213 protein-coding genes, 2 tRNA genes, 4 pseudogenes and 1 riboswitch (2 of these 220 running past the window's edge) are annotated in these 227,104 nt (G+C 61.7%); of the genes and pseudogenes, 102 read left to right on the forward strand and 117 right to left on the reverse strand.

The features are described from left to right. Both ilvN and ilvC read left to right on the forward strand, forming a co-directional pair. Positions 1–270 carry the final stretch of an acetolactate synthase small subunit gene (gene ilvN / locus RVAN_RS11505; RefSeq protein WP_013419889.1) on the forward strand. Its footprint begins 279 nt before the window's first position, so the window shows 270 of its 549 coding nt (coding positions 280–549); its start codon lies beyond the left edge, outside the window; its stop codon occupies positions 268–270. Positions 271–447: 177 nt separating this feature from the next. Further along, on the forward strand, positions 448–1,485 hold the full coding sequence (ilvC, locus tag RVAN_RS11510) for a ketol-acid reductoisomerase (protein ID WP_280642138.1): 1,038 nt from the start codon (positions 448–450) through the stop codon (positions 1,483–1,485). A 157-nt stretch (positions 1,486–1,642) separates the two neighbouring features. Here the strand turns inward: ilvC and RVAN_RS11515 are convergent, their stop codons facing one another. From RVAN_RS11515 to RVAN_RS11550, 7 genes are all read right to left on the reverse strand, one after another. Then, positions 1,643–2,218, reverse strand: coding sequence for a GNAT family N-acetyltransferase (locus RVAN_RS11515; RefSeq protein ID WP_013419891.1), 576 nt, complete (start codon positions 2,216–2,218; stop codon positions 1,643–1,645). Between the two features lie 144 nt (positions 2,219–2,362). After that, entirely contained in the window at positions 2,363–2,821 is a 459-nt protein-coding gene (dut, locus tag RVAN_RS11520; RefSeq protein WP_013419892.1) for a dUTP diphosphatase, read from the reverse strand. Then, on the reverse strand, positions 2,818–4,140 hold the full coding sequence (locus RVAN_RS11525; protein ID WP_013419893.1) for a bifunctional phosphopantothenoylcysteine decarboxylase/phosphopantothenate synthase: 1,323 nt from the start codon (positions 4,138–4,140) through the stop codon (positions 2,818–2,820). The genes dut and RVAN_RS11525 overlap by 4 nt, the downstream gene beginning before the upstream one ends. Positions 4,141–4,232: 92 nt before the next feature. Then, a complete protein-coding gene (locus tag RVAN_RS11530) occupies positions 4,233–4,805 on the reverse strand; it encodes a GNAT family N-acetyltransferase (RefSeq protein WP_013419894.1) in 573 nt (190 codons plus the stop codon). A 337-nt stretch (positions 4,806–5,142) separates the two neighbouring features. Beyond that, positions 5,143–6,066, reverse strand: coding sequence for a S49 family peptidase (locus RVAN_RS11540; protein ID WP_013419895.1), 924 nt, complete (start codon positions 6,064–6,066; stop codon positions 5,143–5,145). Between the two features lie 160 nt (positions 6,067–6,226). Next, complete coding sequence (locus RVAN_RS11545) at positions 6,227–6,943, reverse strand: tRNA1(Val) (adenine(37)-N6)-methyltransferase (RefSeq protein WP_169309543.1); 717 nt, start codon at positions 6,941–6,943, stop codon at positions 6,227–6,229. 66 nt (positions 6,944–7,009) lie between these two features. Next, positions 7,010–7,291 carry a DUF2007 domain-containing protein gene (locus RVAN_RS11550; RefSeq protein WP_342410974.1) on the reverse strand — a complete coding sequence of 94 codons (282 nt, stop codon included), beginning with the start codon at positions 7,289–7,291 and terminating at the stop codon, positions 7,010–7,012. Positions 7,292–7,401: 110 nt separating this feature from the next. Between RVAN_RS11550 and RVAN_RS11555 the strand changes: the two genes are divergently transcribed. From RVAN_RS11555 to RVAN_RS11580, 6 genes are all read left to right on the forward strand, one after another. Then, positions 7,402–8,418 carry a polyprenyl synthetase family protein gene (locus tag RVAN_RS11555; protein WP_013419898.1) on the forward strand — a complete coding sequence of 339 codons (1,017 nt, stop codon included), beginning with the start codon at positions 7,402–7,404 and terminating at the stop codon, positions 8,416–8,418. Positions 8,419–8,656: 238 nt separating this feature from the next. Further along, a complete protein-coding gene (gene purE, locus RVAN_RS11560; protein WP_013419899.1) occupies positions 8,657–9,154 on the forward strand; it encodes a 5-(carboxyamino)imidazole ribonucleotide mutase in 498 nt (165 codons plus the stop codon). Then, positions 9,141–10,241, forward strand: coding sequence for a 5-(carboxyamino)imidazole ribonucleotide synthase (locus RVAN_RS11565; protein ID WP_013419900.1), 1,101 nt, complete (start codon positions 9,141–9,143; stop codon positions 10,239–10,241). The genes purE and RVAN_RS11565 overlap by 14 nt, the downstream gene beginning before the upstream one ends. Before the next feature lie 120 nt (positions 10,242–10,361). Further along, complete coding sequence (gene rpsU, locus RVAN_RS11570) at positions 10,362–10,592, forward strand: 30S ribosomal protein S21 (RefSeq protein WP_013419901.1); 231 nt, start codon at positions 10,362–10,364, stop codon at positions 10,590–10,592. Between the two features lie 205 nt (positions 10,593–10,797). After that, the gene (locus RVAN_RS11575; RefSeq protein WP_049779376.1) at positions 10,798–11,559 is read left to right on the forward strand and encodes a tetratricopeptide repeat protein; all 762 of its coding nucleotides are present in this window, start codon (positions 10,798–10,800) and stop codon (positions 11,557–11,559) included. Between the two features lie 579 nt (positions 11,560–12,138). Further along, positions 12,139–12,942: a transglutaminase-like domain-containing protein gene (locus tag RVAN_RS11580; protein WP_013419903.1), complete on the forward strand. Its 804-nt coding sequence runs from the start codon at positions 12,139–12,141 to the stop codon at positions 12,940–12,942. An 83-nt stretch (positions 12,943–13,025) separates the two neighbouring features. On the opposite strand, the gene RVAN_RS11585 is transcribed toward RVAN_RS11580, so the two are convergent. Together RVAN_RS11585 and RVAN_RS11590 are read right to left on the reverse strand one after the other, a co-directional pair. Then, positions 13,026–13,319 (reverse strand): general stress protein, encoded by a 294-nt coding sequence (locus tag RVAN_RS11585; RefSeq protein WP_013419904.1) that lies wholly within the window; start codon positions 13,317–13,319, stop codon positions 13,026–13,028. Positions 13,320–13,564: 245 nt separating this feature from the next. Further along, positions 13,565–14,644 carry a type III PLP-dependent enzyme gene (locus RVAN_RS11590; protein ID WP_245257979.1) on the reverse strand — a complete coding sequence of 360 codons (1,080 nt, stop codon included), beginning with the start codon at positions 14,642–14,644 and terminating at the stop codon, positions 13,565–13,567. Positions 14,645–15,419: 775 nt separating this feature from the next. Between RVAN_RS11590 and RVAN_RS11595 the strand changes: the two genes are divergently transcribed. The 3 genes from RVAN_RS11595 to RVAN_RS11605 all read left to right on the forward strand — a co-directional run bounded on the left by RVAN_RS11595 (position 15,420) and on the right by RVAN_RS11605 (position 17,027). After that, positions 15,420–15,812 carry a response regulator gene (locus RVAN_RS11595; protein ID WP_155942437.1) on the forward strand — a complete coding sequence of 131 codons (393 nt, stop codon included), beginning with the start codon at positions 15,420–15,422 and terminating at the stop codon, positions 15,810–15,812. A gap of 197 nt (positions 15,813–16,009) precedes the next feature. Next, on the forward strand, positions 16,010–16,465 hold the full coding sequence (locus tag RVAN_RS19050) for a DUF3429 domain-containing protein (RefSeq protein ID WP_013419907.1): 456 nt from the start codon (positions 16,010–16,012) through the stop codon (positions 16,463–16,465). Positions 16,466–16,682: 217 nt separating this feature from the next. After that, the gene (locus RVAN_RS11605; protein ID WP_013419908.1) at positions 16,683–17,027 is read left to right on the forward strand and encodes a BA14K family protein; all 345 of its coding nucleotides are present in this window, start codon (positions 16,683–16,685) and stop codon (positions 17,025–17,027) included. Between the two features lie 115 nt (positions 17,028–17,142). Here RVAN_RS11605 and RVAN_RS19055 read toward each other — a convergent pair whose 3' ends face one another. Continuing rightward, a complete protein-coding gene (locus RVAN_RS19055) occupies positions 17,143–18,138 on the reverse strand; it encodes a DUF1835 domain-containing protein (protein WP_013419909.1) in 996 nt (331 codons plus the stop codon). A 9-nt stretch (positions 18,139–18,147) separates the two neighbouring features. After that, entirely contained in the window at positions 18,148–18,609 is a 462-nt protein-coding gene (gene queF, locus RVAN_RS11615) for a preQ(1) synthase (RefSeq protein WP_013419910.1), read from the reverse strand. A gap of 258 nt (positions 18,610–18,867) precedes the next feature. Here queF and RVAN_RS11620 point away from each other — a divergent pair, with 258 nt between their 5' ends. Then, a complete protein-coding gene (locus RVAN_RS11620; protein ID WP_013419911.1) occupies positions 18,868–19,935 on the forward strand; it encodes a hypothetical protein in 1,068 nt (355 codons plus the stop codon). Positions 19,936–19,959: 24 nt separating this feature from the next. Here RVAN_RS11620 and RVAN_RS11625 read toward each other — a convergent pair whose 3' ends face one another. After that, a complete protein-coding gene (locus tag RVAN_RS11625) occupies positions 19,960–21,498 on the reverse strand; it encodes a peptide ligase PGM1-related protein (RefSeq protein ID WP_049779623.1) in 1,539 nt (512 codons plus the stop codon). Positions 21,499–21,626: 128 nt separating this feature from the next. Between RVAN_RS11625 and amaB the strand changes: the two genes are divergently transcribed. Beyond that, positions 21,627–23,180 carry an L-piperidine-6-carboxylate dehydrogenase gene (gene amaB, locus RVAN_RS11630; RefSeq protein WP_013419913.1) on the forward strand — a complete coding sequence of 518 codons (1,554 nt, stop codon included), beginning with the start codon at positions 21,627–21,629 and terminating at the stop codon, positions 23,178–23,180. 54 nt (positions 23,181–23,234) lie between these two features. Here the strand turns inward: amaB and RVAN_RS11635 are convergent, their stop codons facing one another. Continuing rightward, a complete protein-coding gene (locus RVAN_RS11635) occupies positions 23,235–23,585 on the reverse strand; it encodes a hypothetical protein (protein WP_013419914.1) in 351 nt (116 codons plus the stop codon). A gap of 92 nt (positions 23,586–23,677) precedes the next feature. Beyond that, the gene (locus RVAN_RS11640; RefSeq protein ID WP_013419915.1) at positions 23,678–24,385 is read right to left on the reverse strand and encodes an arylesterase; all 708 of its coding nucleotides are present in this window, start codon (positions 24,383–24,385) and stop codon (positions 23,678–23,680) included. Here RVAN_RS11640 and RVAN_RS11645 point away from each other — a divergent pair, their 5' ends adjacent. The 3 genes from RVAN_RS11645 to RVAN_RS11655 all read left to right on the forward strand — a co-directional run bounded on the left by RVAN_RS11645 (position 24,386) and on the right by RVAN_RS11655 (position 28,587). Continuing rightward, positions 24,386–25,129 (forward strand): ABC transporter ATP-binding protein, encoded by a 744-nt coding sequence (locus tag RVAN_RS11645; RefSeq protein ID WP_013419916.1) that lies wholly within the window; start codon positions 24,386–24,388, stop codon positions 25,127–25,129. Then, on the forward strand, positions 25,126–27,687 hold the full coding sequence (locus tag RVAN_RS11650) for an ABC transporter permease (protein ID WP_013419917.1): 2,562 nt from the start codon (positions 25,126–25,128) through the stop codon (positions 27,685–27,687). The genes RVAN_RS11645 and RVAN_RS11650 overlap by 4 nt, the downstream gene beginning before the upstream one ends. Before the next feature lie 126 nt (positions 27,688–27,813). Continuing rightward, positions 27,814–28,587, forward strand: coding sequence for a Bax inhibitor-1/YccA family protein (locus tag RVAN_RS11655; RefSeq protein ID WP_013419918.1), 774 nt, complete (start codon positions 27,814–27,816; stop codon positions 28,585–28,587). A gap of 64 nt (positions 28,588–28,651) precedes the next feature. On the opposite strand, the gene RVAN_RS11660 is transcribed toward RVAN_RS11655, so the two are convergent. Further along, a complete protein-coding gene (locus RVAN_RS11660) occupies positions 28,652–29,029 on the reverse strand; it encodes a DUF2794 domain-containing protein (RefSeq protein WP_013419919.1) in 378 nt (125 codons plus the stop codon). 605 nt (positions 29,030–29,634) lie between these two features. On the opposite strand from RVAN_RS11660, the gene dnaK reads away from it, so the two are divergent. Continuing rightward, positions 29,635–31,575 carry a molecular chaperone DnaK gene (dnaK, locus tag RVAN_RS11665; RefSeq protein WP_013419920.1) on the forward strand — a complete coding sequence of 647 codons (1,941 nt, stop codon included), beginning with the start codon at positions 29,635–29,637 and terminating at the stop codon, positions 31,573–31,575. 140 nt (positions 31,576–31,715) lie between these two features. Then, positions 31,716–32,852 carry a molecular chaperone DnaJ gene (dnaJ, locus tag RVAN_RS11670; protein ID WP_013419921.1) on the forward strand — a complete coding sequence of 379 codons (1,137 nt, stop codon included), beginning with the start codon at positions 31,716–31,718 and terminating at the stop codon, positions 32,850–32,852. Between the two features lie 615 nt (positions 32,853–33,467). Here dnaJ and RVAN_RS11675 read toward each other — a convergent pair. Continuing rightward, positions 33,468–34,142: a response regulator transcription factor gene (locus RVAN_RS11675; protein ID WP_013419922.1), complete on the reverse strand. Its 675-nt coding sequence runs from the start codon at positions 34,140–34,142 to the stop codon at positions 33,468–33,470. Between the two features lie 406 nt (positions 34,143–34,548). Next, the gene (locus tag RVAN_RS11680; protein ID WP_013419923.1) at positions 34,549–35,040 is read right to left on the reverse strand and encodes a hypothetical protein; all 492 of its coding nucleotides are present in this window, start codon (positions 35,038–35,040) and stop codon (positions 34,549–34,551) included. 214 nt (positions 35,041–35,254) lie between these two features. On the opposite strand from RVAN_RS11680, the gene RVAN_RS11685 reads away from it, so the two are divergent. The 4 genes from RVAN_RS11685 (at position 35,255) to RVAN_RS11700 (ending at position 39,012) form a co-directional block, all read left to right on the forward strand. Continuing rightward, a complete protein-coding gene (locus RVAN_RS11685; RefSeq protein ID WP_013419924.1) occupies positions 35,255–36,412 on the forward strand; it encodes an MlaE family ABC transporter permease in 1,158 nt (385 codons plus the stop codon). Position 36,413: 1 nt separating this feature from the next. Continuing rightward, a complete protein-coding gene (locus RVAN_RS11690) occupies positions 36,414–37,211 on the forward strand; it encodes an ABC transporter ATP-binding protein (protein ID WP_013419925.1) in 798 nt (265 codons plus the stop codon). Position 37,212: 1 nt separating this feature from the next. Further along, positions 37,213–38,148, forward strand: a complete 936-nt coding sequence (locus tag RVAN_RS11695) for an MlaD family protein (RefSeq protein WP_013419926.1) — start codon at positions 37,213–37,215, stop codon at positions 38,146–38,148. A 276-nt stretch (positions 38,149–38,424) separates the two neighbouring features. Further along, positions 38,425–39,012 (forward strand): ABC-type transport auxiliary lipoprotein family protein, encoded by a 588-nt coding sequence (locus RVAN_RS11700; protein ID WP_169309545.1) that lies wholly within the window; start codon positions 38,425–38,427, stop codon positions 39,010–39,012. A gap of 109 nt (positions 39,013–39,121) precedes the next feature. Here the strand turns inward: RVAN_RS11700 and RVAN_RS11705 are convergent, their stop codons facing one another. Continuing rightward, positions 39,122–39,742, reverse strand: a complete 621-nt coding sequence (locus RVAN_RS11705) for a glutathione S-transferase family protein (protein ID WP_013419928.1) — start codon at positions 39,740–39,742, stop codon at positions 39,122–39,124. A 299-nt stretch (positions 39,743–40,041) separates the two neighbouring features. Here RVAN_RS11705 and pufB (RVAN_RS11710) point away from each other — a divergent pair, with 299 nt between their 5' ends. From pufB (RVAN_RS11710) to RVAN_RS11730, 5 genes are all read left to right on the forward strand, one after another. Next, positions 40,042–40,194, forward strand: coding sequence for a light-harvesting antenna LH1, beta subunit (gene pufB / locus RVAN_RS11710; protein WP_013419929.1), 153 nt, complete (start codon positions 40,042–40,044; stop codon positions 40,192–40,194). A 27-nt stretch (positions 40,195–40,221) separates the two neighbouring features. After that, positions 40,222–40,407: a light-harvesting protein gene (locus RVAN_RS11715; RefSeq protein ID WP_013419930.1), complete on the forward strand. Its 186-nt coding sequence runs from the start codon at positions 40,222–40,224 to the stop codon at positions 40,405–40,407. A gap of 726 nt (positions 40,408–41,133) precedes the next feature. After that, a complete protein-coding gene (gene pufB, locus RVAN_RS11720; RefSeq protein WP_127077862.1) occupies positions 41,134–41,289 on the forward strand; it encodes a light-harvesting antenna LH1, beta subunit in 156 nt (51 codons plus the stop codon). Between the two features lie 34 nt (positions 41,290–41,323). Beyond that, the gene (locus RVAN_RS11725) at positions 41,324–41,521 is read left to right on the forward strand and encodes a light-harvesting protein (RefSeq protein WP_013419932.1); all 198 of its coding nucleotides are present in this window, start codon (positions 41,324–41,326) and stop codon (positions 41,519–41,521) included. Between the two features lie 425 nt (positions 41,522–41,946). Continuing rightward, positions 41,947–43,395, forward strand: coding sequence for a PucC family protein (locus RVAN_RS11730; protein WP_013419933.1), 1,449 nt, complete (start codon positions 41,947–41,949; stop codon positions 43,393–43,395). 161 nt (positions 43,396–43,556) lie between these two features. On the opposite strand, the gene gor is transcribed toward RVAN_RS11730, so the two are convergent. From gor to RVAN_RS11750, 4 genes are all read right to left on the reverse strand, one after another. Next, positions 43,557–44,927: a glutathione-disulfide reductase gene (gor, locus tag RVAN_RS11735; protein WP_041789070.1), complete on the reverse strand. Its 1,371-nt coding sequence runs from the start codon at positions 44,925–44,927 to the stop codon at positions 43,557–43,559. 87 nt (positions 44,928–45,014) lie between these two features. Further along, the gene (locus RVAN_RS11740; RefSeq protein ID WP_013419935.1) at positions 45,015–46,226 is read right to left on the reverse strand and encodes a hypothetical protein; all 1,212 of its coding nucleotides are present in this window, start codon (positions 46,224–46,226) and stop codon (positions 45,015–45,017) included. A gap of 301 nt (positions 46,227–46,527) precedes the next feature. Beyond that, the gene (rpiA, locus tag RVAN_RS11745; protein WP_013419936.1) at positions 46,528–47,253 is read right to left on the reverse strand and encodes a ribose-5-phosphate isomerase RpiA; all 726 of its coding nucleotides are present in this window, start codon (positions 47,251–47,253) and stop codon (positions 46,528–46,530) included. Beyond that, entirely contained in the window at positions 47,250–48,698 is a 1,449-nt protein-coding gene (locus RVAN_RS11750; protein WP_013419937.1) for an NAD-dependent succinate-semialdehyde dehydrogenase, read from the reverse strand. The genes rpiA and RVAN_RS11750 overlap by 4 nt, the downstream gene beginning before the upstream one ends. Positions 48,699–48,909: 211 nt before the next feature. Here RVAN_RS11750 and RVAN_RS11755 point away from each other — a divergent pair, with 211 nt between their 5' ends. Continuing rightward, on the forward strand, positions 48,910–49,131 hold the full coding sequence (locus RVAN_RS11755) for a hypothetical protein (RefSeq protein WP_013419938.1): 222 nt from the start codon (positions 48,910–48,912) through the stop codon (positions 49,129–49,131). Positions 49,132–49,276: 145 nt separating this feature from the next. On the opposite strand, the gene RVAN_RS11760 is transcribed toward RVAN_RS11755, so the two are convergent. From RVAN_RS11760 to gloB, 6 genes are all read right to left on the reverse strand, one after another. Continuing rightward, positions 49,277–50,305 (reverse strand): helix-turn-helix transcriptional regulator, encoded by a 1,029-nt coding sequence (locus RVAN_RS11760; RefSeq protein ID WP_013419939.1) that lies wholly within the window; start codon positions 50,303–50,305, stop codon positions 49,277–49,279. Positions 50,306–50,612: 307 nt separating this feature from the next. Further along, positions 50,613–51,413, reverse strand: coding sequence for an MBL fold metallo-hydrolase (locus RVAN_RS11765; protein ID WP_013419940.1), 801 nt, complete (start codon positions 51,411–51,413; stop codon positions 50,613–50,615). After that, complete coding sequence (locus RVAN_RS11770) at positions 51,410–52,219, reverse strand: TatD family hydrolase (protein WP_013419941.1); 810 nt, start codon at positions 52,217–52,219, stop codon at positions 51,410–51,412. Before RVAN_RS11770 ends, RVAN_RS11765 begins: the two co-directional genes overlap by 4 nt. Before the next feature lie 253 nt (positions 52,220–52,472). After that, complete coding sequence (metG, locus tag RVAN_RS11775; protein ID WP_013419942.1) at positions 52,473–54,044, reverse strand: methionine--tRNA ligase; 1,572 nt, start codon at positions 54,042–54,044, stop codon at positions 52,473–52,475. Positions 54,045–54,091: 47 nt separating this feature from the next. Then, on the reverse strand, positions 54,092–55,153 hold the full coding sequence (locus RVAN_RS11780; RefSeq protein WP_013419943.1) for a DNA polymerase III subunit delta': 1,062 nt from the start codon (positions 55,151–55,153) through the stop codon (positions 54,092–54,094). A 56-nt stretch (positions 55,154–55,209) separates the two neighbouring features. Further along, the gene (gene gloB, locus RVAN_RS11785; RefSeq protein WP_013419944.1) at positions 55,210–56,013 is read right to left on the reverse strand and encodes a hydroxyacylglutathione hydrolase; all 804 of its coding nucleotides are present in this window, start codon (positions 56,011–56,013) and stop codon (positions 55,210–55,212) included. A gap of 88 nt (positions 56,014–56,101) precedes the next feature. Between gloB and RVAN_RS11790 the strand changes: the two genes are divergently transcribed. Then, positions 56,102–56,893 (forward strand): class I SAM-dependent methyltransferase, encoded by a 792-nt coding sequence (locus RVAN_RS11790; protein WP_013419945.1) that lies wholly within the window; start codon positions 56,102–56,104, stop codon positions 56,891–56,893. Positions 56,894–57,078: 185 nt separating this feature from the next. Continuing rightward, positions 57,079–58,479 (forward strand): hypothetical protein, encoded by a 1,401-nt coding sequence (locus RVAN_RS11795; protein WP_013419946.1) that lies wholly within the window; start codon positions 57,079–57,081, stop codon positions 58,477–58,479. 50 nt (positions 58,480–58,529) lie between these two features. Here the strand turns inward: RVAN_RS11795 and RVAN_RS20850 are convergent, their stop codons facing one another. Beyond that, positions 58,530–58,931 (reverse strand): cysteine rich repeat-containing protein, encoded by a 402-nt coding sequence (locus tag RVAN_RS20850; RefSeq protein WP_245257980.1) that lies wholly within the window; start codon positions 58,929–58,931, stop codon positions 58,530–58,532. Between RVAN_RS20850 and RVAN_RS11805 the strand changes: the two genes are divergently transcribed. The 3 genes from RVAN_RS11805 to RVAN_RS11815 all read left to right on the forward strand — a co-directional run bounded on the left by RVAN_RS11805 (position 58,911) and on the right by RVAN_RS11815 (position 61,819). Next, positions 58,911–60,425 (forward strand): S10 family peptidase, encoded by a 1,515-nt coding sequence (locus tag RVAN_RS11805; RefSeq protein ID WP_155942438.1) that lies wholly within the window; start codon positions 58,911–58,913, stop codon positions 60,423–60,425. The two genes, RVAN_RS20850 and RVAN_RS11805, sit on opposite strands and share 21 nt — an antisense overlap. Before the next feature lie 129 nt (positions 60,426–60,554). Then, positions 60,555–60,875: a hypothetical protein gene (locus tag RVAN_RS11810; protein ID WP_013419949.1), complete on the forward strand. Its 321-nt coding sequence runs from the start codon at positions 60,555–60,557 to the stop codon at positions 60,873–60,875. A gap of 101 nt (positions 60,876–60,976) precedes the next feature. Beyond that, the gene (locus tag RVAN_RS11815) at positions 60,977–61,819 is read left to right on the forward strand and encodes a class I SAM-dependent methyltransferase (RefSeq protein WP_013419950.1); all 843 of its coding nucleotides are present in this window, start codon (positions 60,977–60,979) and stop codon (positions 61,817–61,819) included. Positions 61,820–61,856: 37 nt separating this feature from the next. Here RVAN_RS11815 and RVAN_RS11820 read toward each other — a convergent pair whose 3' ends face one another. From RVAN_RS11820 to RVAN_RS11845, 6 genes are all read right to left on the reverse strand, one after another. Then, positions 61,857–62,273, reverse strand: coding sequence for a Rap1a/Tai family immunity protein (locus RVAN_RS11820; protein ID WP_013419951.1), 417 nt, complete (start codon positions 62,271–62,273; stop codon positions 61,857–61,859). A 119-nt stretch (positions 62,274–62,392) separates the two neighbouring features. Further along, positions 62,393–63,868 (reverse strand): serine/threonine protein kinase, encoded by a 1,476-nt coding sequence (locus RVAN_RS11825; RefSeq protein WP_013419952.1) that lies wholly within the window; start codon positions 63,866–63,868, stop codon positions 62,393–62,395. Positions 63,869–63,874: 6 nt separating this feature from the next. Then, positions 63,875–64,615: a metallophosphoesterase family protein gene (locus tag RVAN_RS11830; RefSeq protein ID WP_013419953.1), complete on the reverse strand. Its 741-nt coding sequence runs from the start codon at positions 64,613–64,615 to the stop codon at positions 63,875–63,877. A 199-nt stretch (positions 64,616–64,814) separates the two neighbouring features. Then, complete coding sequence (locus tag RVAN_RS11835) at positions 64,815–65,444, reverse strand: DUF1254 domain-containing protein (RefSeq protein WP_013419954.1); 630 nt, start codon at positions 65,442–65,444, stop codon at positions 64,815–64,817. A gap of 16 nt (positions 65,445–65,460) precedes the next feature. Continuing rightward, positions 65,461–66,039, reverse strand: a complete 579-nt coding sequence (locus RVAN_RS11840) for a DUF1214 domain-containing protein (protein WP_013419955.1) — start codon at positions 66,037–66,039, stop codon at positions 65,461–65,463. 59 nt (positions 66,040–66,098) lie between these two features. Next, positions 66,099–68,270: a transglycosylase domain-containing protein gene (locus tag RVAN_RS11845; protein ID WP_013419956.1), complete on the reverse strand. Its 2,172-nt coding sequence runs from the start codon at positions 68,268–68,270 to the stop codon at positions 66,099–66,101. 42 nt (positions 68,271–68,312) lie between these two features. Between RVAN_RS11845 and RVAN_RS11850 the strand changes: the two genes are divergently transcribed. The 6 genes from RVAN_RS11850 (at position 68,313) to RVAN_RS11875 (ending at position 72,461) form a co-directional block, all read left to right on the forward strand. After that, complete coding sequence (locus RVAN_RS11850) at positions 68,313–68,837, forward strand: YcgN family cysteine cluster protein (protein ID WP_013419957.1); 525 nt, start codon at positions 68,313–68,315, stop codon at positions 68,835–68,837. Between the two features lie 187 nt (positions 68,838–69,024). After that, positions 69,025–69,489, forward strand: coding sequence for a hypothetical protein (locus RVAN_RS11855; protein WP_013419958.1), 465 nt, complete (start codon positions 69,025–69,027; stop codon positions 69,487–69,489). Positions 69,490–69,570: 81 nt separating this feature from the next. After that, complete coding sequence (locus tag RVAN_RS11860; protein ID WP_013419959.1) at positions 69,571–69,837, forward strand: hypothetical protein; 267 nt, start codon at positions 69,571–69,573, stop codon at positions 69,835–69,837. A gap of 18 nt (positions 69,838–69,855) precedes the next feature. After that, positions 69,856–70,548 carry a response regulator transcription factor gene (locus RVAN_RS11865; protein WP_013419960.1) on the forward strand — a complete coding sequence of 231 codons (693 nt, stop codon included), beginning with the start codon at positions 69,856–69,858 and terminating at the stop codon, positions 70,546–70,548. Further along, the gene (locus tag RVAN_RS11870; protein WP_013419961.1) at positions 70,545–71,921 is read left to right on the forward strand and encodes an ATP-binding protein; all 1,377 of its coding nucleotides are present in this window, start codon (positions 70,545–70,547) and stop codon (positions 71,919–71,921) included. Before RVAN_RS11865 ends, RVAN_RS11870 begins: the two co-directional genes overlap by 4 nt. Positions 71,922–72,011: 90 nt before the next feature. Further along, positions 72,012–72,461 carry an RT0821/Lpp0805 family surface protein gene (locus RVAN_RS11875; protein ID WP_013419962.1) on the forward strand — a complete coding sequence of 150 codons (450 nt, stop codon included), beginning with the start codon at positions 72,012–72,014 and terminating at the stop codon, positions 72,459–72,461. Positions 72,462–72,573: 112 nt separating this feature from the next. Here the strand turns inward: RVAN_RS11875 and RVAN_RS11880 are convergent, their stop codons facing one another. Beyond that, positions 72,574–73,974 carry a TAXI family TRAP transporter solute-binding subunit gene (locus tag RVAN_RS11880; protein WP_013419963.1) on the reverse strand — a complete coding sequence of 467 codons (1,401 nt, stop codon included), beginning with the start codon at positions 73,972–73,974 and terminating at the stop codon, positions 72,574–72,576. 159 nt (positions 73,975–74,133) lie between these two features. Here RVAN_RS11880 and RVAN_RS11885 point away from each other — a divergent pair, with 159 nt between their 5' ends. The 3 genes from RVAN_RS11885 (at position 74,134) to RVAN_RS11900 (ending at position 77,959) form a co-directional block, all read left to right on the forward strand. Continuing rightward, the gene (locus RVAN_RS11885; RefSeq protein ID WP_013419964.1) at positions 74,134–75,783 is read left to right on the forward strand and encodes an acyl-CoA dehydrogenase family protein; all 1,650 of its coding nucleotides are present in this window, start codon (positions 74,134–74,136) and stop codon (positions 75,781–75,783) included. A 363-nt stretch (positions 75,784–76,146) separates the two neighbouring features. Then, positions 76,147–77,115, forward strand: coding sequence for a cysteine synthase A (gene cysK / locus RVAN_RS11890; RefSeq protein ID WP_013419965.1), 969 nt, complete (start codon positions 76,147–76,149; stop codon positions 77,113–77,115). Positions 77,116–77,521: 406 nt separating this feature from the next. Continuing rightward, on the forward strand, positions 77,522–77,959 hold the full coding sequence (locus RVAN_RS11900; RefSeq protein WP_013419967.1) for a DUF1489 family protein: 438 nt from the start codon (positions 77,522–77,524) through the stop codon (positions 77,957–77,959). 98 nt (positions 77,960–78,057) lie between these two features. Here the strand turns inward: RVAN_RS11900 and RVAN_RS11905 are convergent, their stop codons facing one another. Further along, positions 78,058–78,264 carry a YdcH family protein gene (locus RVAN_RS11905; RefSeq protein WP_037238236.1) on the reverse strand — a complete coding sequence of 69 codons (207 nt, stop codon included), beginning with the start codon at positions 78,262–78,264 and terminating at the stop codon, positions 78,058–78,060. Between the two features lie 192 nt (positions 78,265–78,456). Between RVAN_RS11905 and RVAN_RS20855 the strand changes: the two genes are divergently transcribed. From RVAN_RS20855 to hisG, 4 genes are all read left to right on the forward strand, one after another. After that, a complete protein-coding gene (locus RVAN_RS20855; protein ID WP_245257981.1) occupies positions 78,457–78,768 on the forward strand; it encodes a YdcH family protein in 312 nt (103 codons plus the stop codon). A 191-nt stretch (positions 78,769–78,959) separates the two neighbouring features. Further along, the gene (gene hisS / locus RVAN_RS11915; protein ID WP_013419970.1) at positions 78,960–80,381 is read left to right on the forward strand and encodes a histidine--tRNA ligase; all 1,422 of its coding nucleotides are present in this window, start codon (positions 78,960–78,962) and stop codon (positions 80,379–80,381) included. Continuing rightward, positions 80,378–81,502: an ATP phosphoribosyltransferase regulatory subunit gene (locus RVAN_RS11920; RefSeq protein WP_013419971.1), complete on the forward strand. Its 1,125-nt coding sequence runs from the start codon at positions 80,378–80,380 to the stop codon at positions 81,500–81,502. The genes hisS and RVAN_RS11920 overlap by 4 nt, the downstream gene beginning before the upstream one ends. A gap of 3 nt (positions 81,503–81,505) precedes the next feature. Further along, a complete protein-coding gene (gene hisG / locus RVAN_RS11925) occupies positions 81,506–82,222 on the forward strand; it encodes an ATP phosphoribosyltransferase (RefSeq protein ID WP_013419972.1) in 717 nt (238 codons plus the stop codon). Between the two features lie 169 nt (positions 82,223–82,391). On the opposite strand, the gene RVAN_RS11930 is transcribed toward hisG, so the two are convergent. The 3 genes from RVAN_RS11930 to RVAN_RS11940 all read right to left on the reverse strand — a co-directional run bounded on the left by RVAN_RS11930 (position 82,392) and on the right by RVAN_RS11940 (position 85,321). Continuing rightward, entirely contained in the window at positions 82,392–82,649 is a 258-nt protein-coding gene (locus RVAN_RS11930; protein ID WP_013419973.1) for a hypothetical protein, read from the reverse strand. A 257-nt stretch (positions 82,650–82,906) separates the two neighbouring features. Continuing rightward, positions 82,907–84,631, reverse strand: a complete 1,725-nt coding sequence (locus RVAN_RS11935) for a PHA/PHB synthase family protein (protein WP_013419974.1) — start codon at positions 84,629–84,631, stop codon at positions 82,907–82,909. 192 nt (positions 84,632–84,823) lie between these two features. After that, positions 84,824–85,321 carry a hypothetical protein gene (locus tag RVAN_RS11940; RefSeq protein WP_013419975.1) on the reverse strand — a complete coding sequence of 166 codons (498 nt, stop codon included), beginning with the start codon at positions 85,319–85,321 and terminating at the stop codon, positions 84,824–84,826. Positions 85,322–85,634: 313 nt separating this feature from the next. Here RVAN_RS11940 and RVAN_RS11945 point away from each other — a divergent pair, with 313 nt between their 5' ends. Then, on the forward strand, positions 85,635–85,892 hold the full coding sequence (locus tag RVAN_RS11945; RefSeq protein WP_013419976.1) for a GlsB/YeaQ/YmgE family stress response membrane protein: 258 nt from the start codon (positions 85,635–85,637) through the stop codon (positions 85,890–85,892). Between the two features lies 1 nt (position 85,893). After that, complete coding sequence (locus RVAN_RS11950; protein ID WP_013419977.1) at positions 85,894–86,919, forward strand: patatin-like phospholipase family protein; 1,026 nt, start codon at positions 85,894–85,896, stop codon at positions 86,917–86,919. Positions 86,920–86,990: 71 nt separating this feature from the next. Here RVAN_RS11950 and RVAN_RS11955 read toward each other — a convergent pair whose 3' ends face one another. From RVAN_RS11955 to RVAN_RS11970, 4 genes are all read right to left on the reverse strand, one after another. Then, complete coding sequence (locus RVAN_RS11955; RefSeq protein WP_013419978.1) at positions 86,991–87,836, reverse strand: AAA family ATPase; 846 nt, start codon at positions 87,834–87,836, stop codon at positions 86,991–86,993. A gap of 73 nt (positions 87,837–87,909) precedes the next feature. Continuing rightward, the gene (locus tag RVAN_RS11960) at positions 87,910–88,881 is read right to left on the reverse strand and encodes an Hsp33 family molecular chaperone (protein ID WP_013419979.1); all 972 of its coding nucleotides are present in this window, start codon (positions 88,879–88,881) and stop codon (positions 87,910–87,912) included. After that, on the reverse strand, positions 88,881–89,819 hold the full coding sequence (gene argF, locus RVAN_RS11965) for an ornithine carbamoyltransferase (protein WP_245257982.1): 939 nt from the start codon (positions 89,817–89,819) through the stop codon (positions 88,881–88,883). Before argF ends, RVAN_RS11960 begins: the two co-directional genes overlap by 1 nt. 4 nt (positions 89,820–89,823) lie before the next feature. Continuing rightward, positions 89,824–91,005 carry an aspartate aminotransferase family protein gene (locus RVAN_RS11970; RefSeq protein ID WP_013419981.1) on the reverse strand — a complete coding sequence of 394 codons (1,182 nt, stop codon included), beginning with the start codon at positions 91,003–91,005 and terminating at the stop codon, positions 89,824–89,826. 460 nt (positions 91,006–91,465) lie between these two features. Here RVAN_RS11970 and RVAN_RS11975 point away from each other — a divergent pair, with 460 nt between their 5' ends. Next, on the forward strand, positions 91,466–91,969 hold the full coding sequence (locus RVAN_RS11975; protein ID WP_013419982.1) for a GcrA family cell cycle regulator: 504 nt from the start codon (positions 91,466–91,468) through the stop codon (positions 91,967–91,969). 269 nt (positions 91,970–92,238) lie between these two features. Here RVAN_RS11975 and phoB read toward each other — a convergent pair whose 3' ends face one another. From phoB to RVAN_RS12015, 8 genes are all read right to left on the reverse strand, one after another. Further along, a complete protein-coding gene (gene phoB / locus RVAN_RS11980) occupies positions 92,239–92,949 on the reverse strand; it encodes a phosphate regulon transcriptional regulator PhoB (RefSeq protein WP_013419983.1) in 711 nt (236 codons plus the stop codon). A 123-nt stretch (positions 92,950–93,072) separates the two neighbouring features. After that, on the reverse strand, positions 93,073–93,798 hold the full coding sequence (gene phoU / locus RVAN_RS11985) for a phosphate signaling complex protein PhoU (protein WP_013419984.1): 726 nt from the start codon (positions 93,796–93,798) through the stop codon (positions 93,073–93,075). A 98-nt stretch (positions 93,799–93,896) separates the two neighbouring features. Further along, positions 93,897–94,730 (reverse strand): phosphate ABC transporter ATP-binding protein PstB, encoded by an 834-nt coding sequence (gene pstB, locus RVAN_RS11990; RefSeq protein ID WP_013419985.1) that lies wholly within the window; start codon positions 94,728–94,730, stop codon positions 93,897–93,899. Beyond that, positions 94,724–96,025 carry a phosphate ABC transporter permease PstA gene (gene pstA / locus RVAN_RS11995; RefSeq protein ID WP_041789076.1) on the reverse strand — a complete coding sequence of 434 codons (1,302 nt, stop codon included), beginning with the start codon at positions 96,023–96,025 and terminating at the stop codon, positions 94,724–94,726. Before pstA ends, pstB begins: the two co-directional genes overlap by 7 nt. A 23-nt stretch (positions 96,026–96,048) precedes the next feature. Continuing rightward, positions 96,049–97,509, reverse strand: coding sequence for a phosphate ABC transporter permease subunit PstC (gene pstC, locus RVAN_RS12000; RefSeq protein WP_013419987.1), 1,461 nt, complete (start codon positions 97,507–97,509; stop codon positions 96,049–96,051). Positions 97,510–97,813: 304 nt separating this feature from the next. Then, positions 97,814–98,899, reverse strand: a complete 1,086-nt coding sequence (locus RVAN_RS12005; RefSeq protein ID WP_013419988.1) for a substrate-binding domain-containing protein — start codon at positions 98,897–98,899, stop codon at positions 97,814–97,816. A gap of 136 nt (positions 98,900–99,035) precedes the next feature. Next, entirely contained in the window at positions 99,036–100,463 is a 1,428-nt protein-coding gene (locus tag RVAN_RS12010; protein WP_013419989.1) for an ATP-binding protein, read from the reverse strand. 109 nt (positions 100,464–100,572) lie between these two features. Then, positions 100,573–100,950: a gamma-butyrobetaine hydroxylase-like domain-containing protein gene (locus RVAN_RS12015; protein ID WP_013419990.1), complete on the reverse strand. Its 378-nt coding sequence runs from the start codon at positions 100,948–100,950 to the stop codon at positions 100,573–100,575. Between the two features lie 161 nt (positions 100,951–101,111). Between RVAN_RS12015 and RVAN_RS12020 the strand changes: the two genes are divergently transcribed. Together RVAN_RS12020 and RVAN_RS12025 are read left to right on the forward strand one after the other, a co-directional pair. Beyond that, positions 101,112–101,333, forward strand: a complete 222-nt coding sequence (locus RVAN_RS12020) for a hypothetical protein (RefSeq protein ID WP_037234677.1) — start codon at positions 101,112–101,114, stop codon at positions 101,331–101,333. A 106-nt stretch (positions 101,334–101,439) separates the two neighbouring features. Beyond that, positions 101,440–101,763 (forward strand): hypothetical protein, encoded by a 324-nt coding sequence (locus tag RVAN_RS12025; RefSeq protein WP_041787543.1) that lies wholly within the window; start codon positions 101,440–101,442, stop codon positions 101,761–101,763. A 72-nt stretch (positions 101,764–101,835) separates the two neighbouring features. Here the strand turns inward: RVAN_RS12025 and RVAN_RS12030 are convergent, their stop codons facing one another. Both RVAN_RS12030 and RVAN_RS12035 read right to left on the reverse strand, forming a co-directional pair. Next, positions 101,836–102,492 carry a CDP-alcohol phosphatidyltransferase family protein gene (locus tag RVAN_RS12030; RefSeq protein WP_013419993.1) on the reverse strand — a complete coding sequence of 219 codons (657 nt, stop codon included), beginning with the start codon at positions 102,490–102,492 and terminating at the stop codon, positions 101,836–101,838. Between the two features lie 192 nt (positions 102,493–102,684). After that, positions 102,685–103,395, reverse strand: a complete 711-nt coding sequence (locus tag RVAN_RS12035) for a phosphatidylserine decarboxylase (RefSeq protein WP_013419994.1) — start codon at positions 103,393–103,395, stop codon at positions 102,685–102,687. 186 nt (positions 103,396–103,581) lie between these two features. Here RVAN_RS12035 and RVAN_RS12040 point away from each other — a divergent pair, with 186 nt between their 5' ends. After that, positions 103,582–104,070 carry a hypothetical protein gene (locus RVAN_RS12040; RefSeq protein ID WP_013419995.1) on the forward strand — a complete coding sequence of 163 codons (489 nt, stop codon included), beginning with the start codon at positions 103,582–103,584 and terminating at the stop codon, positions 104,068–104,070. A gap of 83 nt (positions 104,071–104,153) precedes the next feature. On the opposite strand, the gene RVAN_RS12045 is transcribed toward RVAN_RS12040, so the two are convergent. The 5 genes from RVAN_RS12045 to RVAN_RS12065 all read right to left on the reverse strand — a co-directional run bounded on the left by RVAN_RS12045 (position 104,154) and on the right by RVAN_RS12065 (position 110,184). After that, positions 104,154–104,909, reverse strand: a complete 756-nt coding sequence (locus tag RVAN_RS12045) for a heme ABC transporter ATP-binding protein (RefSeq protein ID WP_013419996.1) — start codon at positions 104,907–104,909, stop codon at positions 104,154–104,156. 84 nt (positions 104,910–104,993) lie between these two features. Next, the gene (locus RVAN_RS12050; protein ID WP_013419997.1) at positions 104,994–106,403 is read right to left on the reverse strand and encodes a Do family serine endopeptidase; all 1,410 of its coding nucleotides are present in this window, start codon (positions 106,401–106,403) and stop codon (positions 104,994–104,996) included. A 173-nt stretch (positions 106,404–106,576) separates the two neighbouring features. Then, positions 106,577–107,965 (reverse strand): sensor histidine kinase, encoded by a 1,389-nt coding sequence (locus tag RVAN_RS12055; RefSeq protein WP_049779393.1) that lies wholly within the window; start codon positions 107,963–107,965, stop codon positions 106,577–106,579. Positions 107,966–108,136: 171 nt separating this feature from the next. Then, a complete protein-coding gene (locus RVAN_RS12060; protein WP_013419999.1) occupies positions 108,137–109,561 on the reverse strand; it encodes a dihydrolipoyl dehydrogenase family protein in 1,425 nt (474 codons plus the stop codon). 140 nt (positions 109,562–109,701) lie between these two features. After that, the gene (locus tag RVAN_RS12065) at positions 109,702–110,184 is read right to left on the reverse strand and encodes a hypothetical protein (protein WP_013420000.1); all 483 of its coding nucleotides are present in this window, start codon (positions 110,182–110,184) and stop codon (positions 109,702–109,704) included. 247 nt (positions 110,185–110,431) lie between these two features. Here RVAN_RS12065 and RVAN_RS12070 point away from each other — a divergent pair, with 247 nt between their 5' ends. After that, positions 110,432–112,474: an elongation factor G gene (locus tag RVAN_RS12070; RefSeq protein ID WP_013420001.1), complete on the forward strand. Its 2,043-nt coding sequence runs from the start codon at positions 110,432–110,434 to the stop codon at positions 112,472–112,474. Positions 112,475–112,802: 328 nt separating this feature from the next. On the opposite strand, the gene RVAN_RS12075 is transcribed toward RVAN_RS12070, so the two are convergent. Continuing rightward, a tRNA-Phe gene (locus RVAN_RS12075) sits at positions 112,803–112,878 on the reverse strand. Between the two features lie 165 nt (positions 112,879–113,043). On the opposite strand from RVAN_RS12075, the gene RVAN_RS12080 reads away from it, so the two are divergent. Further along, complete coding sequence (locus tag RVAN_RS12080; protein ID WP_013420002.1) at positions 113,044–113,511, forward strand: hypothetical protein; 468 nt, start codon at positions 113,044–113,046, stop codon at positions 113,509–113,511. Positions 113,512–113,530: 19 nt separating this feature from the next. Next, positions 113,531–114,319, forward strand: coding sequence for an imidazole glycerol phosphate synthase subunit HisF (gene hisF / locus RVAN_RS12085; RefSeq protein WP_013420003.1), 789 nt, complete (start codon positions 113,531–113,533; stop codon positions 114,317–114,319). Between the two features lie 25 nt (positions 114,320–114,344). On the opposite strand, the gene RVAN_RS12090 is transcribed toward hisF, so the two are convergent. The 4 genes from RVAN_RS12090 to RVAN_RS12105 all read right to left on the reverse strand — a co-directional run bounded on the left by RVAN_RS12090 (position 114,345) and on the right by RVAN_RS12105 (position 117,821). Further along, complete coding sequence (locus RVAN_RS12090; RefSeq protein WP_041789085.1) at positions 114,345–115,733, reverse strand: 4Fe-4S binding protein; 1,389 nt, start codon at positions 115,731–115,733, stop codon at positions 114,345–114,347. Between the two features lie 242 nt (positions 115,734–115,975). Next, positions 115,976–116,311 (reverse strand): cupredoxin domain-containing protein, encoded by a 336-nt coding sequence (locus RVAN_RS12095; RefSeq protein ID WP_013420005.1) that lies wholly within the window; start codon positions 116,309–116,311, stop codon positions 115,976–115,978. Positions 116,312–116,420: 109 nt separating this feature from the next. Further along, a complete protein-coding gene (locus RVAN_RS12100; protein WP_013420006.1) occupies positions 116,421–116,963 on the reverse strand; it encodes an iron transporter in 543 nt (180 codons plus the stop codon). A gap of 306 nt (positions 116,964–117,269) precedes the next feature. After that, positions 117,270–117,821: an iron transporter gene (locus RVAN_RS12105; protein ID WP_013420007.1), complete on the reverse strand. Its 552-nt coding sequence runs from the start codon at positions 117,819–117,821 to the stop codon at positions 117,270–117,272. Between the two features lie 447 nt (positions 117,822–118,268). Between RVAN_RS12105 and RVAN_RS12110 the strand changes: the two genes are divergently transcribed. Continuing rightward, entirely contained in the window at positions 118,269–119,627 is a 1,359-nt protein-coding gene (locus RVAN_RS12110) for a carbohydrate porin (protein WP_013420008.1), read from the forward strand. A gap of 132 nt (positions 119,628–119,759) precedes the next feature. On the opposite strand, the gene RVAN_RS12115 is transcribed toward RVAN_RS12110, so the two are convergent. Both RVAN_RS12115 and RVAN_RS12120 read right to left on the reverse strand, forming a co-directional pair. Then, the gene (locus tag RVAN_RS12115; RefSeq protein WP_013420009.1) at positions 119,760–120,362 is read right to left on the reverse strand and encodes a superoxide dismutase; all 603 of its coding nucleotides are present in this window, start codon (positions 120,360–120,362) and stop codon (positions 119,760–119,762) included. 350 nt (positions 120,363–120,712) lie between these two features. Further along, positions 120,713–121,195, reverse strand: coding sequence for a hypothetical protein (locus RVAN_RS12120; protein WP_155942439.1), 483 nt, complete (start codon positions 121,193–121,195; stop codon positions 120,713–120,715). Between the two features lie 271 nt (positions 121,196–121,466). On the opposite strand from RVAN_RS12120, the gene RVAN_RS12125 reads away from it, so the two are divergent. Further along, positions 121,467–121,865: a hypothetical protein gene (locus RVAN_RS12125; protein ID WP_013420011.1), complete on the forward strand. Its 399-nt coding sequence runs from the start codon at positions 121,467–121,469 to the stop codon at positions 121,863–121,865. 233 nt (positions 121,866–122,098) lie between these two features. Continuing rightward, entirely contained in the window at positions 122,099–123,124 is a 1,026-nt protein-coding gene (locus tag RVAN_RS12130; RefSeq protein WP_013420012.1) for a hypothetical protein, read from the forward strand. A 435-nt stretch (positions 123,125–123,559) separates the two neighbouring features. Here the strand turns inward: RVAN_RS12130 and lysA are convergent, their stop codons facing one another. From lysA to argH, 3 genes are all read right to left on the reverse strand, one after another. Continuing rightward, positions 123,560–124,828, reverse strand: a complete 1,269-nt coding sequence (gene lysA / locus RVAN_RS12135; RefSeq protein ID WP_013420013.1) for a diaminopimelate decarboxylase — start codon at positions 124,826–124,828, stop codon at positions 123,560–123,562. Positions 124,829–124,837: 9 nt separating this feature from the next. Continuing rightward, on the reverse strand, positions 124,838–125,011 hold the full coding sequence (locus tag RVAN_RS21180; RefSeq protein WP_013420014.1) for a lipoprotein: 174 nt from the start codon (positions 125,009–125,011) through the stop codon (positions 124,838–124,840). 128 nt (positions 125,012–125,139) lie between these two features. After that, positions 125,140–126,537 (reverse strand): argininosuccinate lyase, encoded by a 1,398-nt coding sequence (argH, locus tag RVAN_RS12145; protein ID WP_013420015.1) that lies wholly within the window; start codon positions 126,535–126,537, stop codon positions 125,140–125,142. Positions 126,538–126,885: 348 nt separating this feature from the next. Here argH and RVAN_RS12150 point away from each other — a divergent pair, with 348 nt between their 5' ends. Together RVAN_RS12150 and RVAN_RS12155 are read left to right on the forward strand one after the other, a co-directional pair. Next, the gene (locus RVAN_RS12150; protein WP_013420016.1) at positions 126,886–127,209 is read left to right on the forward strand and encodes a hypothetical protein; all 324 of its coding nucleotides are present in this window, start codon (positions 126,886–126,888) and stop codon (positions 127,207–127,209) included. A 151-nt stretch (positions 127,210–127,360) separates the two neighbouring features. After that, on the forward strand, positions 127,361–128,005 hold the full coding sequence (locus RVAN_RS12155; RefSeq protein WP_013420017.1) for a TlpA disulfide reductase family protein: 645 nt from the start codon (positions 127,361–127,363) through the stop codon (positions 128,003–128,005). An 8-nt stretch (positions 128,006–128,013) separates the two neighbouring features. Here the strand turns inward: RVAN_RS12155 and RVAN_RS12160 are convergent, their stop codons facing one another. Further along, positions 128,014–130,923, reverse strand: a complete 2,910-nt coding sequence (locus tag RVAN_RS12160; RefSeq protein ID WP_041787547.1) for an FAD-binding and (Fe-S)-binding domain-containing protein — start codon at positions 130,921–130,923, stop codon at positions 128,014–128,016. 413 nt (positions 130,924–131,336) lie between these two features. Between RVAN_RS12160 and RVAN_RS19060 the strand changes: the two genes are divergently transcribed. From RVAN_RS19060 to tmk, 3 genes are all read left to right on the forward strand, one after another. Then, complete coding sequence (locus RVAN_RS19060) at positions 131,337–132,281, forward strand: septal ring lytic transglycosylase RlpA family protein (RefSeq protein ID WP_245257984.1); 945 nt, start codon at positions 131,337–131,339, stop codon at positions 132,279–132,281. 89 nt (positions 132,282–132,370) lie between these two features. After that, positions 132,371–133,603, forward strand: a complete 1,233-nt coding sequence (locus RVAN_RS12170) for a D-alanyl-D-alanine carboxypeptidase family protein (protein ID WP_013420021.1) — start codon at positions 132,371–132,373, stop codon at positions 133,601–133,603. A gap of 1 nt (position 133,604) precedes the next feature. Beyond that, positions 133,605–134,354: a dTMP kinase gene (gene tmk / locus RVAN_RS12175; protein ID WP_013420022.1), complete on the forward strand. Its 750-nt coding sequence runs from the start codon at positions 133,605–133,607 to the stop codon at positions 134,352–134,354. Between the two features lie 31 nt (positions 134,355–134,385). On the opposite strand, the gene RVAN_RS12180 is transcribed toward tmk, so the two are convergent. From RVAN_RS12180 to ggt, 6 genes are all read right to left on the reverse strand, one after another. Further along, positions 134,386–135,969 (reverse strand): cisplatin damage response ATP-dependent DNA ligase, encoded by a 1,584-nt coding sequence (locus RVAN_RS12180; RefSeq protein WP_013420023.1) that lies wholly within the window; start codon positions 135,967–135,969, stop codon positions 134,386–134,388. Positions 135,970–136,154: 185 nt separating this feature from the next. Beyond that, a complete protein-coding gene (locus tag RVAN_RS12185) occupies positions 136,155–136,526 on the reverse strand; it encodes a DUF1491 family protein (RefSeq protein ID WP_013420024.1) in 372 nt (123 codons plus the stop codon). Positions 136,527–136,657: 131 nt separating this feature from the next. Then, positions 136,658–140,200 (reverse strand): error-prone DNA polymerase, encoded by a 3,543-nt coding sequence (locus RVAN_RS12190; protein WP_013420025.1) that lies wholly within the window; start codon positions 140,198–140,200, stop codon positions 136,658–136,660. Next, on the reverse strand, positions 140,197–142,095 hold the full coding sequence (locus RVAN_RS20615) for a Y-family DNA polymerase (protein WP_174261950.1): 1,899 nt from the start codon (positions 142,093–142,095) through the stop codon (positions 140,197–140,199). The genes RVAN_RS12190 and RVAN_RS20615 overlap by 4 nt, the downstream gene beginning before the upstream one ends. Beyond that, positions 142,004–142,924 (reverse strand): ImuA family protein, encoded by a 921-nt coding sequence (locus RVAN_RS20510; RefSeq protein ID WP_169309546.1) that lies wholly within the window; start codon positions 142,922–142,924, stop codon positions 142,004–142,006. Before RVAN_RS20510 ends, RVAN_RS20615 begins: the two co-directional genes overlap by 92 nt. 137 nt (positions 142,925–143,061) lie before the next feature. Next, positions 143,062–144,843: a gamma-glutamyltransferase gene (gene ggt, locus RVAN_RS12205; RefSeq protein ID WP_013420028.1), complete on the reverse strand. Its 1,782-nt coding sequence runs from the start codon at positions 144,841–144,843 to the stop codon at positions 143,062–143,064. A gap of 219 nt (positions 144,844–145,062) precedes the next feature. On the opposite strand from ggt, the gene RVAN_RS12210 reads away from it, so the two are divergent. From RVAN_RS12210 to RVAN_RS12220, 3 genes are all read left to right on the forward strand, one after another. Beyond that, positions 145,063–146,502 carry an NAD-dependent succinate-semialdehyde dehydrogenase gene (locus RVAN_RS12210; protein ID WP_013420029.1) on the forward strand — a complete coding sequence of 480 codons (1,440 nt, stop codon included), beginning with the start codon at positions 145,063–145,065 and terminating at the stop codon, positions 146,500–146,502. Between the two features lie 165 nt (positions 146,503–146,667). Continuing rightward, a complete protein-coding gene (locus RVAN_RS12215) occupies positions 146,668–149,223 on the forward strand; it encodes a mechanosensitive ion channel family protein (protein ID WP_013420030.1) in 2,556 nt (851 codons plus the stop codon). Further along, a complete protein-coding gene (locus RVAN_RS12220; RefSeq protein WP_013420031.1) occupies positions 149,220–149,663 on the forward strand; it encodes a phosphate-starvation-inducible protein PsiE in 444 nt (147 codons plus the stop codon). The genes RVAN_RS12215 and RVAN_RS12220 overlap by 4 nt, the downstream gene beginning before the upstream one ends. 139 nt (positions 149,664–149,802) lie before the next feature. Here RVAN_RS12220 and thiC read toward each other — a convergent pair whose 3' ends face one another. Further along, the gene (gene thiC / locus RVAN_RS12225) at positions 149,803–151,659 is read right to left on the reverse strand and encodes a phosphomethylpyrimidine synthase ThiC (protein ID WP_013420032.1); all 1,857 of its coding nucleotides are present in this window, start codon (positions 151,657–151,659) and stop codon (positions 149,803–149,805) included. A 71-nt stretch (positions 151,660–151,730) separates the two neighbouring features. After that, positions 151,731–151,844, reverse strand: a riboswitch (TPP riboswitch). A 276-nt stretch (positions 151,845–152,120) separates the two neighbouring features. On the opposite strand from thiC, the gene RVAN_RS12230 reads away from it, so the two are divergent. Further along, a complete protein-coding gene (locus tag RVAN_RS12230) occupies positions 152,121–152,561 on the forward strand; it encodes a membrane lipoprotein lipid attachment site-containing protein (protein WP_013420033.1) in 441 nt (146 codons plus the stop codon). A gap of 166 nt (positions 152,562–152,727) precedes the next feature. Here RVAN_RS12230 and RVAN_RS21185 read toward each other — a convergent pair whose 3' ends face one another. The 4 genes from RVAN_RS21185 to RVAN_RS12245 all read right to left on the reverse strand — a co-directional run bounded on the left by RVAN_RS21185 (position 152,728) and on the right by RVAN_RS12245 (position 155,418). Then, on the reverse strand, positions 152,728–152,991 hold the full coding sequence (locus RVAN_RS21185) for a hypothetical protein (protein WP_425337395.1): 264 nt from the start codon (positions 152,989–152,991) through the stop codon (positions 152,728–152,730). After that, positions 152,934–153,977 carry an IS481 family transposase gene (locus RVAN_RS12235; protein WP_013420035.1) on the reverse strand — a complete coding sequence of 348 codons (1,044 nt, stop codon included), beginning with the start codon at positions 153,975–153,977 and terminating at the stop codon, positions 152,934–152,936. Before RVAN_RS12235 ends, RVAN_RS21185 begins: the two co-directional genes overlap by 58 nt. After that, on the reverse strand, positions 153,899–154,600 hold the full coding sequence (locus RVAN_RS19690; RefSeq protein ID WP_081449463.1) for a DUF2806 domain-containing protein: 702 nt from the start codon (positions 154,598–154,600) through the stop codon (positions 153,899–153,901). Before RVAN_RS19690 ends, RVAN_RS12235 begins: the two co-directional genes overlap by 79 nt. 125 nt (positions 154,601–154,725) lie before the next feature. Further along, complete coding sequence (locus RVAN_RS12245; protein ID WP_013420036.1) at positions 154,726–155,418, reverse strand: metal-dependent hydrolase; 693 nt, start codon at positions 155,416–155,418, stop codon at positions 154,726–154,728. Positions 155,419–155,521: 103 nt separating this feature from the next. On the opposite strand from RVAN_RS12245, the gene ruvX reads away from it, so the two are divergent. From ruvX to dprA, 4 genes are all read left to right on the forward strand, one after another. After that, positions 155,522–155,992, forward strand: a complete 471-nt coding sequence (gene ruvX, locus RVAN_RS12250) for a Holliday junction resolvase RuvX (RefSeq protein WP_013420037.1) — start codon at positions 155,522–155,524, stop codon at positions 155,990–155,992. Continuing rightward, positions 155,989–156,915 carry an AEC family transporter gene (locus RVAN_RS12255; RefSeq protein ID WP_013420038.1) on the forward strand — a complete coding sequence of 309 codons (927 nt, stop codon included), beginning with the start codon at positions 155,989–155,991 and terminating at the stop codon, positions 156,913–156,915. The genes ruvX and RVAN_RS12255 overlap by 4 nt, the downstream gene beginning before the upstream one ends. Before the next feature lie 35 nt (positions 156,916–156,950). Then, positions 156,951–157,610, forward strand: coding sequence for a glycerol-3-phosphate 1-O-acyltransferase PlsY (plsY, locus tag RVAN_RS12260; protein ID WP_013420039.1), 660 nt, complete (start codon positions 156,951–156,953; stop codon positions 157,608–157,610). 103 nt (positions 157,611–157,713) lie between these two features. After that, positions 157,714–159,177: a DNA-processing protein DprA gene (gene dprA / locus RVAN_RS12265; protein WP_013420040.1), complete on the forward strand. Its 1,464-nt coding sequence runs from the start codon at positions 157,714–157,716 to the stop codon at positions 159,175–159,177. 93 nt (positions 159,178–159,270) lie between these two features. Here dprA and RVAN_RS12270 read toward each other — a convergent pair whose 3' ends face one another. Further along, entirely contained in the window at positions 159,271–159,594 is a 324-nt protein-coding gene (locus RVAN_RS12270) for a hypothetical protein (RefSeq protein WP_155942440.1), read from the reverse strand. Between the two features lie 62 nt (positions 159,595–159,656). Between RVAN_RS12270 and RVAN_RS12275 the strand changes: the two genes are divergently transcribed. The 5 genes from RVAN_RS12275 (at position 159,657) to RVAN_RS19695 (ending at position 162,153) form a co-directional block, all read left to right on the forward strand. Then, positions 159,657–160,466: an HAD-IA family hydrolase gene (locus RVAN_RS12275; RefSeq protein WP_013420042.1), complete on the forward strand. Its 810-nt coding sequence runs from the start codon at positions 159,657–159,659 to the stop codon at positions 160,464–160,466. A gap of 102 nt (positions 160,467–160,568) precedes the next feature. Beyond that, positions 160,569–161,153: a hypothetical protein gene (locus RVAN_RS12280; protein ID WP_155942441.1), complete on the forward strand. Its 585-nt coding sequence runs from the start codon at positions 160,569–160,571 to the stop codon at positions 161,151–161,153. Next, positions 161,143–161,583 (forward strand): hypothetical protein, encoded by a 441-nt coding sequence (locus RVAN_RS12285; protein ID WP_041787554.1) that lies wholly within the window; start codon positions 161,143–161,145, stop codon positions 161,581–161,583. The genes RVAN_RS12280 and RVAN_RS12285 overlap by 11 nt, the downstream gene beginning before the upstream one ends. Before the next feature lie 123 nt (positions 161,584–161,706). Then, positions 161,707–161,783: transfer RNA gene (locus tag RVAN_RS12290), tRNA-Arg, on the forward strand. 220 nt (positions 161,784–162,003) lie between these two features. Further along, complete coding sequence (locus RVAN_RS19695) at positions 162,004–162,153, forward strand: recombinase family protein (RefSeq protein ID WP_425337396.1); 150 nt, start codon at positions 162,004–162,006, stop codon at positions 162,151–162,153. 4 nt (positions 162,154–162,157) lie between these two features. On the opposite strand, the gene RVAN_RS12295 is transcribed toward RVAN_RS19695, so the two are convergent. Further along, positions 162,158–162,427: a hypothetical protein gene (locus RVAN_RS12295; RefSeq protein WP_155942443.1), complete on the reverse strand. Its 270-nt coding sequence runs from the start codon at positions 162,425–162,427 to the stop codon at positions 162,158–162,160. A 217-nt stretch (positions 162,428–162,644) separates the two neighbouring features. Here RVAN_RS12295 and RVAN_RS12300 point away from each other — a divergent pair, with 217 nt between their 5' ends. The 3 genes and pseudogenes from RVAN_RS12300 (at position 162,645) to RVAN_RS12305 (ending at position 164,645) form a co-directional block, all read left to right on the forward strand. Next, positions 162,645–162,872 (forward strand): DUF4160 domain-containing protein, encoded by a 228-nt coding sequence (locus tag RVAN_RS12300; RefSeq protein WP_013420043.1) that lies wholly within the window; start codon positions 162,645–162,647, stop codon positions 162,870–162,872. 132 nt (positions 162,873–163,004) lie between these two features. Next, positions 163,005–163,283 (forward strand): annotated as a pseudogene (locus RVAN_RS20860) (DUF2442 domain-containing protein); the annotation flags it as partial. Positions 163,284–164,207: 924 nt separating this feature from the next. Beyond that, entirely contained in the window at positions 164,208–164,645 is a 438-nt protein-coding gene (locus RVAN_RS12305) for a hypothetical protein (protein WP_013420045.1), read from the forward strand. Between the two features lie 103 nt (positions 164,646–164,748). Here the strand turns inward: RVAN_RS12305 and RVAN_RS12310 are convergent, their stop codons facing one another. Then, positions 164,749–165,138, reverse strand: coding sequence for a hypothetical protein (locus tag RVAN_RS12310; RefSeq protein WP_155942444.1), 390 nt, complete (start codon positions 165,136–165,138; stop codon positions 164,749–164,751). A 34-nt stretch (positions 165,139–165,172) separates the two neighbouring features. Here RVAN_RS12310 and istA point away from each other — a divergent pair. After that, positions 165,173–166,431: pseudogene (gene istA, locus RVAN_RS12315) on the forward strand (IS21 family transposase). A gap of 2 nt (positions 166,432–166,433) precedes the next feature. Continuing rightward, positions 166,434–167,231, forward strand: a complete 798-nt coding sequence (istB, locus tag RVAN_RS12320; RefSeq protein WP_013420046.1) for an IS21-like element helper ATPase IstB — start codon at positions 166,434–166,436, stop codon at positions 167,229–167,231. Here the strand turns inward: istB and RVAN_RS12325 are convergent. The 7 genes from RVAN_RS12325 to RVAN_RS12355 all read right to left on the reverse strand — a co-directional run bounded on the left by RVAN_RS12325 (position 167,155) and on the right by RVAN_RS12355 (position 172,176). After that, entirely contained in the window at positions 167,155–167,697 is a 543-nt protein-coding gene (locus tag RVAN_RS12325) for a hypothetical protein (RefSeq protein ID WP_049779399.1), read from the reverse strand. The genes istB and RVAN_RS12325 overlap by 77 nt on opposite strands. A 1-nt stretch (position 167,698) precedes the next feature. Further along, entirely contained in the window at positions 167,699–168,088 is a 390-nt protein-coding gene (locus RVAN_RS12330; protein WP_013420047.1) for a LexA family protein, read from the reverse strand. A gap of 111 nt (positions 168,089–168,199) precedes the next feature. Next, entirely contained in the window at positions 168,200–168,406 is a 207-nt protein-coding gene (locus RVAN_RS12335; RefSeq protein ID WP_013420048.1) for a hypothetical protein, read from the reverse strand. A gap of 832 nt (positions 168,407–169,238) precedes the next feature. After that, positions 169,239–170,822 (reverse strand): IS66 family transposase, encoded by a 1,584-nt coding sequence (tnpC, locus tag RVAN_RS12340; RefSeq protein WP_013418084.1) that lies wholly within the window; start codon positions 170,820–170,822, stop codon positions 169,239–169,241. A 96-nt stretch (positions 170,823–170,918) separates the two neighbouring features. Further along, on the reverse strand, positions 170,919–171,266 hold the full coding sequence (gene tnpB, locus RVAN_RS12345) for an IS66 family insertion sequence element accessory protein TnpB (RefSeq protein WP_013420049.1): 348 nt from the start codon (positions 171,264–171,266) through the stop codon (positions 170,919–170,921). Beyond that, positions 171,263–171,670 (reverse strand): IS66-like element accessory protein TnpA, encoded by a 408-nt coding sequence (tnpA, locus tag RVAN_RS21030; protein WP_041787200.1) that lies wholly within the window; start codon positions 171,668–171,670, stop codon positions 171,263–171,265. Before tnpA (RVAN_RS21030) ends, tnpB (RVAN_RS12345) begins: the two co-directional genes overlap by 4 nt. A 287-nt stretch (positions 171,671–171,957) precedes the next feature. Continuing rightward, complete coding sequence (locus tag RVAN_RS12355) at positions 171,958–172,176, reverse strand: helix-turn-helix domain-containing protein (RefSeq protein ID WP_013420050.1); 219 nt, start codon at positions 172,174–172,176, stop codon at positions 171,958–171,960. Positions 172,177–172,280: 104 nt separating this feature from the next. Here RVAN_RS12355 and RVAN_RS12360 point away from each other — a divergent pair, with 104 nt between their 5' ends. Further along, complete coding sequence (locus tag RVAN_RS12360) at positions 172,281–172,466, forward strand: hypothetical protein (RefSeq protein WP_013420051.1); 186 nt, start codon at positions 172,281–172,283, stop codon at positions 172,464–172,466. Between the two features lie 283 nt (positions 172,467–172,749). Then, positions 172,750–173,339: pseudogene (locus RVAN_RS20515) on the forward strand (IS5 family transposase); the annotation flags it as partial. Between the two features lie 96 nt (positions 173,340–173,435). On the opposite strand, the gene RVAN_RS12375 reads toward RVAN_RS20515, so the two are convergent. Next, a complete protein-coding gene (locus RVAN_RS12375) occupies positions 173,436–175,568 on the reverse strand; it encodes a glycosyltransferase family 4 protein (protein ID WP_013420052.1) in 2,133 nt (710 codons plus the stop codon). A 733-nt stretch (positions 175,569–176,301) separates the two neighbouring features. On the opposite strand from RVAN_RS12375, the pseudogene RVAN_RS19720 reads away from it, so the two are divergent. From RVAN_RS19720 to RVAN_RS19075, 3 genes and pseudogenes are all read left to right on the forward strand, one after another. Continuing rightward, positions 176,302–176,954, forward strand: a pseudogene (locus tag RVAN_RS19720) (IS5 family transposase). Between the two features lie 169 nt (positions 176,955–177,123). Beyond that, positions 177,124–178,392, forward strand: coding sequence for a glycoside hydrolase family 55 protein (locus tag RVAN_RS12390; RefSeq protein ID WP_245258072.1), 1,269 nt, complete (start codon positions 177,124–177,126; stop codon positions 178,390–178,392). Between the two features lie 350 nt (positions 178,393–178,742). Next, positions 178,743–180,308, forward strand: a complete 1,566-nt coding sequence (locus tag RVAN_RS19075; protein WP_013420055.1) for a class I SAM-dependent methyltransferase — start codon at positions 178,743–178,745, stop codon at positions 180,306–180,308. A gap of 240 nt (positions 180,309–180,548) precedes the next feature. On the opposite strand, the gene RVAN_RS12400 is transcribed toward RVAN_RS19075, so the two are convergent. The 5 genes from RVAN_RS12400 to RVAN_RS12420 form a co-directional block, all read right to left on the reverse strand. Next, positions 180,549–181,517 carry a GDP-mannose 4,6-dehydratase gene (locus RVAN_RS12400; RefSeq protein WP_013420056.1) on the reverse strand — a complete coding sequence of 323 codons (969 nt, stop codon included), beginning with the start codon at positions 181,515–181,517 and terminating at the stop codon, positions 180,549–180,551. Positions 181,518–181,533: 16 nt separating this feature from the next. Further along, positions 181,534–182,511, reverse strand: a complete 978-nt coding sequence (gene gmd / locus RVAN_RS12405; RefSeq protein ID WP_013420057.1) for a GDP-mannose 4,6-dehydratase — start codon at positions 182,509–182,511, stop codon at positions 181,534–181,536. 334 nt (positions 182,512–182,845) lie between these two features. Beyond that, positions 182,846–184,261 (reverse strand): mannose-1-phosphate guanylyltransferase/mannose-6-phosphate isomerase, encoded by a 1,416-nt coding sequence (locus tag RVAN_RS12410; protein ID WP_013420058.1) that lies wholly within the window; start codon positions 184,259–184,261, stop codon positions 182,846–182,848. A 2-nt stretch (positions 184,262–184,263) separates the two neighbouring features. Next, positions 184,264–185,571 (reverse strand): capsule biosynthesis protein, encoded by a 1,308-nt coding sequence (locus RVAN_RS12415; RefSeq protein ID WP_013420059.1) that lies wholly within the window; start codon positions 185,569–185,571, stop codon positions 184,264–184,266. Positions 185,572–185,679: 108 nt separating this feature from the next. Then, positions 185,680–186,834 carry a polysaccharide biosynthesis/export family protein gene (locus RVAN_RS12420; RefSeq protein WP_013420060.1) on the reverse strand — a complete coding sequence of 385 codons (1,155 nt, stop codon included), beginning with the start codon at positions 186,832–186,834 and terminating at the stop codon, positions 185,680–185,682. 291 nt (positions 186,835–187,125) lie between these two features. Here RVAN_RS12420 and RVAN_RS12425 point away from each other — a divergent pair, with 291 nt between their 5' ends. From RVAN_RS12425 to tnpB (RVAN_RS12485), 13 genes are all read left to right on the forward strand, one after another. After that, positions 187,126–188,502, forward strand: a complete 1,377-nt coding sequence (locus tag RVAN_RS12425) for a glycosyltransferase family 4 protein (RefSeq protein WP_013420061.1) — start codon at positions 187,126–187,128, stop codon at positions 188,500–188,502. Then, complete coding sequence (locus RVAN_RS12430; RefSeq protein WP_013420062.1) at positions 188,499–189,512, forward strand: hypothetical protein; 1,014 nt, start codon at positions 188,499–188,501, stop codon at positions 189,510–189,512. Before RVAN_RS12425 ends, RVAN_RS12430 begins: the two co-directional genes overlap by 4 nt. Continuing rightward, positions 189,512–190,816, forward strand: a complete 1,305-nt coding sequence (locus tag RVAN_RS12435) for a radical SAM/SPASM domain-containing protein (RefSeq protein ID WP_013420063.1) — start codon at positions 189,512–189,514, stop codon at positions 190,814–190,816. The genes RVAN_RS12430 and RVAN_RS12435 overlap by 1 nt, the downstream gene beginning before the upstream one ends. Before the next feature lie 45 nt (positions 190,817–190,861). Beyond that, positions 190,862–191,263: a hypothetical protein gene (locus RVAN_RS12440; RefSeq protein WP_013420064.1), complete on the forward strand. Its 402-nt coding sequence runs from the start codon at positions 190,862–190,864 to the stop codon at positions 191,261–191,263. A gap of 269 nt (positions 191,264–191,532) precedes the next feature. Next, on the forward strand, positions 191,533–192,657 hold the full coding sequence (locus RVAN_RS12445; RefSeq protein ID WP_013420065.1) for a WcbD protein: 1,125 nt from the start codon (positions 191,533–191,535) through the stop codon (positions 192,655–192,657). Further along, positions 192,650–193,447 carry an ABC transporter permease gene (locus RVAN_RS12450; RefSeq protein WP_013420066.1) on the forward strand — a complete coding sequence of 266 codons (798 nt, stop codon included), beginning with the start codon at positions 192,650–192,652 and terminating at the stop codon, positions 193,445–193,447. The genes RVAN_RS12445 and RVAN_RS12450 overlap by 8 nt, the downstream gene beginning before the upstream one ends. Positions 193,448–193,680: 233 nt before the next feature. Then, positions 193,681–194,766, forward strand: coding sequence for a hypothetical protein (locus RVAN_RS12455; RefSeq protein WP_041787573.1), 1,086 nt, complete (start codon positions 193,681–193,683; stop codon positions 194,764–194,766). Beyond that, positions 194,763–195,446, forward strand: a complete 684-nt coding sequence (locus tag RVAN_RS12460; protein ID WP_013420068.1) for an ABC transporter ATP-binding protein — start codon at positions 194,763–194,765, stop codon at positions 195,444–195,446. Before RVAN_RS12455 ends, RVAN_RS12460 begins: the two co-directional genes overlap by 4 nt. A gap of 6 nt (positions 195,447–195,452) precedes the next feature. Beyond that, entirely contained in the window at positions 195,453–196,790 is a 1,338-nt protein-coding gene (locus tag RVAN_RS12465) for a glycosyltransferase family 4 protein (RefSeq protein ID WP_013420069.1), read from the forward strand. 311 nt (positions 196,791–197,101) lie between these two features. Next, the gene (gene tnpA / locus RVAN_RS12470; RefSeq protein WP_013419092.1) at positions 197,102–197,545 is read left to right on the forward strand and encodes an IS66-like element accessory protein TnpA; all 444 of its coding nucleotides are present in this window, start codon (positions 197,102–197,104) and stop codon (positions 197,543–197,545) included. Continuing rightward, positions 197,542–197,895, forward strand: a complete 354-nt coding sequence (tnpB, locus tag RVAN_RS12475) for an IS66 family insertion sequence element accessory protein TnpB (RefSeq protein WP_013419091.1) — start codon at positions 197,542–197,544, stop codon at positions 197,893–197,895. The genes tnpA (RVAN_RS12470) and tnpB (RVAN_RS12475) overlap by 4 nt, the downstream gene beginning before the upstream one ends. Before the next feature lie 59 nt (positions 197,896–197,954). Continuing rightward, a complete protein-coding gene (tnpC, locus tag RVAN_RS12480) occupies positions 197,955–199,559 on the forward strand; it encodes an IS66 family transposase (RefSeq protein WP_013420070.1) in 1,605 nt (534 codons plus the stop codon). Between the two features lie 350 nt (positions 199,560–199,909). Beyond that, a complete protein-coding gene (gene tnpB, locus RVAN_RS12485; RefSeq protein WP_013420071.1) occupies positions 199,910–200,086 on the forward strand; it encodes an IS66 family insertion sequence element accessory protein TnpB in 177 nt (58 codons plus the stop codon). 319 nt (positions 200,087–200,405) lie between these two features. Here the strand turns inward: tnpB (RVAN_RS12485) and RVAN_RS12490 are convergent, their stop codons facing one another. From RVAN_RS12490 to RVAN_RS12540, 11 genes are all read right to left on the reverse strand, one after another. Next, a complete protein-coding gene (locus RVAN_RS12490) occupies positions 200,406–201,941 on the reverse strand; it encodes a phosphomannomutase (protein ID WP_013420072.1) in 1,536 nt (511 codons plus the stop codon). A gap of 386 nt (positions 201,942–202,327) precedes the next feature. Beyond that, entirely contained in the window at positions 202,328–202,726 is a 399-nt protein-coding gene (gene vapC / locus RVAN_RS12495) for a type II toxin-antitoxin system tRNA(fMet)-specific endonuclease VapC (protein WP_013420073.1), read from the reverse strand. Continuing rightward, the gene (vapB, locus tag RVAN_RS12500; RefSeq protein ID WP_013420074.1) at positions 202,726–202,959 is read right to left on the reverse strand and encodes a type II toxin-antitoxin system VapB family antitoxin; all 234 of its coding nucleotides are present in this window, start codon (positions 202,957–202,959) and stop codon (positions 202,726–202,728) included. The genes vapC and vapB overlap by 1 nt, the downstream gene beginning before the upstream one ends. Before the next feature lie 77 nt (positions 202,960–203,036). Further along, positions 203,037–204,893 carry a TraI/MobA(P) family conjugative relaxase gene (gene traI / locus RVAN_RS12505; protein ID WP_013420075.1) on the reverse strand — a complete coding sequence of 619 codons (1,857 nt, stop codon included), beginning with the start codon at positions 204,891–204,893 and terminating at the stop codon, positions 203,037–203,039. Continuing rightward, on the reverse strand, positions 204,890–205,168 hold the full coding sequence (locus tag RVAN_RS12510) for a plasmid mobilization protein (RefSeq protein WP_013420076.1): 279 nt from the start codon (positions 205,166–205,168) through the stop codon (positions 204,890–204,892). Before RVAN_RS12510 ends, traI begins: the two co-directional genes overlap by 4 nt. Positions 205,169–205,422: 254 nt before the next feature. Beyond that, positions 205,423–207,207, reverse strand: a complete 1,785-nt coding sequence (locus RVAN_RS12515; protein WP_013420077.1) for a DUF927 domain-containing protein — start codon at positions 207,205–207,207, stop codon at positions 205,423–205,425. Between the two features lie 55 nt (positions 207,208–207,262). Further along, complete coding sequence (locus tag RVAN_RS12520) at positions 207,263–207,511, reverse strand: hypothetical protein (RefSeq protein WP_013420078.1); 249 nt, start codon at positions 207,509–207,511, stop codon at positions 207,263–207,265. 81 nt (positions 207,512–207,592) lie between these two features. Then, positions 207,593–208,315, reverse strand: a complete 723-nt coding sequence (locus tag RVAN_RS20265) for a hypothetical protein (protein ID WP_013420079.1) — start codon at positions 208,313–208,315, stop codon at positions 207,593–207,595. Further along, positions 208,275–209,558, reverse strand: a complete 1,284-nt coding sequence (locus RVAN_RS12530; RefSeq protein WP_013420080.1) for a tyrosine-type recombinase/integrase — start codon at positions 209,556–209,558, stop codon at positions 208,275–208,277. The genes RVAN_RS20265 and RVAN_RS12530 overlap by 41 nt, the downstream gene beginning before the upstream one ends. Positions 209,559–209,982: 424 nt before the next feature. Then, positions 209,983–211,266, reverse strand: a complete 1,284-nt coding sequence (mepA, locus tag RVAN_RS12535) for a penicillin-insensitive murein endopeptidase (RefSeq protein WP_013420081.1) — start codon at positions 211,264–211,266, stop codon at positions 209,983–209,985. A gap of 204 nt (positions 211,267–211,470) precedes the next feature. Continuing rightward, on the reverse strand, positions 211,471–212,862 hold the full coding sequence (locus RVAN_RS12540; RefSeq protein ID WP_013420082.1) for an aspartate aminotransferase family protein: 1,392 nt from the start codon (positions 212,860–212,862) through the stop codon (positions 211,471–211,473). A gap of 168 nt (positions 212,863–213,030) precedes the next feature. Here RVAN_RS12540 and RVAN_RS12545 point away from each other — a divergent pair, with 168 nt between their 5' ends. Further along, entirely contained in the window at positions 213,031–213,558 is a 528-nt protein-coding gene (locus RVAN_RS12545; RefSeq protein WP_013420083.1) for a DUF2147 domain-containing protein, read from the forward strand. Here the strand turns inward: RVAN_RS12545 and RVAN_RS12550 are convergent. After that, positions 213,528–216,194 (reverse strand): MMPL family transporter, encoded by a 2,667-nt coding sequence (locus RVAN_RS12550; protein WP_013420084.1) that lies wholly within the window; start codon positions 216,192–216,194, stop codon positions 213,528–213,530. The genes RVAN_RS12545 and RVAN_RS12550 overlap by 31 nt on opposite strands. Positions 216,195–216,359: 165 nt before the next feature. Next, a complete protein-coding gene (locus RVAN_RS20270) occupies positions 216,360–216,623 on the reverse strand; it encodes a hypothetical protein (protein ID WP_013420085.1) in 264 nt (87 codons plus the stop codon). Positions 216,624–216,776: 153 nt separating this feature from the next. Here RVAN_RS20270 and RVAN_RS12555 point away from each other — a divergent pair, with 153 nt between their 5' ends. Further along, a complete protein-coding gene (locus RVAN_RS12555) occupies positions 216,777–218,069 on the forward strand; it encodes a GNAT family N-acetyltransferase (protein ID WP_013420086.1) in 1,293 nt (430 codons plus the stop codon). A gap of 61 nt (positions 218,070–218,130) precedes the next feature. Here RVAN_RS12555 and RVAN_RS12560 read toward each other — a convergent pair whose 3' ends face one another. The 3 genes from RVAN_RS12560 to RVAN_RS12570 all read right to left on the reverse strand — a co-directional run bounded on the left by RVAN_RS12560 (position 218,131) and on the right by RVAN_RS12570 (position 221,800). Beyond that, a complete protein-coding gene (locus tag RVAN_RS12560) occupies positions 218,131–219,699 on the reverse strand; it encodes a TROVE domain-containing protein (RefSeq protein ID WP_013420087.1) in 1,569 nt (522 codons plus the stop codon). Between the two features lie 194 nt (positions 219,700–219,893). Then, positions 219,894–220,670 (reverse strand): precorrin-6A synthase (deacetylating), encoded by a 777-nt coding sequence (gene cobF, locus RVAN_RS12565; RefSeq protein ID WP_013420088.1) that lies wholly within the window; start codon positions 220,668–220,670, stop codon positions 219,894–219,896. A gap of 11 nt (positions 220,671–220,681) precedes the next feature. Next, a complete protein-coding gene (locus tag RVAN_RS12570) occupies positions 220,682–221,800 on the reverse strand; it encodes a hypothetical protein (RefSeq protein WP_155942451.1) in 1,119 nt (372 codons plus the stop codon). Between the two features lie 286 nt (positions 221,801–222,086). Here RVAN_RS12570 and RVAN_RS12580 point away from each other — a divergent pair, with 286 nt between their 5' ends. Then, a complete protein-coding gene (locus RVAN_RS12580) occupies positions 222,087–222,545 on the forward strand; it encodes a hypothetical protein (protein WP_013420090.1) in 459 nt (152 codons plus the stop codon). A gap of 93 nt (positions 222,546–222,638) precedes the next feature. On the opposite strand, the gene bchE is transcribed toward RVAN_RS12580, so the two are convergent. The 4 genes from bchE to RVAN_RS12600 all read right to left on the reverse strand — a co-directional run. After that, on the reverse strand, positions 222,639–224,465 hold the full coding sequence (gene bchE, locus RVAN_RS12585) for a magnesium-protoporphyrin IX monomethyl ester anaerobic oxidative cyclase (RefSeq protein WP_013420091.1): 1,827 nt from the start codon (positions 224,463–224,465) through the stop codon (positions 222,639–222,641). Between the two features lie 484 nt (positions 224,466–224,949). Next, on the reverse strand, positions 224,950–225,810 hold the full coding sequence (locus RVAN_RS12590) for an ABC transporter substrate-binding protein (protein ID WP_013420092.1): 861 nt from the start codon (positions 225,808–225,810) through the stop codon (positions 224,950–224,952). After that, complete coding sequence (locus RVAN_RS12595; RefSeq protein WP_013420093.1) at positions 225,807–226,586, reverse strand: ABC transporter ATP-binding protein; 780 nt, start codon at positions 226,584–226,586, stop codon at positions 225,807–225,809. The genes RVAN_RS12590 and RVAN_RS12595 overlap by 4 nt, the downstream gene beginning before the upstream one ends. Further along, positions 226,583–227,104, reverse strand: partial view of a FecCD family ABC transporter permease gene (locus tag RVAN_RS12600; protein WP_013420094.1) — the 3' portion only. 435 nt of this gene lie beyond the right edge of the window; only the last 522 of its 957 coding nucleotides appear in the window; its start codon lies off the right edge, out of view — the gene reads right to left on this strand; the stop codon is at positions 226,583–226,585. The genes RVAN_RS12595 and RVAN_RS12600 overlap by 4 nt, the downstream gene beginning before the upstream one ends.

The following is a 227,104-nucleotide window of genomic DNA, read 5'->3' on the forward strand; positions in this document are numbered from 1 at the left end:
ACCGACCTCACCGTCAAGGGCGATCCCATCGAGCGCGAGCTTGCGCTCGTCAAGGTGGCCGGAAAGGGTGACAAGCGCGTCGAGAGCCTGCGCCTCGCCGAAGCCTTCCGCGCCAAGGTGGTGGATGCGACGGTCGATCATTTCGTTTTCGAGATCACGGGCAAGGTGTCGAAGATCGACACGTTCATCGGCCTCATGAAGCCGCTCGGCCTCGTCGAGATCGCGCGAACGGGCGTCGCCGCCATCTCGCGCGGCCCCGAGGGCATGTAGCGAAAGCAGGTTAGCTTCGCGCAAACTCGCCGCTGCGGAGGATCGTGTCCGCAAAATCGAGGGAAGTTCGATTGACCTTTGGCGCGCGGCTTTCTAAGCCGGTGCCCAACTCAGAGCGTTCCGCGTCCTTCGGCCTCACGATCACGCCCGCGCCCTGAAAATTCGACGGAAAAAACGCTGAAAAAGGGAAATACCATGCGCGTTTATTATGATCGCGACGCCGATATCAATCTCGTCAAGGGCAAGAAAGTCGCCATCGTCGGTTACGGTAGCCAGGGCCACGCCCACGCGCTCAACCTGCGCGACTCCGGTGTGCCCGATGTCGTCGTGGCGCTGCGCAAGGGCTCGGCTTCGGCGAAGAAGGCCGAGGGCGAAGGCTTGCGCGTGATGGAAGTGGCCGATGCCGCGAAATGGGCCGACGTCGTGATGATGCTGACGCCGGATGAGCTTCAGGCCGACATCTATCGCGATCACCTGCATGCCAACCTCAAGGAAGGTGCGCTGCTTCTGTTCGCGCACGGCCTCAACGTCCACTTCAACCTGATCGTGCCGCGCGCCGACCTCGACGTGGGCATGGTTGCGCCGAAGGGTCCGGGCCACACCGTTCGCGGCGAATATGCGCGCGGCGCGGGCGTGCCGTGTCTCATCGCGGTTGCGCAGAATGCGAGCGGCAACGGGCATGAACTCTGCCTTTCCTATGCGAGCGCCATTGGCGGCGGCCGCGCGGGCATCATCGAGACGTCCTTCAAGGAAGAGTGCGAGACCGACCTTTTCGGCGAGCAGGCCGTGCTGTGCGGCGGCGTTGTCGAGCTGATGCGCTCGGGTTACGAGACGCTGGTCGAGGCGGGTTACGCGCCGGAAATGGCGTATTTCGAATGCGTTCACGAGATGAAGCTGATCGTCGACCTCATCTATGAAGGCGGCATCGCGAACATGAACTACTCCATCTCGAACACGGCGGAATACGGCGAATACGTCTCCGGCCCGCGTGTCGTCACGCCAGCGTCGAAGGCGGCCATGAAGGACGTGCTCTCCGACATACAGAGCGGGAAGTTCGTCCGCGACTGGATGCTTGAGAATAAGGTGAGCCAGACGAGCTTCAAGGCGCAACGCGCGAAGTGCGACAGCCACCCGATCGAGGAGACCGGCAAGAAGCTGCGCTCCATGATGCCGTGGATCGCCGAGCGCGCGCTCGTGAACAAGGCGAAGAACTAAAATGGAAGCCTGTGTCACCCGCGTTCGTTGAACGCGGGTCGATCCCGTTCCGCCTTCCGATAGCAACACATCGCCCGGACGGAAAAAATGCACCGAGGCCGGATGCGAAACGACAATGGCCGGGGCATGCCCGGCCATTTTTAATGGGTCGCTGTGTTTAAGCCACTGGCTCCGAATGAACCGGCAGGTCGATCATCGCCATGACGAAGCCGCTGGTGTCGTCCACGGCCTCCTCCCACAGGGAGATGTAGGTGGGCAGCGCCGGTAACACGCGCCCGACGACTTCGCCGTGATCGAACAGCAGTTCCGCCTCGTACTTCCGGCAGATCCGCTGCATCTTGTGGTTCTCGGCGAGGCAGTTCATGTAGAGGCGCTGAATGCCCCGGTTCCGCGCCGCACGGATGATGCGGCCGAGAAGCTCGGTGCCGACGCCTCTGTTCTGATAGTCATGCTCGACCGAAAACGCGCCTTCGGCATCCGCCGACCAGGCATCGCCGATCTGCCGCATTTCTGCCGCGGCGCGCAGTTCTCCTTCGACGAAGAAACCGTAGACGAGGCACTTCATTTCGCCCAGCCGCGAGGCATAGTCGATGATGAAGGCATCACTCACAGCCATGCCGAAGCGCATCCGGCGACTGTCACGGTCAAGTCTCAAGAGGTGGTCGCGGAATTTGTCGGCCTCCGACAACCACATCTTTCTGATCGTTCCTCCCCAGAGGTGAGATTCAGGCATTGAGGAACCTCCTTCTGGATGGTTGTGAGCCAAGTGTTCGGCTCCTTTGAACGTACAATTGTAGCACGCGCTGTCATGTTGCAAGTGCGAAGAGCGCGAAACATAGGCGCATGGCACCTATGCCGCCGGATGAAAACCCCATGTTTACAATTGACCTGTGGACCCGAAGCCACCGGTGTTTCGCTTTGTCGCGGGGAGCTTTTCGGTAATCTCCAGCAACGCTCGCGCTATCGGGGCGATCACAAGTTGCGCGATCCTGAAGCCGCGCTCGATCGTGTAGGGCTCGCTGCCGAGGTTGATCAATAAAACGTGCAACTCTCCGCGATAATCGGAATCGATCGTGCCGGGGGCATTCAGAACCGTGATCCCATGATGGAGCGCCAGACCGGAGCGGGGGCGCATCTGGCCCTCATACCCATGTGGCAGTTCCAGCGCGATGCCGGTCGGGATCAGCGCCCGTTCGCCCGGCGCGAGAAAGAGAGCGTGCCCCAGCTCCAGCGCCGCCGCCAGGTCGAGGCCGGCGGCATGCTCGCTGCAATAGGACGGCGCAGGCAACCCCTCGCCGTGTGGGAGCACGGTATATCGGACGACGACGTCGCTCATAAGTTTCCTTCGCGTTGGGAGGCGTTGCGCTGGCTTGTGCTGACATGCTCGGCCGCAGCGCGCATGAGCCGCAGCGCCACGTCGTCTTTGGACAAGGAAGGCCAGCTTTCCACGCCGTCGCGACGGATCACATGCACTTCGTTGTGATCGCCGCCGAAAATTCCGCGCTCCGGCGAGACATCGTTGGCGACGATCCAGTCGGCGCCCTTGCTCGCGAGCTTCTTCGAGCCGAGCGCGACCGCGTTACCCGTTTCGGCGGCGAACCCGATGACAAGCGGCGGGCGACCGGCACCACGGGAGGCGACGGTTTTAAGGATGTCGGGATTTTCGACAAGGCGAAGCTGCGGTGGCCCGTCCTCGCCTTTCTTGATCTTCTCCGCCTCGACAGCGGCGGCGCGCCAGTCCGCCACGGCGGCGGCGAACACCGCGATATCGGCCGGAAGCGCGGCATCGACCGCGTCGAACATGTCGCGCGCTGTTTCAACATGCACCGTTGCGACGCCCTTTGGATCGGGGAGCGCGGTCGGTCCGGCCACGAGCGTCACGCGGGCACCGAGGCGCGCAGCGGCGGCTGCGATGGCGTAGCCCTGTTTTCCGCTCGAACGATTGCCGATAAAGCGGACGGGATCGAGCGGCTCGTAAGTCGGCCCGGCGGTAACGAGCACGTGCCGCCCGGTCAGTGCGCCGCTGCTCGAAGCGCCGTCCTGAGGGGCTGTATCGCCTGTGCATTTGCTGCGCAGCGTGGGGCCGCTCTGATGAGCGGGTCGCGCGGCGGCGTCCTCGCGCAAGATCGCGCTCGCTGCGCTGATGATCTCGTCCACCTCCGCCATGCGGCCAACGCCCCACTCGCCGCACGCCATGCCGCCCTCGTTCGGGCCGACGAAACGCACGCCATCGACGGCGAGTTGCGCGAGGTTGCGGCGCGTGGCCGGATGCGTCCACATGCGCCAATTCATGGCGGGCGCGGCTAGAACGGGCTTGTCGCCCGCGAGAATAACGGTGCTAGCGAGGTCGTCCGCGATGCCGTGCGCCATCTTCGCCAGCAAGTTCGCCGTGGCGGGCGCAACGATGATGAGGTCAGCCTCGCGCGACAGGCGGATGTGACCGATCTCGGTTTCATTCTTGAGGTCGAAAAGCTCCGTGAACGCGGGCTCCTCGGACAGCACTGCCACCGAAAGCGGCGTCACGAACTCCTGCGCGGCGCGCGTCAGAACACAGCGAACCTTCGCGCCGCGTTCCCTCGCCCGGCGGATGAAGTCGAGGCACTTATAGGCCGCGATGCCGCCGCCGATGATCAGGAGGATGGATTTTCCGTGCATGTCCGGCGTTCCGATTGCGGCGAAATCCTACAGCGGTCTAAGGCGGGAGTCACCATCGGCGCGACGGCGCTCCGCTGCGAGCGCACGTCCGCTTACAGCGACTTTGCGCGGTCGCTTTCCGGCAGCGTACGATCCCCCTCGCCGAGCCGGCGCTGCATCAGAACGCTATCCACCCATCGGCCAAATTTGAACCCGGCGGAAACGAGAACGCCAGCCGGATGAAAACCCATACGCTTATGCAACGCAATGGAGCCAGCATTCCCGCTGTCGCCGATAACCGCTACCATTTGCCGCCAAGGCCCGGCCTCGCACCGGGCAAGCAACTCCGCGAGAAGCACGCTGCCGATGCCGCAGCCTCGCAGGCCGTCCGCCACATAAACCGAATCCTCTATCGTATAGCGATAAGCCGACCGCAGCCTGTAAAGCCCCGCATAGGCATAGCCGACGACCGCGCCGCCGCGTTCCGCAACGAGATATGGCAAGCCGGAAGCGAGCACGCTTTCCCGGCGCATCGCCATTTCCTCCACGGAGGGCGCCACCTCCTCGAAGCTTGCCAAGCCATCCAGCACATGATGCGCATAAATGGCGTGAACGGCGGCCATGTCGCACTCGCGCGCATCGCGAACCGAAACCGCTGCCGTATCCTGCGCGTCTCTTTTTATCATGCCACCCGTCGCCAAGTCGAAAGACGATGCACCGAAGCTAACGCTTTCGCCAAGCTTGCGCCAGCGTTTGAACGGAGGGTGGAGAACGCTTCGGCGGATCAGTCGGCGGGTCGATAGACGCCCGCCGCCGCGTCGAACATCAATGGAGTGGTTACGACCGGACGCGCTGCGCGCCGAATACGACGATCTGTCCGGCGGATTGCCGCCTCGACCCGGTCAGCCTCGCGCCTGAACCATCGCAGGGCGAAAACGAGCATCAACGCTCCCAACGCAACAGCAAAAACCTGAGACATCACACAACCCCGACAATTTACATGAACGCGTCGGCTTCCGCCGACTACAGCCCGAAGCGCGCCCAGATCGCACGCTCTTCGAGAGCAGAGATCAGATCATCAGCAAAACCTTGTGCGAAGCTGATGCCCATCCCTGTGCCGGAAACCGAGACGCCCACTCCCGCTTTCCGCCTGAAGAATCCGCGCTCTGTGGAGATAAGCTTAAGCCGCACTTTATCTCCGTACTCCGAGCGCATCTTTGCCCTGAGATCAATGATGCCATCGATCAGGCCAAGTTCAAGGGCCTGCCTTCCGGCCCAGAACTCACCTGTGAATAAGTTATCGCCTGAATTGGCGATCCGGTCGCCACGGCTTTCCTTCACGAGCGCGATGAAGTCTTCATGGACGATGGCCTGAAGGCGCTTAAGTCGCGAAATTTCCTCCGGCTTTTCTGGCCGGAACGGATCGAGCTGCATCTTGTTTTCGCCGGACGTGTAGACACGCCGGTCGATGCCGAGCTTGTGGATAAGGTGGACGAAGCCGAACCCCGCCGAGATCACGCCGATGGAGCCGACGATCGATGAGCCGTCCGCGTAAATCTCATCCGCCGCGCACGCGATCATGTAGCCGCCCGATGCCGCCACGTCTTCGCAGAAGGCATACACCTTCTTGTCGTGCTCCTCCTTGAGCGCGACGATGCGGTCGTAGATGAGGCGCGACTGAACGGGCGACCCGCCAGGCGAATTGATCTGAAGGATGACCGCCGGTCCCTTGGCGGCGAACGCGCGGTCGAGCGCGGTGGCGCAGCCCGAAAGCGTCAGCCCTTGCCGCAGCGGCGAGGCCGCACCGATGGCTCCGCTCAGACGCACAACGGGAATGGTCGTCCTGCTGCTAGAGAAAAGGTTGCCCGGAAAAATGTTGCCCCACATCGAGGTGTTGGGGCGAGTGGCCGGAGATGACTCGCTATCGACGTCCATGGAAACCCGCATGACATTCGCCTCGTCGCTACGCGCCGGAGAAACGCGGCTTGGTAAATTTATGACACATGTGTGTATGTGAACGAGGTTAACAAGCCATACCCGGTCGAGTTGCGGCTGGAACCTGTGGCAAAGCGCGCACGCCTGAAGCGCCGCAGCGCGACCGGCCTTCTCAAACGCGAAGCGAAAGCGATTGGCCGTGACGTAAGATCGCGGTCGCTGCCGCCGTCGGAGCGCCGTCCGCCTCGTGAAGAACGACGCCCGGAAGGATCGAGGCCGGCGCGCGGCTTCCCTTTATGCCGCTTACGATGACGCGGATCGCGGGCGCGCCGGCCTTCGGATGAAGCGGCAGGATGCTCAACGCCCCGAAGCGCCTGTCGAACGCCGCGAGGATCTGCGGCAAAGCGTCCGCCGTGTGGATCACGGTTGCGCTGGCGGACGGGCGGGCGGCGGCCGCGAGGAAGCGCGCCCAGTCTTCGAAGCCGCCTTCCGCCATGGCACGGGCGCGACCGTTTCGCGCGTCTTTGGAAGGGCGAGTGCGGCCATGCTCGAAGAACGGCGGATTGGCAATGACGTGGTCGTAGGCCTCGCGGAAAAGGCCCGCCGCTTCGAGCTCGGTCCAGGAGGCGGTGAGATCGGCGTTGGCGATAGTAAACTGTGCGGCGAGGTCGTTTTCGGTCGCGTTCTCCCGCGCGAGCGCCGCAAGCCCGGCGTCGATTTCAACGCCAGTTACGCTCACGCCCGGAACGCGCGCGAGGAGACATAAAGAAGCCGCGCCCGCGCCGCACCCCGCTTCAAGCACCCGCTCGCCCGCCTGCGCAGGACACGCCGCCGCCAGAAACACGGCGTCGAGCCCGGACCTGAAGCCCGGCTTCGGTTGCCGGACCATCACCCGCCCATCGAGAAAGGCATCACACGTGAAAGTGACCGGACTCGTCATAGTGATTTTGCGATATTACGCCTGCAAGACGCCGCTGGAGACCGCCCGCCCCGCGATCTGATCGCCAAGGTCGGCGTCCGTGAGGAGCTTGGCGCATTCCTCCCAGTCTTCGGCGGCGACGAGAACGCGCCGGGGAAAAGCGCCGATCGATCCCTCTATAGAACTCACGTGGACGTCCGCGATGAGAACCGGAAACCCAGCGTCGCCTAACAAAGAGTTGACATAACTGAGGAGCACAATATCCGTAGTGCGCAACAACTCTTTCATTGAGCAAGCCTTTTCGGACAGGACAGGCATCCAGGGACATTAAGCCACGTGGCTAAGTTATCAAAGCGGTGTTTTTCTGGGATCCTGACGAGGTTCGCCCAGACCGTCATCATGCCCAAGCAGCCCATTCGGAGGAAATCATGAACTTGGCGGCTCAAGTTCAGGAGCGCAGCGATCCGTCAGCGGCGCTCGAACCTCTTCTGCGGCTTGTCCATGATGAAATGGGCGAGGTGAACAACATCATCCTGTCGCAGGCGCGGTCCGACGTCGCGCTGATCCCGGAACTCGCACGCCATCTGATCAATTCCGGCGGCAAGCGGCTGCGCCCGATGCTCACCATCGGCGCCGCGAAGATGTGCGGCTACGAAGGCACGGGGCACATCATGCTCGCGGCTTCGGTCGAGTTCATGCACACGGCGACGCTTCTGCATGACGATGTCGTCGATGAAAGCGACATGAGGCGCGGCAAGAAGAGCGCGCGCATGCTGTGGGGCAACCAGGCGAGCGTGCTCGTCGGCGATTTCCTGCTCGGGCAAGCGTTCCGCATGATGGTGGATGTCGGCTCGCTCGGCGCGCTGAAGGTGCTGTCGGAGGCGTCATCCGTGATCGCCGAGGGCGAAGTCTGGCAGCTTGCGGCATCGAAGAACCTCGCGACGACCGAGGAAGAATATCTCAACGTCATCATTTCGAAGACGGCGGCGCTGTTTGCCGCTGCGGCCGAGATCGGCGCGATCCTGACCAATCGCGGCCCCGAGGAACAGGCCGCGCTGCGGCTTTACGGCACCAACATCGGCCTCGCGTTCCAGCTTATCGACGACGCGCTCGACTATTCGGGCGAGGCGGCGAGCCTTGGCAAATGCGTCGGCGACGATTTCCGCGAGGGCAAGATCACCTTGCCCGTGGTGCTTTCCTATCGGCGCGGGACGCCGGAGGAGCGCGCCTTCTGGCGGCGCACGCTACAGGAGGGCTCCATCGAAGACGGCGACCTTGAGCACGCCATTCAGATCATGCGACGCCATAACGCCATCGAAGAGACGATCCAGCGCGCGGTGTATTACGGCAAGGAGGCGCGCGAGGCGCTGGCCATCTTCCCCGCCGGCGAGGCGCGCAAGGCCCTGATCGACGCGGTCGATTTCAGCATCGCGCGTATGCATTAGGTCAGCCTGCGATTTGGCGCGGAGAAGCTGATCGCGCTAAAACGCGCCGCGTCTTGATTTGCGGCGCGATAACCGAACCATGTGGACTCGCTCGACCCGCGGCGTCGAACGGTTCGGCCGACTCACCCCGCCGTAAAAATGAGCGATCGCTCATTGGCGCTGGAAAACGGGGTGAGAATTCAAACTGCGATCACAAAGCCGCTTCCGGTGCGCGCGATTCCGTGATTTGTAATTTCATATGACCAATGTCCCGCCCCCTGTCGCCATCATCATGGGCAGCCAGTCCGACTGGCCCGTCATGCGCGCCGCCGCAGCCGTGCTCGACGAACTCGGCGTACCATATGACGCGCGCGTTATTTCCGCTCACCGCACGCCGGAACGCTTGTATTCCTTCGCGAAATCGGCGCGAGGCGAGGGCTTCAAGGTGATCGTGGCAGGCGCCGGCGGAGCGGCGCATCTTCCGGGAATGACGGCGGCGCTCACCACGCTGCCGGTGCTCGGCGTGCCCATCGCGACGACCGCGCTGAAGGGCCAGGATTCGTTGCTCTCCATCGTGCAGATGCCAGCGGGCGTTCCTGTCGGCACGCTTGCGATTGGCGAACCGGGCGCCACAAATGCCGGCCTTCTCGCCGCTTCGATCCTCGCGCTGGGCGACGCGGCACTCGCTGCCCGCGTGGAGGCGTGGCGCGCAAACCGCTCGGCCAAAGTGGCGGATAAGCCGAATGACGTTCCGTGAGCCTCTGCCGCCCGGCGCGACCATCGGCATTTTCGGGGGCGGGCAACTCGGGCGTTTTCTTGCCGTAGCAGCCGCGAAGCTCGGCTTCCGGACGGCCGTCTATTCCTCGAAGGAGGACAGCCCGGCTTTCCAGGTCGCGTCGCAGCATTGGTGCGCATCCTACACGGACGAGGTCGCGCTCGCGGACTTCGCGCAGAACTGCGATGTGATCACTTTCGAATTCGAGAACGTGCCCGCCGCCGCGCTTCAGATCGCCGCGCTGCGAACGCCCGTTTGGCCACGTGCGCGCGCCGCTGCCATGACGCAGGATCGGATCGCTGAGAAGCGCTTCCTCACAGCGCTCGGCCTTGATACCGCGCCCTACGTTGTGGTCGAGACGGACGCCGATCTTGTCGCTGCCGCCGCGTTCCTCGCGCAGCACGGGCGTGGCATCCTCAAGATCGCGCGCGAAGGCTACGACGGCAAAGGCCAGGCGCGCGTGTCGAGCGAGGCGGAGCTTCGCGACGCGTTCGCGGACTTTGGTGCCGCGTGCGTGCTGGAAGGCATGGTCGACTTCGCGCTTGAGATTTCGGTGATCGCGGTGCGCGGAGCCGATGGCGCGGTATCGGCCTATGACTGCCCGGAGAATCGCCACCGGGACGGTATTCTTCATCAGAGCATCGTGCCGGCCGCATGCCCGCCCGCGCAGCAGGTCGCCGCGCAGGAAATTGCCGCCCGGATCGCGGCCGCGCTCGACTATCGCGGAACGCTCGGGGTTGAATTTTTTGTCATGCCCGGCGGCGAACACGTTCTCGTGAACGAAATCGCACCTCGCGTACACAATTCCGGCCACTGGACGATGGAAGCCTGCGTCATCAGCCAATTCGAGAACCACATTCGCGCCGTCGTGGGGTGGCCCATCGGCAGCGTGGAGCGGCACTCCGACGCGGTGATGACGAATCTCCTTGGCTCGGATGTGCTTGAGTGGCAGGACATTTTAAATCGCGATGCGGGTGCTTCCCTGCATCTCTACGGCAAGTCGGAGATCAAGGACGGTCGCAAGCTTGGGCATGTGACCCAATTATCACCGGTGGAAAAACAACCGTAACGCTTCGCGCGCTACGTCAAGCTTAAATAGACAGACAGGGTAAAGCCTGATAGAGTGCGCGCAATAGCCTGCACTTGTGCGGGCTTTTTTATTCCAGCCCATCGAACCAAGGGAGTCAGCGTGCAGGTACACGTTCGCGATAACAATGTCGATCAGGCGCTGAAGGCGCTCAAAAAGAAAATGCAGCGCGAAGGTATCTTTCGCGAAATGAAGCTGCGCAACTATTACGAAAAGCCCTCCGAAAAGAGAGCCCGCGAAAAGGCCGAGGCCGTGCGCCGCGCCCGCAAGCTCGCTCGGAAGAAGGCTCAGAGAGAAGGCATCGTCGCTCCCGGCCGCGCCGCAGCACGATAAGTCTTCGTTTCAGATTATACACAACCGGCGAAAGGTTTCGCGCCGCCATTCCGATTGTGGCCTCATTCGAGGCCCATTGTGGCGACACTTGAGAACCTTTCGCGAGGGTGGAGCCTGTATTGTGACGGGGACGATAAAACGAGCGTTGACGGCGGGTGGTGTGTGTCTTGCGGCTTTGTCGCTTGCGGCATGTGAAACCCCCGGAGTGAGCGATCAGCGTGCCGCCGACCGTCTGAACAATCCGCAGGTCGATCCGAGAAATAACATCGCCTCCATCTCACAGGTTCTCGCCAAGAACCCGCGAGATGCGAGCGCCCTGAATCTTCGCGGCACCGCCTATGGTCAGGCAGGCGACGGTGAACGAGCCATAGCCGATTTCTCGGCCGCGATTCAGATCAATCCGCAATTCTACCAAGCCTACAACAATCGCGCGCTGATTCATCTGAAGATGGGCCGCTACGACGCTGCTCTTGCCGATTACAATCAGGCGCTGGCGATCAAGCCGGATTACGCCGGAGCCTATGTCGGCCGTGGCAACGTCTACAAGGACCAGCGCAATTATCCGTTGGCCGTGGCAGACTTCAGCAAGGCCATCGAGCTCAAGCCCGACGATCCGGCGCCGTACTACAGCCGTGGCTTGATCCATCAGGCCATGAATGACCATCGCAACGCGCTGGACGACCTGAACGTCGCCGTGAATTATCGGCCCGACGCGCCGGACCCGCACTTCGCGCGCGGCCAGAGCTACATGGTCATGCAGGACTACAAGAAGGCCTTCGAGGACTTCCAGGTTGCGGGGACCAACAAGGTCAACAACTACGAGGCGTGGGCAGCAGCCGGTCAGGCTGCGGAAGGCATGGGCGACCGGAAAGAAGCCGCAGTCGCTTACAAGCGCGCGCTTCAGATCAACCGGGAAAGCCGCGTCGCCTCTGAGGGGCTGCGTCGCGTCGGCGGCGAGGACGCGTAAAGCATTCGATTCGTGTTGGTTCGAGCTGCGTGCTGACTTGCTGCAAGTGCGCTCTTGTACATGCGATCAGGCTTATTGCGCTGGGGAAGTCCCGCTTGGCGTCGGGCCAGAAAGCGGCCACCGCCTTGGTGATGAAAAGCGTAGGCGCTGTGTCACTGCTTCGTTGAAAAGAACGAAACGACCGCCTCGCGTGAGGCGCTCCAACTTCTGCTAACTGCGCCAGCGCGCGACGAGCGGTCTCCGCGTTAGCTATCGGCGCGGCTAGCCAACCTCGTGGGCAGCGAAGCGTTTTTTTCTGGCCGTGCGCAACCATCGGCTTGGCAGATTTGTTTTCTAGAAAAATCGTCGGCTTCCTCTGTCCCGTCGCTTTATATCGATGGATCTCAGCGTCCGCTTGCCGGTTGGAGAACGAAAGTACTGGCCTCGGTTCAATCTGAGGCATCCCAAGTTGATGGACGGAACGCTTAGAGTCTCGACATCCTCTCGCCACGGTGGCTTCATCACTCGCCGCCAGTCCCTCGGGCCTCGGGCCAGCATATATCCGATCTCGCTATACTTACTCATAAGCCAGGAGCGACCATGAGAATACACGTTGGCAGCGAAATGACATTCGACTTTCCTCAGCCGACGCCGATGATTGCTCTGCTCAATGTCCATTACTCGCGCTTTTCCGATCTCGAACACCCGGATTGTCTTGTGACGAGCCCGGCCGCCCCGATCGAAGGGTATCGCGACAGTTTCGGGAACTGGTGCAATCGGGTTGTTGCCCCCGCTGGCCGCTTCACGTTGCGGACCGATGCGGTCATCCGGGATAACGGCTCATCCGATCCCGTGGACGTCAATGCCTTGCAACATCAAGTCGAACATCTGCCCGCCGAGACGCTCCAGTTTCTTCTCGGCAGCCGCTATTGCGAAACCGACGTCTTGTCCGAAGACGCCTGGCGGCTTTTCAAGGATCTGCCGTTGGGCTGGCCGCGCGTGCAAGCCGTATGCGACTTTGTGAATGGCCATCTGTCGTTCGGCTACGAACATGCCCGCGCCACCCGCACCGCCGCGCAAGCCTATGCCGAGCGGCGCGGCGTCTGCCGCGACTTCGCCCACCTCGCTATCGCCTTCTGTCGGTGCCTGAACATCCCCGCGCGTTACTGCACCGGTTACGTGAGCGACATCGGGCTTCCGCCGCCATACGCGCCGATGGATTTCGCGGCCTGGATGGAGGTCTATCTCGGCGGACGCTGGTACACGTTCGATCCACGAAACAACGCCGTCCGGTTTGGCCGTGTTCTCATCGCGCAAGGCAGGGACGCGGCCGACGTGCCCTTGACGCAGATCTTTGGTCCCGGCACGCTTTCCAGCTTCCGGGTCTGGACAGAAGAACTCTAAGCTGCCCGAGCCGCGACCTTAAGAAAAACCCCGCCGATACGACGGGGTTTTTCTATGAGCTGCCCCGCGATGGGGCGTAAACATCAGACTTGCGAGCGGCTTTCACGGGATTTTCCCCCGTGGCTCGCCTGACCGCCCTTGCGGCCCGCTTGGGCGGCAAGATCGCGGTTGCGCGAGAAGCTGCGGTTTTCGTCCGACACGTTCTGCCCGCCCTTGCGACCGGCTTCGGCGGCAAGCGAGCGGTTCTGGCTGAAGCTTCTCTTCTCATTCGGGACGCTCTGCCCGCCCTTGGAGGCGATGGCGCGTTGCTTTTCGGCGTCCATGGAAGCGAAGCCCCTATTCGAGGTCGAACCCTTCTTGGGAGTTTGGGAGGCCATTCAAGCTCCTATCGTGACTGTTTGTAGCAGTCTCAGACTGAGACTTTACGCTGCTAACAGCCTGCTCCCGTCGTGGTTCCGCTGATACTGCGAAGAATTTGCGGCCGACACACAGATTTTCTTCACGTTTTCGTCAAGACAAGCTCCAGGTGGCACAACGAGAAAGGCCGTTGGACAGGGAAAATGTCCAACGGCCATCTGCGTCAAGGTTTCGCTTTACTTGAAAGTCAGGTTGCAGGCGGAAGCTAAAGCGCGGCCTTCATCGAAGTTGCAGCCGCTTCCTCGCCATACATCGACAGCATCGGCTCATCTTCGAGAACAACCTCGTCATAATAACCGCAGCCATTGAAGTGGCTCGCCATCACGCGACCATACGCGCCGATATTGCCGATTTCGATGAAGTCGCCCTCATCGATGCTTTCCGGCAGCATGAACGGACCCGCCAGATAGTCGGCGCTGTCGCAGGTTGGGCCGTAGAAGTCGAACGCCTTCTCGCGCCCACGCATGGGCTCCCCGTCCGACGCATAGGCGCGCGTCGGGAAAACCCATTTGCAGTGCGCCGCGTCGTACAGCGTGCCGAACGCCCCGTCGTTGACGTAGAGCGTATCGCCGCGCCGCGCGTCGACACGGACGATCACCGACTCGGCTTCCGCCACCAGCGCCCGCCCCGGCTCGCACCAGAGCTGGCAGGTGTAGCCCACCGCCATCTTGTCGAAGGCGCCGCGGATCTCGTCCATGTAGGCGTCGAGCGCAGGCGGCTCCATGCCCGGGTAGCGGGACGGAAAGCCGCCGCCGACGTCGACGATATCGACAAGCGTAGCGGCCCGCACGATCTGCTGCGAGACGGTCCGAAGCACCTGGCCATAGCCGACCGGGCACATCATCTGGGAGCCCGCGTGGAACGACACGCCCAGCATGTTGGAGTTTTGACGCGCGCGGCGGATCAGTCCCGGCGCTTCGCTCCATGGCGCGCCGAACTTCCCTTCGAGCGAGATTTCGCTGTAGGTCGATGGGCACGCCACGCGCACGACGAGCGTGAGATCCTTGGCATTGCCGGTGACGGCGAGGATCTTGTCGAGTTCCGAATCGGAGTCGAGCGAGAATGTACGGACGCCATAGTCAAAATAGGCTTCCGCAATGAACTTGCGCGATTTGACCGGATGCATGATGTGCATGACCGCGCCCGGAAGATCCGCGATGGCGCGAACTTCGGTTGCGGACGCAACGTCGAAATGCCGGATACCCGCATTGAAAAGCGCCGCTACGGCCTTGGGCGAATCGTTCGCCTTGACCGCATAAAGCGTTTCCCCCGGAAAATTGTCCAAGAACCAGCGGGCAGCGCTAGCTGCCGCGTGCGGACGGAATCCAAGAACGGGGCGATCTACATGAAGCTTGCGGAGAACCTCCGCCGGCGTCGGGTAAATGTCCATCGCATGGGACCTCCCATTTAAGAGTTAATCCGATGCTGCTGACGAACGCTTCACCGCGCTATGCGGAGTTTGCCAGACAGGCGTATTTCTGCACGTTCAGCATACGGGAGGCGGGTTAGCCTCAGAGCGCAGCCTTTATGAGCAGAAGTCACCTCCCCGGCGCCCTGATATGGCGCTATCGTTTCGCAATCGAGCTGCTTTAAGTGGCCATATCGCCCCGAAGGTCAAGACCTTTTTTCGCGTGGGGGGAGAAAACCGCCGACGTGATGTTTACTTCACGCAGGAAATCGACGAAAACCTTTAAGTATCAAAGGCATTTCAGTGAGTGCGCCAGCGCGTCGGATGCGGTGCACCAGCGTCGAAAGCGAGCGAAATCCTCATCGATTTCGGCGGAGGCGCCTGGCGTCCGAGGTTTGCGAAGGGGCGATCCGCGATTGCGAACGCAAGGGCGGAAGCTAGGGAACGGTTCATCACAATCGACGGTTTCGCTTCGAAGGGACGCCCGCCGTGGTACAAACACAGCCCTGTTTCGCTTGCCAATTCCAACAGTTCTCCGAAAGGATCGCGAGGGGACGGCGCTGCGACTCTCATCCTCAGGTAGCGATTGGAATTTTTGCAAGTGACCCTAGATGTGTTCTCGATGGATTATCGCTTTGGATATGCGGACAGGATGAGTTCCGATTCTGAGATGCCCTTGCAGGGAGCCAAAATACTCGTGGCCGAGGACGACGCGATCCTTGCATTCGATATCAGCATCCTGCTTCAGAAGGCCGGAGCGTCGATCCTGGGGCCGGCCGTTACCCTCAATCATACGATGACCATCGCCGCCAACACGCCGATGTCCGCCGCGTTGCTGGACGTGAGCCTGCGCGGTGAGGAGGTCTTTCCAGCCGCGCGCGTACTCACCGAACGCGGTGTGGGCGTGGTTTTCTACACGGGTTATGCCGAGGTGGACAAACTCAAGCGCGAGTGGCCGAACGCCGAGGTGCTGACGAAGCCCGCGCCTCCGCGCCGCCTTGTCGACGCGGTCGCCCGCGCCTGGGGCGAAAGCACGGTCGTCTGACCCCTCCCGTATAGGGCATCGACAGTTGCGCGGCAGCACGTCCCCGCCGACCAGCGCAACAAGAAAAGCAATAAAATTCGCGTCAAAATCCGATGCAGCAAGGCGCTGTTGCGGAGCTCCAGAGTAGCGCAAGTTTCAAGCATGGCGTCTGCGGTAAATTAATGGCGCGCATAAGAATTTGCCGAGGGTGGATCGCAATGCCGATGCCGTCGAACTCGAAAGCCTCCCAGGCCATGCCGTTTCCGGCGCGCGCTATCGGCCTGGCGTGCCTACTTCCCTTCACCTTTGGCGCTCTCGCCGTGTGTCTTGCACCCGAGATCAGGTCAGAAGCCGCTTCGGCGCTGATCGTCTACGGCGCCATCGTGCTATCCTTTTTGGGCGGTGTCCGTTGGGGGTTCGCGGTGCTCGAAGGTGGGGAGGCGAGTTGGAGCGCCTACGGTTTGGCGGCAATTCCGTCCCTGATGGCGTGGATCGGCGCGGTCTGTGGCGGCCCGGACGGTCTCGCCATTCTCGCGCTGGCGCTCACGGTCTGGTTCTTTGTTGAAAAGGCCGCCCCGCCCGCATTGCCGCTGCCCGCCTGGTACGGCAGGGTTCGCGGGATACTCACAACCATTGCAACCCTCTCGCTCGGGGTGGCCGCCTTTTCATGGTAACTAAACGGTAATATGCTCAACCCTTGGCTGAGCTGCGGAACCATCTTATCTTAAGATGTGTTGGGCGGTTTAGTATTGAGAGAGGGTTAACATGTTCCAGCTTTTTAAAGCATCCTGTGCCACGGCGGCGCTCGGTGCTGCTCTGACCATGACATAGTATTCCGCGAGCGCGGCTCCGCTTGTTTCGGGCTTGGAAGGCGCTGTTTCTTCCAACCTCATGGCTGTCGAGTATCCGGGTGGACCCGGTCCGAAACATCACAAACCCGGTTTCAAACCCGGTCCGAAGCATGGCCCCGGTTTCGGCCCAGGCCCGCGTGGCGGCGGCAATTGGGGTCACCGTCGTCGGGGACCAGGCGGCGCAGCCATCGGACTTGGCATCGCGGGTGCGATCATCGGCGGCGCGATCATCGCCAACGAGGCCAATCGGGCTTATGCCGCACCGCCGCCGGCCGCCTATGACGATGGCTACGGTCGTTGTGCGGCCACGTTCCGGTCCTTCAACCCGAACACCGGCACATATATCGATTTGAACGGCTACGAACGGCCGTGCCCTTATCTTTAACCCTAGACGCCTGACGTCATCCTGCGGTCCGGCCTTGCAAGGCTGATCGCGGGAAACGGCGGCGGCACCGCTTTTCCGAAGTCATGCGCCGACGGCCTTCGCCGCGCGCGAGCGCTTAACCTAACAGCTTGCTTTCGGGTGGCACCAGCCGCCGGGCGCTAGCGTCCCATCTCCACGGCGCGCGCGATGTGATGCGAACGCCGCCGATAGCGCGGTCGATGCGCCGATGCTGCAAGGCGTCGGCATGGCCGCAAAGCACCGATACGCCCAGATGCGTCAGCGAAAGCCGCGAAGCCATATAGGCGTCACGCGCGCCCTCCGGCAGCCCGGGTGAAAAGGCACGGCCATTAAGCCCCGCAATAAACGGCGCCGAGGTATCGCCCAGCGCATCCAGCAGGCAATAAAAGCTCCAGTCGCCCATGAACAACGCCACCTCGCTCTCGCGATAGGCGTCATAGATATCTGCCGGGTGCCGAACGCCGTCGTGGATCAGCGTGAGGATGGTCGTTTCCGTGCGCGAAAGACCGGTGCGATGATCCGGCAATTCTTCGAGGAGCCGCAGCATCGCAAGGCGCAGGAACGGCAGAACGTGGGTGCTCAGGCGCAGCAGGTTCGCCCACGGCTCTGGCGAAGGGGCACGGAACGCGCTCCATGCAAGCCGCGCGAGCGCGAAATGCGCGTCCGTCGCGCGCTCCTGAAGGTGGAGATGCTGCTTCAGGCCGCGCGGCGTCTCGGTGCCGATGTAACGCCCCGACTGAATGAGCGACACGCCCTCGCGCCGCCCTTCGCCCGCGAGAAAATCGAGCACTTGAACGAGTTGCAACTGGTCGTAGAGATCGTGCTCGAACCACAGCACGATTTCGCGAAATTCCGCATGACCGCGCAAGACGTCGTCACGAGCACGAAACGCCGCGCGAAGCTCCTCCTCCGAGGTCCAGCCGCGCTCCGCGAGAAAACGGGCGCGCACGTCGGAAAGCTCGTCAAGCGGAAGCGCGGGGACCGGCCCCTCATAGAGAATATCTCGCCACGGGAGAATTTCGCCGTCGATGCGCGCCTCTCGCATGCGCGCGACCGCCTCGTCGCCATTGGTGATGATCAGCCGGTCTTTCATGCGTCATTTTTAGCCGCGCCCACGGTAAGGCGCAACGCCCTGTTCGGGCACCCACAGGCCATGCGGAAGATCGCCAACAGCAAAGAACACATCGATGGGCATGCCGCCTCTGGGATACCAGTAACCGCCGATCCTGAGCCAGTGCGGGTTCAGTGTCGCGTCGAGCCGCTTGCCGATGGCGACGGTGCAATCCTCGTGGAACGCGCCGTGATTGCGAAACGCGCCGAGATAGAGCTTCAGCGACTTCGACTCCACGAGCAGGTCGCGCGGGACGTAGTCGATCACAATGTGCGCGAAATCCGGCTGGCCCGTCACGGGGCAGAGCGAGGTAAATTCCGGCGCGGTGAAGCGCACGACGTAGAGCGAGCCCGGGTGCGGGTTCGGAACGGTTTCGAGCGCGGCCGCGTCCGGCGATGCGGGCAAGTCGGCACGCTGCCCGAGTTGCGTCAGGTGAACCGTGGGGTCGTTCATGGATTTACTCCGTCTTTGGGCGAGGCGGTCCGGGCGCCCTCGTAAACGCGCGATTGGCCCAACAGGTGCCACATCGAAACCCTGCGCGCAAACGCCGCCTCGGCCATTTTGACGGCGCCCTGGCTTCCGGCCTCGCGCGAAGCTTGTGGCCGCCGTGCCATAGTCGCTTCACAAAATGGCCATGCCGCCGCGCTTCAGTCTCGGCCCATCGAGGGCCAGATCGGCTCCCGGTCGCGTTCGCCTTCGAGTACAGAGTCCATGCGCCGTTTTCTCATCTCGTTCCTCATCCTCGCGCTTATCCTGCCGGCCAGCGCCGCTCCGCCGCCCGCAACCGCCAATTGGCCGGAGGCCGGTCAACGCTGGATCAAGAAATATCGCGCGAAGCCCGAGCCGCTCGCGGTTCCCGCCGTGATCCAGATGCTGAGCCATTCCGGCGCGCTGAAGGAGCCGGATTCATCCGGCCTCTATGTCGGCTTCCTCGCCGGGGTGCTGAACGCGAACCCGAAAAAGGCGCAGGCCATCATCGAGAAAACGCTGCCGCTGCCCTTCGAGGATCAGTGGATCGTGATCCGCGCCGTCGCCTATTCCCAGATCCCGGACTGGCGCAATCACATGAGCGTACTGGCGGCTCGCCTGCCTGACCGGCGCGTGATGGCCGAACGCTATCTTTCGGGCGAGTTGCCGACGCTGAACCAGATCGCGCTCGAACCCTACAAGCCCGGCACGGTCGAGAAGGTTCAGAGCTTCTTCAACGGCGACATGTTCTTCAAGGACAAGGAAAAGGAAAAAGAAGAGAAGAAGCGCCAGATCACCTTTGCCTCCAACGCGGAGCTGATCGACACGCTGTGGGGCATCTATTTCGCGACGGGCCGCGAGGGGCCGATCGCGCAGATCGTGACGCTGCTGCCATGGTCGAAGGAGCGCGACAGCGTGGACAAGCTCACCATCGGCAGCATGGCGCGCTTCACGCTGGCGTCGAACGCGGCGCGCGACGCGGATCTTCTGCGCGTGCTGAAGAATTTGCAGGAGCGGCAACCGAAGAAGGTGAAGCCCATCCTCGCGGAAGTGATCGAAGCGGCGGAACTCGCGGACACCGCGCGGCTCGGCAAGGACGCGCTCGCAGCGCTCGACGAGTTGAAGCGCAAAGGGCCCGGCTCCACGCGCGATCTTCTCACCTGGGGTTCGGTCGGCCAGGCGGCAGTGTCGGCGGGTTGCCTCGGCCTCGCGGTGGCGAGCGTCGGAACGGCGGGCATTCCCTGCGTGGTCGGCGGCGCACTTTCAACGGGTGCGCTGCGCTATATCGGCAGCTCGGGCGGCGTAGAATGACAGCGTGCCCGCTGGCGCCTTTAACTAGTCGCCATCGTGCCGCGTGCCCTCTTCGTCGAGGATCGCCACGCTTCGCATGTAGGACTGATAAGCCTTCTCCTGCGTGTCGCCGATGGCGAGCACGCCGAGCTTGCCGAACTCCGACAACGCGCCGACGAGATGAAACACGACGCCTTCCTGCTTCGCGGCGTCGAAATGCAGCCGCTGCGTCGCGGCGATGTCGATGAGGTCGGTCGGGGTCAGCCCGCGATAATGGTCCGCGTGGAGATTGTCCGACGCGTAATAGAAGCAAGGCTTGCCCGCCGCGCTGTAAAACAGACCGGTTTCGCGCTCGTAGCGCCCCGCCGTGAGGTATTGCAGCATGAGGAACGGGTGCGTGGTGCCGCCCTTCCGCAAGTTGATCTCGATGGCGTAATGCCGCCACGGCGCGTCTTCGTCGTCCTTCACCGACATGAAATCGATGGCGAAGCGGCCGAGCGCACCCTTCGACGCAAGCACCTCGCCCGCGCGGCGGCCGAGTTCCTGAATGTCGAGGCGATAGCTTTCATCCGCCGGGAATTTGCAGCCGAGAAAAACCTGCTCGTTCGCCCCGCCGAGCACCTGATCGTGCGTCGAGATGGTCTCAAGCGTCCCCATCGGATCGACGCGGAATTGCGATGAGGGCGAACGCTTGATCTTGCCCTCAAGGAACTCCTCCACGATGCCGCCCATCAGCTCGAATTTTTCCATGAAGGCGTCGAACGTCATTTCCGCCGATTGAAAGCCGAGATGCGGAAGCTGCTCACCCACCCACTCGCGAAGGCCGGCCTCCGGCGCGCCCTGGAAGCAGAACACCGCGTTGCCTTCCCCCGAGAAGCCGTCATTCAGCTTCACCACGGCGCGGCGCAGCGCCGGATTCCGCTCCTTCAGCGTGACGAGCGCATCCACGATGTCGTCCGCGTTCTTCAGGTCTTCGAAGCCTGCGGGCATGGCGATGCCCGCTTCCCTGAAAATCTTGCGCGATCCGCTCTTCGACCCCCAGCAGGAAACCTCGGGATCGGAGCCGTAAATCGGCAGGTCGAGCTTCAGAGCGAGCTTTTTTTCGAGCGGCGTCACCGTGAAAAAGGTCACATGCGCCGCGTGCGGATCGGGGATTGCGGCCTTGATCCGCTCGATTAGGCGCGGGCGCGCGAGGATCTTCGCGGAAAGCGGCGCGTCGGAACTGTCGTAGCAGGAGAGAAGCACGAGCCGCTTCTTGGCATGCTGGGCCGGGATGCCCGGCAGAAGATGCAGGTAATAGTCGATGATCGGCGTGGCGATGGGCGTGCTTGTGACGTAGATCACACGGGTGCGCGGGAAGCGCAGCAGCAGAAGCAGGCAAAGCAGCCGCTCCTCGTAGTGATGTACGCCCGCGATGCGCGCCATCACTTCGCGGTCGAAGGTGATGCTTGGCACGATGACAACGGTGCGCGGGGTATTCGGGTCAGCGAAAATCTTCGCGTAGGTCTCGCGGAAGTGATCCTGCAAGACTTTCGATCTCGCCAGTTCGACCGGCTCGAACGTTACACCATTAGCCCCGCTCAAGCGCGCTTTCCCATGGTTCTTCCGCTCTTTATCGAGCGTTCCAATATTATACTGAAAAGGTACCGGCATTGCTTCCAGACGACAAGCGAAGCCATGCGGCACATTCCCTGCTCGTTAAGGAAAAATCGATGACTTCAGTTCCCGAGACCGGCTCTATCCCCCGCGATGTCCGCGCGCTGCTCGAAGATTTGGGTGTTGCGAGCGAGACTTTGTCGGGCGGCGCGTTCGAGGCGAAGACCCCGATCACGGGCGAGATCATCGGACGCGTGCGGCTCGGCGGCGCGGCGGACATGAATGCAGCGGTTGACGCGGCGCACGCGGCATTCCTCGCATGGCGCAGCGTTCCGGCGCCCGTGCGCGGCGAACTTGTGCGGCTGTTCGGCGAGGAACTCCGCGCCAACAAGCCCGCGCTCGGCCGCCTCGTCACCATCGAGACCGGAAAGATCGTTTCCGAAGGCCTCGGCGAGGTGCAGGAGATGATCGACATCTGCGATTTCGCCGTGGGACTCTCGCGCCAGCTTTACGGCCTCACCATCGCGAGCGAGCGCGCCGATCATCGCATGATGGAGACGTGGCATCCGCTGGGCGTCGTCGGCATTATCTCGGCGTTCAACTTTCCTGTGGCGGTGTGGGCGTGGAACGCGTCGCTCGCACTCGTCTGCGGCAACGCGTGCGTGTGGAAGCCGTCGGAGAAGACGCCGCTGACCGCGCTCGCCACGCAGGCCATATTCGAGCGGGCGGTGGCGCGATACCGCAAGGCGGGTCACATCGCGCCGGACGGGCTTTCGGCAGTCGTAATCGGCGCGCGCGAGGCCGGCGAGGCGCTGGTCGATAACCCACGCGTGCCGCTCGTCTCCGCCACCGGTTCCACGGCGATGGGCCGTGCGGTCGGCCCTCGGCTCGCCTCGCGCTTCGCCCGCGCCATCCTTGAACTCGGCGGCAACAACGCGGCCATCGTCTGCCCAACGGCCGACATCGACCTGAGCCTTCGCGCCGTCGCCTTCGCCGCGATGGGCACGGCGGGGCAGCGCTGCACGTCGCTGCGGCGGCTGTTCGTGCATAATTCCGTCTATCACAAGCTCGTCCCGCGCCTGAAGCAGGCTTATGCGACCGTGAAGGTCGGCAACCCGCTGGACGACGGCACCCTTGTCGGCCCGCTGATCGACGAGGCGGCCTACGCCGGTATGTACAAGGCGTTCGAGGAGGCGAAGGCGTCGGGCGGCAGCCTCTTCACCGGCGGCGAGCGCATCCGCGCGGGCGTGCCGGAGGGTGGCGTCTATGTGCAGCCGACGCTGATCGAGATGCCCGAGCAGGTGGGGCCGGTGCTAAAGGAAACCTTCGCGCCGATCCTCTATGTGATCCGTTACAACGAGCTTGAGGAAGCCATTCGCCTGAACAACGAGGTTCCGCAGGGGCTTTCGTCGTCCATCTTCACGAACGATCTGCGCGAGGCGGAACGGTTCCTGTCGGCGCGCGGCTCGGATTGCGGCATCGCGAACGTCAACATCGGCCCGTCCGGGGCGGAGATCGGCGGTGCGTTCGGCGGCGAGAAGGAAACGGGCGGCGGCCGCGAGGCTGGCTCCGACTCGTGGAAGGCGTATATGCGCCGCGCGACCAACACCATAAACTACGGCTCGACGCTGCCGCTCGCGCAGGGCGTCAAGTTCGAGGTCGGGCGATAGAGAACGCGGCACGGCGAACGAGGCAACGCGCCTCCATCGCCAGCCTTCGCGCGCTCAGCTTCGCCAGTCGATGTAGACGTTGCCGCGCGCGTCGGCGCCGATGACGACATCGTCGAACTTGGCGAGGCGCAACTTGCGGACCTCGCCCATGGCGGTGCGTTCGGTCGTGACCTCTTCGATGAACGGAAAGTCCTTCAGGTTGCGCCAATCGACCTGCTCTTCGAGCGGGCCACGCGGCGTCGAGATCGTCAACGCGCCCGCTTCCTCTTCGCTGGCGACGATGGAAACACTCGTCTCGTTGCGCGAGATGGTGATGTTCGCGCCCTGCGTCTCAGGGGCCGGGCTGACATTGATGTGCGAAGGCCAGACGCTGCGGTGGAACGGGATGACTTCTCCGGCGCGCATAGTTTCGATCCTCCAGATTCGTTGGAGGACAGTCTTTACGAAGAACCCTGCGCGGGGCTTTTTCCGTTATTCGCATTCAATTAAAAGTTGAATCAGTGCGTGCCGGATCGCCGCTCCTTCACCCGCGCGATCAGCTTTTCGACGTCGGGCAGGATATTGCGCACAATGACCGCGACGCCGTCGCCGGTCGGGTGCAGGCCGTCCGGCTGGTTGAGCGCGGCGACCGTCGCGACGCCCTTGAGAAAGAACGGATAGAGGATCGCGTTGTAATCCTTCGCGAGTCGCGGCCACATCGCGCGGAATTGCGCGGCGTAATCCTCGCCCCAATTGCGCAACGGCTCCATGCCCGCGATGAGAAGGTCGACGCGCTTGTCGGATAGCGCCTTCAGGATCGCATCGAGCGAGGCTTCCGTCTGCTTCGGATCGAGGCCGCGCAGCATGTCGTTCGCGCCGAGTTCGACAATCGCCGCATCCGCCGGCTCGGACATGCTCCAGTCGAGCCGCGCCGCGCCATCCGCCGCCGTGTCGCCGGAGACGCCCGCATTCAGAACGCGCACGGCGTGGCCCTTCGCCCGGAGCGCGGCTTGTAATTGCGCCGGAAACGCCTTGTCGGGCGGGAGCTGAAAGCCCGCCGTCAGGCTGTCGCCAAGCGCGAGGATCACGATTTCCTTCTCCGGCTCGGCTGCGCGCGCGGGCGCAATGGCGAAAGCGGTTACAAAAATCGCGGCGCACGCGGTCGAAATTGCGAACAATCCTATCCATATGAAGCGCGGCAACGAAGTCTCGAAACGGTGTCTCATTTGCAATTCCCCTCGGTTTCCGAAGCGCCGCACGCAGGCACCCCTCGCCGCGCCGCACCCGTCATAGATCTGAAAGGCGTAACGCTCACGCTGAAAAGCCGCGCGGGCTCCGTCGACATCCTGCGCGGTATCGATCTCGCCGTGCCCGAGGGCCAGTCCGTGGCGCTCGTCGGGCCGAGCGGTTCCGGCAAATCGTCGCTGCTCATGGTGATGACCGGCCTCGAAGCCGCCACCTCGGGCCGCGTCGTCGTCGCGGGCGAGGATTTCACGACGCTTGGCGAGGACGCGCTCGCCGCGATCCGGGGTCGCTCCATCGGCATCGTGTTCCAGTCCTTCCACCTGATCCCGACCATGACGGCCATCGAGAATGTGGCTCTGCCGCTCGAATTTCTCAATCGCGCCGATGCGTTCGAGCGAGCGGAGGCGGTGCTTTCCGAGGTCGGGCTGTCGGGGCGCTTTCACCACGTGCCGGGGCAGCTTTCGGGTGGCGAACAGCAGCGCGTCGCGCTCGCCCGGGCGCTCGTCGCCGAGCCGAAAATCCTGTTCGCGGACGAACCGACCGGCAACCTCGACGGAGAGACCGGGCGGCAAATCATGGATCTGATCTTTTCGCTGCATCGCCGCTTCGGCACGACGCTTGTGCTCGTAACGCATGACACGGCGCTGGCGAAACGCTGCGAGCGCGTCGTCGCCATGCATGACGGGCGGATCGCGGCGTCGATCCATGAAACGGCGTCGGCATGACGGTCGCCGCCGAAACGGATGCGCCGCATTCGCGCGGCCCGGCGCTGCCGCTCGCCCTTCGCCTTGCGCTGCGCGACCTTCGCGGCGGCGTGGCGGGCTTCTGGATCTTCCTGATCTGCATCGCGCTAGGCACGGGCGCCATCGGCGCGATCAACGGGCTTTCGGGCGCGATCCGCGATGCGCTGGCGCGAGACGCGACGTTGCTGCTCGGTGGCGACGTCGAGGCGACGCTCATCCATCGGCAGGCAAATGCGGACGAGCGCGCCTTCCTCGAAAGCGTTGGCCGCGTGAGCGAGGTGGCGACCATGCGGGCGATGGCGCGGCGGCCCGACGCGAACGCGCAGGCGCTGGTCGACCTCAAGGCCGTGGACAGCGCCTATCCGCTTTATGGCGCGGTGACGATGGAAGAGGGCGACGGCCTCAATGCCCTCCGGGGTGGCGGGCTGGCCGTGGACCGCACCATACTGGACCAACTGGGCCTAAAGCTCGGCGACGAGATCACGCTCGGCAAGGCGTCGTTCCCGGTCGTCGCCGTGCTCGGACAAGAGCCTGACCGTTTCGCGGCGGGTCCGGCTTTCGGCGCGCGCATCCTCATGTCGGCTCACGCGTTGAAGGCGACCGGGATCGCGGAACCGGGCGCGCTCGTGCGCTGGGCCTATCGCATCAAGGTTGAGGGCGGCGCGCCGCCGACATTCAAGGCCGCGCTATCCACGGCGTTTCCCGAGGCGGGCTTTCTGGTGCGCGACACCTCCGACCCCACGCCCGGCATCCGCAACACGCTGGACCGGCTCGCCGAGTTTCTGACGCTGGTGGGGCTGACGGCGATGCTGACGGGTGGCATCGGCGTGGCGAACGCGGTGTCGGCATTCGTCGAGCGGCGGCGGCGGACCATCGCCACTTTCAAGGCGCTCGGCGCATCGCAGCGCACCATCTTTCAGGTATTTTTCATCGAGATGGCGCTGTTCGCCGCGCTTGGCATTCTAATCGGCTTCGGGATCGCAATCGCCGTGCCGTGGCTCGTCGCGGGGCTGGCGAGCGGCCTCCTGCCGGTGAGCCTTGAGCCGGGTTTCCAGCCGGAAGCGCTCGGCCTCGCGGCGTTGTTCGGTGCGCTGACGGCGCTGCCCTTCATCCTTTGGCCGCTGGGTCGCGCGCAACAGGTTCGCGCCGCCGAACTGTTCCGCAACGGTAGCGAGGACGCGACGTGGTTTCCGCCGCGCGCCTATCGCTACGCCTCGCTCGGCGCGGTGGCGCTGCTCGCTGCCGCCGCCATTCTTCTGTCGCAGAACCAGAAGATCGCGGCCGTGACCGCTGCGGCCTTGTTCGCGGTCTTCGTGCTATTCTGGTTCATCGGCGCGGGTATACGCCGGTTCGCCGCGCGGCTTCCCAGGCCGAAGCGGCCTGAAGTGGCGCTCGCGCTCGCCAACATCGCGGGACCGGCGAGCCTCGCGCGCACCATCGCGCTGTCGCTCGGCGCGGGACTGACGCTGCTGACCGCCGTTTCGCTGGTCGACGCATCGCTGACGAACGAACTCAAGACGCGGCTGCCGGAGCACGCGCCGAGCTACTTCTTTATCGGCATCCCGAAGCCCAGCCTCGTCGCGTTCGAGGACTTGCTGGAAGAAAAGGCGCCCGACGCGCGTATCGCCACCGCGCCCATGCTGCGCGGACGGCTCGTCGCGTTGAAGGGTGTGCCGGTGGAGCAGATCAAGGCTCCGTCGTCGGCGGAATGGGTGCTGAATGGCGACCGTGGCATCACCTATTCGGACGCTGTGCCGTCCGGCTCGCAGATCACCGAAGGCGCATGGTGGCCCGCCGACCATAATGGCGAGGCGCTTGTTTCGTTCGAGGCGGAGATCGGCAAGGCGCTCGGGCTCGCGATTGGCGACACGGTGACGGTCAACGTCCTCGGCCGAAACATGCAGGCGAAGATCGCCAACTTTCGCAGTGTCAAGTGGGGTTCGATCGACATCAACTTCGTGATGATCTTCTCACCGAACGCGCTCAAGGCCGCGCCGTTCACATGGCTCGCGACGCTGTCATGGCCGGAGGGCCAGACGCCCGACGCGAAGGCGGAAGCCGACGTGATGAAGGCCGTCGCGGGCGCTTATCCCGCCGTGTCAGCCGTGCGCGTGCGCGATGCTCTCGCCGCGTTCAACGGCGTGTTCGAGAAAATCATGACGGCGGTTCGCGCGGCGGGCAGTGTCACGCTCATCATGGGCGCACTGGTTGTGGCAGGCGCACTGCTCACGGCGCAGCGGCGGCGGATCTATGAAGCGGTTGTGCTGCGCACCCTCGGCGCGAGCAAGCGCCGCGTCATAACGGCGCATATCCTTGAATATCTGATCCTCGCGATGTGCCTTTCGGCCGTCGCGGCCGCGCTTGGGCTTCTGGCAGCGTGGGTTATCGTGAAATATGTCATGGGATTAACTTTTGTAGTCTCGCTATCGGCGCTATTGCAGCCATCGGTGATTGAAACCATATTCGTCACTGCGCTGGGTGCGTTGGGGACGTTCAAAGTCCTTTCAGCGAAACCGGCGCAATATCTGCGTTCCGAGTGAACGTCTGGATGGCGACGACAGGGCAGGCCGCCTGACAATAGGCCGTGCTCCAGGCCGTCCGGGGTGAAACCTGGAAGACCTTCTGCGCAGACCTTTTGAGAAAAATGTCAGGGACCAAAGAGGACAATGGCAGACTACGACACGTCTCGAGCATATAACGCAAATGCTCGCGCGCGCACGGACGCCTTCGCGATTGACGAGGGTCTGCGCGCTCATATGATCCGCGTTTACAGTTACATGGGCATCGGGCTGCTGGTGACGGGCATCATGGCCTACACCATCTACAGCCAGGCCGTGATTACCAACGATGCCGGCAAGATCGTCGGCTTGACCTCGCTCGGCACGGTCATCTTCAAGAGCTGGGTGAAGTGGCTCGTGATGTTCGCGCCGTTGATCGTGGTATTCGCCTTCTCGGCGACGATCAACCGGATGAGCACCGCAACCGCGCAGGGCGTGTTCTGGCTGTTCGCAGCGTTGATGGGTCTATCGCTTTCGAGCATTTTCATCGCCTATACCGGCACCTCGATCGCGCGCATCTTCTTCATCACCGCCGCGACCTTCGGTGCCGTCAGCATCTACGGCTACACCACGAAGGCTGACCTTACGAAGTTCGGCTCGTTCCTCATCATGGGCGTCATCGGCCTCGTGATCGCGAGCATCGTGAATGCGTTCCTTGGCTCGACGGGCCTTCAGTTCGCGATCTCGGTTCTCGCCGTGCTGATCTTCACAGGCCTCACCGCGTACGACACGCAGCAGATCAAGGATAACTACCTTGCGCAGGCGCAGTATGGGGGCCAGAGCCTCGGGCACGCGGCCATTCTGGGGGCGCTTAGCCTGTATCTCGACTTCATCAACATCTTCGTTGCGTTGATGCAGCTCTTCGGCGAGCGTCGCGAATAGCTTCTCCACAAGTGCAGCCAAAAGGCCCCGCAAGGGGCCTTTTTTTCGCCCGCCACCTAGAGTTTCAGCTTTTGACGAGGCGGAGCTTGCGGTCGAGCACGAGAAGCACCTTGGCGAGGTCGTGCCCGCGCTTCAGGATGAGGCCGGTCGTCGCGACGACGCTGTAAGCGCCCTGCCGCTTGGTGAGCTTCGGGCTCTTTTCGATGCGGTAAAGCGGCATTTCGGTCGACCGCCTGAACACGGAAAACACCGCGCGGTCCTTGAGAAAATCGATGGAATAATCGCGCCACTCGCCCTCAGCGACTTTCGCGCCGTAGACGGAAAAGATTGCGCTGAGCTCGTGGCGATTGAATGCAGTGACGGAAGGAAGGCCGGGCTGCGGTTTCGTGAGGGGATGCACGCCGCTCGCCGGGCCGAATGCGCTGGGCAGAGTATCGTCCATGGACGCTCCTTGGACTTGCGTTTTAATGCCGGAACCCGCCCTTGTGGGGCTGGGGCACCTGAAGCCGGTCGGGGTAGGCGCGCAGTCGAGCCGCCGCGCGACCTGGATGAAACAACTATTGTTGTCCCGTCCCCGGGGGCGCGCAAGGCCAAATGGCGCGCAAATTCTCTCCGGCGCGCGCGCCTTGACGCCGCATCGGCACGCCACAACCGTCGCCAGCCCACGGTTGGCGCCTTCACAAGCCGGAAAAGGATGGCCATTTTTTGCGCCAAGGGCCCCGACGCCACACTCTTGCCCCATCGCGGCCACATCGACGGGGTGCTTTACGACGGAATTTGCACGATTTTCGCCGGTCCCCGCATGCGGCGAAATGCTCCTGATGGCGCCATATTTCGGCACCCAAGACAATATCCTGTTCGTGAAGCACGTCGGAAGCGTTACGGCGAGCCGCTGGTGCTTGCGCGGCTTCAAGCGCTCCCCTATATGAACACCAATTCGAGATAAACATTCTCGGCGCGGGACGAAGACATCAAATAAATACGGGGTGGCTGGCTTTGGCAGCCTGTCGTCTCGCGACAAGAATGAGCAGCACGAGGTTCTAAACCATGTCGAAAGTGATTGGCATTGACTTGGGCACGACCAATTCTTGCGTGTCCGTCATGGAGGGAAGCCATCCAAAGGTCATCGAGAATTCAGAGGGCATGCGCACGACGCCGTCCATGGTGGCATTCACCAATGACGGCGAGCGTCTGATCGGCCTGCCCGCCAAGCGTCAGGCCGTTACGAATCCGGAAAGCACATTTTTCGCGATCAAGCGCCTTGTCGGCCGCCGCTTCGACGACGAAATCGTCAAGAAGGACATGAACCTCGTTCCCTACAAGATCGTTCGCGGCGACAATGGGGACGCTTGGGTCGAGTCCAACGGCAAGAAATACTCTCCTTCTCAAATTTCGGCCTTCATTCTTCAGAAGATGAAGGAAACGGCAGAAGCATATCTCGGCGAAAAGGTCGAGAAAGCCGTCATTACCGTTCCCGCCTACTTTAACGATGCCCAGCGTCAGGCCACCAAGGACGCCGGTCGCATCGCGGGCCTCGAAGTTCTCCGCATCATCAACGAGCCGACGGCCGCCGCGCTTTCCTACGGACTCGACAAGAAGAAAGAATCGAAAACCATCGCCGTGTACGACCTTGGTGGCGGTACGTTCGATATTTCCGTGCTCGAAATCGGCGATGGCGTGTTTGAGGTGAAGTCCACCAACGGCGACACGTTCCTCGGCGGTGAAGACTTCGACATGCGCCTCGTCGATTACCTCGCGAGCGAATTCAAGCGCGAGAATGGCATCGACCTTCGCAGCGACAAGCTGGCGCTTCAGCGCCTCAAGGAAGCCGCCGAGAAGGCGAAGATCGAGCTTTCCAGCGCCCAGCAGACCGAAATCAACCTGCCGTTCATTACCGCCGATGCGAGCGGCCCGAAGCATCTGACGATGAAGCTGACGCGCTCCAAGCTCGAAAGCCTCGTGGACGATCTCGTGCAGCGGACCATCGGCCCCTGCGAAGCGGCCCTCCGCGATGCCGGGCTGAAAGCGGCCGAAATCGACGAAGTCGTGCTCGTCGGCGGCATGACGCGCATGCCGAAGATCGTGCAAATCGTGAAGAACTTCTTCGGCAAGGAGCCTCACAAGGGCGTCAACCCGGATGAAGTCGTGGCCATGGGCGCAGCCATTCAGGCGGGCGTGCTTCAGGGCGACGTGAAGGACGTGCTGCTGCTCGACGTCACGCCGCTCTCGCTCGGCATCGAGACGCTCGGCGGCGTGTTCACCCGCCTTATCGACCGCAACACGACCATCCCGACGAAGAAGAGCCAGGTCTTCTCGACCGCCGAGGATAATCAGAACGCGGTGACCATTCGCGTCTTCCAGGGCGAGCGCGAGATGGCGGCGGACAACAAGATGCTCGGACAATTCGACCTCGTGGGCATTCCGCCCGCACCGCGCGGGGTGCCGCAGATCGAAGTTACGTTCGACATCGACGCGAACGGCATCGTGAACGTGTCCGCGCTGGACAAGGCCACAAGCAAGGCGCAGTCGATCCGCATTCAGGCGTCGGGCGGTTTGTCCGACAACGACATCGACCGCATGGTCAAGGAAGCCGAGACCCACGCCGCGGAAGACAAGAAGCGCCGCGAGCTGGTCGAGGCCAAAAACCAGGCGGAAGCGCTCATTCACTCGACCGAGAAGACGCTGGTTGAACTTGGCGACAAGGTTTCCGACAGCGACAAGAAGGCGGTCGAAGCTGCCGTCGCCGAGTTGAAAACCGCTTCGACGGGCGAAGATGCCGCGCAGATCAGCGCCAAGGCCGATGAGCTTGCCAAGGCCGCGATGAAGCTCGGTGAAGCGCTTTACCGTCAGGCTGGTGGTGACGCAGGCGGCGCTGCGCCCGGAGCGGGCGGCCCGCAGGGCGGTGCCGCTGGTGGCTCGACGGCATCCGATGGCGTCGTCGATGCCGAGTTCGAGGAAGTCAAGGACGACAAGAAGAAGTCGGCCTAAAAATAGAAGCGGGGAGGCGCCAAGTCTCCCCGCGATTCCGCAGCCCGGCTTGGCCGGACCGGCGCACAAACTGCGTCCGCCAAGCTTAAGCTGATCTTTTGCAGGCTAAGGCTGATGATCAAGGATCTTAACAACACACCATGAAGCGCGATTATTACGAGGTGCTCGGGCTGAAAAAGGGCGCAGCCGATCACGAAATCAAAAGCGCTTTTCGGAAGCTTGCAAAAGAATGTCACCCGGATCGCAACCCGGGCAGCGCCACGGCCGAAATTCAGTTCAAGGAAGTTAATGAAGCCTACGAGGCGCTGAAAGACCCGCAGAAGCGCGCCGCCTACGACCAATTCGGCCACGCAGCCTTCGAAGGCGCGGGAGCGAATGGGGGCTACGGCTTCGGCTCGGACTTCTCGGCTTCGATGTCGGAGATCTTCGACGACCTGTTCGGCGAGTTTATGGGTGGCCGCCGCACGCGCGGACGCAGCGCCAAGGAACGCGGCTCCGATCTCAAATACAACATGGAGATTTCTCTCGCCGAAGCCTTTTACGGCAAGACGGCGCAGATTCGCGTGCCCGCTTCCGTCACGTGCGAGGCGTGCGGCGGTGCTGGCGCGGAATCTGGCTCCAGCCCCGTGACTTGCCCGACCTGCCAAGGCTTCGGCAAGGTGCGTGCGAGTCAGGGCTTCTTCACCATCGAGCGCACCTGCATGACTTGCCAAGGGCGCGGCGAGATTATTCAGAAGCCTTGCACGGTCTGCTCCGGCAGCGGGCGGGTGACGCGCGAGCGCACGCTCTCGGTCAACATCCCGTCGGGCGTCGAGGATTCGACGCGCATCCGACTTGCGGGCGAGGGCGAGGCTGGCATTCGCGGCGGTCCGGCGGGCGATCTCTACATCTTCCTGTCGATCATGCCCGACGACATCTTCCAACGCGACGGAGCGGATCTGTTCTGCCGCGTGCCGATCACCATGGTGACGGCGGCGCTCGGCGGGCAGGTCGAAGTGCCGACGATTGACGGTGGCCGCGCGCGGGTGAAGATCCCCGAGGGGACCGAAACCGGCAAGCAGTTCCGCCTTCGCGGCAAAGGTATGCCAGTGCTTCGGTCAAAGCTGACCGGCGATCTTTACGTGCAGGTTGAGGTGGAGACGCCGCAAAACCTGTCGCGCAAGCAGAAGGAGTTGCTGAAGGAATTCGAGAAGGCGTCGAACGACACGACGCACCCGGATACCATCGGTTTCCTCAGCAAGATCAAGGCGTTCTGGGATCGCGCGGGGAAACCGTAGAGTTCGGTCAGATATTGAAGCGCTGATCCAGCTTAAAGCGGCTCTTTAGCCTAAAGCTAGAGACGAAATCGCAACTACTGTTGTCCATCTGATCGGAAAGGCCGTCGATCCGTAAAGCCGACATGGGCGTTGTGCAATAAGCCAAGCATCTCGCGACACACGCACCCATCGTGTCGGGCGTTCGACGCATATGCATCGACGGACCCCGCCTCGCGAGCAGAGCGAACGCATCGCGGTCGGGTATGGCGCGATTTGGACCCTCGTCGCACCGAAGGCGAGCGTTTCAAAAATTGGGCCGCACCGCTCAAGCAAAACCACCGCTGCGCAGGCCGAAGGCAGAATTGTCGACAACCTCACAAAGGCCAAGCCGTTGGCAAGCGCTTTTAAGTCGGCTGGCAGCGTGCGAATGTCTCGCACCCTGCTCGTCGGACCCGAACCAACAAGAACAAGATCCGCATCGGCCCGATTTGACGCGGAAAGCCGTCAACACGAAAGACCTACAGCGTCGTGCAACGTCCGATTTGTGGCACCATGCCGTAGACCGGACACGGCTTCGCGGGCCTGAAATTAGGAAAAAAGGCGCCAGAAGTAGACGCCATGTCTCAAAGTCCCGCTTTAGTCTTGAGTCAGCCGGTAGCCAAGGAAGCGCTGAGAATCGATCGGATCAGACCCCAACCGCTGGCGCAACCGCTTGCGCAACTTGCTGATGTGGCTTTCGATGACGTTCTCGTCGATGCCGTCGTCGAACAATCCGTAGACGAAGTTGAAGATTTGCGACTTCGTCACGCGGCGGCCCTTGTTTGTCATCAGATATTCGAGAATGCGGCGTTCGCGACGCGGGAGCGGGAGCGGCTCGCCATCGATCTCGGGATCGCGACCATCGGAGAAGACGCGGATGCGACCGGAAAGCGGTTGAGACTGCGCCTCCTGCTGCGAGCGGCGGCTGATGGCGCGGATGCGGGCAAGAATTTCGCGCACATGGACGGGCTTGCGCACAACATCGTCCACGCCAGCGGCGAATAGATCGAGCGTATCGTTCAAAGATTTCGTTTCGTTCATGGCGATGACGGCCGCACCGGACCGCGATTTGATCTTGAGCGGCACTTCCTCGCGATTCTGAAAGTCGCCGAGCAGAAAGGCTTCAACCGCGTCGATATCCGGCTCCGGTGCAGTATTCACCCACTGCCGGAAGTCATGCGGTGCAAGCCCGGTTGCAGAAACGCCCTCCCGGCAGAACCAGGCGGCATATCCGTTCAACACCGTTTCGCGGTCGTCGACGATGACAATCATGGCTTTTTCCGATTCGAAACAACTAAGGTCTGCTTAACGACTTATCCGCAACCTTTAGCTGTATCAACCTCTGATTGTCTTATCGAGCGCCCTGCAATCCGTTAAGTGGTCGAGCGTTGCAAGAATGCCTCGCTTCAACTTGGGGTAGGTTTTGCGCAAACTTCGCGGGGAGCGTCGCCGCGACGCTGGCGTGCCAGATCCGCCGGCTTGGAAACCGGTATCGGCCAGGAAAGACACGTTCTCATTGGGAGGATGTAGGGCGCGAATATGGCGCAAGCCCAAAGGCGCGCGGGAATTGCCCGTGACGCCGTATGTCCCGCGTATGTTCGTCGGGAACTGCTTGTCGGATTTGAGCGTCAGCGCGCGGGAAGAAGCGCGCTGGATAACAGCTTCACTCAAAAGCGCTTCAGCGCGTTTCGGTCGTGAAATAGGAGGAAAGCTCGCCGAAAAGCTTTGCGGTGCGGTCCGAGGCATAGGGAGCGGCGGGCGAACCGGGCTGCTGCGCCTGCGATTCGAGTTCCTCGTTCAATGAGTCCGCCATGCGATCCTCGATCGATTCGATGAGGGCGATAACGGCCGCCTCGATTTCCTCCATACCGTTAAGCAGAAGCTCCGCCTTGTCTCCTTCGTCGAAACAATCGAACGCCTTGTGCCGGTGCTTGGATACGGTGCTGAGAATGCCCGAAAGATCGCGGCAGACCTCTGCGTTGAGGCCGGGCACACCGAGCGCCGCGCGGTGTAGCCTCGAAATCGACCGGAGCAGGCGAAGCGTCTCAAGCCCGCGATTGCGGTCGACATAAGCTCGCAGGAAGCGTCGGCCCTTGTCCGACGCGAGAAGCGCGCTCTCGATCGCGCAGTAGTCGGCCTCTGACAGGGGAGCCATTGTGAGGATTGTCATACTCGCCGCCGGGTGTTCGAAAATCGGTTGTAGAAACACTAGCGGGTAAACCTTTCCAAACGCTTGACAAAATCGCACGGTTTCTTGGCGTCTCGTTCTTGTCACGGTTGACTGGCAGGAACACGTCGCGCGAAGGTTTGCGACAGTTTTTCACAGACTCGACACCCAATCCTCGCTATGGCTTAACAATTCTTTCAGAAGTCTGACGACGGGAATGCCTGACAACGACGCAGTTCTGGACCGGATCATAAAACCGGGCCTCCGCTCCGCCGAGGAGCGCGGGACGCGCAGGCTCATCGTGTCCGGCGACTGGACGCTCGCGGCGCTGGGTGATGCGCAGGCCGCCGTCGATGATTTCGAAGCCCCGCACGGCGCCGCTCACGAGATCGACATCGGCGATGTGCGGCGGTTGGATACAGCGGGCGCGTTGACCCTTGTCGGGCTGAGGGATGGCAAGGCCGCCGCCAAAACCGCCGACTTCTTCCGCGCTCGCCCGGAGCACCGCATCCTGCTTGACGAGATCGCGCGCGCCGCCCCGGCTGCGTTCGAGCCGCCGCCGCCGCGCGCAGGCGCAGCCGTCGAGATCCTCCGCCGCTTCCTTTCCGCCGCGACCTCCATCGGGCGCGATGCCATCCGCCTCACCATGTTCCTCGGCGAAACGACTGCCGCGCTCGGGCGCGTCGTCGTGCACCCGGGGCGCTTCCGCATAAAGGCCTTCACCCACCAGCTTCAGCAGACTGGCCTTTCCGCCGTGCCGATCATAGCGCTGGTGAGCTTCCTCATCGGCGGCGTCGTGATGCAGCAATCCGCTTTCCAGCTGCAAAAATTTGGCGCGGAAACGATGTCCATCGACATGCTGGGCATCCTAGCGCTGCGTGAGTTGGGCGTGATCCTCGCCGCGGTCATGGTCGCGGGGCGTTCGGCCTCGGCCTTCACCGCGCAGATCGGCACCATGAAGATGCGCGAAGAGATCGACGCCATGCGCACGCTCGGCATCGATCCCATCGAGACGCTGGTCCTCCCGCGTGTGCTTGCGCTGATGATCGCGCTGCCGCTTCTCGTCTTCCTGGCCGACATGATGGCGCTCGCGGGCGGTGCCGTCATGGCGAAGCTTTATCTCTCGCTCGACACCGACATGTATCTGCAAAGGCTGAACAGCTCGGTGCAGGCGAAGCATCTTTATGTCGGGCTCATCAAGGCTCCGTTCGCCGCGCTCGTCATCGGGCTTGTCGGCTGTCTGGAAGGCTTGAGCGCTCAGGGCAGCGCGGAGTCGGTTGGCACGCAGGTGACAACGGCGGTGGTGAAGGCGATCTTCCTCGTGCTGGTGCTCGACGCCGTGTTTGCCATTTTCCTCTCGGCGGCGGGGTTCTGACATGACGGCACCGCAGTTGAACGGCGCGCAGCTTGAATATGCGATCCGCATTCGCGGGCTGACGAAGCACTTCGGCACGCAGCTCATCTTCGAAAACCTCAGCCTCGACGTGCATGCGGGCGAAATCCTCGCCATCGCGGGCGGATCGGGGACGGGCAAATCGGTGCTGCTGCGCACGATCCTCGGGCTTCTGCCTTTCGAGGCGGGGAGCGTGGAAATTCTCGGCAGCAGCGACTTCGCATCACTCTCGAAGACCGAACGCGTGAAGATCGAACGGCAGGTCGGCGTCCTGTTTCAGGACGGCGCGCTGTTCTCTTCTCTTACCGTGCTTCAGAATGTGCAGGTGCCGATGCGCGAGCACTTGAAGCTTCCGCTGAAGACCATGGACGCGCTGGCCTTGCTCAAGATCGCGATGGTGGGGCTGCCCCCTAGCGCGGCCTATAAATACCCATCGGAACTCTCCGGCGGCATGAGGAAGCGCGCCGGACTGGCGCGAGCGCTCGCGCTCGATCCGCGCATCGTTTTCCTCGACGAGCCGACATCCGGCCTCGATCCCATCGGCGCTGCGGCGTTCGATCGGCTGATCCAGAGCCTGCAACGAACGCTCGGCCTCACCGTCTACATGATCACCCACGACCTCGACAGCATCTTCGCCGTATGCGACCGCGTCGCGGTTCTGGCCGACAAGCACGTCGTGCGCGAGGGCGCGCCGATGGACCTCGTCCGCGATCCCGGCCATCCGTGGGTGCGGGAGTATTTCTGCGGCGAGCGCGGCCGACAAATCGCAAAGGCATCCTGAGATGGAAACACGGGCAAACTACCTCATCGTGGGCATCTTCGTCCTCGGGCTGATCGCGGCGCTGCTCGGCTTCATCTACTGGATGAAGCACGACTCGGATGGCGGCGACGGCAAGGCATATCACGTAATCCTCGACGGCTCGGTGCAGGGCATTACCGTTGCCTCGCCCGTGATGTTCAACGGCATCCGCTTCGGCGCGGTGCGCAAGATCGAGCTTTTGCCGGAGGATACGCGGAAGGTACGCATCCTGATTTCGGTCAGGCAGGACACGCCGGTTCGCACAAACAGCCACGCGCGCATCTCGCAGCAGGGGCTCGCGGGATGGGTCGCGATGGAGATCACGCCCGGCACGCCGGACATGCCGATGCTTGAGCCGAAGCCGGGCGAGAAGATCGCGGTGATTTCCGCCGATCCGGGCGCGAGCGGTTCCCTGTTTGCCGGCGTGTCGGACGCAGCGGGTCAGGCGAGCGCGCTCGCTGTGCGCCTGAACAACCTGATTGCGAATAATGAAGACTCGCTCCATCGCACCGTCGCCAACCTCGAAACATTCACGGGCATGATGGCCGAGCGGAAGGATGACATTGCCGCCGTCATTCAAAACGTGCGGCAACTTTCGGAAAAACTTGCGGCCGTCAGTGCGAAGATCGACTCTGCGGTCGACAGACTTGCTGGCGAATCCTCGGACAACCCCAATTCGATTGTGTCGCAAGTGCAACAGGCCGCGATTTCCATTCGGCAGCTTTCAGAGAAGCTCGACAAATCGGTCGGTGACAAGTCTGGTGCACTTACACAGCAGGCAGATCGCTCGCTTCGAGAGTTCGAGCTTTTGGCCAAAGACGGCAGGCGCTTGGTCGATAGCCTCGACCGCGTCGTCCAGAAGATCGACCGCAATCCTACGGGCTTTCTTCTAGGCGGTCAGCAGTCGCCGAAATACTAGTGCAGTGAATATTACATTTGATTCACGCCCGCTGGCGGTACCGTCATCAAATGTAAAATTCGTAACTGCCCGTGCTCTTGAGGCGCGTACGTTTGCTGGAGAGCGCGCAGTAATGCAGACAAATCTCAATACATCTGATTTGTCGCGTTTTCTTCACGTGGCTGGTATGGGTGGAAAACGCTTTCAGGCATGCGAGGAATTGAACCATCGAAGCGGGCGACTTCGCCTATATTCGGTCGGGCGAATCGAGAGGGGCTTTGAGGCATCATGCGGCTGATGCGTAAGATAGCGGCCATCGTGGCGGCAGGGATGCTCGGCGGGTGTGCCGTGGGTGGGCTCGTTGGCGAGTCTGCGCCCGCGACGTTCGATCTCGAAGCGCCGCAGGTGGAGCGGATGCGCGCGCGCGGTATTCAAATCACCGTTTATCCTCCGGTCGCAGTCAAAACGATCGACACCGTGGAAATCCTCGTCAAGGGTGGGAACGGTCGCGTCGCGTACTTTTCCGGCGCGGCATGGGGCGACCGGCTTCCCGCGTTGTTCCAGGCGCGGCTTGTGGAAACGCTTGCCAATTCCGGTGCTTTCCGTGCGGTGCTCACCAATCAGGATCGCGTCACCGGCGATCTGTCTCTGGCAATCGAGATTCGCGATTTCCAAGTGGATGCAACCTCTGGCGCCCCCGAAGCCGTGGTCGATGTCTACGTGAAGCTCGTGGACGAGCGGACGTCTTCGATCATCACGACGAAGCGCTTCCATGCCCGCGTGGCTGCTGCGGCACCCGATCCGAACGCAGGCATCCACGCATTGAATATCGCATTCCAACAGGTGGCCGCCGAAATCACCACATGGGTTGCGCGTCGCGGCTGATTATAAGAGCGAAGCCGCATTGCGGTGAGGGCTTCGGGCGGCCGGGGTATGGCGGCTCGCGTCCGCCGGTCCCGCCGAAGCGGGTGCCGCCCGCGATGATAAGCGATGCCTACGGGATGCCGATGCAAACCGTCTTCTCGAACGACGGCAGCTTTTTCAGTCTTTCATAATAATGAATCACGTGCGGAAGATCCGGGCGACGCAACGGAAGATTAAGCCAGCGATGCACCGCCATGCCCAGTGCGCTGTCGGCGATTGTTATCTCATCTCCCGCGACATACGCGCCCGTATTTTCGAGTCGGTCGTCGAGGATCGCGAAAAGCCGGTTCGCTTCAGCCTCGCAGTCGGTCGCCTCGCGGTCCGTATACTCGCCGATCCGGAGAAAATGCCGCAAGAAAAGCACCCGAAGCGCGGGCGAGACATGCCCCAGCTTCCAGTCAAGCCACTGATCGACCCGCGCGCGCCTTTGCAAATCAACGGGATAATAGCCATCGGGACCATATTTCACGGCGAGATAACGCAGGATGGCGTGACTTTCCCACAGCGTGAATGATCCGTCCCGGAGCACGGGCACCAGACCGTTCGGATTAAGGCCTAGAAAATCGGGCGTATTCGTCGGTCTGAATTCGCGCCCGCAATCGATACGCCGATAGGGAATGCCGGCATCTTCCATAAAGAAGAGCACCTTTCTGACATTCCACGCTGTTGGACGTCCGTAAATCTCGATCACTGCTTGCTCCTCAGTGCGCGATCCGACTATCAAACTTTTCAGGCTCCCGTCAAACTTCGAAACGAAGACGCGGATTTTCTCTGCATCCCGAAACGACACTATACTTCAAGCCCTAGATTAATTCTTTTTTTACGAGCGTTCTCAAGGCTTAAGAGAGCCTCTGAGCTTGTGGCAGATTGACACAAATCCCGCTTTTTCTGTCAATTCTCATTGACACCAAACACCTCTGGAATATGGTCAAGCCGTAGAGCCGCACGCGGCCCTCACAGAGAAAAACCAAATCCTTGAAGGAGTTACACATGGCTGACCCAAATAAGGTCTATCCGACGGGTTTGACGCTGGCGGAAGCCGAAGAGCTGCACGGCTACGTCATCAACGGCACGCGCGTCTTCGGTGCGGCGGCTCTCGTCGCTCACTTCCTCGCGTATGCTTTCACGCCCTGGCTGCACTAATCAATCTATAAAACTGGAGAGCTGAAAATGGCTGATACTGATGGTCAACACGGCATCTGGCTGGTCGTCCCCCCGAAGGTCGGTCTCCCGCTGCTTCTCGGCACTGTCACGCTGATCGCCGTGCTCGTGCACGCGTCGCTGATCGGACACACGAAGTGGTTCCCGGCTTATTGGGAAGGTGGCGCGAAGACTGTTGCCACCCAGGTGAAGTAATTCACTTTTTTGCGCCGTCTGACTGGTTTGCGACTGCGAAGTGTATACTCCGTTCCGGGGTAGCTTTTTCGCGGTGGCATCTTCCAGTTGGACGGTGTTTTTGTATCTGCGCGGTTTTTCCTCCCCACGCAGATGCCTTGTTGGTTCGGCCGTGCCAAGCCTTGACAGGCAGCGCGGCTATTTTTGTGCTCTCTGGAGGGGCGCTTCCCGCTCGGGGAAGTTGCGTGTTCCAGCCACGCATGCGGCAAAAGACGTTGCGAGCCAAGGCCATTTCATTGTCTGCATTCCTCAAATTCGCCGCTGTTCGATTATTTAGTGAGCTGCGAGGCTGAGGGGCACGGCAGTCGAGTGTTTGTCGTTTTTTGGTCGTAAATATTAATTGCGATCTTCGGGGTTATTCACAGCTTTCTACCAGCGTAATTTTACCCCTGCCAAAGAAAACTTTCGTATTTTTTTTCGTAATACTTCGTTCTCCGGACGGAATGCCGCGCTTTGCGAGTTTAGCCGCGACTTTTTGCGCGTGTCACATCTTTTTCTTACTGCTCAACCTTGCGTCATAATGCCCCAAAGCCGATTTCGGCTGTCAAATCCGGTTGACGCATGCGATTGTCAGCATATGCTTACACCCGAGCTGCCATAAGACACACGTTCGCTCGACAGGCAGCCTGTGAGCACCCCGCGTGCGGGTTCCAGCACGAAACCAGCAGGTCCTTTTAAGGAGGTACTATCATGGCTGATCCGGTGAAGGTTTATCCGACGGGTCTTACCTTGGCGGAAGCCGAGGAGTTGCACGGTCACGTCATCAACGGCACCCGCGTGTTCGGCGCGATTGCGGTTGTGGCGCATGTTCTGGCCTACATCTACACCCCCTGGCTCCACTAATCTTTCTTTCTCATCTTAAATAGGAGAATTCACTATGGCTGATACTGATGGACAGGCCGGCATCTGGCTCGTCGTTCCCCCGAAGGTTGGTCTTCCGCTCCTTCTCGGTACCGTCACGCTGATCGCCGTGCTCGTGCACGCGTCGCTGATCGGGCACACGAAGTGGTTCCCGAAGTACTGGGACGGCGCTGCCGCCAAGACCGCTTCGATCGAAACCTCGGTCGTGCGCTAAATCGCTTCGTCTCGCTGCCCGCACCGAGGGCTCGGATCCCATGGGGTCTTGGGCCTTCGCTTGTACGGGCATAGTGAGACGGCACCTTTCGGCGTCTCTCGTTCGCGGGAGACATCGAACGGTCTGCGCGAGCAATCGAGCGCCGTCGAAGCCGGAAGTTTTAAGCCTGCGCGCAGCTCACAAAGCTGCTTCGCGCAGGCTGCCTAGCTCATCGCGGCTCTTACTCTAGAGTGAAGCTGCGTTTGGGGGATAAGCCAGAAGCCGAAGGCTGTCTGGACACGACACGGGCAGAGAAGGCGGTGCGATGGCGAGGGGTCGCCTTGCGGCGCTTTGTGGCGTTTCTGAGCAAGCGCTCCTTTCCGGTCGCATATTCGGCGAAGGTTTTACGAGGCCATTCGGCCCCTTCTGTTGGAGTTGCTTGATCGATGACTTCTATCAGCCAGCGAGTAACGGGTTTCGTTTTTTCGCGCGGCGCGGGCTTCCTGCCCTTCGCGGACGCGGCGACGCCGGAACTTCCACTGTCCCGCCTTCTGCGCCTGTCCCTGTTTCAGGTGTCAGTCGGCATGGCGCTCGTGCTTCTCGTCGGCACCCTCAACCGCGTGATGATCGTGGAGCTGAACGTTCCCGCTTCCGTGGTCGCGATCATGGTGTCGATGCCGCTGTTTTTCGCGCCCTTCCGTGCGATCATCGGGCACCGCTCCGACACACATAAATCCGTTCTTGGATGGCGCCGCGTTCCGTTCATCTGGCAGGGTTCGCTCGTGCAGTTCGGCGGACTGGCGATCATGCCGTTCGCCATTCTGATCCTGTCCGGCCAAGGTGAGATGCATGTCCCGGTCTGGATCGGGCATCTCGCGGCTGGCTTCGCATTCCTGCTCGTCGGTGCCGGCCTCCACACCGTTCAGACGGTCGGCCTGGCCCTTGCTACCGATCTTGCGCCGAAGGAATCTCAGCCGAAGGTCGTCGGCCTGATGTACGTCATGCTGCTATTCGGCATGATCGTGAGCGCAATCATTTTCGGCCTTCTGCTGACCGAGTTTACGCCGGGCCGCCTGATTCAGGTCATTCAGGGCGCGGCCGTGGCAACGCTCGTTCTGAACACGATCGCCCTTTGGAAGCAGGAAGCGCGCCGCCCCTCCCGTCTGCTGACGGAAGAGGAGCGCAATCAGAAAGACCCGACTTTCCAAGAATCCTGGGCCGCTTTCGTCCAAGGCGGCAGCGCGATTCGTCGCCTTGTTGCCGTCGGTCTCGGCACGGCCGCCTTCAGCATGCACGACGTGCTGCTTGAACCCTATGGCGGCCAGATTCTGCATCTCTCGGTCAGCGCTACAACGAAGCTCACGGCCACGCTCGCGGTCGGTGGCCTTCTAGGGTTCGCGCTCGCGTCGCGTGTGCTGAGCCGCGGCTTCGATCCGTTCCGGATGGCGTTTTACGGCGCGTTAGTGGGCATTCCGGCCTTCCTCGCGGTGATCATGGCGGCTCCGGCGTCGCAGCCTTGGCTTTTCGTGGTCGGCACGTCGCTGATCGGGTTCGGCGCTGGCCTTTTCGGCCACGGCACACTGACCGCGACCATGAACCTCGCGCCCAAGGATCAGACGGGCCTCGCGCTCGGAGCATGGGGCGCGGCGCAGGCAACAGCGGCAGGTTTCGCGGTTGCGAGCGGCGGCATTATCCGCGACATCATCTCCAGCTGGGGCGACCAGTCCTTCGGTCCGGCGACGGGTTATATCGTCGTCTATTCGATCGAGATCGTTCTCCTCCTCGCGGCGCTGATCGCCATGATCCCGCTGCTGCGAACGAAGGCCACGGTGCCTTCGCGGGGAGATACACCGGCGAGCGACATACGCCATAGCGTGGTGCCAGCGGACGCGTGATCCGTCGAAGCGCCTCCGCTTGCCGGAAGCTGCGCTTCTAAAAAAAGAGCCTTCCGCGATTTATGCGCGAGAAGGCTCTTTTCGTTCAAACGCCGTCGATCTCGCTCCACGGCGCGGGGGGGGGGGGCGTTGCGGCGCCCTCACCATCGAAGTAACGTCGCTCAGGTCGTCGCAGGCGGCGTCCACTTCTCGCGCATGGTAACGAGCTCTTCCGCCATCGTCGGATGCAACGCGATCGTGTTGTCGAAATCGGCTTTCGTCGCGCCCATCTTCACAGCGATGGCAAGGGCCTGAATGATCTCGGCCGCGTCCGGGCCAAGGATGTGCACGCCGATCACGCGATCCGAATCGGCATCGACGACCAGCTTCATGATCGTCCGCTCGGGGCGCCCGGCGAGCGTATTTTTCATCGGGCGGAACGCCGCCTTGTAGATGTCCACCGCGCAGAACATCTCGCGCGCCGCCTCCTCGGTATAGCCGACCGTGCCGATTTCGGGCTGGGAGAAGACGGCCGTTGGCAGAAACGCAAGGTCCACCGGGTTCGGGTTGTTCTTGTAAACCGCCTCGATGAAGGCCACGCCGTCGCGGATCGCAACCGGCGTCAGGTTCACGCGGTCGGTCACGTCGCCCACCGCGTAGATGCTCGGCACCGAGCTTTGATAGCTGTCGTTCACCATCACGCGCCCGTTCCAGCCGCATTTGACGCCGAGGCTCTGAAGCCCAAGCCCGACCGTGTTGGGGCGTCGGCCCGTCGCAAACATCACCGAGTCGCAGGCGATACGCGTGTCGCGATTCGTCGCCACAATCAGCCCCGCGTCGGTCTTCTCGATGGCAGCCGGCTCCGTGTTGCAGGTGATAGTGACGCCGTGCTGTCGCATGATCGAGGTCAGCCCCTCGCGCATGTCGTGGTCGAAGCCGCGCAAAATTTCACCGCCGCGATAGACAAGCTCAACATCGACGCCGAGGCCGTTGAAGATTCCCGCGAACTCCACGGCGATGTAGCCGCCGCCGACAATTACGACCTTCTTCGGCAGTTCTTCGAGGTGAAACGCCTCGTTCGAGGTGATGGCGTGTTCGATGCCCGGAATATCGGGCAGGAACGGATGGCCGCCGGTCGCGATGAGGATACGCTCCGCAGTGACGGTGCGATTTTCGGCTAGAAGCCGCACGGTGTGCGGACCCACCACTTCGGCGCGGCTGTTGAACACGGTGCCGCCCGCCGCCTCAACGCCGCCGGAGTAAAGCCCGCTGAGGCGCTCGATTTCCTTGTCCTTCGCCGCAACAAGCGCTTTCCAGTCGAACCGCTTGCCTTCGACCGTCCAGCCATAGCCGCTCGCGTCGTCGATGGCGCGGCCGAATTCGCTCGCGTAGACGAACAGCTTCTTGGGCACGCAGCCGCGCACCACGCAGGTGCCGCCAAATTTGTATTCCTCGGCGATGGCCGTGCGTACGCCGAGCTTCGCAGCGAGGCGCGCTGAACGGACGCCGCCCGAACCGCCGCCAATGACAAAGAGATCGTAATCGAATGTCATGAGTTTCTTTGTGGTTGCAGCTCCGGCGATGTTCGCATGAGCTTCATTGATCGCCAAGCCGATAGCAACTCCTGCTCCTCGTCGTCGTCAGATCGGTGAACCGGTCTTGTCCAGATCGTCCAGCGAGCGTTCGAGCCCCTGCCGCGTTTCCGGCGACAGGCGATCCGCGAGCTTCTCGCGCCATTTATCGATGAGCGCCTGCCACTCGTCTGTGACTTTCTCACCGTCGTTCTTCGCCCGCTCGCGCACCTGCGCCTTGCGATCGAAATCCTCGAAGGATTTCTCCGCCTGAAGGATGTCGTCCTTCGTGAACGCGGTGGCGGCGACCACGGTATTGCTGAGAAGGTCGAAGCCCTTCGCGAAGGACGGTGTCAGAACGAAGCGGTGTAGCGTGTCGAGGTCCGCGTCGGAAAGCACGGAGGCCACGACCGAGGGCGCGAGCGCCAGCACGAGCGCCTTTCGCATATTATAGGTGAATTCAAACTCATCGATCTGCGCCGCCAGTTTGGCGCGCTCCTCCTCGGAGACGGGGGCGGTCGGCAGATACACGTCGCGGGCAAAGCGCTTCACGCGCGCCACGGTGTCTTCCAGATGCGAGATGCGAATGAGGTCTTCGACCACGGCCTGCGCCTTGCGGACTTTCGCGGCGGAGGGCACCGAAACCGCATTTCCGTCGAGGCCGGGCAGACCCTTCAGGTTCTTCGCGGCATCGAGCTGTTTCGCCCAGGCCGAGAACTCCGACACGATACGACTGTCTTCATAGGTGTAGCCGGTCATGAGCTTTGACGCCGCGTAAAGGACGTCAAAGCCTTTGCGCACCGCCGGAAGATCCATCATGGCGCGGACATCGGCGATCTCGTCGCGGCTCGCCTCGCGCGCAAGCTGCGCGGCAAAGTCGGAGACGATCGCGCCGCGATTTTCCGCAAGCGCAACGTCGAGTTCCTCACCCGCCTTGCGCATATAGTCCATCGCAGTGAGAAGTTTCGCGAGTTGCGCCGTCACCTCCGGGTTGGGGTCCGGCATGCCGGGATAGCCGCCCTGAATGATCTCGCGCATCATCGGGATGTAAACGTCGCGCAGGGTGCGCTGCAAATCGCCGTAGATTTCCGCCGCGTGGCTGGCCGTGAGAATTTCCTCGATCAGCGCCTGCGCGACCCGCTTCGCTTCGGGATCGACGGGCGTTGCCTCACGGTTGGCGGGCGCTGAAGCGGGGGGCGGCGTTTCCAACGCAAGCGCTACGCCGCCCGCGAGGGCGGCGCATGCCATGAATAATGCGGGGATGATCGATCTCAAGCGCATGCCGTTGCTCCTGTATCAGCCCCGCCATCAAGAGCCTTCTCGCTTATTAATGCGAAAAGACTCCATTTCTTCATGAGGCGGTTCGTCGAGTGAACGGCGTTCACTTCGCTCTGAAGCGCATCAACGGCGCGGCTTCGCTCGTGGAGCGAATTTGACCATTTGAGTTCCGGTTGCTGCGAGTTGGTGCTCAAATGTCGAATTCAAAGCTCCACTTGACTCGTGAAGTTGCTAGCGGTTCTCGCGATTCCGACATTTGCTCCGAGCGTGCTGCAAAGGTACGCAAATGTCGGAATCGGAACCACTAGTCTTCGTCTTCGTCGTCCGTTGCGGCGCTATAATGGCGGACGCCGTCTGGAGCCGCGAGGAAAATGTCATCGGCGATACCGATGAACAGCCCGTGCTCCACCACGCCCGGCACGATATCGAGCAGATCCGCGAGCGTTTCCGGGTCCGGGATGGAGCCGAAGGCGCAGTCGGCGATCAGATGGCCGCCATCCGTGCGAAACGTGTCGCCCGAGGCGGTGCGGCGAAGCGCAATGCTGCCCTGACAGCCAGCGTCTTCGGCGGCGGCTTCGATCATGGCGAGCGTGGCGGCCACGCCGAAGTCCACGATTTCCACAGGCAGCGGAAATTCGCCGAGTTGCTCCACATATTTCGACGCGTCCGCGATGATGATGACGCGGTCGGATGCGAAGGCCACGATCTTTTCGCGCAGAAGCGCGCCGCCGCCGCCCTTCAGCAGGTTCAACTGCGGGTCGATCTCGTCCGCGCCGTCGATGGTCAGATCGACATCGGCGATGGTGTTGAAGTCCGCGATCTTGATGCCGCGTTCCTCCGCGAAGCGCTTCGTCTGCTCCGAGGTGGCAACGCAGGTGAGATCGAGGTCTTCCGTCTTCAGCCGCTCCGCGAGGAGTTCGATGAAGGCCGAAGCCGTGGAGCCCGTGCCGAGGCCGAGCACCATGCCCGGTTCGACGAATTTAAGCGCTTCGGCGGCTGCCTCGCGCTTCAGGTTTTGAATGTCGGTCAATCCGAAAGTCCCCCAAGATACATGTATTTGAGTTCGAGAAATTCCTCGACGCCGTGGCGTGAGCCTTCGCGGCCGAGGCCAGATTCCTTGACGCCACCGAACGGTGCGACCTCTGTCGAGATAATGCCTTCGTTAGCGCCGACAATGCCGAATTCGAGGCGCTCCGTCACGCGCCATACGCGGGCGACGTCGCGAGAATAGAAATATGCCGCAAGGCCGTAGGGCGTGCCGTTGGCAAACGCGATGGCTTCGTCTTCGGTCTTGAACCGGAACAGCGGCGCAACCGGGCCGAAGGTTTCTTCGGTGGCAACGCGCATCTCGGGCGTGACATCGGCGAGCACCGTCGGCTCGAAGAAGGTGCGGCCGAGCGCGTGACGCTTGCCGCCCACGAGGAGCCGCGCGCCCTTCGCGAGCGCATCCGCGACGTGGTCTTCCACTTTTTTCAGGCCGGCTTCGTTGATGAGCGGCCCTTGCTCGACGCCCGCCTGCAACCCATCGCCAACCCTGAGCGCGGCCACGCGCGCGACGAGCTTCGCGGCGAAGGCATCATAAACGCCGTCCTGCACGAGGATGCGGTTCGCGCAGACGCAGGTCTGGCCCATGTTTCGGAATTTGGAGATGACCGCGCCTTCCACGGCCCTGTCGAGGTCCGCGTCGTCGAACACGATAAAGGGCGCGTTGCCGCCAAGTTCAAGCGAAACCTTCTTCACCGTATCCGCCGACTGGCGCATCAGAAGCTTGCCGACCCGTGTCGAGCCGGTGAAGGTGATCGCGCGCACGAGCGGGTTCGCGGTGAGTTCGGCGCCGATGGCCTCGGCATCGCCCGTCACGATATTGAAGACGCCGGGCGGAAAGCCTGCCTGCTCGGCGAGCGCACCGAGCGCCAGCGCCGTCAGCGGCGTATCGGGCGCGGGCTTCACAACCACCGTGCAGCCCACAGCAAGCGCGGGCGCAACCTTGCGCGTGATCATAGCGAATGGGAAATTCCAGGGCGTGATTGCGCCGACGACGCCGATGGGCTGCTTCATCACGATGACGCGGCCGCCCTTGCGCGGGGAGGGGACCGTCTCGCCATAGATGCGCTTGGCTTCTTCGGCGAAAAACTCGACGAATGCCGCGCCGTAGGACACTTCGCCGCGCGATTCCGCCAGCGGCTTGCCCATCTCCACGGTCATGAGGCGCGCCAGCGATTCCGCATGCGCCAATTGCAGGTTGTGCCAACGCTTGAGGATCGCCGCGCGCTCTTTCGCGAGCAGCCCGCTCCAAGCCGGAAACGCCTTGTGCGCCGCCTCGATGGCGTCGCGGGTCTCCAAGCGCCCGAAATTCGGCACACGTGCGAGGAAAGCGCCGGTCGCAGGGTTGCTGACGGGCAGCGCCGGTTCACCCCGCCATTCGCCCCCGATCAGACAGCGATCACGGAGCAGTGACTTGAAAATCTGGTCCATGACTTCCCTTATCAGCGGATCTGACATAATGCCGCACCGGCTTCAAAACCACAAGAGCCACCGGATAGCGGCATCTGTTCCTCAAAAGCCACAAACTCTTAACAAATTCCCTTCAATCACAGGATGCATTTGATCTTCTTTGCAACCGGCCATAAATGTGGGCCAGCAGCCTTGCGAGACACGTCGCAGGCAAGGAACGACGGAGCCCCCAATGACCAGCGTCTTATCACCGGTCCTGTCAGAAAGCACTCCCAATTCTCAAGCCCAGTCGGCCGAAAGCGCGGATTTCGCATTTCTTTCTCAACAGGATAGCCGCGAATACCTCGCCGACATGCTGAAGGAACTCAGCGTTATCGCCGGCCATGCCGAGCTTAATCGCGCGCGTGAACTGATCGAAGCGGCCCTTGCCGAGATAGAGCCGTCGAAATCTTGACAGGCGCCGCCACAAACCGGACGGACAACCGACGCGTGTGATCGGCTTGCGGATGAGCGGCGATCCGTTTGTCTGAGGCTCGGGCCTGCGTTCAACGGCTGATTGCAGGCGCGGGCGGCGATGCGCCCGGCTTTCCCGCGCCAGATCAAAGGCGAGCGGTAGAGCCCTGTCTTCGCCCGTTGCCCCCGTAAGGTCGCAGTTCTTCCGGATGATCGGCGACGAACGAGATCACAAGCCTGCGCTTTTCGGTGCCGCGCGACCCGTTGGAACTATCCTCCGACAGAAGAACCGATGGTGCATAGTCGGCAACGCGGCCGTATATGGACCGCCAGCGCAAATTGACGGCGGCAAGGCTGATGCCGAGATCCCGCGCGATCCTCGCGTCAGTTACACCGTTCATCGCTCTTAAAAGGATCTGTTGCTCGGCGTATGTAAATCCACAGCGCGGCGGGGTATACGCGAACAACCGCCCGACGGCTTTGCCCGGCCAATCGCCCTCGAAATCCGACCTCGCCACCGTGTAGACGATGTGATCTTGCGCAAGCGAGGCCCCGGGCGAAAAGCCAAGCGGAGTTCCGGCGGGAAAACGGGCAAGCTCCTTGAACCCTCCTCCGGCGAAGGCGCTGGAAAGGATGGCCGGCACCTCCTTTATGACGCGGCTCAGCAGATAGCCCTCATGGCCGCGCAACAAGCTTTGCTGCGCAATAGACAGGAGAGCATGCGCCTCAGGGTCAGCGCGATCATACGACCGCTGCAACCAGAAAAGAGGAACCAGTATCAGCCCATGACCGGCATTGGCTTGGGCAACGTCCTTCAGGGTGAGAAAGGGCGGCGCGCCCCGGTCATTCAGCGCATCGTGCAGCAACGTCAGGGACATGTGCGGCGACGGCGAGGCGAGATAGGTGGCGGCCCAAGCTTCGTGCACGAAACCGGAAATGCCAAATGCAGCGGATTCAGCCTTCACGCCGGTGTCATGGACGTAATCGACTGCAATCCCGCCCAGGATCTCTTCTGAAATCAGCCGCCGCAAAAGACCAGGCAGCGACTGTCTAAAAGTGTCGGACACGGGGGCGATTTGAAGGATGAACTCGGCGACGAGCGGAGCGTCATCGGCCCTGATGCTCCTGACCCGGCGATCGAAGGTCGTTCGTTTCGCACTGTCACGCTGCAACATGCCCAACCACCATTAATCTATGTTGTTAACGGACGATACACGGGGCATCTTGATAGAGCAAGGCACTGCCAAGGATAGGCTTGCGGCCAAACCGCCAGCCACGAAGCGTCCGCCTTGCGCGAGGGGGGCAGATACAGTCTCCGTTATCCGGCGGCTGCGCATTTCTCAGACCAAACAGACGTGACGCAAATATCCCACTTGTTTTCATGACCTACGATTTTGTCGACCCGTGTTCCCGCCTGCCCCCTTCTTCGCTTCTTGAATTGGCGTCAGAAAAGCGTGTAATCGCATCGCAACTCCGCCCGCTTCAGCGCTTCAGTTCCAGCACCATACCGTCGACCGAAGGCTCGACATGCGCCGGGAGCCGTGAGGCGAGGTCGTCGTAGTCGAGGTCGATGTGGAGATGCGTCAACAACGCGCGCTTGGGCTTCATCTCGGCAATGAACGCCAGCGCCTTTTCCAGCGTGAGATGGCTGGGATGCGGGGTGTAGCGCAGCGTGTTGAGAATCCACACGTCGAGATCGCGAAGGATGGGCCGCGACTCGGCTGGCAAGTCGTTCAGATCGCAGGAATAAGCCAGACCGCCGACGCGGAAGCCGAGCGAGTCGATTTCACCGTGGATCTGCCGGAAGGGTTGAAAAACGATCGGGCCGCCGGGACCGTCGATGGTCACCGGAGCGTGATTTTCGATCACGTGGCCTTCGACAATGGCGGGGTAGCTCGACCCTGGCGGCGTTTCGAAACAATAGTCGAAGCGCTGGCGTAAAAGGGCGATGGTGCGCTCGTCCCCCCATAGGTCGATGCGGCGGCGCTGGAGATAGGACAGCATGCGCAAATCGTCGATGCCGTGCGTGTGGTCGGCGTGGTCGTGCGTATAGACGACGCCATCGAGCTGCTTCACGTCCGCATCGAGAAGTTGCACGCGCATGTCCGGCGAGGTGTCGATCAGCGCGACGGTGCGACCACTCTCGCCGATGCGTTCTACGAGGAGGGAACTGCGCCGCCGCCGATTCTTGGGGTTCGCCGGATTGCAGGCGCCCCAGTCATTGCCGACGCGGGGCACGCCGGTGGACGAGCCGCATCCGAGGATCGTGAAGCGAAGTGTCATGTTGCACCGTCCCCCACCTGCGCCGCCGCGACCTTCGCCTTCGCAAACAGGCGGAAGAAGTTTTCCGTGGTCGCGCGCTCCATTTCCGCCTCGCTCACGCCCTTTGTTTCGGCAAGCACCTTCGCTGTGAACCTGACGAAGGACGGCTCGTTCGTCTTGCCGCGATAAGGCGGCGGCGCGAGATAGGGCGAGTCTGTTTCGACCAGCAGGCGGTCGAGCGGCACGGACGCCGCCAATTCGCGCAACTCGCCGGACTTCGGGAAGGTGAGAATCCCCGAGAACGAGATGAAAAGGCCAAGTTCGAGCGCGGCTTCCGCCAACGCGCGGCCGCTCGTATAGCAATGCAGCAGCGCCTTGAACGGCCCCTTCGCCATCTCTTCGGTGAGGATCGCGGCGGTATCTTCTTCCGCGTCGCGCGTGTGGATCACCAGCGGCAGGCCGGTTTGCCGCGCCGCAGCGATATGCTTGCGAAAAACGGTTTGCTGATCCTCGCGCGCGCTCTTGTCGTAAAAGTAGTCGAGGCCCGCTTCGCCGATTGCGACAACACGCGGATGGCGCGTATACGCGAGGATGTCGGGCAGCGGGATGCCCCGTTCCTCGCTCGCGTAATGCGGGTGCGTGCCGATGGAGCACGTTACCTCGGGGTAGCGCTCGGCAATCGGCAGAACGGCGGACGGAAACTTCCGTATGCGCGTCGAGATCGTGACCATATGGCCGACGCCCGCCTCCCTGGCGCGCGCGATGACGTCGTCGCGTTGCGGTTCGAACTCCGGGAAATCGAGATGGCAATGACTATCGACAAGCATGTTTTCGACCAGTCCCCCGGATGTTGGGGCGCATATCGCGGAAACCGGAAGGCGAGCGCCCAATCCGGCCTGTCCGATTTTAACGCGCAGCGCAGCGGTGAAGTCCAGCCGCAATGAAGCGCCATCTCATCGCACCCGGAAATCAATTCTCATGACGCGCATGTGATCGCACGCGCGCTCATTCGGTCGAAGGGCGCGCCATCGACGCGCCGAGATGAACGCGCTGGAAACCCCGCGCGTTCGAGCGGCCGGATCAGCTCGCGGCAGCCGCCTTTGCCGCCTCTTCCTCAACATAGCGCGGGAATACGCCTTGTGGGGTGGCGATTTTCGTCCCGGCCTTCAGCGTATGCGCGAGCGCGTCGAAGCTGCGATCTTCCGCCGCGACGCCAAGTTGGTCGAGCAGTTTCGCCGACGACGACGGCATATAGGGCTGCGCGAGGATCGCCACACGCCGCACAACCTCCGCCGTCGTCCAAAGGACGGTGCCCATGCGCGCGGGGTTCGTCTTCTTCAGCGCCCACGGCTCCTGAACGGCGAAATACTTGTTGGTGTCGGCGACCACCTTCCAGATCGCGTCCAGCGCCTTGTGTGGCGCCTGCTGGTCGATGGCCTCCCGGTTCGCTTCGAGAAGCGCGGCGGATGCGGCGAGGATCGGCTCATCGGCGGCGTCGGTTTCGCTCGGCTCCGGTATCGTGCCCGCGCAATTCTTCGCGATCATCGAAAGCGACCGCTGCGCCAGATTGCCGAGGTCGTTCGCGAGGTCGGCGTTGATGCGGTTCACCATCTGCTCGTGCGTGATGTTGCCGTCCTGACCGAACGGCACTTCGCGCAGGAAATAGTAGCGCACCTGATCGACGCCATAAGCGTCCACCAGATCCTTCGGCGCAACGACGTTGCCGACCGACTTCGACATCTTCTCCCCGCGATTGTACAGGAAGCCGTGGCCGAAGACGCGCTCGGGCAGAGGCAACTTCGCGGACATGAGGAACGCCGGCCAGTAGACCGCGTGAAAGCGCGTGATGTCCTTGCCGATGATGTGCACCTGCGCGGGCCAGCGCTCTTTCCACGCCTTGGAGCGGATTTTCGGAAAGCCCGCAGCCGTGATGTAGTTCGTGAGCGCGTCTACCCAGACATAGATGATGTGGCCCGGCGCGTCCGGCACCGGGATGCCCCAGTCAAGCGTCGTGCGCGAAATCGAAAGGTCTTGCAGGCCGCCCTTGACGAAACTCACCACCTCGTTGCGGCGTTCGGCGGGCATGATGAAGCCGGGGTTTTCCTCGTAGAATTTCAGCAGCTTCTTCTCGTATTTCGACAGCCGGAAGAAGTACGTTTGTTCCTCGGTCCATTCGACCGGTGTGCCCTGCGGCCCAAGGCGGATGCCGTTCCCGCCGAGCACAGTCTCGCTCTCGGCATAGAACGCCTCGTCGCGCACCGAATACCAGCCCTTATAGCCGGCAAGATAGATGTCGCCCGCCTTTTCCATGCGACGCCAGATTTCAGCGACCGACTCATGGTGCCGCGGCTCTGTCGTGCGGATGAAATCGTCGTAAGAGACATCGAGTTGTTCGAGCATCTCAATGAATTTCGCGGTGTTGCGGTCGGCAAGCTCGGTCGGCGTGATGCCTTCCTTGGCCGCCGTCTGCTTCATCTTGAGGCCATGCTCGTCAACGCCCGTGAGGAAGAACACCGGGTGCCCATCCAACCGCTTGAAGCGCGCCATCGCATCCGTCGCCACCGCCTCATAGGCGTGGCCGATGTGGGGCTCGCCGTTCGGATAGGAAATGGCCGTCGTGATCGTGTAATGCGGTTTTTGTTGTTCTGTCATGGCGCAAAGGTTTGGATGGCGGGAATGGTGCGTTTGGGGCGGAAAGCTCACGCCTTTCTGGCAATACGTTCCATATCGGAAAATGCCGCCAACAGAAAGGCTCCTTTATCGAGATTGAGCACATCGGTCTCTAGTCGGCGCTCGCGGAAGCCCTGCCACGCGACGGCCCAAAGCGCAGCTTCCGTTGTATTGCAGCCTGGGCCTTGCGCCGCGCTTTTCGCTCGCGCCTCGATGCGCTCCTCGATGAGATCGCAAAGCCTCGCGAAGGTATCGGCGTTCTTGGCGCCGCTCGCCGACTGGATGAGATCGTGCACGGCGGCTTGATCCGGGCGGCGAAGACCGTCCATCACGCGCTCCAGCTTGTCCGCCAGCTTGAGAAGGCCGCCGCCGATGAGATTGAGCGCGCGCCCCGCCGAACCGCCCGCAAGCGCGTGAAGCCGTTGCATCTGCTCCGCTTCCGGCGCATCGAGACCGGCGCGGGCGCAGGCCGCTTCCACCGCGCAGGCGAATGGCGCGGTATCGAGCGGGCGCAGCGCGAGCTTGATGCAGCGCGAGCGGATCGTCGGCAATACGGCGGCGGCGCCATGGCTGACGAGGAAGAACACCGTACGCTGTGGCGGCTCCTCCACGGCTTTCAGCAGCGCGTTGGCTGAGGCGATGGTGAGGTCGTTCGCGGGGTCGACGATCATGGCGCGCCATCCGCCGGGGCTCGTGAGGCCGAGGAATGCGCGCAGTTTCCGCACCTCATCGACGCCGATGGTCGAAGCGCCACCAGCCTCCAGCGCGAACAGCGAGGAGTGTGCGCCCGCCGCGATCTGCCGCGCGGTCGGGTGGCTCGACGGCACGTCGAGGCTGGTTGCCGGGGCGCGACCCGAACCTGCGGCCTCGCCGTCGCGGCTCAAGAGGAACCGCGCGGCACGCCAGGCGAAACTCGCCTTGCCGATGCCGCGCTCGCCCGTGATGAGCCAGGCATGATGCAGCGCGCCCGCGTTGAACGAGCGCAGGAACATCGCTTCCGCCTCGTTATGGCCAAACAGCGCGTCTGCAAGCCTCGGGTGAAGCGGATCGCCCGCGTCGCCTTCGCTTTCGCCGGCCTTGCGCTTTGCCATGGTGCCTCCCGAAACGTGTCAGAGGAAGCGCGCGGGACGCGCTCGGTGCGATGTCTTCAGAAGCGATCCTTGCGCCGCCGCAGTTCCTCGAAAACGGCCTCGTCGGAAACGTCCGGGCCGATGTCGAGCGATTTGCGGATTTCGGGGCTGAACGGGCGCAGGAACGGATTCGTCTCAAGCTCCTTGGCGAGCGTGACCGGCAGCGTCGGCTTGCCGTCCGCGCGAAGCCGGTCCACTTCCTCCTTGCGCTTGTGCAGCGCGATGTTTTCCGGCTCCACCGCAAGCGCGAACTTGATGTTCGACTGCGTGTATTCGTGGCCGACATAGAGGAGTGTGCGCTCCGGCAGACGCATCAGCTTTTCGAGCGAGTGCCACATGTCGGAATAGCGCCCGTCGTTCACGCGACCGCATCCGACCGAAAAGAGTGTGTCGCCGACGAACGCCAGCCCGCTTTTCTGACCCGTGATCTCGGCCTGAACGGCGTCGGGGATGAAATAGGCGACATGCCCCGGCGTGTGGCCCGGCGTCTCGATCACCTCCACCTCGAACGGCCCGAAGGGAATGCGGTCGTCTTCATGCACCTCGACATCGACGACCGGGAGTTCGGCGGCTTCCCTTGCGGGGCCGTAAATGGTGCAGTTCGAGTCCCGCTTCAGGGCTTGAAGTCCCTGAATGTGATCCCAATGATGATGCGTGACGAGAATGTGCGTCAGCGTCCAGCCCGCGCTTTCGAGTTCCCTGCGAACGGCCTCGCCGTCGGGGGCGTCGATGGAAGCGGTGACCCCAGTAACCGGATCGTGGATCAGAACGCCGAAATTATCGCTTAGACAGGGAAACAGTCGAACTTCGAGATGGGACATTGCTGCACCTGATCAATATGGCTCACCCAGACTTAGGATAAACCACCCGCGCATTAAACCCGGTTAGACGAAATGCTGGTTCGTTTTTATGTATGATGACGTCACGCATCTCAGAGATTTTTACGCGTCGCCACTCGGGCAGCACGCACGCCGCATTATCGCGCACCGGGTGCGTGCGCGGTGGGATAATGTAAGCGGCCTGGATGTCGTGGGGCTTGGCTACGCCGCTCCGTATCTCCGCATTTTTTCCGGTGAGGCGAGGACCACGGCCGCGCTGATGCCTTATCGGCAGGGTGCCGTTCAGTGGCCGAGCGAGGGGCCTTTCCGCGCGGCCCTCGTGTCCGACACCGAACTTCCGATGCGGGACAAGTCCGTGGATTGCGTGCTCGTCGTGCACGGCCTCGAACATGTCGACGCCCGACACAATTACCTGCGCGAAATCTGGCGCGTTTTGATGCCACACGGGCGCCTGATCCTCGTCGCGCCAAACCGTCGCGGAGCATGGGCGCGCTTCGAGTCTACGCCCTTCGGGCACGGGCGGCCGTACAGCCTCCGCCAGATGGAAGACCTGCTTCGCGATGCGCTGTTCGAACCGGTGGGCGTGACGCCGTGCCTGTTCGCGCCCCCCTTCCGCGCCCGCTATCTGCCGTTCGCCGCGACTGCATGGGAGCGCGCCGGCGCCGGGCTGTGGCCCGCCTTCGCGGGGGTGCTCATCGTCGAAGCGGTGAAGTTGGCCTATGCCGAGATCCGCGTTTCGGTGAAGAAACCCGCTTTTGCATCCATGCCCGCGTTGAACGGCGGCCTGAGCCCGGCCCGTCGCCACCCTGACGACGGCGGCAAACCCCGCTCGCCTGCGTTCCGCGATCCGCTGGGCGATTGAGCGCCGATCATCCCCGCCGACACGCCGTTCGAGGGCGGCGGCGAGGCACGCGTCGACCGCTAACCATCCAGATAGAAGCGCGCCGACATCATCCGCGAAGATAAGGCACGAGAAACGCAGGCGTTGCTTGCGTGGGGCCGTCCAGGTTGCTAACCAAAACGCGGGGCAACAGAGGGGACGGACGCATGCAACCGGCAGAAGCAGGCGTTTCTCTGGCAGTTTGGCAGGGTTGGGGCGTGATCTCCGTGATGGCCGCGCTCATCGCGCTGCTCGCGACGGTGCTTGCATGGCTCTTGCCGTTTCCCGACCGCTCGCTATCGACCCAGCTTGCGAACTACCCGGACCGCATGGCGCTGAAGGATCGGCTTGGCGCGGCGTCGCCGTTCGATGCCTGGCTCGTAACCATGCGGCGACTGGGAGAATGGCTCGACGACTGGTTCGGCGCGCCCTTCAGTGGCCAGTCCTTCGAGCGCTGCCTCGCCATCGCGTTCATTTTCCCGATCTCGCTTCTCACCCTCACGCTCATCACGAACGGCATCGCGATCGAGAAGATCTCGTGGCTTCAGGTGCTCGTCTTCGCCGCCGCTTTCGTGTTGATCGCATCCGTGATCCTCGTCGCGTTCCGCAACCTCGTGCGCCTGATCGAGCACGCCTGGACCACTTTCGGCGGCGACAGCGCACTCGCGGAAACCATCTCGCGCGTCGTGCTCGGCGGTTTTGCTTTCATGATCGCGTTTTCGATCGCTTTCGCGGTGGCGTCCGCCTTTTCCGGTCATCAGAACAACGCGACCTCTGTAATGGGTGCGATGGCTGGCGGGTTCGCGCTGGCCTTCGGGCTGACGATGGCGTTCGCGCTGGCGGGCGCGGTGCTGTTTTCGATCACGGTGGCGGTACTCGCGGGCGCGGCGCTGGCCTTCGCGAGCGAGTTCACGTTTCTCCTGTTCCTGTTTTTCATCCTGCTTCCGATTACCAACGCGTCGGTGGACTGGCTGTCATGGGCGGCAACCCGCACTCTCATCCGCAAGGAGGAGACCGCCGAACCGAACCTGAAGGGCCGCGTCACGGTGTTCGGCGTAATCGTCGGCACGTTCCTCTCGGGCTTGCTGCTCATGATCGTTCTGGCGCTGGTCCTGCCCAACACGCTCGAAGTGCTGAACCTCGCGCTTACCTCCGCCGATCTGCCGCGCTTCAACTGGGAAGCGCTGATGAACAAGGCGCTGTATGCGCCATGGTCGGAGGGCCTGTTCGTGACCGGCATGCTGATGACGCCGCTCGTTCCCGCCGCGGTGCATCTCATCGTCGGGCTGAGCGGCGTGCTGGCGCGCTTCACGCCCGGTGCGCGGACGGTGGCGCAGAGCATTTCGGATCACCCTGAGGTGAGCCTGACCCAACAGGAGCAGGGGCCGGTGAAGATCACGCTGATCCTCGCGCGGCTCTGGTATCTGGTGGCGGCGATGGTGACGGTCGCGATCATCACCGGGACGGGCGCGCTCCTCTCTCTCATGCACGCTCCCGTCGGGCAATTCCTGTCGAGCGCCGCTGTGTGCGCGACGTCATGGAGCCACGGCAAGTGTGGCTGGTTCTGATTCGGCTCGGCCAAGGGCGGTTTATCCGCCTTCGGCCGAAGCTGAGCGCCTTAACGCCCTTGCGCGCCCGCTTTGTTTGCGTCCCGCTCTTTCAGTCCGGCGGCGCATGAGGGCTGCAAGTCTTTCTCATGGCTTTTCAGACAGGCGATGATGCGCCCGCCGCCCGGCATTACATCCGAACAGAATCTTGAATAATCCGCCTTGCAGACTTCCTTGAGATTGGCTTGCGCCATCGCGTAGCCGGAGCCGAGAACGGCAAGCGACAGCGTCGCCGAGAAAATCCAGAGCTTCTGCATGATTTCTCCTTTGAATTGAAATGCCTTGGCTAAGCGCCATCTTAGGAGGCGGTGTGACAGCAAGAGGGTTTTCGGGTGGCTGTGGGCAACAAAAGCGTAACAAGCAATCTCAAAGCCCTGGTCGGCGCTTTCGCCTTGATCGGGCTTTTCTGTCAAGCGGCGGCGGCGCAGGAGCTTCCTCCGGGCTATCCTCCCCACGGCGAGGCGGCGGAAAAGGCGGATAACAAGCGCGAAGCGCCGTCCGCCCCGTCGCAGGGCGGCGGCTTCGCGCAGCATTTACGCGCCGACAGCGTCACGCAGCACACCATCACGCTCGACGGCAAGCCCTTCGCGTACAAGGCAACGGCGGGCACGTTGCCTCTCTTCGGGCCGAAGGGTGAGGTGGCGGCGAAGATGTTCTACGTCGCGTATCAGGCCGCGAACGCCCCCGCGCGGCCGACGACTTTCGTCTTCAACGGTGGCCCCGGCGCGGCATCGGCCTTCCTGCATATCGCGGCGCTCGGTCCGCGCATCGTCCCGTTCGCGGAGAATGGAGCCGCGCCCGTCCGGCCGGTTCGTTTCGTGGACAACCCCGCCACGTGGCTCGCTTTCACCGACCTCGTCTTCATCGATCCCATCGGCACGGGCTACAGCCGCGCTACCGGCGGCGGCGACGACAAGGAGGCCGCGTTCTGGGGCGACGATAAGGACGCGAACTCGGTCGCCGCGTTCATCAGGGTCTGGCTCGCGCGGAACGGTGGAAGCCTCGCGCCGGTCTATCTCGCGGGCGAAAGCTATGGCGGATTGCGCGCGACGATCCTTGCTGAAAAGCTCCTTGATGACGGGCTCGACGTGCGGGGCGCGGTGTTGATCTCGCCCGCGCTCGACTTTCCGCTTCTGCGCGCCAACCAGTTTAATATCCTGCCGCTGACATTCGACCTTCCCTCGCTCGCGGTCGCGGCCGCCGAATTGAAGGACGGAGCGAAGACGCCGGTCGAAGACATCGCGCGCGAGGCCGAAACCTTCGCCGAGACCGACTATCTCGTGCATGTCACGCGCGGGCGAGCGCCGAACGACGCCATCGCGGCGAGGGTCGCGAAGCTGACTGGGCTATCGCCGGAGATCGTCGCCCGCAATCAGGGGCGCGCGCCGGACCACGTCTTCTTCGACGAATTTGAGCGCGCGACAAACCGCAGGCTGAGCCGCTACGATGCCACCGTCAGCGCGCCGCTTCCCATGCCCGCACGATCCGACAGGTTCGACGTGATCCTCGACGGCGCTTCGAGCGTGCTGGCACCCGCTGCCGCGACCTACATCGCCCAGGATTTGGCGTTTCGCACCGACCTCGATTATCGCCTGCTGAACGACACGGCCAATCGCCGCTGGGCGGGCGACAAGAAGCGGACTCACGAAACGAGCGGTCCCGAACTTCTCGAACGGGCGCGCACGCAAAACCCCGCGCTCAAGGTCTTCATCGCGCACGGCTACACCGACCTCGTCACGCCCTACGCGCTGTCGAAATATCTGATCGGGCAGCTTCGACCGATCGACGGCGCCGCCCCTGTGGAACTGCATGTCTATCGCGGCGGGCATATGATGTATTTCCGAGCCCCGTCGCGCGATGCGCTCACCCGCGACGTGCGGCGCATGTATGAAACCCCACAAAGATAGCGCCGTCTTTGGGTGCTAAAAACATCACATAAGCGAACGAAAATTACACAGAGCAGCGGGATTTGATACGATTCGATAGAATCCCGCCTCCGCTCCCTTTAAATTATCGAGTCAATAGGGAGGTGGGGCATGAAAAAAATACTGCTCATAAGCGCACTTTTGACCGTGGCGGGCATCGCGGAAGCGAACGCTCAGGCATCTGGCAGCTTTTACGGCGGCGCGGTGAACCGTAACAGCGTTTCGGGAGCGTCCGGCGCGGGCCACGCTGCGGCCGCGGGCTTCGGGCTTCTCGCGTCGCGCGGCTGCTGGGCCGACGCGAATGTCGGCTGTAACGCGACCCCGATGGCCGGGTATCAGGAAGAACCGGCGGCGGCTGCCGTGTCGACTGAAGATCCGCCGGCGGCTGCTCCTGCGGCAGATGCGAAGCCGGCGAAGAAGGCCGGGAAATAGAGAGCGAAGCAAGCGCGCGATCAAAAGATCGCGCGCGATGAACCGCAGCGCCCGTCCAAGCGTTGGCAGCACAATCAACCCGCTGCCGCCGCGAGGGCTTCATGATTTTTCCGAGTGCCGATCAGACGAGCGCCGCCGTCGCGCTGCATTACAACGAACTCGACGGTTTTTACCGCGAAATCTGGGGCGATCACGTCCATCACGGATATTGGCGCACCGGGCGCGAGACGAGCGCGGAAGCCGCCGAGGCGCTGAGCGCTCTCGTCGCGGAACGGCTTGGCCTCGGGCGCGGAATGCGCGTCTGCGACATCGGCTGCGGCTATGGCGAAACGGCGCGGCTGTTCGCCTCGCGCTACGGTGTGGCACTCGACGGCGTGACGATATCCGAAAGCCAGTTTCAGATGGCAGCGGCGCGAAACGCTCCCGGCGTCTCGATCTCGCTGTGCGACTGGCTTCAAAACGGGTTCGCGGATGCGAGCTTCGACCGCGCCTACGCCATCGAAAGCTCGGAGCATATCGCGGACAAGGCGCGCTTTTTCGCGGAAGCACATCGCGTGCTGCGTCCCGGCGGACGGCTCGCGGTCTGCGCGTGGCTGGCGAAAAGCGGCGCGCTCGGGCGTGTCGACGGCATCCTTCTCGAACGCATCTGCCGCTACGGTCGACTCCCCGGCATGGGCACCGAGGAGGATTATTGCGCGCTGGCAAAGGGCGCGGGCTTCAGCGTTGCGCGCGTTGACGACATCAGCGGGCAGGTGAGCCGCACCTGGGCGATCTGCATCCGCCGCAGCCTCGCCAAGCTCGCAAGCGACCGCCGCTACCGCGCGTTCCTGCTTGACGGCGGCGCGCACAACAAGGCGTTCGCGGCGACGTTATTCCTCATCCTCGCCGCCTACCGGACCGGCGCGATGCGCTATTGCGTCTTCACCTTCGAGAAGGCGGCCTGAGCATCCGCCCCCGGCAGCGCCGCAGCCGAGCCGGTCTTCATTTCCCGCTGCAGGGAAAGCCGGAGCGCAGCGCCGCCATCGCGACCGTGGTGAACGGCTCGGTCTGGCGCGCCGGGTTCAGGCGCGCGAAGCGGTCGAAAATCTGGATGAGATGCAGGAGCGAGACGCCTTCGGGCACGCAGACCTGCAACAGCGGATCGCGGTCCGTCTCCAGCCGCGTGATGAGGAGTTGCTGAACGGTGAGGAACGCGCCCCAGCAATTGCCCGTCGCGAATGTGTCTTCGAGTTCGAGTTCGTCTGGATTGCTGCCCGGCTTCGCCAACCGCAGGATCGGCTTGCAGTCCGCGAGCATGTCGGCGGCAGTGTAACCGTCGTCCGCCTGAACCGCGCCAGTCATCGCGAGCCAAAATATCGCCAGTACGGCGGCAATCCACCGTCTTACAGCCCGACTCATTGATGTCCCCCGTCGCCAGAGCGCCAGTCATGGCCCCTTCGCCCATGTTGGCGCGCTTGTCAATCCGCAGTGCGCGCCTGTCACCCATGCAATGAGGCGGCGCTCAAACGCGACCGCGCTTACGGTGCGGCCACGGTTTCGCTGACTTCCCCGCTGGATGGAGCCTCAGCCGACTCCGGTTCCGCCTGGGCCTCTTCGCGGCGCACACGAATAACCGTCACGGTGCAGCCCGCTTCGGACGCCACCTTTGCGGACACGCTGCCGAGCAGCGAGCGCCGGAACGAATTGCGCCGCGCGCCGAGAAGGATCTGGTCCACCTTGTTCTGTTCGGCGTAATGGAGAATTGCGGACGCCGGGTCCGTCGCCTCCAGCACGTGAAAGGTGATCTGCCCTTCCTTCAGCTTCAGCGGCTGCGCCCAATCCTGTAGCTGCACGAGGCGGTTCACATGCTTGTTATGGCCAGCCTCGTCGAGCGTGGTGTCGCGCGTGGCGATATAGCTCGTCTTCAGCACGTTGAGGCATGCAAGTCGCGCGGACGGAAGCTGCGCGAGCGCGCGCCCGGCTGCCTCGCGCACGGCCTCGTTCGTCTCCTTCGAGGCTTCCGAAAGATCGACCGCCACGGCGATGATGGGCGCGGCGGCCAGCCGCTTGTAAACCGTTTGCGGCGCGACGGGCGCTTTCCGCTCTGGCGGATTGAAACGTCGTTTGACGCGCGTCCAGAACGAATCCGTAGCGGTCCGCTCCGAGCGCGCGGTAAGCCGGATCTGGTCATAATGCGATAGCTCGAAAGCGAGTTGCGCGGCGGTCGGATAGCGCCAGGCCGGCTCGACTTCGAGGCAGCGCAGCACGATCTCCTGCAACCACAGCGGATAATCCTTGCGCAAGTTTCGCGGCGGCTTGGGATCGCGCCAGAGCCGCTTCTTCATGGTGCTGAGCCGCTCGCTCTCGCCGAAGGGGCGCACACCCGTCGAGAAGAAATAGAGCAGCACGCCGAGCGCGAACTGGTCGCTGCGCGGATCGGTTCGCACGCCCAGAAGCTGCTCCGGCGCCATGTAGGGCGCGGTGCCGTAGGGCAAGCGGAATTCTTCCTGCATCAGGTCCGGCAATTGCTGGTGATGCGACAGGCCGAAATCGAGCAGCACCGCCTCGCCCGTTTCGCGGAACAGGATGTTGCTCGGCTTGATGTCGAGGTGGATGACGTGCTGGCGATGGAGATCGTCGAGCGCGGTGGCGATCTTCCAGCCGATGTCCGCGACTTCATCATACGGCAGCGGCAGCTCGGAGAGGCGCGGCAGCAGCGACCGGCCCGGCAGCCGCTCCATCACAATGAACGGATGCAGCGCGAAGTCGCCCGCCGCGATGAAGCGCGGCACATGCGGGCCAGACAGGCGCGGCATGATCATCTGCTCCATCTCGAAGCTCACGATCGCCGCCGGGTCTTGCCCTTCGCCGAGCACGGGAACCTTCATGAGCATCGGCACGTCGATGCCCGGCTTCGTGACGCTCCACAGCCGCGCCATGCCGCCCTTGTGGATCAGTTCCTCAAGTACGAAGCCGTCGAGCACGTCGCCGCGTTGGAGGGTGGGTTTCGCCATGGCGCGTTACCGTCCGATGAAGAGGCGTTCGGCGAAGAAATCGGGCAGGCGCGCGGCGCGGATCGTGGCGGCGGCTGACTCGATGTCGTAGGGCACGCGGACGTAGATGATTTCCTTCTTTTCGGTGTCGAACAGGCCGTAGCAGGCGCGCGGATTGCCGTCGCGCGGCTGGCCGACGCTGCCCAGCACGGCGAGCCACCGGCGAAGTCCGTGCAGCGGCACGGCGACTTCCGTCACTGGGCTGAACGCGGTCATCTTCGCCGCGGGCGTGGTTGAGAAGATCGCGGGCTTGTGGGTATGGCCGCAGAATGTCATGGGCGCCTGCGTGGAGCGGAGGCTGCGCGCGGCTTCTTCCACGGTGAGGACGTAGATCCACTTCGCGGGCTGGCTGGCGTCCGCGTGGACATAGAGGCGCCCCTCGTCGGACTGCTCCATCGGCAGTTCGGCGAGCCAGCGGCGCTCCACCTGCCCGAGCTTCCCGCGCGTCCAGTCGATGGCTTCCTGCGCTTCCGGGTTCAGGCGGATGGTGGGATCGTTAACGGCCGCATCGTGGTTACCCATGACGGCGATTGCGCCGCCCGCGACAAGCTCCATCGCCTTGTCGACGCACCAGACCGGATCGGCGCCGTAGCCCACAAAATCGCCAAGTAGCACGTGGCGTTCCGCGCCGCGCGCTTTCGCATCGTCGAGGCACGCCGTGAACGCCTGCCGGTTCGCGTGGATGTCGGCCAGAAGCGCGATAAGCATGGGCTCTCCCAAAGGGTTCGTTTTTAGATACCCTACAAAACTTTGCGGGGGCCTGTCTGTTCGATTTTCGTTTGGGGAAAGCCAGTTCGCGGTCTTTTCGTAGGGCTTCGGCCGAAACCATCTACACATTTTCTTGTTCGAGCGAGAACGCGACGAGGTTCCGAGCCGGCAGCGCCCGGTGCCCGTTTTGCCAGAAACCTTAGCGGTTGCCGCGTCGTTTCGGGCGAGGCTGCGGCTGCGGCGCGGGCGGTTCCTCGTCCGGGACCGCAACTGACGCGACCAGAGGTTCCACGGGCTGCAACTCGCAGCGCGCCTTCTGCAACTCGCGAATGGTCTGGGCGCGGAAGCTCTCCCCGCGAATCGGCGCGCGGATCGCCACGATGCCCGTTTCGCCCGGTGCGACGACGATATTCTGATCGTCGCCCTCCACGGTCTTTTCCGTGCTGGTCTCATCCGAAAGGCGATCCCGGCGGATCAGCAGCAGACGCACCTCCGACCTTTTCGAATCGGCTCCCGCGACGAGATAGAAGTTTTCGCCCGAGCGGGTCGAGACGGCCAGCGTCCAGGCCGGTTCGGACAGCGGGGCGCGGACGATCACGTTGCGGTCGGTGAGATCGTACAGGCAATAGGCCGTCACGACGTCCGGCGGCGAAAACGGCAGCGTCGGGGCAGACTTGCCGTCCGGCACCACGATGGCGTTACGTGGCATCGCCGCCGCAAGCCTAGACCATGCGTCCCCTTCGGCCAGCGACGATATGCCGAACACCGCGAGGATATGAATAATGCCACCGGCGACGATGCCGCCGAGCACCCAGGGCCATTTTCCCATCACGAGCACCCCGCCATCAGGAGCACTCCACGAGCGTGATCGTGGGCAGTACGCGACCGGCCGCGTTCAGCAGCACGTCGGGAGCGAGCGGGCGCAGGACGGTCAGGCGCAGCGCCACCCGCTCGCCCCGCTCCAATGGAAGCCAGTTGCCGGGCTGCACCTCGGGCGAGAGACGCACGACGAAGGCGCCGTCAGGGGCGGCGAGAATGTTGGCGCTCGAAAAACTGGAACGGCCGGTCTTGTTCGGCATCGTCTCGCCGTTCTTGCGGAAGGCGGCGATGTTCCACCAGAGCGCGGGGATGGCATAGCCCTTCACTTCATATGTGCAGTCGCCAGTGAGACGCGATCCGGCGCTGTCGCGCGTGGCGGTAAAAGTCATCGCGCTCGCAGCCGTGACCGGGAGCGAGCCTTCCCGCGCAATGTGCGCGATGGTGTAAGGATCGGCGTCGGCCGTCCCCTCACGAAGCCATAACGTCCACGGGCCGTGGCGCGCGGTGGTCGCGAAGAAGCCGCCGCTGACGGCGCGCCAGGTCGTGCCCAACCCCAGGATCAGGGCGATACTCGCAAACAGCAAGAACCGTGTGAGGAAGGGCATGGTGGTGAACCTGACGAAGCGGCTTTACCGGACGGTGCGGAAGGCGGCGACTGCTATTGTTATTGCGTGCTCACGGGGAGGTTGTCCAGAGTGGCGTCCTTCTGGGTGTCGGCGGCTTGAAGTTTCCGCGCTTCCTTCAGCAGCTTCGACAGCGAGGTGAGCATCTTCTGCGTCTTGATGGGCATACGCCGCGCCGCATCCTGACCGCCGCCAAAGCCCGGTTCGTCGCGCCGGATTTCCGAAAGCCGCTGCCGTTCCTCGACCTGTCGCGGATGCAGCGGGAGGCCCGGTATCTGCGGAATGTCCATGTTGGTGTGCGCCGCCGCCATATATTGATGCCAGACGGGTGCGGAGAGGTGGCCGCCGGTGGTGCCCGCAGCCATTTCGCTGAAGTCGTCATTGCCGAACCAGACGCCCGTCACGTACTGCCCGGTGAAGCCCATGAACCAGACGTCGCGCGGACCGGAACTCGTGCCCGTCTTGCCGACGGCCGTTGTGAAATCGAGCCGCGCGGCAGCGCCCGAGCCTTCGGTGACGACCTTTTCCAGCATCGTGTTCAGCGTCTCGATGTCTTCGCGCTTGAAAATCTGCGCCGGCGCAGGCTCGTCCCGCTCGCGCGAATAGACGACTTCGTCCTTCGTGTTGCGGAGTTCAACGATGGCGTAGGGTCGGATCGCCTTGCCGCCGCTTGCGAAAACGGCGAAGCCCGCGGTGTGGTCGAGCGGCGCGATGCCGGAATCGCCGAGCGCCATGGAGCAGGTCTTTCGCACCGAAGTCAGGCCGATCTTGTGGACGTTTTCGAGCAGCTTGTCGCGGCCGACATCGAGCGAAAGCCTCACCGCGATGGTGTTGACCGACCTCGCCATCGCTTCGTAAAGCGTCATGGCGCGGCCGCTTACGCCGCCGCCATAGTTCGACGGCGACCAGTTTCCGCATGTCGGCGCGACGTCCGGGTAAACCTTGTTGGGCCGGATCCCGGATTCGATGGCGGTCAGGTAAACGTAAGGCTTGAACGACGAACCCGGCTGCCGCTGTCCCTTGGTGGCGCGGTTGAACTGGCTGTCGCCATAGTCCCGGCCGCCGACGATCACGCGCACCGCGCCATCGGTATCCATCGAGACGAGCGAGGCCTGCGTTGCGCGCGCATATTTCGCCTCGCGCTCGAAGGCATTGTCGATCACCTGTTCGGCGAGTTTCTGAAGCGGCACGTCAACCGTGGTGCGCGCCGTCAGCACATATTCGCCCTTGCCCTTCATGAGACGCTGAACTTCCTCGAAAGCCCAATCGAGGAAATAGTTCGGGACATAGACCTCCTGCCGGTCGATGATCTTCGCGGCGTTGAGGCGCGCGGCGTGAACCTGCCCTTCGGTCATGAAGCCCGCGTCGACGAGGTTCGTCAGCACTTGATTGGTGCGGGCGCGCGATTCGGCCGGGTTCGAATGCGGCGCATATTTCGTCGGCGCCTTGAACAGGCCCGCCAGCACGGAGGCTTCCGCGAGGTTGATGTCGCGGACCGACTTGCCGAAGTAGAACTGCGAGGCCGCTTCCACGCCGAAGGTGCCGCCGCCAAGATAGGCGCGGTCGAGATAGAGCTTCAGGATTTCCTTCTTGGTCAGGTGCGCTTCGAGCCACAGCGCGAGATACACCTCGCGAATCTTGCGCTGAAGGGAGCGCTCCGACGACAGGAACAGGTTCTTGGCAAGCTGCTGCGTCAGCGAACTGCCACCCTGTACGACGGTATCGGAACGGGCGTTCTGAACGATAGCGCGCCCCGTGCCGATGATGTCGATGCCGAAATGATCGAAAAAGCGCCGGTCTTCCGTCGCCATCGTCGCCTTGACGAGGACGTCGGGGATTTCCTCAAGCGGAACCGCGTCCGAAAACTGGATGCCGCGCTTGCCGATCTCATTGCCGTATCGGTCGAGGAACGTGACGGAGAATTCGCTGCCGGTGCGCCAATTCGGGTTCTTCGTGAGTTCGATGGCCGGAAGCTCGAACATGAGCACCACGGCGAGGCCCGCCGTGCCGAGTGTCATGGCCTCCGAAACGAACTCGGTGGCCATGCGGCGCGAGCCCGTCACACGGAAGCGCTGGAAGAAATTGTTGTAGTTTGCCCACGAGTCTTTAAATCTCGCATACAGGCCGTAGAGCGAGGAATCGATCCAGGAATCGAGCGCGAGCCAGTTGATTGAGCGGCTGCGCCTGTTCGGTTTGGTAATCCAGTCCCGCACGTGTCTTCACAGCTTCCTGTTGTCTTCCATCCGGCCGGTACTATGCCAAGAAACGAGTCTGCAAAACAGTTAAAATGGCAAGGCTCAATTGCCGATCCGGGCACTAAATCCGACGCGGCTGGGGACGAAGCGCCCTTCTGGAGGACGAAAGCGCTCGAAGAGATGTCCACCGAGGAGTGGGAGTCTCTTTGCGATGGCTGCGGCCAGTGCTGTCTTATCAAGCTCGAAGACGAGGACACAGGCCAGATTGCCGTCACCCGTCTCGCCTGCAAGCTCCTCGACCTCGGCACATGCCAGTGCTCGAACTATCCCGCGCGGCAGGATCATGTTCACGATTGTGTCAAGCTGACGCCCGAAGACGTGCGCCGGATCTCGTGGCTGCCCGAAACCTGCGCCTACCGCCTCGTCGAGGAAGGAAAAGACCTCGGCTGGTGGCACCCCCTCGTATCGGGCACGCAGGAGACCGTGTTCGAAGCGGGTATCGCGATAAGGGGTTCAGCCATCAGCGAAAAAAAGGTGCGGGTGGAGCGGTATCCGGCCCATATCGTCGGCTGGCTGAAGCCCTGATTTGCGGGACCGTATGGCCGGGCGCCGTATTCTTTCAAATAGCCCTAAAATGGCTTCAAAACGATAGCACGGTCGCGCTCGCTGCGAAGAGGGCCACTTCGTAAGCACTAATTGTCGAGCTCGCAACTCGACGGTTGTAGGCATTGCACTCCCTTCCGAACTGAAGTTTTTATTAAAATCGGAAAAAATGACGAACAGTAGCGAAGTGGTCGCGCGGTTCGTGCGAGATTACGGCATGACATTTGCGCAGGGCGGCGACATTTTTCTGGAGGCGGATCTCGGCGGAGCCGGTGTTTTCGTGCCCGTAGGCCGCCTGCTTAAGCCGACGCTTGCCTTGACCTCGGCCGTGAGAGATCTGCATCGCGAGCGGAAGCAGGACGAGCGGCAAGGCGTGCTTCTTCACGCCCTCGCGGCGCGAATCTCGGGCGAATGCGCGATTGCCGATGAAGCCACATTGATGGCCTTGAAAGACGTATGCGCCGCATCCCTGGTGCTCGAATGGCGGATCGCGGTTCCCGAACTCGGCGCGCTGCGTGCTCTTTTCGCGCTCGCGGCGCTGGAGGAGACGCCCAACCCGGGAAGCTTGCGCGTGACTTTACACCTCGCCGGCCATCCGGTGCTTGAGCCTTTATGTTGCGAAAATAAATGCTAAACTTCAGCCAGATCCGCGCTTCGGGTCATTTGTTCATCGTGTGTTCAGCATCAGGAGTCCATCTCTCGCCTGGAACCGCACATGAATTATATGCTCGCTGCCCTCGTGATTTCGATCGCAGCCGGCGGAAGTCCCTCCGTTTCGGCGAGCGAAGCTGCGTGCTCGGCAAGCTGGACCAGAGGGACGTACAAGACTTACCAGCAGATCCAGGACGAACTGAGGGATCGCCTCAGGAACGCGAAAATTCTGAAACTCTCGCTTTGCGCCACTGCGTCGGAGCCTTATTTTCAGGCAACGATCCTCAACGAGTCCGGCAAGGTCGTCATCGTGAAACTTGCCGCGCGCTGATCGAGGCGGGGTGAGAGCATGCGCATTCTCGTGGTTGAGGACGACGTGGATTTGAGCCGCCAGCTTGTCGCGGCGATGACCGACGCGGGCTATGCGGCCGACGCCGCCTTCGATGGCGAGGAAGGCGCGTGGCTCGGCGAGACTGAGCCATACGACGCCATCATCCTCGATCTCGGCCTTCCCAAGATCGACGGGCTGTCCATTCTCGAACGCTGGCGCAAGGCGGACATCAAGACGCCCGTGCTCATCCTCACCGCGCGCGACCGCTGGAGCGAGAAAGTTGCGGGCATCAACGCGGGCGCGGATGATTATGTCGCCAAGCCCTTCCAGATGGAGGAGGTGATCGCCCGCATCCGCGCGTTGCTGCGCCGGAGCGCTGGCGTGGCCAAGGCCGAACTGGAATGCGGCGATCTGCGGCTCGATACCCGCACGGCGCGCGTAACCTGGAAGGGCACGGCGGTGAAGCTGACCGGCCTCGAATTCCGGCTCCTCTCCTATCTGATGCACCATCAGTCCCGCGTCGTCTCGCGAACCGAACTCGTGGACCACCTTTACCAGCAGGATTTCGAGCGCGATTCGAACACCATCGAGGTCTTCATCGGCAGGCTGCGCCGCAAGATTCCCGCCGACATCATCCACACGGTGCGCGGGCTCGGCTATTGCCTCTCAGCCGCCGTCGATCCCGAAGGGAGCGCGAAGAAGGGCTCATGAAGGGCAATTCGCTCGCACTGCGCCTTCTGATTTCGTCGGCCGCCTGGATCGTGACCATCCTGTCGATCACCGCCGCGATCTTGATCTCGTTGTGCAACAACATCCTCGAAGCCAGCTTCGACGCGCGCCTCAACCAATACCTCGAAAACATCATCGCGCGGACGGCTCCGCAGGGCACGCACGACATCCGCCGCCCCGATGACGACGGCGAGCCGCTGTTTTCGAAGCCGCTGTCCGGCGCGTATTGGCAGATCCGCCCGCAAGACACGGGCAGCGAGCCGATGTTCAAATCGGCCTCGCTCGTCGGCGAAATCTACAAGACGCCGAGCGAGCTTGGCATCAAACCCGACGAGCGGCAGGTGCGCCAGACTTACGCCGAAGGCCCGGACGGGCAGCTCCTTCGCGTGCTGGAGCGGGACATCGACTTCGGTCAGGAGAACGAAAGCCGCATTTTCTCGATCTCCGTGGCGTTCGACACGGCGGACATCGATGCCGAGGCGCGCTACCTCACCAACACGATTGTTCTGACGCTCGCGCTTCTTGGTAGCGGGCTGCTGCTGGCGACGTTCTTTCAGGTGCGGTTCGGGCTTAGTCCCTTGCAGGACATGGGGCGGAAACTCGCCGCCATCCGCGCAGGCGAGGAAACGAAGCTCACGGGCACGCCTCCCGCCGAAATCCAGCCCCTTCAGGAAGAACTGAATGCGCTCATCGAGGCGAATCAGAACGTCGTAGAGCGCGCGCGGACGCATGTCGGCAACCTTGCCCATGCGCTCAAGACGCCGCTCAGCGTCATCATGAACGAGGCAGCTTCGCAGGACGGAGAGTTTGCGGGCAAGGTTTCCCAGCAGGCCACCATCATGCGACAGCAGATTTCGCACTACCTCGACCGGGCGCGCATCGCGGCGCAGATTCGGCCTGCCGTGGGCGTGACGGATGTCGGCGCGCAGTTGACCGCGATCTCCCGCGCGCTCAAGAAAATCTACGAAGCGCGCGCGTTGACGCTCGAAGTGGAATGCCCCGGCGGCGTGCGCTTCTTCGGCGAGAAGCAGGATTTCGACGAGATGGCGGGCAACCTCATGGACAACGCGTGCAAATGGGCGCGGTCGAGCGTGGTGGTGAGGGTGGAGCAGCCAGCGGTCGCGCGCGGCGAACGCACCTTCCGGCTCATCATCGAGGATGACGGACCGGGCTTGCCCGAGACGTTTCGGCAGAGCGCGGTCAAGCGCGGCCGACGCCTCGACGAAAGCGTGCCCGGTTCGGGGCTAGGCCTCTCCATCGTCGCGGATTTGTCCCACCTCTATCGCGGCTCGCTCAGCCTCGAAGAGGCCGATGGCGGCGGTCTTCGCGCGTGCCTGAAGCTACCAGCGGCGTGATGGACGCAAAATTGCCCGAATGAGCCGTAAACGCTTATAAAAGGTTAACGGCTGGGACGGGGCAGTGATTCGGCTGCTTCGAAGGGGACCATGAAGAAACTTACACTTTTAGTCGCTTCGCTTGCGCTTGCGGTTGTCTCGACCGGCTGCGCCACCAAGGAAGAGTCCGGCACGCTGATGGGTGCGGGCGCTGGCGCGCTGATCGGCAACCAGTTCGGCCATGGCGGCGGACGCGTTGCGGCAACGGTGGGCGGCGCGCTGATCGGCGGCTTCATCGGCAACCGCATCGGCAAGTCGATGGACGACGAGGACCGCCGCCGCGCCTATGAAGCGCAGTATGCCGCCTTCAACAGCGGCCAGCGCACCGAATGGCGCAATCCGAACAACGGCCGCTACGGCTATGTGACGCCGCGCCGGACATATACTTATCAGAGCTATCAGTGCCGCGAATTCGAGCAGACGATCTACATCGACGGCCGCCCGGAAACGATGGTCGGCAAGGCGTGCCAGCAGCCTGACGGATCGTGGCGCGAAGCCTGATCTGCACCGGCCTTCGCCGCCTGTAAATGCTACGGGATCGCTAATCGCGATCCCGTTTTTTTTCAAAATAAGGCGCGCGTTCTCAATGAGCGGCCGCCCGCTCCGGGCGATCCTACGCGCCCGTTTCGAGCGCGGGCTCATCGACGCGCGCTGGCTCAGCCGCAACGCTCGGCACTTGCGCCGCGCCTTTTGCCGCAGCCTCCCGCAGAGACACGATGCGCCGCCGCACGAACTCGACATTGTCGCGCAGCGTGTAAAGATCGGCTGACAGGTGCGTCGGCACGGATATGCGCCACACGGCTTCTTCGACCTTGTCGAGGTCACGCTCCTTCTGGGCGATGAATTCGGCGGAGGCCTTCTTGTGCGTGAGGTTTTTCTCGATGCGCTTCAACTCCCGATACCAGTTCAGGATACGCTGCCTCATCCGCCAGTTGTAGAGAAGCGGCACGATGCGAGCGAGCGGGATCACCACGCCAATCATCGGCAGGATCAGGATCGCTGCGCGGTCGATGAGCGTCGCGAGCCAAAACGGCAGGGTGCGCTGGAAGAAGGTCGGGCCGGACTTGTAGACGCGCGTGGCGTCGTCGATCATCGGAAATTCCGGATCGTCAGCGAGACTTTCCGGCCCAAGCGCGAACAGCTTCGACTCGCCCGTGGGCTTGAGCGTGGGCTGGCTCTGCACCTTCAGCACGGCTTGCGCGAGGATCGCCAGCAAGGCCGGATGCAGATCGTCGCGGACAAGGAGCATCGCCTTCGTGGAGACAAGCGACGTATCGGAGGGCGGAATGTTCTGCGCGAAATCGACGACGCCCTGTCGCATCTTGACCTGCGTCAGAGAGGGGTAACGCTGGATCAGCGCGTCGGCCTGCGCCATGCTCATGAGCTTGGTGCCATCCTGATGCAGGAGACGCTGCACCGTCCTCGCCTCGGGGCCGAGCACCAGAAAGCCCGCGTCGGCGCCGCCTTGCGCGAAGGTGTCGACATAGTCGGGAAGCTGCATGGCGATCAGCGTCGAATTTTCAGCGGTAATGCCGTTCGCGTCGAGAAGCCGCTTCGCGAGCGCGGCGGTGCCGCTGCCCTCGGGGCCGATCATGATGCGCTTGCCCTTGAGTTCGGTGATGCTCGAAAGTGAGGCGTCGCCGCGATAGAAAAACCAAACGGGTTCTGTGATGAGCCGCCCCATGGAATAAAGCGTCGGCGCATCGATGTGGTTTGTCAGCCCGCCCTGCACGATGCCGGCCTGAACATCGCTCGTCTCGTCCTTGAGCAGGCGAAGATTGTCGAGCGAGCCCTGGCTTTCTCGCACTTCGAGCTTCACGCCCTTCTTCTCGATCTCCTCCTTGAAGCGGAGCGCGAGATCGTAATAGGGGCTGCCCTTGCTCGCGGCTGCCAGCACGAACGAGTCCGGCGGTGCGGGCTTGACGTAGCGCAGCGTGAACCAGACGGCCGCCACGGCCAGCGCCAGAGCCGGAATGAAGACGGCAAGATATTCCCAGGTGAAGAAGCGTCTCATGGGTAGCGCTCCAGACGGGTTAGGCCGACCGTTCCCTCTTACGGGCGCGAAAGGGTTAACGCAATCTTAAATGTCGCAGGCTGTATCCGCGCACACGCCGTGCTTGCCGAAAAGCAACCCTTGGCGTTCAATCTGATAAAAATGTCAGGGGAGGAACGCATGGTCGATTACGAACCGCGAACCCGGCTCGATACGCACGACGTCACCAATATGCCGCCGCCATTCGGGGGGCTGAACCTTTACGAGACGGACATTGCGCTGAAGGAAGCGGCGGGTCTCCACGGCGGCGAATGGGTGGACGGGCCGCTGTCGGCGCTCGGCGCGGCGGCAGGCTCCGACGAGGCGTTGCAGGCGGGCGAGGACGCAAATCGCTATCTGCCCGAGCTTCGGACCTTCGACCGCTTCGGCGGGCGCATCGACGAGGTTCGTTTCCATCCCGCCTATCATCAATGCATGGCGCTCGCGATGGAACACCGCATCCACTCCATCGGCTGGCGCGAGAAGCGGCCCGGCGCGCATGTCGCCCACGCGGCGGCCCTCGCGATCGGAAGCCAGGCGGAGGCGGGGACGATGTGCCCCATGAGCATGACTTACGCCAGCGTGGCCGCGCTTCGGAAACAGCCGGACGTGGCGGCGGCGTGGCTCCCGAAGATCGTCGATGGCGTTTACGAAGCGCCACTGCGCCCGATCGCCGAGAAACGCGGCGTCACCATCGGCATGTTCATGACCGAAAAGCAGGGCGGCTCGGACGTGCGCTCGAACAGCACGCGGGCCGTGCCGGTGGGGGCTGGCGGTCCCGGCGGCGAATACCTGCTGACCGGGCATAAATGGTTCTGCTCCGCGCCGATGTCGGACGCTTTCCTTACGCTCGCCTATACGGATCGCGGGCTTTCCTGTTTCCTCGCGCCGCGCATCAAGCCGGACAGCACGCGTAACTCCATGAACCTGATGCGGCTGAAGGAGAAGCTCGGCAACCGGTCGAACGCGTCGGCGGAGTTCGAATATAAAGACACGTTCGCCTGGATGATCGGCGAGGACGGGCGCGGCGTCGCCACCATCATGGACATGGTGCACCACACGCGGCTCGACACGACGGCGGGATCGCTCGGCATCATGCGGCGCGCGCTGGCCGAAGCCGCGCACCATGCGCGCCATCGCCGCGCGTTTCAGAAGACGCTCATCGACCAGCCCGTCATGCGCGCCGTGCTCGCGGACCTCGCGCTCGACTATGAAGCCGCCGCGATGTTCACAATGCGCATCGCCCGCGCGTATGACGGAACGACGCCGGAGGAACGTGGCTTCGCGCGGCTGGGGGTCGCGCTCGGCAAGTTCTACATCGCCAAGCGCACCGCGCCCTTCGTGGCCGAGTGTATGGAATGTCTCGGCGGCGGCGGCTATATCGAGGAGGCGGCGACGGCACGTTACTATCGCGAAGCGCCGGTGAATGCGATTTGGGAGGGGTCGGGCAACGTGATCGCGCTCGACATCCTGCGCACGCTTCAGAAAGAGCCGCTCGCGCTTGATGGGCTGCTGGCCGAGCTTGCGGCGGCGCGAGGCCGCCATCCCGCCTACGACGCAAGCTTCGATGCGCTGCATCGCCTCATCGGCGGCGGGGTCGTGGAGGGCGACGCGCGACACCTCGCTGAGCGCATGGCGCTGGCCCTGCAAGCGGCGCTGCTGCTGTGCCACGGTGCGCCGGATGTCGCATCAAGCTATTGCGATGCGCGACTATCGGGCGATACGCGCGGCATCAACTATGGCGCGAGCGGCGCAAAGCTGGCGGTGGACACGATCCTCGCGCGGCAATAGCCGTGGCATCGTATCAGCCGTGCCGGGCGTGGTCTGCATTCGCTGCGGCGGTCGGCGCACAGTCACGGAGAACAAAATTCTAATATTTGCGATCTAGCCGCTACAGCGTTTTGTCGATTGGGCAGTTCGCAACAAAAATAATCGAACCATAGCCGGTATACACAGATGTAATTCCTTTTTCATCAGTGCAGCCATGTTCATCTGGTCAAAATCGCTCGGAAGCGTAAGTATTCGCAAGGAGCGTTCACGAATGCGTAAGGCTCGGCATTGCGCCCATGCACGCGACGGAGCGTTATGGTTCACTGAGTTTTGTCGAAGTCCGGCGCGCGCATGGCGGCGTCAAATCGAAACCGGGAGAGTGTCATGGCTGAGAAGAATCACGCACCAGGACGGGGGCGCATCTACGGGTCCATTACCGAGACCATTGGCGACACGCCCATTGTCCGCCTCGACAAGCTCGCGAAGGAAAAGGGCGTCAAGGCGAACCTCCTCGCGAAGCTCGAATTTTTCAATCCCATCGCCAGCGTGAAGGACCGTATCGGCGTATCGCTGATCGACGCGCTTGAGAAGCAGGGCAAGATCGAGCCGGGCAAGAACACGCTGATCGAGCCGACTTCCGGCAACACCGGCATCGCGCTCGCCTTCGTGGCTGCCGCGCGCGGCTACAAGCTTATCCTCGTCATGCCGGAAACGATGTCCATCGAGCGCCGCAAGATGCTGGCGCTGCTTGGCGCGGAACTCGTGCTCACGCCGGGCGCGCAGGGCATGAAGGGCGCGGTCGCGAAGGCGAACGAGCTTCTCGGGGAGTATCCGAACGCTGTTGTTCCGCAGCAGTTCGAGAACCCGGCCAATCCGGAAATCCATCGCCGCACGACCGCCGAGGAAATCTGGAACGACACCGAGCACAAGGTGGACATCGTCGTTTCCGGCATCGGGACGGGCGGCACCATCACGGGCGTGGGCCAAGTGCTGAAGCCGCGCAAGCCGAGCCTGAAGATCATCGCCGTTGAGCCGGAGGAGTCGCCGGTGCTGTCGGGCGGCAACCCCGGCCCGCACAAGATCCAGGGTATCGGTGCGGGCTTCGTGCCGGGCGTGCTGGATCGCGATGTGATCGACGAGATCGTGAAGGTCAACAGCGCGACGGCGCTTGAGACGGCGCGTCACGTAGCGCGGCTTGAAGGCATCCCGGTCGGCATCTCGTCGGGCGCGGCCATCGCGGCGGCGATCGAAGTCGGCTCGCGGCCCGAAAATGCCGGCAAGAACATCGTCATCATCGTGCCGAGCTTCGCCGAGCGTTATCTGTCGACGGCGCTGTTCGAAGGGCTTGCGTAAGCCCGGCCGGGTCTTCGTTTAATCGGGGATGTCGATCCAACCCTTGGCGTTGCGCTTCGGCTCGATGCCAAGGGTTGCAAGGCTTTTCAGAAGCGCGGTTGTCGGAACGATGCCACCCGAATGCGAGCTTCGGCATACGTTGCAGATAACGACGTCCCAGCTTTTGCAATGGCGCGCTCGATAGGCGTTCGGACCGAACCTCCTGTCGAAGCCGCATAAAAAGCATCGCTCCAGTACGCAAACCTCGATCATTGCTCCTCGCGAATACGAAACGCGCGGGCACTATGGAGCGGGAAGCTTGCGCCGGTCTCGTGTCGCCCATGGAAGCGGCGGTTTATCCGGCGAGCATCGGAAAAACGGACCGAACGGCTTGCACGCGCCGTGATTGCGTGGCATCGAGCCGGACATGCCGATCCTATCCTCACCCTCCATTCACATTCTGAAACTATGCGTCGGCTGCGACAACGTGGAGATGCTCGCCGACTGGCAAAAGCAGCGCATCGCGGCGGGGCATGCGCTCATCCATACGACGCGCCAGACGCCGCGCCGGGATGGCTTCAGCGAGGGTTCATCGCTCTACTGGGTGATGGGCGGATTTGTCCGCGTCCGCCAGCGCATCGTGGCGTTGCATGAAATTCGCGGCGCGGATGGTATCATGCGTTGCGGCTTCGAACTCGATCCGCAACTCGTGCTTACGGAGCCAGTACCGCGTCGCGCGTTTCAGGGCTGGCGCTATCTCTCCGCGAGCGAAGCCCCGCGCGACCTTATCGCTGGAGCGATCGTCGAAGAAGGCGCCATGCCGCCCGAGATGCGCGCTGCGCTCGCCGAGCTCGCGCTGATCTGACGAACCGGGCTGTCGCCTATCCGCCTATATTCACGTTCACTTTGACTTGACGCTGGGGTGCAGGTGCGAGCGGCAGCGAAAACGCCGCAATCTGATTGCTAGGCGATGATATCGGGGAGAAGTTGATCCTCGAACCGCGCAATCTTGTCTTTAAGGGAGAGCTTGCGTTTCTTCAGACGTGTAAGACGCAGTTGATCGCGATCTGGCGCGCATTCGAGCGCCTTTATCGCGTCGTCGAGATCACGATGTTCCTGTCTGAGCTGTGCGAGTTTTTGGCGCACACCCCCGTCGTCCGCAGTGTTCATCAAACCCCCGGGGATAACGCCAAAAATACTCGGCCCCGAAAAATCGCTGACGAATTTCATCATAGCACGAATCCCGAATTTCCGAAAAAGCGCAATCTCCACGATCCCGTACGTGTAACACGGAATAGAAAGATTCTCATGAGATTTTGAAGAGTTCCGCAGGGTTTTGTTAAGATATGGCGCAATTTTGCAATGGATTTAAAGTTGCACCTTTCCGCGCTCGCAACCTCATCACTTTTTCGCCTTGATTATGTCATCTTTTCGCCACAAATTGGAGTTGCCATAGCAGGCGTTAAACAAAAGTGGAGGCCGGAAATGAGCCTTATTGCGCATATCGATGAACTCAAAGAGAAGCATCAGACCATTCAGCGGCAGATCGAGCTTGAAATGGCTCGGCCTCTCGTAGATGGATTGAAAGTTTCCGAACTAAAGCGCCGTAAGCTCCTTCTCAAGGAGAAGATCGAAAAGTTCAAATCCGGGCCGGACGTCGCCCTCAGGGCGTAACCACCTCCGAACGGGCCAAAGCGGCAGGGCACACCTGCCGCTCAGGCTGCACCGATCTGGCTCCCCGCAACACCCCCCCAGCACGTTCCATTCAGTTCCACGCAAATCGCATCCTCCGCGCGCGTACTCAAGTCGCCGCAATCGCCACAAAAGTCTTGCGCTCGCAAGCTGTCGGCTTCATTCCTTTCCGCATGAGCGACAAGAAGCCTTCCAAGACCCAGGTCAAAGCGCGACTGCCGAAAGGCATGCGCGACGTCGAAGCGCAGGAACTCCGCGCGCTGAAACACATGCTCGGCACCATCAGCGAGGTGTACGAGCGCTACGGCTTCGAGCCGCTCGACACGCCCGCGTTCGAATATACCGACGCGCTCGGCAAATTCCTGCCCGACACCGACCGCCCGAACGAGGGCGTGTTCTCGTTCCAGGACGAGGACGAGCAGTGGGTGTCGATGCGCTACGACCTGACCGCGCCGCTCGCGCGTTATGTCGCGCAGAATTTCGACGCCACGCCGAAGCCGTTCCGCCGCTACCAGACGGGCTACGTCTACCGCAACGAGAAGCCAGGCCCCGGCCGCTTCCGGCAATTCATGCAGTTCGACGCGGACACGGTCGGCACGGCGAACCCCGCCGCCGACGCCGAGATGTGCATGCTGGCGGCGGATACGCTGGAGGCGCTGGGGCTCGGCGGTTCGTATATAATAAAAGTGTCGAGCCGCACGCTTCTCGACACCGTTCTCGACGCGGCAGGCATCGACGACCAGAAAAAGCGTCTCGTTGTGCTTCGCGCCGTCGACAAATTCGACCGCCTCGGCGTCCCGGGTGTGTCCGACCTGCTCGGCAAGGGGCGCAAGGACGAAAGCGGCGACTTCACGCCGGGTGCGGATCTCGCGCCTGCGCAGGCGAACGCCGTGCTCGCGCTCCTCACAGGCGAAGCGCCCTCCGACGCAGCCATCGCTACCATCATCGAGCTCGTGCGCGGCGCAGGCTTCGGCGAGGATCGCATCCGCTTCGACCCCACCGTCGTGCGCGGCCTCGAATATTACACCGGCCCCGTCTTCGAGGCGGAACTCACCTTCCCCGCGACCGACGAAAGCGGCCAGGCCGTGCGCTTCGGCTCGGTCGGCGGCGGCGGACGCTATGACGGCCTCGTGTCGCGCTTCCGCTCGCAGCCAGTGCCCGCCACCGGCTTTTCAATCGGCGTTTCGCGGCTTTACGCGGCGCTGTCGCATCTCGGCAAGATCGACGCGGCGAAGGCGGCCGGGCCGGTCGTCGTGCTCGTCATGGATAAGGCGCGCGTCGGCGACTATCAGCGCATGGCGAAACAACTCCGCGATGCGGACATCCGCGCCGAGATGTATGTCGGCGAGGCAGGCATGAAGGCGCAGATGAAATACGCCGACAAGCGCGGCAGCCCGTGCGTTATCATTCAGGGCGAGGACGAGCGCGCGAAAGGCGAAGTCACCATCAAGGATCTGCTGGAAGGCTCGCGGCTGTCCGGCGAAATCTCGGATCATGCCGAGTGGAAAGAGGCGCGCCCCGCGCAGTTTTCCGTGAGCGAGGACGATCTCGTCGCCGCCGTGCAGAAACTCCTTGCAGAGCAGGCCAAGGCGTGACGGCGGAAGGCGCAAAGGAATTCGAGGCGCTCGAAGCGCAGGCCGCGGCCATCATGACGTTGTTCGCGGCGAAGGGTTACGTGCGCGTGGCCCCGGCCTTCATCCAGCCCGCGAGCCTGTTTCTGGACCGCATCGGCGAGAAGCTGCGCGCGAGAACCTACATTTTCAGCGATCCGAATGGCCAGGAACTGTGCCTTCGCCCGGACCTCACGCTGCCCGTGGCGCGCGTGTTTCTGGAACGCGGCGCAGCGGAGGGCGTTTCGAAATTTTGCTACAACGGCCCGGCGTTCCGCATTCAGGCGAAGCCTGAGCGGCTCCGCACGCGCGAATTCCGTCAGGCGGGCATCGAATATTACGGCGCGCGCGGCATCGATGCCGACCTTGAGGTGATGGCGCTGACGCTCGACGCGGTTCGCTCCTGCGGCGTGCTCGATTTCACGATCCGCGTCGGGCATATCGGCCTCGTCCGCGCGCTGTTGAACGCGCTCGACATGCCGCAACGTTGGCGGGACCGCCTCGCCCGCGCCTTCCGGCGGCAGGCCTTCGCGCAGGAGCTGGAAATCCTCTCCCGCTCGCAGGCCGACCGCGCCCCGGCGCTGCCAGAAACCGCGCTCAGCGAGGATGGCTTTCTCGCCCATCTCGACGCGAAGGCCGTGCCCTTCATCGGTCTTCGCCGTCCGACGGAAATCGTGAAGCGCTTGCAGCATAAGGCTGCGGACGTGCAGGAGCCGCCGCTTTCGGCCGAAACGGTGCGGCTCGCGCGCGATTATCTCGGCACGCGCGGCGACGTGGACACCGCGCTCGACCGCATCGCGTCCCTCGCCGCTGAAGCCTCGCTCGACCTTGGCCCCGTGATGGACGATGCGCGCGCGCTGCTCGACGGCATCAAGAAGCTCGCGGGCTGCGCGCCGGTGGTCTTCGAGGCCGATTTCGGGCGGCATTTCGAGTATTACACCGGCATGGTTTTCCGTATCGACGCGGCCGGCGTGGAGCGGCAGATCGCGGGCGGCGGGCGTTACGACGGCCTCATCCACGCGCTCTCCGGCGGCGCTTGCGACGTGCCCGCCGTGGGCGCGGCAATTCATACCGAGCGGCTGCTCGTCGCGGCCTCGGGGAGATAGCGCATGGACAAGCTCATCGTCGGCGTGCCGTCCAAGGGGCGGCTGATGGAAGACACGCTCGACCTGTTTCGCGCGGGCGGCATCGCCATCGAGAAGACGGGCGACGCGCGCGGCTACAAGGGCGCGATGGCGGGCGTGCCGGATGTCGCCGTGGAGTTTCTTTCGGCGGGCGAGATCGCGCGGCACCTGCAAAGCGGGCGCGTGCATCTCGGCGTTACGGGCGAAGACCTCGTGCGCGAGCAGATCCCCGATGCCGACGAGCGCGTGGACCTGCTGGTGAAATTCGGCTTCGGCCATGCCAATGTTGTGGTTGCCGTGCCCGATTGCTGGCTCGACGTGGAGACCATGGCCGACCTCGAAGAGGCAGGCGCGCTCTTCACCGCCGAGCACGGCAGGCGGCTTCGCATCGCCACGAAATATCCAATGCTGACGCGGCGTTTTTTTACGGACAAGGGCGTAGTCCACTATCGCACGGTGGAAAGCCTCGGCGCGACGGAAGGTGCGCCCGCCGCAGGCATGGCGGAAGGCATCGTCGACATCACGAGCACGGGCGCAACGCTCCGCGCGAACGGCCTGCGCATCCTCGCCGATGGTCTGATCCTTCAGTCCGAAGCCAATCTCGTCGCGGCGCGCGCGGCGCTCGTCGAACCTCGGTTGGCCGCGCTTTGCACCGACATCGCGAGTCGGCTGAAGGCGGCGCGTGACGTGAGCGCGGCCTGAAGCCGCCCTCGAAGCTCGAAGCCCTTCGCGCGCCTTGCAGTTGTCCGGCGGACGCCCCGGGGCGCTGGCATAAAGTGAGCCGAAATAGCGCCAGCAGAGCGCGCGACCGCTCAAGCCCCTAAAGCCAGAAACGCAGTTCGCCCAGCTCGAACCCCTTTACGGGATATGACTAGTCGTCAAGCACGGTCTTGATGAGGAAGAAGCGGATCGCGTCGGCGAGGATCACCTTGCACGTACGTTGATGACCCTGCTCGTCCTCAACTCTCGCCCGCGACAGAAGCGCCGAGATGTTTGTCTGCTCGGTTTCCGAAAGCTGGAGGATCTGGGTCATCTGGTCGATCACCGCCATGCCGTCCGAGCACGTCACGGCGCGCGCCGGGGTGGCGAGCGCGGCAACAATCGCGAATGAACACAAAAGCCTTTTCATCTTGAGTCAGCGACCTCGACCCGCTTGCCCGGCGACAAGAATTACCCACCGGGGAAAATCTGATAACTGTTTGAGCCACGACGCACAAGCCAAGAAAATCCGGCTTGTTTCAGGCAACATCACATGAAGCGGTTTACGACGGCAGGCTTTCGCCCGCCTTGTCGCATCCACGCATCACCTCGGCGACCAAAAAGCGCCTCATCTGAGGCACCGACGAAGCAAAAGAAGCGAGAGCGAAACTCTCGCTTTTTTCGTGGCTACTCGAACACGTAAGTCCCCGGCGCGTCGCATAGCGCGGGGTAACCCACGTTCGGCGCGCCCAGCTTGGGCGGCTGCACGGCCTCGTTCGATCCCGCGCGAAGCCATTTCGCCCATTCCGGCCACCACGAGCCATCTTTCGGCGGGTTGGTGCGGTGCCATGTCTCCGGGCCAACATAGGGCGTGTCGTGGCGCGATGTCGCGATGCGGTAATGGCGATGCTTGCGTCCCGGCTCGGACACGATGCCCGCGTTGTGGCCACCGCTCGTCAGCACGAAGGTCACGTCGGTGTCGGAGAGCACGTTGATTTGATACACCGAGCGCCACGGCGCAACGTGATCCGTCTCCGTGCCCACAACGAAGATGGGCGCGGTTATGTCGCGCAGTGCGATCGACCGCCCGTCCACATGAAAGCGCCCTTCAGCAAGCTGGTTGCCCATGAAGATGTCGCGCAGATATTCGGAATGCATGCGCGCGGGCATGCGCGTCGGGTCGGCGTTCCATGCCATGAGGTCCATCATGGATGTCCGCTCGCCGAGCATGTAGTCGTGGATCATGTGCGACCAGATGAGGTCGTTCGAGCGGAGAAGCTGGAACGCACCCGCCATCTGCGCGGAGGAAAGATAACCGCGCTCCTCCATCATATCTTCGAGGAACGCGAGCTGGCTCTCATTGACGAAAAGCTCAAGCTCGCCGGGTTGGCTGAAATCGGTTTGCGCGGCGAGCAGCGTCATCGACTTGAGGCGGTCGTCGCCATCGCGTGCCATGGCAGCCGCCGCGATGGATAACAGCGTGCCGCCGAGACAATAGCCGAGTGCGTGCACTTTCCGATTCGGCACGATCTGCGAGATTGCCTTCAACGCCTCCATGATGCCGAGGCGGCGGTAATCGTCCATGCCGGTGTCGGCGTAGCTTTCGTCCGGGTTTTTCCACGAGATCGCGAAGACCGTGAAGCCCTGATCGACCATATATTTGATGAGCGAGTTCTTCGCCGACAGATCGAGGATGTAATACTTCATGATCCAGGCCGGAACGATCAGCACCGGGTTCGGATGCACTTTCCCGGTTGTCGGGCTGTACTGGATCAATTCCATAAGGCGGGTGCGGGCGACGACCTTGCCGGGCGTCACCGCTAGCGTCTTGCCGACCTTGAACTCTTCGACGCCCGCCGGCGGCAGCCCAGCCGCATTGCGCTGCTTGTCCTCCAGCAGGTTCATGGCCCCGCGCATGAGGTTGAAACCACCTTCTCGCGTCGTCTTGTCGAGAAGTTCGGGATTTGTGGCGATGAAGTTGGACGGAGCGACCATGTCGAGCATCTGGCGCGCCAGGAAGTTTACAGCCTGCTCGTGTTCCTTGCTGACGCCATGGACATTCGTCGTCGCCGCATCCCAGAGGTTCTCCCAGACGAGAAAGCTCTGCTGCATCACGTTGAAGGGAAAGCGCTGCCAGTCTTCATGCGCGAAACGACGATCGGCCTTCGCGGGCGGCGGACAATCGCCCGCCGACAGATCGCCGCTCGTCATCGTCGCCAGCGTGTAACGCTGGAGCGCGACCGCGTCGGTGAAAAACTTCCAGCCGAGCTGAAGCCGTGTGCCCGGAGCCATCGACAGGTGCAGCGCCCAGTCCATATAACACAGCATCAACGCTGCGGGCGAGACTCCGCCCGTCTGTTTGGCCAACGCATAATGAAAAACGCGGTCGATCGCGCTCGTACTTCCGATCATGGCCCCTCCAATGCGGACACATACCCATTGCCGAGGGGCTTAACACGAAAAAACGGCCGCGCCGAGGGTTCAATCGGTAACGCAAGTTGTTAACGCGCGGAAAGCGTACGAAAAAGCACGCGGCACAAGGCTCCGCGTATCGCCTGACGTGCCGCGCGGGCGGGCTTCAACGGCTGTCGCGACGGCGCTCGGTCAGGCGCGGTTGTTATTGCCGAGGCCTGCCATGTATTCAGCGAAAGGCTGCGCGAGCTTTTCGCCCTCCTGCATGTAATCGCTTGCGAACCGCGTCAGGAACGATTGCTGGAGATTGCCGAATTCGGCGACTGTGCGGCATTGCGCGACCTGATCGGGCAGGCTCAGATATTGCTCCCAGCGGTTGCCGAAGAAGCGGCAAAGCTCGACCTGATGCTGAACGAAGCGCTTGAACAGGTCATCTCCAGACTTCTGCCATTGGGCCACGGCATTGTCATATACCGCCTTCTCGGCGTCGATTTCGGTCTTCGCGGCGGCCGAAAGCGCGGAAGCCGAGGCCGCGCCGTTCCCGCCAAAGCCTTCGACGGTGAAGCCCTGGATTTCGCGCGCGCTTTTTGCGAGGTTTTCGTAGTTCTTTTTCCATATATCGATGGATTCTACATATGCCTTCAATACCGGTGACAGGTCGAAGGTAGGATGCTGCGGGGATTGCTGCATGGGGCGCCTTCCTTATTGTTATCGAAGCCTGCTGCGTAAAAATAAGCTATGAGTTCGTTCCACGCATCTTCATAACCGGCATGTATTGAATAAATCGTGGAACACTTTATCTCATTTTGAATATATGCAAACGCCCTACGAGACGCCTACGCTGCTGCGCGCCCTTCATGAATTGATACGCTCAAGTCTATCAGGCAACACGCCTTGGCTTATGAAACTCAAGGGCAACTTAAGCCTTCCTCCCCTATAGTGCGCGCAAAGCAAGCTCGAAGAGGGGTGAGACAATGTCCTTCAGTCTTCCGCAGATTTTCGTGTGGGTCGTCATCGGATCGCGGGCGGCTCGCTCGCCGGCATTCTCGTCACGCGGGAGCGACGCGGCTTCGGCTTCTGGCCCAATCTCGGGCTCGGGCTGCTTGGCGCTGTCGTGGGCGGCGCGCTGTTCCGCATCTTCAACCTGTTGCCGGATCTCGAAAACGTCGCCGTTTCGATGCGGGACATCGTGTCCGCGCTGATCGGCTCGCTCCTCGTGCTCGCGCTTCTTTGGGCCTACCAACGTAACAAGGCCGTCTAGGATGGTGCAGAGCCGCGCGCCCATAACCGTCGACCTCGCGCTTCAGGGCGGGGGCTCACATGGCGCCTTCACCTGGGGCGTGCTCGACCGGTTGCTCGAAGAGCCATGGCTCACCATTGAGGGCATCTCCGGCACATCGGCGGGCGCGATGAACGCCGCGGTCATGGCCTGCGGTCTCGGCAAGGGCGGCCGCGACGGCGCGCGCGCCTCGCTCGATGCCTTCTGGACGCGCGTTGGCGAAGCGGCGCGGTTCAGCCCGTTCCAGCGCAGCCCGCTCGACGTGATGCTCGGCCGCTGGTCGATCGATACCTCGCCACTGTTCGTAGCGCTCGACATGACGGCACGGCTGTTTTCGCCATACGACCTGAACCCCGGCGGCGCGAACCCCTTGCGCGACATCCTCGCGGAAAGCATCGACTTCGACCTGCTGCCGAAAGTGCCGCTGAAACTTTTTATCACCGCCACGAACGTGCGCACGGGGCGCGGTCGCGTCTTCACCAACGCCGAGTTGTCGCCCGATGTGCTGCTCGCATCGGCTTGCCTGCCGACGCTGTTTCAGGCTGTGGTCATCGATGGCGAACCCTATTGGGACGGCGGCTATTCCGGCAATCCCACCATCACGCCGCTGGTGCGCGGCTGTACGGCCGAGGACGTCATCCTCGTGCAAGTGAACCCCGTCGAGCGCGGCGGCACGCCCAAGACCGCGCGCGATATCCTGAACCGGCTCAACGAGGTGTCGTTTAACGCCACGCTGCTGAAGGAACTGCGCATGATCGCGATCCTGAAGCAGGTCGCCGATGCGGGCGATTGCGAGGGCGCGCGCTGGGCGAAGATGCGCATCCACCGCGTCGGGAGCGAGATGATTGCGGAGCTTGGCTCGTCGTCGAAGCTCAACGCGGAGGCCGTGTTCCTCACAATGCTGCGCGACGAGGGGCGGCGCGCGGCGGACGCATTCCTTGCGGCGAACGCGGGCGATATCGGCGCGCGGTCTACGCTGGATCTGGATGCTTTGCGGGAGGAGGTTTGATTGTTGGTATCTGGAATATCGCTATCAGCGCATGATAGAAAACATCCTTTGCGACGCTCGTAGCTGAATATTCACTCCCCCCGCCGTCGGCTTAGAAAAGCCAGCCGCTCGAACAACTGCACGTCCTGCTCGTTCTTGAGCAGCGCGCCGTGCAGCGGCGGGATGAGTTTGCGCGGGTCGCGCTCCTTCAGCGTCTCTGGGTCGATGTCCTCGTTGACGAGCAGCTTGATCCAGTCGATCAGCTCCGAGGTTGACGGCTTCTTCTTCAGCCCAGTCACGTCGCGGATGTCGTAGAAGATGCTGAGCGCTTCATGCAGAAGGCGCGGCTTCAGGCCGGGGAAGTGCACGTCCACGATGGCGCGCATCGTGTCGCGGTCGGGGAAGCGGATGTAGTGGAAGAAGCAACGCCGCAGAAACGCGTCCGGCAGTTCTTTCTCGTTGTTCGACGTGATGATGACCACGGGGCGCACGGCGGCCTTCACAACCTCGCCCGTCTCGTAGACGTGGAACTCCATGCGGTCGAGTTCCTGCAACAGGTCGTTCGGAAACTCGATGTCGGCCTTGTCGATCTCGTCGATGAGCAGCACGGGCCGTACGGGCGCGTCGAACGCCTCCCACAGCTTGCCCTTGCGAATGTAATTGCGGATGTCCTTCACGCGCTCGTCGCCGAGCTGGCTGTCGCGCAGGCGGCTCACCGCGTCGTATTCGTAAAGGCCCTGCTGCGCCTTGGTCGTTGACTTCACATGCCATTCGATGAGCGGCGCGCCGACTGCGGCGGCGACCTCATGCGCGAGCACGGTCTTGCCGGTGCCCGGCTCGCCCTTCACCAGAAGCGGGCGCTCCAGCACGATGGCCGCGTTCACGGCCACACGCAGGTCGTCGGTGGCGACGTAGCTCTCGGTTCCTTCAAAGCGCATGCCGTCCGTCTCCTGCATATGAAAAGGACACGGGTTGCGCCCGTGTCCCGCCGTGTCTCGCTTCAGCCTGCGGTCAATTCGGCTCGCCGCGATGCATATAGTGATCGGCGACGAAGCTGTATTGCGTGTTGCAGAACTCGCACTTCACGACAATCATGCCATCTTCGGCCATCGCCTCCACCTGATCCGGCGAGAACTGTTCGAGCATCGCTTCCACGCGCTCGCGCGAGCAGTTACAGCGCGCCTCCATCGGAGCCGCGTCGAACACGCGAACGCCTTCCTCATGGAACAGGCGATAGAGCAGGCTGTCGGAGCCGAGCGTCGGGTCGAGCAGTTCGTGGTCCTGAACGGTCGCCGCCAGCGCCTGCGCGCGCCGCCAGCCATCGTCGTCCACCTCGTCGGAGGCGACATCCGGGCCGGATTCGTACCCGCCCTCGCGCGTGAGCTTCTGCACCATCAGCCCGCCCGCGCGCCATGTCCAATGGCCCTGCTTGCCGTCCTCGCCCGCCGTGTATTGCCGGGCGACGGCGATGCGGATGAAGGTCGGGATCTGCTCGGACTGGTCGAAATATTCATGCGCGGCGTCGACGAGCGTGTTTCCCGCCAGCGCGACGATGCCCTGATAGCGCTCCATGCCCGCGCCGGGATCGATGGTCATCGCGAGATGGCCGTTTCCGATCAGCGGCTTTTTCGGCGCGGCGCCGTTGAGCAGGTGCGCGACTTCGTCCGCATCGTAGCTCGCATAGCCACGGATCTGGCCCGGCGAGGTGTAATGCACGACGAGAAAGCCCACGGCCCCGTCGGACTGCGTTTGCAGGATGAACTTGCCATCGAACTTCAGCGCGGCGCCGAGCATCGCGGTGAGCGTGACCGCCTCGCCGAGAAGGAGCAGCACCGGCTCGGGATATTCGTGCCGCCCGAGGATGCTGTCGAGCACGGGACCGAGGCGCACGAGCCGCCCTCGCGCACCCGACGCTTCCAATTGAAATGGCAAGACGTAGTCGTTGTACTTCGCGCCGGGATCGCCGGCAAAATCTCCACCCATCAAACCTTCTCGAAGCACCATGCGAGTATTGCCCGCTGCGCGTGCAGCCGGTTTTCGGCTTCGTCAAAGACCACGGATTGCGGGCCGTCGATAACGTCGTCCGTTACCTCCCTGCCGCGGTGCGCCGGCAGGCAATGCATGAATATGGCATTCTTGTCGGCTTTTTCCATGAGGGCGGCGTTCACCTGATAGGGCGCAAGCAGCGTCTCGCGCTCGGCGACATTTTCCTGGCCCATAGAGACCCAAACATCCGTCACCACGCAATCGGCACCGGCCACGGCAACGGCCGGATCTTCGACCACGGTGATGCGGCCACCTTCGTCGTTTGCCCAGTCGAGGAAGCTCCGCGGGGGCTGAAGGAGCTTAGGCGTCGCGAGCGTCATCGCAAAGCCGAAGCGCACGGCGGCATGAACCCACGACGCGGTGACGTTGTTGAAGTCCCCGATCCATGCGACCTTGAGCGGGGCGACATCGCCCTTGTGCTCTTCGAGCGTCATGATGTCGGCGAGGATCTGGCACGGGTGCGAGCGATCCGACAGGCCGTTGATGACGGGCACCGCTGAGTGCTCCGCGAGTTCGATCAGCGCCTCATGCGAAGTGCAGCGCATCATGATCGCATCGACGTAGCGCGACAGTACGCGCGCCGTGTCGGCGATGGTCTCGCCGCGCCCGAGCTGCATGTCGTTGCGGTTCAGCACGATGGTTTCGCCGCCGAGCTGACGCATCGCGACGTCGAACGACACACGGGTGCGCGTAGACGATTTCTCGAACAGCATGGCAAGAACCTTGCCCTCGGCAACCTTGGGCCAATCCGAGGCGGGGCTGGTCTTGATCAGCTTTTTGAGCGCACGCGCATTGTCGAGGATAAGCCGAAGCGTATCGAAGTCGTAATCGTCGATGTCGAGAAAATGACGCGGAGCCGAGGGCTCTTTGATCATCGAATTACGCTGAAAGTGTAGCATCGAGCCTCGCACATGCGCTTTCTATCTTCTCGCACGCATCTTTGATTTCGGCTTCTGTCACGATGAGCGGTGGCAGAAGTCTGACAACGTTGTCACCCGCAGACACCGTCAGCAGCTTTTCTGCAAAAAGCGTGCTAGACACGTCCGCGCTCGGCACTTTGCATTTCAGACCAAGCAGGAGCCCTTCGCCGCGAATGTCGGCGATGATGCGTGGGTGACGGTCTATGATTTCAGCAAGCCGCTGCTTGAAAAGCAAGCTCATCTCTTGAACATTGCCAAGAAATTCGGGCTTCGTCGCGATATCGAGCACGGCGTTCGCCACGGCCATCGCGAGGGGGTTGCCGCCGAAGGTCGAACCGTGGCTACCCGCCGTCATACCGGAGGCCGCCTTTTCGGTCGCGAGACACGCGCCCACGGGGAAGCCGCCGCCGATCCCCTTGGCGATGCCCATGATATCTGGCTCGATGCCCGCCCATTCATGCGCGAAGAGCTTGCCAGTGCGGCCGACGCCCGTTTGCACCTCGTCCAGAATAAGAAGGAGGCCGTGCTCGTCCGCGATTTCCCGAAGCGCGCGGAGGAACGGCCAGCCGACCGGCCGAACGCCGCTCTCGCCCTGGATCGGCTCGATCAGCAGCGCCGCCGTTTCGTGCGTAATCGCCGCGCGCAGAGCGTCGAGGTCGCCGACAGGCACCTGGTCGAAGCCGTCTACCTTCGGGCCGAAGCCCTTCAGGTGCTTTTCCTGATTGCCCGCCGCGATGGTGGCAAGCGTGCGCCCGTGGAACGCGTCTACGAAGGTAATGACGCGCCAGCGCTCGGGCTGCCCATTATAGGAGTGATATTTGCGCGCCATCTTGATGGAGCATTCCATCGCCTCGGCGCCGGAGTTGGTGAAAAAGACCTTGTCCGCGAACGTCAACGCGCAAAGCCGCTCAGCGAGGCGCTCCTGCCCCGGCACGCGATACAGGTTCGACGTGTGCCAAACCTTGTGCGCCTGCTCCGTAAGGGCGGCGATGAGATGGGGGTGCGCGTGTCCGAGAGCGTTAACCGCGACACCGCTGCCGAAGTCGAGATATCGTTCCCCCGCTGCGGTTTCGAGCCACGCGCCTTCGCCGCGCTCGAATTCAACATTGATCCGCGCATAGGTCCCGAGAACCGCAGACATTTTTCCACTCGTTTTCAAATTAAAAAAGCCGCTCCGTCTGGCGGGCGGCTCAGGCTCGTTGGCTTATTTTCCAACAGTTCGCGCCAGTGTCAACCGGCATAAAAGACACAGCGCACCCCAAATGTAACGATTTACGCCTGCGTTAAGGTTTCAGAAATTTGTCGGGACGGCACTTTTGTGCAATTATGCTCCCATGAGATGGAGTGGTGCCATCGCCTTCCGAAATGCGCGTAGCCGCATACACCACCTCGCATAGTACCAATGCGAAGCTTGTATCTCTGTAAATTGCGTTCTCGATAGCCCTCCTTGATGTGGAGGGTACGCCCCGAGTTTCTGGGCGTCGGGATTACGCTTGTGTCTCCTTGTCTTGCGTTAGCGCCCGTGGCCCCGCTGGTCATCCGTCCAGCGGTCACGACCTTATTCGCGGTTCGTCCGCCGGAATGAACGAGGAGCTAACTTTATGAGTTGGACAGACGAACGTGTTGACCTTTTGAAAAAGCTTTGGGCCGACGGCTTGAGCGCAAGCCAGATCGCCACCAAACTTGGAGAAGTTACGCGTAATGCTGTTATTGGGAAAGTACATCGCCTCGGACTTGCCGGCCGCGCGACCACTTCGCGCATCAGAACGGCTCGTCCCCGCTCGAATATTGCACTTTTCCCAACGCGGTCGCCGCAGGTTCAGTATCGCACCTTCGGCAATACAGCACTGAAGATCTCGCCTGAGCCCGAGCAACGCAAGCCAGCAACGATCATTCCGCTGACCTTGCCCGACCTCGAGCCTGCGCCCGAAGGGTTGATCCGACTGGTCGACCTCAAGGAAAACATGTGTCATTGGCCGGTTGGCGATCCCATGGAAGACGGTTTTCACTTTTGCGGACGCCGGAAGAACTCCGGAAGCCCCTACTGCGAACACCACTCAGCGATTGCCTACAACCCTGTTGCCAAGAAACGCCGCGCCATGTGATCGGCGCAACTCATCTATACGGTGAGTCGCAAAGCTTGATCGAAACTTTTGTTGATGGCGTGCGGCAATGTTTAGGTCTGTGCTTTTTGGGCCACATAAGATACAGCGGGGGTGTGAAGCCGGGGTGCAGGCCCCGGCTTCCGTCTTTTTATGGAGCCGCTGTTCCGCCTGCGTTTTCGAGTGAATATCGCTCAGTAGCGCGCATTTTTCCTCAGCCTGTCTAGCGCATAAGCCTCTGCCGCTTTTGTGAAAGCGCTCCGCCCGCGACGCTACTCGGATAAGCTCTGCCCCGGAAATCTCTCGCCCAGCGCATAACCCGCGCCGCGAACGGTGCGGATCGGGTCTTTTTCCTTGCCCCGATTAATTGCCTTGCGTAGGCGTCCGATGTGCACGTCCACCGTGCGTTCGTCCACATAGACGTCGCGGCCCCATACGCCGTCGAGCAACTGCGTCCGCGAGAACACGCGGCCGGGGCTTTCCATCAGAAATTCCAGAAGCTTGAACTCGGTCGGGCCGAGCCGCACCTCGCGGCCGCTTCGCATCACGCGATAAGTTTCGCGGTCGAGTTCGATGTCCTCAACCTCAAGCGTTTGCGATATGCGCTCCGGCGCGGCACGGCGAAGGATCGCCTTCACGCGCGCCAGAAGTTCCGGCACCGAAAACGGCTTCACCACATAATCGTCCGCGCCGACGGTCAGGCCGCGAATGCGATCCGTCTCTTCGCCGCGCGCCGTCAGGAGCAGGATCGGAATTGTTCGCGCCGTTTTCCCCGCGCGCAGGCGGCGACATAGCTCGATACCCGAGAGCCCGGGCAACATCCAGTCGAGGATGATGAGATCCGGCGGCTCTTCGCCGATGGCAACTTCCGCCTCGTCGCCGCGCTGCGAGATGGAAACCGAAAAGCCCTCTGCTTCGAGATTATATTGAAGCAAAAGAGCGAGGGCCTCTTCGTCTTCGACAATCAGAATCTTGGCATTCATCGTCTGCTCTTGCTACCCGCGCCAGCACTCCCCTAGCAAAAAGGGGCGTGCGGTTGGCTCGTCCTTCTATCGCGAAAAAGCCCGTTCATCGTTTCAAAGCGCTCGCTTCACGCGCAAAGCGCTTCAGGCCTTCGCCGGCATCAGGCGACCGAGCGTCAGCGAACTCGTGCTGTCCGCCTTCGGGCGTTCATCGCCGAGTGCCTTTCCGTGAATCAGGAAATATATGGTCTCAGCGATGTTGGTCGCGTGATCGCCGATGCGTTCGATGTTCTTCGCGCCGAACAGGAGATGCGCGTAAACGCTGGCACTCTGCGGCTCGTCCATCATCGTCGTCAACAGTTCGCTGTAGAGCGAATTATACATGGCGTCGATCTCTTGATCGCGCTGCCAGACCGCAAGCGCCGCGTCCGCGTCTCGCTGCGAATAAGCGTCCAGCACGTCCTTCAACTGGCGCAGCGCCGCCTCGCCGATATGCACGAACCCGGTCATGACCTGCTTCGGCCGAGGCTCGGCCGCAATCGCGATGGCGCGCTTGGCGATGTTCTTCGATAAGTCGCCGATACGTTCGAGGTCGAGCGCGATGCGGATCGCGGTGACGATCTGTCGAAGATCGGACGCCACCGGCGCGCGGCGTGCGATGATGGAGATGGCGAGCTCGTCCACGAGCCGTTCCAGCGTGTCGATGCTGCGATCGTTGGCGAGCGTCACCTCGGCGAGATCGGGGTCGCGATGATAGAGCGCGTCGATGGCCTGTCCCAAGGCTTGTTCGGCGAGGCCGCCCATCTGGGCGATCATCGTGTCGAGCGACTTCAACTCCCCTTCGTACGATCTGTCGACATTTCCAGACACTACCGTTTCCTCCGGTGCGGTCGCGCAACCACGATGCGCGCCGACCTTTTTATGGTGACGGGCCGGGCCGCAGCCTGCCCCGTTGCGATGTCAAGGCTCTAGCCAAACCGCCCGGTGATGTAGTCCTGCGTACGCTTGTCCTTCGGATTCATGAATATCTGATCGGTCGTATCCTCTTCCACAAGATAACCCAAATGGAAGAAGGCTGTCCGCTGAGAAACGCGCGCCGCCTGCTGCATGTTATGCGTCACGATGACAATGCAGTAGTTTTCGCGAAGCTCGTCGATCAACTCTTCGATCTTCGCGGTTGCAATCGGATCGAGTGCGGAGCACGGCTCATCCATCAGGATGACTTCCGGGCTGACCGCAATGGCGCGAGCGATGCAAAGCCGCTGCTGCTGGCCGCCGGAAAGGCCGGTGCCTTCGCCATCGAGGCGATCCTTCACCTCATTGAACAGGCCTGCGCGTTGCAGGCTCTTGACCACGATTTCTTCGAGATCGCTCTTAGATTTGGCGAGCCCGTGAATACGCGGCCCGTAGGCCACGTTCTCGAAGATCGTTTTCGGAAACGGGTTCGGCTTCTGGAACACCATGCCGACGCGCGCCCGCACCTGCACCGGGTCCACATCGGGACCATATATGTTTTTCCCCTGGACGAGGATTTCGCCCTTCACGCGCGCGCTCGCAATGGTGTCGTTCATGCGGTTGAAACAGCGCAGAAACGTGCTCTTGCCGCAGCCCGATGGACCGATGAAGGCCGTGACGCTGCGGTCGGGGATGTCGATACCGACGCTGAAAAGCGCCTGCTTCTCACCGTAAAATACCGAGACGTTGCGCGCCGTTATCTTGTAGTCGACCGGCTGTGCCGTCGGTAAGCCCGAAGCGGTGCGGCTGGAATTGAGGGCACTCGGTTCGATAGAGAAATCTACCATTTGCGTTCGTACCTTTTCCGCAGGACCATGGCGAGAATGTTCATGACGGCAAGAATGCCGAGCAGGACGATGGTTGCGCCCGCTGTCTTTTCAACGAAGCCGCGTTCGGCCTCCGTCGCCCACATGTAGATCTGCACCGGCAGGGCAGTCGCGGGATCAAGCGGCGAACTTGGCACGTCCACCACGAAGGCAACCATGCCGATCATCAGAAGCGGCGCCGTTTCACCGATGGCTTGAACGAGGCCAATGATCGTTCCGGTGATGATGCCGGGAAGCGAGAGCGGCAGTACGTGGTGGAACACGCTTTGCACTTTCGAGGCGCCGACGCCGAGAGCGGCCTCGCGGATCGATGGCGGCACGGCAGTAATCGAGGCGCGCGTGGCGATGATCACGGTCGGCAGCGTGCGAAGCGTGAGCACGAGCCCGCCGACGAGCGAGGCGGAGCGCGGCAGCCCGGCGAAGTTGATGAACACCGCCAGACCGAGGAGGCCGAAGACGATCGACGGCACGGCGGCAAGGTTATTGATGTTCACTTCTATGATGTCGGTGATGCGGTTCCGTGGCGCGAACTCTTCAAGATAAATGGCAGCCGCGACCCCCAAAGGCACCGACAGCAACACCACGATCAACATGATGTAAAACGAGCCGAGCAGCGCCACCGCAAGCCCCGCCGTCTCCGGCTGGCTCGATGCGGTGTTGGTGAAAAGCCCGCTGTTGAACGATTTCTCCATCGCCCCCGACGCGGTGAGCTTGTCGATCCAAGAAATCTGCTGATCGGATATTTGCCGGTTCTGCTGGGGCAATTGGCGGTCGATCTTGCCCTTCGCGAAGGCATCGACGTTACCGCTCGCTAAGACCCAGACATTTTGCGTCGTGCCGATGATCTTGGGATCGGCGGCGACCATGGCGCGAAGCTGCGAGTCGACATCCCGCGAGATGAGCGCATTCGCCGCCTGACGCTGTGCCCGGCTCGACGGATCGACGCCGAGCTGCCCGTAAAGCGCCTGGTTCGCCAGCTTCTGGTAATTCGCCTGGGCCAGCGTGTTTGCGTTCCGCGTTCCCTCCGGGTCGATCTCGGCGGCGTCGAACTTGATCGGCAGTTCGATCGACGTCTGGAAGAAGGCCGTCCAGCCGTCGCGAATGATGGTGCCGAAAAGAATGACGAGGAAGGACATGCCAAGCGCGATGGCGATCAGGCCGTAAGCCTGAAACCGCACTTCCTCGCGGCGGCGCCGACGCATCAGCGCTGGATTATCGAACCGACCGACAGTCTCGGCTGCGTCGCTATCGGACATGCTGGGATCTTGGGCCACCGCGCTCATTCGTATTGCTCCCGGTATTTCCGTACGATGTAGAGGGCGTAGACGTTCAAGCCCAGCGTGAGGATGAACAGCGTAAACCCGAGCGCGAACGCGACCAGCGTTTGCGGCGTGTTGAATTCGAGGTCGCCCGTAAGCTGGCTCACGATCTTCACCGTAATGGTGGTCACGGATTCAGCCGGGTTCAGTGTGAGGTTCGCGGCGATGCCCGCAGCGAGAACCACGATCATCGTTTCGCCGATTGCGCGCGAGGCAGCCAGCAGGATAGCGCCGACAATGCCGGGCAGAGCGGCAGGCAGGATCACGCGCTTGATGGTTTCCGACTGCGTCGCACCGAGCCCGTAGGAGCCTTCGCGCAACGCATTCGGGATGGCGGAGATGATGTCGTCGGACAACGATGACACGAAGGGAATGATCATGATCCCCATCACGATGCCCGCCGTTAGCACACTTGTCGGCTGGATCACGAGCCCAATCTCGGACCCTACGAAGTTGAGGAACGGACCGACCGTCACCACCGCGAAGAAGCCGTAAACGATGGTCGGGATACCGGCCAGCATTTCCAGCGCCGGCTTCACGGTCGCGCGCACTTTCGGGTGGGCGTATTCAGACATGTAGATGGCGGCGAGCAGGCCGATCGGCACCGCGACGACCAGCGCCACGATGGAGATATAGAGCGTGCCCCACATCAGCGGCAAAAGGCCGAACTGCCCCTGGCCGCCCGCATCGCCGGCGCTCGCAAACCGGGGATCCCAGATCGTGCCGGTCAGGAAGTCGATGATGGACACATGCTTGAAGAACGCGATGCTCTCGAACAGCACCGAAAGCACGATGCCGACCGTCGTCATGATGGCGACCGAAGACGCGGCCATAAGCGCCAATATGACGACCTGCTCCACGCGATTGCGCGCGCGCAGGTTTGGCGAAAGCTTTCGGAAAGCGAAAATGAAGCCGAAGATCGCGAGGAACGCCGCCACGGCCGTCTTCGCGAGGCGGCTCAAGTGGCGAATGTTATTCAGTTCTTCGGCGGAGGCGATGACCGCTGCAGCGGGCGGGGTGGCGATCACGACGCCCTTGCTCTCGAACAGACGCTGAGCTTCCTTCGGGCTCGCCTTGGCAGCGGCAACCTCTGCCGGCGTGAGCCGTTCCAGACCGGTCGCGACGCTGCGAACGACGCCCATCGCAAGCCCGATCTGCCCTTCCGAGCCTTCAAGCACTTGCGCGGGCAGATTGGACTCGACCTCAGCCTGGATGAAGCGCGGCTCGACAGCGGACCACACCAGCAACACAAGGATGGCGGGGAGTGCCGTCCAAAGCGCGAGGTAGCCGCCATGATAACCGGGGCGCGAGTGAACCGCGCGGGGATTATCGGGGGATAACCGCTTGGCTCGCCAGAAGCCTGTGACGAAGGCAACGATTGCGGCGAGAAGCAGACAAAAAAGCAATGCGCTAAGTGACACGACCGTCTCCGAGAGGGAGTTCGACGATTTCGATCATAGGCAGGCGCCGCGAGGTGTTCGTCATCGCAAATGCGCCATTCGAGCGGCGTTGGAGCGTTCCGCTGCGGGGTCCGGCTGTCTGCATTTCCGCATTGAAAGGTGTCCTGCGCGCAGTCCTCGCCGGAGAAGATACTACAGACGGGGCATTTCATAGAATAGAATGACGAAACAAAGCAACTCGCGTGTGGCGTAATCATTGTGGGGTTGATGCACGCCACACGCTTCCGTTCGGGGTGCCGGGTAGAGCCGCGACACCTATGCAGTCTTAGCTGAGCGGAGCCAGCGGCTTCAGGTCTTTAACGATCTCGCGAACCGCCTTGGCTTCGGCTTCCGGCAGCGGAACGAGGCCGTACTGAGCAAGCGGACCGTCTTCGCCGATCATCTTGTCGCTGACGAAGAATTCGGAATATTCCTTCAGACCCGGGATAACGCCGACGTGAGCCTTCTTCACGTAGAAGAACAGCGGGCGGGAAACCGGGTACTTGCCAGCCGAGATGGTCTCGACGGACGGCGTCACGCCGCCAACGGTCGCAACGCGGAGCTTGTCGGTGTTGTTCTCGTAGAAGGCGAGACCGAACACGCCGATCGATTCCTTGTTCGCCTGAAGACGAGCGAGGGTTTCCGTGTAGTCGCCGTCGATGTCGATGGCATGCTTGCCGCCGTCATCCTTGCGAACTTTCGCGCAAGCCTTCTCGGTCGCGCCGTGGAGCTTGTCTTCAGCTGTGCCGGCTGCCTTCAGCTTCTCGGCAATGAGCTTGTCCGCGCCGGTCGCCTTGCAGCCAGCAACGAGAACCTTCTCTTCGAAGACTTCGCGCGTGCCGTGCTTTTCGCCCGGGATGTAGGCAACGATTTCCCAGCCGGGGAACGCGGCGTTGACTTCTTTCCAGGTCTTGTTGGGGTTCGCGACGAGCTTGCCGTCAACGACGATTTCGGGAGCGAGGGCGTTGAACCAATCCTTCGCTTCATACGCGAAAGCCGCGCCCTTCACGTCGGAGGCGAACACGATGCCATCATAGCCGAACTTCACTTCGACCACGTCGGCGACGCCGTTCTTCGTGCAGGTTTCCTGCTCGCCCTTCTTGATGCGGCGCGAGGAGTTCGCGATGTCGATCTTGTCTTCACCGACGCCGTCGCAGAACTGCTTGAGGCCAGCACCCGAACCGCCGGATTCGACGACGGGAGCCTTCAGACCGGCATTCGCCTTCGCGAAATTCTCGGCAACGATCTTCGCATAGGGGAAGACGGTCGAGGAACCGGCAATTTTAACCTGATCGCGGGCAGAAGCGGAATCGGCTGCAAAGAGGCCGACAGCCGCCGTAGCCGCCACGAGTGCGGTGACACGATAATTCAATGTGCTCTCCCTTGAGATTGGAACCAGCCTTTTGAGCGGTTCAACGCGCTGAAACCCTAGGGCAGCGCCATGTCTCTTTTATGTAAGGGCAGTGAACCTTTAATGACAAATTAAAGCACTGATTTCTAAATCAATATTATTCCTCGAGAGTGGGCTGAGCAGTTGGCTTGAATGCAACCTCAAGTAAGCCAAGATTGCTCTTATGCTCGGCAAGAAGCACCGTAAATTTCGACCCGGAGCCCACTTCGGAAGCGATGCGAAGCTCTCCGCGATGGCGATTCACGACATGCTTCACGATGGCGAGACCAAGTCCCGTGCCGCCTTTTTCATGTCCCGCAGCCCCGGCGACGCGATAAAACCGCTCGGTCAACCTCGGCAGGTGCTGACCCAGGATACCCGGCCCATCGTCCTCGACACTGATCGCTATCATGTCCTGCGATCCGCTTCTCTGACGCTTGAGCTTCACCTGTACAGAGCCGCCGTTTCCGCCATATTTGATCGCGTTGTGCACGAGATTGATGAAAACCTGAGTGAGTTCATCCCGGTCGCCCAACACGGTCACGTCACCGACCTCGGACTCGACCGCGACCGTAACATCCGCCTCGGCCGCCATCGGCTCCAGAGCCTCGCACGCCTGCTCGACAAGCTCGGCAATCGCAACTTCGCCCTGCGGCTTTAGATGCGCCCGCATCTCCACCCGAGATAGCGACATCAGATTGTCGATGAGTCGCGCCATGCGTTCGGCCTGCTTGGCCATGATCGGCAGGAAACGGTCACGCGCCGCTTCGTCGTGGCGGGCGGCGCCGTGAAGCGTCTGGATGAATCCCGACAGCGAGGCCAGCGGCGTCTTGATCTCGTGGCTCGCGTTGGCGATGAAGTCGGCGCGAAGTTGGTCGAGGCGGCGCTGCTCCGTCAGGTCGCGGAGATAAACGAGGATCGACGGCCCCGCGTCGGACGGCAGCACGAGCCACGAAACCGTCGCCGCCATGTGCCGCTCGACGGGGACGCGCTCGCTGAAAGTCACCGTCTGCTGCCGGTTGACTGGCCCGCACTCCATCACCGCGTCGAGCACCTGCGGGCTACGCGTCGCGCTGGATATGTGCGCGCCGTTCTTGAGCCCGTCAAACAGATCGCGGGCCTTGCCGTTGAAGGCGAGGATCGTTCCGTCACGGGCGAGAAGAATGGCCGGATCGGGCAGGGCGTCGGCGATAGGCTTCGCCACCGCCAGCGTCTCCTCCTTCGCGCGGTCGACGCTCACCGCATCGTAACGGAGACGCGCCCGCGAGGCCGGGATGAAGGCGGCTCCGGCGACGAAGGTCAGTATCGCTGCCGTGGGCGCCGCCAGCGGCAGGCCGTGGAAGAGTGATAGCAGGCCGATCACCGCCGCAGCGAGCAAAACGAGCCAGCGCCGAAGGTAGAGGCGCGACAGAACCCCATGCCGTGGCAAGAGGCCCGAGCCATGCGACGACGCTCCGCGTCGGTCCGAAGCGGCGGGAATAACCTTTCGCCGAACGATGCCGTCCGAAAAACGCTTGCTGTCGCTATCCCGATAGACTTCGAGCATGCCGGTCCGTGGTCCTTCGCCGCTTGAAACTTTTATTGTAGAAGAATTATCGGCCATGACGTCAGGATAACCAACATCTGCGACAGTTTTTCGACGCTCCCGTTAAGCTTTAGACAAGGTCGCGACTGAGGCTTGCCGCTTGCAAGCGGTCGAGATATGCACGCCAGACATCGTCTTTGTTGCGCGCAAGCTCGTGAAAATACACCCAGGAATAAATGCCCGTGTGATGCCCATCGCTGAACACGAGGCGCACCGCATAGTTGCCGACGGGCTCGATTGAAAGGATGGTCACGAGGCGCTTTCCGGGGACGAGTTTTCGCTCGGAGGGCGAATGCCCCTGCACCTCAGCGCTCGGACTTTCGACGCGCAGAAGTTCGGCCGGAAACTCCGCGTCCAGCCCATCCTCGAAGGAAACGCGTAGCGTGGTCTTGTCCGCGCTGAGCCGCAATTCTGTCGGCACCGGCCCCTCACCGCTGGCTTGCAACATCGCTTTCGCTCCTTTTTTTGTGATCGTTACACTTTGATATGTCAGCGTTACCCTTTTTTGCCGCATTCCGGTTTAATAGATTTGTCTACAAGGAGCCTACGGTTCGACAACCATAAGGTTCGTTTCCGCGTATGAGGTAGTGTGCAATGCCGGCTATTCGGATGTCCCGCAGCGAACGGTCTTCGCTCGAAAAGATCATCAAACGCCCCTGCCTCGTTACCGACATCCCGGCGGATCACGCTGAAAAGCTGATGAATTACGGGTTGATCAAGCGGCAGGTCATGCTTCTGCATTCGACACAGCGCGGCCAGCTCGAAATTCTGCGTCAGCGTTTTCGTGGCGACGATTTTGCACCGGCCATGGGCCTCGAATCCTACGCCTGACGTAATTTTTACTTAGTGGCAAAACCTCACTAGTAAGATGCACTCTCGCGCCTATACTGAAAAGTAAGGGCGGTAGCGCCGGAACTTCGCTCCCGCTTAGGCTTTCATGAAGGCATGCGTTAAGCGGGAGATCATGATGTCGCGACTTCTTTTCACTGCCCTTTTGGCCGCTGCCGTCGTCGGAACGACTGTTCAGAGCGACGCGGCACCCCGGCGCGGGCACCAGCCCCGGTCCTATCAGCTCTATGTAGCGCCGCAAGAGCCTACGCTGGTTGAGCGCTTCTTCGGCGCGTCGGCCCCGCGTTGGCAGTATCAGCGGCCGTTCGCGTGGTACAACACCAGCCTGTATAACTATCCCGGCCCCCACTACAACAATACGACGTTCTGGGAACGGGTGAACACGCAGGCGAACTTCCCGGTTCAGTACTGATCCGCCGGAAGCTTGAAACAGGGCGTTGCGGCGAGCCGCAGCGCTTTTTTTTATGCACAGTCGAGGTGCGCGCTAGCGCCGCCGCCCAAAGATCGCAGCCAGCGACGGCACGGGCAGAGTGCTTATCATGAGCGCAGCCGATGTCAGCGTGGCAACCGCCATGACGGGAGTCGCCTCTGCGGGGAAGAAAGACACGACGGCCGTATCGAGCGCGATCATCAAAAGCGCGGCCGCCGTTGAAGGCAGGCCGCAAAACCATTTCGGCTTGTCGGTGTGGCCATCTTTCAGAAACGCATTCTGCGCGCGCGCCTGGATGTTGAACCGGGCGAGCCTCAAGCCCGTCGTGAGGACATAGGCCGCCGCGATCGCCCAACCCGCCAGGCCGAGTTCATGGAGGTGGCGGTCGTAAAGCAGCATCGCGGGCGCAACACCGAAGTTCAGGAAGTCAGCGAGCGAGTCGAGTTCCGCGCCCATGGCGGATTCGGCCTTGAGACGCCGCGCGGCGTAGCCATCAGCCACGTCGAGCACGACGGCGCCGAGGATCGCGACCATCGCCAGCGCATAACTTCCGTCATGAGAGAGCCGGATCGCCGTCAGCCCGCAAACAACGGCCGCAAGGGTGAACGTGTTCGGCACGAGCAGAGCGAGCCTTCGCTTCAGCGAAGTTTTCGCGAGAGGAGCCTCGTTTCTGCCGATCACCGTGAAGGGCCGCCCGTGATGGTGCTTCATGATCTGCCCCACGCTTCAACCGCGAGGCACTGCGCGCGCAAGCCGCAACCTTCCTGCACCTTTTTTGTCTCCCATGTCACAATTTCTTCATGGGAGCTTTTTCGGCGCCAAAACGCAACTCATAAAACAGCCCAGGGGATGCGGCGTTATGCGCGCCGCCTCCCCTGACTGTTCCCAAGAACGCGCGGCGCTTTAAACGCGCGCGAAACGGCGCGGTGTGGGCTCCGTCAAGCCGAGTTCCGCAACCACGGTTTCGCCCGCGATCATACGCTGTCCTTCCGAAACGAACACTGTCCCCGCCGGAAGGTAAAGGTCCGTGCGGCTGCCGAACCGGATGATGCCGATGCGCTCGCCCGCCGTCACCGCGTCGCCGACCTTCACGTTCGTGATGATACGACGCGCCACGTAGCCCGATACGAGGACGACGCCGATCTTGGTGCCGGTCTTCGTCTCGATGGTGAAGGACTGACGCTCGTTCTCCGATGGCGCTTCCGGCGCGGCGGCGTTCTTGTAGATGCCGTCTGTATGCACATCGGTCAGGATGGTGCCCGCGACCGGCGCGCGCGCCACGTGCACGTCGAGCAGCGAGAGAAACACCGAAACCCGCGTCATCGGCTCCGCGCCGAGGTTGAGTTCGGCGGGCGGTAGCATGGGGTTGACGCTGATCACCGTGCCGTCGGACGGCGCGACCACGAGGCCGTCACGGTCGGGCACGACGCGCTTCGGGTCGCGGAAGAAGAAGGCGAGCGCGAGCGTTGCCAAAAGGCAGATGAAGCCGAGCGTATCCCAGATGTAGAACGCCACGAGCGTTACCGCCGCCGCGCCGCCTACGAATTTATAACCATCTTTATGGATAGGCGAAAAGATCGCCTGAAACTGAGAGAGTGCGTTAGGTCCAGCCACTATAATCCCCCGGCAAGTTGTGTTAACCCGCTGTCGCGGTTCTTGATTTCGATGACACATGATGTAACTGTCGTCAGGATGGTCTTGGGCACGCTGACACGCAATTGTCACAACCGACGCATATCCAACCCGTTAAAGCGCCACGGTACCGATCGGGTCAGCCTCGCTGTTCCTTGGGAGAGTTCAATGTACGCCAGAATCGCCGCAACAATTATTGTGGCCTGTCTAGCACTTTCGTCCGCGCGGGCACAAGACGCGGAAAAACTTACGCTTTCAATCCCGCCTGAGGTGACTGAGGTTGCAACGGCGGGCACATGGTCGGACGCCGACGTCTCGGGCGTGTTCCGCGCCACCGTGCTTACGGTCCCTGCGGGCGATACGACGCAGGCGCATCTCGTGCTGCAACTCATGTCCGTCAGCGCAGACGGTAACACCTCAAAAGTGCACAAAACCGTTCCGGTGAAGCAGATCGCGGACAAGAAACTGCCGAACGCCTTCCTCGCGGTCGAGGAAGACGGCACCGAGAACGAAGTCACGTGGCGCGTGACGAGCTACGACAGCAATTCGAATGCCGACATCGGCGCGCTGGTGACGATCAACGCCAAGGGCGACGTTCAGGTGAAGGACGCGCCAAAGGAAGAAGAATCCGCCGCGCAGCAACCTGAGAAGAAGTAGGCGCGACGCAGCCGAGTGAAATTGAACCGGCCCGGCTCACAAGTCGGGCCGTTCTTATTTGGGCTTGTATGCCAAATGCGGCGTTACAGAGTCGCAAGCAGCGACTTCGACCGCCAGACTGGAATTTCAAACAGCGCCGAGATCGTCTCGCCCGTCAGCGTATTGCCCGAAGCGCCGTCCGAGAACACAGCGCCCGCCTTCAGCAACACGATTTCGTCGGAAAACTCCTGCGCAAGACCGAGGTCATGCAGAATGCACAGCACGCCGCCGCCCGCATCGGCGAAAGCGCGGGCGCATTCGAGCGCGAGGATCTTGTGCTTCAGGTCGAGATGCGCGGTAGGCTCATCCATCAGGAGGTAGCGGCGCGCACCGTCCTTCGCGGCCGGACGAAGCTGCACGAGCGCGCGGGCGATCTGGATGCGCTGCCGCTCGCCGCCCGACAGCGTCGGATAATCGCGCCCGGCAAGATGCAGCACGTCCATCGCCGCCATCGACTCCTCGACGATGTCGTCGCGCTCCGGCCCGGCGAAGGGATGAGCACCGAGCGCCACCACCTCGTAAGCCGTCAGCGGAAAGCTCATCGCGGCATGCTGGCCGACGACCGCGCGAACGCGGGCAAGCTCACTCTTGGCCACCGTTGCCATATCGCGGCCGTCGATCACGACGCGCCCGCTTTGAGGCTTCAGGTCGCCCGCGAGCACCGACAGCGCGGTGGACTTGCCCGCGCCGTTCGGCCCGAGGACAGCCACCAGCCGCCCGGGCTCCACGGCGAACGACACGTCTTTCAGGAGCGTCGCGCGCCCGGCCTTCAATGTTACGTCTTCGAGAGCGAGCGCCATATCGTCGGTTGCCTCCGGTTCGTCGCCTGCGCGGACACCATTCTTGCGGAAAGGTCGCGCCCGCGCAATCGCCGAAGCGCAGCTTTATCCTGCGATGACGGTGCGAATCGACTGGCCGCCGCGCCTGATGTTCAGCCGCCACACGCGCGCGCCCTTGCCGACGATCTTTTCAAGCCCGCGCGTGGTCTCGATCTTCTCACCGTTGATTTCGGCGACGACATCGCCCGCCTTGATGCCAAGGCGGCGCGCGACCGAATAGGCCTCCGTCTCGACAACCACGACGCCGCTCGTCTCGTTGATCGACAGTTCTTCCGCGACGGCGGGCGACAGGTTCGCCACTTTCGCGCCGCCGAACGGATTATTGCCGTTGATGTCGCGCAAATCGCGGGGCGTCGTTTCGGGCGCGACCATGAGCGGAATGGAGACCTTGCGGCGCGTGCCGGTGCGCAGCACGTCGAGGCTCACTTCGCCGGACGTGCCCTTGGTCGTGAAGCGATACTGGAACGCGTTGGCGTCGGAGACGCTCTTGCCATCCACCGCGAGCACGATGTCGCCCGGCCGGATGCCCGCGTTCGCCGCCGGGCCGCCCTCCGTCACCGAGGCGACGAGCACGCCCGTCGTGCGGTCGAGGCCAACCGCGTCGGCGATCTGCGGCGTCAGCTCCGTGATGTTCGCGCCGAGCCAGGGCCGCCGCACGCCGGAGCCGCCCTGCAACGCGGACTCCACCACGAGTCGAACCATGTTCGACGGGATCGCGAAGCCGATACCCTGACTGCCGCCGCTCTTGGAGAAGATCGCGGTGTTGATGCCGACGAGCCGCCCCTGCATGTCCACCAGCGCGCCGCCCGAATTGCCTGGATTGATGGCTGCGTCGGTCTGGATGAAAAACTGGTAGTCCGAGATGCCGACGCGCGTCCGCGCCAGCGCCGATACGATGCCGCTCGTCACCGTCTGGCCGACGCCGAAGGGGTTGCCGATGGCGAGCACCATGTCACCCACTTCAAGCTGATCGGCGTCGGCGAGGTTCACATACGGAAACTCGAGCTCCGAACCCTTGATCTGCAAAACGGCGAGATCGGTGCGCTCGTCCTTGAGCAGAACCTTCGCGTCGAACTCACGGGCATCGGCGAGCGCAATCTTGATCTCCGTGCCCGCGTCGCCCTGCACCACATGGTTGTTCGTGACGACCACGCCGTTCGGCGTCACGATCACGCCCGAGCCGAGCGAATTCTGCGCCCTCTCGCTGCGGCCGAAGCCGTGGCCGAAAAATTCCTCGAAAATCGGATTGTTGAAGGCGCTGTCGCGGCGCACGCGCTGGCGGACGTAGACGTTGACCACGGCGGGCGCCGCTGTCTTGACCACCGGTGCATAGGAGAAGACGACCTGCTCGCGTGTGTCGGGCGCTTTTTTCACCGCCTGCGCGAAAACGGCGGCGGGAAGCGCGAGAAGGACCGCAAGCACGAGACTCGTTCTAACGGCAGCCGAATAATGCATGCAAGGACCCCGTCTTGGAAACGACGATGAAATATAAATAGCGGCCGCGCTTGCGATGCAAGAGGGCGGCGCGGTGCTGCTGCCGCTTCCCGGGGGATAGCGCCTCATGTCGCGCGAAATCGCGCCGTTTCTTCGGATGCAGATCCCAACGCGTCGCATGCCCGGCGTGGCGATTACGCGACTTTCTCGAACGCGCGCTTCCTCGCTGCCGTGGGCGTCGGCAATGTCACCACGAACGACGCACCCTTTGTTGCGTCTTCGAGGCGGATGTCGCCGCCATGCGCGCGGACGAGTTCGGCGCTGATGACGAGGCCAAGCCCGTTGCCATCGGCCTTGGCCACGCTCTGGAATGCCTTGAACAGATTCTCCTGCGCCCTGGCGGGCACGCCTGGACCGTTGTCGCTCACCTTGATGATCGCGCGCCTGCCTTCCTGGTGGGCGCTGATCTTCACGCACGGATCGTCGGGCGCGGATTCGGCTTCCCGCAAGGCTTCGAGCGCATTTCGCGCGAGATTGGCGAGCACGCGGAAAATCTGGTCGCGGTCGGCGTAAAGCTCGATCTCCGGCGGTATGTCAACGGTCAGGCGCACGCCCTTGAGCTCCTCGACGCCGAGGCTTTCCGTCACCTCGCCGACGAGAGGAGCAAGCGCCACGCGGCTGCGGTTCGGAGGCGTTTCTCCGCCGCGCCCGTATTTCATGGTGTTGGTGCAAAGCGTAATCGCGCGGTCGAGCGCCCGTATGAGGCGCGGTACGAAGCGCTGAACGGTCGGGTCGGGCACCGTGGCGAGGCGGTCCGAAACAAGCTGCGCGCTAGCCAGAATATTGCGCAGGTCGTGGTTGATCTTCGAGACGGCGAGCCCGACATTCGCCAGCCGCGCCTTTTCGCGGAGCAGCCCGGAAAGCTGGGTTTGCAGGTTGGCCAGTTCCTTCTCGGCGACGCCCACTTCGTCGTCGCGACCGCTCGGCGTTATGATCCGCGTCGTATCTTCGGGGTTTTCGCGATAGGCGACCATGTTGCGCGTGATGCGCATCATCGGCGCAACGAGGAGCTTCGACAGCGCGAGATAAACGGCGGCCGACGTCATGATGGCAATGATGATCGACAGCCAGAAGATGTTGCGGGCATAGCGCCACTCCGCCGCTATGAGCGGCGTCTCGTCGATGACGACATCGATTTCCTCACCAGCACGGAGGATGTCCGGCGCGGCGATGACACGGATCAGCCTGCCCGGCGGCGCCGCCAAGGCGTTCAGCGCATCGGGGATCAGCGACATGATGCTCCTGTCACGGAGATCGAAGACTTCCGCCACGGGCTTCTCGTCCGGCATGCCGAGAACGAGACGGCGCACTTCCGACCGCCGCACCGAAACCGCATGAACGCCCGCCGTCGTCAGCAGTTCCTGCCTCAACCGTTCGGGAAGCTCCGCGCCGCCCGATGCCTCAAGCGCGAGCGCGGCGACCTTCGCGGCGACGACACGTTCCATCAGCCAGTTTTTGCGGAAAGTCGCGACGGAGGGCACGAAAATGAGAACTTCGGCCACCATGACGAACATGATCGTCATGAACAGGAGCCTTGCCGGAAGACTCCTTCTGATGGAGCCCATTCTTGAGGGTGCACGCTTTTCTATGCGGTCTAGCGCAGACTGCGCTCCGCCGTGATCGCGATCTTTTGAAGTCCGGGTGTCCAAAGCGCGTCAAAGAACCCTGTTGCCAACGCTTCTAAATAACGCGAATCAGCGGAATTTCGCAAGCAATGCAATGATGCGTCGCAAGAATGGGTTCTGCGCGCTTGGCGCGAAGTAGTTAAGGGCGGCTCTTTTATTCATTTCGGAGAGTGTCGGATAAGGCGACACGATGCTTTGCATCACCTTGAGGGAAATACCTTTCTGCATGGCGAGGCTCCACATCTGGATGAGTTCGCCCGCCTGCGCGCCGACAATCCCCGCGCCGAGGATCTTGCCCCGGCGCGACGCTATGACCTTCACGAAACCGCCCGTTTCGCGCTCGGCCTGAGCACGGTCGTTCTCGGCGTAGGGCCAGCGCAGGATGGCGAGCTTGCCGTAGCGCGCGCGGGCCGCGTCTTCGGTCAGCCCGACATGGGCCACTTCCGGGTCGGTGAACGTCACCCACGGGATGGTCGAATGATCGGCCTTCGCCGGAAGCCGGAACAGCGCGTTCTTGATGACGATGGACGCATGATAGTTGGCGGCGTGCGTGAGGTTGACCTCGCCCGTCACGTCGCCAATGGCGTAGACGCGTTTGTTCGAGGTGCGAAGCCCGCTCGTGACCTGGATGCCGCGCTCGCTGTAATCGATCCCCGCCGCTTCGAGATTGAGATCGGCGACAACGGGCGCGCGGCCTACCGCAAGGAGGAGGTGCGTTCCCTCGATGGAATAGGTCCGGCCGAGGTTTGCGAACACCACGCGGATGTTGTTGCCGAACGGCTCGATTCTCTCGACGCGCGCGTTCTCCTGCACGCGGATGCCCTCGTCGCGCAACCGATTGAGCAGATACTGCCGCAACTCGTCGTCGTCTCGCGACAGCGCCTTGCCCGCCTCGACGACCGTCACCTCACTGCCGAGCCGCTTGTGAGCCTGCGCCAGTTCGAGCCCCGCCGGCCCACCGCCTAGGATAATGAGTTGCGGCAGGCGGTACGTGTTTTGAAAGATCGTCTCGTTCGTAAAGAAGGGGACGCGGTCGAGCACCGGGATCGGCGGGATCAGCGGCGCGGAGCCGGTGGCGATGACGAAGCGGCGCGCCTTGATCTGGTAGTCGCCCGCCTCGACGGTGTCGGGGTCGACGAAGCGCGCGCTCGCCTTGATGACATCCACGCCGAGACCATTGAACCGCTCGACGGAATCGTTCGGCGCGATGGCCGCGACCACCCCCGCAACGTGCTCCGCGACGGCCTTGTGATCGATGCCTGGATTGCCGACGCGGATGCCGAACTTCTCCGCGTCGCGGATCTGATGCGCCCGCTTCGCGGCGGCGAGCAGCGCCTTCGACGGCACGCAGCCTGTGTTGAGGCACTCGCCGCCCATCGGGCCGCGCTCGATCAGCACCACGGAGACACCGAAGGCGGCGGCGATAGCGGCGGCTGACAGCCCGCCCGATCCCGCGCCGATCACGCAGATGTCCGGCGTCAAAAGCTGAGGCATGGCCGTTCCGCTCCCCGTCGCGATTCCTGCGCATCCTGTTTCGCGCGGGCCGCCCGATTTGGCAAGCCGCGACGCCCACGCTCACAGTAATGTTGTTGGTTTAAAGCTTCGGGAAAGCGACCGAGGCGACGGCGAGCTTCTCAAGCTCCGCGTCTGGACGCGCGCCACGCCTCGAATCGGGCGGCTTTCCCCGCCGCGTCGAAGGCTTCGAACTCCGCGATTTCGCGCTGCTCCGCTTCGTAGCGCACGCGGTCTGCTTGCTCGGCGGCCTTCTGCGCCGCGACCTCACGCTCGATGATACGGAGGATGCCGACGAACCGGCGTTGCTCGGCCGCGAGCTTCGCCTCGGCGAGGAGCTTTTCGCGCACATCCGGCGCCAGCGCGGCGAGCAGAGCTTCGGCTTCCTCGCGGCTCGGCGCGCGGAGATCCGACGGGACCGTGCCCCACGCGATGCGATTGCACGATTGCACGAGCCGCCTCAACTCGTTTTCGCCGTGAAGCTTCGCATTGGCGAACGCGCTCGGCATGCGTTTCGCGCTTTCGACCGCATTGCGAAGGTCAGGCGGCAAAGCCTCGGCGGCGGGTTCGGGGTGGATGAGGCTCGCGTCGAATTCGTGACTCATGGGCTGAAAAACTCGCAGCTTGGGACTCGGCAGGCTTGCCCAGCTTGCAACCATCATCCCCGCATCGTGTCAATCGCGCCGCGGCGTTTATGCAGAGGCTTCGGCGTCAATTCGCGCAGGTGTGGAACCGCCCGCCGATCCATCGCGGCGCTTGCTTATTCCACAATCCGGGGCGACCATGCCTTTCGTCGCGGCTCGTGCTGACGGCACGCCCGCAAGTGCATAATTCCACACAGGATCGAAACGCATGGGCGGAAATGGAAATGCAGGGGGCAGAAGCCCCCGCTGTATCGCACTCGTTGGACCTCAAGGCAGCGGGAAGACCTCTCTTTTCGAAGCCATACTCGCCCGAGCCGGCGCGACGCACGAGGGCACGGAAGCTCGAAAGACCGTCGGCGACACGTCGCCGGAAGCGAAGAACCACGGCATGAGCGTGGAATCGAACGTCGCGAGCTTCGAATATCTTGGCGACCGTTTCACGGCGCTCGATTTTCCGGGCTCGATCGAATTTCAGTTCGACGGCACGGCGGCGCTGCCCGCCTGCGACACCGCTGTCGTCGTATGCGAGGCGGACGAGAAGAAGCTCTACGCGCTGCAAAGCGTGCTGAAGTCTCTCGAAGCCGCGAAGATCCCCCACTTCCTTTTCATCAACAAGATCGACAAGGCCGGTGGCAACATCGCCGAGTTGCTTTCCACGATGCAGCCCGCGAGTGGCCTTCCGCTTGTGCTGCGCCAGGTTCCCATTCAGGAAGGCGGCGCGGTGAGCGGGTTCGTCGATCTGGCGCTCGAACGCGCGTTCGTCTATCGCCCGCATGCCCCGAGCGAACTGATCGATATTCCGAACGACCTCGCGCAATTCGAGGCCGAACAGCGCTTTTCCATGCTTGAGAAGCTCGCCGATTATGACGACGCCCTCATGGAGCAGCTCTTGAGCGACAGCGTGCCGAGCCGCGATCAGATCTTCGCGGACCTCGTGACCGAGTTCAAGCGCTGCCAGATTTGCCCTGTGTTCTTCGGTTCGGCCGAAGCCGGCCACGGCATCGGCAGGCTTCTTAAGGCTCTGCGGCACGAATCCCCGTTCGTCACCGAAACCGCCGAAAGGCTCGGCCTTGGCGCGGCGAAATCGGCGGCTTACGTCGTGAAGACCATTCAAACCTCGCATGCGGGCAAGCTCTCGCTCGCTCGCGTGCTGGCGGGCCAGTTCTCGGATGGCGGCGCGGTCTACAGCGCGTCCGGCGAGGAGCGCATTTCCGGCATCTTTTCCGTGTCCGGTCCCGACATCAAGAAGCGCGGTCCGGCTGAAGCGGGCGAGGTCGCGGCGTTCGGCAAGCTCGAAAGCATTCACACGGGCGAAGCGATTTCGGGCGAAAAGGGCTTCGCCGCGCCGGACCCGGTGCAGCAGCCGAAGCCGGTCTACGCGCTCGCCATCGCCGTGGGCGACCGCAAGGACGAGATCAAGCTCACCTCCGCGCTCGCCAAGCTGATCGACGAAGATCCGGCGCTATCGCTTAACCAGGATCGCGAGACGGGCGAGATGGTGCTGTGGGGGCAAGGCGAGATGCATCTTCGCGTCGCGCTCGAAAAGCTCGCCCGGCGCTTCGGCGTCAAGGCCGAGACGCGGCGGCGGCAAATCCCCTATCGCGAGACGATCCGCAAAAGCGTCGAGGTGCGCGGCCGCCACAAGAAGCAGAGCGGCGGGCATGGTCAGTTCGGCGACGTTGTCGTGGAAATTCGCCCGCAGGAGCGCGGCGAAGGCTTCGCCTTCACGGAAGTCGTCACGGGCGGCGCCGTGCCACGTAACTATTTCGGGGCCGTGGAAGCCGGGGTGCGCGATTATCTTTCTGGCGGGCCTCTCGGCTTTCCGGTGGTAGACGTGGCCGTGACGCTGAAGGACGGCTCCTATCATACGGTTGACTCCTCGGATCAAGCTTTCCGTCTGGCGGGCCGTCTCGCGATGGTCGAGGGGATGCCGAAATGTCAGCCGGTGCTGCTGGAGCCGGTCGCGGCCGTCAGCATATCCGTGCCGACCGAGGCGACGGCGAAGGTCAACGGCATGATCTCGGCGCGGCGCGGGCAAATCCTAGGCTTTGACGCACGCCCCGGCTGGACCGGCTGGGATACCATCGAGGCGCACATTCCCGAGGCCGAAATCCACGACCTCATTATTGAGCTGCGGTCTGCTACGGCGGGCGCGGGGCACTTCAAGGCCGAGTTCGACCATCTCATCGAGCTGTCGGGCCGCGTCGCGGATCAGATCGTGGCGGAGCGCGCCGAGCAACGGAGCGCGTAGCGTTGCGTGCGACCGGTTCGCTACTGGCTTTTGGGCCGGGACGCGAACTGGAGCGTGGCGCGCAGCATAACCAGCGTTTCTGGCGACGTCCGATCACGCCCGAGGTTTTCCGTTTTTTTGCAAAGCGGAGAGCCTCGGGCTTTTTCGTGAGCTATTCGGCTGCGACCCGCGTCCCGCTTTGCGGACAAGTAGTCGGAAGCGCGCCGAAAAATGGTCCGAGCGCGTTAGAACTGGGGAGCATCGGGCAAGCTCCGGTCCGAAATCGCGCGGCGATCCAGATGACGAGCGCGCGTCATTCTTTAAACAAGACCAAGAGCTTAGGGGACAGTGGTGCCCAGGGCCGGAATCGAACCAGCGACACGCGGATTTTCAATCCGCTGCTCTACCGACTGAGCTACCTGGGCATGCGCTTTCGCGCGTCGGAGACGGCCTTATACGGGGTTTGCGTAGCGATGTCGAGAGGGTGCGACGCGCAAAAATCGAACTTTTCGCGCGCGCTGGCCGCGCCTTCCACCCTCTTCATCGCGGACGCGGACTGCCTATGTTAGAATGCCACAGAGGTTATCGCCATGCTACAACGCCCCGACAGCCAATTACCTGATGCCGAAACGGAAAACGAAGCGCCGCACCCCGGCCTGTTCACGCCAACCCGCGAGCGACTAGCGCTCGTCGCCGCCTGCGTGCTCGCCATCGCCGCCGCAATCCTCGCTTCGTCCGGCGCTAGCCGCGCGGCCGACACCTCGGCGGAGTTCGCGCTCCTCATCGGTGCCATGGCGATCTTCAAGACCGTGATTCTGATCGCGGCGGGCGCAATCCTCTGGTGGAGGCTCGGCGCGCCCATCTCGCCCGCGCTCACTGCGGGCTACGTGCTCGCGGCGGCGACTTCGGTGGCGGGCGCAACGCTCGTCTGGAACATGGCGCATCTCGGCGCGGCACCGTTCCTTTTCGATGGCGGCCTGCTCGTTTTTCTGCTTCTGGTTTTGCGCGACAATGGCGGCCCGTGGACGGCCGCTTTCCGGTCGCGCGGCCGCGCCTGACTCTTTCAAAGATGATCCCATGCTGAAAGTTCGCATCATTCCCTGCCTCGACGTGAAGGACGGCCGCGTCGTCAAAGGCGTCAACTTCGTCGATCTGCGCGATGCGGGCGACCCCGTCGAGGCCGCCGCAGCCTATGACGAAGCGGGCGCGGACGAGCTTTGCTTCCTCGACATCACCGCGAGCCATGAGAAGCGCGGCACCATTCTCGACGTGGTGGCGCGCACGGCCGAGCGGTGCTTCATGCCGCTGACGGTCGGCGGAGGCGTGCGCACGCTCGACGATGTGCGCACGCTGTTGCGCGCGGGCGCTGACAAGGTGTCGATCAACACGGCGGCGGTCACGAACCGCGCGTTCGTAGGCGAGGCGGCGGAGAAGTTCGGCAATCAGTGCATCGTCGTCGCCATCGATGCGAAGCGCGTCGATGATGAAGGCGATGGGCGCGGCGCGCACTGGGAAATCTTCACGCATGGCGGGCGCAACCGCACCGGCATCGATGCTATCGATTTTGCGAAAGATGTGGTCGCGCTCGGCGCGGGCGAAATTCTGCTGACTTCGATGGACCGCGACGGCACGCGCAGCGGGTTCGACCTGGCCCTCACGCGCGCGATTTCGGATGCCGTGCAGGTGCCGGTGATCGCATCGGGCGGCGTCGGCAATCTTGACCACCTCGTGGAAGGCATCCGCGACGGCGGCGCGACGGCGGTGCTCGCGGCGTCGATCTTCCATTTCGGCGACTACACCATCGGCGAGGCCAAGCGCTACATGGCGGCTGCGGGGCTGCCCGTGCGCCTCGACGCGGCGGCTTGACGAAGCGGCGCCAAGATCTGCGGATTCAGTAAGGCAGCGCCCAAGCCGCGACGCCAGCGCCGATTGCGCCGAGCATCAGCGCCGCCGCGAGCACCTGCCGCCCCCGCGACCCCGTGTAAAGCCCGCAGATGCGCCACGCCAGCGCCACGGACCACGTTGCCGCCAGCGCCATGATGATGTTTTCCACCGTCGGAACGAAGGTCAGGCGGATGCCGTCCGCTTTCAGGATCGAGGCGGTCGTCGCGAACAGGCCGAGGAACACGATGCTGCCCGCGATGGGGATCAGCGCCTGCGCAAGGTGATGGGTTCGCTGCCGCCAGATCGCTCCCATTGTCGCGCCGTCGAAGGGCCGCGCGAGCAGGCGTCCCGCCGCCGCCAGAAACAGCATGATCGCCCCGCCGAAGACGAGCGCGACGATGGCGAGATAGGTGAGCAGCATCGCACCATCGAGCGGCGACATCACGTCGTTGAGGTCGGGATAGTTCGTCAGCACCCACCACGGAGCGTGCCCCGTGATCGGCCACATGATGCCGTTGTCCACAAGCCATTCGGCGGCAGCTTGTTTGCCCGCGATGAAATACGCGCTCGAAGCCCAGTGGAACGCGCCAGCCGCAACACCGAGCAGGCCGAAGACGATGAGCCAGGTTTCCCACGGCTTGGTCTGAAAGCCCGCAACATGGACGATCTCGGAACCCGGCGTGCGCCGCGACAGCGCGACCGAATCGCGGAAACCGGCGCAGCGCCCGCACATATGGCACGTGCTTGCGCCCTTCATCGTGCGGATCGGCACCATGGGCGCGCAGTTGAGCCGCACGGCGGGCTTGGGAGAGGCGTCCCACGCGTCGCGGTCGATGCGATAATGAAGCGGCGAGAGCTTCGACAGAAGGCCGAACACGCCGTTAACCGGGCAGAGATATTTACACCAGACGCGCTTGTTGCGGCCGTACATGTAGCCGATGCCGATGGCCGCCACCGTCGAGCCGCCGAGGATGAGGAGCGCTGGCTTCGGATATTGATAGACGCTGAGCATCTGCCCGTAGACGGTCGTCAGCACGAAGGCCACGAACGGCCACATCTTCCATTTGACCCAACCGGGTGTCGAGCGGCCACGCCCCTTGCGGCTCGCTGTCTCCGAAAGCGCGCCTTCCGGGCAAAGTACCCCGCACCACAGGCGGCCGACCATGACCATGCTGACGAGCACGAAGGGCCACCAGATGCCCCAAAACGCGAACTGCGCGAAGAGTGTGAGGTTTGTCCAGATATGCGCGGTGCGGGCGGGCGGCGGCAGGAACGCGGGCACGACCACAAGAAGGACGTAGATGCCGACGATGCCCCACTGAACCGCCATCACGCTGCGTTGATTTCGCGCGAGCCATTCGCCCGCCGCCGCGATCCAGCGGTCGACACGCGCCATCTGCGGCGCTTCGTAGACCTGAGGCGGAACCGGGTCAGAAAGATGCGGATTCAGATCTGGCAAATGGCCGCCATCCTGCGGGCCGTTTTCAATCGGGGCTCGGTTCAGCATATGGGTGGAAAATGTCACGTCGATTGCTTCGAGTGGCGATCATATCACAAAAAAAGGCGCGGTATCGCAGGATGCTCCCGATCCTTGAACACCGCGCCGAGGCCGTCAGCTACACCGTTGAGGCGCGGCATTCACTTGGCGACGAGCACCATCGGCGGAGCGTCAGGCTGAAACTCATCGAAGAACTTGTACTCGCCCGGATCGAGGCGACGGATGATCATCCGGCCGGTGCCGCCTGCCGGGACGACTTCCTCCTTGCGGAGGTCGTAGCTTTCGAACTCGGCTGGAACGGTGCCGCTATTCTTGATGACGATCTTGAACCGCGTATTCGCAGGTACTTCGAGCCGCGGCGGCGTAATGACACCGTCCTTCATCTCGATTTCGAACACAGGCTCGTCCGCGAGAGCGAGTTGCGGCGCGCCTGCCAGAGAAAGCGCCGCGAAAACGACTTTGATCCGATGCTTCATGAAATTGCTTCCTTCCTTGCCCCACGGAAGCGCCGCGAAAGCGTCCGTGTCCAGATTCCCTGAATGCGGACGCTTCCTGTTTCGGCGGTCAGCGTGTGAACCGCGATAATTAATAAGCGCCCTTCTTGCCGGTGCCTGCGAAGGTGAACTCGTATTCGACCGTGAAGGGAGAGAACCAGGGGGCAACGCCGGTCTCCTTGTCGACATGGCGGCCGAAATGCGAGTGCTTGTCGGCGCTCGGCGGGGCGACGTCGAGCTTCAGCTTGTACTTGCCGGGGCCAGCAAGCTTGACGTTGTCGCCATAATGCGGGCCGTCGTTCGCCACCATCGGCATCATGTCGCCGGAGACGACCGTCTTGTTGTCGAGATTCGTGAGCTCGTACTTGACCGCGAGCGCGGGAACCCAATCGCCCTCGGCATAGCCGTTCTCGTTGCCTTTCGCGGCCTTGATGTCAGCCTCAAGATGAATATCGGACTCCTTCGCAGCACGCATCATGCCGGGCGGGTCCATCTCGATGGGCTGAAGGTACACCGCGGCGACTTCGAGGCCGCCCTTTTCCTGAGCTTCGCCGATTGGATATTCCTTGGCGAAAGCTTGCGAAGTAATAACGCAAGCGGACAGCACCGCAGCTCCAACTAGTCTGACGAACATATTATCTTTCCCCGTTCATGCGCATCTATAGCCAATTTACTCAGAAATCGGTCTTGACTCATCGCGTCCTTACTTACGGAACACCCCAGCCATTCTTTTTTTGGTACGTCGAGAGCATTCCAAAATCAATGTCTATCTTTTTTAATTAAAACAGTTCCAAATTTACATTTGCCAAGTACAGCAGCGATGGTCGGATTTAAAGCTTTGCCATAACCCGGAAAGACCCCAGCAAAAAGTCCCACCCGCCGGAATCCGGCAGGCGGGACTGCTTTTGACTTGCGCTAGAGCCGCTTTGTTCAAGCGATTTTAGTACGCACCCTTCTTGCCGGTGCCCGCGTAAGTGAACTCGTAGTCGAGCGAGAACGGCTTGAACCATTCAGGAACGCCGTTTTCCTTATCCACATGGCGAGCGATACGCTGCTTCTTGTTGTCGCCGGGAGGCGCAACGGTCAGCGTCAGCTTGTACTTGCCCGCCCCACCAGCGCCGGGAAGCTTGATGTTGTTGCAATAAGCGAAGCCATCGGTCGCGATGTCCGGGACGAGATCGCCCGAAACAGTCTTTTTGTCGTCAAGGCGCGTCAGTTCGTAGCGCACGACAAGCCCCGGAAACCAGAGACCTTCCTCGATGCCCCACGCATTGTCTTTTGCGGCGGTGATGTCCGCTTCGACGTGAAAGTCGGATTCTTTCGGGTCGCGCATCAACTCGGGAGCGTCGATTTCCACGGGCTGAAGGTAAACGGCACCTACGCGAAGGCCGCTTTTTTCTTGAGCTTCGCCAATTGGAATTTCTTTCGCCGAAGCTGCGGAAATAATAAAGCACGCAGAAAGCGCGGCGATGCCAGCTATTCTATAATTCACCCAAACTTCTCCTTCAATTCGGTGCGGATTTGATACGGTAAATCTCGCCTTGGTTTGCGACCTTACCTAGCTTATGGCAAGCAAACTTAGGAACACCTCCCCATTTACCCAACAGATAAAGCAATGGCAACGACTATCTTTTCGATTTAGACCAGTTCCAGAGATGTGTTTTTTGGCAACGCCCGCAATCAAGAACGCTTCTAAACTTCGATATTGCAAGTCTAGGCGGTTGACCGGAACCGGAAGCCTCGATATTCGAATCTATCAGGCTTGGTTTTTGGTGCATCGGGTTCTTCCACAGTCCTTCATAGGCACTTTGATGAGACGGCGCGCGGAAGCTCATCGATTGCAAATTGGCTGCGATCCGCAACCTTAAATCGAGCGATTGGGAAAAGAGGCCGGGCTTGGCTTCGATTTGGGCAAATGTGACCTTTGGGGGGCACACGAATGACAACAATGACGATGCGCACGGCGTGCAGCGCCGCTGCGATCTTGGCGCTCGGTTTCGGGGCGAACGCTGCGCTCGCGGACGAGAATGATGGACTTCCGGAAGCATCCATTGCGACCAGCCTCAACGGTGGTCCGGATGCAAGCGCGCGCGCCGCACTCGCCGCGAAAGGCATCACCTACGGCATCAATTATATCGGTGAGACGTTCACCAATTCGGGCGGCGCGAAGGACGGCTCGATCTATCAGGGTCGCCTCGAAGTCTTCGTCGACGCCGACCTTGAAAAGCTTGCGGGCTTCAAGGGCCTGACGTTCCACGCCAACGGCTATCAGATCCACGGCAAGGGGCTTGGCGACAACCTCGGCGGCCCGCTCATGGCCATCAGCTCCATCGAGGCCGAAGCGTCGACGCGCCTTTTTGAACTCTGGCTCGAACAGAAGTTCGGCGAGCGCGTTTCGGTTCGCGCCGGTCAGCTTGCGGTCGACAGCGAATTCTTTACCACCGAAACCGGCGGCGCCTTCATCAACAGCACCTTCGGCTGGGCCGGCATCTGGGCGGCGGACGTTCCGCAAGGCGGCAACGCCTACCCGCTGGCGACGCCCGGCGCGCGCGTGCAGGTCAACCTGACGGACGCGCTGACGTTCCGCGCGGCGATCTACAATGGCAGCCCTGCGAACCCCAATTGCGACGACCCGCAGGCGTGCAACGATCACGGCACCGACTTCCGCACGCAGGACGATCCGTTCCTGGTTCAGGAAATCGAGTACAAGTATAATCAGGCTGCCAAGGGCGGCGCGAAGGACGGCGGCTACAAGGGCTACAAGGACTTTGCTCCGGCGCCCTCAGGCATCACGAGCCTTCCCGGCACGATCAAATTCGGTTCTTGGCAGCACACGTCAGATTTCTCAGACGTTTACAGCGCTACGCTTAGAAACGACCCGAAGACGTTGTTCGACTCGAACTACGGCTTCTACGGCTCGATCGATCAGCAGATCTACGCGCTGCCTGACGACCCGACGAAGGGCATCAACGTGTTCGCCCGCCTCGCCGGTGCGCCCACGGATCGCAACGCGGTGGACTTCTACTTCGACGGCGGCGTTGTCTTCTCGGGTTTCATCCCGAGCCGTCCGGACGACAGCTTCGGCGCGGGCTTCGCCTATGCAAGCGTTTCGGACGACGCGATCAAGGCCGATTCGACGCTCAATTACGAATCCATGGCCGAAATCTTCTATAAGGCTCAGATCGTTCCCGGCCTGACGATTCAGCCCGACCTCCAATACATGTGGAACGTCGGCGGCGTCGAAAAGGGCGGTGAAGACGCGATCTACGGCGGCGTGCGCATCTCCGTCGCTTACTAAAACTCTGGCGCGCCTTGCGCAGGCTCCGGTTTGCGCGGGGCGATCCGCAAGCTGATCAGAAAAGAGCTGCGAACAAAATAATGGCCGGGGGAGACCCCGGCCATGAGCATGTCATCGGCGTCGCTAATCGGGTCAGCCGTGGGCCTTCTCGAACAATTCCTCAACGTATTCCCAGTTGACGAGGTTATCGACGAAGGCTTCCAGATATTTCGGCCGCGCGTTGCGATAGTCGATGTAGTAGGAGTGCTCCCACACGTCGACGCCCAGAAGCGGCACGCCGCCATGTACGAGCGGGTTTTCGCCGTTCGGCGTCTTGGTGACTTCGAGCTTGCCATCCTTCAACGTGAGCCAGGCCCAGCCGGAACCGAACTGCGTCTTGCCCGCCTCGATGAACGCCTCGCGGAACTTGTCGTAGCCGCCGAGATCGCTGTCGATCTTCGCTGCGAGCTTGCCAGGCAGCGACTTGCCGCCGCCGTTCGGCTTCATCCACTTCCAGAAATGCAGATGGTTGTAGTGCTGGCCAGCGTTGTTGAACAGCGGCTGGTTCTTGCCGTATGCCGCCTTGACGATGTCCTCAAGGCCCTTGTCTTCGAGGCCGGACCCCTTGAGCAGGTTGTTGCCCGTATCGACGTACGCCTGATGGTGCTTGTCGTGATGGTATTGCAGCGTTTCCGCCGACATGTAGGGCTGCAAAGCCTCGTACGCGTAGGGGAGGGCGGGAAGTTCGAATGCCACGTGCTTCTCCTTTTTTGAACCAGCTTTTGATCTTGCTCAAAAACTAGGTTCGCAAGGGAAGGATCGCAAGCGCCAGCGGACGAGCTTTAGGTAAAAAGAAAGAGAGTAAAAAGAAAGAGAGGTATGCAGCCCCTGAACTGCATACCTCCCGGAGTGGGCCGAGGAAAGGTTCGTGATGGTTAACCGTCAGGGATCGGATAACCGTGACATTGAGCTTTTTCACCTGAACGGCGCATGAATGCCTCGTTCAGTTTCATTAACGGCGAGGAGAGAGGGGCGGGATCGCGATGGGCGAGAATGTTAACCCGGAAAATTCGCCGGAGGGGTGCCTCGCAGGCAGGACAAGTCGTTCAAGGCCGAACGGTGCCGGAGATTGCCTGGGGTTCATTGGTCGGCACGGATGATTGGCGGCTCAACACGATCAATTGGATCGTCAGAATGAGCGCAATCACAACCAGCCACGTTGTGGACCGGGACTTTATCAATGCGCTAACGCCACGCTCCCTGAGAGGCGTCACGACGCCGGCGGGGGACGGCAATAAAGCGATCAGCCGATCGGAAACAGTCTTGTCGTTCAGATATGCCGATGGGGCACCCGGTGTCGCGGCAATGAACGAGACGAGCCTCTTGGCAGCGGACACGCGCGGCAATCGAGCGAGTTTAGCGGCCTCTTCCCAAGGATCGACGCCTAGCCGCGCGAGCACGGAAAGAACGCTGAGCGGCATAGCGTCGCTTCCGTCGTCGATGCGAGCAAACAGGAAGTCGTCGAACTGCGGCGTAAGGTAAGAAGCCGAATCAGAAGTTGTCATAACTTTCACCGGATTTCGCCACATCAATCCACATGCGACTGACGTAAGGTACGCTTTATATGGTGCGTCGGGGTCCGCAAGGTTAGCCTCTGAATCTGGAAAACAACTGCGTGCTGTAGGCGCGACACCGATAAAAGCGGATAGCAATTTCGCACCGACTTTCCGCATGATCGAGGCGGCAGGGAATCCGTCTGGATCGTCGGCAATTCGTAGCGCTGAAATGCGTATTTCCTTCGAAACAGAGGCCGGTGTCGTAGTACAAGACACACCTCGACATCAAAGGCATAGGCGGATCATGGCACGAAGCTCCCCCTTCCTCGGCGTCTTTGGCCGGTTCGGACGATCCGAGAGCTTGCGCACGCTCGACAAGGTGTTGCGCGTCGTCGACCTCCATCCCAATCTTGTGCCGGAAGCCGTGAAGCTGACGGTCGTCTCGCTGCTGATGGACGCGTATGCGGAAGATCCTCGCGAGCCTCATTATCGCCATGCGGCGGAGCTTATCGGCTATGTCGCTCTTGGCGCTGACGGGTTCACCGTGGCGAATGGCGAGACCGCTGCAAACGATGCGGAACGCCGGATCGAGGCCGCGCTTGCCGACGAGGACAGCCTCGATGCGAAGCTCATCCTTCTCGCGCTCCATTCGAGCATCGTGCACCCGGCATTGAAGGAAGCTTGGCAGCTCGAAAGCGACTGAGTGCGCGGCGCGCGCGCCTTTCGCATCAGCGGCTTGGGCGTGTCGGTGGGCACGGGCCTTGCGGCGAGGTCATGCTCACAAAGAACTCGGAGCGATGATCTCGTTTCCACAAAAGGCGATCTCGCTTGAACAGCATTCGAATTGTTTAACGAAACGGATTATTTTCTGATCGAATCGATTGTCTGCCTTCGGACGGCGTTCTCAAGGCAGCACGACCCCGGATGGAGCCTCTCATGCATCCTTCGATTTCCGAACAGCTGCTCGTCGCACCGTCGACGCCGTCCACGCGCATACTTTTCATCGCGCGGCATGCCCCGCTTGAGCCGAACTATGCAGCGCGCGACTTCGAGGGAGATGGCGGCTATCCCGGCTATTACGCGCGCGTGTTCCGCACCTTGCGCGACCTCGGCTATCGGGTCCGCACCGCGAGCGAACCGCTGGCGCTCCTTGCCGCGAAGGGCGAGGCCGACATCGTCTTCTCGCTCTACAACCGCATGCCGATCAACAACCCGGAGGTGTTCATCCCCTCGCTCTGCGAATATCTGCGCATTCCGTATGTCGGCGCGCGACCGAACATTCGCGCCCTCGCCGAAGACAAATGGCTCGCGAAGCTCGCCGCCAAGGCCATCGGCATTCCGGTTTCTGAGGGCGCGGTCTACGCTGACGAGGCCGCGCTCGCCACGCCGCCCGGCTTCCCCGGCCCGTATTTCGTCAAACAGCGTTTCGGCGCGGCCTCGGAGGGCATCAGCGCCGAGTCGATTCAGGACGATTGGGCAGGCGCTGCGCGCGTGGCGGCAAAGCTCATGGCGCGGGGCATGGCGGTGCTCGTCGAGGGGTATGCGCCCGGCATCGACATCACCGTGCCGTCGCTTGGCAGCGCGAACGGCCCCCTCGTGCTCGGCGTGGTGCGTCCGCGCTCGGACAAGGCGGGCGGCATCATCACCGAAGACCTGAAGCGCAGCGATCCGCTCGGCTATGAGATTTTCGAGGCGGGCCGCGTCGAAGATGACCTCCGCGCGGACGCCGCTACGCTGTGGCGCGCCACCGGGCCGATGGACTATTTCCGCATGGATTATCGCTTCGATCCCGAGACGGGGCGGCGCGTCTTCCTCGAATTCAACATCTGCTGCCATATCGGACGCAGCGGATCGATCTGCCTAGCGGCGGCGCAGCACGGCCTGAGCCAAGCGGACGTGCTCGGCCACGTGATCGAGTTCAGTCTGAGGCGGCAGGGCGTCGCGCCCGAGGAATGGCGGTAAGATGACGCAGTAGTGAATAACCTGTGAATCGCCGCAATTCGCTCCGTCCGTAGACACAAACCACCGACGAATCAGCTAAAACTCCCTCAGCAAAAGCCAAAGCTAATCCGCAAAGCTCCGAAACCCGAATGCGTTAACGCCGGACGCATAGGGCGTCCGGAGCGGCGGCTGGATCCGTCATCCAGAAAGGAGAAGCTATGGAGCTTCTGCTTGATCTGGTCGTATTCGTCAGGGACTACTGGCGATTTCGGCTGGGCAGGTACGAACATGTACGTGCCCATACGTGTCGTTGGCCTAGCACCTAGGCGATGATACCAAAGGAGGGCGGTTTTGTCTGACGGACGGCCGCCCTCTCAGTTGCGAATCATAGTTCGATTTCGAATCCTAGCCAATAAACCTAGACTAAGGCTTGCGTCCCGACGCAACCCTTGATGATTACCGAAGCCAGCCCGCGAGCGGCTCGGCGCGCAGCATGTCTTCGTAGCTCGGGCGCGGACGCACCACGGCGTAATCCGCGCCGTTGACGAGCACCTCAGGAACGAGCCGCCGCGTGTTGTAAGTGGACGACTGCGCCGCGCCATAAGCACCCGCCGTCATCACCGCGATGAGATCGCCCGGCGCAAGCTCCGGCATATCGCGGTCCTTCGCGAGGAAATCGCCCGTCTCACACACCGGCCCGACGACATCGGCGCGGCCGATGCTGGCGTTCCGCTGCGCCTCGTTCACGGGCCAGATGTCGTGATAGGCGTCGTAAAGCGTCGGGCGAACGAGGTCGTTCATGCCCGCGTCCACGATGACGAAGCGCTTTTCGCCGCTGTGCTTGGAATAGATGACCTGCGTGACGAGGATGCCCGCATTGCCGACGATGATGCGCCCCGGCTCGAACAGAAGTCTCGCGCCGAGCCGGTTCGACAGGCCGATGACGATCTCGGCATAGTCGCTCGGCAGAGGCGGAACTTCCTGATCCCAGCGATAGGGAATACCGAGCCCGCCGCCGAGATTGACATAGGAAATCGTGTGGCCGTCGCGGCGCAAATCTTCCACGAGGTTCGCCATCAGGTCGAAGGCGTCGCGGAACGGCTCCATATGTGTGATCTGGCTGCCGATGTGCATGTGCACGCCCGCCACGTCGAGGCCCGGCAGGTCGCGGGCGAGGGCATAAAGCGCGCGCGCGTCGCGCCAGCTTACACCGAATTTGTGTTCGGATTTGCCGGTGGAAATCTTGGCGTGGGTTTTGGCGTCCACGTCGGGGTTGATGCGAAACGCGATGCGCGCTGTCCTGCCGCGTCCGCTGGCAACCTGAGAAAGCGCGCGAAGCTCGGCCTCGCTCTCGACGTTGAAGCCGTAAATGCCTGCGTCGAGCGCGAAGGCCATTTCAGCCTCGGTCTTGCCGACGCCCGAGAACACGATCTTGTCAGCCGGGATGCCCGCCGCCAGCGCGCGCCGGATCTCGCCCTCGGAGACCACATCCGCGCCGGAGCCGAGCTTCGCCAGCGTGCGGATCACCGACACGTTGGAGTTGGCCTTGATGGCGTAGCAGACGAGCGCGTCCAGACCGGTGAAGGCCTCGGCGAACACGCGATAATGGCGCTCTATCGTGGCGGTGGAGTAGCAGTAAAACGGTGTGCCGACATCGCGAGCGATAGCGTCGAGAGCGGCACCCTCGGCATGAAGGATGCCGTTCTTGTAAGAAAAATGATGCATGACGCGAGTTTAACGCAGGAGCGGGTCCAGAATGAAGGGCCGATCCGGGTCAACCTTTCCTTTTGCGTCTTTTGGCACGTCCGGCGGCGGCAAAGGGCGTTGAAGGTCGCTCTTTTTCCCGCAGGCCGACAGCCCAAGCGCGAGCACGAAAGCAAGTACCAGATTGCGACTTAAGCCAGTCATCGTATCCCCGTCACCGCGCCCGAAGCTTATGCCGAAGGCTTGACCAAGCCTCGCCTCGCGCGCATCGCCTGCAGGCAAACGTACGACGCCCGCCCCGCAACCTCAGCCACGCGATCCCTAGCCCGTGTTTAGCGCGAAGTTCCGGCGGCTTCCAGCTTCTTCAGCCAGATTTCAGCCGCCGCCTTCACATTTTGCGGCGCTGTGCCTCCAAAGCTGCGGCGGCTTTCCACCGACTTATCCACGTTCAGCACGTCGAAAATGCGCTCCGTGATACGCGGCTCGACGGCCTGCATATCCTTCAGCGGCACCTCATGAAGATCGACGCCGAGGTTTTCGGCATGCTTCACGATGCGGCCTGTGACGTGATGCGCCTCACGGAATGGAAGCTGCGCGTGCAGCACGAGCCAGTCTGCAAGGTCGGTCGCGGTCGAGAAGCCCTGACCGGCGGCGTCGCGCATGCGCTCTGGCACCGGCTCCATGTCCTCGATCATGCCCGTCATCGCGGCGAGGCCGAGCGACAGCGCGTCGATGGCGAGGAACACGGCCTCCTTGTCTTCCTGCATGTCCTTGGAATAGGCGAGCGGCAGGCCCTTCATCACCGTCAGCAGTGAAACGAACGCGCCCGCGATGCGACCCACCTTGGCGCGCACGAGTTCGGCAGCGTCCGGGTTGCGCTTCTGCGGCATGATCGACGAGCCGGTGGTGAAGCGGTCGGACAGCGTGATGAATTTGAAGCCCGCGCTGAACCAGACGACGATCTCTTCCGACAGGCGCGAGAGGTGCGTGGCGCAGATCGCGGCGGCGGCGAGCGTTTCCAGCGCGAAGTCGCGCGAGGACACGGAGTCGAGCGAGTTCGCGAGGGGGCGCGCGAAGCCGAGCGCGGACGCAGTCATGTGCCGGTCGATGGGGAACGACGTGCCGGCGAGCGCGGCCGCGCCGAGCGGGCTTTCGTTCACGCGCGCCCTTGCGTCGGCGAAGCGGCCACGGTCGCGGTCCAGCATCTCGACATAGGCGAGGCAGTGGTGGCCGAAAGTGACCGGCTGCGCCACCTGCATATGCGTAAAGCCCGGCATGATGGTAGCGGCGTGAGCCTTGGCCTTCGTCGCAAGCGCGAGCTGGAGCGTGGTGATTTGCTCGTCGAGATGATCGATCGCGCCCCGAATATAGAGGCGGAAATCCGTCGCCACCTGATCGTTGCGCGAGCGGCCGGTGTGGAGCTTGCCCGCGACCGGGCCGATGATGTCCTTCAGCCGCGCTTCCACCGCCATGTGGATGTCTTCATATTCGCGGCGGAACTCAAAGCGCCCGCCCTCGATCTCCTCGCGCACCGTATCGAGGCCCGCGACGATCGCGTCGGCCTCTTCGGGCGTAACGATCCCGCACGCGCCGAGCATCCTGGCATGCGCCTGAGAAGCGCGGATGTCCTCCGCATAGAACCGCTGGTCGAACGAGATGGAGGCGTTGATCTCCTCCATGATTTCGGCGGGCTTTGTCTCGAAGCGCCCGCCCCACATTTTATTGGCCATCGCTGTCTTCGCCTAGAGCCCGTTCTGCTGATCGGTAAAACGGTCTCCATCCAGGAGTTTAGAAGTGGTCCTCATGATTTCGCCCTTTGCTCGCGAGGATACAGCAACCGGATGCAAATGCCGAAAACAGGACCGCTAGAGGGCTTGAAGCGCAGCATTAGCGCGCTGCCGCCGAATGTACAAGCGGGCTTCGACACTCAATGTAGCAGCTTTTTCAGTAGCCTGAATTTTGGGCAACGAAGCCGTATGACGTTTCGGCAGGGAACGCCTGCGCGGCTCAAGCATTGATATCATGACGGTCTTTTGGCGCGCCGTGCTTCTAGCGCCGCCCGCTGGATGGAGGAAGACATGGAACGTGGTCTGGAACGAGGCATTGAGACGACCCAACGCAGCCGCATCGATCTCGCGGAATGGCGCGGCAGGGACGTGACCCGCCAGTATGAGTTCGGCGAGAGCATGGTGCCTGAGCATCGTCTGCGGAGCTCGCTTGAGCGCACCGAGATTTTCAGCGCCGAGCACGAGGGCGAGACGGGGGAGGAAGGGATCGTTCAGATCGAATCGTTCCCCACAGCGCGCGATATGATGGCGCTCGGCTATGCTTACGCCTATGGCAAGGGAGTGACTGACCGCAGGACGAAGAACCTTCGCGTGCGTGCGATGGGCACGCGCTGACGTTTTTTATGAAGGCTCGATGAAATGTTTGGGCGGGATCGCGCTGTGATCTCGCCCTTTCTCTGCCGCCGTCCACCGCGATGACCTGCGATGGTTATTGCGTCCATCGTGCAGCTTGACTGTGCGATATGCGTGATGAAAAGCTCCGGGCATGGAAACCGGTAACGACGACGGCGGAACACGGAGGCAAGGCTTCCTCATCTATGGTCTTGCCGCTGCGGGGGCGCTCGCGGTGATGGCTGTGGGCATGGTCATGGAGCGCGCGTCCAACGTGCCAGACGAGCCGCGCCCGGCGGCGGTCACGGTTCCGACCCCGGTCGAGTCCGGCCAGTTCATCCGGCACGCCAAGCCAGTCACGCTCCCGGCGCTTTCATTCAATGGCGCGGACGGCAAGGCGCGGTTCCTTTCCGAGTGGCGCGGCAAGATTGTACTGCTGAACATATGGGCGACGTGGTGCCCGCCGTGTGTCCGTGAAATGCCCGCGCTCGACAAGCTTCAGGCCGAAAAGGGCGGCGACGGTTTCGCTGTCGTCGCGGTCAGCACGGATCGGAGCGGCCTTGCGAAGCCGAAGGCGTTCTACGAGCGCGTCGGGATAAAGAGCCTGGCGCTGTTCAATGAGACGAGCGGGGACTTGAGCCTCGCGCTGGACGCGGACCGCCTGCCGCTGACGATCATTCTCGACCGAGAAGGCCGGGAGGTCGGGCGCTATTTCGGCGCGGCGGAATGGGATAGCGCGGAGGTCTTCGCCAAGGTCATGGCGATGGCGGGCGCGACAGCCGGAGCGGCGCGCCGTTAGCTCGCACATTACCCGACGATTTCGGCGTCGCCCTTCAGCGCGAGGTCGAGCAGCATCGCGGGATGGCGCGCGGGGCGGCCCAGCCCATCCTGAACCTGCTTGCGGCAGGAATAGCCCGTGGCGGAAACGAGCGCGTCGCGGCCAGCCTTGCGGATCGCGGGAAACAGCGCCTGCTCGGCCATGGCAAGCGACGCGTCGAGCGTGTCGGGCGTCATGCCCATCAGCCCGTTCAGCCCGCAGCAGGACGGCGGAGCGGGCGTGATGGTCAGGTCGGGGATCAGTCGCAGCAGGGCTTCGGCATGCGCGTCGACGCCGTGCGCGCGCTCGTGGCAATGCGAATGCAGCACCACGGTTGCCTCGATGGCCCTCAGCGGGAGCGACAAGCCGCCGTCGCCGATGCGCCGCGCGAGAAATTCCTCGAACAGCAAAACGGGCGGCGGGTCCGCGACCGGCAGGCCAAGCGCCGCATATTCGTCGCGCATCATCAGCACGCAATTCGGTTCGAGGCCGATGACGGGCACGCCGCGCTCGGCATAGGCGGCCGCCGCGCGTGACAGCCGCATCGCCTGCGCGCGCGCCTTCTCGATGTCGCCCGCATCATAGGCGCAGCGCCCGCAGCATAGCGCGCCGTCTTCGCCGTCGGTGAAGGCGACGACGCCGTAACCCGCCGCTTCGAGTACGCTCTGCGCAGCGCGGAGGTTTGCCGTCTCGAACGAGCGGTTGAACGTGTCCGCGAACAGCGCAACGACGCCGCGCGGTCCCGGTTCCGCCTCGACCGGCGCGCGGAAGCGGCGCCCCGCCCAGCGCGGCCATGGGCGGTCGGCGGCAAGCCCGAGCTTCCGCTCCGTAAAGCGGGCCAGACCCGGCAGCAGGTCGCGGAGGGCGAGAAACCATCGCCAGCGCGCCGCGCGCTCGGTGTAATCTGCAAGGTTGGCGTAAAGCTCCTGCGCGCGGGAGAAGCGGCCTGCCGCGCGTGCGGCGGCGAGTGCCTCGACCTTCATCTTCGGGATGTCGATGCCGAACGGGCATGCGGAGCCGCACGCCTTGCATGAGACGCACAGCGCCATGGTTTCAAGCAGCGCGGGCGAGCCAAGCGCCTCGTCTCCGAGTTGGCTCGAAAGCGCGAGCCGCACCGTCCCCGCGCGGCCGCGCGGGGAGTCGCGCTCATCATGCGTCATGGCGAAGGACGGGCAGGCGAAACGCTGCTCGGCCGTGCGGCAGAGCGCGTGCCCGGCGCAGCGGCGCGCATGTTCCAGCGCGCGCGCGGGCGTCGCTTCGGCCTCCCATGTGAGGGCGACCGGCGCGTCGGCGGCCTTCGCCTCTCGCGGGGCGCGCAACAGCGCCGCATCGTCGAAATCCGGCGGGCGAAGGATTTTGCCGGGGTTCAACACGAAGCCCGGATCGAGATGCGCCTTGAGGTCCGCGAAGAGCCGCAGCGCGCCCGGACTTAGCGCACGTTCCAGCCCCTCGCTTCGAGCAAGGCCGATGCCATGGCCGCCGCTCAGCACGCCGCCATGACGCACGATCAGCGCCGCCATCTCGTCGGACAGCGCACGCATGCGCTCCCGGTCGTTCGTGTGGCGGAGATTCAGCACCGGCCGTACGATCAGACAGCCGCGCCCGGCGCTGCCATAAAGCGCGGAGCGGACGCCGTGCTTGCCGAGCAGCGCTTCAAGCTCCGCTCCGTAGGCGGCGAGGCAGTGGAGCGGCACCGCGCCGTCCTCCATGAACGACAGAGGCTGCGCCGCCGATTTCATGCGCCACGCACGCGTGACTGCGTTGTGCCGCAGCTGCCAGAGCGCGGCGCGGTTGTTCTCGCCGATGATCTCCACGAGCGGGAAGCGGCCCTTGTCGGCTTCGGCCAGCGTTTCGGACAAGCCCTTGAGGAGCCGCGTGTTGTCGACCGGGTTTTCCTCGTCGAATTCCACGATCAGCAGCGCCTCGGGATCGCCCTGCAGGAGGCGCGCGGCATGCGGGTCGCGCCGAGCCGCGACGATGTCGATCAGCGTGCGGTCGAGGAGTTCGATCGCGGTGGGATTTAGGAGCGCGATCTTCGGGATGACGCGCAGCGCGCCGCCGAAATCGGCAAAGCGGCAGACGCCAAGCGCGCGCGTTCCGGGCAGCCGCGCAAGCTTCAGCTCGATGCTGATGGCGATGGCGAGGGTGCCTTCGGAGCCCGCGAGCAGCCGCGCGAGGTTCTGGTCTTCGGAATAGGACAGGAGCGCGCGCAGATCATAGGCGGGCGGCTCCGGCGTGCCGGGCGGGCGCAGCGGGAACTCGCGGGCGATGTCCTTCTCGTGCGCTTCGCCGAATTGAAGGAGGTCGAGGAGGCGGTCGCGGCCGGGAAAGCGCGCCGTTTCATCTTCGGCGATGGCGCGAAAATGCACGCGTTGCCCATCGGCGACGAGCGCCATCGCGGAGAGGATGCGGTCGCGCATCGAGCCGTAACGCAGGGCGCGCAGTCCGCTCGAATTGTTGCCGAGCATGCCGCCGACCGTCGCCGATTGCGCCGAGGCGATTTCGACCGGGAGGAAAAGACCATGCGGCTCGAGCGCCGCCGCGAGCGCTGCGGGCGTGCATCCCGGTTCGACCACGCATCGCGCGTTTTCAACGTCGATTGCGCCGATGCCGCGCATATATTTCGTGAAGTCGAGGACGACGCCTTCGCCGAGCGCCTGGCCCGCGGTCGACGTGCCACCGCCGCGCGCGATGACGGACAACCCTTCCTCTCGCGCCATTTCGAGGACGATGGCCACGTCGCTCTCAGACTTTGGGCAAGCCACTCCCGCCGGGAAGCTCTGATACATGGATGCGTCGGTGGCGTAGCGGCCTCGCGTGAAAAGGTCGCTTGAGGCGTCACCCTCGATCTCTTGGGCGAGCCTGTCCCAGAAAGCGGGCGACGCCTTGCGCAATGCCATCGGTCCTTGAAAAGAAATGCGGTGGTCGCGTCCTCCGCCGCCGCCAGCCGCAGACCATGACCGAGAGTCTTCCCAAGCGCAATGGTCTGTTAACCACGCACGGTTAGCCTGAACGCAGCTTGAGGTTGTGTCCGGGTTTTGCGTGTACCATGAGCCGAGTTTGTGTCTGTGACTGTTGCGTGTTGGCGTCCCTGTCGCAAAAAGCGGCGGTAAACGCGCAAGTTTGGTGCAAGACGAAAACCGCGCCCAGCATTCGCCCGAATCTCCTTTCTGGACTTGTTGCTCCTCGCTTTCCGTTTGAGTTGCGGGCCGTCGTCAACAAATCCTTAAGCAGGGTCATGATCGTCACAGCGCTTGTTGCATCGCTTGGTGCGTGTACCACCCAGAAGAGTCCGGTCGATGAGACCCAGACCTTGAGCCCGCGTGTGATCAAGGTTGGCGATCCGGTTCCGAAGGGTGGCGGCGAATACAAGCTCGGCAGTCCGTATCTCGCCAACGGCAAATGGTACACGCCCGTCAACGACGTGCATTACGATCAGGTCGGACTCGCCTCGTGGTACGGCGACTTTTTCCATGGTCGCAAGACGGCCAACGGCGAAATCTACGACATGGGCGCGCTGACCGCCGCGCATCCCACGCTGCCGATGCCGACCTATGCGCAGGTGACGAACCTCGACAACAATCGCACGGTGATCGTGCGCATCAACGATCGCGGCCCCTATCATGACGGGCGCATCATCGACCTTTCGCGCAAGGCGGCGGAACTGCTCGGCTTCCATGGACGCGGCACTGCGGCGGTGCGCGTGCGCTATTTTGCGCCCGCTCCGCTGAACGGCGACGATCACCTTGAGCGCTCCATTCTCGCGAAGCAGCCTTGGGCCGCGCGTTCCGTTTCGAGTGTGCAGCCGCCCTCGCGCCCGCAGGTGGCAAGCGCTCCGGCATCGGCCGGCGTCCAGATCGCCGCAGCAACGGCTGTCCCGGCGCGCAAAGTCGCTCCGGCCCCCGTGCCCGCGCGCGCGCAACAAGCCTCGGTCCCGATAGCCGCAACGGCCTCGATGAGCGCCTGGGCTCCCGTCGTCGCGACGAACGCACCAACGCGGCAGGCCACTGCGACCAAGGCTGCGACGCCAGCAAAAGCTGCGCCCGTGAAGGCGGCAGCAGCGCAGCCTGCGCCTGCTCAGCCCGAGACCTATATCGCATCGGCGACGGCTTCCACGGCCTCAACCGAAGCCCTCGACAAGCCGCTTGTCGTCAAGAAAGGCGGCTTCGAAGCATCGATCCACGATACGGGCGCCGGGTGGTCGACGAACTCACGGGCCGCCTTCTCCACTGGCGCAGCTTTTAATGGCGGCCAGTGAGACTATGTAAAGGCTCGATGGCCTGAATCTTAGCCAATAGGCGGTCGGTTTGATATTATCAAAGTGCCGACTCACCGGGACCGACGCCCATGCGCCTTGCCCTTTTCATTTTTCTTTTCTTCCAGATCTTTCAGCCCGCTCTAGCGCAATCTACGGGCGGGTATCAGACGGCGGCGGCGGAAGCGACGCTGATCGACGTCGAGTCCGGAGCGACGCTTTTCGAGAAAAACGCCGACAGGCTGTTCGCGCCCGCGAGCATGAGCAAGATCATGACGCTTGCCGTCATCTTCAAAAAGCTCAAGGCGGGCGAGATCACCATGGACACCGAGTTTCCGGTGAGCCTCTACGCATGGAGAAACGGCGGCGCGCCGTCGCGCACAACGTCGATGTTCATCCCGCTGAACCAGACGGCCAAGGTCAGCGACCTCATTCAGGGCATCGCGGTGCAAAACGCGAATGACGCCTGCATTGCTGTGGCGGAGGGGATTTCCGGCACGGAGGACGCGTTCGCCAAGCTGATGACGGAAGAGGCGCGCGCGCTCGGCCTTCAGAAATCCACGTTCGGCAATTCGACCGGGCTGCCGCATCCCGGCAACCAGATGACCGCGCGCGAACTCGCGGCGCTTTCGATCCACGTCATCAAGACTTATCCAGACCTTTATCCCTATTTCGGGCAGAAGGAATTCAAGTACCGCACCTACACCTTCAGGAACCACAACCCGTTGCAGGCGACCGCTATCGCGGCGGACGGCCTCAAGCCCGGCTTTACCGAAGGCGTGGGCTACAGCATCGCGGCATCCGCGGTGCGCGACGGGCGGCGGCTTGTGCTTGTGATGAACGGCCTCGAAAGCGAGCGCGATCGCCGCGAGGAAGCGCAGAAGATCCTGAACTGGGGCTTTGTGAATTTCAAGGCCTACAAGGTCTTCGACAAGGACGAAGTCGTGGGCGACGTTCGCGTCTGGGGCGGCCAGAAATGGACGCTGCCGGTCAAGGCCAAGGAAGATGTCGTCGTGCTGCTGCCTGTGAACGCGAAGGATCAGCGCATCCGCGCGCAGATCGCCTATCAGGGGCCGCTCAAGCCGCCGTTGAAGGAAGGCGACCCAGTTGGCGAGGTGCGCATCACGTCGCAATCGGGGACGTCGAACAGCGCGCCGCTCTACGCTGCCGCCGATCTCGAAGCGGGCGGCGTGATTGCCAAGGGCGTCGACTCCTTGCTGCTCGGCGTGAACGCCTATGTCTCGCAGGCGGTGACGAAGTATCTCAAGAAGCCGCCCGCGCAGCCCGTCAACACGGCGGTGCCTGCGGTCACGCCGAAGTCCTGACGTGCGCGGCCGCTTCATAACGCTGGAAGGCGGCGAGGGCGCGGGCAAGACCACGCAGGCGAAGGTGCTCGCAGAACGTCTACGCCGCAAGGGCATCAACGTTCTCCTGACGCGCGAGCCGGGCGGAACGCCGCGCGCTGAAGCCATCCGCGAAGTGCTGCTGTCGGGCAAGGCGAAGCGCTTCGGTGCGCTTGGTGAGGCGGTGCTGTTCTACGCCGCGCGGGAATCGCATCTCGAACTCGGCATCCGTCCGGCGCTCGAACGCGGCACATGGGTCATCTGCGACCGCTTCAGCGATTCGACGCGCGCCTATCAGGGCGCGGCGGGCGGCTTGCCGCTTTCGGTTATCGAGACGATCGACAAGGCTGTGGTGGGCGACACAAGGCCGGATCTCACGCTGATTTTCGACCTGCCGCCCGAACTCGGCCTGAAGCGCGCGGCCGAGCGGTTGCGCGGGGGCGTTGTTTCGGCCGCTGTCGGCGGTGAACGGGCCGAGCCGGCCGCCGCCGCTGGAGGCTCTCCCGGTGCGGCGGCGGGCAGCGATGTTATCGCGCCTGCTCCCTTGGTCGACGCTCCCGCTTCGGATCGCTTCGAGACGATGAATCTCACCTTCCATCGCAGCTTGCGTGCCGAATTCCTCGCCATCGCGAAGGCGGAGCCTGATAGGTGTGCGGTGGTCGACGCATCGGATACGCCAAACCGCGTCGAGGATAAGGTCTGGTCCATCGTCCGCGACCGCTTCCAGCTCTGACGGCGCGGCGCGCCACCGGCGCGCCGTCAGCCTAATCCACCCACTTCAGAAGCGCGCTCAGCTCATCCGCCTCGCGCGCAGGCTTGTCCCAGCGGATGCGGTTGATGCGCGGGAAGCGCAGCGCCACGCCCGATTTATGCCGCGTCGACCGGTGCACAGCGTCGAACGCCACCTCGAACACGAGCGCCTTCTCCACCTCGCGCACCGGCCCGAAGCGCGCCACCGTGTGATGCCGCACCCACTTGTCGAGTTCCTTCAGTTCCTCATCGGTGAAGCCGAAATACGCCTTCCCGATGGGCGAGAGCGCGCCGTCGTGCCAGAGACCAAAGGTGTAGTCCGAGTAGAACGACGAGCGCCTGCCCGTGCCGCGCTGGGCGTACATCACCACGGCGTCTACAAGCATCGGGTCGCGCTTCCACTTGTACCAGAGCCCCTTGGGCCGCCCCGCGACATAGGTGCTATCGAGCCGCTTCAGCATCAGCCCCTCGATATGCGGCGAGGCGAGCGTGGCCGCCTCCGCGCGAAAGGCCTGCAAGTCACCCGGCGACGCGAATGCGAGCGGCGCGGCGAGTTCCATGCCGTCGGGCCGCGTCGCATCGAACCAGCGCGCCATCTCGGCCTTGCGCTCGGTGAGTGGCAGCGCGCGAAGGTCGCGGCCATCAATGTCGAGCGCGTCGTAAAGGATGACATGGCCCGGATAGGCCGCGATGAGCTTCGGATCGGGCGACTTGCGGTTCAGCCGCTGCTGGAGGTGGTTGAAGCTCGCGATCGCGTCGCCCTCGCGCACGATGAGTTCACCGTCGAGCACGCCGCGAAAGCCAACGCGCGCGAGTACATCCGGGAACGCCCCCGAAATGTCATCGCCCGTGCGCGAAAACAGCGCCTTGCCAGCGGGCGTCGATACGACCTGCACGCGGATGCCGTCATATTTCCATTCGGCCATGAAGGCGTCCGGCGTGATCGCGGCAAGCTCTGCGTCGTCGATGGCGTGCGCGAGCATCACGGGATGGAACGTCACCGCGTCCTTCGCTTGCGGCTTCGGCGCGCGCCCTTCGAGCCACGCGAACAGGTCGAGATAGGGCGGCGTCTGCGCGTGCCACACCTCCTCAATCTCGCCGACCTCCACGCCGCCGAACTCCGCCAGCACATGCTTCACCGAGCGCGCCGACATGCCGATGCGCAGCGTGCTGGTGCCGAGCTTCAGGAGCGCCCAGCGCTCGGGCGGCGTCATGTTATCCAGCAGCAGCGCGAGGTACTCCTGGATAGCGGGCTTGCTGCGCGAGCGAAATTCGTGGATCGCCTCATGAAGCGGCGGAAGGCGGTTCAGGATCGTGCGATGCGGATTGCGCGGCCAGATATGCGCCACCGTTTCCGACATCTCGCCCACATACTCATAGGAGAGGTCGAAAAGCACCGGATCGACGCGCTCCGCCACGAGGTCGCGCACCAGCGCGCGCTTGAACAGCTCGAACGTCACCGTGCCCGCGATGACGCCGATGGCAAAGCCGCGATCCGGGTCTGGCGTCCGCGCGAGATACGCCTTCAGCACGGCGGCCTTGTCGTTCGTCGCATGCGTGTAATAGAGCCGGTCGAGAAGGGCGGCGAAGGCTTGCATACCGTTCAGATGCTTATATTTCGGATAAGCGACCGTTAGCGTGAAACGACCCAGACGCGGTTTGACCGATCAGAGGCGATGCATACGCAAACAATTTGAAACGACGTTGCCTGCCGAAAGGATCGCTTCACAGCCGAGCCACATTCCACTTCAATTGAAAACGCCTTGTCGCACGGACGCGTCGATCAGGAAACGGCGGCAGCCGTTGCTCCGAGCATGTGCCGCCCCTGCGGCGTTTCCACTTCGAGAATCCAGATGTCGGGGTCACGGCTCGCCTGCCGTTCAAGATAGGCATCCGCTTCCGCCTCAGCCGCGTGAGGCGTGTAGATCGGCTGCCACGCACGGCCATCTTCCACGAAAAGCGTGCCCGCCGGCGCCATTTCGGCGAACTGCGACGAGAGCGGAGCGAAAACCTGGGCCGTGCCGTCGAGCGCGGCGACCTTGATATAGATCGCGCCCGCATCCGCATCGCCATGGCGCACCAGGGCGCCGGGAATGAACGCCGCGTCCAGACGGCGCAGATAAGCGCTCACCCAGATGTGAGATTTAACGCGCATGTTACCCCCTACTGCGGCAAAAGGCGAAACGCTCCGCCAGCGTGGCCGTTGCCTTGGTCATTGTGCGACCGTCCTTCTCCTGCGGCAATAGCTTATATCCCCATGGCTACAGGAAAGGGTGTAAGTCAGCATTAGCGAAAATCGCGGCTTTTTAGGGTTCGGGTCCAGCCCTCGTTTACCTTTGAACTACGTCGTGCGGCTCGCGTTCCGTGCGCCACTTCGTCGCCACGCCCGTAGCGCACGGCGAAGGCGTCTGCATCGGGTTGCAGCCGTCCGAGAACCCGCGTGAAATCGGTCAGGCGGCGGCTCACGACATGGATGACGCCGCTCTCCCTTTGCAGAACCCCTTCGCAGAGGATCACCTTCGCGCCGAACACGGCTCGGCGGTAAGTCTCGGAAAGCTTCGGCCATATGATGAGATTGGCCGCGCCCGTCTCGTCTTCAATAGTCATGAAGATCGTGCCTTTGGCTGTGCCGGGGCGCTGGCGAAACAGCACGAGCCCCGCGATTGTCACGAAGCGCCCGTTCGGCAGCGTCTTAAGATCGACGGCGCGGACCATCCTTTGCGCCTGAAGCTCGGCGCGCATGAAGGCCATCGGGTGGTTGCGCAGCGACAGGCCGAACACGGAATAGTCTTCCGCAACGGCTTCTCCCGCGCCAAGCGGCGGCAGTGCGACAGCTGGTACGCCGGGCGGTACGGAGGGCGCCGTTTCATGAGCGAAAAGCGGCAACTTGTCCGCTTCGAGCCCCGCCACGTCCCACAGCGTTTCGCGGCGACCGCGCGCCACGGAGCCGAAGGCGTCGGCGCGCGCCAGCGTGAGCATCGCGGCAGTGCCGAGCTTCGCGCGGCGCATCACATCCTCGGTGCTTCGGAACGCACCGGCCGCCGCGCGCGCCTCCACGATGTTCCGCGCGTCTTCCACGCGCATGCCCGCCACGAGGCGAAAGCCGAGCCGCAGCGCATGCCGCTCGCCGTCCGTCGCCTCCAGAGTGTGGTCCCATTCGCTCGCGTTCACGTCGGCGGCGCGCACCTCGACGCCATGCTCGCGCGCGTCGCGGACGAGTTGCGCGGGCGCGTAAAAACCCATCGGTTGGCTGTTGAGGATCGCGGCGGCGAACACGTCCGGGTAATGGCATTTCATCCACGCCGAGCAGTAGACGAGCAGCGCGAAGGACGCGGCGTGGCTTTCCGGGAAACCGTAAGTGCCGAAGCCCTGGATCTGGCTGAAGCAGCGCTCCGCGAAGTCGCGCGGATAATTTCTCGCGAGCATCCCGCCAATGAACTCGTCCTTGAACGTGCCGATGGTGCCGACCTTCTTGAACGTCGCCATGGCGCGGCGCAACTCGTCCGCGCGGCCCGCCGAGAATCCCGCAGCAACGATGGCGATGCGCATGCACTGTTCCTGAAAGAGCGGCACGCCGAGCGTCTTTTCGAGAATGCCTTTCAGTTCCGGGCTCGGAAAGCGCGCCTCTTCCAGGCCCTGGCGGCGGCGCAGATAGGGGTGCACCATGTCGCCCTGGATGGGCCCCGGCCGCACGATGGCCACTTCGATCACGAGGTCGTAGAAGTTCTGCGGCTTGAGGCGCGGCAGCATCGTCTGCTGGGCGCGGCTTTCCACCTGAAACACGCCAATGGAATCGGCGCGCGACAGCATCGCGTAAACGGCCGGATCTTCGGAGGGCACGGTGGCGGGCGTGAGGTCGCGGCCGTAATGCGCGCGGATGAGATCGAAGCCTTTCGCGAGGCAGGTGAGCATGCCGAGCGCGAGCACGTCCACCTTCAGCATGCCGAGCGCCTCAATGTCGTCCTTGTCCCACGAAACGATGGTGCGGTCCTTCATCGCCGCATTTTCGATGGGCACGAGTTCGTCGAGCCGCCCGCGCGCGATGAGGAAGCCGCCGGGGTGCTGCGACAGGTGGCGCGGGAAGCCGATCAGTTCGCGCGTCAGCTCAAGGCAGAGAATGAGGCGCGGGTCGCTCGCGTCGAGGCCGAGCGAGGCGAGATCTCCCGGATCGACGCCGCCATCGCTCCAACCCCAGACAGAGCCCGACAGCGCCGCAGTCACGTCCGGCGAAAGCCCGAGCGCCTTGCCGACCTCGCGCACCGCGCCCCGCGTGCGATAACAGATGACGGTGGCGCACAGCCCCGCGCGGTGGCGGCCGAAGCGGCTGTAAATATATTGAATCACCTCTTCGCGGCGCTCGTGCTCGAAATCGACATCAATGTCGGGCGGCTCATGGCGCGCGTCCGAAATGAAGCGCTCGAACAAGAGGTTGGAGCGCGCCGGGTCGACGCCCGTGATGCCGAGCGCGTAGCACACGGCCGAATTAGCCGCCGAGCCGCGCCCCTGATGCAGGATGTTTTTTTTGCGCGCGAAGCGGACGATGTCTTCGACCGTGAGGAAGAACGGCGCGTAATCGAAGCGCGCGATTAACTCGAATTCGTGCCGCACCTGCTGGGCCACCGTGTCGGGCACCCCGTCCGAATAGCGCCACGCGAGCCCCTCCCATGTGAGGCGTTCCAACCGCGCCTGTGGGGCTTCGCCGTTCGGCGCGATCTCCTCGGGATACTCGTATGTCAGTTCGGCGAGACTGAAAGTGCAGCGCGCCGCGAGCTTCACCGTATTCGCGACGGCCTCTGGATACCTCGCGAACAGCCGCGCCATTTCTGCGGGCGCTTTCAGATGCCGCTCGGCATTCGCCACGAGCCGGAAGCCCGCCTCGTCGATGGTGCAGGTGTGGCGAATGCAGGTGAGCACGTCCTGAAGACGGCGGCGGGCGGGAATGTGATAGAGCACGTCGCCGGTTGCGACGAGGGGAACGCGAAGGTCGTCGGCGAACGCGGCGAGGCGAGCGATGCGCTGGCCGTCATCGCCCCGGAAGCGGTGGCTCGCGGCGAGGTAGACGCGATCCGGCAGCCGTGCGGCGAGCGTTTTCAGGTGGCGGCGGAAGTCGGCCATTCGGCGCGGGTTTCGGAAGATGTCATCCGGCGGCAGCGCGGCGACGATCTGGCCTTCCGAAAAGGCGAGGAAATCCTCCAGCGTAAGGCGGCATTCGCCCTTTGGAATTGCGTCTTCCTGGTCGCGGTCGATGTGGCCGAGCGGACTTGCGTCTGTGTCTGGCTCCGCCCGGCGCGATGCCGCGTCTCCATCGGCCATCGCTGTTTCGGAAGACGCGGCATTCTCCGCGGTGGCGGGCGGAAAAGATGGCGACGTTTCCGGCAACCTTTTCGGCCAGGAGACAACGTTGGAGCGCGCCGCTTGCGTTTGTCGTTCGGAAACGGGCAAAGACTTCGAAGGGCCTTGCTCCGAATGGGCTTGCGCGGCGGCGGATCGGGCCTCGCATTTGATGACGCGATCCGACTTCCCCAGCGTCAGAAGTCGGCATAGTCGCCCGTAAGCCGCGCGGTCGGTCGGATAGCACAGAAGGTCTGGCGCACCGTCGACGAAGGAGAGGCGGCAGCCGATGACAAGCTTCACACCATGTTCGCGGGCGGCGAGATGCGCGCGAACAACGCCCGCGAGCGAGTTCCTGTCCGTGATCGCGATGGCGGACAGGCCGAGTTCCGCCGCGCGCGCCACGAGTTCGTGCGGATGCGACGCGCCTTCGAGAAACGAAAAATTCGTCGCGGCCTGAAGCTCGGCATAGCGCGGCGGCGCTGCTCCCACGCTCATGCGAACACCCCGTGCAGATACCAGCGCGGCGGGCGCTCGCCGCCATATTCGCCCTCTCGATAGACCCAGAAACGCATGCCATGCGCGCTTTCCACGCGATAATAATCGCGCACCTCGCGATCTTCGTCGCGCAGCGCTCGCCACCATTCAGACGCGATGCGCTCCGGCCCGTCGGCGCGCACGATGCGGTGGACCACCTTGCGCCAGCGAAACAGCATCGGCGGCGCGTCGGGGAGCGCGGCGGTCACGTCGATGGGGTGCGGCCTTGTGAAGAGACGAACTGGGCGCTCGGGCAGCAATGCCCACGGCGAAGGCTCCGCAGCTGGCTGCTTCGGACCGCGACGGCTCTTTGGCCCCGCTTTTCCGCGCGAAAGGGCGATTTCGGGCTGACGCGACGGCGTTTCGCTCTTGTGCGCGGCGTGCGACGGCAGCACGGGCTGAGAGGGCGCACGGGTCGCCGCGATCGCTTCGCCTTTTTGCGGTGAGAGAGAAGCGCCCGAATAGTCCTGCGATCCAGCGTCCCACGAACGCAGCTCAGGTATGGCACCGCGCGCTTCGCAGAGCGCGAAGGGGACCGCGTCCTTCTCCTCAGCCGCCAGACGGGGGGTTTCGGCGACGGCGAAGGCCGCTGCCGCCTCACCGAGCGCCGGCAGCCTCGCCACGGCGCGTTCGGGCATGTGGCTTTCGCGCGGCGCGAAGCGATAGACGCGCCCCTCGCCGAAGCGGCTTTCGATGCCGTCGATCAGCGCCGCGAGGTCTTCGAGGCTCGCTTCGCCCTGCACCTTGCGCAAAATGTTGGACTGGCGCGCTTCGAGCGGCTCAACCCGGGAGGCGAAGATCATGGCCGAATCGATGCCGAAGCCGGGATCGATCAGCGGCAGCTTCTCGCGGAACAGGCGCATCACGCGAGCCTGATCGCGGCAGGGGAGCGCGGTCGTCACGGTTTGCCCTTCGACGCCGCCATCGGCGCGGAAAAAGCTCACCTCAAAGGTGAGGCCGCCGTGCCGCTCCCGTTCGAGGCGGCGGCACAACATGTCGAGCAGCGCGCGCGTCACACGCTCGATGTCCTCCGGCGCGGCCAAAGGCTCTGCGAAGCGCAGGCGTTCGAGCCAGGGCGTCGGTTCGCGCAGGAAATCGATGGCTTCGTCGGCACGGCCAAGGGCCTTGTCGAGTTGGGGCAGGAGGTCGGGAAAGCGGCGCGCGAGACTGGCGCGCGGCAGGGGCATCACGTCGCCGATGGTGTAAAGGCCGAGCTTACGCAGCACGCTCGCGGTTTCCGGGGCGATGCGCAGCCGTTCGACGGGAAGCGGCGCGAGCAGGGCGGCGAGACCCGCTTCCACGCGCCGATCCTCGTCGCTCTCGAACAGGGTTGCCTGCCGCGACAGGGGGGGCGGCGCATCTCGGGCGGCGGCGAAGTCGCCCGCGATCACATAGCGTTCGGCGTGATGGGCGAGCGCGAAGGCCGCGCCGAAGGTGGGCGCGATGGCGGCGCGGGCCGGGATGCCGCGCGCTTCGAGGCGGCCGAGCAGGTCGTCCGCGAGTTCATCTTCATCCCCGACAAGATGCGCGCAGCCGGTGATGTCGAGCCACAGGCCGGACGGCGCAGGCGCGGTCGCGGGCGTATAGCGCTGCGCCCACAGCGCGAGGGCGGCGCGCGCGTCGGCCTCGGCGGCAGGGTCCGCGTCGGCGGTGACGAGTTTCGGGCACACGGCGAGCGCATCGGCCAGCGGCTGGTGCAGGTAAAGCCCCGCCTCGATGGCCGGTCCGTCCAGCGCGGCGATGCGGCGAACGGTGCCGTGCTTCTCAAGCAGGGCTAGCGGTTCGCGGCGCTTCGCGAGCCTCGGACGCTTCAGCCGCGCGAGCGTCATCGCGAAGTTCGGCAACCACACGTACATGGCCCGCTTGCCAGTCGCTCGCGTCAAAGCTGTCCCCGTCTGCGCCATCGAGTGCCTCCACGATAAAGGATGCGGTTCTTCCATTGCGGCAATAGTCGAGGTCGAGGCGCCAGCGCGGCGGGCCGAGACTACCGAAGACATCGGACGAAGGGACGGCGGCGACGCGCCAGCGGGTGGAGGCGGCCCCGCTCGGCTCGCCAGTTACGCCCTTGGGCTTCACCACATGGCGGCGGATAAGGAGAGCGAGCGCGCTTGAAGCCCGCGCCGCGGCGTCAAGCCTGCGCCCGGTTTTCAGCGTGAGTGCGCCCGCCTCGCCGAGCACGGCGGCAACGGCACGCGAATGCAGCGCCTCTTCCATGACGGCCAGCACCTCGGCATCCTTTCGGCAGTCCACGAAGACGACGCGGGCCGGGTCGAGGCCGAAGCGGCGAAGGCCGGGCGCGTAAAAGTCGGTCTGGCTTGCGGCCCACAGCGCGATGCCGCCTCGCGCGCGCAAATGAGCGGCCAGCACGGTCGCCGCAAAACCTGTCACCGATGGCGCAAGTTCGGCTTCGAGCGCGTTCGCGGTGAACTCATGCAGCGCGCCGAGCGAGAGGCCGCCGCCGGGCAGTGGCGCATTCAGCCGCGCATCCGCGAAGCGCAGCACTGGGGGCGTCCGGTCGTCATCGAGATAGTGGCCTTCGATGGCGCGGACCTGCATCCTGAGCGCGTCCAGAGCACCGGAAGCCGCAGACCCGGCACGCCGGTTTGAAGCTGTGTTCGCTCGCATCGCGGCTTGCGGTCGCGTGGCCTTTTCGGCGCGATGATCTGGCGGAGGGCTGACGCTCATGACACATTGTGATCCTGCTTTGTTCTTGTTTTGGACCATAAATTCGCGCCCGTCAATCAGTTTGTTCTCGCATGAGAGCAAGCCGCAAACGGCGTCGCGACGGCGCGCGTGCCGTCGCTCGCAAGAAAACGCGCGCTTTAATATCCGATGGCCGCCGAGTCGCCGTCGCGCAGGTCGGCCGCGCCGAGAAACAGCGGGCCTTTCTTCATGATCGAGTTGGCGCGGCCGAGCACGCGGTGCTGGAACGTGCCGTCGGCATTCTTCGGCAGGATAAAGCCGCGCGCTTCGAGAAGCCGCAACGTATCATCCGAAACGCCGCGTTCGGTGATGACGTTATCCGGCATCCACTGGTGATGGATGCGCGGCGCGGCGGTGGCTTCGGCCACGTTCATGTCGAAGGTCAGCACGTTCAGGATTTCCTGCAGAACCACCGTGATGATGGTGCTGCCGCCGGGGCTGCCTGTGATGAGATACGGCGCGCCGTCCTTCATGACGATGGTCGGCGCCATCGAGGACAGCGGGCGCTTTTTGGGCTCGATCGCGTTCGCCTCGTCGCCGGTAAGGCCGAAGGCGTTCGGCGCACCCGCCTTCGCGGAGAAATCGTCCATTTCGTTGTTGAGAAGGAAGCCCGCACCGTCGACCGAATAGCCACTGCCGAAGGCGAGGTTCAGCGTGTAGGTGTTCGCGACCGCGTTGCCCGCCTTGTCCATCACCGAAAAATGCGTCGTCTGCTCGCCCTCGGGCGCGGGCGGCTTGCCCGCTGACACGTCCGCTGACCTCGCCGCGCGTTCGAGGTCGATGCCCTTGCGAAGCTCCGCCGCATAGGCTTTGTTCGTCAGGCCCGCCACCGGCACGGTCACGAAATCCGGGTCGCCCAGATATTTCGCACGGTCGGCATAGGCGCGCCGCATCGCCTCGATGAGCCGGTGATAAGTGTCCGCGCTCTCGCTGCCAAGCGCCTTCAGGTCGACCCCTTCGAGGATGTTCAGCATCTGGATGACGTGGACGCCACCCGAAGACGGCGGCGGCATGGACACGATTTCGTACCCATTATAGATGCCGCGCACCGGCTCGCGCTCGACTGGCTTGTACGCCTTGAGGTCGTCCTCGGTGATGAGGCCGCCATTCTTCTTCATCTCGGTGGCGATCAGTTCGGCGACTTCGCCTTCATAGAAGCCCGCCGCGCCGCGCTCGCTGATCGTGCGCAGCGTCTTCGCGAGGTCGGGCTGGCGCAGCACCTCGCCCATGCGATAGGGCTCGCCTTCGGGTTTTAGAAAATAGCGCGCCGAAGACGGGTCGTTCTTCAGCCGATCCCTCGCGCGCGAGAAGGCAAAGGCGAGGCCGTAAGGCACCACGACGCCCTCTTCCGCGAGCCGGATCGCGGGCGCCATGATCTTGTCGCGGGGCATGGTGCCGTATTTTTCGAGCGCGTAAAGCAGGCCCGCCACGGTGCCCGGCACACCCGCCGACGCGCGGCTGTAGCGCGCCTTGTCGCGGTCAACCGCGCCGCGATTGTCGAGGAACATGTCGCGCGTCGCGGCTGCCGGTGCCGTCTCGCGATAGTCGAGCGCGATCTTCCGCCCATCCGCCAGCGTGATGAGCATGAAGCCGCCGCCGCCGATATTGCCCGCCTGCGGATGCGTGACGGCCATCGCGAAGCCGACAGCCACGGCCGCGTCGATGGCATTGCCACCCGCCTTGAGGATGTCCGCGCCGACCTGCGCCGCAACCTTTTCCTGCGCCGACACCATGCCGTTTTCCGCCACAGCGGGCACGAAACGCGCGTCGAAGCCGATGAGCGCATCGGCCGCCGGATCGGTCGCCTTTTGCGCGAGCGCGGGCGGCGTGAAGGGAACCAAGGCCGAGACCACGGCCAGCGCGGCGCAGAGAAGGCGAAGTGCGGATATCGAAGTCAGCATGGATCTGTGGCCCGTAAGGTTGAGGGCAGGCTGATGAATGCCAGCAGATTAGATTTAATCGCGACGCCTTTGCAGCAGGAAATAGACATTCGTGTGAGAGGCCGAAAAAGGAAAGAGATACCTCATCGCCGAACAACCCGGAGCCGGGAACGACGCCAGTCGAAAGCGGTTGAACTCAAAGGCAAAAGGGCGGGGCGCGTTTCAATCACGAGGCCCATCATGACGCATCACGCGGAACACGGTTACGAGGCAAAGGCGGCACAGGGCGGGGAAGGCGGCAGCGCGCCGAAGCTGAAGACAGAGAACCCCGCGACCGGCAAACCAAGCCGCACATATGACGGCCACACGCGCGAGCAGGCGCTCGCCATCGCGCGACAGGTGCGCGAGGCGTTCCCCGACTGGCGGCGCACATCGTTCACCGAGCGCGGCATCGTCGTCGGCGCCGCCGCGCGCATCCTTCGCGAGCGGAAGGACGAGTTTGCGCGGCTGATGGCGGATGAGATGGGGAAGCCCGTCACCGAGGGGCTCGCGGAGATCGAGAAATGCGCGTTCAACTGCGATTATTTCGTCGAGAACGCTGAGGGGTTTCTCGCGAATGAACCGGTCAAGCTCGATGGCGGACGCGCCTACGTCACATTCAACCCGCTCGGTCCGCTTCTGGCGGTGATGCCGTGGAATTTCCCGTTTTGGCAGGTGTTCCGCGCCGCCGCGCCCGCGCTCATGGCGGGCAACCCTGTGATTTTGAAGCACGCGAGCAACGTTCCCGGCTGCGCGCTCGCCATCGAGGGCGTGTTCCGCGAAGCTGGCGCGCCGGACAATGTGTTCCGCACCATCCTGATCGCGGGCCGCGACACAGCGGAGTTGATCGATAGCCCCGACATCGCGGCGGTGACGCTCACCGGCAGCGTGGCGGCGGGCAAGGCGGTGGCGGAGGCGGCGGGCCGCAATCTCAAGAAGACCGTGCTGGAACTCGGCGGCAGCGACGCCTACCTCGTACTCGAGGATGCGGACATCGATCACGCCGCAACCGTCGCCGCAACGGCGCGCATGGTGAATGGCGGTCAGAGCTGCATCGCGGGCAAGCGCTTCGTCGTGGTCGCGCCGGTGCGGGAGGCGTTCGAGAAGGCGCTCGCGGAAAAGATGAGCGCGATGATCAGCATGGGCGATCCACTCGACCCGGCGACAAAACTTGGCCCCATGGTCAGCGTGAAGGCGCGCGACGAAATCCATCGGCAGGTGCGCAAAAGCGTCGAGAAAGGCGCGCGGCTTCTATGTGGCGGCGAGGTGCCCGACCGGCCGGGCGCGTGGTATCCGCCGACGGTCCTCGCCGACGTGAAGCCCGGCCAGCCCGCATATGACGAAGAAGTGTTTGGCCCCGTCGCTGCGGTCATTGAGGCGCGTGACGTGGAAGACGCCATCCGCATCGCGAACGATTCGGAGTTCGGCCTCGGCTCAGGCGTGCTGACGCGCGACATCCGGCGCGGCGAGGAAATCGCCGCGCGTGACCTTGAAGCGGGCATGGCCTTCGTGAACGAGAACGTGCGATCCGATCCGCGCATGCCGTTCGGCGGCGTGAAGCATTCGGGCTATGGCCGTGAATGCGGCGTGTTCGGCATCCGCGAATTCGTGAACATCAAGAGCGTGCACGTGCGCGAATAGCGACGCCAGCGCCGTCCCTTCCACGCGAGCGGTGCTCGCCCCGTGCTATCCCCGCAACCGCCGCATGGAACGGTTGACGGCGCGCCCCGCCTTATTGCCCGCAAACTTGCCCTCTAGTACAGCTGCCATCCTGTATTTTCACGATCTCCTAAGGATTTGGCACCGATGGCTTTGCGGCACTGGATCGTTGCGGTTTTTCTCGCGACGGCGCTTGCTCTCACGAATGGCGGCGCGATGGCGCAAGGGGCGGACGCTCCGAAACCGGCAGCTCCTGCTGCCGCTGCCCCTGCTGCCGCCGCCGCTCCCGCTGCACCCGAGGCGAACAAGGCCGATGTCATCAAGCGTGCGAACGATGCCTTCGGCACGGACGTCGCCGGGACGACCGCAAAATGGCTCAAGACGCTCGACGATATCGAGAACCAGCTTCGCAAGCCCGGCCTGCGCTACACCGAGCTCGATGGCTTCCGCGACCAACTTCTGAAGATCCGCGTCGAGGCCGATGAGTTCTGGAAGAAGCTGGAGCCCGCGATCCGGGCGATCGACGAGCAGGTGCGCAATCTGCCCGCAGTCCCAGCCGCCGACCAGCCGCCGGAGACGGGCGAAGCCGCCCAGCTTCGCGCCGATCTTACCTTTCATCTAGGCCACCTGAATTCGGCGCGCGCCACGCTCGATCACACGCATTCGCGCGTCAATCAGGAGATCAACTCCATCCAGGACATCCGCCGGAAGAACTTTACGAACAATCTCTTTCAGCCGGTGCAGGGGGTATGGTCTACGCAGACATGGGAGAATGTCCCCGCTTATGCGGACATCGCCATCGATCGGGTCGAACGCACGATCGGGAACTGGTGGAAAGACTCCGACGATCGGTCCGAACTACTCTATCTGTTCGGCACAGCGCTCGCGCTTTTCGCCGGGCTGTCCCTGCTGTCGTGGCGGTGGATTCGCCAACTGAGGACATGGACAGGGGAAGGCGAACCGCCGTTCTGGCGGCGCGCATCCACGGCGGCGGGCGTTATCGTCCTGCGCGTTCTGCCCGCATGCGTGCCACTTGTCTTCCTCTATCATGCGATCGGCGCGGCGCAGCCCATGCCGGACAAGGTTGAGTGGCTGCTCTATTCGGTATCGCGCTCGATCCTCGTGATCGTGGTGGTGAATGCCCTTATCGCGACCGTTTTCGCCCCCGGTCGCCCGCAGTGGCGGCTCATCCCCGCCACCGAGGGGGCCGCCGTTCGGATTTCTGGGCTGATGCTCGCGCTCGCGCTCATCTACGGCGCGACAACCTTCATCTATACCGCAACCCGCGTGGTTCAGGCTCCCTTCTCGCTGACTCTCGCGTTCACGCTCCCGGCGAACCTCCTCGTTGCGCTGCTGGTGGCTGCGATCCTGAAGACACCGCTGCGGGACAAGACGTCCGAAGGGATCCCGCCGACCACATGGCTGAACCTGCTCAGGGTGCCGGTCTGGCTATTCACCGCCGCTATTATGGTGACGGCACTTTCGGGATACCTCGCGCTGTCGCGCTTCCTCGCGCAGCAGCTCATCGTCACCGGCTCGATCCTCGCCGTCGTTTATATCCTACTCCTCTGGGCTGACGGCGTGGCCCAAGGCATGAGCGACGAAAACTCGGCGGTCGGAGGCTGGATCAAGACGCTCGGCATCGATCAGAAGCGCTGCGAGCGCTTCTCGGTTCCGATGAGCCTTTTCCTCAAGTTCATCGTGCTTGTCGGAGCGGTCCCGCTCATCCTGTTGCAATGGGGCTACCCGTGGGCCGACATCGTCGAATGGTATTACCAGCTCTTCTTCGGCTTCCGCATCGGCAACACGCAGGTGTCGCTCGCCGCGATCCTTGCCGCCATCGTGGTCTTTGTGCTCGGCTACTTCGCCGCGCGGCTGTTCCAGAGCTGGCTCGACACGCAGGTTCTGAAGCCTGCCGGTCTATCGGGCGGTCTGCGTGACTCGATCCGCACGGGCGTCGGCTATATGGGCGTTGGCGCGGCGGCGCTTATCGCGCTGTCCTATGCGGGGTTCAACCTCTCAAACCTCGCCATAGTCGCCGGCGCGTTCTCCGTGGGCATCGGCTTCGGCTTGCAGAGCGTCGTGAGCAACTTCGTCTGCGGGCTCATCCTGCTGGCCGAACGCCCGATCAAGGTCGGCGATCTCGTGACGGTCGGCGGCGAAGAAGGCACGGTGCGCAAGATCAGCGTGCGCTCGACCGAAATCGAAACCTACGACCGCGCGAGCGTGCTGGTTCCGAACTCCTCCTTCATCACCGGCAACGTGAAAAACTGGACGCTGCGCAACAACACCACACGCGTGGTCATCCCCGTTGCGGCCGTCCACGGAAGCGACCCGCGCAAGATCAAGGAAGTGCTGCTCCGTGTCGCCCGCGCTCATGTGGCCGTAATGACCTCGCCCGAGCCGTTCGTTTCGCTCGACGATTTCACGCTCGATGCGCTTCAGTTCAAGCTGTTCGCCTATATCTACGACCTCAACAAGGGGACCGGCACGAAAACCGAGCTTCGCATGGCGATCATCGAGGCCTTCAAGAATGAGGGGATTCAAATGCCGCAGAACGGGTCGCCAGCCTTGCCGCCCGAGGAGGCCGAACTCTGGCGCGAGGCCCTTGGCCAATATCTGGCTTCGCGCGATGACAGGAAGGACGGGGATGACGACACGCCGAATGACGGGCGCATCGTTCTGCCGAGGATCAGCTCATGAGCCGGGATGAGGAAAATTTGAAAGTCGGCAAGCTGATCCAGCAGGTGGAAAGCTTCTTCCTGGTGGTGATCGCGATCCTGACCGTGATCGGCGCCCTGAAGGAGATGTACCTCATCGGCTTGAAGCGCGATGTCGGACTGCAAGACCTGCTGCTGATGTTCCTCTATGTCGAGGTGCTGGGCATGGTCGCGGCTTACATCACCTCGAAGCAGATCCCGATCACGCTTCCCATCTTCATCGCGATTACGGCCATCGCGCGGGTGGCAATTCTGCAGAAGGAACAGGATCCGATCGCGATCATCTATGAATCGGGGGCGATCCTGATGCTGGCCATAGCCGCCGCAGTGGTGAATTTCCGCCCGGCGATCAAACCGGCAGCGCCAAGGGGATCTTCCCCCGACGACCGCGCTGGCGGCAGCGGGACCATGCCACCGGCCTGATGGGCACCGCCGATTGCCGGATTACATCCCGACCCGGCCAGAGCGGCCGGGTCTTAGCTCAAGCTTTCGACGAACGGGTGGAGTGACGGTCGGGCGGCACGCACAGCGTGGCGCACCGTCCGAAAGCGCCAACCCCGACTTACGGCGTCGTCTTCAAGTCCACGTAGACCTGCCCGCCCATCTCCTTGAACTTCTCGCTCATCTCATCCATGCCCGACTGCGCGGCCATCTCCGGCGTTTCGTTCAGTGTGGCGGCGTAGTCGCGCACCTGCTGCGTGATTTCCATCGAACAGAATTTCGGCCCGCACATCGAACAGAAATGCGCAGCCTTGTGCGCATCCTTCGGCAGCGTCTCGTCATGCATGGCGCGGCTGCCCTCGGGGTCGAGGCCGAGATTGAACTGATCCTCCCAGCGGAACTCGAAGCGCGCGCGGGAAATCGCGTTGTCGCGAAGCTGCGCGGCGGGATGGCCCTTGCCGAGGTCGGCCGCGTGCGCCGCGATCTTGTAGGCGATCACGCCCGCCTTCACGTCGTCGCGGTCGGGCAGGCCGAGATGCTCCTTCGGCGTGACGTAGCAGAGCATCGCCGTGCCGAACCAGCCGATCATGGCCGCGCCGATGGCGCTCGTGATGTGGTCGTGGCCCGGCGCGATGTCCGTGACGAGCGGCCCGAGCGTGTAGAACGGCGCTTCACCGCACAGCGCGAGCTGCTTCTCGACGTTCACCTTGATCTTGTGCAGCGGCACATGGCCCGGCCCCTCGATCATCACCTGGCAGCCCTTCGCCCAAGCCACCTTCGTCAGTTCGCCGAGCGTCTCAAGTTCCGCGAACTGCGCGGCGTCGTTTGCGTCCGCGATGGAGCCGGGGCGCAGGCCGTCGCCGAGCGAGAACGACACGTCGTAGCGGCGCATGATGTCGCAAATCTCATCGAAGCGTTCGTAGAGGAAGCTCTCGCGGTGATGCGCGAGGCACCACTTCGCCATGATCGAGCCGCCGCGCGACACGATACCGGTGACGCGCTTCGCCGACAGCGGCACATAGCGCAGCCGCACGCCCGCATGGATGGTGAAGTAATCGACGCCCTGCTCGCACTGCTCGATGAGCGTGTCCTTGTACACCTCCCAGTCGAGCTTGACGGGATCGCCGTTGACCTTCTCCAGCGCCTGATAGATCGGCACTGTGCCGATGGGCACGGGCGCGTTGCGGATGATCCACTCGCGCGTCGTGTGGATGTTGCGCCCCGTGGACAGGTCCATCACCGTGTCCGCGCCCCAGCGGATGGACCACACCATCTTCTCCACCTCTTCCTCGACCGAGGACGAGACGGCGGAGTTGCCGATGTTCGCGTTCACCTTGGTGAGGAAGTTGCGGCCGATAATCATCGGCTCAAGCTCGGCGTGGTTCACATTGGCCGGGATGATGGCGCGGCCGCGAGCCACCTCGTCGCGCACGAAGTCCGGCGTGATGAACTCTGGAATCGACGCACCGAAGCTTTCGCCATCGGCAAGCGCTTCCTTCGCGCGGTCGAGCGCCGCCGTTCGGCCGACGTTCTCGCGGTTCGCGATGTAGACCATCTCTTCGGTGATGACGCCCGCGCGCGCCAGTTCGAGCTGCGTCAGCGGTTGACCGTCGGCGGCGCGGTAGACCGGATAGCGATGCGAAAATTCGCGCGCGCGATGCGCTTCGCCGACATTGCCATCGTCTTCGGGCTTCACGGCGCGGCCTTCGTAGGCTTCGACGGCGCGACGCTTCACCCACGTGTCGCGATGACGGGCGAGGCCCGCATGCACGTCGATCCGCGTGGCTTCGTCGGAATAGGGGCCGCTGGTGTCGTAGACGCGGAACGGCGGCTCGCCCGAACTCTCATGCAGCACGATCTCGCGGAACGGCACCCTCACGTCGGGAGCCGCCTCGGCATAGACCTTGCGCGACCCCGGCAGCGAACCCGTCGTGACTTTCACCGGCTCAATCTTTTTCGGGTCGATGGGCGCGTTCATGCGCTGTCTCCTTGCGTGATCGGGGGGTGAGTCAGGGCCGCGAAGCGCAAGCGCTTTCGGGAAAACAGGCGGCACTTTCGCAAGACCATTCCCTCCGCCGGTCCTAACCGGATCAGGTTCTACGGGTTGTCGCGAGGCGCTATCGCAATCTCAGCCGCATGCCTGCGGCCCCCCTTGGTATAAACCGATCATCGCTCGAATGAGCCGCGATTGCAATTGAAGGAATCGAGAGGGGCTTGGGCGAAGCGGGCAGGGGCTCGCGCGAAGCCGGAAAAGGCTCGGCACCGCGCGCGGTTTTTGCGCAACAGTCGCATACCGAACGAAAAACCTGAGCAATCTCAGGTTGAAAACCGTCAGTGCGAGCCACAGAAGTGCCGAGAATCAGCCGCCACGCTCAAGAACCGGCGCGCCAAAGGGGCTGGCGGCCTTCGCGTCAACGAATTCACGGGATCGGTCGGGTCATGAAAAGATTTGCCTTATTTGCCGTCGCCACGGTTGCGCTGGCTGGCTGCGCCTCCAATACGGAAACGCAGCCTTTGCAGGCTGCGGCTGTCGATACGACGAAGATGCCGCAGTCGGGCATTTTCACGGTGAAAGACGTCATGGTGACGGAGCAGGGCGCGGATACGTTGCGCCTCGCGGCGGCGACCACGAGCAAATACACCTTCGCGGATTTGTCGGCGGTGGTCTGGTGCCGCGCCCGCGAGGAAGCGACCGCGCGCAAATATGATGGCTGGTATCAGGACGGCATTCAGCAGGTGTCGAATGGCGAGGGCCAGCCGCAGGTCGCCATCGCGACGGCGCGCTATTTCAAGGGCAAGCCGCCGGAGGGCAAGAAGACGCTGAAGCACGAGAAGAGCCCCTGCCACGACGTGCCCGCCGTCGCGAAGGTGAAGGTCTGAGTTAGCCGGAGGACGCGAACAAGGTCGCGCATTTGCGGTCGATGAAATCGTAGTGCGCGACTGCGCGGACATGCTGACCGGGATGGAGCGCAGGTGCGCATGGTCGAGTTGAGCGAAAAGTTCAGGGAGATGGGGTGGTGAGGTTATGTGAGCAAGAACGGGTAAATTATAATCTATTCACGCGCCAGCCATTCATTTCCCAAAATTTGATGGCCTGATCTTCGGCAACAGAGCTCTTAATTCCATCTACAACTGAAATCAGTTCCTTCCCTGTCTTCGTAAGGGTCACATAACCAAACTGTAACGACTCTTCGGAATCACGAGAAAGGCCATACCGATTTCCTGCGTACATTAAAGTTGCTTCTGTTACTTTTATTGCCGATGAATAGCCGCCCAATGGCTGAAAGTGCAAATAACCGCTTGCCTCCATTTCCTGGAGATCATCAAAGCTAAGATGTTCAGTCCCGGCATTTGATGGATTGGATCGATCTTGAATCTTTCCGGCTCATTCGTCCAGCATTTACAGATGAACTCATAAGGCGTGAGGCCTTTGAGGGTCTTTAGTCGGCGAGCAAAGTTATAGGCGTTGATGAAGTCCGATAGGTGGGTTTCGAGCTGCTCGTGACGGTCGTAGTGATAGCGTTTGACCGTCGCCTCCTTGATCGTCCGGTTCATTCGCTCGACCTGGCCGTTTGTCCAGGGATGCTTGACCTTGGTGAGGCGGTGCTCAATGCCGTTCTCGCTGCATCGCATGTCGAACATGTGCGTCATGTATCTGGCCGTTGGTCCATCGGCATAACGCGGCGGAAACGTGAACTGGATGCCGTTGTCGGTGAGCACCGTGTGAATCTTGTAGGGAACTGCCTCTATCAGGGCGACGAGGAAGGCTGAAGCGGACGTCCTGCCGGTCTTTTTGACGAGTTGCACGAAGGCGAATTTGCTCGTGCGGTCAATGGCGACGTAGAGATAGAGCTTGCCTTCGGCCGTCTGCACCTCGGCTATGTCGACATGAAAATAGCCGATCGGATAGGACTTGAACTTCTTCCTGGCGGGCTTGTCGCCTTCGACGTCCGGCAGCCGAGAAATACCGTGGCGCTGAAGACAGCGATGCAGCGACGAGCGAGTCAGATGCGGTATCGTCGCCTGTAGCGCATAGAGGCAATCGTCGAGCGGCAAGAGCGTATGCTTGCGGAAGGCGACGATTATCGCCTCTTCCTCGACCGACAGAACCGTGGATTTCGGCTCTTTCGGTCCAGTCGGCACATCGGCGACGGATGAGCGCTTCTTCCATTTCGAAACCGTCTTCGGGTTGATGCCGTAGCGCTTGGCCAGGGCCCTCAAGCTCTCTTGACTATGCTGTATCGCTCGACGGACCGCCTCAGTCGTTGTGGCGCTCCCATGAAGAATTTGTCCCATAGCGCATCCTTCCAGCCGAGGGAGAATAATGCACCATCAAATGCCGGGATCAAACATCTAATATTTAATTCGTTGAGTTTTTCGTTGGAAACATCCGGAATGATTAGTAACGGAGCATTTGCGGAAGGGGTGGGTATGAACCAAAGATAGGAGCAAATGGATTGGAATTTACTAGCTTCCTGCATAGAGGAATCTTTAAGAACTCGTAAAGTTCTACGAGAGAAACTTCCCGGCTGAGTAACCTCTCCGGCTAAGATTCTGGCCCAAATGCCCCTCAACTCCTCATCGTTAATATCTTGGTACTCTTCGAAGAAATCTGCGGCCCAATCTTTGGAGACCGGTTCCTGAGACACCTCAGTAGGAAGAAACTTGCTGGCCCTTGATATAACTGCTTCGATATTCTCTTGCCGTCGAATCTCTTTAGCCTCAATTCGACATTTCGCTCTGTAGGCTATATTATCAGCCTTGGCATTTGCCTGAGCCGTGACGATAGCCGCCTCAGCCTCTGCCTTAGCGTTGTTGCGGGTACGTGAAGGTTCATAAAGGACGCCCACTCCGGCCGCGACCACCTCAACAAGCTTCTCAAGAGGCTTGGCTATGCCTACCAGATCTTTGATTTCCACTAACTACGTTCCCGGCGAATAAGGCTTGAAAGAAATTGCTTAAAAAGCTTTATCAGATTCGCATGTCTGGGTAGACTTAAAGATCACCGCTCACCTGTATGCAAAGGAATAAGACCGTCTTTTTTTTATACTTCAAACCCGACACCAACCTCCGGCACCACCACATTCACTCCCTCGGCGAGCGCGACGAACTCATCCGCCGTCTGATCGATTATCGGGAACGTGCCGTAGTGGATCGGCACCACCACGTCGAAGTGGAAGAACTTCCGCGCCGCGAACGCCGCCTGCTTCGCGCCCATGGTGAAGCGGTCGCCGATGGGCAGGAAGCCAACCTTCGGCGCGTAAAGCTCGTCGATCAGCGCCATGTCGCCGAAAATGCCCGTGTCGCCCGCGTGGTAGATCGTCTTGCCGAGGCCCTCGATCACGATGCCGGTCGGGTTGCCGAGATAGACGGCCTGCCCCTTCACGCTGGTTGACGACGAGTGGAACGCGTTCACGAAGCTCACCGACACGCTGCCGCCGAGGTCGATCGCGCCGCCGGGATTGCCGACCTCGACCTTCTCCACGCCCTGCGCCGCGAGGTGCAGCGCCAGCTCGTACACCGCGACGAGCGTCGCGCCGGTCTTCTTGCAGATCGCCACGGCGTCGCCGACGTGGTCGTCATGGCCGTGCGTCAGCACAACATGCGTCGCGCCCTCCGCCGCCTCGTCCACCGAGCCGGTGAAACTGGGATTGCCCGTCAGGAACGGGTCGATCAGGATGACGTGACTGCCGTTTTCCGCGCGAACGGCGGAATGTCCGAACCATGTCAGCTTCAATTTGCAAATCTCCCGAAGATGAGCGACGAGTAAAAGCGGTGCCCGCACTATATGAAAATGTGGCCCGCCCGCAATTTGTAAAAAACTCCCGCAGGTGACTTTAGTGCCCTCCGAACTCGTGCCGCTTCCCGACCTTATATCGAGGCTCAAACGCGACGAGCGGCTGATGGGCCTCGATGTCGGCACCAAGACAGTGGGGCTTGCGCTCTCGGACGTCATGCGCCAGATCGCAACGCCGTTCGACACCATCCGCCGCACGAAATTCACGGCCGACGCGGTGAAGCTGCTGGCGCACTGCAAGGCGCAAGGCGTGGGCGGTCTCGTCGTCGGCCTGCCAGTGAACCTCGACGGCACGGAAGGCCCGCGCGCGCAGTCCACCCGCGCTTTCGTGCGCAGCCTCGGCGCGCTCACCGATATGCCGATGGCGTTCTGGGATGAGCGGCTGTCCACCGCCGCCGCCGAGCGCGTGCTGCTCGAAGCGGACGCCAGCCGCAAACGCCGCGCCGAAGTCATCGACAAGATGGCCGCCGCCTATATTTTGCAGGGCGCGCTCGACCGCGTGAATTACGCATGACGGCGATCCTCGAAGCGCTCGCGCCGCTGTTTCTCATCACGGCGATGGGTTACGGCCTCGCGCAGATACGCTTCGGCGGCGAAGCGCTGTGGCGCGCGCTCGATCACCTTGTGTTTTATGTGCTGTTTCCGGCGCTGCTCGTGAAGACGCTGATGCGCGCCGACCTCCACAACGTGCCCGCCGCCGACTATGTCTTCGTCTCGATCGCGTCGGTGTCGATCATGGCGGGAGCGTTGCTCGCGGGCTGGCTCTCATTGGGTCGGCCGATTTCCGGCCCCGCCTTTACGAGCTTCCTGCAAGGCGCGATCCGCTTCCAGAGCATCGTGTCGGTTGCCGTTGCGTCGGCGCTGTTCGGCGAGCGCGGGCTGACCTTCGCCGCACTGACGGTGGCATCCGTCGTGCCGACGGTGCAGCTTTATTCGGTGCTCGCGCTGTCGGTTTTCGGCGAAGGCGCGGGCGAGATGAACGTCCGCCAGGCCTTGCGCCGCGTAATGCTGAACCCGCTTTTTCTGGCCTGCGTCGTCGGGCTGATCCTCAACGTGATAGGCGCGCCGGACTTCGCGTTTCAGACGCTGTCGCTTCTCGGCTCGGCCTCCATCGGCTTGACGCTGCTTTCGGTCGGCGCGGGCTTCAATATGGGCGCGGCGCGAGCTGCGATGAACCTCGTCGCGGCGAGCACGGTTCTTCGACTGATCCTCATGCCGCTGCTCGTCTTCGGGCTGTCGTGGCTCACGGGGCTGACGGGGATCGCCCGCACCGCCGCCGTGATCGGCGCTGCGGTGCCCACAGCCGCCTCCGCCTACACGGCAGCGCGGATCATGGGCGGCGATGCACCGCTGATGGCGCAGATCGTGACCGTGCAGAGCATTGCGTCGATAGCGACGCTTCCCTTATTCATCTGGCTCGCGCAGAACGCTCCGTAAATCGACTGCGCGTGAAGAAAGGACCAGAAAGAGCAATGGCTCTGAACGAACAAGACCTGTGGTTTGCCGTGTTTCTCGGCGCGAACATCTGGATTGTCTGGGGCGCGGCCCTCCTCGCAGGCTATCTGTGCGGCTCGATCCCGTTCGGCTACCTGTTCAGCCGCATGGCGGGGCTCGGCGACATCCGTACCATTGGCTCCGGCAACATCGGTGCGACCAACGTGCTTCGCACCGGCAACAAGGGCCTCGCGGCGGCGACGCTGATTTTCGACGCGGCGAAAGGCTTCGTGCCGGTTCTCCTCGCGCGCCAATATCTCGGCATGGAAGCGGCGATGGCCGTCGCCGTGGGCGCTTTTCTCGGCCATCTCTTCCCGGTGTGGCTCGGCTTCAAGGGTGGCAAAGGCGTTGCGACCTATATCGGCGTGATCACTGCGCTCTACTGGCCAGCGGGTGCATTCTTCTGCGCGCTTTGGCTCATCATCGCCCTTGTGACGCGCTATTCTTCGCTCTCCGCATTGATCGCAGCGGCGGCGACCCCGTTTTTCGTGCTCGCGATGACGTCGGTGCCGCTTTTTATCTTTCTGCTTGCACTTTCAGCGGTTCTCATTCAACGCCATCATCAGAATATCCGTAAACTGATTGACGGGCATGAATCAAAAATCGGCCAGAAAGCCGCGCCCGCGAAAGGCGCCTGACGACAAGGCAACCGGGAAGCCCACGCGTTCGCGCGCGGCGTCTTCGGCGTCTGGTGCGGCAGCAACATCTGATGAAGCAATCGCGGATGCGAGCGCTCCCGGAATGGCGACACCTGCATTGTCGTCCGCGACGGTTGCGACCGACCGCGCCGGCGAGCCGCACGCAAAGCCTCGCCGAAAGCGCGCCGCAAAAGCCGAGTCGGCGAAGATCAAGTCGTCTGGCGACACTTCGCCCGGCCGTCGATCCGCAACCGCATCGAAGGAACCTGATCGCGATCTGGCCTACCCCGACAGGCCGGATACGCGCGACGCCGGGAGCGTTTCGTCGGCGGCAACGGCGGTGTTGCGTGAACCGGGTGCCGACTTCGACTATTCGCCCGAGCCGCCACGCGCGGGCAAATCATCCGCGTCGACGCCCAGCGCCGAGAAACGCGACCGCCTTCGCCTGATTCGCACGCCGCATATCGGCACCGTCACCTTCTGGCAGTTGATCGCGCATTTCGGATCGGCGGCTGCGGCCATCGATGCGCTGCCCGAATTCGTCAAGCATGGAAGCCGCGTTTCACCGAAAAGCGTGCCCTCAATAGGCACCGCCGAGGCCGAGATGGAACGCGCGGCGGCCGCTGGATTGACGCTCGTTGCGGTCGGCGAAGCAGGCTATCCGCCGCTGCTCGCGGAGATCGAAGCACCGCCGCCCCTCCTCTATATCAAGGGCGACCCGCGCATTTGGCAAAGGCCCGCCTTCGGTATCGTCGGCTCGCGGAACGCGTCCGGCGCGGGCCTGAAATTCACCGCTGAAATCAGCGCCGAGCTTTCGCGCCTCGGTCTCCTCGTCGTATCTGGACTGGCGCGCGGCATCGACGGCGCAGCCCATCGGGGCGCGCTGCCGTTCGGCACCTGCGCGGTGCTGCCGGGTGGGCTCGACCGCATCTATCCGCCCGAACATCTGGGGCTCGCCGCCGACATCGCGCAAAACGGCTTGCTGATCGGGGAATGCCCTCCGGGTTTCGTCGCTCGCGCTCAGGATTTCCCGAGACGCAACCGCATCATCTCCGGGGCTAGCCTCGGCGTGCTGGTCGTTGAGGCCGCCGAACGATCAGGTTCTCTGATCACGGCGCGTCTCGCGGGTGAGCAGAGCCGCGAAGTCTTCGCCGTGCCCGGCCACCCGCTCGATACGCGCGCGGCAGGAACGAACCGGCTCATCAAGGAAGGCGCCGTGCTGACGACCTCGGCAGAAGACATCGTGGATGCGCTGAAGGGCAAGCTAGTCCACTGGGCGCGGTTCGGCGTCGAAGTCCCTCAGCCGCAACGAGCACCCAAGCTTGCTGCGCACGACGACGGCCCCGTCCGCGCTCCGGCAGGTGCGAAAGGCGGCGACGGGCTCGCCTCGCTGGACGCGACCATCGCAAGCGTCATGCAATTGCTGAGTTTCTCCCCAATTGCCATCGACGACATCTGCCGAATGACGGGGAAGCAAACGCGCGAGGTTCACGCCGCGATCATGTCTCTCGACCTGGCGGGGCGCCTTGAGCGACGCGGCTCAAGCCACATCGTTCTGCGAGCTTGAGATGCCTCTCGCGTTCCTTCAAACGCAGACGCCATTTTTCGATGGGCGTCGGCGTTCAAACGAAACCGTCCGAACGCCGGCTCCAGGGGAAGCTCAGGCCTCCTGACAATGAAAGCGAGCCTCTTCTTCCGCCACGGAAATGAGATCCGCGAGCAGCCGGAACTGCGATTTCGCGGCTACGAGGCGCAGCGATGAAAGGAGCGAGGCGATATATTCAGCCGCTTCGGGAGGCGTCATATCCACCACATCGTCATCATATGTAGCATCGGTTTCCCCGATGCTGCCTTCGGTCATGACGTGTGCAAGATACAGTTGTTTTCGGCGCGCATTCATGTGACTCAAACCTCGCCAGATCTGGAACTGGTACTCGGGAATGGCAGGATAATTATACGGTTTATCAACTATAAGTTGCGCCATATGCGCTTAGCAAGTACGGCCTTTCACTCTCCATCGTTAAAACAGTTTTTCTTCAATGTGGAGTGGCAGTTTGGTCACTAGGGCCGAACTGTGGCATTGAAAAACGCCTCGCGGCATGGATTTGCCCGAGTTGTGAAGTTACCGTCGCGCATCAGCGCGCTTGCTGTTTCGCAACGGGGGATCTCATTCGCAACGCGACACTCGTTTTCGATCTCGATGGAACAATCGCCGATACAGCGGGCGATCTGATTGAGGCGGCCAATGCCGCACTTGCGGAGCAGGGCTTTTCCAAGGCGTCTCCGGCGGCCATCCGTCACGGCGTCGGATATGGCGCGAAAGCGATGCTGCGAGCCGCTCTCGACGAGACGCGCGAAGCGGCCGATGAGGCCGAACTGGACCATCTCGCGCAGCAGCTCGTCGCCTTCTACGAGCAGCGCATCGCCGTGCAGACGACGCTCTTTCCCGGCTTCCTCGACGCCGCTCTTGCGCTTCGCAGCCGTGGCGCAAAGCTCGCGCTCTGCACCAACAAGACCGAGCGGCTGATGACACGGCTGCTTTCGGAACTCGGCATCGCTGACCTTTTCGAGGCCGTGGCCGGGCGCGACACCTTCCCGTTCCACAAGCCGGACCCGCGCCATATTACCCAACTCGTCGCGCAGGCAGGAGGCCGGCTTCCGTTCGCGGCGATGATCGGGGACAGCGAGGCCGATATCGCAGCCGCACGGGGCGCGGGCATTGCGGCGATTGCCGTCCGCTTCGGTTATGCGGCCGTGCCTGCGGACGCGCTCGGCGCAGACGCAGTCCTCGACAGTTTTGTCGAGCTTCCAGATCTGGTGGAACGTCTTCTCGGTCGCGTGGCATCCGAAGCTTGAGCGGGATCTGCGCGATTCATGTTGCGCAGCCGGACCTTTTGACAGGAAGCTAGCTTTATAAAAGCAGCTAACCTTTCCCTTGGCCTTAGCAAGGTTTGAGAGATGACAGGAGTTTGGCAGGAGCTCGCCGACAGCCTGCCCCGGCAGTACGGGATAATATGGATTTGCGCCGCCATCGCGCTCTCGTTTGCGGTTTGCAGCATCTACTCACGAAGCTATGGCCGGGACATGCTACGTCAGCCGCCTGGCAGCCGGATCGCGCTGGCAGTGGATGAGGCGTTCGCGCCATCTGAGCGGTTTGCGGGATTTGTCCATGAAGCGAGCGGCACATCGCTTATCGTCACCGATCTCCCGCTGATGGCCTTTGAGCAGTTCAGCAAACTCGGCAATGCGGCCGAGCGTCTCAAGGCGCAGGGGGTGAGCGGCATCTCGCAGCATCTGCTGCCTTCGCGTGGCGGCGATTACATCTATTTTCGCGGCGAGCAAACGACGTCGCTCGTAGACTACGCGAAATACATCCTCATTTTCCGCGATGCCGGCGCGACCGGCATGGTGACGGCAAACATTCCGGTCGCGGCGCTCTCGTCGGGCGTCGTGACGGAGCCTCAGATCGAAACAATACTCGCATCGGCGACGATCCGTCCAAAAGGCTGCGGAAGACAAGCCGCTGTTTTCGATGTCGTATAGCGGGCCGTTCGAGGAAGACCTGTCCCTACTGGGCACCACGAAAGGATACCGTCTCAAAGGGGCTGAAAAGGCGCAGGCCAGCGGAGGTCGCGGGTCGCAGCCGCTGTTTCTCGTGGCGCCATCGCTCGCTCGCGTGCCGGTTGAGAACCTCGGCGAATTCTCCAGGCGCGCCTTCGACGGCATCGAACAATTTCGCGACAAGCAACTCCTTGAAACGAGCGTAATGAAAATTGCCGGGCTCGACGCCGTCGAAGCGATCGGGCGAGGGATAAACGGGGGCACGGGGCGGCCCACGCTGTTGTTTCAGGTCGTCGTCGCGGCGCGCAAAGGCGGATATTTCCGCCTGCTCGGTATGGCGCCCGAGGATGCGCGCGAGGAGTATTTGCCGGAATTCAGGAAGATGGCGCGCGGTTTCCGGCCGCTCGACTGACAGCCGGCGCGCCTCGATGTCCGCTTACGCGCGCCGGGGCAAGCACGAAACGCAGCGTTTGCGCCGGCCGCTTCCAATCCGGCGATTTACAGGATACGCGAGCGAAGGTAGTGTTGCCGCGCGGGTCCCGTAGCTCAACAGGACAGAGCACCTGCCTTCTAAGCAGGGGGTTGGAGGTTCGAGCCCTCCCGGGATCGCCAATTAAATCAATGAGTTAGTGCTTGCGGTGCGGATAATCTCGACATCGGGGTAACACTCAGGGTAACAATTGCACCGTTTCTGCTGGGCGGTTTTTGGCGGTAACCAGCCGGACGCCCAATGCGAGCGCGTGATCCGCGATGAGCAGGTCGTTCGGCCCGATAGCACGCCCTCGGCCTCAAATTCCGCGCGAAGCCGTCCATAGCAGCCCCCTCGCGAGACGTGACGCGCATCGACCAGCTTGCGCACTCCGTAAAAGATCTAAAAAGTATCGTGCTTGAACTACGCGAGAAGGGCGTCGCTCTCCCCGCGACTGAACAGCCAATCGATACGTCGACCGAGGCCGGCAAGGACACCGCCGACGCGGCCTAAGCGCCTAAGCCAGCCGCCGCAGGGCGAAGCTCTTGCCACCGTCCATGGACGACAGGTGTCCGAGGCGAGCGAGCGCATTGGAAGCGACGCGTCTCTCGATCTGCTTGCCCGGTGCGAAGGTGCGGGCGATGTCTTCGGCGCTTAGCGGGCCGGTCGCCGCTTCCAGCACCCTCATCACATCGACGGTTTCGGCAAGTTCATCGCCGGTGGGGAACTTCCGCTTCATCTCGCGAAGATCGTCTTCCAAAAACAGCGAACCTTGCCCCGGCTGCATTCTCGGCTTCTCTGGCACGCCGCCGCTCATCCTCAAGCCGCGCCTTCTCGGCATCCGAGCCGAAGCGAGGGATTACGACCCCATCGCCGCCATGTCCCACGAGACGCGCGACTGCATTATTCGTGCTGGCGGAGGACACGTGAGACTGTAACCATATCAGGGATAAGCGGCGGCATCGCGTCTCATATTGGAAAACCCATCTGGTTAGGTTATGTTCATGGTGACGATCCATCGCGCTTTTGGGTTCCGCGTTGTCATTTATCCCGGCGATCATGAACCGGCGCATGTTCACGTGACCAAAGGTGGTGGTATGGCCGTCATCAATCTTGTCGGACCCGATGGGAAACCGGACCTAGTGAGAACCGAAAAATTGAAGACGAAAGAGATTCGGGACGTGATGAGGGTGGTAGCCGAAAAACCGCGAAGTGTTTTTGGCGCGGTGTAGTGAAATTCATGGTTGACCTGCGTCGGGCGATTGGGTAGCAACGCGGTTTGGATGCATCCATTTGCATACGGTAAGCCGCAGACGGCTTCAAAATCGCTCAAGCGGTTCGCGCCGACTCGAACTCTTGAATGAACCGCCGACGATCTTGCCGAAGTCGAAATCATAGGCCCAGGGTTCGGCTTGCACTGGGAAGCTCTTGACGTCGATCATTCTGTTTCGAGCCTTGTTTCTGGCATTTTCGGAACCGCCGCCTTCATGGCAAGAAAGGCTGGCGCGACAAGATCGGATGCGAAAGCAGCAGCGGCGCGAAAGAACGGCGCGAAGGGCGGGCGCCCCCGGAAAGAGGCTCTCGACACGTTCTTGCTCAAGCCAACCTCTCAGAAGAAGCGGCGGTGGAAATTTATCCGATAAGCCCTTCTTTCAGGGCGCCCGCTCTCGGCAGTCATTTCGTTCCGAAAAAAGAGAGGCCCGCAGCGGAGCGGCCCTTCTGACGAGCTATTACCTCAGGTTTGCGGGCCTCCAGCTCGCGCTCAGCGCACAAACCTTCTCCGGACGTGTCCGAAACAAAGCGTGAAGGTGGAGCATGATTTCGTCATGCCACGCCGTTCGGCGGGCGAACTACAGAAATATATAACTATCAGTTAATAACTCTGTGTATTGATCTTCTGACGAACTAATAGACATCGAATGAAAAAATTTGCGACATTTATGATGTTATCGTCATCCGAGCGATTTGTGTTCACTCTTGATATCAATTCTGGATTGATACGGAATTATATTCCGAGGCAATTTCGCATTTAGGATACGGATCGTCAGCCTACGGCGGAACGACACGGGGCGGACACGCCACTATGCCCGCCCCGTCCCCGCTACCACCCGTCCGGCATGCGGACCCAGACAAGCGAAGGCTACCCGGAAGTCATCTCGCCTGATACGCGCGAGATACACCAAATATGCCGAAGGCCGGTGTTGGCCCCGCGATGGCCACTTGCCCATCCGGGAGGCGGACGCAATGCACAGCATGCTCCCAACGCGCGGCCTCGATCGCCTGACGCACGGCGCGTCTCGATCTCGCGCTCAACGTCTTGGGAGCGGAACAGAAGCGTTTTGACGCGAGCAATCACAGCCACGTCGCCACCGCTTTCGGCGACAGACAAGGTGTCGTCCACATATTAGCGTGCGCGGGAGATCAAAATCGAAATCGACCGGATTTCAGCAATGGACAGGGGCATTGCGAATTGGCCTTTCCGCTTGAGTAGAAAGTATGGATATGCCTATTTTATATCAAAGCGGCCTCGTATCAATATAAAATATCCAAGTACGGAAGAAATACGCATGATCACAGGCGATCAGCTACGGGCGGCGCGGGCACTCGCTCGCCTCACGATTCAAGAACTCGCCGATCTCGCCGTCATCAACAAGATGACGATTGTCCGGATCGAAGCCGGAGCGAGGGCAAATCGCCTGACACTTCTGCATCTCCAAGAAATCTTGGAAGCACAAGGGATTGCGTTCATCGAGGCTGATGATCACGGGGGAAGCGGCGTGCGCTTCAAACTTGGCGTCGAGGCCGATCTGGCAAGAAAGAAGAAGAGCGCGACCGATGACGGTGAAGCCGGCGACGGGCTGAAAGCTCTCTACCCCGAACTTGCAGACTTCTGGATTGAACACCCTGAAGCGCTTGCGCGCCTGTCCGACGAAGGCCGCAGGACGATCTCCGAAGCTGCTCTCGGTGATCCGCGCGCACTTGACGACTTGGCGGCACGGCCGTGAGGTGCGGGCGCCTGTGCATAATTGTGCACCATGGCGCACACGACCTTGAAGCTCCGCACGCGCGCGCAGGATATTGTGGGTCACGGACCCGACGCACCCCTAATTATGGCAAAAGCTCAAGCGGTAGACACGACACGCCGTTCAACTCGCGCGCGATGCGCTCGCCGACGACGGTCATCTTCGTTCTCACATGCCTCGGATCGGTCCGTTTCAGATCGAGCGCGGTTTTTATCCCCTGCTCTTCGAGCCAGGCTGACCATTGACGGCCGACGCCCCAAATATCGCCAACCTCGATTTTGGCCAGGACCGCATCGATATCCGCTACATCGAACAAGTTGAAGACGCCCTTTGCCTCTGGGTCCTTCTTCGCCATCCGGTTCGCTATCGTGGCGAGCGCCTTGGTGCAGCCAATCCCGATCGTGTCAGGCGACACGGCAAACTGCCCTCTGACGACATGAGGAACTGCCCCCTCGTGACGAAGGAGGGGTCTCATGAACGATCATCGAATCGACGAAAGCCCGAAGCGGATGAACGATCCGCGGAGGGGGGTCATGAAGGAGCCGGAGGAGGTCGCGGCGATGCTGCGGCTGTGGTCGGTCGGCTGGGGATTGAAGCGGATCGGCCGGGAGTTCCGCTGCAGCCATCACACGGTCAAGCGTTACGTTGAAGCAGGCGGGTCCGTGGCCTACAGGCAGCCGGAGCGGCCGCGCAAGCTTGATGGCCTTGAGGATTGGCTGCGCGAGCGGTTCCGGCGCCATCGCGGCAACGCCGACGTGGTCCGCCAGGAACTGATTGCGGAGAAGGGCATCGCCGTCAGCCTTCGCACGGTGGAGCGGGCGGTGGCGCGGTTCCGGCAGGAACTCGACGCCGAAGCGCGCGCCTGCGTGCGTTTCGAGACGCGGCCCGGCAAGCAGATGCAGATCGACTTTGGCGAGCGCCTGGTCGAGATCGGCGGCGTCAGGATCAAGGCGTTTCTGTTCGTCGCCACGCTCGGCTACTCGCGCCGGATCCATGTCCGCGCCTTCAGCGCCAGGAAAGCTGGTTCGACGGGCTGGAAAGCGCCTTTGCGAAGTTCGGCGGCGTGACGGAAGACGTGCTGTTCGACAACGCCAGGGCACTCGTCGACCGGCATGACAGGCTGACCGGCGCGGTCGCCTACAACGCAAAGCTGTTGGCTTTTGCCAGGCATTGGGGCTTTCGGCCGAAAGCCTGCGCTCCGTATCGGGCGCGCACGAAAGGCAAGACGGAAAACGGCGTGGGCTATGTGAAGAAGAACGCGGTCGCGGGGCGAGCGTTTGCGACATGGGATGCGTTCGAGGCGCACCTTGAGGCCTGGTCCCGCGAGATCGCCGACGCGCGCATTCACGGCACGACCGGGGAAAGCCCTGTGGCGCGCTTTCAGCGCGACGAGCCGGGCGCCTTGAAGGCGGCGGCCGGCGTCCCGCCGTTTCTGGCGGCGCGCGATCTCATCCGCACGGTGCAGGGCGATTGCTCGGTCGAAATCGACGCCAATGCCTATTCGGTTCCGTGGCGGCTGGTGGGCGAGCGGGTGCGCGTGACCGTCACGGGGGGCATGGTGCGCATCTTTCATGGCGGGCGGGAGGTGGCCGCTCATCGCGCCTTCGATGGCCGCCGCCAGCGCATCGTCGAACACTCGCACTTCGAGGGGCTGGCCGGCGCCCGGCCCTTGAGCCTTTCAGACGATGCGGCGCAGCAGCGGCCTCAGGCTCGCGCCTTGCTGCGCCCACTCGCCGAGTACGAAGCTCATGTCGGGGGAGGCTTCTGACGATGTCTTCCTGCGATGACCGGCTTTTGGACATGCTCGGCAAGCTCAAGCTGTTCGGCGTCCGCGACCGGCTCGACAGCCTGCTCGACGAGGCCTCCCGTTCCGACCTCGACATGCGCCAGACGCTGACGCTGCTCCTGGAGCGTGAGATTGCGCGCAAGGACGCGCGCCGGATCGAGATGGCGCTGAAGCTCGCTCACTTCCCGATGGTCCGGGACCTCACAGGCTTCGACTTCGCGGCGCAGCCCTCCGTCGACGCCAGACAAGTGCGCGATCTCGCGGCTGGACGCTGGATCGCCAATAGCGAGAATGTGCTCCTGCTCGGGCCGCCCGGCGTCGGGAAAACCCATCTCGCCATCGCGCTCGGGCGCGAGGCCATTCTGGCGGGTTACGCCGCGCTCTTCATGCCGGCGACGGCGCTGGTGGTGCAACTCGCCAGGGCACATGTGGAAGGCCGGCTCGAGGATCGGCTCATGCACTTCGCCAAACCGAAGCTCCTGATCGTGGACGAACTGGGCTACCTGCCATTCGAGCCCTCTGCGGCGCATCTGTTCTTCCAGCTTGTCTCGCGCCGCTACGAAAAGGGAGCGATGCTGATCACGTCCAACCGCAGCGTCGGCGAATGGGACGCGGTGTTCGGCGATCCGGTCGTGGCGACCGCGATCCTCGACCGCTTGCTCCATCACAGCCACGTCATAACCATCCGCGGCGACAGCTACCGCCTCAAGGAAAAACGTCGCAGCGGTCTTCTGCAGAAGACCGCTGCGACAGAACCAAAGCCTCAAAGGACTGATCAATGACGGGGCAGTTCTTCGTGTCGAAACGGGGCAGTTCCGGATCTCGGTTGACACCGATCGACACCGGGATTCCTGTTTCCTGCCTGACCGTGCTACGGATGGTGCGCGCATAGCCGGTAAGCCCCCTGCCCTCGAAGCCTGCGAGATTCAGGAAGGCCTCGTCGATCGAATAGACTTCAAGCTCGGGCGTGAAGCGCGTCAGCACAGTCATGACACGCCGCGACATGTCGCCATAGAGGGTGTAATTCGAGCTGTAGACAGCGACTTTGCGCCTTTGGAGATCAGCGCGCTTGAGGTGATATGGATCGCCCATCTTGAAGCCGAGCGCCTTGCTTTCAGTCGTCAGAGCGATGATACAGCCGTCATTGTTCGACAACACCACGACCGGCCGGGTTTCGAGCTTCGGCTCAAACACGCGCTCACAGGAGCAATAGAAGCTGTTGCAATCGGCGAGCGCGAATACCGGCATGTCACGCCTCAAACCGGCGGATGCTGCCGGTCACCACGCCCCAGATCACAAGCTCACGTCCTTCGACCATCTTGATCGGTTGATAGGCCGGGTTTTCCGAGCGAAGCTCGATCACCCCGCCGCTTGACCAAAGCCGCTTGACCGTCAGCTCACCGTCCACGACTGCGACGACGATATGGCGATGCCGCGCCGATATGGCGCGATCAACGACAAGAATATCACCGTCGAACAAGCCAGCCATGACCATCGAGTCGCCAGACAAACGCACGTAGAAGGTCGCCGCCGGATTGCGGATGAGAAACTTGTTCAGATCGAGTTCGCCTTCAAGATAATCATCGGCCGGCGAAGGGAATCCCGCAGGCACGCGCGACAGAAACAGCGACAGCGCCATAGCCGCTCCGGCTTTGGGCCGCAGAAGCGCTAAGCTGCCGAGTTTCCATGGGCGAGGAGAAAAGAACATTACGGGAACATCTAGCGCGATCCCGCCAAGGCCCGCAAGGCGTCAGGATGATTTTCCCTCCGCCTGCATGTTGAAAAACGGCCGGAAAGGCTCCGGGATCTGCGTCAACATTTGAGCGTGCATTTGCGCTGCAATCTGATTGCCGAGCGCCGCCCATATCTTGCTCATTGCCTCTGGACCCGCAGCCCCCATCACCTCTTGGGTCATGACGGCGAGGTCTTCGGGACTGACTTCAACAGTGATTTTCATGATGCGGCCTCTCCTGCCCATGTCCTGACGGCCAAGACTTAGCGCATTTTGCTCTTCGCGGCCTTTGCTGTCTGGTAAATTCCGAAAAGCCGACAAAAATCGCCATTTCGCCAAACGGGCGCAAAAGCGTCGGCTTATATTCGGCGCTGCACATGCGTCGGCACCAAAATCTCAGCTATAATCGTTCTTTTGCCGCGAGCAGCCGCGCGCCAGCGCCGCTTCCCTGCATTTGTGGCTTAATCATCCGCCATCGGCAAAAAAAACCTGCTTCCAACGCCTTTCTCATTGGTCTCTGACACCAAAGATCGTGAGGCTGGCTGCGGAAATTCATCAGCCACCACCGGTTGCATCACCAGTCCGCTTGACCGAAACCAGAACGTTTCCGTGAAACATCCCGGCAAAAGGTCGACCTCATTCCAGATCATTTGCGATCCGCAAATCGTCGCTTTGTCTATCACCTTGCACCGAATTCGTTCTAGCAGCCCGGATGACCTTCCTTCTAGCATGTTGCTAGAAGGAACATGCGCTGATGTGCTAGAAAAGTGATAGAAAAGTGCTAGAAAAATACGGGTCATTCCGTTCTAGCAACATGCTAGACGCTTTATATCACCCTTTCCGCCCGAAACGCGCGAGCGCGATAACGCTCATCCTCCCCTCAAAAGTGATGGCAAGATGTGTGAAAGCGGGCCCACTAGCTGGGCCACTTTCAGCCGCGCTTACTCTCCTTCGGATCGACGCGGAAGACGCAAACGAGGTCAATTGACGTGCAAGCCATGCGTTTACATGGTAAGCATCCGGTGAGGGCCGCAGCGTGAGCGCTTGCGGTTGATGACTACGCCGCCAGTTGCAAGCCGGGCTGCTTCCATTCCCAGGGCAGCAGCTCATGGAGTCGGCTTTGCGGCTGGCCTGCGATGCGGGCGAGCACATCGGCCAGCCAAGCCATCGGATCGATGCCGTTGAGTTTGGCCGTCATGATCATCGTCATCATAAAGGCGGCCCGGTCGGCGCCGCGATCTGAACCGGCGAAGAGCCACGACTTTCTTCCGAGCGCAAAACCTCTCAGCGCTCGTTCGGCCGAGTTGTTGCTCAGGCAGATGCGGCCGTCGCCAAGGAAAGCGGCGAACCGATCCCAGCGCTTGAGCAGATAATCGATGGGCCTGGCGACGGAAGCCGAGCGCGACAATCGCGAGCGCTCCTCGCCAAGCGAGGTTTTCAGATCGGCCAGAAGCGGCGCGCTTTGCTTCTGGCGCACGCGCAGGCGCTCGCTGGCGGGAAGGCCGTTGATGGAGCGCTCGATGTCGAACAGCGCGTCGATGCGCTTGACCGCTTCCAGCGCAATCGGGGAGATGGCCGGCGCCTGTTTGCCGCGCTTCGCGTTGGCGGCGATGTCAGCCAGTTCGAAGAACTGGCGCCTGGCGTGCGCCCAGCACAGCGCCGAGACGATGGCGCCTTTTTCGCGCGCCGGATCGTAAAGCCCGTTATAGCCGCTATAGGCGTCGGCCTGCAAAATGCCGGCGAAGTCTCGAAGATGGCTCTCGGGATGCTCCTGCCTTCGGTCTCGCGAAGCGTAGTAAAGCGCGGCCGGCGGCGCGGTCCCGCCAAAAGGGCGATCGTCTCTGACATAGGTCCAGATGCGGCCGGTGACTGTCTTGCCTTTCGCCAGGATCGGCACCGTCGTGTCGTCGCCAAACAACCGTTCGGCCGAAAGAACATGGGCCTCGATCAGCGCCTGGAGCGGTTGCAGCGCCGCCATGCAGGACCCAACCTGATCGGCCAGCGTCGAGACGGAAAGTTCGACGCCTTCGCGCGCATACCGCTCGCTTTGCCGGTTGAGAGGCTGGTGCTGGCCGAACTTCTCGAACAAGATCATGGCCAAAAGGCCCGGCCCGGCAAAACCGCGCGGCGTTGCATGAAAGGGCGCCGGCGGTTGCGCGATCGCCTCGCAGCACCGGCAGGAGAACTTCTCGCGCACCGTTTGGATGACTTTCCAGCGGCGCGGAACAACCTCGAGCGTCTCGGTGACGTCCTCGCCGAGCTTCGACAGCTTCGTCGAGCCGCAAGACGGACAACATGTCGGCGCCGGGAGCACCACGCGCTCGCGCGGCAGATGCGCCGGGAAAGGCTTGCGCGATGGATGCTTGCGCGTAGAGGATGGCGTGCCTTGCGTCCGGGCTGTGGCTGTCTCGGCGAGAAGCTCGTCCTCGGCCGCGGCTGTCTCCAGCTCTTCGAGCTGAAGCTCCATCTGCTCCAGGAGCCGCGCCTTGTGCTCCGAGCGGCTACCGTAAAGCACCCGCCGCAGCTTCTCGATCTCGAGCCTCAGATGAGCGATCAGCGCGTCCGTGCTGGATGTCGCCGCGCGAGCGCGAGCCGCAACGGCCTCGGCGGAAAGGCGGGCGGCGCGCTCGGCGAGGATCATCGCATGCGCGGCGGCAAGGTCGGAAGGAAGAGCGTCAAGCGGCGTGGTCACCCGACAAGAGAATCATGGTTCGCCAACGTTTTCAAAGGCAAACCGTCAGCCAACCGAAGTCGGTCTCCAGGTTTTTTGCGGATTGCGCCAATCGATCCCGGAGAGCAGATAGCCAAGCTGCGCGGGCGAAATCGAGATCGCGCCGTCAGCCGGGCTCGGCCACAAGAACCGGCCTTTCTCCAGACGCTTCGTAAAAAGGCAGGCGCCCTGGCCGTCATGCCAGATCACCTTCAGAAGATCGCCCCGGCGGCCGCGAAAGCATAACAGATGGCCGCTCAAAGGATCGCGCTGCAAAACCTCCTGGACCTGCAAGGACAGCGACGGGAAGCCCCTGCGCATATCGGTGTGACCCGTCGCCAGCCACACCCGCACGCCGGTCGGAACTGGGATCATGGTCTCCTCCCGTCGGCAATATCGAGAATGCGCTTCAACGCGCCCATGTCGGCGCCGGGGCCAACCCGCACGCGCCGCCCGTTCAAAAGCTCGATCTCGATGCGATTATCGGCGGCGGGCGCGTCACTGGCGCTGTGATCGTAGATCGTGTCGCGGCTCTTCCCTGGCGCCGTCAGAGAGACCGGCAGGAATGCCGGTGCGGGCTCTGGCTTCTCGTCGTTCTTGGCCAGCTTCCGCCAACGAAACAGAAGGCTTGGCTTGATCCCATGCCTGCGGGCGACCGCTGACACATTCACGCCGGGCTGCAAAGCCTCGGCGATGATCGCCTGCTTCTCGTCCTCGCTCCAGCGGCGCCGGGTATCAGCAACTACGGAATACCGGCGGGCAAAAGTATCTCCAGACATAGGCACGGGCATAGCTCCTGTCGCGACAAGCGTCACAGACAAGACCTGTCTCTTACACGCCCCGCAAGGCGGCCCTCAGCGGAGGCTTACTTTACATGTCGGCGACTAAGCATGCGGAGATGCAAAAACGCCGTCAGGTAATGCGCGCATTCCGGCGAGGTATCCGGTGTTATAAGCGGACACTCGAGGCGCGATTGCCGCGTGAAAAGGAAGGCGCCGCTCGCGTCTTCAGGGTGAGCAAAGCTTCGTGCTAGACGCGCATTAACCTCTCGCGACTGGCGGATCCCTCATCCCTTCAAACGCAACCCCTTGTTGTCGAGAAACTCGATCCCGGCCTGTTCGAAAGCCTGCCTGATGGAGCTGCGCACGATGGCGAGCGGCGTCCGCCGACTGTTCTCGAAATCCTGAACGGTGCGCAGCGCGACGCCGACCCGTCGCGCAAGCTCCCCTTGCGTCCAGTCAAGAAGGCCGCGCGCAGCGCGACATTGTGCAGGCGAAATCTCCATTCGCCCTTCATCGAGAAATCCACGCGGAAAGACAACGTCGTCACCACCATGTTGCTTATAATGTGCAACATATGCTATTAGTGGGTTACCCTGGAGGGGCCGCCATGCAGTCGTCAATTGCAGCCGCGCTGCGCCATCTCAAACAGGCGCTCGTCCATCTCGACGAGGCAAGGCTTGCGATACGGCCAGCGGATCCATCAGGGGCCGAGGCCGTCGGCAGCCTGATAGACCGGTTGCAGAACGAGATCAAATGCCTCGACGGCGGCAGCGACCTGTGGAGGCGAAAGTAACGGCTCGCTTGAATGCCACTGGCCGACCCTAGGACCCTTCCGATTACACCTAAGTAATTAGATTGACGCGTCGGGGGAAAATGTTATGAAACTTCGGGGCGGCCAAAAGTGGTGGGCGGAAGATATGGGCACTGAGAAAGGGAACCAACATGAGCGAGCCCGACTGCTCGGATGACGACTACAGCAGGGAGGATAAATTGGAGATGGAACTAGGCTCAGGACCTGTTAATTTCCGTTAAGATGTGATTCAAGGCCTTGCCGGAGACGAGGAGGCCTTGATTCGATGAGCGATCTGTTTTGCTGAGCGAGCGCCAGATGGCGCGGATATCGCCGTTTTTTCCTTGTCGCATGGGGTGCCGCGCGTCGACGACCGCCGTGTGGTGAGCGGCATCGTTTACGTCATCAAGCACGGCCTTCAGTGGAAAGACGCGCCGAAGGCGTATGGCCCGCACAAGACTCTCTACAACCGCTTCATCCGCTGGAGCAGGCTCGGCGTGTTCGACCGCATCTTCGCGAGCCTTGCGGGAGAGGGGCGCAGTCCAGAGCGCATCATGATCGACGCGACCCACCTCAAGGCACTCCGCAGGGCGGCGAGCGTGCTCAAAAGGGGCTTTACCCCGCTTTATCGGACGAACGAAGGGCGGCCTGAACTCGAAGCTGCACGCGGTCTGCGACGAAAAAGGTCGGCCGCTCGTCCTGCTTCTCACCGAGGGGCAGTTGAGCGACCACAAGGGCGCGGCGCTGGTGCTTGATGCGCTGCCGGATGCTCACGCGCTGATCGCCGACAAGGGCTATGACAGCGCATGGTTCCGGCAAGCCCTTGAAGACAAGGGCATCTCGCCTTGCATCCCGTCGTCCAGAAGCCGCAAGCGGCTAAATAATGAGTCCTGAGCTTAGATCAAGACCTTGATCGGATCATGACAAAACTAAAATGCCGTACATTCCCCGCGGAACCCGTGGCGTAGTCGATCAACTTCCCTCGAAAGAGATAATGTTCTGAAGAAGCTCGAAGCGATCCTCAACCGATGACGCTACTGCAATACCGAATGCTTCGATTCCTAAAAACAGCGGCCGCACCTCCCCGGGCGGAACCGAGACTTCCCCTACGCAGTTCCATTCTAATGAGACAACGCCGTCCTTGACTATCGCAGTGACGAAATGCCATTTCCTATTATCGATGCCCGTGAGCTCTGTCGTGCAGGCTTGCTCGTTCACAAACTTCACAGTTGCTTGGCTGGGCAACGGGAACTTGAGCTTCATGGCCACTACAACACGGGTGTTGTTCTGCTCCGAGACCGCGAAGCGGATCGACGCATTGCGGCTGCACGTCCAACTGCCCCACGTTTCGACCGGATGCCATCCCTTTATCCTCACCAAGGACGCAGCCGCTGAAGCTAGAGCCGTGCGAGTCGCCTGATCCCGCTGTTCGGTGCCGATCGGATAGATCCAAGCAGGCTTCGGTGCGAAATAGGCGCGCTGTGCTGCATCAGCCGACACCGATTGCTTCGCCGCCAGTCCCTTGCATAGGGTTGCGGTGACCTCCGCCCAGCTGACCGGTCGGAATTCCGATCGGATCCGATCGACCCAATCCTCCAATTCTGCTGGGTTTGTGAACAGTTTGCGGAAGATAGCCAGCCCTGAACTCAGGTCGTAGGGATCGAAGTAACGAACGAAGTCGCCTCCGACCTCTGGGATGGAACTGCTGTTGGACGCAACGCAAGGGCGCCCGTACGCGAGACTTTCACCAACCGGCAGCCCCCAGCCCTCCACGAAGCTAGGAAAGACAGAAAATTCGCAGTTCTTGTAAAGATATGCTAGATCGGGGTCGCTGATCGAGTCGAGGACAGTAACGCGGCCCTGTAAATATTCGGATTCTTCAAGCTGCTGCTTGAGATCGTGCACGCGCCATCCCCACCGCCCGACGATGACAAGATTTGGCGGCTGCAAACCCTCGTCGATCAATCGCCGCCAGGCGCTGATCAGATACTGATGGTTCTTGCGTATCTCGATCGTACCTACGCAGAGAACATATTTGTCGCGCGTCAGGTCGAGCACATTCGGGTCGACCGACGCTTCATCGGCATTGATAGACTCGATCTCATGCGCCAGCTTCACGGCTGAAATCGGCATGGATCGCTGAAAATTACTTTCAACAAACGATCTATATTCGTTGGCGACGAATTCCGATATTGTGAAGGCGAAATCGCACAATGGAGTAAGTTCGTAGAGGTTTTTGGTGAACCCTTCGGCAAGGTCCCGGGTTACAAACTGCCTGTGTGCGACGGGGATCAGGTCATAGATATAAACTCCGACAGAAACGCCTTTTTCCCTGATATTGATAAGTATTCGCTCGTAAGATGGTGAGACCCAAAAAGCGCCTATAATGAAATAAACGTCACCACCCCTGATGTCGGCGGCGCGCGGAGAGGAGATGCAAGCGGTAAGCGCAGCGTCGACCTCTTCCCGCGTTTTTTCCGATGACGTGACGATATCGACGACGGTCATCAGATTGTCGATATTAATCTCCACGATGCGCTGACGTTGCCAATCGATAGTAACGAAACCGACATCTGCGTATAGCTCCGAATTCCTGTTCTGGTACACGCCGCGAATGAAAGAGGCGATCACACGCTGGATGCCAGACACATGCAAATGCGCACGGAGGTAAAACAATAAATCGGTGACGTCTATGTGGAGAGACCTGTGCTTGGCGGCAGCAATCCAGTCGACTCTCACGCCCAGTGCGTTCAGTTCCCGCGCGGCACTGGTGAGATCTGGGTCGAGCGTCAAGGCAGCCTTATAGCTTAAAATTGCCTCGCCCCGTCGGCCCTGCATCTTCAGCGCATGAGCACGCTGAAGATGCACGTCCGCATCACCAGAATTCATTGCGACCGCCCGGTCATAGGCCGCGAGTGCAACGTCGAACAGCCGCGCCTCCTTTGCGCAATTGCCTTTCTGGACCCAAATGCCGAAATCGTCCGGGTGCCTGTCCAGATGCGCCCCATAATGCTCTACCGCCGCCGCCCATTGCCCCGCGTCGCGCGCTTTGTCGCCGAGCGCACGCGCGCCCTGATTGGAGGCAGACTCGTTCCATTTTAACATTTTCGATTATACCCTCGACACAGTTTCCCTATAGGCGATGCCATGCAACCAGGATAAATTACGACGCCCCTAAAAGCGATCTGTCTGTTCGGCCCAGCCTCGTGCGAATGAACCGCAGTCTTTGGCCGCATGACTCGACGTGAGCTCATCAACATCGAATAGAGCAAGGATCAGCTGATATCGCAATCGTCGATAATCATGAATAACGACCGTTGTTCTCGAAGAGCACCAGTGCGGCTGTCAATGCACACTCCATGCGTCGACGACCATCTGTGAAGATGAAATCAAACGGGTAAGCCGGGGAAAGGTATAGGTGGAATAATTAAGACCTTTATCGCCCTGGCCGAGGCACGGCCCCTTTCATCCACGACGCACGCTTGAGGCCGCGTCGTCTCTGAAAATAATTGGCGTATGTCCTGAACCCGGTTCGAGAAAATACCCCGCCGTGCCCGATACGTGAGTCTCCAGCACGCGACGAAATTCGCTAAAATATTCACCTTCACACTGAGATGACGCGAAAAATTTTGCCTTTAAACTCGAAGGCATTGGCAATTATCTGTCTGCTCCTCCCTGAAAGAACGGTAGCTGCTGGTTTGGCTGCAGTCAATGCGAGCAAACTTTGCACGTCTATGCTGATCGTCGTGTGGAGGGTGGCGCAACTAGGCTCAGGACCTGTTAATTTCCGTTAAGATGTGATTCAAGGCCTTGCCGGAGACGAGGAGGCCTTGATTCGATGAGCGATCTGTTTTTGCTGAGCGAGCGCCAGATGGCGCGGATATCGCCGTTTTTTCCTTTGTCGCATGGGGTGCCGCGCGTCGACGACCGCCGTGTGGTGAGCGGCATCGTTTACGTCATCAAGCACGGCCTTCAGTGGAAAGACGCGCCGAAGGCGTATGGCCCGCACAAGACACTCTACAACCGCTTCATCCGCTGGAGCAGGCTCGGCGTGTTCGACCGCATCTTCGCGAGCCTTGCCGGAGAGGGGCCCAGGCCAGAGCGCATCATGATCGACGCGACCCACCTCAAGGCACACCGCACGGCGGCGAGCCTGCTCAAAAAGGGGCTTTACCCCGCTTTATCGGACGAACGAAGGGCGGCCTGAACTCGAAGCTGCACGCGGTCTGCGACGAAAAAGGTCGGCCGCTCGTCCTGCTTCTCACCGAGGGGCAGTTGAGCGACCACAAGGGCGCGGCGCTGGTGCTTGATGCGCTGCCGGATGCTCACGCGCTGATCGCCGACAAGGGCTATGACAGCGCATGGTTCCGGCAAGCCCTTGAAGACAAGGGCATCTCGCCTTGCGTCGCAACCCGATACGATCGATGCGCCCACACTTTCTTTTCCGCCATACTCATCGCCGCAACCGTCATCTTCTGGTTGCCTAAATAATGAGTCCTGAGCCTAGCTTGTGGATTATAGTCGATATCAAGATGGATGTGGTTGCGCTTGAAAAGAAGCTTATGCAAGCTCCGACTTCACTCAACTCCCATAACGGCGAAACATGAGTTCGCGACATGACCTGCCTAGCCGACGGAGCGTTATCGCATCTTGCTTGGCTGTGGGCATTGATATGGCGCTTTTGCCGTTGGCTTATGCGCAAGATTTTCATCGTCCCGCTGGCCATAGCTTGCATCGAAAGTTCGTCTCGGCCTTTGATTTCGGCGCTCAGGGCGACGGGATTTCGGACGATACAGCCGCCCTGCGGAATGCGTTGGCCACGGCCGCGCCAGTGGATCTAGGGTGTGGCCGGTTTCGCCTCACCAGCGGGCTGAGCCTCTGGCCCGGGCAAGTCCTGCAAGGCGCCAGTTCACGCTGTTCCTCTATTATTGTCGATCACGTATTCGACCGTTCAGCACCCGCCGTCATCGACATTCGAGGGCCGGAGCCCGGTGGTGAGGTTCGCGACCTGACGATCAGCTTCGCTCAGCCCGACGCTGGTGAGCGCGCTGTTTTGTTACCCTACCCGCCCGCCATCCGAGCTCAGGCGACGCCGCGCTTCAAATTATCACGCCTACGCGTGGAGCGCGCGCGCATCGGCCTCGATATGCGCGGCAATTCTGGGGGCGCGACGATCGACGATCTCGAGATCAGCGCCTTCGACCGCGCGGTGTGGATCGACGGCGCGCTCGACAGCGTGAAGATCTCTAAGCTGCATGTCTGGCCTTTCGGGATCACTCAGGCGCAGCGCGCGATTTATGACGACGCCGTGAACGAGGGTTTGCGTATCGCGCGCTGCGACGATCTGCATTTGTCCGATAGCATCATTTTTGGACTGCGCAAGGCAGCGATCTTTCATCGCAGCGACGCTGGCGACGCCTTCGGAACGATTTCGAGCGTCGATTTCGACCATTGCGGTGGCCTAATCTGCGAGGCTGCTAATCTGCGCGTAGTCGGCTGTCTCTTTACGCTGGGCGTTCCCGATGGCGTCTGGATGCGGGCCGGTAAGGGGCAAGTCAACGTGGTCGGATCATGGTTCCATGCAAGAAAGACCCTCGCCAGCCCCGGGATCGCCAGCACCGGCTCAGGGCTATTGTCGGTATCCAGTTGCGTCTTCAATACCGGCGACACCGACTTCGTCCATATCGCCCTTGAACCGGGAACTACATTCAACCTCGCCGCACTCACTTTCGCTAAGGCTCAAGGCAAGAGTTACGCGCAACCTCTCATCCTGGCGAGAGAGAGAGCTTCTGGGTCGATGTCGGGCCTCGTTGCTACTTCGACGAGCGGCGGCGAGTTGGTGCGGCGCGACGCTCATCACTCTGCCTCGTTGCCTCCGACCGTACAGATCATAGGGGTAGAGGCGCCTGGCTGGCGCACGCCCGGTTAAGAGGACTTCGGAACGGCTCGGCACGGTCTGTCATCGTCCGAAGGAGGTTTGGCTGGACCCCTTTTTAGAGCGGCTTTCGACCTCTATTTATCGCTTTGGAGGCTTCCCACCGAGCGCGAATTCTGATTAAGATTCCGTGCTGAAGCAGTCATTAACAGGCTGCTGAAAAACTCCAAAACTCCCTAATTGACGGGCGTCAATCAGCTTTCGAATGCGCATTGCCTCACGCTCGCCAGCTTTAAGTCCCGACCATCGTGAATAAGACGGGTTAGAGCGCTGTGGACGTCCTTCAAAATGCAGGCTAATAACTCGCTTCGAAGGTTAGAAATGCGGCCGAGGAATGACACGACATGGCGCAACCATCTCCGGTTTTGGTGATTTCGTATAATCGTCCCGACTATTTATCTAAGGTATTAGAGTCCGTTGTGCCCCAATTGGGGGAGAGGCGCATTGCATTGTTTCAAGATGGCTCATGGAGCGACTCTCTTGGCAAACATAAGACAGACCCGGAGCTTCAGGACAAGTGCGTCAGCTTATTTATTGAAAAATTTCCATTTGGAGAATATTTTCGAAGCGATAAGAATATAGGTACGGCTCTAAATATTGATCGCGCTGAACGTTATGCTTTCGAAACGCTCGGAGCGGACAGCGCCATCTTTCTGGAAGACGACCTCGTCCTTGGTCCCGCATATTTCAAGGTTCTTGAAAGCCTTATAAGACTTGCCATGGACGACGAGCGGATCGGGTATGTGGCGGCCTTTGGTAACTGGCGAAAAACTAGAGATCAGCAGCTTGCTTCAGCCAATAAGCTTCAGCCAATGCATTTGCTCTGGGGGTTTGGATTGACCAAGAGGCATTGGCTCAAGTGCCGACCGTACGTCGAGAAATATCTTGAGCTCGTGTCTGGTGTTGACTATGAGCAAAGAGACCATGAGAAGATTAGAGCGCTCACGACGAAATGGGGGATAAAGCCGGGAGACACGGCCCAAGACCGTATCAAGTCCTTTGTAACGGCCATCGTCGGGGCAACAAAGTTGAATACAGAGGCCGCGTATGGACGTTACATAGGCGAAGAGGGAATAAACTTCAACGCCGAAATTTACAGAAAGTGGGGGTTTGGAAACACCTCATTTTTCTCTGAACCTCAAACTCTTGATTTCGATTTAGCTTCCGTAAATTTCGACCCATGGTATTCAGGCAATAATATTTGGGCGCTCGAAGATTTACCCTCCAAAATAAATAACGCAGTGAATTCCAAGTCGTCATTCAATGAACTTGCGAATGTTCTTTTTGGAGAAAACCCCTACAACGGGTTTGAGCCAATATTCTCAGAGCCGGAGTTCCAGAACTGGAATTCAACCCACCCGGCCTTAACGCGTTTGGTAAAGGAGACAAAACCTCACGTGATCGTTGAATTGGGGGTTTGGAAGGGGCTAGGCGCTTACACGCTCGCCGCGGCCCAAAAATCTGTGCTCCCGCACGGGTACTTAATAGCCGTGGATACGTTTCTTGGTTCGCCCGAGCACTGGGACAAGGCCAGACGTCCAGATGTTCACGCGGCACTTCGGTTCAAAAACGGCCGCCCAAATCTTTTTGACGTATTTTTGAGCAATATGGTCCTTACAGGGATGCATGATCGTGTGTTGCCGCTGGTCCAAACATCAGACAACGCGGCGCTAATCTTGAAAAGGAATGGGATTTGTCCTGATTTAATCCACGTAGATGCAGCCCATGAATATGGGCCAGCCCTTCGCGATATAGAGAACTATTATGATCTTCTGGCCCCTGGCGGTATTCTAATAGGAGATGATTGGAACTGGTTGGAAGTCGCCAAGGCAGCCATTCATTTTTCAGACAGGATGGGGCTTAAGGTGCATGTTGAGCACCCGAAGTGGTGGATAAGAAAGCCCACATAGCGGGCTTTCAATAATACGCGCCTATATAGCCCGAATACGCCCTTCAAGGGGCGTAAGCCTCCGCCGAGGCTTACCAAAGAACCGGAATTGGCTGCTGACAACAGCGGTGTCGCGCAAGATGGCGGCGATCAAGGCGCACGCGCAAGCTGCGCCGCAGTTGTCGGACGAGCAGCCATCTCGGACAGACAGACAGCGCTTTCGACCCAACAGAAAGAACTACGTCCCGCGGTGATAACTATTTCAGGGCCTGTTAGATGATAGGCTTTTATCCCGGAAAGCTTCCAGCACGGCCCGCAGCGTCTCATCGAGTGGCGTCATCGCCTGCCAGCCCAGTTCGGCGCGCGCCCGCGCGGGATCACCGACCATGCGGGGAATGTCGGAGGGGCGCATCCGGGCCGGATCCAACTGCGTCTCAATGCGAACCTCGGACATTGACAGCAGCATGTCGAGCGCTGCGCGCATGACCACACCTCTCCCCGAACATAGATTATAGGCTCGTCCAGGTGGAATTCTATCCTCGCTCGACGCGATCATAGCCAAAGCGTAGGCTTTAGCGATGTCGGCGACGTCGCAAAAGTCGCGCTCGGCATCAAGATTGCCGACCTTCACCACCGGCTCTTGCTCGCCCCGTTCGATCGCGGCTATCTGCGCGGCGAAGGCGGGGATCGCGTACTCGACGGTTTGGCCGGGGCCGGTCTGGTTAAAGGGGCGCAGCCGCACGACCTTCAGCCCGCGCCGTGCAAAAACGCCGAGCCCCAAATCGGCTGCGGCTTTGGTCGCCCCATATTCGTCTGCGGGCGCGAAGGCAACCTCCTCATCCAAACTCCGGAAGCGTTTGGCACTGTCGCCATAGGCGGCACCCGAGCCTGCGTTCAAAAAAATCGCGTCCGGCACGGTCTCGAACAGCGTTCGCCCCAGTGCGAGGGTCCCGAGGGTGTTGACGCGCCAAGCCGTCTGGGGGTCGGCGCTAGCCTGCTGCGGCGCGGCCACGCCTGCCAGATGCAGTACATGGGTAGGGCGGGCATGCTCGATTGCTGCTTCAATGGAGCGCGGATCGTTCAGATCGAATGCGATCGCGTCGTCGAACTCCGCAGCCGCCTCGCCTGATCGCGTCGCGCCGACGATCACGACACCGGGAACGCTCGCGCGCAGCGCGCGGGCGACATAGGGAGCGACGAAGCCCGCCGCGCCTGTGATGACAACCTTCATGCGCGTCTTTCCCTCCTTACGCCGTATTGCGCTTGAGATCTGCCTCGACCATTTCGGCCGCAAGCTGCTCGAGCGTCGTCTCGGGCGCCCAGCCCAGAAATTTGCGCGCTTTGGAAGAGTCGCCGAGCAGAACGTCGACTTCGGCCGGCCGCATGAAGCGCGAATCGACAACGACGTGATCCTCATAGTTCAGACCGACATGGCCGAAGGCCAGCCGACAGAACTCCCGTACCGTCTCAGTACGGCCCGTAGCGACGACGTAATCGTCGGGCTTGTCCTGTTGAAGCATCAGCCACATCGCCTTCACGTAGTCACGAGCATGACCCCAGTCACGCTTGGCGTCGAGATTACCGAGCGCCAGCGTCTTGGCCTTGCCCAGCTTGATGCGCGCCACACCGTCTGTGATTTTGCGGGTGACGAATTCGATGCCGCGCAGTGGACTCTCGTGGTTGAACAGGATGCCCGAAGAGGCGTGCAGGCCGAAGCTTTCGCGGTAGTTCACCGTTATCCAGTGGCCATAGAGCTTGGCCACCGCGTAGGGCGAGCGCGGATAGAAGGGCGTCTTCTCGCTCTGCATCGGCTCCTGAATGAGGCCGTACATCTCCGATGAGGAGGCCTGATAGAATCGCGCCTGGGGCGCGACAATGCGGACCGCCTCGAGGATGTTCGAGACGCCGATTGCCGTAACCTGGCCGGTCAGTACGGGCTGTTGCCAAGACGACTTAACGAATGACTGCGCGCCCAAATTGTAGATCTCGTCAGGCTCAACCTTCTGTATGATGCGGATGAGGCTGGAGATGTCGGTTAGATTACCATCTTGGAGGGTCACCTGTTCGGCAATGTCGAGCCATTTCAGACGTGCATCGATCACTTCTGCCGAGGCCGACCGGCGCAAGATGCCGTGAACCTCATACCCTTTGCCCAGCAGAAGCTGGGAGAGATAGGCACCATCCTGTCCCGTTACACCCGTGATCAGCGCCTTTTTCTTTGACATGCTGAAATACTCCTGCGCCGCTGCGGCGGACTGATTAATGAGAAGATTAAATCCCGAGTTCCAAAGCAACCGATTGCGCGACGATTTCTGATGGCCGCACCGTTGAAGCTTACAATAAGCGTTATGTCATTTTCTTGACTGACACGCCGCTGTTGACTACGTCAACAAGTGCTTGGGGACCCACGGCCTTGTTGGAGAACTCGTCACTTATGGCGTGTTACGACCGTCGAACCCACGAGTCTTATCGCACATCGTAGTTCTCAATCGCCCGTCCCACCGTCCGACGAGAAGCGTGAGATACTATCTTGCACGCTTTACTTCCTTTTGAAGCCTGTTAAGCTCGATCATAGAAGTCTTCCAACCGCACGATGTCATCTTCGCCGAGATAGGGACCGGACTGCACCTCAATCAGCGTCAGCGGAATGAGCCCCGGATTTTCCAGCCGGTGCGTGGCGCCGAGCGGCACATAAACCGACTGGTTTTCCGAGAGAAGCTTGATTTCGCTGTCGATGGTGACGCGCGCGGTGCCCTTGACGACGATCCAGTGTTCGGCGCGGTGGTGATGCCGCTGGAGCGAAAGCGCCGCGCCCGGCTCGACGACGATCTGCTTAACCTGATAGCGGTCGGAAAGGTGGAGTGTCTCGTAGCTCCCCCATGGACGATGCACCGTGGTGTGCTGCTCGGCCTCGTTACGCCGCGTGGCGGCAAGATGCTGCACCACCTCTTTGACGGTGCCGCTCTCGGTGCGCCGCGCGACGAGCGTCGCATCCTTCGTCGACACGACCACGATATCTTCCACACCCGAGACGGCGACAAGTCCGCTTTCCGCGCGCACGTAGCAGCGGCTCGCGTTGCGCAAGACCACATCGCCGCGCGTGGCGTTTTCGCGCTCGTCCTTCTCCGCCGCATCGTAAAGCGCGTCCCAGGTGCCGACGTCGCTCCAACCCGCATCTAGCGGCACGAGCGCCGCCTTCTTGGTCTTCTCCATCACGGCGTAGTCGATAGAATCGGCGGGGCAGTCGCGGAAACTGTCGGCGAGGCGGATGAAATTCAGGTCGGTCGCCGCGTTTTGCACGGCGGCGAGGCTCGCCTCGACCATGGCGGGTTCGAAGCGTGCAAGTTCGTCGAGATAAGCCCGCGCGCCGAACAGGAAGATGCCGGAGTTCCAGAAATAGTGGTTATCCGCGCAAAAGCGCTGCGCCGTTTCCCGATCCGGCTTTTCCACGAACCGGTCGACTTTCAGCACGGCCCCGGCTTCGTCAGCCACGCGGTCAGTCTTCACATAGCCGTAGCCCGTTTCAGGCTTCGTCGGCTTGATGCCAAACGTAAGAAGAAGGCCTTTCTGCGCCGCAGTGCGGCCTGCATTTACGGCGTCGAGGCACGCGCGCGGATTCTCGATGTGATGGTCAGAGGGCATCACAAGGATAAGCGCGTCGGGGCCTGCCCTTTCAAGCGCGAGATGCGCCGCGACCGCAGCCGCTGGCGCGGTGGAGCGGCCCTCCGGTTCGAGCACGATGCCCTGACACGCAAGCTTTGCGTTTCGGAAAGCAGCCACCACGCCGAAGCGGTTCTCTTCATTGGTAATGACGAATGGCGGCATGAATGCGCCGGAGGCTGGCACGCGGCGTGCCGCGTCGACCAGCAACGGCTCGGCGCTGACAAGAGCGTGGAATTGCTTCGGATGTTTGGCGCGCGAAAGCGGCCAGAGCCTTGAACCCGACCCGCCCGCGAGAATGACTGGAATGATCATATTTACTTACTCTGGGAAATGGTGGGGTAAGTGTGAGAAGCCATAGCCATACCCAAGCCGCTTTCGACAAACGCATTTTCGAACTGATAAGTCGAGACGGCTATTCGATGCGGGATGGCCTCATTGCTTCTTACGATCCGGGCCAGCCCTGCCACGGCGAGCTCAATGCCTTGACCGCTGTGGAAGCCGCCATTCACCTGGGAGTATTTTTGGAGATAGGCACAGAACGCGTCAACACTTTCCCTCACCGGCGGCACAGGATTTGACCAAAACTCGTCTAGGGCGCCCTGAAAGGTCAGCTTCGGCATGTCATAGACAGCATTACCCATGCAAATGACGGGAAGATCACGCATCAACGCGGTAAGGCCGCCAGTACTGTTCACAGTTATTACAGCAGTCGATTGATCGTAAATCCGGTCGATACTTGTCTTTCGGAAGTAAACCACTCTCCCGAAGATTCCTAGCCGCTCGGCTTGCTTTTCCACAAAGCGGGGGCAACGCTCGACCCCGTAATCGTACGGGTGCTGTTTGATGACGAGCAAAGCATCGCTTGGCGCGTTGGCTGAAAATGATTGGAGTACGTCAACCAGAAAGGCACGATTGCGGGGGAAACTTGAATGAACCTTGAGTTGCGAATCTCCGGGCTTTTGCAGGAGAACGACAAATATCGGCCCACTCGCCTCCTCATGGATTTTTTTGAGCCGCGTCAATTTCTCTTCTTCGCTATGAGAGATACGCCAGATGTACTCACCGAAGTAGTGACGCGCCTGCCTCCATATGTGGTCTCCGTGGTAATCGGCTTCGAAACGGAGGAACGGAGACAAAGCACAGGACCAGAAGTAATGCCAGATCACATGCCGGACGTGACATCTCATGCTTGATTGGAATTTCAGGAACGAAGGCGGCGGCAAATTTTGCGATGTGTAATAGGAAGGATCACGAGGCAAATCCGAAAAGCCGTTTACGCCGGATCGATCGACTGTGATCCAGAATGGGCGGAGATAACCATTCTCCAGAACCAGACGTTGGATGCCCAGTTCCGAGGCGATCTTTATCGCAAGGCGATTTCTTCTGGACGTATCATTGAAAGTTACAATTATCGATATTTTCTTTTCTCTGATAATGCGCCTGACAAATGTCTCCTCGTCGTCTTCGGATCGATGAAAACGAATGCGATGGGGAGCAGGCGTCTCAACGAAATCTCCCCCTTCCCAAGCTATGCGCCAAACTGAATGCCCATCATCACCGAGCGCTTTTGCAGCTTCGCGAAAGAAGGGGCCGAAAGGAGCGGATACGAAAAGAATTTGCATTTACAAATCCCATAACACATCAACGTAGCAAACAAGGGGTCAAAGCCCAAGACTGCTATGGGCTCATCGTTTACGGTTTCTGATCGAAATCAAACGTACAAAACCCTACTACGGCACCGCGCTATACACGTTTGCCGCGCTCACAGCAGGTGACACAGCCGTCCCCACAATTCGCAGAAGCTTGGTGAAGTCGGCTCCGGACGAGTTCGCCACGTATACGATGTCTCCCTCGCGCATGGCGAATGCCTGCGCTAGGAACAGCCCTTCCGGGCGACTGAGGTCGAGTCGATAAATGATAGGTACCTGATCGCTATGCGCCAAGTTTGGTTCGCGGAACGGTTGCGGTATCAGGTCAGCAGGCTCGAAACGAAAAACGTAGACACCTTTAGCCTCGGCCTTGTCGTCATTCAGACCACCCGCCCGACCGATCGCTTGCGCCAAAGTGATCGTGGGTGCATCGAACGCGATTTCTGCCTGACGTCCGGATGCCCCTAGAATAGTGTAGCTTCGCTTGTGTCCATACACGCCAATCACGTCATAGGAACTCAGGCGAATGTTCTCGGCCGGCTCGCGAGTAAGTTCAAGAAAGGGTACCGTCACAACCTTTCCGCCACGGGTCAAGGAAACGAATGTCTCATGAACTGGCGTTTTTATGCCGCCGGTAGCGGCAATGGCGTTGAGTAGCCTCTCATTATTTGGCCCGAGTTGCACCTGGCCGCCAGCCACAGCGTCGCCCGTAACAGTAACGGAGTTTTCCGCGCTGTTGACGACATTGACAAGAGCCTGGGGATCCACGGCCTTGTTGGATAGCTTCGAAACTATGGCCTGCTCGATTTCTCGCGGCTGTTTTCCGATAACCTTTATCACCCCGGCGAACGGCACGCTGATGGTTCCTTCACGCGAGACGACTTGCTCTGGAATGGCAGTCGAACCCACGGCGCCTATGCCACCAGCCGTGCCCGCCGAAGCGTTGAAAAGATTGCCAGGCGCAGCTTCCCAGACCGTAATCTTGATGACGTCCCCTATGCCCACCACGGGCGCGACAGCCCTCTTGTACTCAGAAAGCCTGGTCATGCTCGGAGGACGCCGAAGGCGTAGCACTGAAATGGTCTGCTCGTTGATTTCGACCACTTTGTACCAGGTGTTTTCGGACGTCCCGACGCTTTCCATCACCGATTGCGACGGGCCAGCGGCGGGCAGGACGCTGCACCCGCCAAGCGCGCCCAAGAAAAGCATGGAGAATGCGATTTTTTGTTTACTCATTTTGTCAGCCGAGCCTTAACGAGTAAATAAGATATCTAACCAGCCCATTTAGTCCAGTCCCGGGCAAGGTGGCAATGGGTAATCGGCGAAGGCTAGGCCGTTGTGGCCCGCAGGCCACGCAGCGACGGACCTCCACAGCTTTTGCGCGGGCTGGATTAAAAGAAGCGAGAGTGATTCGGAGTTGGCCTTGCAAACGCCTAGTCGTTGTTGCTAATAAGCTTTCGCATTATGAGGCGTTTTGGCTCCTCAATCTTGGATTGAGTTTTTTTTATGTAAAAGGATACGGTTGCTGTGAATGTCGTCATCGACGGTTTCAATCTGGCACTTGAAAAAGGGACGGGGGTCGCAACTTATGCGCGAAATTTGTCCCGTTGTCTGCACGGGATCGGACATTCGGTGCATATCCTGTATGGCAAGGGCGGCGCGACCGGAAAAACCGAAGTTGAGAGAGAGATCGCTTTTTTCGATGAAAATCCTATCGACGGTGAAGGCCGACTGGGGCGTGCGCGAAGGGTCGTTTCGACGTTAGTCAGCCCGTTTCCGAGGCGACCTCAGCCGATTACCCTCTCAGGCACGGTGATATATCAGCAAGTGGCATCCAAACTGCCCTTCTTTGATTGTCTCTGGAATTCCCCGCATCTTTACTCCAGCAGCGCCGCATTCTTCAAGGTACATCGCCGCCGCCTCGCAGTGAGAATCCCAAACGTGGAGATCGCTCACTGGACATATCCCTTGCCGGTGAAACTTCAGGGTGCGATCAACATCTACACCTTTCACGATCTCGTCCCGCTCCGCTTGCCATACACGACGCTTGACAGGAAGCGCGAGTATCATCGCCTGATCACGCATCTCGCACGAAAAAGCGACCATATAATCACCGTATCCGAAACGTCTCGCCAAGATATCATAAACATCATTGGCGTTCCGGAAGAAAGGGTCACCAATACCTATCAATCCGTCGACATCCCATCCGTTTATTTATGTTCCCCTCAGAATATCGTTACGGATGAGCTCAAGGGTGCATTTAACCTAAATTACAAAGAATATATTCTCTATTATGGCTCGATAGAACCGAAGAAAAACGTAGGAAGGATTGTCGAGGCCTACCTCGCGTCGAATGTTCCTGTGCCGCTCGTTATAGTTGGGGCTCAAGCTTGGAAATCCGACCAGGAACTGAAACTCCTCAAGAATTCGACGCAAAGCGGCTCTATTAGACGCGGTGCGCGACGGATCGTGGTGCTCGAGTATGTCGCATTTCCGCAACTCGTTAATCTCGTTAGAGGAGCGCTAGCAATAACTTTCCCGTCTCTGTACGAAGGTTTTGGTCTTCCCATCATCGAAGGCATGGTCTGCGGCACTCCGGTCATCACATCGAATGTCGGATCGATGGCGGAGATAGCAGGCGACGGAGCAATTCTCGTCGATCCTTACGACACACGAGATATCAAGAACGCCATCGTGGAGGTTGTCGCAAGTCAGGAATTGCGCGCGGACAAAGTTGCCCGGGGAGCGGTGGTGGCTCGACAGTTTTCGGCCGAAGCCTATCAAAAACGGCTCGAACAGCTTTATGCGCGCCTGAAGCCTTCGATTGGTCGACCATTGCAGACCCAATTGGTTAAGCCGACCCCCGAGCGCCTTAATCCGCGAATCGAAGCAGGGCCGTCATGATATTCGCTGCAATCATCCCCCCGACGGTCCTCGGCAAAATCCTTGAGGAGTGCCTCCGGCTGTTGCTCGCTGTCGCATGCAAAAAATACGAGGATTTGCCGGGGGATCAACTCGACGCGCTACCTATGCATTTGGCGGACGATCCGAGCCGGCACGCTCTTATCGTGGCAAGGGCCCCGAAAGAGGGCATGCTACGTGAACTTGCTGATCCCAGAATATTTAAGCTCGCGGTGGTGGACAGCCCGCGGCATGCTGTAGAATTCGTTCGGACGCCGGGAATGAAATTCACAGACTGTGTTCGGCACGTATCCGGCTGTCTTGCTGCATCTCACGATTGGATAACAAGGCATGCACCCGTTATCCTCGACCGACATGCTTGTGCTGTCCCGCTTGCAGACTTTATCTGGAACATCGCTAGAATTTACAGGCTTACCCTTACAGAGAAAGACCTCGCATTCATCGTGGAGAAGCTTGCGTCCGAATTGGAGCCGCGCTCCGAACTGACCTTGGGGGCTCTCCGCGAATGGCGATCACAACCTCTCCAGCCGCTCAACGATATCGAAGCCTACCTCGTCGAGGCAAGCTTGGGCCCTTATGAGGCAGTGACGGACAAACCGGTTGATCGTCTCGTCTGGCCGGGGGCGCTCTTTTTCCCCGAAGGCAACATCGACGGATATTCCAATAAGTTCGATCTCACGGGGCGATCGAGAATTCTCATCTACGGCCCGAGCCATCGCTTGCCTGTCGGACACTGGAAGGCGGTCCCTGTTTTTTCGGTCGACGGTAATGAAAGTGGCAACACCCTGGTGGTCGACGTTTATAACGGCGAGATTCAGGGTTGTGCCAATTGGCCGCTTCCGTCCCGTGGCAAATTCACATGTGAAATAGGTTTTCACAATCTTGATCCAGGGAAGGAGGTGGAGGTACGCTTCGCCATCGGCCAAGGCGCTATCGAGGGCGAATTGGAGATTGAGCACGTAATTATTGAGCGAGTAGCAGGGATAACGTGATGGTTGGAGAATTCCCCGAAGACCCGTCCCAAGTGCCTTGTAACGCGCAAACTTACGTGTATCTGGGTGACATTGCTCGCGATGGGTGCCGTTGGGATGAAGCGAGAGAGGCTTACGCAAAGGCTCTGGATCTCAATCCGACGCTGAGCGAAATCTGGGTACAGTACGGCCACGCTCTCAAGGAAACGAGCTTCACAGACGCGGCGGAAGGTGCATACAAGAAAGCACTGCATCTAAATCCCGACGTCGCCGACACCCATTTGCAGCTGGGGCATCTGCTAAAAATCAAAGGGCGCCGGAGAGAGGCCGTTACCGCGTATTGCGAAGCCCTCGCGCGCGATCATTCGATGAGGGATGCGCGCGCCGAACTCAGATTTCTGGCGCACGACAAGGAGCTTGCTCTCTTTGTTCGCCAATCGGCGGCGGCGGTCGGCTTGGACCTCGACAAGCAGTTCCGCTGCGTGATCTTGGGGACAATGGGGATGTGCAACGCATCCTGCATCCACTGTCCAGCAAACAAGCCGGTAACCGGGCATGTCCCTAAAACACCGATGCCGATGTGGTTATTCGATAAAATCGTCGGCTCGCTGGCAGAGGATGAGTACGACGTCGGCGTCCAGGTAAGTTTTGGTCTGTTTGGGGACGGACTTCTCGACCCGCATGTTGAAGAACGAGCGAGAAAACTGAGAAAGGCACTCCCCTTGGTTCGCCTGTCAGTAAATACAAATGCGGCAGCATACAATCAAGCTCGACATGCCCCTCTCGCAGACTACGTCTCGATGATCGCCGTCCATGTCGAGTCTTTGCATCCGGAAACCTATGATGCCTTGATGTTACCTCTGCGCTTCAATCGCGTCTTTCCAAAAATTGAGCAGATCCTGAGGGATTTTCCCGGTAAGGTCGCTATCAGCATTCCAGCGAACCGGCTAAACATGCATGAGCTTTCGGTCATGCGCGAGCGCTTTCTGGAATGGGGAGCAATCTATGTTTCGTTCGACCGGTTAAGTAACCGGTGCAGCCGTGATCGCCAGGTTTTTGATTCGCTGTCTTTGGGAGCGAAGCGAGGACGCTGTAATGGTAGCGCCCTCGACGATCTTATAGTCGACTGTGATGGCAAGGTTCTGGTCTGCTGCAATGATTTCGAGCGACTCGAACCCGTCGGAGACTTTACTACCGAAAGTCTTCTGGAAATTGTGCGGAGTGCACGCCGGAGACAAATGCGTTTTCTTCTCGATTCTGAGAAGTGGGATGCCATCAGCACCTGCTCTCACTGCTTCGCGGATGGATCTATTAGCGGAAGCTGAACAACTTCTCCAATACTTTTTAAACAATACTCCAAGGAGTTAAGTATGTCTGTAATGAAGGACATAACCAGGCCGATTATCGAAAATTCAAACATGAAAAATGTGATAGATATTTTCCGGAGCCGCTGCAGAGCCTCTCCGTTTCTTTCTGACGCGAATCTCGAGTTTTCGTCAATTCGTGGTTTGAAGGCCGACAACTCCTATCGTTTTACAGTTAACGGTGTTGTCGTTTTTGTCCCAACGCTTGCCCCTAGGCTTATCGTCCGTTATTTGGCGGATGGCGAATATCAACGCGAAAAGGGGCGCATTTACATGACAAAGCTTGATGTGACGAACGATCCGACTGGGTTGATCGATAAACTGATTGGCGTGACAGGGATAGCCGTTGGCCGGTCTCTACACGTTAATGCGCAAGATGATGCTCTCATCGAATCGCTGCTTGGGTGACCCGGCCAACTCGCTCCACCGGTCTTGTGACAGTCCGGGATCGTCGTTCCGATGGCGTTCGACAATCGGAAGCCGTGCAATCGACACAACTCTTGCTGCTTCATGCGGTTGTTTCTACGGATTGTGTTGTTAACGCCTTGCGGCGAATGCACGCATGATCAAGGCCGAGATTCAAAGCACGTATCCCGGCGTCGGAGCTATTCGCCCAACTGCTGCCGTCTTTGAACGGCACCGATACACGGCATTGGTTTCTAAAAAAGCAGAGTGTAATGAGCTTTTGGCGTTTCACGCGATCAATCGATCTTAAGGCGTCGCTCGCAGCGCTATTGTTCATGGCTCTTGTAATTCTGCCCACAACGATAGCGAGCGCTTATTATTTCGTGCTCGCTTCTGACCGATATGTGGTCGAAAGCAAGTTCACCGTTCGCAGCATCCGCGGGTCTCAAAGCGGCGGCCTTTCGTCGCTTTTTCGAACGATTGGCATCGCGCGAGCCGAGGACGACACCTATGCCGTCATCAATTACCTCTTGTCGCGTGACGCGGTCCGGGAAGTTGGCCCTGAGCGTTTGCGTCGTGTCTTCGGAAACAAGGCAGGCGATGTCTTTTCCCGATATCATGGCCTTCTGAGTGCCGACAATTCCGAGAAACTCTACGAATATTATTTGGGTCGCGTCGATGCTTGGTACCAATCCAAGGGCGGCTTGGTAACGCTACGCGTTGCCGCTTTCAATCCTGTGGAGGCCAAGGAGCTTTCCGAAACGCTCCTGCGTTTGAGCGAGGGGTTGATCAACAGATTAAACGAACGAGCCCGATCGGATGCGATCGCGTATGCCGAGAGGCAACTGACGCAAGCGGAGCTCTTGGTGGTCGATGCGCAGAAGGCGCTTACCGCCTTCCGAAATGCGGAGCTTTTGATCGATCCTCTCGCGGATACGATGAAGATTCTGGAGTTGATGGCGCAGTTAAAAAAAGAGGCAATCGATACGCAGCGCCAGCTCGAAGAAGCTTTGCAGACTTCCCCGTCCAGTCCTTCAATTCCCGGGCTGAGAAGCCGAATTTCGGCTCTCGAGCAACAGATGGACAAGGAAAGAGCCAAGATCGTCGGAGGAGATGATCCGCTTGCCAGCAAGGTTTCGGCGTATGAGCGTCTGACCCTGGCTAAGGACTTTGCCGACCGCAATCTCACTCTGGCTTTCAATGCCCTTCAGGCCGCCCGGCAAGAGGCGCAACGAAAACAGCTTTATATCGAAACGGTTGTAAGTCCTCATCTTCCCGACGAAGCGATTGAGCCACGACGATTCCGGGCCGTTTTTACAGTCCTCACCGTGTGCTTCAGCATATTCGCAATGCTCTGGCTCGTCATCGCGGGATCGAGGGAGCACATGCATGGTTGACCTTCGAGTCGGCGATTTTCTTGCGAGGCTTCGCACACAACTCCGCATTTTGCATGCGCTCGTCCTGCGCGAGATGATGACGCGTTTCGGTCGTCACAATCTTGGCTTTTTCTGGCTGATGGGGGAACCACTCATACTCAGCCTGGGTGTGATGCTGGCCTGGTCGGCCGCCGACCACAAGCTCGGCGGAGATGTCGGAATCGTGCCATTCGTGTTGAGTGGATATACGATGCTTACGCTCTGGCGACACATTGTTGGCCGTTCCGTTCATTGCTTCAGACACAACGCAGGGCTCATGTATCATCGCAACGTTCTTCCGATAGATACTTTGATCGCACGTGCTTTACTGGAAGTCGGTGGTACCGGATTGGCTTTCGTTATTGCATTTATCCCTCTCTACTTGTTTGGGTTGGTGGACCGGCTTTATGATCCGCTCCTCGTCGTTGGCGGGTGGCTTTTTCTTGGCTGGTTTACCTTTGGCTTTGGACTGATAATCGCCGGCTTGAGTGAAATGAATGATATTGTCGAGCGACTTATACAGCCGATTATGTACATCACCCTCCCACTGACGGGGATGTTTTTCATGGTTTCGTGGTTACCTGAAGACGCTGCCCGTATCGTATTGTACTCGCCTCTCGTCCATTGCTTCGAGTTGTTTCGTGAAGGCATGCTCGGTCACAATGTAGAGGCGCAATGGGATTTACAATATCTTTTTAACTGCTGCGTCTGCTTTACCGCAATAGGATTTCTTGTTATCCGGAAAGCGCGCAGTCATATCAGCCTTGAATGACATTTGGGTGTTCGAATTTTTCGAACGAGACAAGTCGGTTCCCGCCATGTGTTTGCGACCAGAAACGAAAAAGACGTATCGTCAGGAAGGGCGGGTCGATTTTGTCAGATAGCGCCTCCGATCATTTCATCGCGCCACAATTGAGGCCCGTCGGGGAACCGATCGCGGCCGCAGACCCGCAGTCACCCGACGGTCGCTCCCTGTCCTCATTGTGGCTTGCTGCAACGCGAAACATGCTCGCCATTGCCGTCGTAGCTGTGCCAGTCTCCCTGTCGATCATCTATTACGCCTTCATTGCGGCGGACATCTATGTTTCCGAGGCGCATTTCGCGGTTCGATCGAAAGCGGGTCAGGGCGGGCTCGGCGTTCTATCGGAAAATACGGCCTTGCAAGCCTTGACCTCTATGAGCGCTTCGCTTGACGAAACTCGTATGGTTAACGATTATCTGAGCTCACGCGATGCAATAAAGAAACTTGCCGAGGAAACGAATTTCCGCAGCCTTTTGTCCCGCCCGGAAGCAGATTTTCTTACCCGCTTTCCACGGCTTCCGTGGTCGCGCGATAGCCAGGAAGCTCTCTACGAAAGATATTCGGACTACGTTTCTCTCGAACTTGACACAAGTACAGGGATCAGTACGCTGCGGGTATTCGGTTTTCGGCCCTCAGATCCCCTCGAATTAGCTCGAATATTGCTTGATTTCGGCGAGCAGCGCGTCAACCAATTAAACGAGCGCGCGCAGCAGGACACGGTCACTTTCGCAAAGGCCTTGGTAAGCCAGAATCGGGAAAGGCTGAAATCGTCACAAGTCGCACTTTCTGAATTCCGCGAGCGAGAAAAGCTTTTCGATCCGAAGCTTCAGGGGGCATCTACTATCGACCTGATTGCGAAACTCAATTTTGAGATCGCGAGACTTGGGGCAGAATTGGACGAGGTCAGCGTCAATTCACCGGGGAGCCCGAAAATCACATCAATCAAAACTCGAATTGATGCGATGGAGCGGGAGACGCAAAAATTGCGAAACACGCTGGTTGGGAGCGAGGGTTCGCTTTCATCTCGTCTGCCCGAATATGAGAGACTGGCGATGGACCACGGACTGTCGACGAAGACGCTGATGGCGAGCTTGGCCTTTTTTGACGAAGCAGTCAAGGACACTCAACAACAGCGTCTTTATCTCCAGCGTGTTGTCGAGCCCAACAGCCCAGATTATCCGCTATACCCCAAGAAATTACGGTCGCTTCTACTCATTTCTGGATTCTTCCTTTGCATCTATTTTGTGCTCCAAGCATTGGGCAGCGTAATCTTGGAGCACGATAAATGACGCCCTCCGACTTCGTTGAAAATGGCTCCGACAGGATCACGGTAGATAATATCGTCAAAGAATATGAAAGCACGATCGGCGTACGCCGCGTTCTTGACGGGATTTCCTTCTCGGTCGAGCGGGGCGAGAAAATCGCGATCCTCGGTCGCAATGGCGCTGGCAAGTCCACGCTTGTCAGAATCATCGGAGGGGTTGATATGCCTACATCCGGGCGCATCATTCGTGGCATGTCAATGTCCTGGCCTCTCGCCTTGGCGGGCGGTTTCGAAATGACGATGTCGGGGCATGACAACATTCGTTTCATTGCAAGGATCTACAACAGACCCTTCGCCGACGTGGCTGCTTTCGTTGATGACTTTGCAGAACTTGGGCGACAGCTCTACATGCCCGTAAAGACGTATTCTTCCGGCATGCGCGCGAGATTAGCCTTTGCATTGACGCTTGCGGTCGATTTTGATTGTTTTCTCATCGACGAAGTTATCTCGGTTGGAGATCAGCGTTTCCATGCCAAGTGTCACGACGCGCTTTTTGTTCAGAGATCTCATTGTTCAATGATAATGATAAGTCACGACACAAATATCGTCAAACAATACTGTAGTAAGGCATTAATTCTGAAAAACGGGAGAGGAAAAGTTTTCGATGATATCGAGTTTGGCCTGGATATATATTCGACCCTGTGATTGGCGATGACCCTATTTCTGGACGTGACCCGGATTTCCACCCGCGTGATAGGTTCCACGCCCACTGGAATAGATCGCGTTGAATATGCCTATGCGACAGAAATCTTCAGCCGTCATCGCGACCTCAACCCGGTGCCGATCATCACCACACCGCTATTCAGCGGCGCCTTGCGCCGGGAGGTCTTCGAGGACGTTCTGGATCGCGTCGCCAAAGCATGGAAGCTGGAACGCACGCCGAGACAGGATCAGGTTTATCTGGATCTCAAGGCCTATCTGGAGCAACCCATTGATTGCAGGCGTTTGCAGAGTTTCCGCGTCAGAGGACCGACACTGAAACAACGTTTTCGAGGACAGGCAATATTTCCCTTTCGCTCTCTTGTCCGCGCGCCGATGAGGCTGGCACGGCGGATTCAGCGTGCCGCCGGACAACCGAATTTCTATCTGAACAGCTCGCATACGCAGCTCGAACAGGGGAATCGCTTCGCCTGGACGAAGGAAAACGACATCGGCTCCTTGTTTTTCATCCATGACATCATTCCTATCGATTTTCCCGAATTCGTGTCACCCAAGTCCCGGGCCAGACACGAAGGTCGCTTGAAAACCGTTTCGGAGCTTGGACGTACCATCATCGTAAATTCGGATTACACTGCGCGCTCTGTAGCGGGCTACCTCGAATCACGAGGCATGCGGCTGCCCGAAACGAAGGTCATACCGCTTGGCGTGACGGAGTGGTTCCTTGGCGGTCGCGAACTTTTGCCTCCCAGCCCAGGCATCCCGTACTTTGTGCTGGTGAGTACGATCGAGCCGCGAAAAAACATGCTTTTTCTTTTCGCGGTGTGGCGAAAGCTTGCCCAAGAGCTTGGTCCGCGCACGCCCCGACTCGTTATCGTCGGTCATCGCGGATGGGAAAACGAGAACGTGATCGATGTCCTTGACCGCTCGTCCGGCCTTGCTCCCTTTTTGGTCGAGGCGACGGACTTGAGCGACGCAGGCCTCGCCTCGCTACTCTCCGGAGCGGCAGCGCTTGTGTCGCCGTCGAGCGTAGAAGGGTTTGGGCTTCCGATCGCGGAGGCGCTTTCGCTTGGCGTTCCAGCAATCGTCTCCTCCATTCCGGCCCATCGCGAAGTGGGTGGCGAACAAGCTTTCTATATCGATCCAATAGACGGTATGGCGTGGCTGAAGATCCTGACGGCGTTTGTGAATACAAACTCGGCTGAGCGATCCAGGGCGCTCGATATGGCACGAAATTTCAAGCCGTTCACGCTGAAGGAACATGTCGGCATAGCTGCGGATTTCGCGCGAGCTCTTACAGAGCAAACAATCCGATCTCACTGTTTACATTAACTGAGCATTGCCGGTTGCATAGGAAGCGCTCCGCATTCGCCATTCCCCAGTACTAAAGCCGCGTTCGGGGGCGGGATGTGTAGGCCTCCGCCGAGGGCCGCCTTGCCGTGGTGCTTAGATGCAGGTCTTGTTTGTGACGCTTGTCACGACGGGAGCTATGTCCGGGGATATGTCTGGAGCTAATTTTGCGCATCGGTATTCCGTAGTTGCTGATACCCGGCGCCGCTGGAGCGAGGTAAGCGGCGTTCTGACCTCACCTTCCATTTTGCACGAACGGCTGCGAGTGTGACGGTTCATTGAGGGATCGTCTTATGTCTAATCCTGGTCGTAGTCCTATCACGGAGCTTGCGTCGTGCGCGCGGGCCGACACGTTCCAGCGCATTGAGGTGATCACCGGCGTTGCCCGGCGACGGTCGTGGCCGTCCGATGTGAAGGCGGCGATCGTGCAGGAAACGCTTGAGGACGGGGTCGGCGTTTCCGAGGTTGCGCGCCGACACGGCGTGGCTGCGAGCCAGCTTTTCAAATGGCGCCGTGAAGCGGGGCTGAGATCGCGACCGCCCAAACCAGAGCCGGTGACGTTTGCCCCTTTGCTGATCGAGAAAAAGGATGCGCCTCAGCCTGAGCATAAAGAAGAGGCACCGCCATCCGGGCTGATCGAACTCGAACTCGCAGGGGGACGGGCGCGGATCCCGGTGACGGCCGGCCGCGAGGTTATCCTGGCAATTATCGACGGGCTTTCGATGAGGCGGCGGTGATTTTCGGCGCCATTCCACCTCGGATTTACATCGCGACGCGGCCTGTCGATTTCAGGAAAGGCATGGATGGGCTTGCGGCCACGGTTCAGGAGGTCTTGAAGCTCGATCCGTTTTGCGGCGCTGCCTTCATCTTCCGCTCCAAGCGGGCGGACCGGATCAAGATTTTGATCTGGGACGGCTCGGGGCTGATCCTGATCTACAAGCGGCTCGAGGATGCGAAGTTCCGCTGGCCAAGGATCGAGGACGGGGTCATGCGTCTGTCGCCTGCGCAAGCGTCCGCCTTGTTCGAGGGCTTGGACTGGGCCCGGGTCCGTGCGGTTCGAAGGGCGCGTCCTCAGGCGGTGCAATAAGCCTGATATCTCTCTGTTTTTGCGTGATTGTGATTGCAAATCATGGTGCTGTTCGCGTCATGATTGCAGCTACGGATCAGCTCCCTGACGATATCGGCGTCCTGAAAGCTCTGGTGGCGCACTGGGCGGAACAAGCGTCGGCGAAAGACGCAGCGCTCGCCGAAAAGGACGCCGAACTGGCCCGCGTTCAGGGCGCCAATGCGAGGTGGGAGACGCTGCGCCAGCTGCGTCGCGCGCAGTTCGGCCGCAAATCGGAGAAGCTCGATCCCGATCAGTTGAGCCTCGCCATGGAGGAGACCGAGCAGGCGATCGCCGAAACGGGTGCCACGGATGAGACCTCGAACGCGACGCTGAAAGCGTCGCGCAAAGGACCCCGCTCTGTCAATCGCGGGGCGCTGCCCTCCCATCTGCCGCGGGAGGAGATCGTCATCGAACCGGAAAGCACAGCTTGTCCGTGTTGTGGCGGCGCCATGCATGTGATGGGCGAGGATCGCTCGGAGCGGCTGGACGTGATCCCGGCCCAGTTCAAAGTGATCGTGACGCGCCGACCGAAATATGCCTGCCGGGCCTGCGAAGGCGCTGTGTTTCAGGCTCGGGCGCCAACGCGTCTGATCGAGGCCGGCATCCCGACCGAGGCACTGGTCGCTCACGTTCTGACCGCGAAATATGCCGATCACTGTCCGCTGTATCGGCAGGCGCAAATCTATCGCCGCCAGGGCGTCGATCTCGATCGCTCCACGCTCGCTGACTGGGTCGGCAAAGCGGCGGCGCTTCTGGCGCCGCTTCAGACGCGCCTGTTCGAGATCCTGAAAACCTCGCCGAAACTGTTCGCCGACGAGACGCGCTGCCCCGTCCTGGATCCGGGACGAAAGCGCGTGAAGCTCGGCCAGCTCTGGGCTTACGCCCGCGACGACAGGCCCTGGGGCGGCTCCGATCCGCCCGCCGTTGTCTACTGCTATGCGCCAGGCCGCGGATCGGAGCATGTGAAAAGCCATCTCGCAGGCTTCAGCGGGATCCTGCAGGTCGATGGCTATAGCGCCTACAAGGACCTCGCGAGCAACCGGCCAGCGTCGGCACCGCTCATCCTGTCCTTCTGCTGGACGCACCTGAGGAGGCGGTTCTATGAAATCGCTGTGGGCGGCAACGCGCCGCTCGCCGACGCCGCGCTCGCGCAGATCGCAGCGCTTTACAAAATCGAGGAAACCATCCGTGGCCAGAGCGCCGAAGCGCGCCGCAAGGTCCGACAGGCCAAGAGCATGCCGCTACTCGATCGTTTCAAGTCCTGGTTTGAAAAGACCCTCTCCCTCGTTCCCGGCGGCTCCAAAATGGCCAAGGCCATCCGCTATGCTCTCCACCATTGGGACGGCCTCATCCTGTTCGCGAACGACGGGCGCATCGAGATGGACACCAACACCGTCGAGCGTTCCATCAGGCCCTTGGCTCTGAACAGGAAAAACGCACTCTTCGCCGGCCACGACCGCGGAGCAGAGCATTGGGGAATCGTCGCTTCGCTCATTGAAACGGCCAAACTCAATGGCGTCGATCCACAGGCCTGGCTCGCCAGCATTCTCTCACGCCTCGTCAATGGCTGGCCGATGCGCAAAATCGATGAACTCATGCCCTGGGCCTTTGCCGTTCACCAAAAGGCTGCTCCCGTGGTCTGAGAACACCGCTTACGGAGCGAGGACGAGAAGCAGGCGATCATCGCCGAGGCTTTGGAGCCCGGCGTGCGGTCGCCCGTAGGCATGGTATCAAGCGAGCCTTCTCTTTCGCTGGAGGAAGCTGGCGAAGAACGACGAGAAGCCACAGCCCGCGCCGGCATTCCTGCCGGTCTCTGTGACGGCGCCAGCGAAGAGCCGCGACACGATCTACGATCACAGCGCCAGTGACGCGCCCGCCTCCGATAATCGCATCGAGATCGAGCTTTTGAACGGGCGGCGCGTGTGCGGGTTGGCCCCGGCGCCGACATGGGCGCGTTGAAGCGCATTCTCGATATTGCCGACGGGAGGAGACCATGATCCCGGTTCCGACCGGCGTGCGGGTGTGGCTGGCGACGGGTCACACCGATATGCGCAGGGGCTTCCCGTCGCTGTCGTTGCAGGTCCAGGAGGTTTTGCTGCGCGAACCTTTGAGCGGCCATCTCTTTGCTTGCGGAGGCCGCGGCGATCTTTTTGAAGGTAATCTGGCATGACGGCCAGGGCGCATGTCTGTTTGGGAGACCGACTTCGGTTGGCTGACGGTTTGTCTTTGAAAGCGCTGCCGAACATGATTCTCTTGCCGGGTGCCCACGCCCCTTGACGCTCTTCCTTGCTACCCCGCATGGTGCGTCAATTTATACTCATTTTTTTTGCGCCGCAAGAAAATATACAACTCGAGGGATTGTTTGGGCAAGACGAGATCATCGGAGTGTCCCTGAATAAACTAAACTGGCGGCGATCGATCAGACATGAAAGATAGCGGCGGGCGGTCATTGTTGGTGGCTTCAGGTTATTACGGGACGGTGGGCGCGGTCAGCCCCGGATGTGGTCTCGATACTTCTGCTGCGAAGCTCGAGCCGTCTGGATCAATTCGTCGCCGACGAGCTTTAGGGCGGCGGCGTTGAGATGTCTGGCGCTCTCCTCAGTGTTCGTCTCGGTGTAGCAGCGCAGTTCCGGCGCATTACCCGACGCGCGCAGGTGGATAATCGCGCCGCTCTCGAAGGTCATGCGTAGGCCGTCGGTCTGGTCGACATGAGCCAGTTTTCCCACAAGCGAATGATAATGCATCTCGATCCGCTCCTTTCGCTCGCCTTCGCTGCCTGAAGCCAGCCACGTTAGGATTGCCTGACTGTCTGCGGTTGGGAATTCTTTCAGACGGTCGCTCCAGGTTACCCGCTGGGGTAGATCGGCATAGAGATCCGCCACGGGTAGTTTTTTCGCCGCCGCGAGAACGCTGACGATGGGCAGAACGGCGTCGCGCGTGGGCAGGGCCGCCAGTTCGCGCCCATCGCGCGCGATCTTGCTTCCCAAGAGGAAGCCACCATTCGCCTCAAAGCCGCAGACAATGCCTCCGTTCTCTCGAGCGGCCTCCATTGCCGCGATGACGTAGGGGGAGCCGATCCGGCTGCGTATGGTGCGAGGAAAGGCACCACTCTTTTCCAGCGCGGTATTGCTACTGACCGGGGTGACTACGCATTCGGCCCCGAGTTCGCGGGCGCAAAGCAGGCCCAATATGTCGCCTCGCAACCATTTACCACGATGATCTGCTAAGAGTGGGCGGTCGCTATCACCATCGGTGGAGACGATGGCATCTAGACGGTGTTCGCCTGCCCAGTGACGGGCGAGATCGATATCTTCTGGGCGCAGAGCTTCGGTATCGACGGGAATAAATCTATCAGAACGGCCGAGCGGCACTGCTTCGGCCCCGAGTGCGCGAAGGATGCAGGCAAGAAGATCGCGACCCACTGCGGAATGCTGGTAGAGACCGACTGTCAAGCCGGAGAGGGCCTCGTCGCCGAAAAATTCCAAATAGCGCTGCAGATAGCTATCTTCGATATTCAGAGTCTCCGGCAGTGGCGAGGCATCAATCAGCTGTCCATCAGCGGTGAAACGGGAGTGATCGAGGCGCACCGTCTGGCGCGCGATGCTGGCCTCATCAGTTTTCAGTACCTCGCACGAGGCGCGATGGAATTTGATGCCGTTGCGGTCATCGGGAATATGACTCCCCGTGACCATCAGCGAGGGGATCCGGCGCGCAAAAGCGTAATGTGCAATAGCCGGTGTCGGGACGTGGCCGCAGAAAACGGGCACGCCGCAAGCATCGCGTATCGCTTGGGCGCAGGCCCTAAGGATGCGCGGGGTACTTGGACGAAGATCGCCGCCCAGCGCGACCTCGGACGTGGGAGCGAACTCTCCGATCTCGCGCAAATAGTTTAGAAAGCCGGTGGTATAGCCATAGCAGACCCGGTCAGTCATGGCGCTGACCAGACCACGCGCTCCGCTGGTCCCGAAGGCAACGCCGCTTTCTTCCATAAGGGCTCGGACGAGGAATAATGCCTTCTCTGTCATAATCGGAACCTCGCGTTGAGGGATACTAAGCTGGCTCGGTACGCACGAAGCAAGGCTAAAGTTTGCCGGAATGCCTTTCCGCTCAGGCGAGTCTACTCAGACAGTCGATTTTTGGTCGCCCAGGCTCCGACGCGCCTAATTCAGGGAGCCCCCTTATGGGTCTGTCACCTAAATCACGCATACTTCCCGGAAAAAGCAGGTTTTGCAGCCTGTTCTGGGAAGGGACTTCCAAATCCTCGACGGATAGCGGCGATGGCAGCTTCGCGAGGTTTCATTGTAAAGTCTCGCGTTGGCTCCGACAAAACGGGCGACGTGTCTGTTATCGATCCTCAGGATTGATGACGATCCAACCCGTCGAGTCATTTCGCGATGATGGATCGCGGTTACTACAGCCAATTCTCGGCCCTGACGCCGGGCATCCTGGCAAACTCGCGCATGTTATTCGTCACGACAATCAATCCTTCGCTGCGGGCATGACCGCCGATCTGCATATCGTGGGGGCCGCAAGGTGTTCCCGCTCGCTCCAGTTCAGCCCGGACCTGCCCATAATGAGCGGCGGCTTTATTGCCGAACGGCAGCACGTCCAGCCGCGCCACGAAGTGTTCGATCGCGGTCAGGTTTTCGTCGCGGCGGGCGGACTTCTGCGCACCGTAATGCAATTCGCCAAGCGTGATGCTCGATATGCAAAGATGTTCAGCCAGCGCATTGAATTTGTCCCGGACGGCAGGCGGGAAGGTCTTCATCACATAGATGCAGATATTTGTATCGAGCATGTAGCCGAGCATCAGAATGCCTCGCGCTCTTCCGCCTTCGGCTGCTCGCGCTCGACCATGAAATCCTCGCTGACACGCGGTCCGCTCAGGAAAAGATCGTCCCATCTCTTGCCCTGCGGTACGATCAGGCGGCTGCGCCCGATCTTAAGAATATCGACATGGTGCACGTCCTCGGGAAAAGCGACAGCCTTTGGGAGGCGAACAGCCTGGCTGCGGTTGCTTGTGAAGACGGTCGAACTGGTCATGGCGTGCTCCCATGCATGATATGCAATTGGGATATACATAGCGCGAAGCGACGAAATCGACAAGGTGTGAGCGACCATCACCTCGACAGATCATGCTGTTTCTCGGTGATCTGCTCCAGCCCTTGCAGTCTGGCTCCCCGCGTCAGTTTCGCGAACGCTTCTGCTTCCTGCAGGGTAACTGGCTTCAGGATCCAGCTATCGCCCTGTTCGAGCACGATCGCCGGGCGACCGTCCTTCAGCGTCCTGCGTCCGCGATAGACAAACGGACCGCGATCCGACGAAGAAAACAGCCGATGCGCCGGAAAACCGGGGTCGCGGGCGGCCCGCTCGTTCCGCCGCGCGATATAGCTGTCGATTGCATCCTGCCGCTCGGCAAGTGCCGCTTGCCTCTGCGCCTCAAGGCTTCGATCTTCAAGCGTGATCTGAAGGCCCGAAACCGCGGCCGCCTTGACGACCGCCGCTCTGAACTCCGCCGATCCCTCGATCCTGAGCGGTTGTCCACCGAACCGCGTCGCTCCGAGATCGATCGCGAGATACGCCGCCTGAAGCGAAACCTCGGGCACATAGATCTTGTCGGGCCGGTCGATGGCCTTGCCGCCGTCGCGCAAATAATAGATCGATGACCCGTTCTTCAGCACATAAGGCTTCAGGTGTCTGTAGACGATCCGCCGCGCATCCGCGCCGCTCGGGGCCGAGATGAAGGCGGTATTCAGCGCCTCTTGTTCCTTGTTGCGGCGCTGAAGAAGCGCAAGCGCATTTCCATCGCCTTGTTGCGCGACATGGATAAGATAGTCGTCGAAGCTCCAGCGCGGCCATGCGCGGCTCACGGCATCCTGCCTGTCGGACATTTTCTGTGCGATCTCCCTCGATCGCCGCGTCATCTCGTCTCGAAGCTTTTGAAGATGATCCAGCCGGCCTTTGGGCGGCCTCTTGTTGGCGCTCCTCGACCTCAAACGCTTGTAGTTGTCGATCACCGGCTGAAAGGCGTCGTTGGCTTCCTTTCGGATGCGCTGAAGCTCCTTCTCGCGCGCCCTTCGCTTCCTGATGCGGTCGAGGTGGTATTGCGTCCAAAGGCGGTCGTAGACCGGATCGCGCCTGGAGGCTGAACGCGTGCAAGTCTGAGCCACGGTCTGCCCGTCGCCCTGAAAAGGGCCGAAGCGCTTCACGAACTGGCCGATGCCGAAGGCGCGATCGACGGTGCTGGCGCGGACGCGGCGACCGGTCTCGTCTTCGATGCATAAACCCGCGCCGCGCTGCCTGAGTGCGAGCTTTTTCGCCTCGAAGCGACGATGCACCTCCCGCCAGTCCGCCGCGCCCTCGAGCATCGCGATCCCGACGCCCGTTTTCTGGAGGTCCGCCCGGAAGGCGCGCGTAACCTCGATCGGCTGCGGATCGGTCGATCGGCCATGGTTCGTGCGAACGAGGCCGAACTCCTTCTCGAGCTTTTCGCACTCCGTCATGAGCTTTCTCTGGTCGAAATACGGCTCGTGCATCCGAAATTTGGTCGGGTGGATCTTGTTGATGGCGATATGCATGTGAAGGTGGTCGGTGTCGATGTGGACCGCCGACATGCGTTGATGCGCTTCGAGCCCGATGGCGGCAACGAGCCGCTCTTCGACCTTTTCCAGCACCTCGTCGCTCGGCCGCTCGTTGTCTGCGAAGCTGACGACGAGGTGGTAGGTCTTGTCGGCACTGGCGCGCGTGTTCTGCTTCTGCGTCGCGATGATGTCGGAGAGCGCCCAGTCGGGCTCGTCCGTCCCGCAATTCGTGATCCTGATGTCGCCGACGCGACCGCCGGCGCCCGCCTTGTCGAGGATGTAATCGGACAATCGCTCGATCACCTCTTTCCGGCGCGCGCCCTTCGGGCCGAGAATATAGGTCGCAAGTCCTGTATAGCTCGACGCGACGCCCCGCTTCACGCGCTTGGCGATCATCCTTCGCGCTCGGACAGGATGCTCGCGTTCACCGCGGCTTCGCGTTCGAGCGCCGCCCGGAGTTCCGCTTCGGGCATCATCTCCAGCTTTGCTGCCTCGAGGATAATCGCCCGCCGCATGGTCCCGATGATCTGTGCCGCTTCATCCGGCACGCTCAGAAGCCGCGCTCTTCCCCAGGCGGAGAGGCTCAATCCCTCGGCATCGGCCCGCTCCTTCAGGGCACCCATTTCCGACTTCGTCAGCCGGATCTTGAGCGTGGAAGTTAGACTCGTCATAGGGTTTGTCCTCCCAGCTTCGTTGCAGTTGATGATTATGAGGGGAAGCAGGTGAGGCACGTGAGGCGGGCTTGTTTTTTCTCGCGTTTTTCGCCTCACCGGGACGCCTTCATGTGAGACAGCAACGCCGCGAGCGGCTCGACCTACGGGTTTTGCCTCGCCTGCCTCACCCCAAATTGTGGCGGGTGCAGCATAATTTCTCACTTTATTCCAATGCCTTGCGGCCTTGCCCCATCTGCCTCACCGCATTCGCGCTACCGAGGCTCGGGCGAAACGGCGGCCGCTCGCTCGTCGCCGTCCTCTCCACTCGAGATGCGAATGACGTAAACGCGCTGATTTCCGATTTTCGGCAGTCTTTCGGTTCGGGTTCTTTTCCCGTCACTCGACCGTTTCAGATATCCCTGCCTCGCCAGAGTTTCGGCCGCATAGTCGGGATCGATCCCGCCCCGACCGCAAATCTCGTTCTGGAAGGTCGATTTAAACACGTAGAAGGCTCGGCCTTCGCGCGTGTCGCGGACATAGCCCGCGCAATCGAAAATCTGATGATCTGGCGCTTCCCATGGACGGAACCGGGAGGCGTAGCGGGTCAAAAAACCAAAAACGGCATCCAAAGCATCTTCGATTTCTTTCTGGCCAGAACCGCCCCTCGAGCGCAGCCAATCCTCGAAGCAGCGTCTGGATGCAGCGAAAGCATCTCCGGGCGACCACGGCACCACGCCAAACGAAGTGGCGAGTTCTCCTGCATGGGCCGCCAGCGCAAAACGGGACGCGACGCGCCGCACCTGACCATCGCATTCCTTCGGACAGATCTGGCCGACCATCGTCGCTATCGCGTCGCGAGTCGCGGATGCGATCCCAGGCACGTCTTTGACGATCTCGGCGATGAAAGCGCGCGCCGCATGGCCATAATGCCGTTTCGTTGCGCCGCGTAACGCCACAGCCAGATCGCCGGGACGATTGAACCCGTGAAGCTCCTCGAAAAGGCCCATCCCGCAACCGGCGTCGGCTGGAATATCGATGACGCGAACCGCCTGTCCGGCTGTCGCAATGCGACCATCTTCGCCGATTTTGGCGGAAAGGCTGATTTCGCCGGTTGAGAGAAACGAGGAGCGCCACTCATAACCGGGCCGAAGGCGGGCCGCTTTATCGAAGCGCGCCTTGCCTTTCCCGTTCGACAACATATACGCCGCGCGAAAAGCAGCTTTCGGATCGACCTCGGCGATTTCGTCGAGCGTCAGCAGCGTGTCGTTATGGATGAGCGCCAGCCCTTCAAGCGCATTATCGGTCGCCCGCCACGAGCAGACGAAGTCGCTGACGCCGCCGCCTCCCCATGCGGAGCCCGCAACGTGAAGCGCGGTCGACTTGCCCGTCGACGACGGCCCGCGAAAATGAAACCCGCCACCGTCCATCTGCGCCAGTTTGAGGAGCGGGCCGACGAAAGCGGCGCTTAACGCGAACATAAGGCGACTATTGCCAGCGACGCGCGCCGCGACTTCCCTTTTCCATCCGCCGAACGTGCCGCCGACGCGGTAGGCATGCTCCATGGTGTGAGTCGGCTGGAACACGATGCGCACACCCGGCGACTGCCCGATGATTGCGTCGGGCAGCACAAACACGTCGCCATACCACCCGACATGAGAGACGCACCGCGCTCGTTTTTCACAGACAACGCTAACCAGCAACCGTTTCAGTTCGGTGGCGTCGCGCCCTACTGGGACGAAACGGAGGCCATGATCGAGAAGGTCCCGCAGGAGTTCATCGCCGATGAGCCCGGAAAGGGGGATGGAAAGCTCGTTCCAATTCCCGTTTTGAGTTTGGATGCGGATAAGAAGGCCCGGCGCGGTGCCGGACGCATTCTCGGTTCGCGCGACAAATTCAAGGGGAGAACACAGGCGTCCCCAGACCTTTCCCCCGTCCTTCTCAACGCCGACGATCCGTTCGATATCGCCGTCTGCCGCATAGCGAAAACCATGAGGGAGAAGAGTTCTTTGAAAGTCTGGCGACGATGCACCAAATTCTATCGCGGAGGCCGGTGGCATTCGGTTCTCCATGCGCTGAAGGAAAGACGGCCTTTTAGGATGCCGATGCCCGCACTTATGCAGCGCGCGGTAGGGACGGTTTGTCGAATCCCGCGATCCGGCGGCCAAGTGTCCGCCGCGTAATTGCGAACTCCTTCGCCACCTGCTCCGCGTTTACAAAGATTTCTGGACCAGAAAAAAGATCGACATTCTGATTGCCGCCCATAGCTGACGCGATAAGCGCCGACTTATACAGTTCAAGCTCGCTGCGTCGCCAGTATAGTCTGCCATTGTAGCGAAACGGCTTTGGGAATTCGATTTTCATTGGCTGCCCCGTGCTGTCGTATACGAGGCAATAGTGTTGGACCTCCTGCAGAATTGCAATCCATGAATATGGAAATTTGGGTTAGGTTTTGGCTCCCGTTTCTCCATAAAATGGCGGAATGGCGTTCGCCTGCTTGAATCGCGCCACAGCCTTTTTGGCCGCATTGTCCACGCTGCGAGATATGCTAATCGCCTTGAATATAGCCTCTAGAAAATCACAAAAATCGCTGCGCATCTTCGATTTATTGCTGTCCACTTCATCCCTCTCGAAAGCTCGAGAGGGCATGCGCCCCGTCGCCAACCAATAATCCCTGGCGGCCCTGTCTGATACTGCATTACTTATTCCAGCCTCAGACTGAACTTCTATCTCCGTTTCATCTTTAATAGCGCGAATGGCAGCATAGTGTAGATCATTTAGCTCCATTTGAATAATTCCCATATAAAACTCTTTCTTTTTACCATTTAACTTCGCCATAAAACTATCTTGATTTTCTATTAGCGTTCGACACCGATCGGACATGCGTCTTAGCAGTGATGACAATTTGGAAGATATTTTTGCGACATTAATTAATTCTATTTGTAGCTGCCTCTTAGAAGTTGTTGTTTTCTTTCTGATTTGTTCATTTGGGGTGAATGTCGTTAACCTTATGTCGAATAACTCCATCGCCATTCGGTAGTACCAATCGGGCTCAAAATGCTGACGAGGCTCCGTTTTGTTGGGAATTCGCTCATAGGCTTCCGAGATGGCGGCTGTTATGGCGTTTTCATCGGGAAGGACGAATTTCTTCGGTTTCCTCTTCGTCATGGTCAGTCCCCAGTTGAGCCATATTCGAGCAAGGCGTGTTGCTGCTGATTATCGTTGTAAGAAAGTGCCCCCAAGCATCAAGAGCAGTTCGCTTCTCTGCAGCGTAGCCGTAGCGCATATAAACGGCCGATACGCCTTTGATCGTGCCGCTCTTGTGGTTCAACACCGCGTCGACGACGTGCGGCGGGCTCTTCAGTGCGGTCATGCCGCTTGCGGCAGTTCGTCGAAGATCGTGGAGGGTCCAGCCGGGGATGCCCTCGCCGAGTTGCCGCGTGATCTGCTCGTCGAATGCTTTCTTTGCTCTCGAAAAGCCGCTGACCGGCGTCTTGCCCGTGGTGGTGAAAACGTAATCGGAAACACCCGCGACGTGAGGCAATCCGTCCAGAATTGCAAGCGCCGCCTCGCTCAAGGGCACTTCATGCGCCTGACCGTTCTTCGAGCGCGCAGCTGGAATTGTCCAGATGCGCGTCTTGAAGTCGATTTCAGACCATCGCATGTCCGCCACCTCGTCGCGGCGCTGCGCCGTCGCGAGAAGCAGTTTCGCGAGCGGGCCGAACGGCCATCCCGTGGCTTCGAAGGCCAACCACGCGGCTCGCATCTCGTCTTCAGAAAGCAGGCGATCGCGGCTTTTCTCGCTTGCGGGTGCTTTAATGCCGTGGCAGGGCGAGACAGCGATGAAGCTGCGATCAACGGCCCAGGCGCACATCTTGCGCACTGTGGAGAGCGTGCGGTTCGCCATGGTTGGACAACCACGGTTGACAATGGCATCGAGGACTTCGTGAACGTCCGCACGCGTGATATCGCCCAATTTGCGTCCCTTCCAGACAGGAACGATCTCCCGTTGCAGGATGCGTTCGGTTTCGCGGATGTGCGTTTCCTTGTTTTTCTGCTTTGAATGACGCTCGATGAAGGATGCGGCGACGGCTTCGACAAAATCGCGAGCGGGCGCGGCCTTTTCCTTTTCTTTCGCCGCCTTCTTGGCTTTCGCGGGATCTTCGCCCCTCGCGACGGCGGCGAGCGCGGTGCTGGCAAGGTCGCGAGCTGGCTTGAGCCCGATGGCGGGGTAGGTTCCAAGCGTAAGCTTTCGCGTCTGGCCGCCGACCCGGTATCTAACAGCCCAGCTTTTCGCGCCGCTCGGCTGGTGCACGAAATAAAGCCCCTGAATAATGCCGTCCGGGATCTCGCGCCGCGAAGCGCCAGGACGCATGTTTTCGAGTGCGCGAACCGTCAGCGCCTTCGTCATGGAAGTCTCCCCTTTCAGGCGTTGTCCTGCTCACCCCTATCGGTTCGGGGTAACGCCAGGGTAACAAAACCTGTATGGCTAGGGGTGTTACCCCGTGTCCACGACACTACCAGACATTAACGGTAAGTTGCTAAATCTTTGCCAATTTTCAACAAGAAGACTTCCTGACGTGTCTTGCCGCTTCTCGCTATGTCACCTGACTTCTAAGCAGGGGGTTGGAGGTTCGAGCCCTCCCGGGATCGCCATATCATTCAGCGTCTTATCCGGCGGCTCTGGTGGTCCAGTTTCGACATTTGCCTCCGTTCGCGGCACGTGAGCACATGTCGGAATCCAAGGACGGACCAGTAGCAACTTGATGATTTAGTGGAGCTTTTTAAATGCGAGAGCTGGCTGCAACCGGGGCACAAATGTCAAATTCGCTCCACTAATGCGCGGCGAGCGTGATCGACGGCGCGTTCAGCACGGCCACGCAGGCCGGAGGCAACTGCGCCATGGTTATGCCGGCCTTTGGCTTCGCGGGCGCTGACGCCACGGCAGGCTTCGGCGCGACGGGGACCACCGGCTTCGAAAGCTTCGCGATCCACTTGTCCAGCCCTCCGCCGCACCCGTCGCCAGCGGGCAGAGGCGGCTGATTACGGCAGCCCTCATCGCCAGCGGGACAGGCGAGCCGGACATGGAAATGCGCATCATGGCCCATGATGGGCTGGATCTTGTGCAGGAAGCCGCGATCGTCCGTCACATTATCGCACATCCACTTTTTGATCGCGGGATTGACGAAAACGCGCGTGACTTCCGGATAGGACACCGCGCGGCGCAAAAGCTTAACGTGGTCCGGCGTCCAGCTCTGCTCGTTGACGTGCACGGGATCGAGCAGAACGCTGTCCATTTTCATCTGCTCGCGCTCATCGACCGCAAGCGTGCGACCGGGCATCGGCTTGTACCAGATGTCGACGTCGAGACCGACCTGATGGCTCGCGTGACCGAAGGGCATGGGACCGCCGCGCGGCATCGACATGTCGCCGATCAGAAGGCCCGGCCATCCGTCCTTCGCCTTGGCGTCCTTGGCGAACTTTTCGATGAAGGTCACGAGAACGGGGTTCCCCCAGTGGCGGTTGCGGGACACCCGCATTCCCTGCCAGACGGGGCCATTTTCGGGAAGCTGCGCCGCACCCGCAAGGCATCCCTTCGCATAGAAGCCGACGGATCGCGTTTCCATCTTGGCGGGTTCGCGCGCCGCGCCGAACAGCAGCTTCGCGGGCGTCGCCTTCAAGACCTGCGGAGGGATAGGCCCGGTGCCGGGGATGGGAAGCGGCGTCGCGGCGGGAGTTGCTCCGGCGGCAAGACGCAGCGGGGGCGGAGGCGTGACGGCCTTCACGGGTAGGGGAGGCAGACCAGCGTTCGAGGCGCGCGGTGCCGGGCTCGCGGATTTCGCGTCGGCGGCCTCGGGAGACGACGCCAATTCGGCGCTCGGAGCAACGCCAACAGCCCTGACCGTCAACGCGGGCAATTGCTGCGGCGGTTGCGCCTGAGCCGTGACCGCGTGTTTCGGCGTGCCGCGACGAGGATTATAGGTGGACGTCGATTTCGACGTATCGGACGATGAAGCCGCCAGCCCCGCAAGGGCGTCCGCGCCGCCCGAAGCAACCGTTACCGCCAGCGCGACACTCGTAACCAGCGACGCGTTGAGCAAAAAATTTTGCACTTTCATCCAAAGTCTCCCGGCCTGATCGCCCCGCCTCCTGCGAAGGCGAACGGCCGATCTCCAAAGACCGAGCGCCGTGGCTGTGTCAGCGCGGCGCTCCCCGACTACCATTTATTTCAGACGATAAGTCCGATATCGGGTCGAATTGTAGCGGAAAGGCTTCACCGTTTCGTTGCCAAAACCTTAAACAGCGTTAACCTCAGCGTGTGCTTATGCTTCCGCTCGCGATTTAAGTGCATGCCCGGCGAGCGTCTTGCCGAGCGACCACGCCGCGCCAGGCACCTTGTGGGCGGCGGCAATCGTCTCCTCGAACGAGTCCTCGATCCACTTGCAATCGTCTTCGGTCAGCGTGAGCGCGGGCAGCAGCTTCACGATGTTCATGCCGTGCCCCGCGACCTGGCATAGGACCTTGTGCTCCTTGAACAGCGGGATGGTAATCATCTGGCTGAAGAGGCCTTTGTTGGCCGTCTCCAGCGCGTGCCACGACATGCGCAGCGCGAAGGATTTCGGCTCGCCGAACTCGATGCCGATCATGAGCCCCTTGCCGCGAACATCCTTCATCAACTCGTGGCGGCCGATCATCGACCGGAAAGAGGCCGCGAGCCGCTCGCCCTTGGCGGCGGCGTTCTCGATCACGCCGTCTTCTTCGAGGATCGAAAGCGTCGCCAGCGCCGCCGCCATCGCCATGTCGTTTTTGGCGAAGGTGGAGCCGTGAACCACCGCGCGGTCCATGCGGTTGAACAGCTTGTCGAAGATCCATTTGCGCGTCAGCACCGCGCCAACCGGCACATGGCCGCCCGACAGCGCCTTCGCGACGAGCACGAGATCCGGCTCGACGCCTGGCCAGTGATCGATGGCAAAGAACTTGCCCGTGCGGCCGACGCCGGTCTGAATTTCGTCCGCGACGAACAGCGTACCATATTTCTTGCAAAGCTCCTGAACGCCCTTCAGGTAGCCGTCGTCGGGCACATGCACGCCCTTGCCCTGGATCGGCTCGACGAAGAAGCCCGCGATCTTCTTCGTCTTCAGCGCATCTTCCAGCGCCGTGAGATCGTTGAACGGCACCTCCACCGTATCGGTGAGGAAGCCCTCGAAGCCCTTGCGGAAGATCTGGTCGCCGTTGAGCGAGAGCGAGCCATAGGACAGGCCGTGGAATGCATGGCCGCAATGTGCGAGCCCCGCACGGCCGGTCGCGGCGCGTACGAACTTGATGGCGGCCTCAACGCTTTCCGTGCCCGAATTGGCGAAGAACGCCTTGTCCAGCCACGGCGCCCGCGCGAGCAGCCGCTCGGCGACGACGCCCGCGAGCGGCGACACGTCCATCTGCACGAGGTTCGGTAATTCGCTGTCGAGCACCTGCCGCAGCGCGTCGTTCACCTTCGGATTGTTGCGACCGAGCGCGAAGACGCCCCAGCCTGACAGGAGGTCGAGATATTTGTCGCCCGCGCGGTCCCAAAGGTAAGCGCCCTGTCCGCGCACGAAGCCGACATCGTAGCCGATTGTCTTGAGGACGCGCACCATCTGCTCGTTCAGATGCCGCGTATGGAGCGCATAACGCCCCGCCTCGTTCTCCGCGAAAAGCGATTTGATGTCGATGCTCATGCTGAACGGCTCCTCGGCGGCGGTCGCGTGATGCGCGCCCGGCCCTATCTTTGAATTGTTCTGGGGATAGCATGCGATGCGGGCTGGACGCAAAATTTGTTCTTAACCGCAGAAATTCCACATTGGGGGCACATGAGGCTCGCAGGCAACAGATTGGAGTCAAAATTCATGAAGGTATTTCATCTCGCAGCGGTCGCGGGCCTGCTCATCGCCGGTCCCGCTTTTGCTCAGCCGAAGTCCGCTGCCCCTAAACCTGCCCCGGCGGCGCCAGCCGCGCCCGCGGTTCCGTCCGTTCTGGGTGAATGGCTGGTCGAAGACGGCACCGCTCAAGTGCGTGTCGTTTCCTGCGCGGACGGCGTCTGGGGTATCATCTCGTGGACGAAGGGCGAGCCCGGCGTCGACAGCAAGAACCCCGATCCGGCAAAGCAGACGCGATCCGTGCTCGGCATGCCCATCCTTCTCGGGATGAAGCCCTCGGCGGATAAGCCCGGCCGCTTTGACGGCGAAGTGTACAACGCCGAGGAAGGTGACAACTACATCTCGCACATCAGCCTTTCGAGCCCGGACGTACTGCGCATCGAAGGCTGTGTGCTCGGCGGGTGGATCTGCGGCGGGCAGGACTGGACTCGCGTCAACACCCCGCCGCAGAAAGGCGCTCTGACCGATCAGGCCGTGTGCTCAGAACTTCCGAGATAGGCGGCGGGACGCTTCGTCTCCGTCTTCTTCCCTTCCGTTTCTTCCTCTTCAACCTTTCGTGGCGGCCCCATCAGCAGCGGTTGAAACAGTACCGCTGCCGCCATCGTTGACATGAGCGACAGGGCCAACAACTCACCCATGCTTGACGTGCCGGGGTGCTTCGAAAGGTAGAGGCTTCCAAACGCCACCGCCGTCGTCATGCCGCTGAAGAAAACAGCGCGCGTGAGCGGCGAGGCGAGGAGGCCGCTTTTCCCGTCGCGCCACGCTATGATGTAATAAATCTTGAACGCGACGCCGACGCCGAGCAGCAGCGGCAGCGCGATGATGTTCGCGAAGTTCAGCGGCAGGTCCAGGATCACGCACAGTTCCAGCGTGACGGCGCACGCCAGCAGGAGCGGGAACAGCGTTAGCGCCACGTCGCGCACGCGCCGCAGGAAGATGAAAAGCAGGATCGAGATCGACGTCAGCGCCCAGAACCCCGCTTCGAGGAACGCATTGACGATGGTGTCGCCCGCTTCCTGAATGCCGATGGCTTCGCCCGTCGCGTTCGGTGCAACCGCAGTCACTTCATCCACGAAGCGGCGGAGGACGTCGTTATTCTCGGAGTCGCCGCTCGGCAAAACGGAGATGCGCACGCGACCGTCCGCCGTTTTCCAGTCGGAAACGAGGTGCGGCGGCAGCGAGGCGAGCGTCACCGTTCCGGGGTCGAAGCTCGTCCTGAGCGTGTTCAGCGTGATGTTGAGCGGGTCCACCAGCGCGGTGGCCGCGCGCGCCCGCGCCTCGGGCGATGCCTTGGAGAGCGCGGCGAGAGCATCAGACAGCCGCTTGGCCGCCTCGACGCCTTCCTTCTGGCCGCGAACCCGCGAGATGATTACGCTCAGGAGGTTCGAGGTACCTTCAAGCTTCTCCGCGAGTTGGGCATCGGCTGGAGCAGGCTGGATCGCCTGCGGCTTGAGCACGCTTTCAAGCGTCGTGCCCGTCTGTGCGATCAACGCGCGCTTCTGGTCCTGATTGTCGGGGATGAAGGAGCTGAGCGACGTGGTGCGGGCCACCTCAGGCAGCGCCGCGATCTTCTTCGAAAGCGCGTCCGCCTCGGTCTGCGACGCGGTAAGCACCTCGATGGTGCGGCCCGCCGTCTCAGGATCCTTCTTGAGATCGAGATAGGTCGCGACCGATTCCACGTTCGGGCTGCGAAGGTTCATCGGGTTGAAATCGAACCGCAGCCAATTGAGAAGCGGCAAACCGGCGAGCACCACGCACAAGGTGCCAACGAGGATCGGCCAGCGGTTGCGATCCATGAACTCATCGACCGGCTTAAGGAATGCGTAACCGAGCGGATGCGCCTCGGCGGGCGGGTTCAGCAATCGCAGCATCGCGGGGAGCACGGTGATGCTCGTCAGAAGGGCGACGAACATGCCCATGCCCGCTATCAGGCCGAGTTCCGAAAGCCCCTTGTAGGCCGTGGGCGTGAAGGCGAGGAAGCCTGCGGCCGTAGCCATGGCGGCCAACGCGAGGCGGCTGCCGAGGTTCGACGCATTAGCCTTCAGCGCGCCTTGCAGATCGTCTTTTTCGAAGCGCTCCGCGCGATAGCCGACGCTGAATTGCAATCCGAAGTCGACACCGATGCCGACGAACAGCACGAAGAACGCGACGGAGATCGGATTGAAGGCGCCCACCGCTGCCAGCCCTAGCGCGGCCGTTATCGCAAGCCCCACGATCAGCGAGGTAAAGACGGCGAAAATGATCCGCCCCGAATGCAGTGCGAGCCAGAGAATAACGAGCACGGACAAGATGGTCAGCGTCCCGTGCATGCCCATGTCTTCCTTGAGCGTGCCGAACTCCTCATCGGAGATTGGGACTGGACCGGTCAGGCGCACGGTCACGCCCTGCTCGGGCAGGCCGAGTTCCGCCGCAGCCTTGCGGATCGCGTCGGAGGCTTCAAGGCCCGGCTGAAGCGCATTGTAGTCAAGGATCGGCACGATTTCGATAAGCTGCCGCTTGTCGCTCGTCTTCGACGCCTGACCGCTCAGCATCTCGCGCCAACTGAAATTGGCCGGACGACCTGCGGTGGCGTTTTCGATCGCCGTGGCCATCGAATTGAACTGCGGCGCAAGGCTGTTCAGCGTGACCTGCCGCCCCTGCACGCCTTGCGTTGTGAGCGTGATCGCGCTCATCACGCCGCGAAGGCTCGGATCGGCGGCTAGCGGTTCGAGCAGCGGCTTCGCGCGCGTCAACTGGCCAAGCGCGTCCTTAAGCTCGCTCTCGGAGAGGAAAAGGAAGCCATTCTTCTGGAAGAAGGGGCCGCCGGTCAGCTGCTGTACGCTGCTGATGAGGGTCTTCTCTTCCAAAAGCCGGTGCGCGAGACGCTGCGCGGCCTGATCGGCGAGTTCCGGCGTCGGGCCGTCAACGACCGCGACGATGGCAGATTCCACCTTCGGAAACGCCTTCGCGAACGCAACTTCGCGCTGTCGCCAGGGAAGCTCCGTCGAGATCAGCTTGCTGATATCCGTATTGATCGCGAAGTGCGCGGCAAAATAATAGCCGGATATGATCGTCAGGACGAGCGCTGCGGCCAGTACTCGCCAGGGATGGCGCGAACAGATATCGACGGTCTTTACTATGGGCTCTTTGAGCATTGCCTACCGTATTTGGATTGGTGCAACCGGCACTTCGACGCCGCGAACAATGCAGATATGTCCACGCTTGGCAACCGGAAAGCGTGATGGCGCGACGGATTGCAACCTGAGTTAAGACTTGGAGCGGGACACCATTCCAAGACGGCACTTTTCTGAAATAGGATTTTAGAACGGCAATCCAAGGCTTGCCCTCGCTCCACATTTTTCCCGGACGTGACCCGCATTGCTGCTATTTCGCGCATCTGTTGCAAATGAGGCACGATCGCGCAGCTTCGTGTAAACGAAGCTTGCATTGCTGTTAATGAGGAGAATGTTTTTGCGGCGTCCCGGTTCGACGAACTGAATTTCAATCGCCTTTCTGGTCTGCGGAAACCATCGCCAAAACGGCACTTCAGTCATGACTTTTTGCGGGGCCGCCGCTAAGGCCATGGAACGCCGCCATTTTTTGGGCATGGTTTCGAATCTATCAAGAACACAACCTAGTTTTGCGATAAGTGCTTACACGCCAGTTTTTGTTCATGCCTGCCGGGCGGTGCTAGAAGCCCCTCCAGCAGAACGGGGAATCAGAGAGGGAAACCGGGCATGAGCGATCTCGTGAACGAGGAAGCCGCGGTTTTTGACGCAGGCGAATTGAACAGGGTCCGCCCCGCATTGAGGCGCGATGCCCCTGAAAGCGGCGTCCTATACCGCGTTCCTTCGCGCGACTATGCACCGGAGGCCCGCACGTCACGCGGCCCCGACAGCGTCAGCGTGGCGACCTACGCGGAAATAGAGGCGTCCGGCGGCTGGGACACGGCTTTCAGCGGCCAGTACAAGGACGGACGCTATTACCGGATCGTGCAGGAAACCCTGCATCCCGAGCACAGCTACCGTTATTTCGTGCTGCGCGACCAAGCCGGGCGGCAAAAAGCGATCCAGCCCTTTTTCGTCCTCGATCAGGATATTCTCGCGGGCGCGAGCGGCACGATCAAGGCCGCCGTGGACACTGTCCGGCACCGCTTTCCAAAGTTCCTCACACTCCGCACGCTGATGGTCGGCTGTATTGCCGGCGAAGGCCATCTGGACAACCGCGACGCTTTCGCCGATCCGAAAACGTGCTCGCTTCTCGCGCAGGCCACTCTCGACGAGGCGAAGAAGGAGCGCGCGGGCCTCATTGTCTTCAAGGAGTTTCCGTCCGCCTATCGCGAAGTGCTCGGTCATCTGAAAGACGATGGCTTCATATGCCTGCCGAGCTTGCCGATGGCGAGCCTGAGCACCGCGCACAAAGATTTCGACGCCTACATGGCCGCGTCGCTCAGCCGAGCCACCCGCAAGGATCTGCGCCGCAAGTTCAAGGCCGCGCAGTCCGCCGGGCTGACCATGTCCGTGGTCGAAGACGTCACACCCATCGTCGACGAGATCTATCCGCTGTATCTCAACGTCTATAACCGCTCGAAGCTGCATTTCGAGAAGCTGACGAAGGACTATCTCTGCGCGCTCGGCCAGCGCATGCCGGACCGCACGCGCTTCTTCGTCTGGCGGCGGGGCGACCGGATCGTCGCCTTCAACCTGTGCATGGTGCACAACGACGCGATCTACGACCAGTATATCGGACTCGATTACGAGGTGGCGCTCGATCTGCACCTCTACCATTACACGATCCGCGACATCATGAGCTGGGCGATGGCGAACGGCTACCAGCGCTATGTCAGCAACGGGCTGAACTACGACCCGAAGCATCATTTGCGCATGCAACTCGACCCGCTCGACCTTTACGCGCGGCACCGCTCGCCGGTCATCAACGCGGCGATGAAGGTCGTGCTGCCGTATCTTGAGCCGACCAAGTACGATCCGCACCTGAAGAAGTTCGCGAATTATTCCGATCTGCGGGCGTAGGAGCCGGGCGACGGGAGCGCGGCCAAGAGGACGAGGCACGACCTCGCCCGAATGCTTGCCATTACCCCCGGATGAAGTCCGCGATCAGGCGCGGCGTCTTCTCGTTGAAGCCGATGACATCGAGCATACCGCCATCGTTCGTGTCGGCGATAGAGAACCCGCCCGAAGCCACGCCCGCGATAACGAGCTTTGCGGCAATGCCTGAGCGCGCCCGATACTCGCGCAGCGCGAGCGCGGGATGCACCGATTTCGCGCGCACCTCGCTGTCCGTGTAGACGACGAAGGCATCGACCTTGAGATCGTTTTCCAGCGCGTAGAGCATCGGCAGCGCGCAATCCACGGAATCGGATGAGTAGTTCGCGATTTCGCGCAGCGCCTCGGGCAATCGCATCGTGGCATTGATCCGCACCGGCAAAAGCCGCTGTTCATCCGAACCGCTCGGCACGGCGAAGGCGGCGAGGTGGCACTCGCGCTCGATCGACGCCGAGACAAGCGCCATCGCGGCGACCGCATCGCGCGCGCTCAGGCCCGTGCCGACGACATGGCTCGCGCCCATCGAATAGGAACCGTCGACGGCGATCAGGAGCCGCTTGCCGGTCGTCTCGGCATTCGCAAAAGCCGCGTGGAAGGCCGCTTCGAGCGCGTCCACGACCTGCGGCAGCGGCTCCCATGTCAGCTTCTCCGCGTTGTCGCTCCCCCTCCGGTAGTCGTCGAGCGCGAGCAGGAAGGCAAACGGATGCAGATGCGAATGCCAGACGCGGGTGATGTCCCGCAGCGACGGCATGATGAGATTCAGCCCCTCGCCGGAGGATTTTAGCACGCCCGTCGCGGTAAGGCGGCCAAGCTCGCGCAGCAAGGTTTTCACGGGCATGCGTTCGACGACCGCGCGCAGCACCTTCTCATCGCGCCGCCAGTGCTTCGGCACCGTCTCGATTGGGAGATCATGCGCAGCGATCAGCGCCGCCGCCTCGTCAGCCGTCTTGGCATGCTGCAAGGCGACATAGCCTTTCACCACGGACGGCAGCGCGGGGCTCGTCTTTTCGGTCGCGACCCAATCGTAAAGCGCTTTGCGTGCCGGGTCCGCCGCGAGGGGCTGCGAAAGCCGGATAAGATCTCGATGCGTCCACCCGCCCCGCTGGCGGCTGGTCACGATCTGCCGCGCGAGGTCGTCGGTCTTCTGCTCTGCGTACCACAAAGCCACCGCGCGCTTCGTCGTCGGGTCGAACCCGCGCAAACCCTGCGCCGCCTCGGCAAACTGGAAGATGTGCTCCGTCGTCCGGCACACCCGTGGGAGGGCGGCGACGGCGGCGCGCTTCACGGCCGCGTTGCCATGTACGGCGGCGAGTGCCAGCGCGAAAACGGCGGGCGCGTTCGAAGGGGCGCGCGAGGTGAGGCTTTTCTCCTCGATCACCGAAACAGCATGCGCGCCACCGACTTCGATCGAACGAAGCACGGCCGGAATATGCTCGGCGTTTAGCGCCCGCTCCCGCGCCACATACCGCCCGTTCTCCGAGCCGAGAATGAGGAAGCGCTCAAACCGCGACCAGTCGTTCATCGGGAAAGGCAGAGCAACGGTGTCCACGACGCGCGGCTTGATGCGGCGCAGCAAGAACTTCCTGTAATCGAACATGCAGCCCACCTCGAGCGAAAAAGGATTGCTGCTCCTGTCCTAGAAAAAAATCGAGGCGCGCGGGCGGGCAATGTGGTGCGGCGAATCGGCTCGCCTCTGGATTGAGCATGCGTTCGAAGCCCAAAAGCGGCGCGGACGCGCGTTTCGGCCCGCCTCAGAGCCGTCGCCACGATGCGCCGCGGCGGCAGTCGGCCCTACTCCGCTTGCTCCGACGCTCCACCGACACGCCGCATGAGATAGGTGTCCATGATCCATCCGTGCTTCTCGCGGGCCTCGGCGCGAAGCCGCTCGATCTCGCCGCACACCTCCGAAAGCCGCCCGGCGACGAGAATTTCGTCCTTCGTGCCGAGATAGGCGCCCCAATAGATCTCGACCGTCTCCGGCTCCGGCACGCGCGTGAAGCTCACCGTGCCGTCGAGCATGACGACGACGCTGCCCGGATGGCGCGGGAAGTCCTCGCCGAGCCGCCGCCCCGTGGTGATGAGCACCGGCTCGGCGATGCGGTTCAGCGGGATCTTGTGTTGCGCGGCAAGCGCCTGGATCGCGCCGATGCCGGGGATAACCTCGTGCTCGAACGCGACGCCCTTCGCGAGAAGCCGGTCGAGCAGGCGAAGCGTGCTGTCATACACCGCCGGATCGCCCCATACGAGAAACGCGCCCGTTTCGTCCGGCCCGAGCGCCTCCGCGAACAGCCGCTCGTAGCTGGCCTCGATGGCGGCGTGCCATTCGTCCACATTCGCGCGATAGTCGGGCGTTTCTGCGCGGCGCGGGATCGGTACGACCACCTCGCGAAAGCGAGGCTCGCGGATGAAGCGCGCGCAGACCTCCTCGCGAAACAGGCGCAGCGCGGCCTTTTCCGTGCCCTTGTCCGGGATGAAGAACACGTCGGCGCGGTTCAGCGCCTCGATGGCCTGCACGGTGAGGTAATCCGGGTTTCCGGCCCCGATGCCGATGACGAGAATTTTGCGCATCGCCTGTGGGCTCAGCTTTCGTTCTGTTCGAGCGACGCGATAAGCCCGCCGATCACGGACCAATAGGCCTGACCAAGCGGCGGCACACGGCGCATGATGCCGCGCGCCCAGATCGCCTTGCGGCCGAGTTGTTTGGCGAGTTGGAAATCGACGCTGCCCGGTGGGTCCGCAAGATCGACCACGAGCGCGTGATCCGGCAGGCTGCCGAGTTCGCGCGCGTCGACCACCGGGCCGTTGATGGTGGAGAAGATCGCGTCGAACTTCGGCGACTTCACCGGCAAGTCCGAAAGCGGGAGCACCGTAACGCCGGGAAAGGCGTCGTCCAGCCCGCGTTCATTCGTTGCGAGATGCACGCGCGCGCCCGCAGACGACAGCCGCAGGATCAGCAAATCCGGGATGCGCTCGCTCGCGATGACGCAGACCCTGGAGCCTTGAAGCTGCGTCCCGGCCTTTTCGACGCGGACAAAAAGCTCGTCCATGGCCTCGGAGGCGGCGTCGAGGATCGGCCGAAGCCCGTCTTCATAGCTGTGGACGGTGAGACCCAGCGCAGCGGCATGTCGCGTGAGCGCGGCGTCGGTGCGCGGAGCGATCAGATGTGCGCCTGCGCTCATACCGCCCAGCGCGGAGCCGTAGGCACGTTCCGGCGCGAAGCTTGCGCTTGCCTGCGCGGATTGCCCCGGCGCGGAAACCGGCAGGATCGCATAGCGCGCGCCCTTCACGACCGAAGCCGGATCGGGGTACGCCGCGACGGTGCGGAGTTTCGGTTGGAGCGGCGCGCCGAGGATCGCGACCTTGGCGCCAGCCGTCGCCGCGTTCCGGGCGATGGCGCGGTCGAGCCGCTGCGTGCCGAGCACGCCGAGCGTCACGTTCGCCCATTGAGGCGCGACCACAGTCTGCGGCGCGGTGTAGACTGTATTCCGGCAACCCGTCGCGTTGTCGTATTCGCCTTCCCAGTCCGAATCCATGCGGCCCATGGTTGGAAAGCCCGACGGTGATCCTAGGCGGGGGCGAGGCACGCGCGCGGACGGCGAGGGCGACGGCACGCCCGGCTTGCGGCGAACGCGGATCGTTCTTGGCGCGATGAGGCGCGCGATCCTTGCTAAGCTGCGCGACCAGAAATCAGAAGACACGATGCTTCCCGATGGGTTCGACTTGCATGAAATCGGTGAGGTGCGCGCCGTTGCGCGCTGCTGTTGGCTTATTGTGCGAAAAGCGGCGTCTTTCGGCAACTCAAACTTACGGGCTGATCGCGCCCATTACCGCCGCCGACAGGTATTGCGAGGTTGATGGCTCCTCAGAAAAAATCTTTCTTAATCGCCTCCTATAAAGACGAAAAATCGAATGCGGTTCCCTGTCCGGGTTTGTCTTCAAACTCGCGACGCGCTACTCGCATTCGCGAAATGGGAGGGAGAGACTATGCAAATCAAGGAAACTCCTGACATGTGGGCGCTGCGGCTCACCAAGCGCCTTTGCATTCCCGAGGTGAAACAAGCCGCGCAGGAGTGCGGGCGGATCATAGAAAACGCGATTGCGTCTGCGGATTTGACGCCATCGGGGCCGTGGCTATTCATCGCCCAGAACCTGCCCAAGACCGGCAAGATGCCGTTCGACTGGGCTATCTGCCGACCGATCGAGAGGCCGAACGGGTATCGGGGCGCGATCGAACTCGTCCATCTCGAACCGATCATCGTTGCATCAGCCGTTCATCAAGGCTCTTTGCGGACCCTTTTCACGCAAGGCTATGCACCGCTCGTCGCCGAGATCGAACGATCACGGCACGTTTTTTCCGGTGAAAGCCGGGAAGTCTATCATGATTGGAACGGGCCAGGAGCGGCTTACCAGCGGATCGAAATCCAGTTCGGTTTGTCGCGATAACGAACCGATGGAACGCAGGCATAAAAAAGGCCGGGCGAACCCGGCCTCGGAAGATTGGGAGCGCCGCCATATCCGGCGGCGCTTCTCTTTTCTCTAAACCTTGGCGGGCGTGTCGGCCTTCGCTTCGGCCGTCTCGCAACCGCAGCTGCCTTCCGTGCCGTGACCCTTGCACTCGCCAGCTTCGGTGTGCTCGTGCTTCGACTCTCCCGAGCAACCGCAGCCTGCGTCCATCGTCGGCTTCGCAACGCTGCCGCCGATGGCAGCAGCCATCGTCGCTTCGTCGAGCTGTTGGTCGCCACCGCCGCAAGCCATGACCTTCTGCGGATCGTTCACGTCGTCGCCGCGTACTTTCGCGGCAGCCGCAGCCACCGGGGAGGCTTCAGCCTTGCGCTTCGGCGCGGCCTTCCACGCGTTCGACGAGATCTGAAGCTCGGGCGTCTTTTCCAGCGTACGCGACGTGTCGAAGTCGAACTTGAGCTTCTTCTTCGTCTGCGGACCCCAGTACCCGCGCTTGCCGAGATCGTAGAACTGGCGCTGGTATGCCGAGAGCAGGAACGCCTTCAGGCAGCCGAGCAGATACTTGCGGCGCACCTTGTCGCCACGCACCCACGGATAGCCCCACAGCGCCTTGTTCATGTAGAAGCGGCGGTAGTTCTTCATAACGCCGTCGAGCAGTTCGCCACGGTCGATGGCCTTCGGCTTCATGATCGGCGTCACGAAGTTGTACTTCTCGAAGTCGAACACTTCGACCGAGTCGCCGAGCTCGCGGTAAAGGTCCGAGAACGGCCACGGCGTGAACATCGACCAGTTGGCCATGTCCGGGTTCCACTCGCGAACCATCTTGTATGTTTCTTCGAGCGTTTCGAGCGTCTCGTTGTCGAGGCCGACGATGAACTGCGCCTCGGTCACGATGCCATTCGCGCGGAGAAGGTCGATGGCCTTCTTGTTCTGCCCAACCGTCGTTTCCTTGTTGAACAGGTCGAGGTTGAGCTGCGCCGCCGCTTCCGTGCCGAGCGAGATGTGCACGAGGCCCGCCTTGCGGTACATCGGCAGCAGGTCTTCGTCACGAAGGATGTCGGTTACGCGGGTGTTGATGCCCCAGAGAACCGGCAACTTGCGCTCGATCAGCTCTTCGCAGAACGCCACGAACGCCTTGCGGTTGATGGTCGGTTCTTCGTCGGCGAGAATGAAGAAGCCGACATTGTGATCGCGCACCAACGTCTCGATTTCATCGACGACGAGCTTCGGCTTTCTCACGCGATAGTCGCGCCAGAACTTCCACTGCGAGCAGAAGCTACAGGTGAACGGACAGCCGCGCGCCATGTTCGGCGTGGCGACGCGCGTGTTCATCGGGATGTAGTGATATTTCGTCCAGTCGAGGATGGACCAGTCGGCGACGATAGAATCGACGTCGCGGATCGGCGGCTCGGCCGGGGTAGCGATAACCTTCGAGCCTTCCTGATAGGCGATGCCGTGGACCTGGCCGCGGCTGTCGGGCCATTCACCCTTGTCGATCGCCTTAACGAGGTTCAGCATGACTGCTTCGCCTTCGCCGCGGATGATGGCGTCGATCCACGGGGCTTCGTGCAGGATCTGCGAATACATGAACGTGCCGTGGATGCCGCCCAGCACAGTCACCACGTTCGGGTGAACTTCCTTGGCGATCTGAAGCACGCGCTCGGCTTTGTAGATGGACGGGGTTATGGCCGTCGAGCCGATGATGTCGGGCTTTTCCTCGGCGAGGATCGCGCGGAGCTCGTCCTCGGTGAGGTTGTCCGTCATCGCGTCGATGAAGCGGATGTCGGAATAGCCGCCCGCCTTCAGATAACCGGCGAGATAGGCCACCCATGCAGGGGACCATCGGCCCGCGATTTCGGCGCCGCCCGAATGATAATTAGGATGGATAAGTACAATCCGCATGCATCGCCTCCTTGGGGGCCGCTGTCCCGTCAACGCCTGTTGATGAGTGTGATGATGTCGCGGGGTGGCCGGAAGCGTGAGCTACGCCATAATCCGATATGAGCCGTTGTCCGAAAATGCCACAGCGACATCAGCAACGCTCCTCAGAAGGCGTCGGCGATTCCGCGACAAATCAGAAACCGGCCGGTAGAGTTGAAGGTCATCATAGCGTCTGAACCACCCTCCAGCGGATTTGGTCTGTTCCAATGGCCGGTAATAGCTTGGCAAACTTGCCGCTTCGCTGCGGAAAACTTTCCTGCGCGAGCAATGCCAAGTATCCATCCTTCTTTATAAAAGATGGAATGTCAGCCTGATTACCCATTAACTTCGACGATCAAGACCATCGAAGCACCATCAAACTCGACTTATTGCACCCGCTTGAGACGAATGCAAGCGGCCTTTCGCGGCCCTTTGCGCGGCGTTCTGACCCGATGCGCGTTGAATCTCACCGTGAAAACGCAGGCGTGGCTTTACTCGTCTCGACTGCCGAAACCTGCGCGGCGAGGCTGTCCAGCGCTTCGGCGAGCATCGGTCCGCCGCATGTCGTGAGCCGCTCCGGTATGACCATGCGGCGCGCGAGCGGATACAGCTTTTGCAGCGCGGGATGCACCAGCAGCGCTTCGCCCTGATCCTGCGGGCGATCACGAACATTTGTCACGAGGATGAAATCCGGGCGCGCCATCACGATGGCCTCCAGCGATGCGAAACCGCCATGGGCCAAGCCCATATCGCCAGCGGCATTCGCGAGACCGGCCGCACCCAGCAGCGATGTCGTCAGCGACTCCCCGCCAAACACCCAGCCGCGCCGGGACACGGCGAGCACGCGCGGATGCGTTCGCGATGCGGCTGCCTGGGCGCGGACCAGCGCCGCGTCAATCCGCGCTATGTGAGGCTCCGCGCGTTCGGGATGGCCGACGAGCGCCGCCATGCGCCGGATCTGCTCCTTTGCGTCGTCGATGGAGCGGGCGACGTCGAACTCCGCAACGGGTACGCCCTTCGCTTTCAAAATCTGCCGCGTGGCAAGCCGAGTGAAGCGCCCGGCGAGCACGAGGTCCGGCTCGGCGACAAGCGCATCCTCCGCGCCGCCCGACATCTTCGGGAAGGCGCGGGCTTCCTTCGCGAGCCAGCTTTGCGAGGCATCACGCGAATAAGGGCTGAGACCGGCGATCTGATCGCTGTCCGCTAGCGTGAGAAGAAGCTGGTCGGTGCAAAGATTGATGGAAACGATGCGGCGCGGGCCTTCGGCAGCGCGGGCGGCCGCGAGCGATACGACCAGCATCGCGCAGGCGGCGACGAGGCGGATCACGGCGCGACCCAAGGCACCAGCACCGGCGAGCCGTCGTGCTCCGCCCGGAATGCACCGATGTGGAACGCGTGCGCCAGTACCTCGGGCGAAAGCGCGGCGGAAGGCGGTCCGGACTCGATCAACCGCCCGTCCTTCAGCACGAGCACGCGATCTGCAAACCGCGCGGCAAGGCCGAGATCGTGCGTCACCACCAGCACGAGCGCGCCGCCGAGCGCGGTATCGCGGAGCAGCGCCATCACGTCGAGCTGATAGCGCGGGTCGAGCGAGGCGATGGGTTCGTCCGCCAGCACGATCGGCGCTTCAACCGCAAGCACACGGGCAAGCGCCACGCGCGCCTTCTCGCCGCCGGAAAGCTCGGTAACGGGGCGGTCGGCAAGCGAGCCGAGATCGGCGGCGGCGATGGCGCGAGCGACGGCTTCGGCGTCGCGGCGCGGGAGATTCCCGGGATCGGTCGCGCCGTGCGGATAGCGGCCGAGCGCCACCACATCGCGCACCGGCAGCGGCCAATGCACCGCGTGGCCTTGGGGCAGATAGGCGAAGCGGAGCGCGCGCTCGCGGATCGAGAGCGCCGCCGCATTGCTATCGCCAACACGGATTTCGCCGCGTGAAAGCACCAGCCCCGCGAGCGCGCGGAGCAGCGTCGTCTTGCCCGCACCGTTCGGGCCGATCACGGCTGTGAGGCAGCCGCGCGGCAGATCGAACGACACGTCCGCGATGAGATCGCGCGCGCCAAGCCGAACGCCGAGGCCGCGCGCGGAGAGATAAGCCGCGCTCATGAGAGGCCACCCGTCAGCGCGCGGCGGTCGCGCACGATCAGATAAAGGAAGAACGGCACGCCGATGATGGCCGTCAGCACGCCGACTTTAATATCCGTCGTCGCCGGAATGAGGCGCACGGCGATGTCGGCTGCCAGAAGCAGCGCCGCGCCGATGGCCGCGCTTGGCAGCAGCAGCCGCGCGGGGTCGTGGCCGACGAGCGGGCGCGCGAGATGCGGGGAAACGAGGCCGATAAAGCCGATGGTTCCCGACACCGCCACCGCGCCGCCAACGCCAAGCGCCACGCCCGCGATCACCGCGAGCCGCAGCCGCCCCACATCCACGCCGAGGCTTTGGGCCGCCTCTTCGCCGAGGCTAAGCGTGCGAAGCGCGTTCCGGTTGGCGAGCAGGATTGCAGCACCCGCGAGTATGAAAGGCAGCGCCAGCGCAACATGCTGGAAGCTCCGGTCTTCAAGCGAGCCGAGCAGCCAGAAGGTGATTTCGAGCGCGGCATAGGGGTTCGGCGCGAGGTTCACCGC

It is taken from the genome of Rhodomicrobium vannielii ATCC 17100 (assembly GCF_000166055.1).
Taxonomy (GTDB): Bacteria; Pseudomonadota; Alphaproteobacteria; order Rhizobiales; family Rhodomicrobiaceae; genus Rhodomicrobium; species Rhodomicrobium vannielii.

Bases quoted from the DNA above. Each gene is read 5' to 3' on its own strand.
- RVAN_RS11515 (WP_013419891.1), bottom strand. From the start codon at position 2,218: ATGCCTGAATCTCACCTCTGGGGAGGAACGATCAGAAAGATGTGGTTG.
- dut (WP_013419892.1), bottom strand. From the start codon at position 2,821: ATGAGCGACGTCGTCGTCCGATATACCGTGCTCCCACACGGCGAGGGG.
- RVAN_RS11525 (WP_013419893.1), bottom strand. From the start codon at position 4,140: ATGCACGGAAAATCCATCCTCCTGATCATCGGCGGCGGCATCGCGGCC.
- RVAN_RS11530 (WP_013419894.1), bottom strand. From the start codon at position 4,805: ATGATAAAAAGAGACGCGCAGGATACGGCAGCGGTTTCGGTTCGCGAT.
- RVAN_RS11540 (WP_013419895.1), bottom strand. From the start codon at position 6,066: ATGCGGGTTTCCATGGACGTCGATAGCGAGTCATCTCCGGCCACTCGC.
- RVAN_RS11545 (WP_169309543.1), bottom strand. From the start codon at position 6,943: ATGGTCCGGCAACCGAAGCCGGGCTTCAGGTCCGGGCTCGACGCCGTG.
- RVAN_RS11550 (WP_342410974.1), bottom strand. From the start codon at position 7,291: ATGCCTGTCCTGTCCGAAAAGGCTTGCTCAATGAAAGAGTTGTTGCGC.
- RVAN_RS11555 (WP_013419898.1), top strand. From the start codon at position 7,402: ATGAACTTGGCGGCTCAAGTTCAGGAGCGCAGCGATCCGTCAGCGGCG.
- purE (WP_013419899.1), top strand. From the start codon at position 8,657: ATGACCAATGTCCCGCCCCCTGTCGCCATCATCATGGGCAGCCAGTCC.
- RVAN_RS11565 (WP_013419900.1), top strand. From the start codon at position 9,141: ATGACGTTCCGTGAGCCTCTGCCGCCCGGCGCGACCATCGGCATTTTC.
- RVAN_RS11580 (WP_013419903.1), top strand. From the start codon at position 12,139: ATGAGAATACACGTTGGCAGCGAAATGACATTCGACTTTCCTCAGCCG.
- RVAN_RS11585 (WP_013419904.1), bottom strand. From the start codon at position 13,319: ATGGCCTCCCAAACTCCCAAGAAGGGTTCGACCTCGAATAGGGGCTTC.
- RVAN_RS11595 (WP_155942437.1), top strand. From the start codon at position 15,420: ATGAGTTCCGATTCTGAGATGCCCTTGCAGGGAGCCAAAATACTCGTG.
- RVAN_RS19050 (WP_013419907.1), top strand. From the start codon at position 16,010: ATGCCGATGCCGTCGAACTCGAAAGCCTCCCAGGCCATGCCGTTTCCG.
- RVAN_RS11605 (WP_013419908.1), top strand. From the start codon at position 16,683: ATGGCTGTCGAGTATCCGGGTGGACCCGGTCCGAAACATCACAAACCC.
- RVAN_RS19055 (WP_013419909.1), bottom strand. From the start codon at position 18,138: ATGAAAGACCGGCTGATCATCACCAATGGCGACGAGGCGGTCGCGCGC.
- queF (WP_013419910.1), bottom strand. From the start codon at position 18,609: ATGAACGACCCCACGGTTCACCTGACGCAACTCGGGCAGCGTGCCGAC.
- RVAN_RS11620 (WP_013419911.1), top strand. From the start codon at position 18,868: ATGCGCCGTTTTCTCATCTCGTTCCTCATCCTCGCGCTTATCCTGCCG.
- amaB (WP_013419913.1), top strand. From the start codon at position 21,627: ATGACTTCAGTTCCCGAGACCGGCTCTATCCCCCGCGATGTCCGCGCG.
- RVAN_RS11635 (WP_013419914.1), bottom strand. From the start codon at position 23,585: ATGCGCGCCGGAGAAGTCATCCCGTTCCACCGCAGCGTCTGGCCTTCG.
- RVAN_RS11640 (WP_013419915.1), bottom strand. From the start codon at position 24,385: ATGAGACACCGTTTCGAGACTTCGTTGCCGCGCTTCATATGGATAGGA.
- RVAN_RS11650 (WP_013419917.1), top strand. From the start codon at position 25,126: ATGACGGTCGCCGCCGAAACGGATGCGCCGCATTCGCGCGGCCCGGCG.
- RVAN_RS11655 (WP_013419918.1), top strand. From the start codon at position 27,814: ATGGCAGACTACGACACGTCTCGAGCATATAACGCAAATGCTCGCGCG.
- RVAN_RS11660 (WP_013419919.1), bottom strand. From the start codon at position 29,029: ATGGACGATACTCTGCCCAGCGCATTCGGCCCGGCGAGCGGCGTGCAT.
- dnaK (WP_013419920.1), top strand. From the start codon at position 29,635: ATGTCGAAAGTGATTGGCATTGACTTGGGCACGACCAATTCTTGCGTG.
- dnaJ (WP_013419921.1), top strand. From the start codon at position 31,716: ATGAAGCGCGATTATTACGAGGTGCTCGGGCTGAAAAAGGGCGCAGCC.
- RVAN_RS11675 (WP_013419922.1), bottom strand. From the start codon at position 34,142: ATGATTGTCATCGTCGACGACCGCGAAACGGTGTTGAACGGATATGCC.
- RVAN_RS11680 (WP_013419923.1), bottom strand. From the start codon at position 35,040: ATGACAATCCTCACAATGGCTCCCCTGTCAGAGGCCGACTACTGCGCG.
- RVAN_RS11685 (WP_013419924.1), top strand. From the start codon at position 35,255: ATGCCTGACAACGACGCAGTTCTGGACCGGATCATAAAACCGGGCCTC.
- RVAN_RS11690 (WP_013419925.1), top strand. From the start codon at position 36,414: ATGACGGCACCGCAGTTGAACGGCGCGCAGCTTGAATATGCGATCCGC.
- RVAN_RS11695 (WP_013419926.1), top strand. From the start codon at position 37,213: ATGGAAACACGGGCAAACTACCTCATCGTGGGCATCTTCGTCCTCGGG.
- RVAN_RS11700 (WP_169309545.1), top strand. From the start codon at position 38,425: ATGCGTAAGATAGCGGCCATCGTGGCGGCAGGGATGCTCGGCGGGTGT.
- pufB (WP_013419929.1), top strand. From the start codon at position 40,042: ATGGCTGACCCAAATAAGGTCTATCCGACGGGTTTGACGCTGGCGGAA.
- RVAN_RS11715 (WP_013419930.1), top strand. From the start codon at position 40,222: ATGGCTGATACTGATGGTCAACACGGCATCTGGCTGGTCGTCCCCCCG.
- RVAN_RS11725 (WP_013419932.1), top strand. From the start codon at position 41,324: ATGGCTGATACTGATGGACAGGCCGGCATCTGGCTCGTCGTTCCCCCG.
- RVAN_RS11730 (WP_013419933.1), top strand. From the start codon at position 41,947: ATGACTTCTATCAGCCAGCGAGTAACGGGTTTCGTTTTTTCGCGCGGC.
- gor (WP_041789070.1), bottom strand. From the start codon at position 44,927: ATGACATTCGATTACGATCTCTTTGTCATTGGCGGCGGTTCGGGCGGC.
- RVAN_RS11740 (WP_013419935.1), bottom strand. From the start codon at position 46,226: ATGCGCTTGAGATCGATCATCCCCGCATTATTCATGGCATGCGCCGCC.
- RVAN_RS11750 (WP_013419937.1), bottom strand. From the start codon at position 48,698: ATGGACCAGATTTTCAAGTCACTGCTCCGTGATCGCTGTCTGATCGGG.
- RVAN_RS11755 (WP_013419938.1), top strand. From the start codon at position 48,910: ATGACCAGCGTCTTATCACCGGTCCTGTCAGAAAGCACTCCCAATTCT.
- RVAN_RS11760 (WP_013419939.1), bottom strand. From the start codon at position 50,305: ATGTTGCAGCGTGACAGTGCGAAACGAACGACCTTCGATCGCCGGGTC.
- RVAN_RS11765 (WP_013419940.1), bottom strand. From the start codon at position 51,413: ATGACACTTCGCTTCACGATCCTCGGATGCGGCTCGTCCACCGGCGTG.
- RVAN_RS11770 (WP_013419941.1), bottom strand. From the start codon at position 52,219: ATGCTTGTCGATAGTCATTGCCATCTCGATTTCCCGGAGTTCGAACCG.
- metG (WP_013419942.1), bottom strand. From the start codon at position 54,044: ATGACAGAACAACAAAAACCGCATTACACGATCACGACGGCCATTTCC.
- RVAN_RS11780 (WP_013419943.1), bottom strand. From the start codon at position 55,153: ATGGCAAAGCGCAAGGCCGGCGAAAGCGAAGGCGACGCGGGCGATCCG.
- gloB (WP_013419944.1), bottom strand. From the start codon at position 56,013: ATGTCCCATCTCGAAGTTCGACTGTTTCCCTGTCTAAGCGATAATTTC.
- RVAN_RS11790 (WP_013419945.1), top strand. From the start codon at position 56,102: ATGTATGATGACGTCACGCATCTCAGAGATTTTTACGCGTCGCCACTC.
- RVAN_RS11795 (WP_013419946.1), top strand. From the start codon at position 57,079: ATGCAACCGGCAGAAGCAGGCGTTTCTCTGGCAGTTTGGCAGGGTTGG.
- RVAN_RS11810 (WP_013419949.1), top strand. From the start codon at position 60,555: ATGAAAAAAATACTGCTCATAAGCGCACTTTTGACCGTGGCGGGCATC.
- RVAN_RS11815 (WP_013419950.1), top strand. From the start codon at position 60,977: ATGATTTTTCCGAGTGCCGATCAGACGAGCGCCGCCGTCGCGCTGCAT.
- RVAN_RS11820 (WP_013419951.1), bottom strand. From the start codon at position 62,273: ATGAGTCGGGCTGTAAGACGGTGGATTGCCGCCGTACTGGCGATATTT.
- RVAN_RS11825 (WP_013419952.1), bottom strand. From the start codon at position 63,868: ATGGCGAAACCCACCCTCCAACGCGGCGACGTGCTCGACGGCTTCGTA.
- RVAN_RS11830 (WP_013419953.1), bottom strand. From the start codon at position 64,615: ATGCTTATCGCGCTTCTGGCCGACATCCACGCGAACCGGCAGGCGTTC.
- RVAN_RS11835 (WP_013419954.1), bottom strand. From the start codon at position 65,444: ATGGGAAAATGGCCCTGGGTGCTCGGCGGCATCGTCGCCGGTGGCATT.
- RVAN_RS11840 (WP_013419955.1), bottom strand. From the start codon at position 66,039: ATGCCCTTCCTCACACGGTTCTTGCTGTTTGCGAGTATCGCCCTGATC.
- RVAN_RS11850 (WP_013419957.1), top strand. From the start codon at position 68,313: ATGCCAAGAAACGAGTCTGCAAAACAGTTAAAATGGCAAGGCTCAATT.
- RVAN_RS11855 (WP_013419958.1), top strand. From the start codon at position 69,025: ATGACGAACAGTAGCGAAGTGGTCGCGCGGTTCGTGCGAGATTACGGC.
- RVAN_RS11860 (WP_013419959.1), top strand. From the start codon at position 69,571: ATGAATTATATGCTCGCTGCCCTCGTGATTTCGATCGCAGCCGGCGGA.
- RVAN_RS11865 (WP_013419960.1), top strand. From the start codon at position 69,856: ATGCGCATTCTCGTGGTTGAGGACGACGTGGATTTGAGCCGCCAGCTT.
- RVAN_RS11870 (WP_013419961.1), top strand. From the start codon at position 70,545: ATGAAGGGCAATTCGCTCGCACTGCGCCTTCTGATTTCGTCGGCCGCC.
- RVAN_RS11875 (WP_013419962.1), top strand. From the start codon at position 72,012: ATGAAGAAACTTACACTTTTAGTCGCTTCGCTTGCGCTTGCGGTTGTC.
- RVAN_RS11880 (WP_013419963.1), bottom strand. From the start codon at position 73,974: ATGAGACGCTTCTTCACCTGGGAATATCTTGCCGTCTTCATTCCGGCT.
- RVAN_RS11885 (WP_013419964.1), top strand. From the start codon at position 74,134: ATGGTCGATTACGAACCGCGAACCCGGCTCGATACGCACGACGTCACC.
- cysK (WP_013419965.1), top strand. From the start codon at position 76,147: ATGGCTGAGAAGAATCACGCACCAGGACGGGGGCGCATCTACGGGTCC.
- RVAN_RS11900 (WP_013419967.1), top strand. From the start codon at position 77,522: ATGCCGATCCTATCCTCACCCTCCATTCACATTCTGAAACTATGCGTC.
- RVAN_RS11905 (WP_037238236.1), bottom strand. From the start codon at position 78,264: ATGAACACTGCGGACGACGGGGGTGTGCGCCAAAAACTCGCACAGCTC.
- RVAN_RS20855 (WP_245257981.1), top strand. From the start codon at position 78,457: ATGGATTTAAAGTTGCACCTTTCCGCGCTCGCAACCTCATCACTTTTT.
- hisS (WP_013419970.1), top strand. From the start codon at position 78,960: ATGAGCGACAAGAAGCCTTCCAAGACCCAGGTCAAAGCGCGACTGCCG.
- hisG (WP_013419972.1), top strand. From the start codon at position 81,506: ATGGACAAGCTCATCGTCGGCGTGCCGTCCAAGGGGCGGCTGATGGAA.
- RVAN_RS11930 (WP_013419973.1), bottom strand. From the start codon at position 82,649: ATGAAAAGGCTTTTGTGTTCATTCGCGATTGTTGCCGCGCTCGCCACC.
- RVAN_RS11935 (WP_013419974.1), bottom strand. From the start codon at position 84,631: ATGATCGGAAGTACGAGCGCGATCGACCGCGTTTTTCATTATGCGTTG.
- RVAN_RS11940 (WP_013419975.1), bottom strand. From the start codon at position 85,321: ATGCAGCAATCCCCGCAGCATCCTACCTTCGACCTGTCACCGGTATTG.
- RVAN_RS11950 (WP_013419977.1), top strand. From the start codon at position 85,894: ATGGTGCAGAGCCGCGCGCCCATAACCGTCGACCTCGCGCTTCAGGGC.
- RVAN_RS11955 (WP_013419978.1), bottom strand. From the start codon at position 87,836: ATGCGCTTTGAAGGAACCGAGAGCTACGTCGCCACCGACGACCTGCGT.
- RVAN_RS11960 (WP_013419979.1), bottom strand. From the start codon at position 88,881: ATGGGTGGAGATTTTGCCGGCGATCCCGGCGCGAAGTACAACGACTAC.
- argF (WP_245257982.1), bottom strand. From the start codon at position 89,819: ATGATCAAAGAGCCCTCGGCTCCGCGTCATTTTCTCGACATCGACGAT.
- RVAN_RS11970 (WP_013419981.1), bottom strand. From the start codon at position 91,005: ATGTCTGCGGTTCTCGGGACCTATGCGCGGATCAATGTTGAATTCGAG.
- RVAN_RS11975 (WP_013419982.1), top strand. From the start codon at position 91,466: ATGAGTTGGACAGACGAACGTGTTGACCTTTTGAAAAAGCTTTGGGCC.
- phoB (WP_013419983.1), bottom strand. From the start codon at position 92,949: ATGAATGCCAAGATTCTGATTGTCGAAGACGAAGAGGCCCTCGCTCTT.
- pstB (WP_013419985.1), bottom strand. From the start codon at position 94,730: ATGGTAGATTTCTCTATCGAACCGAGTGCCCTCAATTCCAGCCGCACC.
- pstA (WP_041789076.1), bottom strand. From the start codon at position 96,025: ATGTCCGATAGCGACGCAGCCGAGACTGTCGGTCGGTTCGATAATCCA.
- RVAN_RS12010 (WP_013419989.1), bottom strand. From the start codon at position 100,463: ATGCTCGAAGTCTATCGGGATAGCGACAGCAAGCGTTTTTCGGACGGC.
- RVAN_RS12015 (WP_013419990.1), bottom strand. From the start codon at position 100,950: ATGTTGCAAGCCAGCGGTGAGGGGCCGGTGCCGACAGAATTGCGGCTC.
- RVAN_RS12020 (WP_037234677.1), top strand. From the start codon at position 101,112: ATGTCCCGCAGCGAACGGTCTTCGCTCGAAAAGATCATCAAACGCCCC.
- RVAN_RS12025 (WP_041787543.1), top strand. From the start codon at position 101,440: ATGAAGGCATGCGTTAAGCGGGAGATCATGATGTCGCGACTTCTTTTC.
- RVAN_RS12030 (WP_013419993.1), bottom strand. From the start codon at position 102,492: ATGAAGCACCATCACGGGCGGCCCTTCACGGTGATCGGCAGAAACGAG.
- RVAN_RS12040 (WP_013419995.1), top strand. From the start codon at position 103,582: ATGTACGCCAGAATCGCCGCAACAATTATTGTGGCCTGTCTAGCACTT.
- RVAN_RS12045 (WP_013419996.1), bottom strand. From the start codon at position 104,909: ATGGCGCTCGCTCTCGAAGACGTAACATTGAAGGCCGGGCGCGCGACG.
- RVAN_RS12050 (WP_013419997.1), bottom strand. From the start codon at position 106,403: ATGCATTATTCGGCTGCCGTTAGAACGAGTCTCGTGCTTGCGGTCCTT.
- RVAN_RS12055 (WP_049779393.1), bottom strand. From the start codon at position 107,965: ATGACGATCATGTTCGTCATGGTGGCCGAAGTTCTCATTTTCGTGCCC.
- RVAN_RS12060 (WP_013419999.1), bottom strand. From the start codon at position 109,561: ATGCCTCAGCTTTTGACGCCGGACATCTGCGTGATCGGCGCGGGATCG.
- RVAN_RS12065 (WP_013420000.1), bottom strand. From the start codon at position 110,184: ATGAGTCACGAATTCGACGCGAGCCTCATCCACCCCGAACCCGCCGCC.
- RVAN_RS12070 (WP_013420001.1), top strand. From the start codon at position 110,432: ATGGGCGGAAATGGAAATGCAGGGGGCAGAAGCCCCCGCTGTATCGCA.
- RVAN_RS12080 (WP_013420002.1), top strand. From the start codon at position 113,044: ATGCTACAACGCCCCGACAGCCAATTACCTGATGCCGAAACGGAAAAC.
- hisF (WP_013420003.1), top strand. From the start codon at position 113,531: ATGCTGAAAGTTCGCATCATTCCCTGCCTCGACGTGAAGGACGGCCGC.
- RVAN_RS12090 (WP_041789085.1), bottom strand. From the start codon at position 115,733: ATGGCGCGTGTCGACCGCTGGATCGCGGCGGCGGGCGAATGGCTCGCG.
- RVAN_RS12095 (WP_013420005.1), bottom strand. From the start codon at position 116,311: ATGAAGCATCGGATCAAAGTCGTTTTCGCGGCGCTTTCTCTGGCAGGC.
- RVAN_RS12100 (WP_013420006.1), bottom strand. From the start codon at position 116,963: ATGTTCGTCAGACTAGTTGGAGCTGCGGTGCTGTCCGCTTGCGTTATT.
- RVAN_RS12110 (WP_013420008.1), top strand. From the start codon at position 118,269: ATGACAACAATGACGATGCGCACGGCGTGCAGCGCCGCTGCGATCTTG.
- RVAN_RS12120 (WP_155942439.1), bottom strand. From the start codon at position 121,195: ATGTGGCGAAATCCGGTGAAAGTTATGACAACTTCTGATTCGGCTTCT.
- RVAN_RS12125 (WP_013420011.1), top strand. From the start codon at position 121,467: ATGGCACGAAGCTCCCCCTTCCTCGGCGTCTTTGGCCGGTTCGGACGA.
- RVAN_RS12130 (WP_013420012.1), top strand. From the start codon at position 122,099: ATGCATCCTTCGATTTCCGAACAGCTGCTCGTCGCACCGTCGACGCCG.
- lysA (WP_013420013.1), bottom strand. From the start codon at position 124,828: ATGCATCATTTTTCTTACAAGAACGGCATCCTTCATGCCGAGGGTGCC.
- RVAN_RS21180 (WP_013420014.1), bottom strand. From the start codon at position 125,011: ATGACTGGCTTAAGTCGCAATCTGGTACTTGCTTTCGTGCTCGCGCTT.
- argH (WP_013420015.1), bottom strand. From the start codon at position 126,537: ATGGCCAATAAAATGTGGGGCGGGCGCTTCGAGACAAAGCCCGCCGAA.
- RVAN_RS12150 (WP_013420016.1), top strand. From the start codon at position 126,886: ATGGAACGTGGTCTGGAACGAGGCATTGAGACGACCCAACGCAGCCGC.
- RVAN_RS12155 (WP_013420017.1), top strand. From the start codon at position 127,361: ATGGAAACCGGTAACGACGACGGCGGAACACGGAGGCAAGGCTTCCTC.
- RVAN_RS12160 (WP_041787547.1), bottom strand. From the start codon at position 130,923: ATGGCATTGCGCAAGGCGTCGCCCGCTTTCTGGGACAGGCTCGCCCAA.
- RVAN_RS12170 (WP_013420021.1), top strand. From the start codon at position 132,371: ATGCGCCTTGCCCTTTTCATTTTTCTTTTCTTCCAGATCTTTCAGCCC.
- RVAN_RS12180 (WP_013420023.1), bottom strand. From the start codon at position 135,969: ATGCAAGCCTTCGCCGCCCTTCTCGACCGGCTCTATTACACGCATGCG.
- RVAN_RS12185 (WP_013420024.1), bottom strand. From the start codon at position 136,526: ATGCGCGTTAAATCTCACATCTGGGTGAGCGCTTATCTGCGCCGTCTG.
- RVAN_RS12190 (WP_013420025.1), bottom strand. From the start codon at position 140,200: ATGAGCGTGGGAGCAGCGCCGCCGCGCTATGCCGAGCTTCAGGCCGCG.
- RVAN_RS20615 (WP_174261950.1), bottom strand. From the start codon at position 142,095: ATGTACGTGTGGTTGCCGAACTTCGCGATGACGCTCGCGCGGCTGAAG.
- RVAN_RS20510 (WP_169309546.1), bottom strand. From the start codon at position 142,924: ATGAGCGTCAGCCCTCCGCCAGATCATCGCGCCGAAAAGGCCACGCGA.
- ggt (WP_013420028.1), bottom strand. From the start codon at position 144,843: ATGCTGACTTCGATATCCGCACTTCGCCTTCTCTGCGCCGCGCTGGCC.
- RVAN_RS12210 (WP_013420029.1), top strand. From the start codon at position 145,063: ATGACGCATCACGCGGAACACGGTTACGAGGCAAAGGCGGCACAGGGC.
- RVAN_RS12215 (WP_013420030.1), top strand. From the start codon at position 146,668: ATGGCTTTGCGGCACTGGATCGTTGCGGTTTTTCTCGCGACGGCGCTT.
- RVAN_RS12220 (WP_013420031.1), top strand. From the start codon at position 149,220: ATGAGCCGGGATGAGGAAAATTTGAAAGTCGGCAAGCTGATCCAGCAG.
- thiC (WP_013420032.1), bottom strand. From the start codon at position 151,659: ATGAACGCGCCCATCGACCCGAAAAAGATTGAGCCGGTGAAAGTCACG.
- RVAN_RS12230 (WP_013420033.1), top strand. From the start codon at position 152,121: ATGAAAAGATTTGCCTTATTTGCCGTCGCCACGGTTGCGCTGGCTGGC.
- RVAN_RS21185 (WP_425337395.1), bottom strand. From the start codon at position 152,991: ATGGAGGCAAGCGGTTATTTGCACTTTCAGCCATTGGGCGGCTATTCA.
- RVAN_RS12235 (WP_013420035.1), bottom strand. From the start codon at position 153,977: ATGGGACAAATTCTTCATGGGAGCGCCACAACGACTGAGGCGGTCCGT.
- RVAN_RS12255 (WP_013420038.1), top strand. From the start codon at position 155,989: ATGACGGCGATCCTCGAAGCGCTCGCGCCGCTGTTTCTCATCACGGCG.
- plsY (WP_013420039.1), top strand. From the start codon at position 156,951: ATGGCTCTGAACGAACAAGACCTGTGGTTTGCCGTGTTTCTCGGCGCG.
- dprA (WP_013420040.1), top strand. From the start codon at position 157,714: ATGGCGACACCTGCATTGTCGTCCGCGACGGTTGCGACCGACCGCGCC.
- RVAN_RS12270 (WP_155942440.1), bottom strand. From the start codon at position 159,594: ATGGCGCAACTTATAGTTGATAAACCGTATAATTATCCTGCCATTCCC.
- RVAN_RS12280 (WP_155942441.1), top strand. From the start codon at position 160,569: ATGACAGGAGTTTGGCAGGAGCTCGCCGACAGCCTGCCCCGGCAGTAC.
- RVAN_RS12285 (WP_041787554.1), top strand. From the start codon at position 161,143: ATGTCGTATAGCGGGCCGTTCGAGGAAGACCTGTCCCTACTGGGCACC.
- RVAN_RS12295 (WP_155942443.1), bottom strand. From the start codon at position 162,427: ATGCAGCCGGGGCAAGGTTCGCTGTTTTTGGAAGACGATCTTCGCGAG.
- RVAN_RS12300 (WP_013420043.1), top strand. From the start codon at position 162,645: ATGGTGACGATCCATCGCGCTTTTGGGTTCCGCGTTGTCATTTATCCC.
- RVAN_RS12305 (WP_013420045.1), top strand. From the start codon at position 164,208: ATGATCACAGGCGATCAGCTACGGGCGGCGCGGGCACTCGCTCGCCTC.
- RVAN_RS12310 (WP_155942444.1), bottom strand. From the start codon at position 165,138: ATGAGACCCCTCCTTCGTCACGAGGGGGCAGTTCCTCATGTCGTCAGA.
- istB (WP_013420046.1), top strand. From the start codon at position 166,434: ATGTCTTCCTGCGATGACCGGCTTTTGGACATGCTCGGCAAGCTCAAG.
- RVAN_RS12325 (WP_049779399.1), bottom strand. From the start codon at position 167,697: ATGCCGGTATTCGCGCTCGCCGATTGCAACAGCTTCTATTGCTCCTGT.
- RVAN_RS12330 (WP_013420047.1), bottom strand. From the start codon at position 168,088: ATGGCGCTGTCGCTGTTTCTGTCGCGCGTGCCTGCGGGATTCCCTTCG.
- RVAN_RS12335 (WP_013420048.1), bottom strand. From the start codon at position 168,406: ATGAAAATCACTGTTGAAGTCAGTCCCGAAGACCTCGCCGTCATGACC.
- tnpC (WP_013418084.1), bottom strand. From the start codon at position 170,822: ATGATCCTCGCCGAGCGCGCCGCCCGCCTTTCCGCCGAGGCCGTTGCG.
- tnpB (WP_013420049.1), bottom strand. From the start codon at position 171,266: ATGATCCCAGTTCCGACCGGCGTGCGGGTGTGGCTGGCGACGGGTCAC.
- tnpA (WP_041787200.1), bottom strand. From the start codon at position 171,670: ATGTCTGGAGATACTTTTGCCCGCCGGTATTCCGTAGTTGCTGATACC.
- RVAN_RS12355 (WP_013420050.1), bottom strand. From the start codon at position 172,176: ATGGAGATTTCGCCTGCACAATGTCGCGCTGCGCGCGGCCTTCTTGAC.
- RVAN_RS12360 (WP_013420051.1), top strand. From the start codon at position 172,281: ATGCAGTCGTCAATTGCAGCCGCGCTGCGCCATCTCAAACAGGCGCTC.
- RVAN_RS12375 (WP_013420052.1), bottom strand. From the start codon at position 175,568: ATGTTAAAATGGAACGAGTCTGCCTCCAATCAGGGCGCGCGTGCGCTC.
- RVAN_RS19075 (WP_013420055.1), top strand. From the start codon at position 178,743: ATGGCGCAACCATCTCCGGTTTTGGTGATTTCGTATAATCGTCCCGAC.
- RVAN_RS12400 (WP_013420056.1), bottom strand. From the start codon at position 181,517: ATGAAGGTTGTCATCACAGGCGCGGCGGGCTTCGTCGCTCCCTATGTC.
- gmd (WP_013420057.1), bottom strand. From the start codon at position 182,511: ATGTCAAAGAAAAAGGCGCTGATCACGGGTGTAACGGGACAGGATGGT.
- RVAN_RS12410 (WP_013420058.1), bottom strand. From the start codon at position 184,261: ATGATCATTCCAGTCATTCTCGCGGGCGGGTCGGGTTCAAGGCTCTGG.
- RVAN_RS12415 (WP_013420059.1), bottom strand. From the start codon at position 185,571: ATGCAAATTCTTTTCGTATCCGCTCCTTTCGGCCCCTTCTTTCGCGAA.
- RVAN_RS12420 (WP_013420060.1), bottom strand. From the start codon at position 186,834: ATGAGTAAACAAAAAATCGCATTCTCCATGCTTTTCTTGGGCGCGCTT.
- RVAN_RS12430 (WP_013420062.1), top strand. From the start codon at position 188,499: ATGATATTCGCTGCAATCATCCCCCCGACGGTCCTCGGCAAAATCCTT.
- RVAN_RS12435 (WP_013420063.1), top strand. From the start codon at position 189,512: ATGGTTGGAGAATTCCCCGAAGACCCGTCCCAAGTGCCTTGTAACGCG.
- RVAN_RS12440 (WP_013420064.1), top strand. From the start codon at position 190,862: ATGTCTGTAATGAAGGACATAACCAGGCCGATTATCGAAAATTCAAAC.
- RVAN_RS12445 (WP_013420065.1), top strand. From the start codon at position 191,533: ATGAGCTTTTGGCGTTTCACGCGATCAATCGATCTTAAGGCGTCGCTC.
- RVAN_RS12450 (WP_013420066.1), top strand. From the start codon at position 192,650: ATGGTTGACCTTCGAGTCGGCGATTTTCTTGCGAGGCTTCGCACACAA.
- RVAN_RS12455 (WP_041787573.1), top strand. From the start codon at position 193,681: ATGCTCGCCATTGCCGTCGTAGCTGTGCCAGTCTCCCTGTCGATCATC.
- RVAN_RS12460 (WP_013420068.1), top strand. From the start codon at position 194,763: ATGACGCCCTCCGACTTCGTTGAAAATGGCTCCGACAGGATCACGGTA.
- RVAN_RS12465 (WP_013420069.1), top strand. From the start codon at position 195,453: ATGACCCTATTTCTGGACGTGACCCGGATTTCCACCCGCGTGATAGGT.
- tnpA (WP_013419092.1), top strand. From the start codon at position 197,102: ATGTCTAATCCTGGTCGTAGTCCTATCACGGAGCTTGCGTCGTGCGCG.
- tnpC (WP_013420070.1), top strand. From the start codon at position 197,955: ATGATTGCAGCTACGGATCAGCTCCCTGACGATATCGGCGTCCTGAAA.
- tnpB (WP_013420071.1), top strand. From the start codon at position 199,910: ATGATCCCGGTTCCGACCGGCGTGCGGGTGTGGCTGGCGACGGGTCAC.
- RVAN_RS12490 (WP_013420072.1), bottom strand. From the start codon at position 201,941: ATGACAGAGAAGGCATTATTCCTCGTCCGAGCCCTTATGGAAGAAAGC.
- vapC (WP_013420073.1), bottom strand. From the start codon at position 202,726: ATGCTCGGCTACATGCTCGATACAAATATCTGCATCTATGTGATGAAG.
- vapB (WP_013420074.1), bottom strand. From the start codon at position 202,959: ATGACCAGTTCGACCGTCTTCACAAGCAACCGCAGCCAGGCTGTTCGC.
- traI (WP_013420075.1), bottom strand. From the start codon at position 204,893: ATGATCGCCAAGCGCGTGAAGCGGGGCGTCGCGTCGAGCTATACAGGA.
- RVAN_RS12510 (WP_013420076.1), bottom strand. From the start codon at position 205,168: ATGACGAGTCTAACTTCCACGCTCAAGATCCGGCTGACGAAGTCGGAA.
- RVAN_RS12515 (WP_013420077.1), bottom strand. From the start codon at position 207,207: ATGCCACCGGCCTCCGCGATAGAATTTGGTGCATCGTCGCCAGACTTT.
- RVAN_RS12520 (WP_013420078.1), bottom strand. From the start codon at position 207,511: ATGAAAATCGAATTCCCAAAGCCGTTTCGCTACAATGGCAGACTATAC.
- RVAN_RS20265 (WP_013420079.1), bottom strand. From the start codon at position 208,315: ATGACGAAGAGGAAACCGAAGAAATTCGTCCTTCCCGATGAAAACGCC.
- RVAN_RS12530 (WP_013420080.1), bottom strand. From the start codon at position 209,558: ATGACGAAGGCGCTGACGGTTCGCGCACTCGAAAACATGCGTCCTGGC.
- mepA (WP_013420081.1), bottom strand. From the start codon at position 211,266: ATGAAAGTGCAAAATTTTTTGCTCAACGCGTCGCTGGTTACGAGTGTC.
- RVAN_RS12540 (WP_013420082.1), bottom strand. From the start codon at position 212,862: ATGAGCATCGACATCAAATCGCTTTTCGCGGAGAACGAGGCGGGGCGT.
- RVAN_RS12545 (WP_013420083.1), top strand. From the start codon at position 213,031: ATGAAGGTATTTCATCTCGCAGCGGTCGCGGGCCTGCTCATCGCCGGT.
- RVAN_RS12550 (WP_013420084.1), bottom strand. From the start codon at position 216,194: ATGCTCAAAGAGCCCATAGTAAAGACCGTCGATATCTGTTCGCGCCAT.
- RVAN_RS20270 (WP_013420085.1), bottom strand. From the start codon at position 216,623: ATGGCCTTAGCGGCGGCCCCGCAAAAAGTCATGACTGAAGTGCCGTTT.
- RVAN_RS12555 (WP_013420086.1), top strand. From the start codon at position 216,777: ATGAGCGATCTCGTGAACGAGGAAGCCGCGGTTTTTGACGCAGGCGAA.
- RVAN_RS12560 (WP_013420087.1), bottom strand. From the start codon at position 219,699: ATGTTCGATTACAGGAAGTTCTTGCTGCGCCGCATCAAGCCGCGCGTC.
- cobF (WP_013420088.1), bottom strand. From the start codon at position 220,670: ATGCGCAAAATTCTCGTCATCGGCATCGGGGCCGGAAACCCGGATTAC.
- RVAN_RS12580 (WP_013420090.1), top strand. From the start codon at position 222,087: ATGCAAATCAAGGAAACTCCTGACATGTGGGCGCTGCGGCTCACCAAG.
- bchE (WP_013420091.1), bottom strand. From the start codon at position 224,465: ATGCGGATTGTACTTATCCATCCTAATTATCATTCGGGCGGCGCCGAA.
- RVAN_RS12595 (WP_013420093.1), bottom strand. From the start codon at position 226,586: ATGAGCGCGGCTTATCTCTCCGCGCGCGGCCTCGGCGTTCGGCTTGGC.